Genomic DNA, 227,815 nt, shown 5'->3' with positions numbered 1-227,815 from the left:
TTGGTCTTGCGCCCGGCATCGTGCCACTTCGGCCCGAACTCGCCGCCGCCGCGGATGTTGGCGAGGACGTAGGAGCCGCCGCGCTCGAGCCACAATTTGCCGGTGATCGCCGAATAGCCGGGCAGCATCGGCAGCTCGAACCCGCCATAAGCGGTCATGATCGTCGGCGTGCTGCCGTCGAGCGCGATGCCCTTCTTGTGGACGATGAAATAGGGCACCTTGGTACCGTCGGTCGAGGTCGCTTCATGCTGTTCGACGACGAGGTTGCTCGCGTCGAACTTGGCGGGCAGCGTCTTGACCGGTGCGGCGACGCGGCCGCTCGCGGCGTCGATCGGCAGCAGGGTCGTCGGCGTCAGGAAGCCGGTGACGGTGAGATAGCCGTGATCGCTCTTGTCGTCAGCGCTGGCGACACCGAGCGAGACGTTGTCGGGCAGCGCGATCGGCCGCGCCGTCCACCCGCCCGTGCCCGGCGTATAGACAGCCGCACGCCCGCGGACATTATCGTTATAGATCAGGACGACATGGTCCTTGGTCGTCACCACCTCGTCGACCGACTGACGCGGGTTGGGCGCGAACACCACGGTCGGGCGGATCGCATTCGCCTGCACCTCGGCGAGCGGCGCCGAGGCAACCGAGCCGGCGTTGATCGCGCCCCACGGATCGCTGGTCTGGAACAGCACCTGGCCGGCGACCATGCCGACCGGGCTGGTCCGCGCCGGAATGTCGAGCTTCTTCGTTCCCGCCGGCGTCCAGACGTGGGTCTCGCCGCCGAAGAAGGTCACCCGCCGCTCGATCGTCACCAGCCGATTGCCCTGGCCGTCGGTGATTACGCCGGCATAGGTGCCGAGCTGGTCGGTCGGCTGACCGCGGAAGATCTCCTGCGCGCCGGCCAGCGGCTGGCCCCGCTTCACCGTCTTGACGACGAAGGGATAGCTCGACGCGGTCATCGTGCCCTCGCCCCAGTCGCGGCTGACCAGCAGCGTATCCTTGTCGAGCCAGCTCGCGCCCTGTTTCGACTTGGGCAGCGCGAAGCCGCCGGCGACGAACTGGCCGCTGGCGAGATCGAACTCCCGATAGCTGATCGCGTCCTCGCCGCCTTCGGACAGCGCGACGAGGCACAGCCGCTCTTCGGGCTGGAGGCAGGTCGCGCCCTTCCACACCCACTTCTTGCCTTCCGCCTTCGACAGCGCATCGAGATCGAGCACCGTCGTCCACTTCGGCTGCGGCCGGGCATAGTCCGCCTCGCTGGTCCAGCGCCAGATGCCCTGCGGATGATCGGCGTCGCGCCAGAAATTGTAGATCCGGCCGAACAGCTGGCTCGGCATCGGAATACGGTCCTTTGCCGAGGCGATCGCCAGCGCTTCGGCATAGAAGGTCCCGTAGCGCGGATCGTTCTGCAACCGCGGCAGCGTGCGCGCATTCTCCGCCTCGACCCAGGCGAGCGGCTTGGCGCCGTCCTTGTCCTCGAGCCAGAGATAGGGATCGGTCTGGGTGCTGGTCGTCATGGCGGTGCTTTGCGCGAGCGCGGGCGCGGCGGCAAGGATCGTCGAGGCGATCAGCAGGCTTCGGAGGATCATCGGCGCTAGTCTCCCTGTCGTTGGACCGGTCTTGCCGGGCAAAGCGTTGCCGCGCAATCCGCCGCGACGATCAGGAGACACGCGATGACCGATGGCCTGCCCCTGCCCCGCCGCTATGTCGCGATCGGCGCCATTTCCGCGGGGACGGCGCTGGTCATCATCGACGGCGGCATCGCCACGGTGGCGCTGCCGACGATCGCGCGCGACCTGCACGTCGGCAACAGCGCGGTGGTGGCGGTGGTCACCGTCTACCAGCTGATCCTGGCGATGATGATCCTGCCCTTCGCCGGGCTGGGCGACAAATTCGGGTTGAAGCGCACCTATCAGTTCGGCCAGCTCGTCTTCACCGTGGCGACGATGCTGTGCTTCTTCGCCAAGAGCCTGCCCTTCCTGCTCGTCGTGCGGGCCGCGCAGGCGCTGGGCGCGGCGGCGGCGCTCAGCGTCTCGTCGGCGCTGATCCGCTCGATCTACCCGGCGAAGCAGCTGGGGCGCGGGCTCGGCATCAACTCCGTCGTGGTGTCGAGTTCGGCGGCGCTGGCACCGACGCTCGGCGGCCTGGTGCTCGGCATCGCGCCCTGGCCCTGGGTCTTTGCGAGCGCCGTGCCGTTCGCCTTGCTCAGCCTCGTCCTAGGTCGGGCCCTGCCGGCGCCGCAGCCGCGCGACGAGCCGTTCGACGTGCTCGGCGCGGTCATGTGCGCGAGCATGATCGGCCTCGTCATCTCGGGGGCGGAGAGCGCCGTCCACGGCGACAGTCCCGTGGTGTCGGCGGCGATCGTCGCGGTCGGCGCCGCGATCGGCTGGATCTTCGTGCGGCGCGAGCGTGGCGAGGCGAAGCCGATCCTGCCGATCGACCTGCTCGCGCGGCCGGTGATCGCGCTGTCGGCGATCGGCGCCTATACCGCCTTCACCGCGTCGATGACCCTGCTGCTGTCGACGCCGTTCCGCTTGCAGCATGGCTTCGGCTTCTCCGCCGCCGAGGTTGGCGCGGCGATCGCGCCATGGCCGCTCACCAACATGATCGTCGCACCGCTCGCCGGCTGGCTGTCCGACCGGGTGCCCGCGGGCGTGCTCGGCGGGATCGGCATGGCGGTGTCGATCGTCGCGCTGCTGCTGATCGCCACGCTGCCCGCGGACGCGGCCTATGTCGACATCGCCTGGCGGATGGCCTTGTGCGGCTCCGGTTTCGGTCTCTTCCTGCCGCCCAACGCCCGCCTCATCATCGGCTCGGCCCCGCGGGAGCGGGCCGCCGCCGCCGGTGGACTGGTCGGCACGGTCCGGCTCGTCGGGCAGACGACCGGCGCGACTTTGGTCGCGGCGCTGCTCGCGATCAACGTCGGCGCCGGCATGGCGCCGCCGCTGGTCGCCGCCGGCCTTGCGGCGGTGGCGGGGATATGCAGCCTCGCCCGCCTGCGCCCGTCGATCCGCAACCCGCGCAGCGACGAGGCGGAAGACCAACAGCCGGGAACGCAGGTCTCGCGCTGACCCGCACCCGGCCGGTCTCAGCGCACCGTCAGAACACCGCCCGCGCGGTCGGCTCGCCCATCATGCGCTGACGGACGAGCGGGATCGCCGGGCCGCCGTAGCTCAGGAACTGGTCGTGGAAGGCCTTCCACGCCGTGCGGCCGCCCCGCGTCGCGGTCCAGTCGTCGCGGAGCTTGCGGATCATCAGCTTGCCGAGCGTGTAGTTGAGATAGGCGGGATCGTAGGTGCCGCGCGCCGCCTGCTGGCGCGAATTGCCTTCGTCCTGATAGCATTGCTCGCGGAACATCTGCAGGCTCTGCGCCTGCGTCATGCCGCGGGCGTGCAGGCCGATCGCCGACAGGAAGCGGCAGTCGCGCAGCAGCGCGTTGCTGATCTGGCCGACATGCGTCTCGGCATCGCCATTGCCGAGGCCGGCGTCCCACATCATCTCCTCGGCATAATGCGCCCAGCCCTCGGCAAAGGCATAGCCGACGAAGACCCGGCCGAACATCGACGGCGAGCGGTTGGCGTGGAGGAATTGCAGGAAATGCCCCGGCATCACCTCGTGGACCGAGGTGAACAGCAGATCCTTCTTGCCCGGCACGAAGGCATCCTGCGTCTTCTTGTCCCAGGCGGGATCGGGCGGCGAGATATAATAGACCGAGGGGACGTTCTTCTCATACGGCCCGGCGGGATCGATATAGGCGGAGTTCTGCCGGTTGTAGGGCGGACTTTCCTCGACCTTCGCTTCCTCGGTGCCGGGGATGGTGACGAGATCCTTGGCGATGACGAACGCCCGCAGCTCTGGGATCTGACGGCGCGCCTCGGCGACCGGGCCGTCGGGCGACTTGTTGGCGTTCATCTTGTCGATGCAGGCGGGGATCGTCTGGCCGGGCGCGAATTGCCGGCAGGCGGCGGCGAGCGCATCCTGGTTGCGCTTGAGGTCGGCGCGTCCCGCCGCTTCGAGCGTCGCGAGCGGGGTATCGACGCCTTCCGTCGCGCCGACCATCCGCTGGAATCGATCGGCGCCGAGCGCGAAATCGCCGGTGGCAGTGGCGCGCTGCCCTTCGAGCCACGTGCCGAGCGCCCGCACGGCCGCGCTGGCCGCCGCGGCGGACGTGGCGAGCTGTTTCTGCAAGGCCGGGTCGCGCACCTCGGCGAAGGCGGCCTTGGCATCGCCGGTGTAGTAATCGGCGAAGCCGTTGAAGCCGGCGACGCCATAATCGATGAACGATCGCGGCATCGGCGTCTTCAGATTGGCGCGGATCGCCTGCGCCGCCGCCGGCACCCGGCCGAAGAAGGCGACCAGCGCCTTCATCCGCGTCGGTGCGTCGGCATAGGGCCGCGCGATATAGACGTTGGGATCGAGCCCGCCCCCGACATAATAGGCCGGGTTGGTGTGCGGCTGATCGGCATCGTCGAGCCAGAACAATTTCCCTTCGGCGACGCGGATCAGATAGTCGCGCTCGAACCGCTCGTCGGGAGTGAGGTCGGCATCCTTGAAGCCGCGCGCGCGGTCGATCGCCTGGCGGAGGAAGGCCGACTGGCGTTTCAGCCCGGCCGCGCTCCAGTCCGGCAGTTGGCCGTCGAAATCGTGACGGCCCTGATAGACCGCAGTGGCCGGATCGAGCTTGAACCAGCCTTCGATGAACCCGTCGCGAAAGGCGGCGAAGCCCTGCGTCGCAGCGGTCCGCGCCTGGCTCTCCGCCGGCGCCGGCGTTCCGCCGAATCCTGCTGCCGTGGCGATGGCGAGCAGCGCTGCCGCCGCGATGATCCGCATGACTATGTCCCCTGATTCGTTTGGTATACGTCATGCTGGCACTGCCACGCGGCGAACGCCAGCGAGGAACAGCGCGCCGGAAGCCACGTTGTCGCCAACGGATTACGAGAGGATCGGCCATGCCTTATGTGAAGACGCGCGACGGTACCGACATCTATGTCAAGGATTGGGGATCCGGCCGGCCGGTGATCCTGCTGCACGGCTGGCCGTTGTCGGCGGACAGCTGGGATCCGCAGATGATGGCGCTGGCCGATGCCGGCTTCCGCGCGATCGCTTATGACCGGCGCGGCTTCGGCCGGTCGGGCCAGCCCTGGAGCGGCTATGAGTATGACACGCTCGCCGATGATCTCGCCGACGTGATGGCGGCGACCGGTGCCGACAGCGACGCGACGCTGGTCGGTTTCTCGATGGGCGGCGGCGAGGTCGCCCGCTACATGAGCCGGCACGGCGGCAAGGGCGTGATCGCCGCGGCGCTGGTCTCGTCGGTCGTACCCTATATGCTGAAGACCGACGACAATCCCTATGGCACGCCCGAGGACAAGCTCGCCGAGATCGGGGAGAATATCCAGAAGGACCGCGCCCATTTCTTCCGCGACACCTTCTTCAAGCAGTTCTTCGGCGTCGGCGTGATCAGTCATCCGGTCAGCGACGACGTGCTCGACGCAGCGACGGCGACGGCCTTGCAGGCGGGGCTCAAGCCGACGCTCGCCTGCGCCGAGGCGTTCGGCCATACCGACTTCCGCCCGGACCTGGCCGCCTTCCGCGTCCCGACGCTGATCATTCACGGCACCAGCGACCAGACGGTGCCGATCGACGCCGCCGGTCGCGCCGCCGCGGAGGGCATCGCAAACAGCCAGCTCGTCGAATATGACGGTGCCCCGCATGGCCTGTTCGCGACGCATGGCGATCGCCTGACCAACGATCTGCTCACCTTCCTCGGCCGCTGAGGCCTGATAACCGGACCGTATCGCCCGCGCGTCAGACGACTGGCGCCGGGCGATCGGCTCCCCTATCCCACCGGCGGGCGCCGGCCGGCGTCCGCGGCCTGCACAGCGGGGATGCCTTGAGTGACCGACCCTGAAATCTACCCGATCACCGGCGATTGGACCAACGCCAGCCTCAACCCGAAACGCTACGAAGACCTGTACGAAGCCGCCGCGAGCAGCCCGGGCAGCTTCTGGCTGGATCAGGCGACCAAACGCCTCGACTGGATCGAGCCACCGACGATCGCCGGCGACTGGTCGTTCGCCAAGGCCGACTTCCATATCCGCTGGTTCGCCGATGGTCAGCTCAATGTCGCCGCCAATTGCCTCGACCGTCATCTCGCCAAGAACGGCGATACCGTTGCGATCATCTGGGAGCCGGACGAGCCCGGTGAGGCGGCGCGCCACATCACCTATCGCCAATTGCATGCCGAGGTCTGCCGCTTCGCCAACGTGCTGAAGGCGCAAGGCGTCGCCAAGGGCGACCGCGTCACGCTCTACATGCCGATGATCCCGGAAGCGGCCTATGCCGCCCTCGCCTGCGCCCGGATCGGCGCGATCCATTCGGTGGTGTTCGGCGGCTTCTCCGCCGATGCGCTCGCCGGCCGGATCGAGGATTGCGGATCGAAGATCGTCATCACCGCCGACGAGGGCCGCCGCGGCGGCAAGCGCATCACGCTCAAGGCCTGTGTCGACGAAGCGGCGAGCCGTGCCCCGTCGCTGGAGCGGGTCATCGTCGTGCGCGCGACCGGTGCCGACGTGCCGATGGGGGAGCGCGATATCTGGTATCACGACGCGCTGGCCACGGTGAGTGACATCTGCCCGCCCGAGCCGATGGCGGCGGAGGATCCGCTGTTCATCCTCTACACCAGCGGGTCGACCGGCAAGCCGAAGGGCGTGCTGCACAGCTCCGCAGGCTATCTGCTGTGGGCCGATTTCACTTTCAAGATCGCCTTCGACTATAAGCCCGGCCAGGTCTTCTGGTGCGCCGCCGACATCGGCTGGGTCACCGGGCACAGCTACATCCTCTATGGGCCGCTCTCGAACGGCGCGACGACGCTGATGTTCGAAGGCCTGCCGACCTGGCCCGATGCGAGCCGCATCTGGCAGGTGGTCGATCGCCACAAGGTGCACACGCTGTTCACCGCTCCCACGGCGCTGCGTGCACTGATGAAGGAAGGCGACGACTTCGTCCGTCGGACCGATCGGTCATCGCTCAAGCTGCTCGGTTCGGTCGGCGAGCCGATCAATCCGGAGGCCTGGCGCTGGTATCACGACGTCGTCGGCGAGGGCCGCGCGCCGATCGTCGACGCCTGGTGGCAGACCGAAACGGGCGGCATCATGATCGCCCCCCTGCCCGGTGCCGTGCCGATGAAGCCGGGCTCGGCCGCCAAGCCGTTGCCGGGCGTGATGCCGCAGCTCGTCGACGACCAGGGCACGCCGCTGACCGGGCCGGCCTCGGGCAATCTCTGCATCACGCAGAGCTGGCCGGGGCAGATGCGCGGCGTGTGGGGTGACGACGAGCGGTTCTTCCAGACCTATTTCACCACCTATGAAGGCAAATATTTCACCGGCGACGGCTGCCGCCGCGATGCCGACGGTTATTACTGGATCACCGGACGCGTCGACGACGTGATCAACGTCTCCGGTCATCGGATGGGGACCGCCGAAGTCGAGAGCGCGCTCGTGCTGCACGAAGCGGTGGCAGAGGCCGCGGTGGTCGGCATGCCGCACGACGTGAAGGGACAGGGCATCTACGCCTATGTCACGCTCAACGCCGGCGTGACGGGCGATGACGAACTGCGGCGGGCGTTGATCGCCTGGGTGCGGCACGAGATCGGCCCGATCGCCACGCCCGACAAATTGCAGTTCGCGCCGGCCTTGCCGAAGACCCGATCCGGCAAGATCATGCGCCGCATCCTGCGCAAGATCGCCGAGGGGGATACGTCGAGCCTCGGCGATACGTCGACGCTCGCCGATCCGGCGGTGGTCGACGATCTGGTCGCCAACCGCGTCGTCTGACCCCGTGAGCGGCGGGAGGCTGGTCTTGCCCTCCCGCCACCGCCCGGAGTAAGCGGCGCGCGAGGGAGACGAGAGCGATGCGCAGCGCGAACAGGATCGGCTGGGGCGTCGTCGCGCTGATCGGCGCCGGGTCGCTCTTCGTCATCGCCAATGCGCGCGGCGAAGCGATCAACGCCGTCTGGGTGGTGGTCGCGGCCTTGTGCGTCTACCTGATCGCCTATCGCTTCTACGCGCGCTATCTCGCCCGGATCGTCGGGATCGATCCGGCGCGGCCCACGCCTGCGATGCGCCATCCCGACGGCCTCGATTTCGTTGCCACCGACCGGCGTGTGCTATTCGGCCACCATTTCGCCGCAATCGCCGGCGCCGGACCGTTGGTCGGGCCGGTGCTCGCCGCGCAAATGGGGTATCTGCCGGGTATGTTGTGGATCCTCGCCGGGGTCGTGCTCGCCGGCGCGGTGCAGGACTTCATGGTGCTGTTCCTGTCGATGCGCCGCGACGGTCGCTCGCTCGGCGAGATGATCCGGCTCGAGATGGGCGCGGTGCCGGGGACGATCGCGTTGTTCGGCGCTTTCATGATCATGATCATCATCCTCGCGGTGCTCGCGCTGATCGTCGTGCGGGCGCTGGCGGGCAGTCCCTGGGGCCTGTTCACCGTCGCCGCGACCATCCCGCTCGCGGTGCTGATGGGCGTCTATACCCGCTGGATCCGGCCGGGGCGGGTCGGAGAGGTGTCGTTGCTCGGCCTCGTCGGGCTGATCCTGGCCATCGTCTACGGGCGCGACGTCGCCGCCTCCGCGACGCTCGCGCCGTGGTTCACCTATTCGCCGGTCGCCCTGTGCTGGATCCTGATCGGCTATGGCGCAGTCGCGTCGTTGCTGCCGGTCTGGCTGCTGCTCGCACCGCGCGACTATCTGTCGACCTTCCTCAAGATCGGCGCGATCGCCGCGCTGGCGATCGGCATCGTCGTCGTCGCGCCGCCGTTGCGGATGCCGGCGCTGACCGCCTTCGTCGACGGCAGCGGACCGGTCTGGTCGGGCTCGCTCTTCCCCTTCCTGTTCATCACCATCGCCTGCGGCGCGGTTTCGGGCTTCCACGCGCTGATCGCAAGCGGCACCACGCCCAAGCTGATCGCGAGCGAGGGCGATGCGCGCTTCATCGGCTATGGTGCGATGCTGATGGAGAGCTTCGTCGCGATCATGGCGCTGGTCGGTGCGTCGATCATTGATCCCGGCGTCTATTTCGCGATGAACAGCCCCGCCGCGGTCGTCGGCACCGACGCGGCCAGCGCCGCGGTCGCCGTTACCGCGATGGGCTTTCCGATCACGCCCGAGACGATCGCCACCACCGCCCGCGATGTCGGCGAAACGACGATCATCAGCCGCGCCGGCGGCGCGCCGACGCTGGCGGTCGGCATGGCGCATATCTTCAGCGCGGTGGTCGGCGGCCGGGCGATGATGGCCTTCTGGTATCATTTCGCGATCCTGTTCGAGGCCTTGTTCATCCTCACCGCGGTCGACGCCGGCACGCGGGCCGGGCGGTTCATGCTGCAGGATCTGATCGGGCTGGCGGTGCCGTCATTCCGCAACGCGACGAGCTTCCTGCCCGGCCTGATCGGCACCGGGCTGTGCGTCGCGGCCTGGGGCTTCTTTCTGTACCAAGGCGTCACCGACCCGCTCGGCGGCGTCAACACGCTCTGGCCGCTGTTCGGCATCTCCAACCAGATGCTCGCGGCGGTCGCGCTCGTGCTCGCGACGGTGGTGCTGTTCCGGATGAAACGGCAGCGCTACGCCTGGGTGACGATCCTGCCGGCGATCTGGCTGGTGCTGTGCACCGTCACCGCCAGCCTGCTCAAGCTGTTCGCCAGCGATCCCCGCGTCGGCTTCCTCGCCCATGCCAACCGCTTCGCGGATGCCGCCGCGCGGGGGCAGATGCTCGCCCCGGCGAAGACGCTCGCCGAGATGCGGCGGATCGTGCTCAACGACCGGATCGACGCGATACTCTGCGCGCTGTTCCTCGCCGTGGTGGCATCGATCATCGGCTATGGCATCCGCACCTGTCTGATCGCGCGCAGAAGCGACGCGCCTAGCGTCAGTGAAATCCCGGCATGGCCGGCGCCGGCAGAATGAGCCTCAAGGCCCTCTGGCGCGGCCTCGCCGATACCGGCAGGCTGATGGTCGGCGTACCCTCCTACCAGGCCTATTGCGCCCATATGGCGGAGGCGCACCCCGATCGGCCGGTGCTGAGCGCGACCGCCTTCTTCCGCGATCGGCAGCAGGCGCGGTACGGCGGTCGCGGCGGCGGGCGGTGCTGCTGAGCGCGGCTCAGCCGAGCAGCAGCAAGGTCACCGCGCAGATCGACAGCGCCGCGCCGCTCGCGCAGCACAACAGGCCGAAGCCGCATTGGCACAAGGTCGGTTCGTACCGGTCCATGGCATCCTCCATGCCGCTCTTCCGGCGGCGGCAGAGAGCTTAACAAAGCCCGGATCGGAAGCAATAGGCTGAAGCAATAGGCTAGCGCGTGCGGGTATCGCCGCCGTCGAGCCCATCGAGCGCGGTGAGCAGCTTGGCCAAGGTCGACGAGAGTTGCGCGCGCTCGTCTGCGTCGAGCGCACCGAAGACCGCGTCGATCAAGTCCTGCCGCAACGGCTCGGTCTCGCCGAGCACCCGTCGTCCCTCGTCGGTGATCGAAACCTGTTTGACGCGTCGGTCATGGGCGTCGGGGGTCCGCGCGACGAAGCCGTCGCGCTCCAGTCCATCGATCGCCTCGGTCACCGTGCGCGGCGCATTGTCGAAGAAGTCGGCGATGTCGGCCGCGCGCGCCGGGCCGCGCTTGTGCAGGAACAGCAGCAGCTTGGTGCGGGCCAGTGACGCGCCTTGTTCTGCCATCCGGCGGTTCATCAGACGCTGCATGCGCAGGAAGAGGCGGAACAGGTCCGACGCGAGGGGTTCGTTGCAAGCCATATGTGAGGACCCTCATTAAATGGTCTTGCACTATGCTGCAAGTGCGAGCATCTAGACGGCAACGACGAACCAAGAAGATGAATGTGATGGCCCAGAACGAGCATCCTGTTGCGGACACTGCCGAATCGCACGACGAATCGGAAGCGTCCGCCGCCGCGGCGTCACCCGAGAAGAAGCGTCGCATCCGGCTGATCCTGCTGATCGTCGCGCTGGTCGTGGTGATCGGCGGCGTGCTGTGGTTCGTCCGCTACCAAAGCGTCGGCAAGTTCATGCAGAATACCGACGATGCCTATGTGCAGGCCGATGCGGTGACCGTCTCGCCCAAGGTGTCGGGCTATGTCGACCAGGTCTTCGTCGCGGACAATCAGCAGGTCAAGGCGGGCACCCCCCTCGTCCGCATCGATTCGCGTGACTATCGCGCGCAGGCGGCGCAGGTCACCGCACAGATCGACGTGGCCCGCGCCAATGCCGAAGGCGTGCGCGCGCAGATCCGCGAGCAGCAGGCGGCGATCGACAAGGCCCGGTCCGACCTTGCCGCCGCGCGCAGCGATGCCGCCTACGCACATAGCGAGGTGCGCCGCTACCAGCCGCTCGCCGCGTCGGGAGCGGAAACGCGCGAGAAGCTGTCGACCTTGCAGAACCAGGCGCGGCAGGCGGATGCGCAGGTCGCCGCCGCCAATGCCGCGCTGGTCAGCGCGACGCGTCGGGTCGGCACGCTCCAGGCGCAGGTCCAGCAGGCGCAGGCACAGGGTGAGGCCAGCCGCGCCCAGCTTGCCGCGGCGCAGGTCAATCTCGGCGCCACCATCCTGCGCGCCAGCATCGACGGCCGGGTCGGCGACAAGACGGTGCGCGTCGGCCAGTATACGCAGGCGGGCACGCGGCTGATGTCGATCGTCCCCGTCCAGCAATTGTATGTCGAGGCCAATTTCAAGGAAACGCAGCTCGGCCTGATGCGCGTCGGCCAGCCGGTGACACTGGAGGTCGATGCCCTGCCCGGTGTCGAGATCCACGGCCGCGTCGAAAGCGTCTCGCCCGGCACCGGCGCGCAATTCTCGTTGCTGCCGCCGCAGAATGCGACCGGCAATTTCACCAAGATCGTTCAGCGCGTGCCGGTGCGCATCGCGCTCGACGCGGGGCCGGAGACGCGCAAGCTGCTGGTGCCCGGCATGTCGGTCGACGTCACGGTCGACACCCGCTCGGCGAAGGGCAGCGTCCAGCGCATCCGCGACGAGCAGGACCAGCATAACGAGCGGCGCGGAAAATGAGCGCCGCCGTCCCGGCTGAAACGGCGGCGGCATCGCCGCCCGAGCGCGCCGATCTCGCCGCGTGGCTGGCCGTCGCGGCGGGCAGTCTCGGCGCGCTGATGGCGACGCTCGATATCTCGATCGTCAACTCGGCGCTGCCGGTCATCCAGGGCGAAATCGGCGCGAGCGGCACCGAGGGAACGTGGATCGCCACCTCCTATCTGGTCGCCGAGATCATCATCATTCCGCTCTCCGCATGGCTGGAGCGCGTGCTCGGCCTGCGCACCTTCCTGCTGATCGCCTCGGTGCTGTTCACCGCCTTCTCGGTGGTCTGCGGCCTGTCGACGACGCTGACGATGATGATCATCGGCCGCGCCGGGCAAGGCATCACCGGCGGCGCGCTGATCCCAACGGCGATGACGATCATCGCGACGCGGCTGCCGCGCAGCCAGCAACCCATCGGCACCGCGCTGTTTGGTGTCACCGCGATCCTCGGCCCGGTGCTGGGGCCGCTGATCGGCGGCTATCTGACCGAGAACGTCAGCTGGCATTACGCCTTCTTTCTCAACATCCCGGTCGGTGCGGTGCTGCTCGTGCTGCTGCTCGTCGGCCTGCCCTATCAGAAGCCGCACCTCACCGAATTGCTCAAGGCGGACTGGCTCGGCATCGCCGGCCTCGCTCTGGGACTCGGCGGACTGACCGTCGTGCTCGAAGAGGGGCAGCGCGAGCAATGGTTCCAGTCCGCCCTGATCCTCAAGCTCACCGCGCTCACCATCGTCGGGCTCGTCATGCTGATCGCCGGTCAGTTCATCGCGAAGAAGCCGGTGGTCAAGCTCCGGCTGCTGCTCGACCGCCAGTTCGGCAGCGTGGCGACGATGGGCCTCGTGCTCGGCATGGTGCTGTACGGCAGCAGCTACGTCATCCCGCAGTTCCTCGCCGCCATCTCCGATTACAATGCGTTGCAATCGGGCAAGGTCGTGCTGCTCAGCGGCATTCCCAGTCTGTTGATGATGCCGCTGGTGCCGCTGCTGATCCGCCATCTCGACATTCGCGTCGCGGTCGCGTCGGGGCTGCTGCTGATGGCGTTGAGCTGCCATCTCGATACCACGCTGACCGCGGCATCGGTCGGCAGCGCCTTCACCGACTCGCAATTGCTGCGTGGCGTCGGCACGATCCTCGGCTTCGTCTTCCTCAACCAGGCGGCGATCGCCTCGGTCAAGCCGGAGGAAGCGGGCGATGCCGCCGGATTGTTCAGCGCCGCGCGCAACATCGGCGGGTCCTTCGCGCTCGCCGGGATCGCGACCCTGCAGGATCAGCGCAGCTATCTGCACAGCCGTCGCATCGACGAGGTGCTCAACGCCAATTCGGTGGCGTTGCAGGATTATCTCGCCGCGACGGCGCGTTCGCTCGGCAGCACGGCGACCGCGATCCGCTCACTCGGCGGCACGATCCAGCGTGAGGCGCTGGTGATGACCTATAACGATCTGTTCTGGCTCTTGTCGGTCGGCATCTGCTGCGTGGTGCCGCTCGTCCTGTTCCTCCGCCCGCTGCCGCAAGGCAAAGCCGTGGCGATGCATTGAGGCGATGATGCAATTCTCCCGCACCCCCATCCTGCTGCTGCCCGCGCTGGCGCTCGCCGCCTGCACGGTCGGGCCGAACTACGCCGGCCCGCCCAAGACCTTGTCCGACGCCAATGGCGCTCCCCGCTTCGTGCGTGGTGGCGCGCAAGTCAGCCCTGCCGCACCGACGGTCGCGGCCTGGTGGACCCAGCTCCACGACCCGTTGCTCGACACGCTCGAGGCGCAGGCGCTCGCCACCAATCCCAATATCGCGGTCGCCACCGCGCGGCTGCGGCAGGCGCGGGCGTCGCTGCGGCTCGAGCGTGCCAATCAGGCGCCGAGCGCCAACGCCTCCGCCACCTATCTCCATGCCCGCATTCCGGGCTTCGACTTCGGCGGCGGCAGCAGCGACGGCAGCGCGAGCGCGGTCGACGTCTATAACCTCGGCTTCGACGCGAGCTGGGAGGTCGACCTGTTCGGCGGTCGCCGCCGGTCGGTGGAAGCCGCGCGCGCGCAGTCCGAGGCGGCCGAGGCGAATGTCGCCGACGCGCAGGTCAGCCTGACCGCCGACGTCGCGCAGGCCTATGTCAGCTTGCGCGACGTGCAACGCCGGATCACCCTGTCGCGCGACAATGCGCGCATGCAGCAGCAGATGCTCACGCTGACCGAGCAGCGCTTCGCCCAGGGTGCGGCGTCGGACCTCGACGTCGAGCGGCTGCGGGGGCAGGTCGAGACGACCAATGGCCAGATCGTCCCGTTGCAGGCGGAGGCGGAGCGCTACCTCAACGCCATTGCGGTGCTCACCGGCCGCGAGCCGGGTGTGCTCGATGCAACGCTCACGCCGGGAGGCGCGGTGCCGCTGCCGCCCGCGGCGGTGGCGATCGGCGATCCCGCCGCGCTGTTGCAGCGTCGCCCCGACATTCGCGCCGCCGAGCGCCAGCTGGCGCAGCGTACCGCGCAGGTCGGCGTTGCCGATGCCGCGCGCTTCCCGCGTCTGACGCTGCTCGGCCTGATCGGGCTGGGTGGCACGCGGCTGTCCGATATCAGTCCCGACAAGCTCGTCGGCATCGGTGCGCCGATGCTGCAATGGAATTTCCTCGACTTCGGTCGCAACCGCGCGCGGATCCATCAGGCGGAAGGACAACGCGACGAGGCGGAGGCGCAATATCGCGGGGCGGTGCTGGTCGCGCTGCGTGATGCCGAGGATGCCTTGTCCCGCTTCGGCCATCGCCGCGACACCGTCGCCAGCCTGATGCGCAGCAAGGCGAGCGCCGACCGCGCCGCCGACCTGATGCAGCAGCGCTTCCGTGCCGGCACTGCGACGCTGATCGACACGCTCGACGCCGAACGTCAGCGCGTTGCCGCCGAGCAGAACCTGTCCGCGGGAGTCACCAGTTTGACCGGCGACTATATCGCGTTGCAGAAAGCATTGGGGCTAGGCTGGGGAGAGCCGCCGCCCGCCGCCTGATCCGATATACAAAATATTGATTTTACGGCTTCATTCTGGAATGAACAGACTATGCGCCGCGTCCGCTGCGCCGGGAATTCATCGATGAGCATCGTCGTCCGGACATTGTCCGACCAGGTATTTGAAATCGTGCGCGAGCGGATCGTCGACGGATCGATTCGCGCCGAAGCGCCGATCCGGCAGGACGCTCTTGCCGCCGAACTCGGGGTCAGCAAGATTCCGCTGCGCGAGGCATTGGTCCGCCTCGAACATGAGGGGCTGATCCACAGTCAGGCGAACCGCGGCTATGCCGTGCGGGCCTTGTCGGCCGAACAGGCGGATGAGATCTACGCGCTGCGCCTCGCGATCGAACCGCGCGCCGCTGCGATCGGTGCGGCGGAAGCCAGCGAGGCGGATCGGCGCCACGCCCGCGAGGCGCTCGACGCACTCGAAGAGGCGCGCGGCGCGGCGGCGACCGAGATAGCGGTCCGCCACCGTCGCTTCCACGTCGCTCTGGTCCGGCCGGGCGACCGGATGCTGACGACGCAGCTGATCGAGCGGCTGGCGATGCTCGCCGAGCGTTATGTCATCGCACATCTTGCCCCGGAGGGCCGGTTCGCCCGCGCCGATCGCGAGCATCGTGAGTTGCTCAACGCCTGGCTGGATGGTGACGGCGATGCGGTCGAACAGGGAATGATCCGCCATCTCGACCTGACCCGCGCCGATCTGGACGCCGAGCTCCAGCATCTGCGCATTCGCTGAGCGCGTTCCGCTTGCTGTAAGAAAGGGATCGCTGCGGCGATCCCGGCGGATCGATCCGCCCTGCCCGCTCTTGGCGGGAAATTGGTCGGGGCGACAGGATTCGAACCTGCGACCCCCACACCCCCAGTGTGATGCGCTACCAGGCTGCGCTACGCCCCGACCGAGGGACCGTTGCCATGCGGCGACCGATCCCGGAGCGGGGCCTGTAGGCGGGTCCGGCGGGGGATGCAAGCGGCCTTTGTCAAAGCCGCGCCGTGGCGTGCCGTTGCAGCGGCGCAACATTGCGCCACGGGGGAACCGATGCTAGCGCGCAGATCATCTTGCGCGGGGAATGTCTTCCGCCGATCAGCCATGCACGGATACGATGTTTATCTCTCCAGCTTACGCCCAGACCGCCGGCAGCGCCGCTGAGCCCGGCGGCCTCGCCTCGCTCATCAGCTTCGCGCCGTTGCTGCTCATCTTCATCGTCTTCTATTTCCTGATGATCCGGCCGCAGCAGACGCGGATGAAGGCGCTGCAACAGGCGGTCGCCGCGGTGAAGAAGGGTGACAGCGTCGTCACCGCGGGCGGCATCGTCGGCCGCGTCACCAAGGTCGAGGACAATTTCGTCGAAGTCGAGATCGCGCCGAACACCCGCATCCGCGTCGTCAAGTCGACGCTCGCCGAGGTGACCGGGCTCAACACCAAGCCGGCGAACGACTGATGCTCGACTTTCCGCGCTGGAAGGTGGCGACGATCTGGGCGGTGCTGGCGCTGCTCTGCGCGCTGTCGATCCCGACGTTCCTGCCCGAATCCGTCACCAGCAACTGGCCGATCCACCCGCGCGTCAACAAGGGGCTCGATCTCGCCGGCGGCAGCTATCTGATGCTCGAGGCGGATACGCAGGATCTCGCCAATACGCGGATCGAGGCGCTGCGCGAGCAGATCCAGGGCACGATGCGCAACGGTACGCCGCGGATCGAGATCGGTGACATTTCGACGCGCAACAACCAGATCAGCTTCCTGCTCCGCGACCCCAGTCAGGTCGATGCGGCGCGCGAGCGGCTGCTCGGCATCACCGGCGGTGGCGCCGGCATGACCGGGCAGCGCGAATGGGACATCCAGGTCGTCGATTCGAGCCGCTTCGTGCTCTCGCCGACGCAGGCCGGCCTGCAACAGGCGATCAAGGTCGCGATGGAGGATGCCACCGACGTCGTGCGGCGTCGTATCGACGAACTCGGCACGCGCGAGCCGACCATCGTCCGCCAGGGCGACAATCGCATCCTCGTGCAGGTGCCCGGCCTGCAAAACCCGCAGGCGCTCAAGGACCTGCTCGGCAAGACCGCCAAGCTCGAATTCAAGCTGGTCGACACCAACGCCAATCCCGCCGACACTGCGCGCGGCGTCGCCCCGATCGGCAGTCAGATCCTGCCCTCGGTGACTCCCGGCCTGCCGCCGACGGTGGTCAAGCGTTCGGTGATCATCTCCGGCGATCAGCTCGCCGACGCCCGCCAGGCGTTCGATCAGCAGACTAACGCACCAAACATCCAGATCACGTTCAACGCCACCGGCGGCAACCGCTTCGCGCGGGTGACGCAGGCGAACGTCGGCAAGCCCTTCGCAATCATCATCGACAACAAGGTGGTCTCGGCGCCTCGTATCGAAACTGCGATTCTCGGCGGTTCGGCGGTGATCAGTGGAAGCTTTACCACCGACAGCGCCAATCAGCTGGCGATCGCGCTGCGGTCGGGCAAGCTGGCGATCAACCTCAAGGTGATCGAGGAATCGACCGTCGGTCCCGACCTCGGTGCCGATTCGATCCGCTCGGGCATCATGGCCTGCGCCGTCGCCGTCGCGCTGGTCGTCGCCTTCATGTTCGTGACCTACGGCCGCTTCGGCCTCTATGCGAACATCGCCGTGATCATCAACGTCTTCGTCATCCTCGGCGTGCTGGCGATGCTCAAGGGCACGCTGACGCTGCCGGGAATCGCGGGCTTCGTGCTGACGATCGGCACCGCGGTCGACGCCAACGTGCTGATCAACGAGCGAATCCGCGAGGAACGCCGACGCGGGCGCTCCGTCGTCCAGGCGGTCGAACTCGGCTATAAGGAAGCGAGCCGGACGATCTTCGAAGCGAACATGACGCACGCCATTTCCGGCTTCATCATGTTCGCGCTCGGCTCCGGCCCGGTCAAGGGTTTCGCGGTCGTGCTGCTGATCGGCATCGCCACCTCGGTCTTCACCGCCGTCACCTTCACGCGCATGCTCGTCGCGCAGTGGATCCGGCGCGAGAAGCCCAAGACGATCAACATCTGAGGCGAAAGGCCAAGACATGCGCCTCCTGAAAATCGTTCCCGACAACACCAACATCGACTTCGTCCGGCTGCGCGGCTGGGCGTTCGGACTGACGCTGCTGCTCAGCGTTTTGGCGATCGGCCTCACGGTCTACAAAGGCCTCAATCTGGGCGTCGATTTTGTGGGCGGCCTCATGATCGAAGAAAAATTTGCAACCGCGCCTGATCAGAACAAGGTCCGGACTGTGATTGACGGTCTCGGGGTCGGCGAAGCATCGTTGCAGCAAGTTGGCGGACCGACGACGTTCAATATCCGTCTGCCAGTTCAGGGCGGCGCCGATGAAGGCGCAACCAACGCCGCGGTAAAAAAGGTAGAAGTAGCGCTGGCCAAGGCATTTCCCGGTGCCACTTTCAGCCGCTATTCGACCGTGTCGAGCAAAGTCTCGGGCGAGCTGATCCAGCATGGCATCCTCGCCGTCGTGCTGGCGGTGCTCGGCATCGGCCTGTTCGCGATCGTACGGTTCGAATGGCAGTTCGGCGTTTCGACGATCGTCGCGATCGTCCACGATCTGCTGATGACGGTCGGCTTCTTCGCGCTGTCGCGGTTCGAATTCGATCTCAACATCATCGCCGCGGTGCTGACGATCATCGGCTATTCGATCAACGACAAGATCGTGATCGACGATCGCATCCGCGAGAACATGCGCCGCTATCGCAAGATGGACATGCGCGAGATCATCAACCTGTCGGTCAACGAGACGCTGCCGCGGACGGTGATGACCTCGGTGACGATCCTGCTCGCGCTGGTCGCCATGCTGCTGCTCGGCGGCCATGTGCTGCGCGGCTTCACCGCCGCGATGATCCTCGGCATCATCGTCGGCACCTATTCGTCGATCTACGTGTCGTCGTCGCTGCTCATCACGCTCGGCCTGCGCGCCGACCCCAATGCCGGGGGCAAGCCGCAGCGTGGCGCGATCGATCAGGCGGAGCGCGTCGCCCCGCGCGAGCGCTAGGCGATGCGGATGCAAGCCGATCCCCAGTCCGGCGGGCCGATCGTTCGCGGCTTCGTCGGCAGCGGCTTCCGTCTCGACGAGGAGCGGGTCGTCGCTGCGGTGTTGATGACGCACGAGGCGGCGACGGAATGGTCACCGCCGCCGATCGCCTCGCTCGACATGGCGTCGCTCGCGATATTGGTCGACGCGCAGCCGGAGTTCGTCTTGATCGGCACCGGCGCGACGTTGGTGCGGCCGCCGGTGACCTTGGTCAATGCGCTGGAGGCGCAGGGGATCGGTGTCGAGGCGATGGATAGCCGCGCCGCGGCGCGTGCCTGGGGTGTGCTGCGCGGCGAAGGTCGGGTAATCGGCGCGGCGCTCTACCCGCTCGACGCCTGACGTGCGCGGATCGCTCGACGCGGGCCTTGATCAACGAGCGCGCGGAGATGGGCGACAAGCGCGGCACTATTCGCCTCCCAGGTGAACCCGGCCGCGGCTGCCCGTACCGCTTCGGGCGCAGGCGGGTCGGCGAGCAAGGCTTTGATCGCCGTCGCAAAGGCGGCAGGGCTGCGCGCGACGATCCGACCGGCACTCCGGGTGGTGACGACCTCGCGTGCGCCGCCAGCATCGCTGATCACGATCGGCGTGCCGCAGGCGAGCGCCTCAAGCCAGGCATTCGCCAGTCCCTCGGACGCCGAGGCGAGCGCCATTACATCCGCCGCCGCGCAGATTGCCGGCAGATCGGCATGCGGCACGCTGCCGAGCAGATGCAGCCGCTCGCGCATCCCCAATTCGCTCGCGAGCGCCAGCAGTCCGGCCCGCTCGCTCCCCTCGCCGGCAATCGCCAGCGCGACGCCGGGTAGCGCCGCCACGGCACGCAGCACGATGTCATGTCCCTTGCGTGGGATCAGGGCGCCGAGCGACAGCACCAGCGGTCCATCCACGCCCAGAGTCGCCTTGGCGCTGCGGCGATCCGCCACCGGCACGAAGCGGTCGAGGTCGACGCCCGTGTGATGGACGCGGATATGATCCTCCGGCATGCCGAGCGCCACCATATCGGCGCGCATTGCCGCGCTTACCGCGAGCAGACCGTCTGCCGCCTGCGCCGCGGCGAGAACCTGCCCCCCGGTCGCCCCCGCCGTCCCCCAATGATGGATATCCGCGCCGCGCGCCTTGATCGACACCGGGATGCCGTAGCGCGCGCCGAGCGCCACAGCTGCCGGTCCATCCGGGAAGAAGAAAGAAGCATCGATGACGTCGAAGGGAAAGTCGGCACGAATCGCATCGAGCAGCGGGATCAACGCGCCGGTGAGATGCCGCGCATGCCACCGTCCACGGGCTCCGGGCACCGACAGGAAGCGCGGCCGGTAGACATCGAGCCCGCGCCACAATTCGCGGCGTGGCAGCGTGAGCTTGTCGCGGTGGTGGATCAGCGCGAGCGGCCCCGGCGGCAGCCCGATCGGCCCGACCACGCGGACCGACAGATCCGCCGTCGCCGCCAGACCGGCGGTCTGCCGCTCCACGAACACGCCGAAATTGGGTCGCGTCGCGTCCGGGAACAGGGTCGAGAGCGTCAGCACGCGGAGCATCGTCCGCGTGCTACGCCTTACGCGTTAAGACTTTACGCCTGAGACGCATTCAGATCCGCTGCGTGCCCGGATAGGCGAACAGCAGGTCGGCGTCGGCGCTCGTCGTTACCGTCTCGCGGCCGGTGACGGTCAGGCATTCGCCCGCCTTGAACGCGACACCGCCGACCTCGCCGGTTCCGGTGATCGGCACCAGCCAGGCCGTCCGCCCTTCCGGCAGAACAACCGCATGCTCCCCCGCCGACCAGCGTTCGAGCACGAACTTCGGCCCCTCGACCAGGATCGTCCGCCCCTCGCCCGCCGCGCCCGGCGAGGTGATCGGCTGATAGGGCGTCAGGTGCGACACCGCGACGCCGTCCTCGAGGTGGAGTTCACGGTCGCTGCCGTAATCATAGAGGCGGTAGGTCGTCTCGCTGTTCTGCTGCACCTCGATCAGCGTCAGTCCGCCGCCGATCGCATGGATCGTGCCGGAGGGGGCATAATAGAAGTCGCCCGCCTTGACCGGCACCCAGTCGAGATCGTCCTCGATGCTGCCGTCCTGCGCGTCGGCGCGCAACGTCTCCGGCGTGATCGGCTGTTTGGGGCCGAGCGCGATCGTCGAATCGGGCCGCGCGGCGAGGATCGTCCAGCATTCGTCCTTGCCGCGCGGCAGGCCGCGGGCATGCGCCTGCTCGTCGTCCGGATGGACCTGCACCGACAATTTCTGGCGGGTGAACAGATATTTGATCAGCAGGTCGGGCGAGGTGTCGCCAGGCTCCTGAAACCAGATTTCGCCGATCGGTTCGCCGTCCGCCGGCGCATCTTCGAACCCGAAGCCCAGATCATGCCGACCCCACGGCTTTTCGACGCGATGGGTGTGGAGCAGGGTAGCAGGCATGCGGGTCCTTTCGTGATCGTATCAATGTGCCGCCAACGTGCGACGCGGGGGATTGTTCGCAACCGCGAGCTTGAGCTAAGAGCCTTAGCCGATGCGTATCCCCCAGTCCAAGGCGCTTGCCGCAGCGCTGATCGCCGTCGTCGCGCTTCCCGTTGCAGGCTGTGCCCGCAACCGTGCGAAGTCCGACCTGCCCTATGTCGCGCGCGACGTCGGCACGCTTTATTCGACCGCCAAGAAGCGGCTCGATCAAGGGCGTTACAAGGAGGCGGCGGTGCTGTTCGACGAGGTCGAGCGGCAGCATCCCTATTCGATCTGGGCCCGCCGCGCGCAGCTGATGAGCGCGTTCAGTTACTATCTCAACCGCGACTATACGCAGAGCATCCAGTCGGCGCAGCGCTTCCTGTCGGTCCATCCCGGCAACCGCGACGCGCCTTATGCCTATTATCTCGTCGCGCTGAGCTATTACGAACAGATCCGCGACGTCACCCGGGACCAGAAGATCACGCGACAGGCGCTCGACGCGCTCGGTGAGCTCGTCCGCCGCTATCCGAACACTCGCTACGCCTCCGATGCGCGGTTGAAGATCGACCTCGTCAACGATCACCTCGCCGGCAAGGAGATGGAGATCGGTCGCTTCTACGAGACGCGCGGCCAGTGGCTCGCGGCGACGCTGCGCTTCCGGACCGTCATCGACAAATACCAGACGACGACGCACACACCCGAGGCGCTGATGCGACTGACCGAAAGCTATCTCGCGGACGGCCTCCCCGAAGAGGCGCGCAAGGCGACCGCGGTGCTCGGCGCCAATTATCCGGGCAGCGACTGGTACGACCATGCCTATAAGCTGATGCAGAAGCATCCGGTCCAGGCAGTCGCGCCGATCCCGCCGGGTCAGCCGATCATCCCGGCAGGCACGCCGGGCGCCGCGCCGACGATGCCCGGACAGTCCACCAAGGGTGGCGCTGCGCCGAGCGCGGCGGCGACCGGGCCGAGCCCCGTCGGCCCCGCAGGAAGCACCAGCGCGGGTCGTCCGACGAACTGAGCGGCTGGCCCCTTCCCCCTTCTGCTTGCGCGGGGACGGATCGGCACGCGATGCACATCCTGTCTGCGCACGCTGACTGGGTCACCGCCGCTGCGAAAATAGAGAACATTTAAGGATCAACATTGCCGCCGACGCGCGCTATATCGCCGTCACAATGTTGACCGCGCTGTCCATTCGCGATGTGGTGCTGATCGAGGCGCTCGACCTGGAATTCGGGGCGGGGCTCGACGTGCTGACCGGGGAAACCGGTGCCGGCAAGTCGATCCTGCTCGACGCACTCGGCCTTGCACTCGGCGGTCGGGGCGAGACCGGCCTGGTGCGTCACGGCGCGACTCAGGCGGTGGTGACCGCCACGTTCGATCCTCCGACCGGCGCGCTCGCGGCGGTGCTGGAGAACAACGGCGTCGATATCGAACCGGGCGAGCCCCTGCTCGTCCGCCGCATCGTCAAGGCGGACGGCGGCAGCCGCGGCTTCGTGAACAACCAGCCGGCCGCCGCGGCGCTGCTGCGCGAGATGGCGCCAATGCTGGTCGAGATCCACGGCCAGCATGACGATCGCGGCCTGCTCAATCCGCGCGGCCATCGTGCGTTGCTCGATGCCTTCGGCCGCGTCGATCCCGGCGACACCGCACGCGCCTGGGCGACATTGCGAGCCGCCGAGACCGAGCTCGCCGCCGCGCGTGCCGAGATCGAGACCGCCGCGCGTGATCGCGAATGGCTCGAACATGCGGTCGGCGAGCTTGCCGCGCTGGCCGCCGAGCCGGGGGAAGAGGAAGCGCTCGCCGACAAGCGTCGCGGCATGCAGCGTGCCGAGAAGATCGCCGACGATCTCGCCGCGATCGAAGACTATCTCGAAGGATCGAACGGCGGCCTCGCGCAATTGCGGCAGGCGGCGCGCGTGCTCGAACGGATCGCCGGCGATCATGACGCGCTCGGCGAAGCCCTTGCGGCGATCGATCGTGCGGTGATCGAAGCGGGGGTCGCGGAGGAGCAGCTCGCCGAGGCGCGCCGCGATCTCGCGTTCGATCCGCGGGCGCTCGAAGAAGATGAGGCGAGATTGTTCGAGCTGCGCGGCATGGCGCGCAAGCATCGCGTCCAGCCCGACGATCTTGCCGCGCTGACGGACGAGTTGCGGAGCAAGCTCGAACGGCTCGAGGCCGGCGAAGGCGGGATCGCGCGGCTGGAAGCGAACGTCGCCGCGGCGCAGGTGAAATATGACGCCGCGGCCGATCTGCTGTCGGAACGCCGCCGTGCGGCCGCCGAACGGCTCGACGTGGCGGTGGCGGGCGAGCTTGCGCCTCTCAAGCTTGATGCGGCCCGCTTCCGGACCGTCGTCATACCCTACGCCAAGGACGGCTGGTCGTCGCACGGCAAGGATCGCGTCGAGTTCGAAATCTCGACCAATCCCGGAGCGCCCTTCGCCCCACTCGCCAAGATAGCCTCGGGCGGCGAGCTGTCGCGCTTCATCCTCGCGCTCAAGGTCGCGCTCGCCGAAGAGGGTGGCGCGGCGACGATGATCTTCGACGAGATCGATCGCGGCGTCGGCGGCGCGGTGGCGAGCGCGATCGGCGAGCGGCTCGCACGGCTTGCCGAACATACCCAGCTGCTGGTCGTGACCCACTCGCCGCAGGTGGCGGCGCGTGGTGCCGAGCATCTGCTGATCGCCAAGAGCCATGACGGGACCGTCACCCGAACCGGCGTCCGCGTCCTCAGCGAGGCGGAGCGGCGCGAGGAGATCGCCCGCATGCTGTCCGGCGCCACCGTCACCGACGAGGCGCGGGCTCAGGCGGAGCGGCTGCTCGAAACCGCCTGAGCCGAGCCTGATCAGATCGCGCCCGTCCCGCCATTGGCGCCGAAGGCGCTGCCGGTGGTGAAGCTGTTGCCGCCGTCGGCGAGTGCAACGTAGAGGCCGGCGAGTTCTGCGGGTTGTCCGGCACGGCCGAGCGGCGTGTCCTGCCCGAATTCATGCATCTTGCCGGGCAATTGCCCGCCGGCCACCTGCAACGGCGTCCAGATCGGTCCCGGCGCGACCATGTTGACGCGGATACCCTGTTTGCCGAGCTGCTTGGCGAGCGCTTTGGTGAAGATCAGGATCGCCCCCTTGGTCGAGGCATAGTCGAGCAATTCCACTTCCGGCGCGACCGAATTGACCGAGCCGGTGTTGATGATCGCTGCGCCGGGCTTCATCAATGGGATCGCCGCCTTGCACAGGTGGAACATCGCATAGACGTTGGTCTTCATCGTCCGGTCGAATTGTTCGGTGGTGATCTCGAATATCGACTCCTTCGACTGCTGATACGCGGCATTGTTGACCAGGATGTCGAGCCCGCCGAGTTCGCGATTGGCACGGGCGACGAGGTTCCGGCAGAAGGCCTCGTCGGTCAGGTCCCCGGGGATCAGCACCACCTTGCGCCCCTCGGCGCGCAGCAGCCGGGCGACGTCCTGCGCGTCGGGCTCCTCGGTCGGGAAATAGTTGATTGCGACATCCGCGCCTTCCCGCGCGAAGGCGATCACCGCGGCGCGGCCGATCCCCGAATCGCCGCCGGTGACCAGCGCCTTGCGCCCGGCCAGCCGGCCGGAGCCGCGATAGCTCGCCTCACCGCAATCGGGCACCGGTTTCATGTCGCGCTGCAACGCCGGCCATTTCTGCTTCTGCTCGGGAAAGGGCTGCGCAGGATATTTGGTGCGCGGATCGCCGGCCGGCGCGGCGCCGGCTTGCGCGAATGCCGGTGCGGCAACGGCCGCGGCGCCGGCGACGGCAGCGCCTTTGAAGAGGTCGCGGCGACTGGTTTGATCGGTCATGGCACAACTCCCGAAAGGGTGAAGGCCAATCGCCCGCCACGCCGATTGGTTCACCGAGGCCGATCCGAAATGCGAGGTTTATCCGCGTCCGTCCGCCACTTGATCCAAGGACGCCGAAGTGCGCTTGCCGGATCGGGGGCGCTTCCCCTACCCATCCGCGATGACCGACCTGCCCCAGACCGCGCCCGAGGCCGCAGCCGAGCTCGCCACGCTCGCCGCCGAGATCGCCTATCACAACCAGCGCTATCACACCGACGATGCGCCCGAGATCAGCGACGCCGCTTATGATGCGCTGGTCCGTCGCAACGCCGCGATCGAAGCCGCCTTCCCCGATCTCGTCCGCGCCGATTCGCCCAATCGCCAGATCGGCGCCGCCCCCGCCGCGCATCTCGCCAAGGCGCCGCACGCCCGGCCGATGACCAGCCTCGACAATGCCTTCGCGCCCGCCGACGTCGAGGAGTTCATCGCCCGCATCCGTCGCTTCCTGCGGCTCGGCGACGATGAGCCGGTGCTGCTCACCGCCGAACCCAAGATCGATGGCCTGTCCTGCTCGCTCCGCTATGTCGATCGGATGCTCGTCCAGGCGCTGACCCGGGGCGACGGCCGGATCGGCGAGGACGTCACCGCCAACGTGCGCCATATCGCGGACATCCCGCAACGGCTGCCCGACGATGCGCCGGCTGGCTTCGAGGTGCGGGGCGAGGTCTATATGGCCAAGAACGATTTCACCGCGCTCAACCGCCGTCTGCTCGACGAGGCGGAGGATCCGGCAAAGGCTCGCCAGTTCGCCAATCCCCGCAATGCCGCTGCCGGTTCGCTGCGCCAGAAGGATGCCGAGGTGACCGCGACACGACCGCTGCGCTTCTTCGCCTGGGGCTGGGGGGAGGCGGCGGAGCTGCCGGAGACGACGCAATCGGCGATGATGCAGCATATCCGGCGCTGGGGGTTCCGCGTCGCCGACGACGACCTCATGGTCCCGCTTTCCCCCAATATCGCAGAGGCTGGCGATGGCGAGGCGGTGCTCCGCACCTATGCCGGTATCGAGGCCCAGCGCGCGGATCTGCCGTTCGATATCGACGGCGTCGTCTACAAGCTCGACAGGCTCGACTGGCAGGAGCGGCTCGGCGTCGTCGGCCGCGTACCGCGCTGGGCGATCGCGCACAAATTCCCCGCCGAACAGGCGCAGACGACGCTGGAGCGGATCGATATCCAGGTCGGCCGCACCGGTGCGCTCACCCCGGTGGCGAGGCTCGCGCCGGTGACCGTCGGGGGCGTCGTCGTCACCAACGCGACCCTGCACAATGCCGACGAGATCGAACGGCTCGGCGTGCGCGAAGGCGACCGCGTCGTCCTGCAGCGCGCCGGCGACGTCATCCCGCAGATCGTCCGCAACCTCACCCCCGATGTCGAGCGGCCCGCTTGGCCCTTCCCGCGCTGCTGCCCCGAATGCGGCTCGGCGGTCGAGCGCGAGGAAGGCGAGGTCGTCTATCGATGCACCGGCGGCCTGATCTGCCCGGCGCAGCGGGTCGAGCGACTGATCCACTTCGTCTCACGCCATGCGTTCGACATAACCGGCCTCGGCGCGACGTTGATCGAGGCGTTCTTTACCGACGGGCTGATCCAATCACCTGCCGACATCTTCCGTTTGACCGAGGAACAGCTCGCCGCGCGCAAGAAGGACGGCAAGGTGTGGGCCGCGAACCTCGTCGCGGCGATCGCGGCACGGCGCGAGATCCCGCTCGACCGATTCCTGTTCGCGCTCGGCATCCGTCATGTCGGCGAAATCACCGCGCGCGACCTCGCGCGCCGCTACCGTTCGATCCGTGCCCTGGGCGCGATGCTGCGCCACGCGGTCTTCCTCCATCATCGGCTCGAGCCGGTGGTCGGCGAAACCGAACGCAAGTTCGTGCTGCGCCGCGACCGCCTTCTGGTCGCGGCGATCGAGACGCCCGGCATCGGCCCGGAAGTCGCCGGCGCCCTGATCGGCTTCTGCGCGGAAAAGCACAATCGCGACGTCGTCTTCGATTTGTTGCGCGAGGTCCGCCCCACCGACATCATCTGGGAGACGCGCGCGTCCGAAGTCAGCGGCAAGACCGTGGTGTTCACCGGCAAACTCGAAACATTGTCGCGTGACGAGGCCAAGGCACAGGCGGAAGCGCTTGGTGCGCGCGTCTCCGGATCAGTGTCGGCGAAGACCGATCTCGTCGTCGCCGGCGCCGATGCCGGATCGAAGCTCAAGAAGGCGGCCGACCTTGGCGTGACGGTGATCAGCGAGGCGCAGTGGGTTGAGATTGTGCAGGCCTCAGGCTGACATAAAGCAGTCCCCGCGTGTCTTTTTTGCAACGCGCGATCAATCACTTCACCGCGATGTGTCTGGTGACTCGCATATGTCACGTAACAGAAATATTGCGCGTGCAGGGGCGCGGCAACGGCGAACGATAGAGCCGCGATTCGAGCAGGGCTCCAAGGGGACATTGATATGCGAAACAACCTTTTCCTGGGTGTGGCTGCGGTTGCGCTGATCGCACCCGCCGCCGCGTCGGCGCAGGAGACGACCTCGGTCATTCGTGGCACCGTTACGAACGCTGGCACTCCGGTTGCCGGGGCGACCGTGACGGCGACCGATGTAAACTCGGGCACCAAGTCGCAGACGAGCACCGACGCGACCGGTTCGTTCTCGCTCCCTGGTCTGCGGGTCGGTGGCCCCTACACAGTCGAGGTCGCAAGCGACGCCGGCAGCAAGACCGTCACCGACATTTACACCGTTCTCCAGCAGGATTTCACCCTGCCCGTCGAACTCGGCGCGACCGCTGACGCCCCTGCGGACGCAGGTGGCGAGATCGTCGTGACGGCACGTTCGATCCGCGGCGCTGGTGTCGCATCGAACGGTCCGGCGACGGTGCTGACGCAGGCGGACGTTCGTAAGGTCGCGTCGGTCAATCGCGATATCCGTGACATCCAGCGGCGCGACCCCTTCGCGACGCTCGATCTGTCGAATGGTTCGCGCACCGGCGGCGCGGTTTCCTTTGCCGGCGTCAATCCCCGCTTCAATCGCTTTACGATCAACGGTGTCCAAGTCGGCGATCAGTTCGGTCTCAACCAAGACGCTTCGCCGACCGGCCGCGGTCCGATTCCATATGATGCAATCGGTCAGGTTTCGGTTTCGATCGCGCCCTATGATTTTCGACAGGGTAACTTCCAGGGCGGCGTGATCGACGCCGTGCTGCTGTCGGGTACCAACGATTTCCACGGCACCGGCTTCTATTCGCAGAACACGGATGGCCTGTCGGGTAGCCGGCTGGGATCGAACACGTACGTCATCCCGAAGTTTAAGTCCGAGACCTATGGCGCGACGCTGCGCGGTCCACTGATCAAGGACAAGCTGTTCTTCATGGTGTCGGCCGAGCGCAACACCGATCCGCGTCCGTTCGATACGCTGCTATCGCAAATCCCGAACCTGACGCAGTCGCAGATCGACAATGTCTCCACGATCTCTAACCAGACGTATAACTATAATCCAGGCGGTGTGCTTGGCATCAATGCGCGTAAGGACGAGAAGATCGTCGGCCGCATTGACGCCAATATTACGACCGGCCAGCGGCTGAGCCTTTCGTATATCAATGCCTACGATTCGCAGGGCAGCCAGAATAACACCAGCGTCAGCACGACCTCGCCGAGCTACGGCCTGTCGTCCAATGCCTATACGCTGACCGAGCTGCTCCGCGCCGGCATCGTCCAGTTGAATTCGGACTGGACCGACAAGCTGTCGACGGAAATTCGCGGTCTGTATCGTTACTATACGCGTGGTCAGAACCCGCTGCTCGGCAATAACTTTGCCCAGTTCCGCGTGTGTAACGATCCGACCAGCCTCGCCAGCCTGACGCAATGCTCGCAAGGCGCGACCGGCACGCTTGGCACGCCGACGCTCGCCTTCGGACCGGATAATTCGCGTCAGACCAACGAACTGTTCACCGACACCTGGGGTGGTTCGTTCTTGCTGCGCTACCGCAATGCCGGCCACGACCTTAAGTTCCTCGCGGAAATGAACGAGAACCGGACGTTCAACAACTTCCTTCAGAACAGTGCCGGCAACTATTATTTCGACTCGCTCGCTAATTTCCAAAATCGGCAGGCTGATCAGCTCGTCTACGCCGTACCGCTCAACGGTGCCGCCAACGGCGCGTCGGCAAACTTCCACTACGATCAGTGGAACTTCGGTATCCAGGACGACTGGCGTATCACCGACAAGCTGCGCGTCAGCTACGGATTCCGCTGGGACGTGTTCGGAGAAGCGGACGCCCCGACCTACAATCAGTTCTTCCAGGCGCGTTACGGCTACCCCAATACCAAGACCTACAAGGGCCTGGCGCTGTTCCAGCCGCGCATCAGCTTCAACTATGACGTGACCGACAAGCTCCGCATCCGCGGCGGTGGCGGCATCTTCGGTGGCGGATCGCCGGACATCTATCTGTCCAACAGCTTCTCGAACACGATCCTTGCCAACACGCTGACGATCAACCGCACCGCCGCCGCCGTGGCGGGTGGAACGGCGACCTGCTCGGGCTTCACTGGCGCGACGGGCGCCCAGCTGACCGCCTTGTGCAATGCCGCGCTCAACAACGTCACCGGGCAGATCCCGTCGGCAGTGCGCGACTTTGCGCTCGGCGCCAACGGCAGCGCACAGCTGACGACCACCGCTGCCCTCGCGCCCAACTTCCGCCTGCCGTCGTCGTGGAAGGCGACGCTGTCGGCAGACTATAAGCTGTTCGGCTTCAACGTCGGTGCGGACTATTATTTCTCGAAGGTTCGTGACGGCGTCGTCTTCACCGACATCCGATCGGCAGTGATCGGCGTGCTGCCGGACGGACGTCCGCGCTACAACGCCCGGACGATCGGCACCGTGATCAACGGCACGCGCGTGTCGAGCGACAATAACTACGACATCCTGCTGACCAACACCGATCGCGGTCACAGCCATGTCGGCGTCATCCGCTTCGACAAGCAGTTCGACTGGGGCCTGTCGCTCGGCGGCAGCTATACCCGGCAGATCGTCAAGGACGTGGCAGCGGCCACTTCGTCGACGATCCTGTCGAATTATGGCAACCAGCCGGTCAACGATCCCAACTATCCGGCTTACGGTACCTCGAACGATCAGATCAAATTCTCGTTCAAGTACAACGTCGGCTACGATCATGCGTTCTTCGGCGACTATCGTACGATCGTGCAGTTGTTTGGCGAAACCCGAGCTGGACGTGCGTTCAGCTACACGATGCAGAACGCCGGCAGCACCCGCTCGCCTGTGTTCGGCACGCTGTCGAACACCGATCGCTACCTGCTGTACGTGCCGACGAGCACGTCCGACCCGATCGTCAGCTATGACTCGACGGCGACGCAAAACGCGCTTGACAGCTTGATCAACAACTCTGCGCTGAAGGACTATCGCGGCAAGATCGCGGGCAAGAACATCGGCCGCAGCCGCGTCAACACGCGGATCGATCTCCATCTTGAGCAGGAGATTCCGACCTTCCTCGGCGAATCGCGTTTCTCGATCTTCGCGGACATCAGCAACCTGCCGAACTTGATCAATCATAACTGGGCGGGCCTGCGTCAGCTCGGCTTCCCTCAGACTGCGGCAACTGTTCAGGTGCAATGCCTGACGGTCGCTACGCCGACGGGGACGACGCCGGGCGCCGGGGTTGTGAACACCGCCCCGACGCAAACGTGTGCGCAGTATCGCTACTCGACGTACGCGCCGCCTCAGACTGCGACGGTGGTCAACAACTCGCTCTATGCGATCCGTCTCGGCGCGCGCTTCACCTTCTGATCGCGCCAAGACCTTAGAGCTACCTCAAGGCCGCCGCTCCCCACCGGGAGCGGCGGCCTTCTGTTTTGCACCGGCCGCATCAGCCGTGTAGAGACGCGGCAACATGGCGACCCTTCCCGCCCCATCCCGCCCGGCGCTCAACGTGCGTCCGTTCTTCGAGAACAAAAGCCGCGCCTTCTGGACGTTGCAGGCGGTCGGCTGGACCGGCTATCTGCTGCTGCGCGGCGCGTCGACGCTGACCAACGTCTCGTTGGAGGCGATCATCCCGGTGATCGTCGAGGCGATCGTCGGCTATTGCATCACCCTGCTGCTCTCGACCTTCTACGGCTATTTCCGTGGTCTGCCGCGCGCGCCGGGACTGGCGCTGACCGTCGTCGCCTTCGTCGCCGCAACGCTGGTCTTCGCCTTCCTCGATACCTTCACCTGGTCGTTGATCCAGAACGGACAGCCCGGCGTCACGCTGCCACGGCTGCTCGTCTCCTTCTACGTCGCCTTCACGGTGATGGCCGGCTGGTCGGCGTTATACTTCGGGATCAACTTCTACCTGATCGTCGAGCAGCAGATCGACGAGATGCAGCATCTCGAAAATCAGGCGTCCTCCGCGCAGCTGGCGATGCTGCGCTACCAGCTCAACCCGCATTTCCTCTTCAACACGCTCAATTCGATCTCGACCTTGGTGCTGCTCAAGCAGACCGAGCGCGCCAATGCGATGCTCAGCCGGCTGTCGTCCTTCCTGCGCTACACGCTCGCCAACGAGCCGACCGCGCACGTCACGGTCGCGCAGGAGGTCGAGACGCTCAAACTCTATCTCGAGATCGAGAAGATGCGGTTCGAGGAGCGGTTGCGGCCGGTGTTCGAGATCGATCAGGCCGCCGAACGCGCGCGGCTGCCGTCGCTGCTGCTCCAGCCGCTGGTCGAGAATGCGATCAAATATGCGGTCAGCACGCAGGAGGAAGGCGCCGAAATCTGCGTCCGCGTGCGGCTCGCCGGGGATCGCGTGCAGATCGGCGTATCCGACACCGGGCCGGGTTTGCTCGACGGTCGGACAATGCCAAGCCTTTCAACCGGCGTAGGTCTCCCCAATATTAGGGAACGGCTGATCCAGGCCTATGGCCCGGACCACCGTTTCGAGACGCGTACCGCGCCGGCTGGCGGGTTTTCGGTGGAGATCGAAATCCCCTTCCAGCTCGACGATCTGAGTAGAGAGGCCGCATGACGATCAGAACCATCCTGGTGGACGACGAACCGCTCGCGATCCAGGGATTGGAGCTTCGGCTCCAGGCGCATGATGATATCGAAATCATCGAGAAATGCTCCAACGGCCGCGAGGCGATCCGCGCGATCAAGACGCACAAGCCCGACCTCGTCTTCCTCGATATCCAGATGCCCGGCTTCGACGGCTTTTCCGTGGTGCAGGGGCTGATGGAGGTCGAGCCGCCTTTGTTCGTCTTTGTCACCGCTTATTCGGACCATGCGCTGCGCGCGTTCGAGGCGCAGGCGGTCGATTATCTGATGAAGCCGGTCGAGGAGGCGCGACTCGCCGATACGATCGAACGTGTCCGTCAGCGACTGAGCGAGAAGCGCGGCGTCGAGGAGGTCGAGAAGCTCAAGGAGGTGCTCGCCGAACATGCGCCGGAGGCTGCCGCCGATATGGTCGAGGGTGACGCGGTCAGCGCCAATCGCTTCGAGAAGCTGATCAACATCAAGGATCGCGGCCAGATCTTCCGCGTCGATGTCGACACGATCGAGCGGATCGATGCGGCGGGCGATTACATGTGCATCTATACCGCCGACAATACGCTGATCCTGCGCGAGACGATGAAGGACCTGGAGAAGCGGCTCGATCCGCGCCGGTTCCAGCGCGTGCACCGTTCGACGATCGTCAACCTCGATCTGGTCAAGCAGGTGAAGCCGCACACCAACGGCGAATGTTTTCTCGTGCTCAACTCCGGCGCGAACGTGAAGGTCAGCCGGAGCTACCGCGACGTCGTTGCGCGCTTCGTGCACTGATCGTGACGACGACGGCCCCCGTCCGGGGGCCGTCGCAAGGGGTCACAAGGCGCGGCGACCGGTGAACAGCTGGATCAGGCCGACGATGATCGCGATGACCAGCAGGATGTGGATCAGACCACCGGCGATATGGAGCGAGAAGCCCAGCAGCCAGAGGATGAGCAGGATGACGGCGATCGTCCACAACATTGGTTTGTCCCTTCGCGGCTGACGGCCGGATGGCCGCCTTGCGGGACACAAAATGTTACGGACGCGGTTCGAGTTCCAGAAGAACCGAAACGGTATCAGATGGATAGCGGATAGACGCGGTCGCTCACAGCATCCGGCGGCCGGTGAACAGCTGGATCAGCCCGAGGATCAGCGCGATCACCAGCACCGCATGGATCAGACCGCCGGCGATATGGAAGGAAAAGCCGAGCAGCCAGAGGATCAACAGAATGGCGGCGATCGTCCCCAACATGGCCGTGTCCTCCTATGCCTCGGTCTCTCTCTTATAGACGCAAAGCCGAGGGGACGGGGCGATCCCGCACGGCTTTAGCCGAGCAGCGCCGCCCGCGCCCGGTCCTCGATCCAGGCGATCGCTTCGGCGTGGATGCCGGGAGCGGTGACCATCACGCCGAACGCCTTGGGATCGGGCTTGTTGTAGCGCAGCCGTGCGCCGAGCGCGTCGCTCACCCCTGCCCCCGCCTCCGCCGCGATCAGCGTCGCGGCGGCGATGTCCCATTCATTGCCCCAGCGCAGTGTCGCGAGCAGATCGGCCTCATCGGCGGCGACCATCGCCATGCGCAACGCGATCGAATTGGGCTTGGCGACCGCGACAAGGTGGCGATCGACCTTGGGCAGAGCATCGGTCGGCACGCGCGCACCGGCCAGCACCTGGCGATCGCCCGCGTGGAGCGCCACCCCGTTGCGCGTCGCCCCCGCGCCGAGTGCCGCCTGCCAGCGTTCGCCCCGCGCCGGCGCGTCGAGCACGCCGATGACGACACGGCCGTCCTCGACCAAGGCGACCGACACCGCCCAGCCCTCGCGCCCGCGGATATAGTCGCGGGTGCCGTCGATCGGATCGACCACCCAGACGCGTGCGTGGCGCAGCCGGTCGGGATTGTCGACCGTCTCCTCCGACAGCCAGCCGGCATCCGGGAGCAAGGACGACAGCCGCGCGCGCAGCATCCGGTCGACGTCGAGATCGACCTCGCACACCGGGCTGCCCGGCGTCTTTTCCCACCGGTCGAAGTCGGTACGCCAGCGCGCGAAGGCGAGCGCCCCCGCCTCCTGCGCGACCGCGGCGACCGCAGCGGCGAGCTCGCCGCGCGGATCAGCCACTCGCGACCGTCATGCCGTCGATCCGCACCGTCGGCACATTATAGCCGTGGCGGAAGACGAGATCGTTGGCCGGGGTCAGCGCGCGGAACATGTCCTTGAGATTGCCAGCGACAGTAAACTCCGCCACCGGTCCGGCGATCTGGCCGCCGACGATGCGGAAGCCCGCCGCGCCGCGGCTATAGTCGCCGGTGACGCCATTGACCCCCTGCCCGATCAGCTCGGTGACATAGACGCCGTCCGCGATGTCGACGATCAGCGTCTCGACCGGCACGTGCCCCGCCGCCATATAGAGGTTGCTCGGCGAAACGCCCGGACCGCCACCGACGCCGCGTGCGGCATGGCCGGTCGGTTCGAGTCCGAGCTGCCGCGCCGAACCGCTGTCGAGCAGCCAGGTTTCGAGCATCCCCTCGGCGATCAGCGCGACCGGAGAGACCGGCAGCCCCTCGCCGTCGAACGGGCGCGAGCGCAACCCGTGCGGGCGATGCGGATCGTCGTGGATCGACACGCCGCTGTCGAACACCTGCGTGCCGAGCGCGTCGAGCAGAAAGCTGGTCTTGCGCGCGATCGACTGGCCCGAGATTGCCGCGGTGAGATGGCCGAGCAGCGACGAGCCGACGCGCGGGTCGAACACCACCGTCATCGCGCCGCTCGCGACACGGCCGGGATTGCGGCGCGCGACCGCTCGCTCACCGGCGCGGCGGCCGATCTCCTCGGGCGAATCGAGGTGGGCGTGGCGGCGGGCGCTGTGATGCGCATAGTCGCGCTCCATCCCGCTCGCCGCATCGCCGGCGAGGACGCTGGCCGACAGGCTGTAGCCGGTCGCGGCATAGGCGCCGGCGAAGCCGTGGCTGGTGGCGAGCGCCCAGACCGATCGCGAGCTGCTCGCGCCGCCGCCTTCGCTGTTGGTGACGCCGGGCACCGCGCGCGCCGCGTCTTCCGCGGCGAGCGCCGCCTCGCGCAGGTCGGCCGGACTGAGCGTGCCGCCGTCGTCGAGGTCGAGCAGCGGCGGCGCGCCGTGCATCAGCCGCTCCTGCGGCGCGAGCCCCGCCCAGCGATCCTCGGGCGCCTCGCGCGCCATCGCCACCGCGCGCTCGACCAGCGCGGCGACCGCATCGGCGGACAGATCGGAGGTCGACACGCTCGCCGAACGCTGGCCGACGAACACCCGCAGACCCAGCTCCTCGCTCTCCGAGCGGCCAACATCCTCAAGCGTGCCCAGTCGGACGGACAGTTCGAGCGCGGCATCGGCGGCGAAGACGGCGTCGGCGGCATCGGCCCCGGCGGTGACGGCACGGGCGACGATATCGGCGGCGCGGTCCCGCGCCTGATCAGGGGTCAGCATCGCCACGACTTAGGGGCGGCGGCGGCGCGATGCTAGGCCCCGCGATTGTGGCGAATTGTGGCAACATGGACAAGATGGACACCTTGATCGAAACGATCCGCTGCCATCGTTTCGATTCTGGCGATGATCGTGGCGGAGGACAGGTGTCATGCGCGCGGACATAGCGCGTCGGCGGCGTGTAGGACATAGGGGGAACGTCGGGGCGATGTCTGGTGGTTCAGGCGGGATGGTCGGGCGCTGCGCCCGTCAACCGATCGACCAGAGCGTCGATCGCGCGCTCGGCCGAGTCGATTGACGCGGCAAGGCGCTCGTCGCCAAATTCGTCATATTCGACAGCGATCGTATGACTGTGCGACAACCCGATATAATTGAGGGGTATCGTCACGCCAGCTTCGACGACGTTGCGATGCGCCAGACGGCCGCCCGGATCGTACCCATAATCGCCGCGTGCGGTCAAAATCACAACACTCCTGCCGGCGGGAAGCATCGGCCAATAGGGTTCGGGCCGGCGGCGGCGATCGAAACCGAACGTCAGCCCCACCCGTACCACGTTGTCGATCCACGCTTTCAACTGCGACGGGATGCCGAAATTGTACATCGGCACACCGATCACAAGCAGATCGGCAGCGAGCAGCTCGGCTGTCAGCGCGTCACTTTCGACGAGGCGGGCCGACTGGATAGAGGTACGTCGGTCCGGCGGCGTGAAGCTGGCATCGATCCAGGCCTGATCGATCATCGCCGGCGGGCATGCCGAAACGTCGCGCCGGATCACGCCGTCGTCCGGTCGCAGGGTCTGCCAGCGTGTCACGAACCGGTGCGAGAGGCGTCGGCTGTGCGACCCGTGCGCCACCTCGTCGGAACGGCCGAGACGGGCACTTGCGTCGATGTGCAGCAGGCGGCGAACGGCGGTGCGATCGGTCAGCATGACAATGGATCCCTCATCTGTCTCCCGACCGTTTTGGCGTGATGCTATGGCTCTGACGAACGCGAATTGCTCAGGAGATAGCTGACGTGAGTTCATCCGTGACGGCACGACGCCAGCTGCCGCCCCTGGCGACTCTACGCGCGTTCGAGGCAGCGGCACGGCACCTCAGCTTTCGTCAGGCCGCGAGCGAGCTTGGCGTGACGCCGACGGCGATCAGTCACCAGATACGCTTGCTGGAAGCCATGCTCGGCCAACCGATGTTCGTCCGTCACGTCCGGCGCGTGTCACTGACTCCGGCGGCGGCGACGCTCTACCCCGTGTTGCGGACGGGCTTCGACGCTTTCGCCGATACGTTGGCGCAATTGCGCAAGCCCGCCGCGCGGGCGACCGTCGTGCTGACGGCGACGCGGCTGTTCACCGCCCGCCTGCTGGTGCCGGCGCTCGGCGGCTTTACCCGGGCCCATCCCGACATCGACCTTCATCTCCACGCGAGCGACACCCCGGTCGATCTTGCCGCCGGAGCAGCGGATATCGCCGTCCGTTACGGCACGGGGCCGTTCGACCCGCTCATCGCCACCCCGCTGGCGGCGGAGCGGGTCGGCGTCCTGTGCAGCCCGAGCCTCATGATCGCGACCCCGGCGGACCTGCGTCGCACGTCGTTGCTCCACTCCGAATGGATCCACCCGGTGGCCGGACCGGACTGGGCGACCTGGGCACGCCTCGCCGGGATGGACGACCTTGCGGTGGAGAGCGGACCACGATTCACCGACGACGGCCATGCGTTGCAGGCCGCGATCGCCGGCCACGGAGCGGTCCTCAGCAGTCTGATCCTCGCAGCACCGGACATCGAGACCGGTCTGCTGGTCCATCCGTTCGGGCCGGTCATCACGAAAGGCGGCTATGTCATCGTCACGACGGCGACCGCGGCAGACCGGCCCGACGTCGCGGCCGTGCGCGACTGGCTCGTATCCCTGGTCGACGCACCGTCAGGACCGTAGTCGAGGCGCCGACCTTCGGTTCGCCGATCGCGGGCGAGGCCCGCCCCTACCCCGCGGACGACCCCACAACCGCGCAGGCGAGGAACATCAGCAGGCCGGCGAAGCGGTTGCTGCGGAAGCGGGCGAGCGCGTTGGTGCCGTCGTCGGGGCGGAGCGTCGCGATCTGCCAGCAGAAATGCAGCGCCACCGGCAGCAGCGACAGCAGCGCGAGCGGATCGGGACGGACGCACCAGATCGCCGCGCCCCATCCGGCCAGCGCCGCGACATAGAAGAGCGCGGTGCCGCTGCGCACCCGCCTGCCCATCCGCAGCGCCGACGAGCGCACACCGATCAGCGCGTCATCCTCACGGTCCTGCAAGGCGTAGATCGTGTCGTAGCCGATCGTCCAGGCGATGCAGCCGGCGTAGAGCAGCACCATCGGCAGCGACAGCGCGCCCGCCACCTCGGCCCAGCCGACCAGCGCCGCCCAGGAGAAGACGAGGCCGAGCCACGCCTGCGGCCACCAGGTGATCCGCTTCATGAAGGGATAGGCGGCGACCGGCGCGAGGCTGGCGAGCGCGACGCCGGCGGCGAGCGGGCGCAGTTGCAGCAGCACGATGAGGCCGACGAGGCAGAGCGCGAGCAGCCACAGCCAGGCGAGCTTGAGCGACACCAGTCCGCTCGGGATCGGCCGCGCGCGGGTGCGCGCGACCTGCGCGTCGAGATCGCGGTCGACGATGTCGTTATAGACGCAGCCGGCGCCGCGCATCGCGATACTGCCGGCGAGGATCCACAGGATCAGCGGCCAGCGAGTCGCCGCGCCGCCGGCGAGCGCGACCGCCCAGGCCCCCGGCCAGAACAGCAGCCACCAGCCGATCGGCCGGTCGAGCCGGGCGAGCAGGGCAAGGCCGCGCAGCGTCGGCGGCAGCCGCCCGACGAGGCCGCGGTGTTCGCTGTCGGGGACGATCTCGGCTGACATGGCGCCGCTCTTGCCGTGCAATCGCCGCCGGCGGCAAGGCCCAGCGCCGCTTTTGCCTCGCTCCGGCCACGAAAGTGCGGCAGGCGCGTCAGGATGATCGGTTTGTCGGTAGCGGTGGGACGGTTCGTCGAGGCGCTGTTCTGGGCGATCCTCCGCGTCGCGGGCGTCGTCGCCTTCGCGGTGGCCGGGCTCGCGGTGGCGCTGCTGCTCGGCTGGATCGTCGCGCGCAAATTATGGGCGCGGCAGCGCCGCAAGGGACAATCATGACCGCCACCCCCGCCTGGCCGCCGCAATCGACGCCGCGGCTGTTCGTCGACAGCGAGCTGGTGCCGGGGCCGCGCCGGATCGACGGCCCGGCCGCGCATTATCTGATCGCGGTGATGCGCATCGCCCCCGGCGATCCGGTGAAGCTGTGCGACGACGTCACCGGCGAATGGCTCGCCACCGCGACGCAGGTCGGCAAGCGCGACCTCACTGTCGACGTGTCGACACGGCTGCGACCGCGCGAGCCGGTGCCCGACCTGTGGCTGTGCGCCGCGCCGCTCAAGAAGGGGCGGATCGACTGGCTGGTGGAGAAAGCCTGCGAGCTCGGCGTCGACCGGCTGGTGCCGGTGGTGACGCAGCGGACGATCGTCGACCGCCCCAAGCTCGACCGGCTGCGCAGCCATATCGTCGAGGCGGCGGAGCAATGCGCGCGCACCGCGCTGCCGGTGCTCGCCGAGTCGACCAAATTGACGGCGCTGCTGCGCGACTGGCCGGCGGAGCGCGCCCTGTTCTTCGCCGACGAATCGGGTGGTGCGCCGGCCTTGGCGGCGATGCGCGAACGGCCCGGGCCGGCGGCGATCCTGATCGGCCCGGAAGGCGGCTTCACCGACGAGGAACGCAGCGCGATCCGCGCCGTGCCGCAGGCGGTGGCGGTCAGCCTCGGCCCCCGCATCCTGCGCGCCGATACCGCCGCGACGGCGGCGGTTTCGCTCTGGATGGCGGCATGCGGAGACTGGCAGGAAAGCTGACTGGCGCGTACGTTCATCCCCGCGTAAGGCCGCGGCATGACGACCAAGACCGAGAGCGCCGCGGGCGCACCGATCATCGAATCGCGCGACCAGCTGATCGCCCATTTCGCGCGTGGCGAGAAGCCGCGCGACCGGTGGCGGATCGGCACCGAGCATGAGAAATTCGTCTATCGGCTGGACGATCACCGCGCCCCCGCCTGGGACGAGCCGGGCGGCATCCGCGACCTGCTCCACGCGCTGCAACCGCACGGCTGGCAGCCGGTCGAGGAGGGCGGCAAGATTATTGCGCTGACCGGCGCCGACGGCAGCGTCAGCCTCGAACCCGCCGGGCAGTTCGAGCTGTCCGGCGCGCCGCTCGAATCGCTGCACCAGACCTGCGCGGAGACAGGCCGGCACCTCGAACAGGTCAAGGCGGCGGGCGATGCGCTGGGGATCGGTTTCCTCGGGCTCGGCATGTGGCCCGACAAACGGCGCGACGAGCTGCCGATCATGCCCAAGGGCCGCTATGCTATCATGCTGCGCCATATGCCGCGCGTCGGCAGCATGGGGCTCGACATGATGCTGCGGACCTGCACGATCCAGGTCAATCTCGATTACGCCAGCGAAGCCGATATGGTGAAGAAGTTCCGCGTCGGGCTGGCGTTGCAGCCGCTCGCCACCGGCTTGTTCGCCAATTCGCCGTTCACCGAGGGCAAGCCCAACGGCTTCCTCTCCTATCGCAGCCACATCTGGTCGGATACCGATCCGGCGCGCACCGGCATGCTGCCGTTCGTGTTCGAGGACGGTTTCGGCTACGAACGCTATGCCGACTATATGCTCGATGTGCCGATGTACTTCGTCTATCGCGACGGCCGCTACATCGATGCCGCGGGCCTGTCGTTCCGCGACTTCCTGCGCGGCGAGCTGAGCGTGCTGCCCGGCGAGAAGCCGACGATCGACGACTGGAACGACCATCTCTCCACCGCCTTCCCCGAGGTGCGGCTCAAGACCTTCCTCGAGATGCGCGGCGCCGACGGCGGGCCGTGGAACCGGATCTGCGCGCTGCCCGCCTTCTGGGTCGGGCTGCTCTACGACGATGCGGCGCTCGACGCGGCGTGGGACCTCGTCAAGGACTGGTCGATGGAGGATCGCGAGGCGTTGCGCAGCGCGGTGCCGCGGCTCGCGCTCGACGCGCCGCTGCCCGGCGGCGGGCGGCTGGGGGACATTGCCGGGCCGGTGCTCGACATCGCCCATGCCGGCCTCGCCGCGCGTGCCCGCACCAATGCGATGGGCGACAATGAGACCGGCTTCCTCGATCCGCTGCGCGAGGTGGTGCGATCGGGCAAGGTGCCGGCGCAGGTGCTGCTCGACCGCTATCACGGCGACTGGGCGGGCGACCTGTCGCGCATCTATGCCGAGGCGAGCTTCTAGCCGCGGCTAATCGAGGCCGAGGGCGGCGCGGGCGACGCGCTTCACCTCCGGGTCAAGCGGCGGCGGGGTCATGTCGACGCCCGCCGCGAGCCGGTCGGCGATGAGGCGCAGCGCTGCGATCCGCGCCGCCTTCTTGTCGTCGCCGGCGATCACCGTCCAGGGCGCGCCGCCGGTATCGGTGCGCGCGAACATATCGTGCATCGCCAGCAGATAGTCGCCGCGGCGGCCGCGGTTGCGATAATCGTCGAGGCCGGTCTTCCACCGCTTCCACGGATCGTCGAGCCGTCGTTCGAGCCGATGGTCCTGCTCGGCCTGGCTGATGTGGACGAACAGCTTGATGAGGGTGATGCCGTCCGCCATCATCTCCGCCTCGAAGGCGTTGATCTCCTCATAGCCGCGCTGCCATTCCGCTTCGCTCGCATAGCCTTCGACCCGCTCGACGAGGACGCGCCCGTACCAGCTGCGGTCGAACACCGCGATATCGCCCGGCGCGGGCAAGGCGCGGCGGAAGCGCCAGAGGAAGTCGTGCGCCTTCTCCTCCTCGGTCGGCGCGGCGATCGGGTGGACGTCGAAATGGCGCGGGTCCCAGCTGGTGGTCAGCCGCTGGATGATGCCGCCCTTGCCCGCCGCGTCCCAGCCTTCGAACATGATCACCGCGCGCCCGCCACGGACGATATAGGCGACGAGGATCTGTTCGAGCCGGTCCTGCAAGGCGGCGAGATCGCGCTTGTAATGGCCCTTGTACGGCTTGTCGGTTTCGTAATCGGCGAGAGCGATCATCCGCGGCGTCCTCCTGTGCTGGGGAGGCGAGAACGCATCAGCCGCGTCCGCGTCGCATCAGTCGCTCGGTCCGTGCCATTCGACCCAGGCGCCATAAGCATGGCAGGTGGCGAGATGCTGCGTCGTGCCGTCGGGCCAGAGCGTCAGGCTGAGGTGCACCGCCTCGCGCGCCGCGGTCCATTCGAAGGCGATCCGCGCCAGCGGCCGGTCCGCATCGGCGCGGGCGCCCGCGTCGCGGAACGCCGCCTCGACCGCACGCCGACCCGCCGGATCGAGATATTGCAGCGCCATCGAATGGACGACGACGCGGCAGCATCGCTCCGCCTGCGGCAGGGCGAGGCGCGCGGGCAGCCAGGTCGTGATGTCGCCCTGGTCGACCTGCGGCGGTCGCGCCAGCGCGATGGCGATCGCGGCGGAGAGGCGTTGCAGCCGCTCCTGCTGGTCCGCCCAGATGAACGCCATCAGCCGCGCCCGCGCCGCCGGATCGGCGATGTCGACCGGCCGCAGATCGACGCCCCGCGCCGACCGGATCGCGATCGGCCGCACCGGCGGCGGCGGGCCATGCCAGTCCGGGGCCACCCGCACCGGCGATCCCGAACAGCCGATTTCGCGCCCGCCGAGCGTATAGGCATACCGATCGAGGTTGAGCGCGAGCCCGGCGCTCGCGCCGAGTTCGAGCAGCTCGCACGGCATGTCGAAGCGCCGGCGGGCGACCATCAGCGCCGCGACGATCGAGGCGGTGCGGCCGACTTCGTTGGTCTGCGGCGGATCGCGCAGCCAGTCGACGATCATCGCATCGCCCTGCGCCAGCGCCTCGCCGATCGCCGCGTCGAAATCGCCGCGCTGCGTCCGGTAGAGCGCGGTGAGCGCCGGGATCGCCTCGCTGCGGGCGAGCGCGTGCAGCGCCGCATTGACGCGCATCGCCAGCGCATCGGCGGCGACGTCGCGCGGCCATGCCGCGATCAGCGCGGCGGTGCGCGGCGCATGGTGCAATTGCCGCTCCGTGGCTTCGAGCACCGCCGGGACGAAGCTCGAGCCGAGGGCGCGCACGACCTCGGCATGGGTGGCGAGCGGACCCGGCTGGGGCAACGATCGATCAGCCGTGATCCGCGCCGACGCTGACAGGGTCAAAACGTATCCCAATCCCCATTGGCGACGAGCCGCGGCCGTCCCGGCTCCTTCGGCGTGTCCGCCTCCGTCTTGGTCGGGGTGAGCACGCGCACCGGGCGCGACGGCGGTGCCGGCGGCGGTGGCGGTACCGCGGCCGCGGCATCGATCCTGAACGAATCGACGGATCGATCGAGCGCCTCCGCCTTGTCGGCAAGCTGACGCGCCGCCGCCGAGGTCTGTTCGACCATCGCGGCATTTTCCTGCGTCATCGTATCCATCTCGCCGATCGCGGTGTTGACCTGCGCGAGGCTGCGCGCCTGCTGGTCGGAGGATTGAGCGATCGCCTCGATCGCGACGCTGACCGCGGCGACGCGATCGATGATCCGTGCGAGCGCCTGCCCCGTCTCGTCGACGCGGGTGACCCCGGTGCGGATATGCGCCGCGGCGGAATTGACCATCTGCTTGACCTCGGTGGCGGCATTGGCGGAGCGTTGCGCGAGCGCGCGCACCTCCTGCGCCACGACCGCGAAGCCGCGCCCGGCCTCCCCCGCCCGCGCCGCCTCGACACCGGCGTTGAGCGCGAGCAGGTTGGTCTGGAAGGCGATGCCGTCGATCAGCGCGATGATCTCGGCGATCTCCTTGCTCGCCTTGTCGATCCCCTGCATCGCGGCGATCGCCTCGCGCACCACCGTACCGCCCTGCTCCGCCTCGTCCTTCGCCTCGCTCATCGAGCGGCTCGCGCCGATCGCGGCACCGGCACCGTCATGGATCGAGCGGGTGACCTCGTCGAGCGCTGCGGCGGATTGCTCGATCGCCGCCGCCTGCTGCTCGGTGCGTTGCGAGAGATGCTGGGTGGCGCGGCTGATCTCGTCCGTATTGTGCAGGATCGCGGTGGCGCCGGCGCGCACCTCGGCGACGGTGCGCGACAGGCTTTCGGCGGCGTGGTTGAGATCGTCCGCGAAGCTCAGATAGCTGTCGGGCATGCCCTCGATGCGGACGGTGAGATCCGCCGCGGCGAGCCGCCGCAGACCGTCACCGATCTTCGCCGCCGCCGCGTCGCGCTCGATCGTCGCCGCGACCTTGGCCTTGGCGGTATCGCGGAACACGGTGACCGCCTGCGCCATGGCGCCGAGCTCGTCGTAGCGATCGGTCGCGGGTACATCGACATCGTTGCGGCCGGCGACGAGGTCGGTCATCACGCCGGTCAGCGCGGTGATCGGCCGGGCGATCTGGCGGCCGAGCACGTTGGCGAGGGTGAACGCCAGTCCCATCAGCGCGATCGAACCGATGACGAGCACCACCACGGCATGATGGATCGCGCGGTCCTGCTGCGCGGCATTGGCCTCCATCTCCTTGGTCTCGACGTTGCGCAGGTCGCGCAGCGGCAGCGCGACCTTGCTGACCAGCACCTTCTCGCCCGCGGCGCGCACCGCCGCCTCGGCAGCCTCGCGTCGGCCGTCCCTGACCCATTGGATCAGCCGGTCGCCCCAGTTGCGGCGCCATGCCAGCGCCTCGCGGTTGGCGATATGCAGCCGGTCCAGCTTATCGGCGTCACCGCGCAGCAGGTCCTCGAGCTCGGCCGCGGTATCGTCATAGGCCTTGGCGCCCTCGTTGTAGGATTTGAGATAGGACGGGTCGCCGGTCACAAGAAAGCCGCGGAACTGGCTGTTCTGCCGCAGCATCGAGGTTTCGAGCGTCAGCGCCTTGGCATAGATCGTCTGGCTGATGTTGTTGCGCGCGGTGGACCGCTCGATCGACTGGATGTTCAGGAAGAACACCAGCATGACGATCGCCGCGGTGGCGTTGATGGCGAGGAACGACAAGCCGAGCTTGCGCGGGATCTTCATGGTCGTCGGACCTCCAGAAGCGGTAAACAGGGGTGGCGTCGCGACCGGGCGGTGCTGGAACGCTCCACGCACGGCTCGGCGTACCGATATGCCGGGTGGATCGCCGACCGCTCGGTCGGATCGGCCAGTAATGCGTTCATCTTACCCCCGGCATACGCTGCAGTGACGGCGTCGCCCCACTCGTCGGGGCGCCGGCCGCCCCCGCGAAGGTCGGTGTTCGCATTATAGGTCCGATCCGACGCTCATGCGTCTCACAACCCCATTCTTTCGACGGAGCGGCGGCGCCTGGCCGATCCGGCGCCGCCGCGGACGCGCGCTAGAAGCGCGAGCGGAGCGTCAGGCCGTAGGTGCGGGGTTCGGCCAGCATGGCGATGGTCAGCGCATTGCCGACCGCGTAGCGCGGGTAACCGAACCGCTCGACCTGCGACAGGCTGCCGTTGCCTTGCAGATAGGCGGAGGAGGCGACCTGTTCATAGCGCGCGTTGAGGACATTCTGTCCCCACAGCTCGACCGACCAGCGCTGGTCGCGTCCCCGCACGCCGATCCGGGCATTGACTAGCAGATAGGCCGGCTGCCGCTTCTCGACGAACAGGTTGGAGCCGGCGATATAGTCGCTGCTCAGCCGGCTATCGACGTAGAAGAGCGCCGACAGGCCCGTGTCGCCCAACGCCGGTGTCCAGCTCGCCGATTCGGTGACGACGTGACGCGGCGCATTGGAGAGCTGATTGCCCGGCAGCAGGAACAGGCTGGTGCTAAGCGGGGCGCCCTCGGCGCTGCCGACCAGATTATGCCGGTATTGCGTATAGGCATAGGTGTAGCCGGCGGTGACCGTCACATCGCGGCGGGGATAGAGCCCGGCCTCGATCTCGATACCCCGCGTCACCACGCCGGCGCCGACGGTGCCGGTGCAGCGCCCCGAACCCCTGAGCCGATCGATGTCGGTACCGTGAAGCGATTCGCTGCACGCGCCGATATTCTGCACGACGAATGCCGCGCCGTTGAAGGTGTTAAGCTGGAAGTTGCTGAAATCCGACCGGAAGGCGGCGATGTTCGCGCTGAAGGCGGCGCCGCTGTACTTGGCGCCGACCTCCACCGCGCGCACCGTCTCGGGATCGAAGCGCAGGCTGCTGCCCGCCGCCGCCGGCGTCGTATAGGCGTCGTCGGCCAGCCCTGCGCGGGCAAGATTGTAGCCGCCTGCCTTATAGCTATGCGCATAGGATGCGTAGAACAGTGTGTGCGGCCGCGCCTGCCACGACAGGACCGCCGTGCCGGTCACCTGCCCCTCGCGCTTCGCATCGGCGATCGGCGTGTCGTTGAACGCCGTGGTCGAATTGCCCGCGCAGCTCTGCCGGATGATCGCCGCCGCCGCTCGCCGGACGCGCGGATCGCGGTTCGAGAACAGGCCGGCGAGGCCGGACTGCTGGACCCCGCAGGTGACGTTGTCGCTGTTGAGCGCCGCATGCAGCGTCTTGCGCTCATGGGTATAGCGCAAACCGCCCGTCACGCTCAGCCTATCGGTGATGCGATAGATGTTATGGGTGAAGACAGCGAAATTGTCGCTCGTCTGCTGGAAGATATCGTGCGCGTTGGTGACGTCGTGCAACGCGGTCAGCCGGTCGATCCCGGCGATCAGCGGCCTGCCGATATTGGCGATCGCGGTGGAGCGGATCGCCGGCTTGATGCAGCCGGGCGCGCGGACATCGCGCACCGCCCCGGCCGGATCGAAGGCGGCGAGCATGCTGCACGCGGCGAAGACGCCATATTGCGATCCGAAATGCAGCGATTCGACCGAACGCAGCGTCTCATGCGCGAAATAGCCGCCGACCAGCCAGTCGAGGCGATTGCCGAAGGCCGTGCCGCTCAGCCGCGTTTCCTGCGTGAAGGTGTGGAATTGCCGGTACGCATCCTTGCCGCGATAGGCGATGTCGAGATTGGTGCCGTCGAAGTCTCCCGCCGTCCCCGCCTTATATTCGCGATAGGCGCTGATCGAGATGAGCTGGACGTCGCCCGACGTCCAGCCGATGCGTGACGACAGGCCATAGTCCTTGACGATATTGCCATAGGCGCGGCCGGGGGTGATCGCGATCTGTCGATTGTAGGGATCGCCGTCGCTCGGCAGCACGCCGCCCATGTCCTTCATCAGCGTGACGATCCGGTTGCGGGGCGCGAAGGCGACATCGCCCGGGCGACCGGGGGTGGGATCATATTTCTCGCGCGTGTCGACATAGACCGCGCCGCAGCATTTCTCGTTGCGGTAGGTATAGTCGCCGATCAGGCGCAGCGACAGCCCGTCCTGCGGTTTGAAGAACAGCTGGCCGCGGACGAAGGCGCGGCGGCGATCGTTATAGTCGGTGTCGTTGACGACGTCGTGATAGAAGCCGTCGCGCCTGGCGGTGACGCCGTCGATGCGGAAGGCGAGCACGTCCTTGACCAACGGGCCGGTGATCGCGCCGGCGAGCCTTATCGCCTGATAATTGCCGTAGCTCGCCTCGCCATAGCCGCCGTAGGTGAATTCGGGATATTTGGTGTAGATGCTGATCGCGCCCGCCGACGAATTGCGTCCCGACAGCGTCCCTTGCGGGCCGCGCAGCACCTCGATCCGCTCGATCTCGCCGATGTCGTTGAGGCCGTTGCCGGTGCGGTTGCGATAGACGCCGTCGATGAACATCGCGACCGAGCTTTCCAGCCCGGGATTGTCGCCGACGGTGCCGATGCCGCGCAGCCGGGCGGTCGCATTCGCCTCCGACCCCGACGACGCGACCATCAGCGACGGTGCGAGCTGCGCGGTCTGGCGGATATCGGTCGCGCCGGAATTCTGCAGGGCGGTGGTGCCATAAGCGCTCACCGCGATCGGCACGTCGGACAGGCGCTGCGACCGGCGGGTCGCGGTGACGATGATGTCCGACGTATTCTCGGCGACGGGCGCCTTGTCCGCATCACTCCTGGCGGTGGGCGGCAGCCCGCGCAGCCCCTGCGCCGCGACCGGCGCGGTCACGCCGACACAGCCGACCGCCGCCAATAGATATCCCAATGTCCGCATATTCGCCCCCTGACTTTTTGCCGGGAGCGATTGGCCGCGACATCGCTAATGAAAGGTTAATCCTGGAACGGGATATTGGCCGAACGATACCATATCCCGGAAATAAGACGGTTTAAAGTTTCGCGGCCTCGACCGCGTGATGCCGCGGCCGTCGAACGGGGGCGAAGAGGTGGCGCCGGGCCTCCGGCGCCACCCCGTCGCCGGGGTCAGAACCGGGAGCGCACGGTCAGCCCATAGGTGCGCGGTTCGCCGGGCACGCCGACGGTCAGCGCGTTGCCGACGGCGTAGCGTGGGTATCCGAACCGCTGGACCTGCGACAGGCTGCCATTCCCCTGCAGATAGGCGGCCACCGCGATCTGCGCATAATGGCTGTCGAGCAGGTTCTGGCTCCAGAATTCGACCGCCCAGCGCTCGTCGCGGCCGCGCAGGCCGATGCGCGCATTGACCAGGACATAGGCCGGCTGCTGCTTCTCCGCCATCAGATCGGAGCCGGTGGAATAGTCGCTCGACAGGCGGCTATCGACGTAGAACAGCCCCGACAGGCCGCTGCGGCCGAGGGCCGGCGTCCAGGCCAGGGACTCGGTGACGACATGGGTCGGCGCGTTGGACATCTGATTGCCCGGCAGCAGGAACAGGCTGGTGCTCAGCGGCGCGCCCTGCGCATTGCCGACCAGATTGTGGCCATAGCGCGCCCGCGCATAGCTATAGCCGACGCGGAAGGTGACATCCCTGACGGGATAGACACCGGCCTCGACCTCGAACCCGCGGGTCACGACGCCGGCGCCGACGTCTCCGGTGCACCGCCCGCCGCTGTCGGCACCGTGCAGCGAATCGCGACAGGCGCCGATATTCTGCACGACCAGCGCCGCCCCGTTAAAGGTGTTGAGCTGGAAGCTGCTGAAATCCGACCGGAAAGCCGCGATGCTCGCATTGAAGGCCGGCGCATTGTACTTGGCGCCGACCTCGATCGCCCGCACCGTCTCCGGATCGAAGCGCAGGCTGCTGGCCACCGCCGGCGCCGTGACGAACGCATTGTCGGCGAAGCCGGCGCGGGTCAGATTATATCCGCCCGCCTTATAGCCATGCGCGTAGGAGGCATAGAAGAGCGTGCTCGGCCGGGCCTGCCAGGACAGTACCGCGGTGCCGCTCAACCGGCCCTCCCGCATCGAATCGCTGATCCGGGTCCCATTGTAGGCGGAGGTCGAATTGCCCGGGCAGCTTTGCCGGATGATGATCATCGCCGCCTGACGCATCTGCGGATTGGGGTCGGTCAAAAGGCCGGCCAGAGCGGTCTGCTGCGCGCCGCAGATCGTATTGCCGCTGTCGAAGGCGGCGCGCATCGTCTTGCGTTCGTTGGTATAGCGCAGGCCGCCGGTGACGCTCAGCGTATCGGTGAGGCGATAGATATCGTGCGTGAAGACGGCGAAGTTGTCGCTCGTCTGCCGGTAGACGTCATGGACGTTGGACGTATCGTGCAGCAGCGTCAGCCGGTCGAGCCCGCCCATCAGCGTCGGCCCGACCGCGGCCACGGCGAGGTCGTGGACCATCGGCTTGAGGCAGGCGGGCGCGGCAGGATCGCGGAACGCGCCGCTGGGATCGAAGGCGGCGAGCATGCTGCACGCGGCGAAGGCACCATAGTCGGACCCGTAGCGCAGCGAGTCGGACAGGTTCAGCCGCTCGTGCGCGTAATAGCCGCCGAGCAGCCAGTCGAGCCGGTTGCCCAATGCCGCGCCGCTCACCCGCGTCTCGTGCGAGAAGGTGTGGAACTGGCGCGTCGCCTCCTTGTCGTAATTGACGAGATTGAGGCTGCCGAAGTCGAAATCCCCGGCAGTGCCGGCCTTATATTCGCGATAGGCGTCGATCGATACGAGCTGCACCGCCCCCATCGTCCAGCCGATCCGCGACGAGACGCCGTAATCCTTGACGATGTTGGTATAGGCCTGACCACGCGAGATGGCGGAGAGGCGGTTATAGGGATCGCCGTTGCTCGGCAGCACCGCGCCCATGTCTCCCATCAGCTTGACGATGCGGTTCTCCGGAGCGAAGGCGACGTCACCCGGCCGACCCGGCGTCGGGTCGTATTTCTCGCGCGTATCGAGATAGACGGTGCTGCAGCACCGCTCCCGGCGCAGCGTATAGTCGCCGATCACGCGCAGCGAGAGATCGTCCTGCGGTTTGTAGAACAGCTGGCCGCGGACGAAGGCGCGGCGGCGATTGTTGAAGTCGATATCGTTGACCACGTCATGGTTGAAGCCGTCGCGCCGGGTGGTCGCACCGTCGATGCGGAAGGCGAGCGTGTCCTTGATCAGCGGACCGGTGACCGAGCCGGCGAGGCGCAGCGCATTGTAATTGCCGTAGCTCGCCTCGCCATAGCCGCCGAAGGTGAATTCGGGATATTTGGTGTAGATGCTGATCGAGCCCGCCGACGAATTGCGCCCCGACAGGGTGCCCTGCGGCCCGCGCAGGATCTCGATCCGGTCGATTTCGCCGATGTCATTGAGGCCGATGCCGGCGCGGTTGCGGTAGACGCCGTCGATGAACACCGCGACCGAGCTTTCGATACCGGCATTCTGACCGACGGTGCCGATCCCGCGCAGCCGCGCGGTGGCGCTCACCTCGGAATCGGTCGACGAGACGATCAGCGACGGCGCGAGCTGCGTGACCTGACGGATGTCGGTCGCGCCGGTGCGGCTCAGCGTCACCGTGTCATAGGCGCTGACCGCGATCGGCACGGTCGACTGGCGTTGCGATCGCCGCGTCGCCGTGACGATCAGGTCGGTGCTGTTTTCCGCGATCGGCTGTTTGTCCGCGTCGGCCTTGTCGTTCTTGGTCGCCGGCGCGATCGCGCGCAGGCCCTGCGCCTGCGCCTGGCCGATCGTTCCGACGCAGCCGACTGCCGCCAGCAGATATCCTAATTTGCGCAATTCTGGTCCCCCTCAGCAATGTTCGGGGTCCGAAGAAGCGAATTACATTAATAAATGGTAAATCCAATTATAGTATCGGTCTGCAGGAACGAGCCTGCAATGTCCGCCAGCATCGATCAGCCTGGTCTATCGATTTGAGATTACGCATCATCCGCCGGCAGGGCGGGACGGATCCGCGCCAGTATCGCCCTCATCTTTAAAAGCGCGAGCGCAACGTGGCGCCGTAGGTGCGCGCTTCGCCGAGGAAAGCGACGCTCAGCGCATCGGCGGTGGCGTCGCTCGGCGCGCCCATCGGATCGGGGGATGGCGACATCCCGAAAATCCGGAAAAGGTTCAGTCACGCCGCCGGGCCGTCGCGACGGCCCGGCGACGGCGGATCAGCCCGCCTTCGGGGCGACCGACTTGTCGACGTCGGTCGCGGCGACTCCTGCCTGCGGCGCGATGCGCAGGTTGAGTTCCTTGAGCTGCTTGGGCGTCGCGAAATTGGGCGCGCCCATCATCAGGTCCTCGGCCTTCTGCGTCATCGGGAAGACGATCACCTCGCGGATATTGGGTTCGTCGGCGAGCAGCATGACGATGCGGTCGATACCCGGCGCCGAGCCGCCGTGCGGCGGCGCACCGAACTTGAAGGCGTTGATCATGCCGGCGAAGTTGGTGTCGACCTCGGCCTGCGAATAGCCGGCGATCTCGAACGCCTTGTACATGATCTCCGGACGATGGTTGCGGATCGCCCCGCTCGACAGTTCGACGCCGTTGCAGACGATGTCATATTGATAGGCGAGGATGTCGAGCGGGTCCTTGGTTTCCAGCGCGTCCATCTCGCCCTGCGGCATCGAGAAGGGATTGTGGCTGAAGTCGATCTTCTTGTTGTCCTCGTCATATTCGAACATCGGGAAATCGACGATCCAGCAGAATTCGAAGCGGTTCTGATCGATCAGGCCAAGGCTCTCGCCGACGCGGGTGCGCGCGAGGCCGGCGAGCTTGGCGGCCTGCGCCTCCTTGCCGGCGGCGAAGAACAGGCCGTCGTCGGGGCCGAGGCCGAGCGCATCGGCCATCGCGCTCATCTTGTCCTCGCCGTGGTTCTTGGCGATCGGGCCGCCCCATTCGCCGCCCTTGCGCGTCGCATAGCCGAGGCCGGCGAAGCCTTCGGACTGCGCCCAGGCGTTCATGTCATCGAAGAACTTGCGGCTCTTGTCGGCGGTGCCCGGCGCGGGGATGGCGCGGACGACGTCGCCGCCCTCGACGATCGAGGCGAAGCGGCCGAAGCCCGAGCCGACGAACTGATCGGACACGTCGCTGATCAGGATCGGGTTGCGCAGGTCGGGCTTGTCGTTGCCGTATTTCAGCATCGATTCCCGATAGGGAATGCGGCGGAACGGCAGCGCCGAGACGCTGCGCCCCTTGCCCTGCCAGTCGGCGAACTCCTCGAAGACGCCGTGCAGCACCGGCTCGATCGCGGCGAACACGTCCTCCTGCGTGACGTAGCTCATCTCGAAGTCGAGCTGGTAGAATTCGCCGGGGCTGCGGTCGGCGCGGGCATCCTCGTCGCGGAAACAGGGCGCGATCTGGAAATAGCGATCGAAGCCGGCGACCATCAGCAGCTGCTTGAACATCTGCGGCGCCTGCGGCAGCGCGTAGAATTTGCCGGGATGGACGCGGCTGGGGACGAGATAGTCGCGCGCCCCCTCCGGCGACGAAGCCGTGAGGATCGGCGTCTGGAATTCGGTGAACCCCTGCCCGATCATCCGCTGGCGGATCGAGGAGATCACCTTCGAGCGCAGCATGATATTCTGGTGCAGCCGCTCCCGGCGCAGGTCGAGGAAGCGATAGCGCAGGCGGATGTCCTCGGGATATTCGGCATCGCCCGCGACCGGCATCGGCAGCTCCTGCGCATGGCTCTGCACCGTCGCGGCGCGCGCGAACACCTCGATCGCGCCGGTGGCGAGATTGGGGTTCTGCGTCGCCTCGGACCGCGCCTTGACCAGGCCGTCGATCGTCACCACCGATTCGACGCGCAGCGATTCCAGCGTCGGCAGCGCCGGTGAATCGCTGTCGGCGACGATCTGGGTGATGCCGTAATGGTCGCGCAGATCGACGAAGAGCACGCCGCCATGATCGCGCTTGCGATGGACCCAGCCCGACAGGCGGACGGTCTCGCCGACGTTGCTCGCGGACAGCGCGGCGCAGGTGTGGGAGCGATAGGCGTGCATGATCGTTTCTTCCGGCCGGCAAGGGCATGTGGGTGAAGCGTGGCGCTTCCCCGTCTCACTTGGCTTTGTCAACCCGGCCGCGTGTGGCTATGGCAAGGCCATGCATATCCACCCGTTGATTACAGACAGCGCGACCCTCGCCAATCTGTGTGCCCGCCTCGCCAATGCCGACTTCGTCACCGTCGACACCGAATTCATGCGCGAGAGCACCTATTACCCCGAATTGTGCCTGATCCAGATCGCCGACGTGAACGAGGCGGCGGCGATCGATCCGATGGCGCCGGGGCTCGACATGACGCCGCTGCTCGACCTGCTCACCGAGAATCAGGACGTGCTCAAGGTCGTCCACGCCGGCGGGCAGGATATCGAGATCATCTACAATCTCACCGGCAAGACGCCGCAGCCGCTGTTCGACACGCAAGTCGCGGCGATGGCGCTGGGGCAAGGCGAGCAGATCGGCTATTCCAACCTCGTCGACAGCTGGCTCGGCATCCAGGTCGACAAGGGCGCGCGCTTCACCGACTGGGCGCGGCGGCCGCTCGACGCGCGGCAGATCGAATATGCGATCGGCGACGTGACCCACCTCGCCGATATCTTCCCCAGGATGCTCGAACGGCTGCGCAAGACCGGGCGCGGCGTGTGGCTCGACCAGGAGATGGAGCGGCTCGCCGATCCCGCCAATTATGCCAACGACCCCGATCAGGCGTGGAAGCGCGTCCGCATCTCCGGCCGCAAGCCCGACGTGCTGGGGCGGCTCAAGGCGCTGGCGCGCTGGCGCGAACTGGAGGCGCAGTCGAAGGACCTGCCGCGCGGACGCATCGTCAAGGACGAGACGTTGGGCGACCTCGCCGGCCATCCGCCGCGCAAACAGGCCGATCTCGCCAAGGTGCGCGGCCTGTCGGCGACCTGGGCGTCGAACGACATCGGCGGCCGGCTGATGGCGGCGATCGATTCGGCGCAGCCGCTGTCGGGCGACGAGCTGCCGCCGCGCGACGACCGCAAGCCGGGGCTGGGCAAGGAGGGCGCGCTGGTCGCCGACCTGCTCAAGCTGCTGCTCAAGATCCGCTCGCGCGACATCGACGTCGCCTCGCGGCTGCTGGCGCGGTCGGACGAGCTGGAGGCCTTGGCGGCGGGGGTGCGCACCGGCCTGCCGATGCTGGAGGGCTGGCGGTTCGATCAGTTCGGCCGCGACGCGCTCGATCTGGTCGAGGGGCGGCTCGGCTTCGCGGTGCGCGGCGGCAAGCTCAAGATGACGCGAACGGAGGAGACGGCATGAAGCGGATGATCCTGATGGCGCCGGTGCTGGCGCCGATGCTGACGGCGGCCTGCGCGACGATGGCGCCGCCCCCGCCCGAGCGCGGGCCGTGCGTGGTCGACGAGGCGGCGAAGATGCACTTCGCCGCGGTGAAATACCGCGAGCGGATGCGCGGCGAGATCGAACATGCGACGCATTCGGCGGTGTCGCGGATCGTCCGGCCGGGCGACATGGTGACGCAGGATCTCCGGCCGGACCGGCTGACGATCCTGCTCGACGACGGCGGGCTGATCAGCGGGTTGCGCTGCGGGTGATCCGCGGGGGCGGGGCTGGCCGGCGATGGCGCTGAGCCGAGGTCTCGCTCATCCCGCATAGAGTCATCCGTTAGCCCTGAGCCTGTCGAAGGGCGGGCTTCCAGAGTGCGGTCGATCGATGTGTCGCGATGCGGTCGCCTCGGGGCGGGACGGACCGACTAGCGCTCCGCTCGGGGGATGGCAGCGCTTCGACAGGCTCAGCGCGAACGGTGACGGGTGGCCGAAACGCACCTCAGCGGTCGCGCAGACATTTCCCTCATGTGCGCAGAGTTGGCCCCACCAGCGCTTGGCCGAACACCACGCGCGGCTTGCGCTTCAGCCCGGTCGCCAGCGCGGCATGGCGGCGCTCGACCGTCTCCGAATAGAGCGGCCGGTCCGCCTCGCCGAGCGACAGCAGCACGTGCCCCGGTTCGAGCCCCAAAGTCGCGCGTTGCAGCGGGCCGGCGAGCCCGGCGCTGAACCGCTGCCCGAGCCGGATCGCCAGCCCCCAGTCGATCGCCAGCGCAATCTGTCCGACATTGGCGAGGCCGGCGAGCAGCGGATGCGGCGTGGTGCTGCCGCCAAGGCTGGTGTGCAGCGCCTGCGCGAGCATGGCGCGCTCGGGCGCGTCGATCGCCACCCAATTGCCGTGCAGCGCGACCTCGAAGCCGCGTTCGTCGCGGAATTCGGGATTGGCGCGCCAGCCGGTGTCGGCGAGCAGGCAGGCGGCGTGGCGGATGCGGGCGAGCTCCGGCCCTTCGCCGGGAAAGAGCGGCGCGATCCAGCCGGCGAGCAGATCGCCATGTTCGGCGAAGCGGCCGAGCAGCCGCCCTTCCTCGCGCGCGCCGACGATCAGCGGATCGAGCGCGCGCGTCTGCGGATCGAGCGCGGCATAGAGCAGCCCCTCGCGCAGCCCGAAGGTCGAGGCGACGGCGCTCGCCGAACCGAGTTCGCGCATCACCACCGCGAGCAGCGCGGTCGCATCGCCGAGCTGGCCGGCCCGCACCGCCGACATGCCCGGCACGCTGCGCAGCCGCGTCCGCGACAGATGCGCGATGCTGCGGCCGAGCCGGCCGACCGTCTCGGGCGCGAGCGTATAGCCGTGGATGATCGGCAGCGGATAATGCGTCAGGCTCATGTCGAGCCGCGCCAGCGCGCGCCACGATCCGCCGACCATATAGAGCGGCAGGCCCCTGCCCCGCCCGGTCCAGCCGGCCTCGCGGATCAGCCTCGTGACGTGGCGGTCGAACGCCGGGCCGCGCCCTTCGCGCAGCGCGGCGATGCGCAGCACGCCGAGCGGGAAGGAGATGCGGTCGGTGACCGTGCCGGCGACGACGCGGACGAGTTCGAGGCTGCCCCCGCCAAGATCGCCGACGACGCCGTCCGCCTCGGGAATCGCCGACAGCACGCCCATTCCCGCGGCGGTCGCCTCCTGTTCGCCCGTCAGCACGTCGACGGTGAGGCCGAGCGCACCCGCCGCGGCGATGAAGGCGGGGCCGTTGCTAGCGTCGCGCACCGCGGCGGTGGCGACGGTGCGCAGCGGCGCGTCCATCTCGCGCGCGACCATCGCGAACCGGCCGAGCGCGCCCATCGCCAGCGCCATGCTGTCGGCGTCGATCGTGCCGGTCGCGGCGAGGCTGCGGCCGAGGCCGGCCATCACCTTTTCGTTGAACAGCGTCGCCGGGATGCGCGGATGACCCTGGTAGACGACGAGGCGCACCGAATTGGAGCCGATGTCGATGATGCCGGTGCGGGGGAACGTCTCTGCCATGACCGGCTCAACGAGCGGCACGGCCGGCTGTTCAGACACGCCCCGCTCGCGCAGGGTGGTGAGGAAGGGGATGCGGGCCATCAGGCGGCGGGACGTCGCCGCCCCGGCTCACCGCCGCTCCGCACCCCGGCCACGCCGCCGCGGATCATCGCCGCCGCCGCAGCGCCAGCGTCGGCACCGCATTGCTTTCGGCGAGCGCCGCGCCGCGACCGGACAGCGACGGATTGGTCATGAAGTAGCGATGGAGGTTGAACGGCTTCTCCCCCGGCGTCTCGCGCACGTAGCGACCGTCGGGGCCGAGCTCCCAGCTCTGCTCGGTGTCGATCAGATTGGCGACCATCACCTGGTCGAGCACCTGATCGTGCACCGTCGGGTTCTCGATCGGCAGCATATATTCGACGCGGCGATCGAAGTTGCGCGGCATCCAGTCCGCCGAGGAGATGAACACCTTGGCACCGTCATTGGGCAGTGCCGCGCCGTTGCCGAAGCAGAAGATGCGGCTGTGTTCGAGGAAGCGGCCGATGATCGACTTGACGCGGATATGCTCCGACATGCCCGGCACGCCGGGGCGCAGGCAGCAGATGCCGCGGATGATGAGGTCGATCTCGACCCCGGCGCCGCTCGCCTCGTACAATTTGTCGATGATCACCGGATCGACCAGGCTGTTCATCTTCGCCCAGACCGCGCCGACCTTGCCGGCGCGCGCATTGGCGATCTCGACGTCGATCAGCTGCAGCAGCTTCTGGCGCAGATCGCGCGGCGACAGGCTGAGTTTGACGATGTCGGTCGGCTCGACATAGCCGGTGACGTAATTGAACATCTGCGCGGCATCGCGCCCCATCCGCGGGTCGGCGGTGAAGAAGCTGAGGTCGGTGTAGATGCGCGCGGTCACCGGGTGGTAATTGCCGGTGCCGAAGTGGCAATAGGTGCGGAACTGGCCGTTCTCGCGCCGTACCACCATCGAGACCTTGGCATGCGTCTTCCATTCGAGGAAGCCGTAGACGACCTGCACGCCGGCGCGTTCGAGCGCGCTTGCCCAGAGGATATTCTGTTCCTCGTCGAAGCGCGCGCGCAGCTCGACCACCGCGGTCACCGACTTGCCCGATTCGGCGGCGGCGATCAGCGCATTGATCACCGCGGGCTGTTTGCCGGCGCGATACAGCGTCTGCTTGATCGCGATCACGTCCGGGTCCTGCGCCGCCTGTTTGAGGAAGGCGAGGACGACGTCGAACGTCTCATAGGGATGATGGACGATGATGTCCTTGGCGCGGATCGCCGCGAAGCAGTCGCCGCCGAATTCGCGGATCCGCTCGGGGAAGCGCGGCACGAAGGGCAGGAACTTGAGGTCGGGCCGATCCTCGTCGATCACCGCGTCGAGATCGCCGATGCTGAGCAGATTGCCGCTCTCGGTGATCGTCGCGTCGGCGCCGCCCAGTTCGTGGCGCAGCACCTTGGCGAGCGCGTCGGGCATGCCCGTCTCCAGCTCGAGCCGGATGACGCGGCCGCGGCGGCGGCGCTTGATCGCATTGGCGAAATAGCGGACGAGATCCTCCGCCTCCTCGTCGATCTCGATATCGCTGTCGCGCAGCACGCGGAAGGCGGCGGCGCCGACCAGCGTATAGCCCGGGAAGATCACCGGCGCGAACCGCTTGAGCAACGCCTCGATCGAGACGTAGCGCGCCGGCTCGCCCGGCAGGCGGACGAAGCGCGGCGCGCTCGCCGGGATCATCACCAGTTCGCGCACCGGCTCGCCGTCCGAATCGCGGACGACGTCGAACATCACCGACAGCCCCTTGTTGGGGATGAAGGGAAAGGGGTGGGCGGGATCGAGCGCCTGCGGCGTCAGGATCGGGAAGATCTGCTCGCGGAAATGCGCCTCGAGCCATTCGGCATCCTCGGCGTCGACCTCGTCGCGGCGCAGCACGTGCAGCCCAGCCTCGTCGAGCAGGGTGCGCAGGTCGCCCCACACCGCCTGCTGGCTCGCCATCAGCGCATCCGCCTCGCGCGTGATCGCGGCGAGCTGCTGCCCCGGCGTCAGGCCGTCGGACGAGCGGCGGTCGACATCCTTGAGCTGCTGCCCCTTGAGGCCGGCGACGCGGACCATGAAGAATTCGTCGAGATTGTTGCCCGAGATCGACAGGAAGCGCAGCCGTTCGAGCAGCGGATGCGCCGGATTGCACGCCTCCTCCAGCACGCGCCGGTTGAACGCCAGCCACGACAGCTCGCGGTTGAAATAGCGGTCGTTGACCTCCGGGACGAAGGGATCGTCGTCGGGGGCGGCGAGATGCGAGAGGTGGATCGGGCGTGTCATGGTTCGGTCATAGGCAGCAACGGTTGCGGTTGCGTGACGATCCCTGCCGCGGTGAGAACGGTGCGTGCCAGCGGGATCGACAGGCGGCGGTGGCTACCGAGCACCTCCTGATCGAGCGCATCGACGACGCGCTGGACGACGATATGGCTGCGCTCGATCCGCGTACTCAGCCATTGCACCAGATCCGGACGCGCATCGAGCCCGCGCCGGTGGAAGAGATGGGCGAGCAGCACCGCGATCAGCTCGTCGTCGGGCGCGCCGATCGCGGCATGCGGGCTGGCGGCCAGGCGCGAGCGCAGGTCGGGCAGCCGCACCGACCAGCTCGGCGGCAGCGCGTCGGCCACGATGACGAGCGGGCGGTTCTCCGCCTGCGCCTGGTTCCAGGCGTGGAAGATCTGCGCCTCGGGCATCGTTTCGGCATCGTCGATGATCCGGCCCTGGCTCTTCGCGGCGAAGATGCGCGCGAGCAGGCTGCGCCCCGATTTGCGCGGGCCGGTCAGCACCGCCGCCCTGACCGGCCAGCTCGCCCAATCCTCCAGCGTCCGCGCCGCGCGCACGTTGCTCGGCGTGACGAGGAAGGCATCGTCGTTCGGATCCGCGGGCCAGCCCAGCGGCAACGCCAGTTGCTGCGTCATCGGGTCAGCCGGCCGGGTTGGGATCGGCGGGCAGGTTCGACGGCAGCAGCTGCGGCGCGCGGCGGATGCGCAGCGTCTGCCCCGATCCGGTCACCTGGAAGCCGCGGACCTCGAGCGCGCGGCGCAGCGCCTCGGGATCGCCGTCATAGACGACGCGCATCAGCGACAGGCCGCCGAGCGCGAGGCTGGTGGTACTCGCCGAGCGCACCCCGGCGATGCCGCGCACCAGCCCTTCGGTATTGGCGACCGCACTCGCGCCCGGCGTGTCGAACTGGATGGTGAGCGGAATGCCCGCATCCGCGGCGCCGGTGTCGCCGACGATCTCGGCAAGCGTCTCGCCGCCCGCCGCGTCGTCGCTGTCGTTCGGATCGACCACCGGCTCGGGCGCGGGCGGCGGCGACAGCGTCGGGTCGAGCCCGAGCGCACCGCCGCGCAACGCCTGCTGGAACAGGCCGTCCATCCGTGTCACCCCGGCGTCGAGCAGCCGCGGCAGGCCCGCCGCGCTGCCGACGCGCAGCGTGAAGCTGCCGATCAACTGATTGTCGGGACCGTGGCGTGCCTGGAACACGCCGATGATCGGCCCGCCCGGATAGCTGCGATAGAGGCGGACGACCGGGATGAGGATGTCGCTCGCGCCATATTGGTCGATCACCTGCCGCCACCAGCCGCGTCCCGGCCGCGCGATCTGGCCGGCGTTGAGCAGCAGCGAATCGGCGCCGGTCCCCGAGGGGCGGACATAATCGATTGCGCTGTTGCCGGTGCGGAAACGCGCCCAGGCCTCCTGCCAGTCGTTGCGCTGCTCGAACACCGTCTCGACCCCGCCCGACACCTGCAGCGGCACGAGCAGCATCGGCCGCGAGCGGTCGGCATAGGCGCTGATGCCGAGCAGCCCCGCCGCACGGCCGCGGTTGAACAGCACGCCGAGCCGCGCGACGTAACGCGTCGGGCCGATCTGCTCATTCTCGACGACGATGCCCGAGACGAGCTGGTCGAGCGTGGCGTCGGAGACCAAAGCGCCGTCGCCGCCGAGCCGCTTCGACAGCTGCACCCACGCCTTGCGCTGGGCGAGCCGCCAGCCGCCGAGCCGTGCGCCCTCCGCGGTCTTGGCGGCGACGTCGACGCTGACGCCGCCGACCTCGAAATCGCCCGAACTGTCGACCGGGGTGACGCCGCGGCCGCCTTCGATCTGCGCATAGGCGCCCGCGGCGAGCAGCAGCGTCGCCCCGGCGAGCGAGGGAAACAGGGATGGCATGCGCATGGTGCAGGCCTTTTGGCGAAGCGGGCGGGCGATGCCAAGCGCGATATGCGCCCTGCCCCCGCCGCCCGCGCCCGGCGCACCGGTCGCCGCTACCGATCCTTGTTGCCAGCGCGGGGCGAAAATCTTAGCAGGCTGGCCGGATGAGCCAGCCGCCCTCCCCGTCCGACCAGTCCTACACCTATGCCGATGCCGGCGTATCGATCGCCGCGGGCAACGCGCTGGTCCGCGCGATCGGGCCGCTCGCCAAGGCGACGCGGCGGCCGGGTGCGGATGCCGAGCTCGGCGGCTTCGGCGGCTTGTTCGACCTCAAGGCGGCGGGCTTCTCCGATCCGCTGCTCGTCGCCGCCAATGACGGCGTCGGCACCAAGCTCAAGCTCGCGATCGAATGGGACCGGCATGAGGGCGTCGGCGTCGACCTCGTCGCGATGTGCGCCAACGACCTGATCGTCCAGGGCGCCGAGCCGCTGTTCTTCCTCGACTATTACGCCACCGCCAAGCTCGACACCGGCATCGCCGAACGCGTCGTCGCGTCGATCGCGGAGGGCTGCCGGCGGGCAGGCTGCGCGCTGATCGGCGGCGAGACGGCGGAGATGCCGGGCATGTACGCGCCGGGCGACTATGACCTCGCCGGCTTCTGCGTCGGCGCGGTCGAGCGCGACCGCGTGCTCACCGGCCAGACGATCGCGGCGGGCGACGTCATCCTCGGCCTCGCCTCGTCGGGCGTCCATTCCAACGGTTTCTCGCTGGTCCGCCGGCTCGCCGCGGATCGCGGCTGGAAGCTCGACCGGCCGGCGCTGTTCGACGCCGACCGGCTGCTGATCGACCTGCTGATGGCGCCGACACGCATCTATGTCGCGAGCCTGCTGCCGCTGCTGCGCGAGGGGGCGATCAAGGGCCTCGCCCATATCACCGGCGGCGGGCTGCTCGAGAATATCCCGCGCGTCCTGCCCGAGGGCACACATGCAGTGGTAGACGCCGACGCCTGGGAGCAGTCGCGGCTGATGGCTTTCCTCCAGGCGCAGGGCGCGATCGAGCCCGAGGAGATGGCGCGCACCTTCAACTGCGGCATCGGCATGGCGGTGGTCGTCGCCGCCGACGACGCCGACCGGGTCGCCGCGGCGCTCGGCGCGGCGGGCGAGACGGTCCACCGGATCGGCCAAGTCGAGGCGGGTAAGCGCGGCTGCACGGTGCGCGGCTCGACCGAGACGTGGAGCGCGCGCCACGACTGGACCGCGACGCACGATCATGGCTGACCGTCGATGAAGGCGGTCGGCATCCTGATCTCGGGCCGGGGCTCGAACATGATGGCGCTGGTCGAGGCGGGGATCCCCGTCGCGCTGGTCGCCTCCGACAAGCCCGATGCGCCGGGGCTGGACTGGGCGCGGGCGCGCGGCATCGCCACCTTCGCGCTGTCACCCAAGGGGATCGGCAAGGCCGCCTATGAGGCGGAGCTCGACGCCGCGTTGCGCGCGGCGGGGTGCGAGGTGATCGCGCTCGCCGGCTATATGCGGCTGGTCTCCGCCGATTTCGTCGCGCGCTGGCGCGACCGGATCGTCAACGTCCATCCGTCGCTGCTGCCCCTGTACAGGGGGCTCGACACGCATGCGCGCGCGATCGCCCATGGCGACGCGGTCGCCGGCTGTTCGGTCCACCTCGTCACCGAGGAGCTCGACGCTGGCCCGCTGCTCGGCCAGGCCGAGGTGCCGATCCTCCCCGGCGACACGCCCGACACGCTCGCCGCGCGGGTGCTGGTCGCCGAACACCGCCTGTATCCGCAAGTCCTCAAGGAGTTCGTCAGCCGATGACGTCAGCCCTCACCCGCGTCCGCGACCTCGCCATGCTGTTGCCCGAGGCGGCGGAGCGCGACGAGGACGGTGCGCCGACCTTCACCGTCGCCGACACGCCCTTCGCGCGGCTGCGCGGCGACGGCGTCGAGGTGCGCGGCGACGACGGCGGCTGGGCGACGATGTCGCTCGCCGACGATGCCGACTGGGCGCTGATCGAGGACCGGATCGCGCACAGCTGGGAGCTCGCCGCACCGCGCGGGCTGCTGGAGGCGGGCGGACGATGAGCGAATCGCGCGATCAGGCGCAGACCCGTCGCCGCTGGATCACGCTCGCCGAGCTGGTGGCGGTGGCGGGCGTGGTGATCGCCGCGTTGACGCTCTACACCAACTGGCAGGAACGGCGCGAGGCCGCCGCCGACAAGGCGATCGAACAGGCGAGCGCGACGCGCGACAAGACCCGCTTCCTGCTGCGCGGCACGGTCGACGCCAAGAAGCGCACGATCCTGCTGACCCGCGAGGAAGCGCATCCGCTAGGCGACATCCGCGTCACCTTCCCGACCGCGCTCGGCGTCGCACCGCAGGATTCGGTGACGCAGACGATCGACGCCGACTGGTTCGACTCCGCGCTGCGCAAGGCGACGGACGGCGGCGCCGACAATGAAACCGGGCGGCTGCCGGTGCTGATCCGCTACACCTATTTCACCGACGACCGGCCGACGACGCGGCAGGCGATCTACGACATCGTCTGGCAGACGCACGGCCGCGGCATCCGGGGCCGGGAAGTGACGCTGCTCGACCTGCGGCTGCGCGAAACCGGCGGCAATCAGAAGCGCGTCGATGCGCTGTGGGCGAAGGAGCGGCCGGCAGGCTGAGCCGAGGCTCAGTGCGCGACCAGCCAGCGCAGGAAGCGCGGCACCGCGCCGTGCCGCGTCATCCACCGGCTGTAGGCGCGGTAGACGGGGTCGCGGCCGAGATGCCGCTCCTCGGTCCGCGCGCGCCAGTAATAGATGCCGCTGACGATGCCCATCAGCGCGGTCGCGCGCACCGCGTCGATCAGGCTGCCGGTGGTCAGCAGCGGCAGCGTCGACAGCCACCAGAACAGGTTCTTGGCGAGATAGGCGGGGTGGCGCGACCAGGCATAGGGGCCGTGCGTCAGGATGCCGCGATGCGTCAGGTTGGAGAAGCGCAGTCCGAAGGCCACCGTCGCCCAGGCATAGAGCGCGGTCAGCGCGACGAGGATCGCGCCCCAGGCGGCGAGCAGCAGCGGATGGCCGGCGAACCACGCCGACCAGTCCTGCGTGCCGGGATGATAATCGAGCGGTCCGCCCTCCTCCATCAGCTGGAACGGCGGATAGCAGATCAGCGCCGCCGTCCACGCCGCGGCATAGGGATTGGCGCTGCGGATATGCGCGTCGAGCGGGCGCAGCGTCAGCACATAGCCGACGGTGGCGAAGGCGACGTCGACGACGAACATCAGCGCGATCAGCCATTGCGTCAGCGCCACCGGATCGCCGAGGCGCCGCCAGTCGGTATGAACGAAGCCCGCCCAATTGCCGGGGATCACCGCGAGCATGAAGGCGAGGAAGAAGGCCTTGACCGCCCAGCTGCGCATATGGCCGTAGATCGCCTGCCGCTCGACCCCGGGCTGGCCGGTCAGCCAGGCGCCGACGTGCCAGGCGCCATCGCGCGGATCGACCAGATAGCGGTCGAGCCACAGCAGATAGGGGACGGCGAGAAGCGCGACGACCGGCATCGCATGGCCGAAGCACCACATCGCGAAACCGTAATTGCGGTCCCAGTAGAAGCGGCCGATGCCGTAGAGCAGCGCGATTGCCCCCCAGGTGACGTAGAGCCCGGCGAGCTTGGTGAGGCTGACGTCGCGCGTCTCGGCGGCGGGACGCGGGTGATGCCAGTCGATCCCGGTACTGTGACGCCGGTGGACCTTGTCAATCGCGAGCGACCAGCCGACCATCGGCAGCGCGCAGGCGATGAGCGCGACCAGCGCGGCATAGGGACCGTCCATGCCGGTCGCGAGCGCGATCGTCAGCCACAGGGCGAGGCCGACCAGCCCGGCGATGCCGACGCCATGGCCGACCGCGGAGGCTGGGCGCGAGGCATCGGTCGGTGGGGCGGCTTGCATCGCCTTCCCCTAGCCGAGCAAGGGTAAGCAAGCCATGAACCACACCGAGCCGCGCCTATCGGGATGCTTGCGCGATCATCTGCGGTTCGGTAGATGCGCGGCACCCCCTGTCGGAACGCCAGCATCCGCGATGTTGGAACGGCCGGACCGGGGGGTCGGAAAACCGCGGTTCAGCGCGGGTTTGCGGGTATAGCACAATGGTAGTGCAGCAGCCTTCCAAGCTGAATACACGGGTTCGATTCCCGTTACCCGCTCCATTCCCCCTTTGGTCGTGCGTTGTGCCCTGTCGGTGGGGCATGCGGCGATTCCCGTGAGCCGACTTCGTCCGGCATCCACTGCTCCCGCAATAGCGTAAGGCGGTGGTTTCGCGGCACGGTGGACCCCGGAACACGTCCGGGGTGATGGCGCATCCTGGGCGACGCCAGGACTTTCGCAGACATCTGGCGGAGGCGGCAATATGCCGACCAAGCAGAACGCCGACTGGCAGCTTCGAAGAGACACTTGGCTCCCACTGTCGCGCGAGTACGGGTGAGGTGAGCGGAAGTATTCTCCAACTGGCCCCAAAAGGGTGCCACGCCCATCGCGCGGCACCCCGGTGCCTCAATCGTCCGCGGTACCCGGTTCCGCCATCTTGCGATGCTGTTCCGCGAGCACGGCATTGGGCGTGACGTTCGCCACCGCCGATTGCAGCTTGTTCTTCCAGCCTGACACCACCGCCGCCTTGCCGTCCATCAGTGCGTCCCAGCCGTCGGCGGCGACCTTGGCGGGATCGTCCTTGTGGGGATCGGTGCCGACGTCGGTGTCGAGCATGTCGCCGCGCGCGAAGAATTCAGTGTCGGTCGGTCCCGGCATCAAGTTGGTAATGGTGACGCCGTCGGCATCCTTGATCTCATTCTGCAAGGCCGCGACGAAACTGTCGATGAACGCCTTGGTGCCGTTGTACACCGCCTGGAACGCGCCCGGAATATAGCCCGCGATCGACCCGGTGACGAGCACCTTGCCGTCGTTGCGCGCGACCATGTCCTTGAGCACCTTCTGGAGCAGATAGGCGGTGCCGGTGATGTTGGTCTCCACCACGGCGCGCCAGTCGTCGACCGCCTGGTCGAGAAAGGCGTGGCCGAGGCCGCGGCCGGCATTGGCGCACAGCAGGTCGATCGTCCGCCCGTTGGTCGCGGCGAGCAACTTGTCGACCCCCTCCGGCGACGACAGATCGGCCTCCAGCGCGTCGACGCCATGGCCATATTGGCGGAAGTCGGCCGCCGCCGCCTCGATCAGCGGCTCGTCGGCGACGACGAGGATGTCATAACCGTTGCGCGCCGCGAGCGACGCCAGTTCGAAGCCGATGCCGGTCGAGGCGCCGGTGATGATCGCGAAACGTTCAGCCATCTGCGTGTCCTTCGCTATTGGGGTGACGCTCAACCCGCCATGCCGGGCTTGAGCACGATCTTGGTCGTCTCGTTCTGGTGGTTCTTGAACAGGTCATAGCCCTTGGGCGCATCGGTCAGCGGCATGCGATGCGAGATGAGGAACTCGGTATCGATCTTGTCCTCCATGATCGCATTGAGCAGCGCCGGCATGTAATGCTGGACGTGTGTCTGCCCGGTCTTGAGCGTCAGCCCCTTTTCCATGAACGCGCCGAGCGGGAATTTGTCGACGAAGCCGCCATAGACCGCCGGCATCGAGACCCGGCCGCCCTTGCGGCAGGCGATGATCGCCTGACGGATCGAATGCGGGCGATCGGTGCCGAGGAAGGTCGACGCCTTGATCTGATCGATGATGTTGTCGACGAACATGCCGTGCGCCTCGAGCCCGACCGCGTCGATCACCGCATCGGGACCGATGCCGCCGGTCATCTCCATCAGCGCCTCATAGGTGGCGCTTTCCTCGAAGTTGATCGTCTCGGCACCGAATTTCTTGGCGAGTTCGAGCCGGTGCGGGAAATGGTCTATCGCGATGACGCGTTCGGCGCCCATCAGGAACGCCGACTGGACGGCGAACAGCCCGACCGGGCCGCAACCCCAGACCGCGACGGTATCGCCCGGCTCGATCTGCGCATATTCCGCCGCCTGCCAGCCGGTCGGCAGGATGTCGGAGAGGAACAGCACCTTGTCGTCGTCGACGCCGTCGGGGATGACGATCGGGCCGACGTCGCTGAACGGCACGCGGACATATTCCGCCTGGCCGCCGGCATAGCCGCCGGTCATATGACTATAACCGAACAGGCCCGACATTTCGTGCCCGTACAGCTCCTGCGCGATATCCTGATTGTCCGCCGGCAGGCCGTTGGGGCAGGCGGAATATTGATGCTTGTTGCAATGGTAGCAACTGCCGCAGGCAATGGTGAAGGGCACGACGACGCGCTGGCCCTTCTTGAGCGTCGACTTCGGCCCGACCTCGACCACTTCGCCCATGAATTCGTGGCCGAGGATGTCTCCGGCCTGCATCGTCGGTATATAGCCGTCGTAGAGATGAAGGTCGGAGCCGCAGATCGCGGTCGACGTCACCTTGATGATGCAATCGCGCGGGTTGACGATCTCGGGATCGTCGACGGTGTCGATGCGGACGTCGTGCTTACCGTGCCAGGCGAGTGCTTTCACAGCCCCATCTCCTCATATTGCTTGGGGTTCATCGCCGGGGTGGCGACCTCTCCGGTCTCCATCAGCTGCTTGAAGCGGCGCAGGTCGCGGCGCGCCTGGATGGCCGGCTCGCGCTGGAACATCTTGGCGATCAGCTTGCCGATCGTGCCGCCGGGCGGGTCGTAGGCGATCGTCGCGGTCACCACGGTGCCGCGCGCACCGGCATCCCGGAACTCGATGCGGCCCGAATTGGCGATGTCGGCGCCGGGCTGCGAGGTCCAGGCGATCAGCCGGTCGGGCTCTTCCTGGGTGATGCGCGCATCCCATTCCATCGTCGCGCCGGCCGGCGCCTTGACCACCCAATGCGACACCTTGGGATCGGTGACGGTGATCGAGACGATATTTTCCATGAAGTGCGGTAGATTGGTGAAATCACGGAAATAGGCGAACAGCTCGCTCGCCGGGCGGTTGATCGTCACCGATCGGCCAACGACGGAACTGCCCTTGCCGTCGATCAGCGAGGCGGTGGCGTCGGCGGCATTGCCGTGCTTCTTAGTGGTGGGCGGCGCATCATCGCGTCGGTCGGTCATGCTGGTCTCCCTTCGCAAGACCGCCCCAACCGCTCGGAATCCGTCTACGTTCCTGTCGTTACGCGTCCAGATTCAATTAGATAAAGACGATTGCCGCCCATGGGGGGGCGCCAGCGCCGCCAGCGACGGGCGTCGATGACGTATCTCGACGGGATCGGCGGGGACCGTCAGCGCGGCAGGAGCGGCTGGTGCGGGACCTCCCCGCCGGAGCGGGGAGGTGGTGGACAGGGCTGGATTCGAACCAGCGTACGCTTGCACGGGCAGATTTACAGTCTGCTGCCTTTAACCACTCGGCCACCTGTCCAGATGGGCCGCTTCGCTGAAGCGAGGCGGCCTATTGGCGAAGCGCAGCGCGGCTGTCAACGCGGTTGCGGCGGTTTTTCACCGAACCGTCACGCGCTTGCGCGAACCGCCCGGCCCGCCTAGCAGCAGCGGCATCATGTTCATGCCGACCGCCCCTGCCCTTCTCCGCCCCACCGGAGCGCTGCGCTGATGGCGCGGCGTGGCCATCGCCCGTCGACGGGCACCGCCAACCGCCCCAAATTCTGGGGCCGGCATCCGGTCACCGCGGCACTCGCCAATCCCAACCGGGTGGTACGCAAATTGTGGGGGACGCGCGAGGCGCTCGGCTCGCTCGACATTCCGGCGTCGCTGCCGGTGGTCTATGCCGATGTCGCCGATCTCGGCCGGCTGGTGCCGTCCGACGCGCCGCATCAGGGCCTCGTCGCCGAGGTCGAGCCGCTCGACGACATCTGGCTGCAGGACCTGCTGATCGACGGCAAGGACGACCAGCGTCCGCTGGTGGTGCTCGACCAGGTCACCGATCCGCACAATGTCGGCGCGATCCTGCGCTCGGCCGCGGCGTTCGATGCGCTCGGCATCGTCACGCAGGACCGCCACGCCCCGCCCGAGAGCGGTACGGTCGCCCGCTCGGCGTCGGGCGCGCTCGAAACGGTGCCGTGGGTGCGCGTCGTCAACCTCGCCCGCGCGCTCGAGGAGATCGCCGAGGCGGGCTTCTGGCGGATCGGGCTCACCGGCCATGCCGACCAGACTTTGGGGCAGGCGATGGGGTCGCAGCGGATCTGCATCGTGCTCGGCGCCGAGGGCGAAGGCATGCGCCAGAATACCGAGGCGCATTGCGACGAGCTCGCCAAGCTGCCGATCAGCGGCAAGGTGGAGAGCCTCAACGTGTCGAACGCGGCGGCGATTGCGCTTTATGCGGTGGCGGCGCGCTAAGAGCTGATCGCCGTTGTATTGACGGTGGACGGTCGCGAGCATGGTCCAAGCTGCTCGTCTTCCAGTATTCCCGCGCGGGCGGGAATCCGGTGGCCAAGCAGAGCAACTATCGGCGGCGCAGAGAAACACTGGGCTTCCGCCGGCGCGGGGGCACTGTTGAAACTGGATGCTGCCTCAGCAAAGCAGACGCTGATTGGCGAATGGCCATTCGCCTCTCCGCAATTCCATCCAGCAAGCCAAACCACCCCGGCGCAGGCCGGGGTCCAGTCGTGTAACACTAGCGATCATTTACGATGCGCTCCCACCTGAACCCCGGCCTGCGCCGGCGTGGTCGATCTACGGGGCGAACTTTTCCCCCGCTGAGCGACGCCGGGAAGCGCCGTCCGCTCAATCCTCTGCGGCGATGGTGACCTTGAGGCCGTCGAGCGCGGGCGTCATCTGGATTTGGCACGACAGGCGCGAGGTGGCGTCGCGCTCGTCGCTCGAATCGAGCAGATCGTCCTCGTCGGGGCCCATCGCGGGCAGCTTGTCGGTGAAGGCGGGGTCGACGTGGACGTGGCAGGTGGCGCAGCTGCAGCAGCCGCCGCATAGCGCGAGCAGCTCGTCGATGCCGGCGTCGCGGATCACCTCCATCACCGACAGGCCGGTTTCGCCCATGATCTCACGTTCTTCCCCCTCGCGCGTAACGACGATAAGCTTGGGCATGACAGTCTCCGATGATGGCAGTCGCGGCCATGCCGTGCCGGTGCGCCGGGATCAAGCCGCGTGGGTATCCGCATGGGCCTGACCGCCGAACAGATTCGCACGGCGATGGATGCACTTGCCGCGGTCGAGCCGGCCTTCGCCAGCGGCCTTGCCCGGGTCGGTTACCCGCCGCCGCGGGTACGCGAGCGCGGCTATGCGACGCTGTTGCGGACGATCCTGGGGCAACAGGTCAGCGTCGCCTCCGCCGCTGCAGTCTATCGCAAGCTCGAATCTCTGGTCGGTGATCCGGGCGATCCGCACACCATTCTCGCCGCGAGCGACGAGACGCTGCGCGCCGCCGGCCTGTCGCGGCAGAAGGCGAGCTATGTCCGCAGCCTCGCCGAGGAGGTGACGAGCGGCCGGCTCGACCTCGCCCATTTGCCCGAGGATGATGAGGCGGCGATCGCGCAGCTCGTCCGCGTCAAGGGTATCGGGCGCTGGTCGGCGGAGATCTACCTGCTGTTCGCCGAGGGGCGGCCGGATATCTGGCCGGCGGGCGACCTGGCGGTGCAGATCGAGGTCGGCCGGCTGCTCGGCCACGAAGCGCGCCCGTCGGAGAAACTGACGCGCGACCTCGCCGAGGCGTGGCGGCCGCATCGCGGCGCGCTCGCCATCTTCACCTGGCATCATTACGGCGCTGGACCGGATGTCGACGCGTCGCCGGTCTGATCGGGCAGGTGTTTGATAAGATGGATTGAACCGGGAGCGCGACAGGCCGCTTGCCGCCGCCCGCGGCTTCCGCCACACACCGGCGCCATGACGCCACCCGCCTCTGCCCCCGCCGTGTCGCTGTCCGGCAGCCATCGCAGCGTCGCGGTGCCGAGCGGTGGTGCGGGCTGGCGGCGGCTCGGGGCGTTCATGGGGCCGGGCTTCCTCGTCGCGGTCGGCTATATGGACCCGGGCAATTGGGCGACCGACATCGCCGGCGGCTCGGCGTTCGGTTATACGCTGCTGTCGGTTATCCTGCTCTCCAATCTGATGGCGATCGTCTTGCAGGCGCTGTCGGCGCGGCTCGGCATCGCCGCGGGGCTCGATCTCGCGCAGGCGTGCCGGGCCTATTACAGCAAGCCGGTGGCGCTGCTGCTCTGGCTGCTCGCCGAGATCGCGATCATCGCCTGCGACCTGGCCGAGGTGCTCGGCACCGCGATCGCGCTGCAACTGCTGTTCGGCATTCCCTTGGTGTGGGGCGTGATTGTCACCGCCGCCGACGTCTTCCTGATCCTCGCGCTGCAACGCTTCGGCTTCCGCAAGCTGGAAGCGTTCATCGTCGCCTTGCTGCTGATCATCGCCGGCTGCTTCGCCTTCGAGCTGTTCCACGCCAGACCCGACGTCGGCGGCATGCTCGCCGGGCTGGTGCCGTCACCCGGGATCATCACCGATCCGGCGAAACTGTACCTCGCGATCGGCATCCTCGGCGCGACGGTGATGCCGCACAACCTCTACCTCCATTCCTCGCTCGTGCAGACGCGTGCATTCGAGCGCAGCGACGCGGGCAAGGCGGATGCGGCGAAGATGGCGACGATCGACAGCACGATCGCGCTCGGCCTCGCCTTCTTCATCAACGCCGCGATCCTGATCGTCGCCGCCGCGGTCTTCCATACCGCCGGCCGCACCGAGATCGCCGAGATCGACGAAGCCTATCGCCTGCTCGCGCCGATGATGGGCGTCGGCGCGGCGAGCATCGTCTTCGGCGTCGCGCTGCTCGCCTCGGGACAGAATTCGACGATCACCGGCACGCTCGCCGGGCAGATCGTGATGGAGGGGTTCCTCCATCTCCGGCTGCCGAGCTGGCTGCGCCGACTGGTGACGCGGTTGCTGGCGATCATCCCGGCGGTGATCGTCGTCGGCGCGAGCGGCGAAGGCGGCGCGACGCGGCTGCTGGTGCTGAGCCAGGTGGTGCTCAGCCTCCAGCTGCCCTTTGCCGTCGTGCCGCTGGTGCTGTTCACCGGCCAAACGCGGGTGATGGGCCGTTTCGTCAGCCCGCTGTGGCTGCGCGGACTCGCCTGGCTGATCGCGGCGATCATCGTCGTGCTCAACCTGACCTTATTGATCAGCATGCTATAAGCTTCGAAAATGGCCGTTTTCGCGCTCGACAGGCGCGACGCGGCAGCCTTTCTTCGTCTCCTCTTGCTTCGGACATGCCGTGACAGACAGCCAAGCCGCCGCCCCGATCGCGTCTGCCCCCCGCCCCGCGCCGCCCGCGCTCGCCTCGGCGATCGTCGACACGCTGGTGCATCGCATCGGCAAGGACGCGCAGGCGGCACGGCCGCACGACTGGCTCGCCGCGACGATCTTCACGCTGCGCAACGAGATCATCGAACGCTGGATGGAATCGACCAAGGCGGCGCATGCCGCGGGAGCCAAGCGGGTCTATTATCTCAGCCTGGAATTCCTGATCGGGCGGCTGCTGCGCGACGCGCTCTCCAACCTGCGCCATAATGACGAGGTCGGCGAGGCACTCGCCAGCCTCGGCGTCGATCTCGCCGCGATCGAGGAGATCGAGCCCGATGCCGCGCTCGGCAACGGCGGCCTCGGCCGGCTCGCCGCCTGTTTCATGGAGAGCCTCGCCAGCCTCGACCTGCCCGCCTACGGCTATGGCATCCGCTATGTGAACGGCATGTTCCGCCAGCGGCTCGACGACGGCTGGCAGGTCGAGCTCCCCGAGAACTGGCTCGCGCATGGCAATCCGTGGGAGTTCGAGCGGCGCGAGAGCGCCTATTTCGTCGGCTTCGGCGGCGAGGTGACGCAGACCGCGGCGGGTCAGGTGCATTGGTCGCCGGCCGAGGCGGTCGAGGCGGTGGCGGTCGATACGCCGATGGTCGGCTGGCGCGGCAAGCGCGTCAACACGCTGCGGCTGTGGAATGCGCGCGCCTTCGATCCGATCAAGCTCGACCGGTTCAACGCCGGCGATTTCGAAGGCGCGCTCGCCGGCCAGTTGCGCGCCGAGACGCTGACCCGCGTCCTCTACCCCAATGACAGCACGCCGGCCGGGCAGGAGCTGCGGCTGCGCCAGGAATATTTCTTCTCCTCGGCGTCGATCCAGGACATCGTCCGCCGTCACCTGCAATATTTCGGCGATATCCGCACCCTGCCCGACAAGGCGGCGATCCAGCTCAACGACACGCATCCGGCGGTGTCGGTCGCCGAACTGATGCGGCTGCTGGTCGATTTCCACGAACTCACCTTCGATGAGGCGTGGGACATCACCCGTGCGACCTTTGGCTATACCAACCATACCCTGCTGCCCGAGGCGCTGGAAAGCTGGCCGCTGCCGCTGTTCGAGCGGCTGCTGCCGCGGCACATGCAGATCGTCTATGCGATCAACGCCAAGTTGCTCCGCGAGGCGTCGGCGGTGGAGGGCATCGACGGCAATGCGATCGCCGCGATCAGCCTGATCGACGAGGGCGGCGAACGGCGCGTCCGCATGGCCAATCTCGCCTTTGCCGGCAGCCACAGCGTCAACGGCGTCGCCGCGCTGCATACCGAACTGATGAAGCAGACGGTGTTCGCCGATCTGCACCGCCTCTATCCGACGCGGATCAACAACAAGACCAACGGCATCACCCCGCGCCGCTGGCTGCAACAGTGCAATCCGGCCCTGACGACGCTGCTGACCGAGGCGATCGGCGACGGATTCCAGGATGATGCCGCGCGGCTCAGCGCGCTGGCGCCGTTCGCGGACGATGCGGGTTTCCGGGAGCGTTTCGCTGCCGTTAAGCGTTCCAACAAGGTGACGCTGGCGACCTATATCAAAGAAAGCATGGGATTGTCGCTCGACCCCGATGCGATCTTCGACGTGCAGATCAAACGCATCCACGAATATAAGCGCCAGCTGCTCAACATCGTCGAGGCGGTCGCGCTCTACGACCAGATCCGCAGCCATCCCGAACGCCGCTGGACGCCGCGCGTCAAGCTGTTCGCCGGCAAGGCGGCGTCGAGCTATTACAACGCCAAGCTGATCATCAAGCTCGCCAACGACGTCGCCAAGCGGATCAATGCCGACCCCATGGTCGGCGATCTGCTCAAGGTGGCGTTCGTCCCCAATTACAACGTCAGCCTCGCCGAGAAGATCATCCCCGCCGCCGACCTGTCCGAGCAGATCTCGACCGCCGGGATGGAGGCCTCGGGCACCGGCAACATGAAGTTCGCGCTCAACGGCGCGCTGACGATCGGCACGCTCGACGGCGCCAATATCGAGATCAAGGATCACGTCGGCGACGATCATATCTTCATCTTCGGCCTGACCGCCGACGAGGTCGCCGACAAGCGCGCGCACGGCTATCGCGGGCGCGAGGTGATCGAGGGGTCGCGCGAGCTGGCGCAGGCGGTCAACGCCATCGCCTCCGGCGTCTTCTCGCCCGACGATCCCAACCGCTACAAGGGATTGATGGACGGCCTCTACGAGCATGACTGGTTCATGCTCGCCGCCGATTTCGACGCTTATGCCGCCGCGCAGCGCAACGTCGACGCCCGCTTCGGCGACCGGCCGGCGTGGGACCGGTCGGCGGTGCTCAACGTCGCCAATATGGGGTGGTTCTCGTCGGACCGGACGATCGGCGAATATGCCAGGCAGATCTGGGGTGTGATGTGACGCCGCCGCGTGGCGCCATCGCTGCACTGCTGGAAGGGCGTCACGACGATCCGTTCTCGCTGCTCGGCAGTTTCACCGGACCGGCGGGCACCTTCGCGCGCACGCTGATCCCCGGCGCCGAGACGGCCGAGGCGCACGATCTGTCCGGCGTGTCGCTCGGCCAACTGACCCGGATCGACGATCGTGGGCTGTTCGAAGGGACGATCGCCGGCGATCCGCAGCCGATCGCCTATCGTGCGCAGGGCTATGGCGCCGAATGGTGGGTGACCGATCCGTACAGCTTCGGCCCGGTGCTCGGCCCGACCGACGATTATCTGATCGCGGAAGGATCGCATTTCCGCCTCTACGACAAGATGGGCGCGCACCTCATCACCCATCAGGGCGCGGCGGGGATGCATTTCGCGGTCTGGGCGCCCAACGCGCGACGCGTCTCGGTGGTCGGCGACTTCAACGACTGGAACGATACGCGCCATGTGATGCGCCGCCGCGGTGACATCGGCGTGTGGGAGATCTTCCTGCCCGACATCGGCGCCGGCCGCAGCTACAAATTCGCCATCCTCGGCCCCGACGGCACGCTCCAGCCGCTCAAAGCCGATCCCTTCGCCTTCGCCGCCGAGCTGCGCCCCAAGACCGCGTCGCTGACCACCGCGCCGCCAAGCCACGTCTGGGGCGATGCCGCGCATCGGCAGACCTGGTCGACGGTCGATCCGCGCCGCGTGCCGGTGAGCATCTACGAAGTGCATGCCGGCAGCTGGGATCGCGACGCCAATGGTTGGTATCTGTCGTGGGATGCGCTCGCCGACCGGCTGATCCCCTATGTCGTCGACATGGGGTTCACCCATATCGAGTTCATGCCGATCAGCGAACATCCCTATGATCCGTCATGGGGATATCAGACCACCGGGCTCTACGCTCCGTCGGCGCGGTTCGGCGATCCCGACGGCTTCGCGCGCTTCGTCGACGGCGCGCATCGCGCCGGCATCGGCGTGCTGCTCGACTGGGTGCCGGCGCATTTTCCGGTCGATCCGCACGGCCTCACCCGCTTCGACGGCACCGCGCTCTACGAGCATGAGGACCCGCGGCTCGGCTTCCACCCCGACTGGCAGACCGCGATCTACAATTTCGGGCGGCGCGAGGTGCGCTCGTTCCTGATCAACAACGCGCTGTTCTGGGCGGAGCGCTACCATGTCGACGGGCTGCGCGTCGATGCGGTCGCCTCGATGCTCTACCGCGACTACAGCCGCGAGGCGGGCGAGTGGATCCCCAATGCCGAGGGCGGGCGCGAGAATTGGGAGGCGGTCGGCTTCCTGCGCGACATGAATCGCGCGCTTTACGGCAAGGAAGACGGCGTCTTCACCGTCGCCGAGGAATCGACGAGCTGGCCCGGCGTCTCGGCCCCGGCCTTCGACGACGGGCCGCGCACCAATCTCGGCTTCGGGTTCAAATGGAACATGGGCTGGATGCACGACACGCTCCAGTATTTCGCGCGCGAACCCGTCCATCGCCGCCATCACCACGGCGAGATCACCTTCGGATTCGTCTATGCCTTCGACGAGAATTTCGTGCTGCCGCTCAGCCACGACGAGGTGGTGCACGGCAAGGGATCACTCCTCACCAAGATGGCGGGCGACGACTGGCAGCAATTCGCCAATCTGCGCGCCTATTACGCCTTCATGTGGGGCTATCCCGGCAAGAAGCTGCTGTTCATGGGTCAGGAATTCGCGCAGCGGCAGGAATGGAGCGAGGATCGCGCGCTCGACTGGCATCTCGACCGGTCGGCGGCGCATGGCGGCGTGCGCAAGCTCGTCCGCGACCTCAACCGCCTGTATCGCGACACGCCGGCGCTGCATGCGCGCGACTGCGAGCCCGACGGGTTCGAATGGCTGATCGGCGACGATGCCGCCAATTCGGTCTTCGCCTGGCTGCGCAAGGCGCCCGGCGAGCGACCAGTCGCGGTGATCGCCAATCTGACGCCGGTAGCGCGGGCGCCCTATCGCATCCCGCTGCCGCACGACGGGCGCTGGCGCGAGATCATCAATTCCGACGCGCATGACTATTGGGGCTCGGGCCTCGGCAATCTCGGCGGGGTCGAGGCGCAGGGCGGCGCGGCCTGGGTGACGCTGCCGCCGCTCGCCACGGTGATGCTGCAATTCGACGGCTGACCGGCATCCGACGCGATGCCGACAAGGATGAAACAGGAGGGTGCCATGGTAGACAGACGAGGACAGCCGCTTTCGCGCGACGCGATGGCTTATGTGCTGGCAGGGGGCCGCGGCAGCCGGTTGATGGAACTGACCGACACGCGCGCCAAGCCGGCGGTGTACTTCGGCGGCAAGAGCCGGATCATCGACTTCGCGCTGTCGAACGCGATCAATTCGGGCATCCGGCGGATCGGCGTCGCGACGCAATACAAGGCGCATTCGCTGATCCGCCATCTCCAGCGCGGCTGGAACTTCCTGCGGCCGGAGCGCAACGAAAGCTTCGACATCCTGCCCGCCTCGCAGCGCGTGTCGGAGTTCCAATGGTATGAGGGCACCGCCGACGCGGTGTTCCAGAACATCGACATCATCGAGACGTATAACGTCGAATATATGGTGATCCTCGCCGGTGATCATATCTACAAGATGGATTACGAGATCATGCTCCAGCAGCATTGCGACAGTGGCGCCGACGTCACCGTCGCCTGCATGGAGGTGCCGCGGATGGAGGCGGTCGCCTTCGGCGTGATGCATGTCGACGAGACCGACCGGATCATCGACTTCGTCGAAAAGCCCGCCGATCCGCCGGCGATCCCCGGCCAGCCCGATATCGCGCTCGCCAGCCTCGGCATCTATGTCTTCCGCACCAAATTCCTGATCGAGCAGCTGAAGCGCGATGCCGCGACCGAAGGATCGGCGCGCGACTTCGGCAAGGACATCATCCCCTATCTGGTCGAACACGGCACCGCGCAGGCGCATCGCTTCTCGCAGAGCTGCGTGCGCACCAGCGAGGAGCCTGCCGCCTATTGGCGCGACGTCGGCACGGTCGATGCCTATTGGGAGGCGAACATCGACCTCACCGATATCATCCCGCAGCTCGACGTCTACGATCACGAATGGCCCCTGTGGACCTATTCGGAGATCACCCCGCCCGCCAAGTTCGTCCATGACGTCGACGGACGTCGCGGCTCGGCGGTGTCGAGCCTCGTTTCGGGCAACTGCATCGTCTCGGGTTCGTCGATCCACCGCAGCCTGCTGTCGACCGGTGTACGCGCGCACAGCTTCTCGTCGCTCGATGAAGCGGTGGTGCTGCCCTATTGCGAGATCGGCCGGAACGCGCGGCTCAAGCGGGTGGTGATCGATCGCGGCGTGGTGATCCCGGACGGGCTCGTCGTCGGCGAGGACCCGGCGCTCGACACGCAGCGCTTCCGGCGCACCGACAAGGGCATCTGCCTCATCACCCAGCCGATGATCGACCGCCTCGCGCTGTGACGCTGTCGGTCCTCTCGGTCGCCTCCGAGGCGTTTCCGCTGGTCAAGACCGGCGGGCTCGCCGACGTGGTCGGCGCGCTGCCCGATGCGCTCGCGCCGCATGGCGTCGCCACGACGACGATGATCCCGGGCTATCCGGCGATCGGCAAGGCGATCAAGGGCGCCAAGGTGGTGCGGCGCTGGCCGCGGCTGCTCGGTGCGGAGGCGCGGCTGCTGCGCGCGCGGATCGGCGACCATCCGCTGCTCGTGCTCGACGCGCCGGCGCTGTTCGCGCGGCCCGGCGGGCTGTACGGCGCCGAGGACGACTGGCGCCGCTTCGCTGCCCTGTCGCGTGCGGCGGCGGATATCGCCGGCGATTACGACGTGCTCCACGCGCATGACTGGCAGGCGGCGATGGCCCCCGCCTATCTGCGCTACGGCAGCGGCGCGGCGCGGCGCCCGGCGAGCGTGATGACGGTGCACAATATCGCCTTCCAGGGCCATTTCGACGCGGCGGTATTCGCCGAGCTCGACCTGCCCGCCGCGGCCTATGCGATCGACGGCGTCGAATATTATGGCGGCGTCGGCTTCCTCAAGGCGGGGCTCGAAGCGGCGGATGCGATCACCACGGTCAGCCCGACCTATGCCGCCGAGATCCGCGAGGGGCGTTTCGGCATGGGGCTGGAGGGACTCATCGAAAGCCGGCGCGGCAGCGTCCACGGCATCGTCAACGGCATCGACCCGGCAATCTGGAACCCGGATCGCGATGCCGCCCTCCCCAGCCGCTATTCCGCCCGCGCGCTCGGCCGGCGCAAGACGAACAAGCGCGCGATCGAGAAGACCTTCGGGCTGGAGGCGGGCGGCGGGCCGCTGTTCACCGTGATCAGCCGGCTGACCTGGCAGAAGGGCATGGACGTGCTCGTCACCTGCCTCGACGAACTGGTCGCGGGCGGCGGCCGGCTGGCGCTGCTCGGCTCGGGCGACGCGCATCTCGAAGCCGCCTTCCTCGCCGCGGCGGCGCGGCACCCGGGGCGGATCGCGGTGCGGATCGGCTATGACGAGCCGCTGTCGCACCTGTTGCAGGGCGGCGCCGACGCGATCCTGATCCCGTCGCGCTTCGAGCCGTGCGGCCTCACCCAGCTCTACGGCCTCGCCTACGGCTGCGTGCCGATCGTCGCGCGCACCGGCGGGCTCGCCGATACGGTGATCGACGCCAATCAGGCCGCGCTCGCCGCGGGGGTCGCGACCGGCTTCCAGCATGGCGAGACCAATTACCACACGCTGGCGCATGCGATCGCGCGCGCCATTGCGGCCTATGCGCGCCCCGACCTATGGTGCACCTTGCAGCGCAATGGGATGCGCGCCGATTTCTCCTGGTCGGAAAGCGGGCGACGCTATGCCGATCTCTACCACAGCCTGACAGGAACCGCATGATCCGCACCGTCGCGAGCCAAGCCTATTCGGACCAGAAGCCCGGTACGTCGGGACTGCGCAAGAAGGTCACCGTCTTCCAGCAGCCCAATTATGCCGAGAATTTCGTCCAGTCGGTGTTCGACGTGATCGACGGCAAGGACGGCGCGACGCTGGTGATCGGCGGCGACGGGCGCTTCCTCAACCGTGAGGTGATCCAGAAGGCGATCCGCATCGCCGCCGCGAACGGCTTCGGCCGCGTCGTCGTCGGCCGCGGCGGGCTGCTCTCCACCCCCGCGGCGAGCAACATGATCCGCATCCGCGGCGCGCTCGGCGGGCTGGTGCTCTCGGCGAGCCACAATCCGGGCGGCCCGACCGAGGATTTCGGCATCAAATACAATATCGCCAACGGCGGACCGGCGCCCGAGCCGGTCACCGAGGCCCTGTACCAGCGCACCAGGACGATCGACCGCTGGCTGACCGTCGACGCCGACGACGTCGATCTCGATACGCTGGGCGAGGTGACGGTCGGCGAGATGACGGTCGAAGTGGTCGATCCGGTCGCCGATTATGCCGCGCTGATGGAGCGGCTGTTCGACTTCGACGCGATCCGCGCCGCCGGGCTGACGATGGCGTTCGACGCGATGAGCGCCGTCACCGGCCCCTATGCGACCGAGATCCTCGAACGCCGGCTCGGCTTTGCGCCCGGCACGGTGCGCAACGGCGAGCCGCTCGAGGATTTCGGCGGCCACCATCCGGACCCCAACCTCGTCCATGCGCGCGCGCTGTACGAGACGATGATGGCGGCGGACGCCCCTGATTTCGGCGCGGCGTCGGACGGCGACGGCGACCGCAATCTCATCATCGGCCGCGCCCGCTTCGTCACGCCCTCGGACAGCCTCGCGATGCTCGCGGCGAACGCGCACCTCGCCCCCGGCTATAAGGCCGGCCTCAAGGGCATCGCCCGCTCGATGCCGACCAGCGCCGCGGCGGATCGCGTCGCCGAAACGCTCGGCGTGCCGATCTTCGAAACGCCGACGGGGTGGAAGTTCTTCGGCAATCTGCTCGACGCGGGCATGGCGACGATCTGCGGCGAGGAGAGCGCGGGCACTGGATCGGATCACGTCCGCGAGAAGGACGGGCTGTGGGCGGTGCTGCTCTGGCTCAACATCCTCGCGGTGCGCGGCGAATCGGTCGATGCGATCGCGCGCGACCATTGGGCGACCTATGGCCGCAACTATTACGCCCGCCACGATTACGAGGGCGTCGACAGCGCCCGCGCCGATGCGCTGATGACGGAGCTGCGCGGCTCGCTCGCGGGGCTGCCGGGCCGCACGGTCGCCGGGCTGCGCATCGCGACCGCGGACGACTTCGCCTATAACGATCCGACCGACGGCTCGGTCAGCCGCAACCAGGGCGTGCGCATCCTGTTCGACGGCGGCAGCCGCGTCGTTTTCCGCCTGTCGGGCACGGGCACCAGCGGCGCGACGTTGCGCGTCTATCTGGAACGCTACGAACCCGCCGGCGGTGACCTCGACCGGGAGACCGGCGCGATGCTCGCCGATATCGTCGCGGCGGCGGACGAGATCGCCGGCATCACCCGCCACACCGGGCGTAGCGAGCCGGACGTCATCACGTGATCGCCGCGCCCGTGCTGGGCGCGACGCCAAGCGACTCGGGCGTCAGCTTCGCGGTACGCGCGGCGACGCCGGTCTGGCTGTGCCTCTGGGACGGTGCCAGCGAGCGGCGTGTCGCGATGCGCGACGCGGGCGAGGGCGTCTGGACCGCTACGGTCGCCGGCATCGGGCTCGGTCAGCCTTATGGCTATCGGGCCGAGGCGGACATGGCGAAGCTGCTGGTCGATCCCTATGCGACCGCGCTCGACCGCCCCTTCGCCTATGATCCCCGGCTCGGCGCGCCGGGGGTGGAGACGGGCTCGCTCGTGCCGTGGAGCATCGTCGCCGAGGCGCCCGACATCCTGCCGCCGCCGCCGATCTTCGCGCCCGGCGGACTGATCTACGAGGTCAACGTGCGCGGCTTCACCATGTTGCACCCGGAGGTGCCCGCAGCGCAGCGCGGCACGATCGCCGCGCTCGCGCATCCGGCGGTGATCGCGCATCTCCAGCGGCTGCGCGTCGCGGCGATCGAACTGATGCCGATCGTCGCGTGGATCGACGAACGCCACCTGCCGCCGCTCGGATTGCGCAATGTCTGGGGCTATAATCCGGTCGTGCCGATGGCGATCGACCCGCGGCTCGCCCCCGGCGGCATCGCCGAGCTGACCGCCACCGTCGCGACGTTGCGCGCCGCGGGGATCGGCGTGATCCTCGACCTCGTGTTCAACCACAATGGCGAGAGCGACCGCGACGGCCCCACCCTGTCGCTGCGCGGCCTCGACGAGGCGCTGTACTTCGCCCATGGCGAAGACGGCACGCTGATCAACGACAGCGGTACCGGCAACACGCTCGACTGCGCGCAGCCGGCGGTGCGCGCGCTGATCCTCGCCAGCCTGCGTCATTTCGCGCGCGCCGGGGTCGACGGCTTCCGCTTCGATCTCGCGCCGGTGCTGGCGCGCGGCCCCGGTTTCGATCCGCAGGCGCCGATCTTCGCCGAGATCGCCGCCGACCCGCTGCTCGCGACGCGGGTGATGATCGCCGAGCCATGGGATATCGGGCCGGGCGGCTATCAGCTCGGACGCTTTCCGCAGAACTGGCTCGAATGGAACGACCGCTATCGTGACGACCTGCGCCGCTTCTGGCGCGGTGACGGTGCGGCGGGGGCGCTCGCGACGCGGATCGCGGGATCGGCGGACGTGTTCGGCGCGGGCGCGACCCGCAGCGTCAATTTCGTCGCCGCGCATGATGGCTTCACGCTCGCCGACACCGTCGCTTATGCCGAGCGGCACAATCACGCCAATGGCGAGGACAATCGCGACGGCCATGGCGACAATCACAGCTGGAACAACGGCGTCGAGGGCGAGACCGACGATGCCGCCGTCCTCGCCCGGCGCGACGCCGATCGCCGGGCGCTGCTCACCCTGCTGTTCGCGTCGCGCGGCACGATCCTGCTGACCGCGGGCGACGCGTTCGCGCGCACGCAACGCGGCAACAACAATGCCTATGCGCAGGACAATGCGATCGGCTGGGTCGACTGGACGACGCGCGACACCGCGCTGGAGGCCTTCGTCGCCGCGCTCGCCGCCTTCCGCGCCGCGCATGGACTCGACCGGGTGGCGCCCTATCCCGCCGCCGACTGGCGCCGGCTCGACGGCGAGCCGATGCGCGACGGCGACTGGGACGGGGCGGACGGCTTCGTGCTGCGCTTGCCCGACGGGGACGCCGCCGTCACACTGCGGGTCGATCGGCGGACGCGGCGCGTTGCGCTGTGCCACGGCCAGTCGCTGGAGAATCGCTCATGATCCGCCCCCTGCTGCTCGCGCTGTCCGGTCTGCTCGTCGCGGCGACGCCCCTGTCGCCGGCGCAGCGGTTCGGCGCGCTGTTCCGCGACGTGCAGATGCGGCAGATCTTTCCCGACTCGAAGACCTTCGCCGATGCCGAGCCGCGTGCACCGGATGCCGCGATCCTTGCCGACTATAGTCGTTGCGCCTGTGGCGACGATGCCGAGCTCAAGGCGTTCGTGCTCGCGCATTTCACCTTGCCGGTGACGCCCGTGGCACCACCGCCGGCGAAGACGCTCGGCCTCGCCGCGCATATCGACGCGCTGTGGCCGCAGCTGACCCGGACTCTGCCGAACGTGCCGGCGGGATCATCGGCACTGTCGCTACCGCGCCGCTTCGTCGTGCCGGGCGGGCGGTTCCGCGAGATGTATTATTGGGATTCCTACTTCACGATGCTCGGCCTGCAGGCATCGGGGCGGCAGGATCTGGTCGAGGACATGATCGCCGATTTCGGCAGCCTGATCGATCGCTACGGCCGCATCCCCAATGGCACGCGCACCTATTATCTCAGCCGCTCGCAGCCGCCCTTCTTCTACCTGATCGCCGGCCTGTCGCGCGATGCCGGGACGCTGGCGCAGCGGACGCGGTGGATGCGCGCGGAACATGATTTCTGGATGGCGGGCGCGGACGGGCTCAAGCCCGGCGGCGAACATGCCCGCGTCGTCCGCCTCGCCGATGGCGCGTTGCTCAACCGCTATTGGGACGATCGCGACGATCCGCGCGACGAAAGCTATCGCGAGGATGCCGCGCTCGTCGCGGCGACGCCGGGGCGCGACGCCAGGACGCTGTACCGTGACCTGCGCGCCGGGGCGGAAAGCGGCTGGGACTTCAGCTCACGCTGGCTCGGCGACGGGCGGACGCTGGCGACGATCCGGACGACGCGGATCGTGCCGGTCGATCTCAACAGCCTGCTCTACGGCATGGAGCGGAGCATCGCCGCCAATTGCCGCCAGCTCGGTGATACCGCCTGCGCGGCGGGCTATGATGCCGCCGCGCGCGATCGTGGCGTGGCGATCGAGCGGCATCTGTGGAACCCTGCCGGCTTCTATGCCGACCATGATCTCGACGCGCGGCGGCCGACCGCGGCGCGTACTGCGGCGATGGCCTATCCGCTGTTCGTCGGCCTCGCCCCCGCTCCGCGGGCGCAGGCGACCGCACGGGCGCTCGCGCCATTGGTCGGCGAAGGCGGGCTCGGCACCACGGCGGTGCGCACCGGTCAGCAGTGGGACGAGCCCAACGGCTGGGCGCCGCTGCAATATGTCGCGATCGCCGGACTGCGCCGCTATCGCGAGGAGGCGCTCGCCACCCGTATCGCGGACGGTTGGCTGGCGACCGTCGCCCGCGAATATGCCGCCAGCGGCAAGCTGCTCGAGAAATACAATGTCGTCGAGCGGCTGCCCGGCGGCGGCGGGGAATATCCGTTGCAGGACGGGTTCGGCTGGACCAACGGCGTGACGCGGACGCTGCTGTCCGCGCCACCGACGCGCTGATCTACATCGCCGGCATGCTCGCCGGCATCAGATTGTGGTCGAGATGGCCCATGATCCAGATCGAACCGATCAGCACGAGCCCGACGATCAGCACGCCGAACGCCAAGGCGAGGACGTTGTTGGTATTGTCCGGCCCGCTGGTGACATGCAGGAAGAAGACGAGGTGGACGCCCATCTGCGCGATCGCCAGCGCGATCAGTGCGACCGGGATACCCGGGCCATAGATCGAGCCGCTATGCACCACCGCGAAGGACGCGATGCTGAGCACCGCCGCCAGCAGGAAGCCGACGATATAGGTCACCATCTTGCCGCGGATGTCGACGCCGCCCGAGTCTTCGCCGGGCGCGCGATCGTCGTCGAGGTCGGACTGATCGCTCATCCGGCGACTCCCAGCAGATAGACGGTGGTGAACAGCGCCACCCAGATGATGTCGAGCGCGTGCCAGAACAGGCTGAAGCAGGCGATGCGACGCAGGATCTCGTCTCGGAAACCCTTGGCCTGGACCTGCGCCATCATCGTCGTCAGCCAAACGAGGCCGAGCGTGACGTGGAGGCCATGACAGCCGACCAGCGCGAAGAAGGCCGACAGGAAGGCGCTGCGCTGCGGGCCATGGCCTTCGCCGATGAGGTGGAGGAACTCATAGGCTTCGAGCGCGAGAAAGCCGGCGCCGAGCAAGGCGGTCGCCGCCATCGCGATCTGGAACCAGAAACGGTTCTTCGCCGCGGTCGCGATCCCCGCCATGCCGCAGGCGAAGCTGGAGGCGAGCAGCAGCGCCGTCTCGCCACCGACCAGCGGCAGCTCGACGATGTCGCGCGCCGCCGGACCGCCCGCGGTCGCCTTGGCGAGCACCGCATAAGCGGCGAAGAAGCCGGCGAACATGATGAAGTCGGTGAGCAGGAAGATCCAGAAGCCATAAGCGACGACGACGCGCTTGGGCGCGGGCCCCCGTTCGCTGGGCGCAATCTCACCGCGACCGAGCTTGTGCGGATCGCCGCTCATGCCGGTTGGTCCGCGGGGATGTCGAGCAACCGCGCCTTGGCGTTGCGCCGCTCGGCGTCGAGCCGTTCCGCCTCGGCGGCACTGATCTCGATCTCATTCTCGTCACGCCACGCGAAGATCACGAAGGTCGCCCAGGCCCCGAGAAAGCCGAGCGCGAACAGCCACCAGATATGCCAGACCGCGGCAAAGCCGAGCGCGGTGGTGAAGAAGGCGGTGACGACACCGGTCGGCGAGTTGCGCGGCATGTGGAACGCCTCATATTTGGGGCGCTCGGAGAGTTCGCCATTATCGCGTGCGGTCGACTTGATCCCCCAATAGGCCTCCTCGCCCGTGACGTTCGGCAGCACCGCGAAGTTGAACGGCGGCGGCGGCGAGGTGGTGATCCATTCGAGGCTGCGCCCGTCCCATGGATCGCCGCTGACATCGACGAGGTCCTTGCGGTTGCGGATCGAGACGTAGAGTTGGATCACCTGGCAGGCGATGCCGCCGGCGATCATCAGCGCGCCGAACGCCGCCGCGATCAGCCACGGCTGCCAGCCCGGCACGTCGTAATGCGCCATCCGCCGCGTCATCCCCATCAGCCCCAGCACGTAGAGCGGCATGAAGGCGAGATAGAAGCCGCCGACCCACAGCCAGAAGGCGCGCCGCCCCCAACGCTCGTCGAGCCGGAAGCCGAACGCCTTGGGGAACCAGTAATTGTATCCGGCAAAGGCGCCGAACAGCACCCCGCCGATGATGACGTTGTGGAAATGCGCGACGAGGAACAGCGAATTGTGCAGCACGAAATCGGCGGGCGGCACCGCGAGCAGCACCCCGGTCATCCCGCCGATCACGAAGGTGACCATGAACGCCACCGCCCACAGCATCGGCACGTGGAAGCGAATCTTGCCGCCGTACATGGTGAACAGCCAGTTGAAGACCTTCACGCCGGTCGGCACCGCGATGATCATCGTCGTCACGCCGAAGAAGCCATTGACGTCGGCCCCCGCCCCCATCGTGAAGAAATGGTGCAGCCAAACCATGAACGACAGGATGCAGATCACCATCGTCGCCACCACCATCGAGCGGTAGCCGAACAGCGGCTTGCTCGAGAAGGTCGAGACGATCTCGCTGAACACGCCGAACGCCGGCAGGATCAGGATATAGACTTCTGGGTGGCCCCAGGCCCAGATGAGATTGACGAACATCATCTGATTGCCGCCAAGCTCGTTGGTGAAGAAGTGGAAGCCGAGGTAGCGGTCGAGCAGCAGCATCGCCAGCGTCGCGGTCAGGATCGGGAAGGCCGCGACGATCAGCAGGTTGGAGGCAAGGCTCGTCCAGCAGAACATCGGCATGCGGGTATAGCCCATGCCCGGCGCGCGCATCTTCAAGATGGTGGTGACGAGGTTGACCCCGGACAGCAACGTCCCGACGCCCGAGATCTGCAACGCCCATAGATAATAATCGACGCCGACGCCGGGCGAGAAGCGCAGCTCCGACAGCGGCGGATAGGCGAGCCAGCCGGTCTTGGCGAATTCGCCGATGACGAGGCTGAGGTTGATGAGCAACGCGCCGCTCGCGGTCAGCCAGAAGCTGACGTTGTTGAGCGTCGGAAAGGCGACGTCGCGGACGCCGAGTTGCAGCGGCACGACGAAGTTCATCAGCCCGATGACGAACGGCATCGCCACGAAGAAGATCATGATCGTGCCGTGCGCCGTGAAGATCTGGTCGTAATGTTCGGGCGGCAGATAGCCGGGATTGCCATAAGCGATCGCCTGCTGGCTGCGCATCATCGCCGCGTCGACGAAGCCTCGCATCAGCATCAGCAAGGCGAAACCGCAATACATGATGCCGATGCGCTTGTGATCGACCGAGGTGATCCATTCGCGCCACAGATAGGGAACGTGCCCGGCGCGCCACGTCCAGACCAGCACCGCCAGGATGCCGCTGCCGACGATCGCCGCGGCGATCAGCGGGATCGGCTGATCCCACGGAATCGAATGCCAGTTGAGCTTGCCGAACATGCTCAACTCTCCCGCCCGCCATTGTCGGTTTCATGCACCGGCGCACCGGCCTCCTTGACCGCCGCGGCGAAGAAGCCGCGCGGCACGCTGCCATAAGCGAATGGCGCCACATTGCCCTTCTGGCGGGCGAGCGCGTGATAGCTGGCGGCGGTGAGCGCCGGCCCCTGCCCGCGCATCTTCGCCGCCCAGCCGGCAAATTGCTGCGCCGGCACCGCGTCGACGGTGAAGTCCATATCCGAAAAGCCTTCGCCGCTGTAATGCGCCGACAGGCCGTGGAAGCGGCCGGGCCGGTCGGCCATCAGGTTGAGCTTCGCCTCCATCCCCGCCATCGCATAGATCTGACTGCCGAGCCGCGGCACGAAAAAGCTGTTCATCACCGTCGCCGAGGTGATGCGGAAATCGACCGGCGTGCCGGCAGGCACGACGACGCGGTTGACGGTGGCGATGCCCTGCTCCGGGTAGATGAACAGCCATTTCCAGTCGAGCGCGACGACCTGGATGGTGATCGGCTTGCGCGTCGCGGCGAGCGGTCGGCGCGGATCGAGCTCGTGGCTGGCGATCCAGCCCATGCCGCCGAGAAAGATGATGACGAGCAGCGGCACCGACCAGACGAGCAGTTCGAGCTTGCCGGAATAAGAGAAATTCGGCCGGTGCTTGGCACGGCCATTGCTCGAGCGGAACCAGAAGGCGAAGGCGAGAGTCAGGACGATCACCGGTATGACGATGCCGAGCATCACCGCCAGTGAGTTGATCAGCAACGTCTTCTCACCCGCGGCGACGGGTCCTGCGGGGTCGAGCAGCGCGGGCGCACAGCCGCCGAGGGCCGCGGCCAGCACGAACGGCAGACGTCTCAACATACGAGCGGCGGCAGACAGATCATCATTCCCCTTCGCGGAAGCCCGCCGGAACGGTTCTCCGATAATTGCAACGAGTGGCAATGCGGAGGGTTTCGCCCGCTTACGAACTATTCCGGGGATGATTTGCGGGGATGCGCGAGGAGTGGATCGGCGACTGGCATCGTCGACGCATCGTGCCGGCGCGCCGCCCTAACGCTGGCGCGCCCGCCGCCACGCGAGCGACTGCCGGTTGAGCGTCGCCAGATCGACCGTTCCCGCCGCCGCGCCCTCGCCAAGCCTGAGCGCCTCGGCCAGTCGATCGACCGCTATATGCCGATAGGCCGGCCGCGCCGCGACCGCATCGTACCAGACGCCGCCCACTGCCGCATCGAGCAGGATGCGCTGGAAACAATGATCCGCACGGACCGGCCACATACGACACCCCGCGAGACCGGGCAGGGTCTCGCGGGTCAGCGTCAGCCAGGCGGCTTCGAGGGAGGCGCGGTCGGGATCGGCCGCGGTCATCGCTCAGATATGGATCGGCTTGCCGGTCACCGCCATCGCCGCTTCCTTGAGCGCTTCCGAATGCGTCGGATGCGCATGGCAGGTATAGGCGATGTCCTCGCTGGTCGCGCCAAACTCCATCGCCTGCGCCGCCTGCGCGATCATCGTACCGGCAACACTGGCGATCGCCCAGACGCCGACGACACGGTCGGTCTTGGCATCGGCGATGATCTTGACGAAGCCGTCGGGCTCATGGTTCGTCTTGGCGCGGCTGTTCGCCATCATCGGGAACTTGCCGACCTTGACCTCACCTTTCGCCTTGGCCGCTTCCTCGGTGAGGCCGACGCCGGCGAATTCGGGCATCGTGTAGACGACGCTCGGGATGACGTCGTGGTTCACGATGCCGGTCAGTCCGGCGATATTCTCGGCGACCGCAATCCCCTCGTCCTCCGCCTTGTGCGCGAGCATCAGGCCGGGGGCGACGTCGCCGATCGCCCAGATGCCCGGCACGCTGGTCGCGAAATCGTGATCGATGTCGACCTGGCCACGCGCATTGACCGACAGGCCGGCGGCTTCGAGGTTGAGACCGTCGGTATTGGGCTTGCGGCCGATCGCGAGCAGCACCGCGTCCGCCTCGATCGTCTCGCCCGCACCGCCCGCCGCCGGCTCGAGCGTGAGCGTCGCGCTGTCGCCGGCGACGGTGACGCCGGTCACCTTGGTCGACAGCTTGAACTCCATGCCCTGCTTCTTGAAGATCTTCTGCGCTTCCTTGCGCACGTCGCCATCGAAGCCCGGCAGGATCTGGTCGAGATATTCGACGACGGTCACCTTGGCCCCCAGCCGGCGCCAGACGCTGCCGAGCTCGAGACCGATCACCCCGCCGCCGATGACGACGAGATGCTGCGGCACCTTCGCGAGTTCGAGCGCGCCGGTGCTGTCGACGACGACCTTCTGATCGACGGTGACGCCGGGCAGCGGCGTCACGCTCGACCCGGTGGCGATGACGATGTTCTTGGCGCGCACAGTCTTGCCGGCGACCTCGACGCTATCCTTACCGGTGAAGCTGGCGCGGCCCTTGAGCCATTCGACCTTGTTCTTCTTGAACAGATATTCAATGCCGCCGGTGAGCTGCTTGACCGCGTCGCGTCGCTGGCCGTGCATCGTGTCGAGATCGAGTTCGGCGGTGACCTTGATGCCCATCTTGGCCATCGTGCCGTTGGCGGCGGCATCGAAGAATTCGGATGCATGCAGCATCGCCTTCGACGGAATGCAGCCGACGTTGAGGCAGGTGCCGCCGAGCGTCTCGCGGCTCTCGACGCAGGCGGTCTTCAGCCCGAGCTGCGCCGCGCGGATCGCAGCGACATAGCCGCCGGGGCCGGCGCCGATCACGAGGACGTCATAGTCATACTCAGCCATGATAGGCTCCGTTCATATTATGTGATGAGAGCGAAGGCGTGGTTGCCAGCCTCGACGGCTTTGCGCACGAATGATCGAAGCCCAGCGATATCGGATTGCAGAAACGTCAACGCTTCCTCTCCCTCATCCGCCAGCGTCTCGGCCAAATATACCTGCTCGGCTACGGCAGTCGAGGCATCATAACGCCTCGCCCACTCTTCATCAGAGTGTTTTGCCAAAGCCGAGTGGAACGCCCGTATCGCCTCAGACGGGATAAACCATGCCGGCCCATAACCGTGGTCGGGACCGACTTCTTCGTAGGTACCGAGGATGAAACTCAGCGGACTATCAACGGGACCAGCTGATCCCGTCAGCAGGAAATGGACAGCATGCCACTGCTTGTCCAAGTCCAGGATCTGATAGTCTGGAGAGAGGTCCTCCGGATTGACGAAGTCGTAGATGGACTCGGGATCGGCACGCAAGGAGACGACATCGTCGTCACTGGCGGCTCTTACAACCCAAACCATTCCCATTGTTCGGCTCCTTACAGGTCGATCAGGATCCGCGTCGGGTCTTCGATCGCATTCTTGAGCGCGACGAGGAAGGTCACCGCCTCGCGGCCGTCGATCAGGCGATGGTCGTAGCTCAACGCGAGATACATCATCGGGCGGACGACGACCTGGCCGCCGACGACGACCGGGCGTTCCTCGATCCGGTGAAGGCCGAGCACCGCGGCCTGCGGCGGGTTGATGATCGGGGTCGACATCAGCGAGCCGAAGACACCGCCGTTCGAGATGGTGAAGGTGCCGCCCTTCATCTCGTCCATCTTGAGCGTGCCGTCCTTGGCGCGGCGGCCGAAGTCGCCGATCGTCTTCTCGATGCCGGCGACGGTCAAGTCCTGCGCATCGCGGATCACCGGCACGACGAGGCCGTTGGGCGCGCTGACCGCGACCGAGATGTCGGCATAATCGTGATAGACGATCTCGTCGCCCTCGATGCTGGCGTTGACCGACGGAATGTCCTTCAGCGCCATCGTCGCGGCCTTCACGAAGAAGCCCATGAAGCCCAGCCGGACGCCGTGCTTCTTCTCGAACAGGTCCTTGTACTTGGCGCGCGCCTCGATCACCGCGGTCATGTCGACGTCGTTGAACGTCGTCAGCATGGCGGCGGTGTTCTGCGCTTCCTTGAGGCGCTTGGCGATCGTCTGGCGGAGGCGCGTCATCTTGACGCGCTCTTCCTTGCGGCCGCCCGCGGGCGCAGCGGCCGGCGCCGGTGCGGCGGCGGGCGCGGCGTTCGCCGGCTTGGAGGCGGCAGCGGCGGCGACGTCTTCCTTGGTGATGCGGCCGTCCTTGCCGGTGCCGGTGATCGATGACGGGTCGAGCCCATATTCGAGCACCGCGCGGCGCACCGACGGCGACAGCGCCGCGGGCGAATCGCCGGCCGGCTCGGCCTGTGCCGGAGCGGGCGTGGCGGCAGGCGCGGCTGCGGGTGCAGGCGCTGACGCCGGCGCGGCGGCCGGAGCCGGGGCCGCGGCGGCGCCGTCACCCGCCTCGATCGTCGCGAGCATCGCGCCGACCTCGACCGTGTCGCCGACCTTGACCGCATGGCTGCCCATCACGCCGGCGACCGGCGAGGGCACCTCGACCGACACCTTGTCGGTTTCGAGGCTGGCGATCGGCTCGTCGACCTTGACCGGGTCGCCCGGCTGCTTGAGCCATTCGCCGACGGTGGCTTCGGTGATCGATTCACCCAGAACGGGTACGGTGACTTCGGTTGCCATCTCTTGCATCCTTCTCCCCGGGGAGGCGGGGTCTCAATCGGGGAATTTGGGTTAGCTGCCGGGGGCCTGCGTCGGCCGGGCGGTGGTGGTCGATCCCTCGCCGCGGGTGCGGCGGATTTCCTCGCGGACGTTGTGACCGAGCGCGTCGGCGACCAGCGCGCCCTGTTCGGCGGTATGACGCTTCATCAGCCCGGTCGCCGGCGATGCCGCCGCCTGCCGGCCGGCGTACCGCGCCCGCTTGATCGGGCAATTGGCGGCCTTGAGCGATTCCTCGATCAGCGGCTCGACGAAGAACCAATAGCCGTTGTTCTTCGGCTCTTCCTGCGCCCAGACCACGTCCTGCAGATTGGGCATCCGCGCGATCCGGCGGGCGAGCGCATCTCCCGGGAAAGGATAGAGCTGCTCGACGCGGACGATCTGCGTCGTCGTATCGCCGGCGGCGTTGCGCGCCTCGATCAAATCATAGGCGACCTTGCCGGTGCACAGCACCAGCCGCGTCGTCTCGGCATCCGCCGCGCCGTTGGTGTCCGACAGCAGCCGCTTGAAGTGGCTGTCGCCCTGGAAGTCCGCCGCCGCCGACACCGCCAGCTTGTGGCGGAGCAGCGACTTGGGCGTCATCACGATCAGCGGCTTGCGGAAGTTGCGGTGCATCTGCCGGCGCAGCAGGTGGAAGTAATTGGCCGGCGTGGTGCAGTTCGCGACCTGGATATTGTCCTGCGCGCACGACTGGAGGAAGCGTTCGGGACGCGCCGAGCTATGCTCCGGCCCCTGCCCTTCGTAGCCGTGCGGCAGCAGCATGACGAGGCCGTTGGCCCGCAGCCACTTGGATTCGCCGCTGGTGATGAACTGGTCGATCATGATCTGCGCGCCGTTGACGAAGTCGCCGAACTGCGCCTCCCACATCACCAGCGTCTTGGGGTCGGCGAGCGCATAGCCATATTCGAAGCCGAGCACGCCATATTCGGACAGCGGGCTGTCGAGCACCTCGAACCGGCCATGCTCGACCGTGGTCAGCGGCACATATTTGTGCTCGTCGGTCTGGTCGACCCAGACGGCATGACGCTGCGAGAAGGTGCCGCGGCCCGAATCCTGACCCGACAGGCGCACGCCATAGCCTTCCGACAGCAGCGAGCCGAAGGCCAGTGCCTCGCCGGTCGCCCAGTCGAAATTCTCGCCGGTCTTGAACATCTGCCGCTTGGCGTCGATCACGCGCGCCAGCGTCTTGTGGATCTGGATGCCCTCGGGCACCGTGGTCAGCGTGCGGCCGAGCGCGTCGAACAGCTTGAGCTCGATCCCCGTCTCGACGTTGCGCCGCTCGCTGCCGCCGTCGGTCGGTGCCGACAGGCCCGACCAGCGGCCGGCGAACCAGTCCGCCTTGTTCGGCTTGTAGCTCGCGCCCGCCTCGAACTCGCCTTCGAGCAGGGTGGTGTACTGGTTGACCTTGTCGTCGAGCCACGCCTGGTCGATCACGCCCTCGGCGATCAGCCGCTTGGCGTAGATCTCGCTGACGCCGGGATGCTGACGGATGACGTTGTACATCAGCGGCTGGGTGAAGCCCGGCTCGTCGCCCTCGTTATGGCCGAAGCGGCGATAGCACCACATGTCGATGACGATGTCGCGGTGGAACTTCTGGCGGAATTCGATCGCCATCTTGGTGGCGAAGGTCACCGCCTCGGGATCGTCGCCGTTGACGTGGAACACCGGCGCCTGGACGCCCTTCGCCACATCCGACGGATAGGGCGAGGAGCGCGCGAATTGCGGGCTGGTGGTGAAGCCGACCTGGTTGTTGATGATGAAATGGACGCAGCCGCCGGTATTGTAGCCGCGGATGCCCGAGAAGCCGAGGCATTCCCAGACGATCCCCTGCCCCGCGAAGGCCGCGTCGCCGTGGATCAGCACCGGCAGCGAGGCGACGTGATCGCTGAGGTCATTGGCCAGCGTCTGGATCGCGCGCGTCTTGCCGAGCACGACCGGGTCCGCCGCCTCGAGGTGAGACGGATTGGCGACGAGCGACATATGCACCTTGTGCCCGTCGAACTCGCGGTCGGTCGACGTGCCGAGGTGATATTTGACGTCGCCCGAGCCGCCGATCTCATCGGGATTGGCCGAGCCGCCGGCGAATTCGTGGAAGATGACGCGCAGCGGCTTCGCCATGACGTTGGCGAGCACGTTGAGCCGGCCGCGATGCGCCATGCCGAACACCATCTCGCGCACGCCGGCCTGGCCGCCGTATTTGATGACGCTTTCGAGCGCCGGGATCATGCTCTCGCCGCCGTCGAGGCCGAAGCGCTTGGTCCCGACGTATTTCTTGCCGAGGAACTTCTCCCACTGCTCCGCCTCGATCACCTTGCTGAGGATCGCGCGCTTGCCGTCGGTGCTGAACTCGATCGCCTTGTCCTTGCCCTCCATGCGGTCCTGCAGGAAGCGGCGCTCCTCGACGTCGACGATATGCATATATTCGAGGCCGACGTTGCCGCAGTAATTGCGGCGCAGCGTGTCGACCAGTTCGCGCACCGTCGCCCATTCGAAGCCGAGCGTGCCGCCGAGATAGATCGGCCGATCGAGGTCGGCGTCGGTGAAGCCGTGATATTCGGTGCGCAGATCCTCGGGCATTTCGCGACGCGACAGGCCGAGCGGATCGAGATTGGCGGCGAGATGACCGCGGACGCGATAGGTGCGGACCAGCATCTGCGCGCGGATCGCATCGCCCGCCGCCTTGATGATGTCCTCCCTGGACGGCGCCGCCGTCGGTGCCGCGGCGGGCTTGCCGCCCTTGGCGGGCTTGGGGGCGGGCTCCATCTGCGTCGGGTCGAGCCCGGCGGTCAGATCGTCGGTGGTCGACAAGGGCCAGCGCTTGTTGGCCCAGCTCGGACCGCCGCTGCCTGCCTCCAGGCCTTCGAAGAAGCCGCGCCAGCCGAGATCGACCGACGACTGGTCGGCCTGATATTTGGCGTAGAGCGCCTCGATGAACTGGGGAGACACGCCTGCGGCGATGTCGCTGAAATCCTGACCTTCGTAGCCCATGGTCTTCTTCCTGTTCCCTTCTCCCAGCGGGAGAAGGAGGGGCCCGCCCGCGACAGCGGGTGGGAGGATGAGGGCGAGCGTGGCGCGATGCCCTCACCCTTGTGCCGCCCCGGGGCGGCTCCCTCCCTCTCCCGGTGGGAGAGGGAGGGTTGCATTAGCCGTTCAGCACCTCAAGCAGCGTCGAACCCAGCTCCGAGGGGCTCGCCGCGACCTTGATCCCGGCGGCTTCCATCGCCGCGATCTTGCTCTCGGCATCGCCCTTGCCGCCCGAGACGATCGCACCGGCGTGGCCCATGCGGCGGCCCGGAGGCGCGGTGCGACCGGCGATGAAGCCCGCCATCGGCTTCTTGCGACCGCGCTTCGCCTCGTCGATCAGGAACTGCGCCGCCTGCTCCTCGGCATCGCCGCCGATCTCGCCGATCATGATGATCGACTGGGTCGCCTCGTCGGCGAGGAAGAGCTCGAGCACGTCGATGAAGTTGGTGCCGTTGACCGGATCGCCGCCGATGCCGACCGCGGTGGTCTGGCCGAGCCCGGCGTTCGAGGTCTGGAACACCGCCTCATAGGTCAGCGTGCCCGAGCGCGAGACGACGCCGACCGAACCCTGTTTGAAGATGCTGCCCGGCATGATGCCGATCTTGCACTCGCCCGGCGTCAGCACGCCGGGGCAGTTGGGGCCGATCAGCCGCGACTTGCTGCCCGACAGCGCGCGCTTGACGCGGACCATGTCGAGCACCGGAATGCCTTCCGTGATCGCGACGATCAGCGGGATCTCGGCATCGATCGCCTCGAGGATCGAATCCGCGGCGAAGGGCGGCGGCACGTAGATGACCGACGCATCGGCACCGGTCTTCGACTTGGCTTCGGCGACGGTGTTGAACACCGGCAGGCCGAGATGCTCGGTCCCGCCCTTGCCCGGCGTCACGCCGCCGACCATCTGCGTGCCGTAATCCAGCGCCGCCTTGGTGTGGAAGCTGCCGGTTTCGCCGGTCATCCCTTGCGTGATGACCTTGGTGTTCTTGTTGACGAGGATGCTCATCTCGGTTCTCTTCCTCACTGTGCTAGCGCAGATACGGCAGCGCCAATTGTGTCATCCGAACAAGGACTCGAACAGGTCGAGCCAGTCGGGGTTTTTCTCTTCGATCAGCCGCAGCTTCCAGTCGCGGTTCCACTTCTTGAGCTGGCGCTCGCGGTATCGCGCGGCCTCCAGATCGTCATGAACTTCGTACCAGACGAGTAACGTACAGCCGTATGTCTTGGTGAAGCCGTCGATCAGGCCATTCCGGTGCTGGTAGACACGGGCAGCGAGATCGCTCGTTACACCTGTATAGATCGTTCCGTTGAGCCGGCTCGCCATCATGTAGACGTAGCCGGCCTTGTTCACCGTTCGCCCCGATGTGCTCCCGCGAAGGCGGGAGCCCAGTCCTGGTTCCCCGCCTTCGCGGGGACACATGGGTCCGTCGGGCGCACCTTACTTCAGCGTTTCGTCGATCCCCTTGCACGCTTCGAGCAGTTCCTTGACAGCATCGACCGAGACGGTGAGGTTCGCCTTCGCCTCGTCGTCGAGCGCGATCTCGACGATCTGCTCGACGCCGCCGGCCCCGATCACCACCGGCACGCCGACATAGAGGTCGTTGACGCCATACTGACCGTCGACATAGGCCGCCGCCGGCAGCACGCGCTTCTGATCGTAGAGATAGGCCTCGGCCATCGCGATGCCGCTGGTCGCTGGGGCATAATAAGCCGAGCCGGTCTTGAGCAGGCCGACGATCTCGCCGCCGCCGCCGCGCGTGCGCTTGACGATCGCGTCGATCTTCTCCTGGCTCGACCGGCCCATCGTGATGAGGTCGGGAACCGGGATGCCGGAGACGGTGGAATAGGAGATGACCGGCACCATCGTGTCGCCATGGCCGCCGAGCACGAAGCTGGTGACATCCTTGACCGAGACCTGGAACTCCTCGGCGAGGAAGTGGCTGAAGCGCGCCGAGTCGAGCACGCCGGCCATGCCGACGACCTTGTTGTGCGGCAGGCCGGAGAATTCGCGCAGCGCCCAGACCATCGCGTCGAGCGGGTTGGTGATGCAGATCACGAAGGCGTCGGGCGCATTCGCCTTGATGCCCTCGCCGACCGCCTTCATCACCTTGAGGTTGATGCCGAGCAGGTCGTCGCGGCTCATGCCGGGCTTGCGCGCGACGCCGGCGGTGACGATGATCACGTCGGCGCCGGCGATGTCGGCATAATCGTTCGAACCGATGATCTTGGCGTCGAAGCCCTCGACCGGGCCGCACTGCGACAGATCAAGCGCCTTGCCCTGCGGCACGCCTTCGACGACGTCGAACAGCACGATGTCGCCGAGGTTCTTCAATGCCGCGAGGTGCGCGAGCGTGCCGCCGATGTTACCGGCGCCGATCAGCGCGATCTTCTTGCGAGCCATCCAATCCATCTCCGTTACAGGCAGGGCGTGATTGGTCACGCCGGTTACGCCCGTTTTGCGCGTCCGGCAACCGCTAAACGGTATCGGTTAAAAGTTTAACTGATAATGGTTCGCAGGTGCATTAGGTGCTGCCATGGCCCTGCGCGAGATAGTCTTCGGAGCGCATTTCCTCCAGCCGGCTGACCGTCCGCTGGAATTCGAACCGCCCGTCGCCGGTCGGGTAGAGCGCCTCGGGATTGGCATCGGCGGCGGCGAGCAGCTTGACCTTATGCTCGTAGAGCGCGTCGATCAGCGTGACGAAGCGCGCCGCCTCGTCGCGGTTCTCCGGGCCGAGCCGGGGGATGCCGACGAGGATCACCGTGTGATAGCGCCGCGCCACCGCGAGATAGTCGGCCGCACCGCGCGCCGCGCCGCACAGCTTCTTGAACGAGAAGACCGCGACGCCTTTCAGCGTCTTGGGGACATGGAGCGTGCGGCCCTGGACGACGAGATCCTCGGACGGGATCGGCTCGGTCACCTCGTGATCGGTGAGGCGGAAGAAGGCCGCGGACAGATCCGCCGTCGCCGCCGGGCCGTTCGGCACGAGCCAGATGTTCTGCTGGCCGAGCCGGTCGCGGCGATAGTCGATCGGGCCGTTGAGCGTGACGACGTCGAGCTTCGCCTCGATCAGCGCGATGAACGGCAGGAAATGTTCGCGGTTGAGGCCATTCTTGTAGAGATCGGCGGGCGCGCGGTTCGACGTGGTGACCATCGTCACGCCGGCGGCGAGCAGAGCGGTGAACAGCCGGCTGAGGATCATCGCATCGGGCGAATTGGTCACCATCATCTCGTCAAAGGCCAGCAGCCGCGTCTCCTCGGCCAGCGCGGCGGCGACCGGGGCGATCGGATCGCCGGCTTCCTTGCGCCGTTCGATCGCGATGCGTCCGTGCACCTCGATCATGAATTCGGCGAAATGGACGCGGCGCTTCTTCTCGATCGCGACATTGGCGAAGAACAGGTCCATCAGCATCGACTTGCCGCGGCCGACGTCGCCGAACATGTAGACGCCGCGCGCCGCGTCGCCGCCGCGCCCGGTCAGCCGCCCGAGCCAGCCGCGCTTCGGCGGCATTTCCAGCGCGCTGGCAAGCGTGTCGAGGCGGAGCGCGGCGGTGCGCTGCTCGGCGTCGGGCCGCAACTCGCCGGCGGCGACCAGCGCATCATAGGCGGCGAGGACCTTCATGCTGGCTCCTGCGATCGGATAGAGAGGTTATAGACGCGGCGGCGAGGCTGGTGGTGCGGCGGCATCGGCTTGCCCACCCCAGCCGCAGCTGGCCTTGGCAATCACGCCCGATCAGCGCGAAGCGGGGCCCCACTCCTTTCACCGCGCCACCCCGGCAAAGGCCGGGGTCCAGTTGGGAGAGCGTGCGAGGGGTGCCCTACGTCCCCCGACTGGACCCCGGCCCTCGCCGGGGTGGGCAATAGCGTGGTGTGGAGGACAAGCCAGCTTCGCACCGACGGGCTCAGCCAGTTTACCGGCGCGTTCAACATCACGGCCGGACGGGCGTTAAACGCTCCCTTACAGAATCCGCTCGGCTTCCATCTTCTTGATCTCGGCGATCGCCTTGGCCGGGTTGAGCCCCTTGGGGCAGGTGTTGGCGCAGTTCATGATCGTGTGGCAGCGATAGAGGCGGAACGGATCCTCGAGCTGGTCGAGCCGTTCGCCGGTCATCTCGTCGCGGCTGTCGGCGAGCCAGCGATAGGCCTGGAGCAGGATCGCCGGGCCGAGGAACTTGTCGGCATTCCACCAATAGCTCGGGCAGGAGGTCGAGCAGCAGGCGCACAGGATGCACTCGTAGAGGCCGTCGAGCTTGGCGCGGTCGTCCGGCGACTGGAGCCGCTCCTTGCCCGAGGGCGGCGGGCTGACCGTCTGCATCCACGGCTTGATCGAGCTATATTGCGCGTAGAAGTGCGTGAAGTCGGGGACGAGGTCCTTGATCACGTCCATCGCCGGCAGCGGGGTGATCTTCACCTCGCCCTTCACGTCCTCGATCGCGGTGGTGCAGGCGAGGCCGTTGCGCCCGTCGATGTTCATCGAGCAGGAGCCGCAGATGCCCTCGCGGCACGAGCGGCGGAAGGTCAGCGAACTGTCCTGCTCCGCCTTCATCTTGATCAGCGCGTCGAGCACCATCGGCCCGCATTCGTCGAGGTTGATCTCGAACGTGTCGTAGCGCGGGTTCTCGCCGGTGTCGGGATCGTAGCGATAGACCTTGAAGGTCTTGATGCGCTTTGCGTCGCCGGTCGCCTTATGGACCTTGCCCTTCGCCTTGACCTTGCTGTTCTTGGGCAGGGTGAACTCGGCCATGGCCGCAACGCTCCTCTAAATGCTGCGTTGCGGCTATGCCTTTCGTCGGGCTTTCGCAACCCCTGAGAGATAGGTCGCGGTCAGATCACATCAAGAACGAGGCCGCGGTCGCGCGCCTCCTCGGCCTCGATATACCAGTTGGACGGCGCCTTGCGCTGCAGCTCCTCGAACGGCACCGCCGAACCGCGGACGATCTCGCGGAAGCCTTCCTCCTGGATCTTGATCGATTCCTCGATCTCGTGGAGCTTCGCCTTGAGCACCGCGGGCAAGGTGGTGAGCGGGCCGGACAATTGGATGCTGCTGCTCATCAGCCGCTCGTGCAGCATCAGCCGCGTGCCGCGGGTGAGGAAGCGCGTCTCGACCGGGAAGGCCGCCATGAAGGTGGCGCCGGCGGAATAGACCGCGACCTTGCCGAGGAACAGCGTCTCGCGCCCGGTATAGTCGCGCAAAAGCCGGATATCGTCGCCCATCGCCCGCCCCATCTCCGGATCGCCGCCGAGCGTGGTCAGCGACACGACGATCGGCCCCTCCGTCGGCGCGGCGGCGAGCTGCGTCTTGAAGCGGGCGTACATCATCTCGTCGACGGTGCCGTGCAGCTGGATGTGCGGGACCGCGAGCAGGGGATATTTGCTGGCGACGTTGGCGCGGGGATCTTCGGTCATGCCGCGGCGAACCGTCGCACCCGCGCAAGGTTCCGGCGGCGGCGGACAACATAAGCGGAACCCCTCCCCGCCGGGGCGGTTGAGGGACGACCCAACAGCAGGATATCGCGTGACCCCAGCTCCCCAGCCCGATCGAACCCCGGCGCTCAAGCCGCTCGCCGAGCAGGTGATGGTCATCACCGGCGCGAGCTCCGGCATCGGCCTTGCCACCGCCAAGCGCGCTGCGAAACAGGGTGCGCGCGTGCTGCTCGTCGCGCGCGACGAATCGGCGTTGCGCACGGCGGTGCACGAGATCGTCGCCGACGGCGGGATCGCCGACGCCTATGCCGCCGACGTCGGCGACGCCGCCGCGGTCCGCGCCGCCGCGGCGCATGCCCGCCAGCGATTCGGGCGGATCGACACCTGGGTCAACGATGCCGGCACCGCAATCTACGGCAAGCTCGTCGACATCCCCGACGACGAGCATCAGCAGCTGTTCCGCACCAATTATTTCGGTGCGGTGCACGGCTGCCTCGCCGCCATCCCGCACCTGACCGAAACGCGCGGCGCGCTGATCACCGTCGCGTCGATCGCCGCGGACATGCCGAGCCCGATCATGGGCGCCTATGCCGCGAGCAAACATGCGGTGAAGGCCTATGTCGACGCGCTGCGCATCGAGCTCGCCTCCGACGGCGTCCCGGTGCAGGTGACGCTGATCAAGCCGTCCGGCATCGATACGCCGATCGCGCAACATGCCGCCAACCACGAGCCGGGCGAGGCACAGATCCCGCCGCCGGTCTATGCGCCCGAGCTCGTTGCCGACGCGATCCTGTTCTGTGCGACCCATGCCAAGCGCGACCTCACCGTCGGCGGCGCGGGGCGTGCGCAGGCATTGTTCGCCGCACATTTCCCGTCGCTGTTCGACCGATTGGCGCCGATCGCCGCAACGATGTTCGTCGATCCCAAGAAGCGCCAGCCGGCGCCGAGCAATCTGTTCGAGAGCAACGACACCGGCCGCGTCCATTCGGGCGAGCATCCCGCCGCGCGCCAGACCAGCCTCTATACCGCCGCGGCGAAACATTCCGGCCTCACCACCGCGCTGAGTGCCATCGCCGTGGCGGGGATCGGCGCGTTCGTCTATGGCCGGAAGGATCGGTGATGAGCGCTATCGACTGGCAGATGAGCGCGATCCTCGCCAACGTCGATCGCGGCGGCAACGAAGTGCCGGAGGTGACCAACCTCGCCGATGCGGTGCGCGCCTGGCTCGCGCTCGACCATGGCATGCAGAACGACGCGGTGCTCCGGCCGGAACATCCGATCGTGCTCGACGGCGAGCGGACGGTCGCGCTGACCGGGCAGGCGATCCGGGTGCTTGCCGACCGGCTCGAAGGATAGCGTCTCGGGTTTCTGAGGGGTCGTGCAGAAGCGCAGCGGGATGCGCCTGCCGCGGCAGCGGCTTTCAGTCGACCCGGTGAGGTTCGGCACCGCGTTTCCCCACCCACTGGATTTCCGCGCCTCCGCGCCTCCGCGCCTCCGCGTGAAATCTCCTCTTTCGGCTGGATAGTCGGCGTGCGCGACCGCCGCGTCGATCAGTCTGATCAGATCAGCAAAATGGGTTCACGCGGAGGCGCGGAGATATCGTTCGTGCCGGGCGTAGCGCCCCGGCACCGACGATTGCCGATATCGGGCCGCGATCGCCGCGACCGCCCCTGCTGCGCCCTCTGTGCCTCTGCGCGCGCTCCGATCACCCCGTGCCGATCAGCGGCAGCATCGCCGGCGCGAGGCCCTCGCCGCGCGCGGTCAGCCGGATCGCACCGCCGCGCGCGCCGGCCTGCACCAGCGCCATCGCCAGCCCGTTGAACGCCGAGCGCGTCGTCGCATGATCGGGTTCGAGGCTGCGCGGATCGCCGTTGCCGACGCCGAGCAACGTCGCATCGCCGCTAATCGCGAAGTGCAGCCGGTCGTGCGCGGTCGGCACCTCGTGCCCCGCGGCATCGAGGATCGCCGCGCGTACCACCGCGACCGCGCCGGGCGCGAGCCGGCGGCGGTCGCTCGACAGACCGATCCGCGCCGGCGCGCCGCTGGTGACGCGCTCGGCGGTGAGCAGCCGCCGACCGTCGCGATAGCCATGCGCCGTGATCCGTCCGGGCGCATAGGGCACCTGCCAGACGAGATGGCGATTGCGCGTCACCGTCTGCCGCCCGAGGCTGCGGCCGTTGACGAGCAGTTCCACCGCCTCGCAATTGCTGTGCACCCACACCGCGACCGTCTGCCCCTCGCGGCCCGGCCAGTTCCAGTGCGGGAAGAGGTGGAGCACCGGTTCGCTGCCCCACCACGCCTTGTAATAATAGAAATTGTCCTTCGGAAAGCCGCACAGGTCCATCTGCCCGAAATGCGAGACATTCTCCGGCCAGCGTTCGAACGGCGTCGGCTCGCCGCGATAGTCGAAGCCGGTCCAGACGAAGCCGCCGGCGAGGAAGTCGCGCGCATCGTAGAAGGACCACCAGTCCTGCGCGGTCGTCGCCCAGCGCGGGAACTCCTGGTCGTAGGCGGGCACCAGCCCCTCGGCATCGTTGCGCGCATATTCGCCGCGCGTCATCACCGTGCTGCCCGTCTCGGTGCCGATCATCGGCACGTCGGGATGGGCGGCGTGGAAGCCGTCGATCTCGTTGAGATAATAATTGCAGCCCATCACGTCGAGCACGCGCGAGGCGCCCTGCCCGAGCTTGCCGTTGAACGCCTCGGTCACCGGGCGCGTACCGTCGAGCGCGGTGATGCGGCGCTTCATCGTCGCGGCGATCCGCGCGCCGGTCTCGGTGCCGCGGTGGATCTCCTCGTTGCCGATGCTCCACAGGATGACGCTCGGATGGCTGCGCCCCTGCCGGACGACCCGGTCGAGCTGCGACAGGCCCTCGGCATTGCTCGACATCTGCCGCGTCTCGTCCATCACCAGCAGCCCGAGCCGGTCGCAGGCATCGAGCACCGCCGGCGCGGGCGCATGATGCGTCGAGCGATAGGCGTTGGCGCCCATCGCCTTCAGCTGTTCGAGCCGCCAGACGTGCAGGCTGTCCGGCACCGCGAAGCCGACGCCGGCATGATCCTGATGGTTGCACGTCCCCTTGATCTTGACCGGCTGGCCGTTGAGGAAGAAACCGCGCGTCGCATCGAACCGGATCGTGCGGATGCCGAAGGCACTGTCGTCGCGATCGATCACGACGTCGTCGCGGACGATCTCGCTGGTCAGCCGGTAGAGCTGCGGCGTCTCGATCGACCAGAGCGCCGGGTCGCGCACCTGCCCGACCTGCGTCGCGGTCCCCTGCCCCCACGCCGGCAGCGCCAGCGGATCGGAGGTCAGCCACGCCACCACCCGTCCGTCGGGCGCGGTCACCGTCGAGCGGACGCGCACCGTCGCCGCCGGACCGTCATTGGCGATCTCGGTGGCGATATCGAGCCGCGCCCCGGCGGCGGCCACGGCGGTGCGGACATAGGCGCCCCATTGGCGGACGTGGACCGGCGCGGTCTTGACCAGCCGGGCGTGGCGGTACAGCCCTGCCCCCTCGTACGACCATGCCTCCCCCAGGCTGACGTCGCAGCGCACGAGCAGGACGTTGTCGACGCCCGGTCGGGCGAAATCGGTGACGTCGATCTCGAACGGCGTATAGGCGCTTTCGTTGCTGCCGACGATGAAGCCGTTGAGGATGACGAGGCAGTCGCGCGACACCCCGTCGAACTGGAGCAGCAGCCGGCGGCCGTCATCGTCCTTCGCGAGGCGGAGGATGCGGCGATACCAGCCGACGCTGGTCGCCGGCCAGGCGCGGCCGAGCGGCTTGAACCCCTGGAACGATCCGGTCTTGTCCGCCTCGCTCCCCGGCGGGCCGAACCGCTCGAACGGCAGGTCGACCGCCCAGTCGTGCGGCAGCGTCACCGCCTGCCAGGCGGAATCGTCGAACGTGCCCTCGGCGGCCGGCGTGCCGGCATCGCCCGATTTGGCATAAGTGTCGTGGCTGCGGCCGAAGCCGAAGTCCTTCGCCGGATCGGCGGCATGGCCGAGGTGGAAGCGCCAGTCGTCAAGCAGTTCGACGATCCGCGGGCCGGCGGGCGACGGCACAGGCGCGGCGGCAGGAAGCAAGGTCGCGGCGGCGACGGCGGCGCCGGAGGTGAGGATGGCGCGGCGATGCGGGTGGTTCAATGCACGGGTCCTTGCGCGGGGAGATCGCCAATCCCATCACGCACCGCGCCACCCGTCAAATATAATATACGATTCCGGCCGCGTCACGCTTTTCAGCGTGGTGCGTTCGGCGTCAGGCAGGCGCAAGTTCGCGGCAGGCGAACATTGCAAATGCAGGCGTATTAACCCAATGGTAGCCTCCTCGTGCCAAGTATGGCCGAGGGGTGACCCCACAATAGGAGATTAGCGTGATTCGTAAGTACCTCACCGCCGTTGCCGCTACGGCTCTCGTCGCTGCGCCGGTCGCTGCGGCACCGGCCAACCCCGCTGCGAGCCTGTCGGTTGCCAAGTCGGTCCGCACCGGTTCGACCTCGGCCAAGAAGAACGAGCTCGCCGGTGGCGGCGTGATCATCGCCGTGCTGGCGGTGGCTGCGGTTGCCGCGGGCATCGTGGCGGTCGCTTCGGACGACGGCCAGGCCGACAGCAACTAAAATCCGTTTTTCCGGGCCATCGCCGCGCGATGGCCATGGGAAACGGCAGCGCCACGGGCGTTCGCAAAGGGGGCTGCGGCCCCCTTTGTTGTGTCCGCCGCGGCCGCAGCCGCGTCACCGCTCGCCGCGCTGATCGGTCAGCCGCGCCGGGCCACGGTTCCAGCGGCGCATCAGCGCGCGTACCAGTCCGCCGCGATGATAATAAGAGTCATGCCATTCGGCGGCCCGGCGGCGCTGCGCGCGGCGATCGAAGCGGATGGCGAGGAGCAGCAGCACGACGACGCACAGGATGCTGCCGAGGATCAGCATGTCGCTTGCGGAAAGATGTTGCCAATACATGCGTCACGGCCCCTTCCGGGCGCCCTGCCGGCCCGGGCGTTGACGAGCCTGCCGGCAGGGCGTGTCCTAACATGGCGTCGGCCCCGCCCCGCGGCAACCGGTAAGGCGCCGGTGAATCCCGTTACGATACAGACACCGGTCAGCCGCGCACCAGCGCGACCGGGCGGGCGCCGCGGCGCACCGGCAGTTCCTTGATGCGCCGCGCGCGCACCGTGCCGCTCGCCCCGACCATATTGACGTAGAGGCCGTTGGGCGCGGTATCCTCGGTCACCACCGCCTGCGCGCCGATTTCGCAGCCCTCGCCGATCGTCACGCCGGGGTTGATCGTCACGTCGGTCATCACCCAGCAGCCGGCCTTGATCGTGATCGGCGCGTTGATCGTCTCGGGCGACGAACGGCGGGTCGGATCGCCGGTATGATGATGCGTGCTGGTGGTGAAGGTCACGCCCGAGGAGACGCGCGCGCCATCCTCGAAGGTCAGCCGCGCCGCGCCGTCGTACCGCGCGAAGCAGTTGAGCATCGCGTCGCGCCCCATGACGATATCGGCGCTGTCGAGCCAGCACGAATGACGCACCGTCGCGGTCGGATGGATGCGCGCACCGGCGAAATTGAGCAGCCGCCGTCGCCACCGATCCGAGATGAACACCGATCCCTGGATGCGCAGGATCAGCGCGCGCAGCTTGGTCCGCTGCCAGTGTTCGGTAGCCATATGGCGTCTCCCGGCACGACCTGTCGCGCCCCTGTCGCCACGGTAGGGCAACGCCCTTGGCCTAGCGCATTATGACGTGTTTGTCATGTCGGCCGCGTGCCCGACCGTTACGCGGCCTTAACTTTCTGATTGTAGGGCGGTTCTCGGTCCGAGAGGCCATGGAGGGGATGCCCGGCTGACCCGCCCGCCCAGTATTTGGCGGGCGGGTCAGTCTAGCCGGGCGCTCTCCGCCACCTGCCGCGCCGCGGCGGCGCTCCGTTCGAAATAATAGAGGGCCGGCGCCTCGTAGGTGATCAGATAGAGTTTGCCGTCGCGCAGCGTGCCGAATCCTTCGCCCCGGACATGGATGGCTTCCTCCGGACGGACGAAAGCGTAGCTAAAATGCACGCCGCCGGCGCCGGCGAACGGCGTCGGCTCGACGTGATCGATCGTCATCGTCGCGACGCCGAGCGCGCTGCGATAGCTGTTCTCCAGAAGCGTCGGAATGTCGGTGAGCAGCATCGTCCGGTTGACCGGCGGCAACGGATGCTCCCTGCGATCGGCCTGGCGGAACAGCGTCTTCCCCTCGCCGATCGCGGCATAGAAGGTCAGCGCGTTGAGCGTGTCGCCGTCGAGCGTCCACACCTCGGCATTGCGGCCGGGTCGCGCGCCCAGCCGGTTCCACTCGCTCGCGGGCGTCACCGTCAGGGGCGTCCTGGCGATGCTCACCCGTGCGCCGGCGGCGATGAGCCGGTTGCTCGCGTCCGCCGGCACCGCCGCCGCCAGCGCGACGACCAGCAACAACTGGCGGGGCAAGCGGTTCGGCAAGCGCGTCGTCATCATCGATCTCATCCCGCAATCAGGGTGGCGATCATCGCCGCGTCGCCGGCATCGGCCCTGCGCGCGAGATAGTCGCGCAGCGCCGCCTTGCCGGCCTCGACCTGCCCACTGCGCAGCAACGCCAGCCCCAGCCCGCGATAGGCCTCCGCCGGCGCATCGCCGTGCGTGATCGCCTCCCGGTAGAAACCGGCGGCGGCGGACAGATCGCGGGGGTTGCCGCGCTCGCGGTACAATTCGCCGCGCGCGAACAAGAGCGGCGTCGTCCAGCCGTCCACGGCCAATTGGTTGAGCAGATATTCACTGCCGCCGAAATCGTTGCGCTTAATCTGGTCGCCGAGCAGGCGCGGCAGCCACGGCGCGATCGCGGCGCGGAAGCGTGCCGCCTCATCGACGCCGCCGCCGCCGATCTGCGCCGCCGCCGCGCGCAGATAGGTGGCGCGGGTCAGCTCGGTCGGATGCGTATCAAAGAAGCCGGCGACATAGCGCTGGTTGGGCTTGCGATAGCGGCCGATCTCGGTGGCGTCCTGCTCCGCCATCACCCGCGTCCACAGATCCGCCGGCGCGGTCACGACATAGCCCGCCGCGGTGAGATAGCGGAAACCGAGCATGTCCGCCGCCGCTTCCTGCGCGCGACTGAAGCGATAGAAGCCGCCGACCACCATCGTCGGCAAGGCGATCCCGCCCGCGCCGAGCAACCCGGCCCAGGCGAGCAGATCGCTGCCGCTGCGCCGGCGCTGGAAGCCGGTAAGCGTATGGCGCAATTCGAAGTGGCTGAATTCATGCCCGAACATCGCGGCGAGTTCGGCCTCGCTATGCAGCCGCAGCAGCGCCCCCGACCATAAGGTCATCATTCCGTTCGCATAGGTGGTCGCGTTGAACATCGGGATGCGGACGATATAAAGCCGGATCGCCGCGCATCGCGCCGGCCCGACGGTGCGGCACAGCACCTCGCGCGCATAGGCGTTCAGCGCCGGATCGCGGATCACCTCGGGCGCGTCGCGCATCCGCCGCTCGTCCTCGTCGGCCTCCATCCACAGGCCGCGCTCGTCGACCGTCGTCGGCTGATAGGCGGTGGTGAACGGGGGCAGCGGCAACGTCTCGCGCGCCGCCTGCACCGGCGCCGCGCATAGCGCCGCGGCGAGCAGCGGAACGATCAGCCGGCGCATGTCAGCGCGCCCGGTTCGCATCCGCCGCAGCGACCGGCGTGTCGGCGGGTTTGCCGGGGAAGCCGGCGAGCAGCTCGCGCACCCGTTTGCGGGCGCCCTCCGGCGTGCGGACGTCGCCGCCCATCTGCAGATCGGCGTTGAGCCAGACGAGCTCGCCGCTGTGCAGATCGACCAGCCCGGCGAACCCCTTGTGCACGCCGGAGACGACCGACACACGGGCGAGTGCGGCGAACAGTTGCAACACCTTGCGCCCGGTCGATCCGAACGCGTCCTCGGTCGTCACGAACAGGGCGTAATCGGCGCCACCGAGCCCCGGCAGTGTGCCGACCTCCGGCCCCAGCCCCCAGTCGAACTGATCCTTGCGCTTCTTGGTCGGCAGCCGGTTGCCGGGGAAGAACTGAAATTCGATCACCGCCGCGGCGACGGTATCGAACAGCGCCTGATATTCGGCGAGCGCCGCGGCGTCCGCCCCGTCCGGCGCGGCATAATCGACCACCGCATGGCCGAGATGCGCCTCCGCCTCGCGCAGCGACGCGCCGAGCGCCTCGCGCGCCTGCGCGGTCCAGTCGGCATTGGGCTCGAACAGGCCCGCGGTGGATTGCGCACCGACCTTGATCGATGGACGGAACAGCAGGATGCGGGCAGTGTCCGGCGGCAGCACGAAACCCGGCTTGATCGCCGATCTCTCCTGCGCCGACGCCGGCACGGCGGCTGCGGCGACCAGACCGGCCAAGATCATATCCCGCGCAATCCGCAACATACCGCCCCCGGCCGCTCCGTTTACTTCGAGTCGCACCGACGTTTATCATGTCGTGCTTGACGATGCAGCGGATTTCCCGTTTTGCCTTGACTCTTTATTCACTATGGGTAGGCAGACACTTGACTTTATTGCCCTTCTCTTGTCGCTTGGTGCTGTGACCGCAAACGGCACCATTCCGCGATCCGGGCGTTACGTCCCCGCAATGGTTTCTCGCCACCTGAAAGTCGCCAGCTACAATATCCACAAGGGCGTCGGGCTCGACCGGCGGCGCAATCCCGAGCGGGTGCTGGAGGTGCTGCGCGAGATCGATGCCGATGTGATCGCGCTCCAGGAGGCGGACCGCCGTTTCGGCCCGCGCGAATCGGTGCTGCCCGCGCATCTGCTCGACGAGCATAGCGACTGGAAGCCGGTCGCCTTCGGCATGCGGGCGCTGTCGATGGGCTGGCACGGCAATGTCATCCTCGTCCGCAAGGCGGCGCGGGTGATCCATTGCGCGCCGATCCACCTCCCCTCGCTCGAACCGCGCGGGGCGGTCACCGCCGATGTCGAGCTGGACGGCGTGACCCTGCGCGTCGTCGGCATGCATCTCGACCTGTCCGGCCTGTGGCGACGGCGGCAGGCGGCGGCGATCCTCGCGCATGTCGAGGGCTGCGCCGACCGTCATCCGACCGTGATGATGGGCGATCTCAATGAATGGACCGCGGCGGCGGGATGTTTGCGCGACTTCGGCCGCGACTATCGCATGGCGGCGACCGGGCCGAGCTTCCACGCGCGCCGGCCGGTCGGGCGGCTCGACCGGATCATGGTGTCCGCCGACCTCCATGTGGCGGAATGCGGCGTCCACGCCAGCGCCGCGGCGCGCAAGACCTCGGACCATCTGCCGATCTGGGCGATGCTGGCCCCTGCGTGATGCGCGAGAAGGAGCTGCGCCTCGCGCTGGTCTGTTATGGCGGGATCAGCCTTGCCGTCTACATGCACGGCATCACCAAGGAGGTCTGGCACCTCGTCCGCGCCAGCCGCGCGATCCACGCCGGTGAGACCGCGCACGGCGCCAGCGAGCGCGTCTATGCGGAGCTGATCGCGGAGATCGAGGCGCTCGCCGGGCTGCGGCTGCGCGTCCTCGCCGATATCGTCGCGGGCGCGTCGGCGGGCGGGATCAACGGCATCTTCCTCGCCCAGGCGATCACCAGCGGCCAGAGCCTCGAACCGCTCACCGACCTGTGGCTGACCTCTGCCGATGTCGAGGCGCTGATCGATGCCGAGGCGGCGCCGGCGAGCCGCTTCTCCAAATTATGGGCGTTGCCGCTCGCCTGGGTCGCGGCGGGGCGCAGCAAGGACAAGGTCGAGGCGCTCGACGCGGCGACGCAGGACGAGGTGCGCACCAAGCTGTCGCATTTCGTCCGCTCGCGCTGGTTCGAGCCGCCGTTCGGCGGCGAGACCTTCACCGGGCTGTTGCTCGATGCCTTCGCCGCGATGGCCGCCGCGCCGCCGGGGCCGCGGCTGCTGCCGGCCGGGCAGCCGCTCGACCTGTTCGTCACCTGTACCGATTTCACCGGCCATCCCGAGCGGCTGCGGCTCAATTCGCCGCCGGAGGTGCTCGAGACCGAGCATCGCATCGTCATCGGCTTTTCCGACCATGCCGGCGGCGCGATCGGCGCGGTGCCCGAACTCGCCTTCGCGGCGCGGGCGACGTCGAGCTTCCCCGGCGCCTTCCCGCCGTTCACCGTCGCCGAACTCGACCGGGTCCTCGCCGCGCGCGGGCTCGCCTGGCCGGAGCGCGACGCCTTCCTCAAGCGGGTCCTGCCGCGCCACGTCGCCGCCAATCAGGTCGACAAGGCGGTGCTGATCGACGGGTCGGTGCTCGCCAATGCGCCGTTCCGCCCGGCGATCGATGCGCTCAGGGAACGGCCGGCGCGGCGCGAGGTCGACCGCCGCTTCGTCTACATTGACCCGTCGCCGGGCATCAAGATCCGCCTCGGCGCAGGGGGCGAGACGCCGGGCTTCTTCCAGACCATCCTCGGCGCGCTCAGCGACCTGCCGCGGCAGCAGCCGATCCGCGACAATCTCGATGCGCTCGCCGAACGCTCCGAACGGATCGACCGGCTGCGCGGCATCGTCACCGCGCTGCGCCCGGCGGTCGAGGAGGAGATCGAGCAATCCTTCGGCCACACGCTGTTCCTCGACCGGCCGACGCCGGCGCGGCTGGTCGCGTGGCGGCGGCATGCGCAGACGGCGGCGGCGAGCCGCGCCGGCTACAGCTATGTCGCCTACGGTCATCTCAAGCTGAGCGGTGTCGTCGCGATGATCAGCGGGCTGCTCTACCAGATCGGCGGCGAGCCGGGGCAGCAGCGCTGGCGGCGGATCCGCGCGGGAATCGAGGCGGCGATCGCGTCGCGCGGCTTCGGCGGCGTCGCGCCGAGCTTCTCGGGCAAGGAAGGCGCGGCGACGGTCGACTTCCTGCGCACCTTCGATCTCGGCTTCCGCATCCGCCGGCTGCGGCTGATGGCGCGCCGACTCGAGGAGATCGAGGCCGGGCAGCCCGACGACCAATCGGCCGGCGCCGCCGTGATGCGCGACGCCATCTATGCCTCGCTCGCCGCCTATCTCGACCGCCAGCGTGCCGATCATTATCCGCAGCTCCACCAGATGGTGCGGACGTCCCGCAGCCAGGACGCGGCGCCGTTGCTCGACGCGCTCGGAGACGCGCTCGATCTCGCCACGCTCGATGCCGACACCGACCGCCGGCTCGCCGACGCCTTCGTCAGCCTCGACCGGCCGATGCGGCGGGCGCTGCTGCTCACCTATTTGGGCTTCCCCTATTTCGACACCGCGACGCTGCCGCTGCTGCAGGGCGAGGGACTCGACGAGTTCGACCCGATCAAGGTCGATCGCATCGCCCCCGACGATGCCGGCTCGATCCGCGCCGGCGGCGCGGAGGCGACGCTCAAGGGCATCCAGTTCAACAGCTTCGGCGCCTTCTTCAGCCGCGCCTATCGCGAAAACGATTATCTGTGGGGCCGGCTGCACGGCGCCGAGCGGATGATCGACATCTGCGTCTCGACGCTGCCGCCGACGGTGCGGATGAAGCCGGGCCGCGTCGCCGCGATCAAACGCAGCGCCTTCCGCGCGATCCTCGACGAGGAAGAGCCGCGGCTGACGGCGATCCCCGGGCTGATCGCGACGCTGCGCGGCGAGGTGGGGTAAGGCCGCCTCACGCCGGCACGCCGGGCCGCCCCGATCGTACCCGTCCGGCCCCTCTGGCCATCCGCCTCCGCCGCCGCTACCCTCGCCCGCGTCCCCGGGAGTGATGCATGCAGTTCCTCAAGATCCTGTTCTGGTTCCTGCTCGCGTTCGTCGCGGCGCTGTTCACCTACGGCAATTGGACCAGCATCCAGATCAACCTGTGGAGCGGGCTGATCGCCGACGTCAATCTGCCGCTGCTGCTGCTCGTCACCTTCCTGCTCGGACTGCTGCCGACCTATCTCTATCTCGGCACGGTGCGCTGGCGGCTGCGCCAGCGGCTGAGCGCCTGCGAGCGGCTGCTCGCCGAGCAGCGCGCGCAGGTCGCGCCGCCGGCCCTCGTCGTCGCGCCGGCGAACGCCGATCCGCTGACGCCGAGCGAACCCGCCGCGATGGGCCGCCCGGCATGAGCCCGATCTTCGTCGCGATCGACACGCCCGATCTTGCCCGTGCCAAGGCGCTCGCCAACCGCACGCGCGCGCATGTCGGCGGGCTCAAGCTCGGGCTCGAGTTCTTCTGTGCGCACGGACAGGCCGGGGTGCGCGAGCTTGCCGAGATCGGTCTGCCGATCTTCCTCGACCTCAAGCTGCACGACATTCCCAATACCGTCGCCAAGGCGGTACAGGCGCTCAGCGGGCTCGCGCCGGCGATCCTCACCGTCCATGCCAGCGGCGGCCGCGCGATGCTGGAGGATGCCAAGGCCGCGGCGTCGCCGCATACCAAGGTGGTCGCGGTGACGATGCTGACCAGCCTCGATGCGAGCGACCTCGCCGCGACCGGCGTCACCGGCAGTGCCGAGGCGCAGGTGCTGCGCCTCACCGATCTGGCGCATGAGGCGGGGATCGACGGCATCGTCTGCTCGGGGGCCGAGGTCGCCGCGGCGCGCAAGGCGTGGCCCAAGGGCTTCTTCGTCGTACCCGGCGTCCGCCCTGCCGACGGCGTGATCGGCGATCAGAAACGGGTCGTCACACCGCGCGCCGCGCTCGATGCGGGTGCGTCGATCCTCGTCATTGGCCGTCCGATCACCCAGGCGGAGGACCCCGACGCCGCCGCCCGCGCGATCGGCGCGACGTTGTAAATGACACCTCCCTCTCCCTACTGGAGAGGGATGCGGCGAGAGGGTGAGGGCAGGCGCGAAACGCTTGGCCCTGGCCCCGCCAGTGGGGTGCCGGTCGCGATGACGGTCCGGGACCGGCTTACTCTTCGCCCGCGCCTCCACCACGCCACCGTCCGTGCGACGCTCTTAAAAACACGCCGCCCGCCCTGCCCTCACCCAGCGCCGCCTTCGGCGTCTTCTCCCTCTCCCATCGGGAGAGGGAGGCGGGCGGGCTTGCAACTTGCGTCGGAAATCCCGACACGCGCTGGATGCCCACCGCCACCAAGATCTGCGGCCTGACCACGCCCGAGACGCTCGCCGCCGCGCTGCGCGGCGGGGCCAGTCACGTCGGATTCGTCTTCTTCCCGCCCTCCCCCCGGCACCTCGGCCTCGATGCCGCCGCCGGCCTCGCCGGGCAGGTGCCGGGCGAGGCGACGCGGGTCGGGGTGTTCGTCGATCCCGACGATGCGACGCTCGACGCGGCGATCGCCGCGGCGCGGCTCGACGCGATCCAGCTCCACCAGACCGCGCCCGAGCGCGTCGCCGCGATCCGCGCGCGCGTCCGCCGGGAGACCTGGGCGGCGGTGGCGATCAAGACGCGCGCCGACCTCGATGACGCGCGCCGCTACGCCGGTGCCGCCGACCGGCTGCTCTACGACGCCAAGACGCCGCCCGGCGGCCTGCCCGGCGGCATGGGGCTGCGCTTCGACTGGGCGATGCTCGACGGCCTCCGCCACCCGCTGCCCTGGGCGCTGTCCGGCGGGCTCGATCCCGCCAACGTGCGCGAGGCGATCGCGCGCACCGGCGCGCCCTTGGTCGACGTCTCGTCGGGCGTCGAATCCGCGCCGGGGGTCAAGGATATGGACAAGATCGGCGCCTTCCTTAAAGCGGCGCAGTCATGAACGCCCCCAACACCTATCGCGCCCAGCCCGACGAGCGCGGGCATTTCGGCCAGTTCGGCGGACGCTATGTCGCCGAGACGCTGATGCCGCTGATCCTCGAGCTCGAGCGCGAATATCGCGCCGCCAAGGCCGACCCCGCCTTCGCCGCGCAATTCGACGATCTGATGAACCATTATGTCGGCCGCCCCAGCCCGCTCTACCACGCCGAACGGCTGAGCGAGGCGGTACGCGAAGGCGCGGGAACCGGCCCGAACGGCGAGAGGCTCGGCGCGCAGATCTGGTTCAAGCGCGACGAGCTCAACCATACCGGCGCGCACAAGATCAACAATTGCATCGGCCAGATCCTGCTCGCCATCCGCATGGGCAAGACGCGGATCATCGCCGAGACGGGCGCCGGCCAGCACGGCGTCGCCACCGCCGCGGTCTGCGCGCGCTTCGGCCTGCCCTGCGTCATCTACATGGGTGCGAAGGACGTCGAGCGGCAGCAGCCCAACGTCTTCCGCATGAAGCTGCTCGGCGCCGAGGTCCGCCCGGTGACGAGCGGCGCGGCGACCCTGTCCGACGCGATGAACGAGGGGCTGCGCGACTGGGTCGCCAACGTCCACGACACCTTCTACATCATCGGCACCGCCGCCGGCCCGCATCCCTATCCCGAGCTGGTCCGCGACTTCCAGAGCATCATCGGCCGCGAGGCGCGCGCGCAGATGCTCGAGCGGACCGGCCGCCTGCCCGATCTGCTGTGCGCGGCGATCGGCGGCGGATCGAACGCGATCGGCCTGTTCCACCCCTTCCTCGACGATGAGTCGGTCGGCATGCTCGGCGTCGAGGCGGCGGGTCACGGCCTCGAAGGCAGCGAACATGCCGCCAGCCTCGCCGGCGGTTTCCCCGGCGTGCTCCACGGTAACAAGACCTATCTGTTGCAGGACGAGGACGGCCAGATCGCGGAAGGGCATTCGATCTCGGCGGGGCTCGACTATCCCGGCATCGGCCCCGAGCATGCCTGGCTGCGCGACATCGGCCGCGTCGAATATACCAGCGCGACCGATCAGGACGCGCTCGATGCCTTCCAATTGCTCTGCCGCACCGAGGGCATCATTCCCGCGCTCGAGCCCGCGCATGCGATCGCCGCGGTGACCAAGCGCGCGCGGACGATGCGCGACGACCAGATCATCCTCGCCAATCTGTGCGGTCGCGGCGACAAGGACATCTTCACCGTCGCCAACGCGCTGGGGGTGGCGATATGAGTGCACGCCTGTCGGCCGCCTTCGGAAAGGGCCGGCCCGCGCTCGTCACCTTCGTCACCGCCGGCGACGGGCCGACCGGCGCGATCCTCGACGCGCTGGTCGAGGGCGGCGCCGACGTGATCGAGCTCGGCATGCCGTTCACCGATCCGATGGCGGACGGTCCGGCGATCCAGGCGGCGAATCTGCGCAGCCTTGCCGCCGGCACGCGCACCGCCGACATCCTCGCCATCGCCACCGCCTTTCGCGCGCGCCATCCTGAGGTGCCGCTGGTGCTGATGGGCTATGCCAATCCGATGCTGCGCCGCGGTCCCGACTGGTTCGCCGCGGCCGCCGCGGCCGCGGGCGTCGACGGCGTGATCTGCGTCGACATCCCGCCGGAGGAAGACGAGGCGCTCGGCCCGATGCTGCGCGCGCAGGGCATCGATCCGATCCGCCTCGCCACGCCGACCACCGATGCGGCGCGGCTGCCGCGCGTGCTGGAGGGGGCGAGCGGCTTCCTCTATTACGTCTCGGTCGCGGGGATCACCGGGCTGCAACAGGCGGCGCAGGGCTCGATCGACGCCGCGGTGGCGCGTCTCAAGGCGCAGACCAGGCTGCCGGTCGCGGTCGGCTTCGGCGTCCGCACGCCCGAACAGGCGGCGGCGATCGGCGCCTGTGCCGATGGCGTCGTCGTCGGCTCGGCGATCGTCGAGCTGGTCGCGGCGCATGGCGCGGATGCCCCAGCGGCGGTGCGCGCCTATGTCCACTCCCTCAGCGAGGCGGTCGCCTCGTCGCGAAAGGTCAGCCGATGAGCTGGATCACCAACGTCCGCAACGCCCTGCCCTTCGTCGCCAAGCGCGAATCGTCGGACGAGAATCTGTGGCACAAGTGCAAGGGCTGCGGCCAGATGATCTTCACCAAGGAATTGGAGGAGAATCTCTACGTCTGCCCGAAGTGCGATCATCACGAGCGGATCGGGCCCAAGTTGCGCTTCGCGCAGATCCTCGACAGCGGCAGCTGCAGCGAATTGCCCGCGCCCAAGGTGGTCGAGGACCCGCTCAAGTTCCGTGATTCGAAACGCTATACCGATCGGCTCAAGGCGGCGCGGACCTCGGCGCAGGAACAGGATGCGCTGATCAACGCGCGCGGCACGATCCTCGGCCATCGCGTCGTGATGGGCGTGCAGGACTTCGCCTTCATGGGCGGATCGATGGGGCTTGCGGTCGGCGAGGCCTTCGTCCGCGGCATCGAGGCGGCGATCCACGACAAGGCGCCGTATGTCGTCTTCACCGCCGCGGGCGGCGCGCGCATGCAGGAGGGCATCCTCAGCCTGATGCAGATGCCGCGCAGCACCGTCGCGATCCAGATGCTCCACGATGCCGGCCTGCCCTATATCGTCGTGCTCACCGATCCGACCACCGGCGGCGTCACTGCCAGCTATGCGATGCTCGGCGACGTGCAGATCAGCGAGCCCAATGCGCTGATCGGATTCGCCGGCCAGCGGGTGATCGAGAGCACGATCCGCGAGAAACTGCCCGAAGGCTTCCAGCGCGCCGAATATCTGCTGGATCATGGCATGCTCGACATGGTCGTCCACCGCAAGGAGCTGCGCGATCGGCTGGCAACGGTAATCGGCTATCTGGCGACGGCGCAGGCGGCGTAGGCGAGGGCGGACCGGCCGCTGCCATACGGCAGCAGCCCGGCCGCTGCGAGGGCTGCGACCCCGCGTCCCCATCGACCACCCCGGCGAAGGCCGGGGTCGAGTTCCGCGACGCTTTTGGGACCTCACGGCAGTCTCCCAACTGGACCCCGGCCTTCGCCGGGGTGGTGCGGAGGATGGGGCGTGGGCCTGCTGAGCCAGATAGCGTCGATCCGTTAGCGGCAGATCCTCGTCGCGACCGGTCCGTGCCCTGGCGACAGCACCGGTTTGGCCATGCCGCCGGATCGACTTTCCCCACCCGTTCGCCTAAGGCGGGCGCGACGAGACCCCATGGCGCGCGGCGACCCGAGACCGACCCACACGATGCCAGACCACGCCACCTCCACCGATACCGCCGTCCAGCAGCAACTCGACCGACTGTGGTCGCTGTCCCCCGGCGCCGACGTGCTCGGGCTGGAGCGGATCACCCGGCTGCTCGCCCGGCTCGGCGATCCGCATCGGGCGATGCCGCCGGTGTTCCACGTCGCCGGCACCAACGGCAAGGGATCGACCTGCGCCTTCCTCCGCGCGGCGATCGAGGCGGCGGGGCATGACGTTCATGTCTTCTCGAGCCCGCACCTCGTCCGCTTCAACGAGCGTATCCGCATCGCCGGCAGGCTGATCGACGATGCGACGCTCGCCGCATTGCTCGCCGAGGTGCTCGACGCCGCCGGGGACGGAGCGGATGCGATCGGCGCGAGCTTCTTCGAAGTCACCACCGCCGCCGCCTTCCTCGCCTTTTCGCGCACGCCGGCCGCGGCGGCGATCGTCGAGGTCGGGCTCGGCGGCCGGCTCGATGCGACCAACGTCATCGCCGCGCCGGCGGTGACCGGCATCGCCGCGCTCGGCATGGATCATGAGGCGTTTCTCGGCGATCGGCTGATCGACATCGCCGGCGAGAAAGCGGGGATCGCCAAGGCGGGCGTGCCGCTGGTGACGATGCGCTACGCCACCGCCTGCCGCGCCCGGATCGCCGCGGTCGCCGCGGCGGCCGGCGCCCCGGTCGTCGCCCGCACCGTCGACTGGTGGAGCGACACGACGCGGACCTCGCTGCGCTATCGCGACGCCGCCGGCACGATCGCCACCGCACGGCCGAGACTGGTCGGCGCACACCAGTCGCGCAACCTCGCGCTCGCGCTGGCGATGCTGCGCCATCAGCAGGCGGTGGCCGTGCCACTCGCGGCGATGCGCGCCGCCGCCGACGGCGCGCACTGGCCGGCGCGGATGCAGCGGCTCGCCCCCGGTCCGCTCCACGCGCATCTGCCGGCCGGAAGCGAATTATGGCTCGACGGCGCACACAATCCCTCGGCCGCGATGCCGGTGACGCAGGCGCTGCCTGGCATCGCGCGCGGGCGGCGGGTCGGGCTGGTACTCGGCATGCTCGCCAACAAGGATGCGGCGGGTGTGCTGCGGCTGCTCGCGCCGTCGGTGTCGGAGGTGATCGCGGTGCCGGTGCCGGGACATGCGCATCACGCGCCCGCGACGCTCGCCGCGCTCGCCGCCGGCCAGGGAGTCGGCGCCGGAGTCGCTGCCGACCTGCCCGACGCGCTCGGCCAGCTCGCGCGACGCGACACGCCAGTGGTGCTGATCGCCGGCTCGCTCTACCTTGCCGGTGAAGCGCTCCGCGCCAACGACGAGTATCCTGCCTGACGCCATGATTGCGATTGACTTGCAATAGCGGACAGAGAAGACTGCGCGCGACCTCAGGAGTTGCCCCGCATGTCCGATCTCACCACCACCGTCGCGGCCCTGCCCTATGCGCTGCCGGCCTGCCCCAATGCACGTGTCGCGCTGTTCGCGCTGCGGCGGATGGGGGCGCAGGGGCTGCACGATGCGCGGGCGAGCCATGCGCTGTTCACCGCCTTCGGCCAGGAGTTCCGCCGCCCGCTGGTGCTGATGCGCGCGCTGATGGCGGATCTCGCCGGCACCGCGGCAGGGACGATCGCGATCGCGCCCTGCTGCTGCGCGCGGATGACCGCCGCCGAGCGCGCGTTGCTCACCATCCTCGCGCGGGTCGAGACGGCGCCGGACAGCGCACGGCTGCTGCTCGGCGACCTGCTCGGCGTGCGGCGTGTCGATTCGGTGCTGGCGAGCGTCGCCGCCGTGGCGACCGCCTTCGCCGATGATGGCCGGCCGATCTGCGTCTAGACGGTCGCGGCGTTTACGGCTGCCGTTGAAGGGGTTGGCGCAGAGGCGCAGAGGACGCGGCGGGGCGGCGTTCCGGGAGGCCGTGGTCCGTCCCACCGCACGAGGCGCGGCCACAATTGCGGCGACGCCTTCCTCCGTGCCGCTGGACGCAAACCGATTCGAGCGGGACGAACAGGAGCGCGCCTATCGGGGCGCTAGTCCCGCACGTCCCCCTCGCCGACGACGCCCGCGCTGCCGATCGACCGGTCGATCAAGCCGGACCGGCACATCCACCAGAACAGCAGCACCCCCGGCAAGGCCGCGACCGTCGTTCCCCAGTAGAAAGCGACATAGCCGAAGCTGTCGACCAGCCGCCCGGTCGTCGTCGCGGTGAGCACGCGGCCGACGATGCTCGCCGCCGCCGAGATCATCGCATATTGCGCCGCGGTGAAGCGCAGGTCGCACAACGCCGAGAAATAGGCGACGACGGTGACGCCGCCGATCCCGCTCGACATATTCTCGAACGCCATCGCGCCGGCGAGCCCGATATTGCTGTGCCCCGCCCCGGCGAGCAGCGCGAAGGCGGCGTTGGAGACCATCATCAGGATCAGGCTCAGCATCACCGATCGCTTGAGCCCCATGCGCGCATAGAGCACGCCACCGATCGCGATGCCGACCCAGAAGGCCCAGAAGCCGATGACGACGTCGTAGAGCGCGATCTCGTCGTTGCTGAAATGGAGATCGTCGAGCAGCAGCCGCAGCGCCTGCTGCCCCAGCGTATCGCCGATCTTGTGGAGCAGGATGAAGGCGAGGATGATGATCGCGCCGTGGCGGCGGAAGAATTCCGCGAACGGGCTGACGATCGACGCGCCAAGCTCGGCGAGCCCGCGGCGCCGCACCGGCTCGCGCCGCCGCGTCGGCTCGCCGCGCGTCACCGCCACCACCATCGCCGGCAGCGCGAAGACGATGCAGGCAAGATAGGCGACGTGCCAGTCCGCTCGTGCCGCGATCACCAGCGCGAGCGAGCCGGCGAGCACCGAGCCGATCTTCCAGCCATATTGCGTCATCCCCGATCCGACGCCCATCTGCTCGGGTTCGAGCGTCTCGATGCGATAGGCGTCGATGACGATGTCATAGGTCGCGCCGGCGAAGCCGACGAGGATCGTCGCGACGATCGTCGCCTGCAGGCTCGCCGCCGGATCGACCAGCGCGAGATTGACGATCGCGGCGATCACCAGCACGCCGCTGAGCAGCACCCACGACACCCGCTGCCCCAGCCGGCCGATCACCGGCAGCCGCACGCCATCGACCATCCACGCCCATAGCGGCTTGAGATTGTAGACCAGGAAGCCGAGCGTGAAGGCGGTGATCATGCTCTTGTCGAGCCCGTCCTGCTTGAGCCGCGTGGTCAGCGTCGCGCCGATCATCGTGAAGGCGAGCCCGGACGATATGCCCATGAAGAATACCGCGACCGGGCCGCGCTCGGCATAAGGCGCGAGCGGGGCGAGCCGCGCGCGCATCGCCGCCGAGCGACGCATCAGCACGACGAGCAGCACCGTGACGGCCGCGACGATAACGAAATAGAAATTGGTGCCGGTCAACATCGCCGCGACACTAGCGCCAATTTTGCCCGCGCCTAGCGGGTTTGGCGGTAACGCCGGTCCGGCTGTGCAGGTCTCGGTTCGCGCAGAAGCGCGGAGGGCGCAGAACCCTTGTGGGCAGCCCATGCCGCCCGCGGGCCACCAGCCCGGCGTGCGTCATCGTGTGGCTATGCAAGCTTCCCTGCGCCCACCGCGCCTCGGCGCGAACCGGTCTTCGCCCGGCGGTCAGCGCGCGTCGACCTCCGGCCCGGGCGCGACGGGCGCAGCATCGGGGATCGCGAACAGCCGGAAGCCGGTCGGCAGCCGCCGCGTCTTGCGGCCGGCGATATTCGCTTCGATCGCCTCGATCGCGCCGATCAGGTCGCGCTGCTGATAGGGTTTGGCGAGGCAGCCCGCGGCGAGCGCCATCGCCTCGGCGGGGAAATTGCCGGTGACGAACAGTACCGCGACGCCGCGCTCTCCCGCGGCCCGCGCGACATCCAGCCCCGATCCGTCGGCGAGATTGACGTCGAGCAGCACCAGGTCGACGTCCGAATCCGATCGCAGCACCGCAATCGCCTCGGCGACGCGGTCGACGGTGGCGACGATCTGATAGCTCGCGTCGCTCAGCAGATGTTCGGTGTCGAAGGCGATCAGCGGCTCGTCCTCGACGACGAGCACCCGGACGATCGAACGTTTCTTCCTTCCGAACAACATCGCCACGCTCCGCCTGGCGCCGCACAAGTGATTACGCCTCCGCAGGATAACGCGCCGTACTCGGATCGGACGCAAATAATTTCGCTGCCATGACAAATGCGCGTTATGGCCGCGCCATGGCCCAATCCTCCGAACCCCGCAGCGGCGATCGCATCGCGAAACTGCTCGCCCGCGCCGGCATCGCCAGCCGCCGCGAGATCGAGCGCATGATCGCCGACGGCCGCGTCGCGCTCGACGGCACGGTGCTCGACACCCCCGCCACCGTGCTGCGCTCGCTCAACGGCGTCACCGTCGACGGCGAGCCGGTCGCGCAAGCCGAACCGACCCGCCTGTTCCTCTACCACAAGCCGACCGGCCTGCTGGTCACCGAACGCGATCCCAAGGGACGGCCGACGATCTACGACCGGCTGCCCGACGATCTGCCGCGGCTGGTGCCGGTCGGCCGGCTCGACCTCAATACCGAAGGGCTGCTGCTGCTCACCACCGACGGCGGGTTCAAGCGCCAGCTCGAACTGCCCGCGACCGGCGTCGAGCGCAGCTATCGCGCGCGCGCCTACGGCAATGTCACGCAGCAGCAGCTGGAGGATCTTGCCGACGGGATCGAGATCGACGGCATCCGCTACGGTCCGATCGACGCCAATATCGAGCGGCGCACCGGCGCCAACGTCTGGATCGAGATCACGATCACCGAAGGCAAGAACCGCGAGGTGCGGCGGGTGCTCGAACATCTCGACCTGCAGGTCAGCCGGCTGATCCGCACCAGATACGGCCCCTTCCTGCTCGGCGACCTGCCGGTCGGCGGCATCGGCGAGGTCAAGCAGCATGAGATTGTCGCCTTCCGCCGCACGCTCAAGGGCGGCGTTCCCGAGGCGGACCTGATCGAGCCGCCGCGCGACGGCTTCCGCGCGGCGCCGAGCGCGGCCCGCCCGGCCCGCGCCCGCCCGCGCCCGATCGACGCACCCGCCCCGCGCGAGGCACAGGCCGCCGGACGCGGCGCCGCCCGCGCGCCGCGCCGCAGCGATGCGACCGCGAACGGCATCGCGCCGCGTCCGGCGCGTCCCGGCGCGACCGGTGAGCGCGCCCGTCCCGTCCTGCGCGAGGGGCGCGAGATGCGCACGACAGCGGACGGCGAAGGCCAGCGCGGCCGGCCGCGCCGCGACGAGCGCGAGGCGCGGCCGGCTCGGTCATCGACGGGCGGGGCGTTGCGCGACGGGCAGCCGGCACGTGGTCGGCGCGGGGAGACCGAGGCACGATCGGCGCGGCCGACCACAGGTGCGGCGCGCGACGGGCAGCCGGCACGCTTCCGGCGTGCGGATACGGAGCGCGTGCCCGCCGGCGACGGCGCGCGCGAGGGTCAGCGCGGTCGCTTCCGCCGCGACGATCGCGAGGCGCGGCCGGTGCCGACCGGCGGCTCGGCGCGCAAGCCGTGGGAGCAGGAGACGCCCCGCCGCGATGAGCCGCAGCGCAGCGGCGGCCGGCCGGCGCGAACCGGCGGCGGGTCGGCCGGTGGACGCTCCGGTGGCGGTGGCGGTGCCGACGGTCGCCCGGCGCGGCCGTCGCGCCCCGACACGCCGCGTGGGCCGGCGGGGGGGCGCGGCGCGCCACGCGGCGGGCCGAAGGGAGGCAAACGATGAGGGTGATCGCCGGCCAATGGCGGGGCCGCCCGCTCGTCGCGCCCAAGGGCGATGCGACGCGCCCGACCGCCGACCGGACGCGCGAGGCGCTGTTCTCGATGCTGACCAGCCGGCTCGGCAGCTTCGACGGGCTCGCCGTCGCCGATCTGTTCGCCGGATCGGGCGCGCTCGGCATCGAGGCGCTGTCCCGCGGCGCCGGCTCCTGCCTGTTCGTCGAGCAGGACGGCGCGGCGCTCGACGCGCTCAAGGCCAATCTCGCGCGACTCGGCACGCGCGGCGACGTGCGCGCCGGCTCGGTGCTCGGCCTCGGCCCGGCGCCGGCGCCGCTCGATCTCGTCATGATGGATCCGCCCTATGGCACCGGCGCGGGCCTGGTCGCGCTCGACAAGCTCACCCGGCTCGGCTGGATCGCGCCCGCCACCTGGGTCAGTATCGAGACCGCCAAGGCGGAGGAGATCGCGCCGCCCGGCTATGCGATCGACGCCAGCCGCGTGCACGGCAAGGCGAGGCTCACCCTGCTGCGGCAGGGCTGACGAACCGCGACGGCGGCTCAGGCCCCGACCGGTTTGCGCAACAGCATCAGCCCGGCGAGGCTGAGCAGCCCCGCCGCGACCAGATACAGGCCGATCCACCCGAGGCCGCGCTGCGCCAGCGCCTCCGCGGCGATCGGCGCCAGCGCGCCGCCGAGGATGCCGCCGAGATTGAAGGTCATCGACACGCCGGTGTAGCGCACCCCGGCGGGGAACAGGCTCGGCAGCCAGCCGCCGAGCGGGCCATAGGCGAAGCCCATCACGAACAGCGCGAAGGCGAGCCACAGGAAGACGACGAACAGCGATCCCGCGCCGAGCATCGGCCCCATCGCCAGTCCGGCGACCATGCAGCCGCAAAAGCCGATCACCAGCATTCCGCGCGCGCCGCGCCGGTCGGCGAGCAGGCTGGCGACGATCACCCCCGCGGCGAGGAACAGGATCGCGACCAGCTCGACGCCCAGCATCGCCTCCCGCCCGTAGCCCAGCGTCTTGGTGCCGTAGCCGAGCGCGAAGGCAGTCGCGAGATAGAAGAGCGCGAAACAGGCGATCACCCCGCCGGTGCCGGCGAGCACCGCGCGGCTGTGCGACGCGAACAACGTCGCGATCGGCACCTTGGGCAGGGCCTCGGCGCGCTCGGCGGCGACGAACGCCGGCGTCTCGGTCAGCTTGAGCCGTACCCACAGGCCGAGCACGACCAGCACCGCGCTGATCAGGAACGGCAGCCGCCAGCCCCAGGCGCGGAACTGCGCCTCGTCGAGCCACAGGCCGAGGATCAGGAACAAGCCATTGGCCATCAGGAAGCCGACCGGCGCGCCGAGCGGCGGGAACATCCCCCAGGTGTTGCGGCGGTGCGGCGGGGCATTCTCCACCGCGAGCAATGCCGCGCCACCCCATTCGCCGCCGAGTCCGAAACCCTGACCAAGCCGCATCAGGCACAGCAGCAACGGCGCGAGCCAGCCCATCTGCGGCGCGACCTGTTCGACCTGGGCATAGGTGGGCAGGAAGGCGATCGCCACCGTCGACCCGCCCATCAGCATCAGACTGGCGACCAGCGTCGACTTGCGGCCGATCCGATCGCCGAAATGACCGAAGACGATCGCGCCGACCGGCCGCGCGATGAAGGCGATGCCGAAGCTCGCGAAGCTCAGCATCTGCCGCGCGGTGCCGCTCGTCGCCGGGAAGAACAGGTCGCCGAACACCAGCGCCGCCGCGGTCGCGTAGATGTAGAAGTCGTAAAACTCCACCGCGGTGCCGACGAGGCTGGCGGTGAGGATACGGCGCGGCGAGGCAGGCGGCGGCGGGGTTGCGGGAATCGACGTCATCCCCCCACTCTAGTCGGGAAAAAAGGCCGATGCGCAACATGAGTGAAATCCATCCGCAACAAAGCGCGTCTAGACAGAGAGGGTCGCTGCTCCTCTCCCCCTGTGGGTAGCGACTGTCGACCGCCTCCCCTGTCGGTCGACCTCCCTGAACTACGGGGCGGTCGCCAGGCGACTGCCCCGATTTTTCTATCGGTCCGTCCCGCCCACCGTCTGACCGGTCGCCTTCGCCAGTTGCTGCGCTCCGTCGCGACGGACTTCACCGATACAGCGCATCACGTCCATCGCGACGGTGATATCCTTGGGTATCGTGCCACAGAGGTTCTGCGCCGCCCACCGGACCCGCGCGCGGAAGCGCCGTTGCCCTTCCGGCGTTCGCAGATCAAGATCCTGCGTGATGATCCTGGTTTGCACGATCCGGCGGTCGGGCGACGGGTTGGTCGCCGCAGTGGACGATGGCGTCGCAGTGAGCGCCGCAACACATAAGGGAAAGACGATCATCGGGGACCTCCTGCCGGCCCATCCGAAGGTCTCTCGGCCGGCTTGTGCTTTATAGAGACACTCGGTCGCCGACATCGCCGCGCCGGGCGGGATGATCGCCGCCGCCCACCTTCACTCTTGCCCGTGCGAACGCCGTTCCCTACCTGTTCACCGGTGACCGATCTCCGTGCCCCCAACGCCTTGCAGGACCCGCCCTATCTCGCCGGGCTCAACGCGCCGCAGCGCGACGCCGTGCTGACCACCGAAGGGCCGGTGCTGATGCTCGCCGGCGCCGGGACGGGCAAGACCGCGGCGCTCACCGCGCGGCTCGCGCATCTGCTGTGGACGCGCAAGGCGTGGCCGTCGGAGATCCTCAGCGTCACCTTCACCAACAAGGCGGCCCGCGAGATGCGCGAGCGCGTCGGCCGGCTGGTCGGCGACGCGGTCGAGGGCATGCCGTGGCTCGGCACCTTCCATGCGATCGGCGCCAAGATGTTGCGCCGCCATGCCGAACTGGTCGGCTTGCAGAGCAATTTCAGCATCCTCGACACCGACGACCAGCTTCGCCTGCTCAAGCAGCTGATCGTCGCCGCCGACCTCGACGAGAAACGCTTCCCCGCGCGCAGCCTCGCCGGGCTGATCGACGATTGGAAGAACAAGGGGCTGGTCCCCGCCGATATCGACGCCGGCGAAAGCGAGCGTTTCGCCAACGGGCGCGGCGGCGAGCTCTATGCGCAATATCAGGAGCGGCTGCGCAGCCTCAACGCCTGCGACTTCGGCGACCTGCTGCTGCACATGCTGACCGTGCTCAAATCGCATCCCGACGTGCTCCGCACCTATCAGGAGCGGTTCAAATATATCATGGTCGACGAATATCAGGACACCAATGTCGTCCAGTATCTGTGGCTGCGGCTGCTCGCCCAGGCGCGCAAGAACATCGCCTGCGTCGGCGACGACGATCAGTCGATCTATTCGTGGCGCGGCGCGCAGGTCGAGAACATCCTGAAGTTCGAAAAGGACTTTCCCGGCGCGAAGGTGATCCGGCTCGAACAGAATTACCGCTCGACGCCGCACATCCTCGGCGCGGCATCGGGGATGATCGCCAATAACGGCGGCCGGCTCGGCAAGACGCTGTGGACCGAGCTCGACGCGGGCGAGAAGGTCCGCGTCGTCGGCGTATGGGACGGCCCCGAGGAGGCGCGGCGCGTCGGCGAGGAGATCGAGGCGGCGCAGCGCGGCGGCAAGAGCCTCGACGACATCGCCATCCTAGTCCGCGCCCAGCATCAGACCCGCGAGTTCGAGGATCGCTTCATCGCGATCGGCATGCCCTATCGCATCGTCGGCGGCTTCCGCTTCTACGAGCGCGCCGAGATCCGCGACGCGCTCGCCTATCTGCGCGTCGTCAACCAGCCCGCCGACGATCTCGCCTTCGAACGCATCGTCAACGTGCCCAAGCGCGGGCTCGGCGACAAGGCGCTCGCCAAGATCCACCAGCTTGCCCGCGCCGAGCGGCTGCCGCTGACCCATGCCGCGGCGCGCATCCTCGACACCGACGAACTGACGCCGCAGGCGCGCCGCGCGCTCGGCAATCTGGTCGGCGACATCGCCCGCTGGCGCGACATGGCGCGCGACCTGCCGCACGCCGAGCTCGCCCGCCAATTGCTCGACGAGAGCGGTTATACGGCGATGTGGCAGGCGGAGAAATCGGTCGAGGCGGCGGGGCGGCTCGAGAACCTGTCCGAACTCGTGCGCGCGATGGAGGAATATGAGTCGCTCGGCGCCTTCCTCGAACATGTCAGCCTCGTCATGGACAAGGAGGGCGGCGTCCAGGACCCGCAGGTGACGATCATGACGATCCACGCCGCCAAGGGGCTGGAATATGACACCGTCTTCCTCGTCGGCTGGGAAGAGGGGCTGTTCCCCTCGCAGCGATCGCTCGACGAGGGCGGGACCAAGAGCCTCGAGGAGGAACGTCGCCTCGCCTATGTCGCGATCACCCGCGCGCGGCGCCGCGCGACGATCCTCCACGCCGCCAACCGCCGCATCTACGGCCAGTGGACGTCGAGCATCCCGAGCCGGTTCGTCGGCGAGCTGCCCGGCGACCATATCGACGCCGAGACGACGATGTCGGGCGGCGAGAGCCTGTGGCGCGCCAATTGGAGCGAGCGCGCCGATCCCTTCGCCGATGTCGGCCGCGGCACCGGTCGTGGTCCCGGCTGGCAGCGCGCGGCGGGCGCCGCCTCGGGCTTCTCGACCGCACCGACGCGGGTGGTCGAGAGCCGCGCGAGCGCGGTGAGCATCGGCAACAAGGGACGCAGCGACCTGTCGGTCGGGCTACGCGTCTTCCACCAGAAGTTCGGCTATGGCGCGATCGCCGAGATCGAGGGCAACAAGCTGGAGATCGATTTCGAGGCGGCGGGCCGCAAGCGCGTGATGGATACGTTCGTCACGATCGGCTGATCCGGCCGCCGTCCTCGTTCAGGAACCGCCAAGGGCGGATCGGCGTATGACCGGGGCGGACCCGACTCAGCGGGTCCGGAAAAGGATCATGACGATGTTTAGGTCGCTTTTGCTGTCCGCCGCGCTGGTGACGACGCTCGCCGCGCCGGTCGCCGCCCAGTCCGCCGCGGACGATGCGCGCTTCGCCGCCGCGCAGCAGCGCTTCGACGCCGAGCTTGCGCGCTACCGTTCCGAATTCGATCGCTATCGCGCGCTGCGCGGCATTCCCGGTCCGGGCGGCTATCGCCAGGCGCCGGTGCCGGACGGCTATGACGACCAGCGCTATGACCCGCGCGACGGCGACCGCTACGAAAACGGCTATGACCCGTCGCGCTATTACCGGCCGAGCTCGCAGGAGCGCGTGCTCAGCGCCAACGATCGCGTCTATGCGGGCACCGACGGCCGCTATTATTGCAAGCGCAGCGACGGCACCACCGGGCTGATCGCCGGCGGCGCGGCGGGCGGCATCCTCGGCAACGTCATCGACGGCGGCCACAGCCGCATTGTGGGCACCCTGCTCGGCGGCGCGGTCGGCGCGCTCGCCGGCAAGGCGATCGATCAGAACCAGGCGGAGATCCGCTGCCGCTGAGCCGAACGGCGGTCGGGCGTCAGCTGCGCTCGACCGCCATCAGCGTCACGCCCTCATATTTTTCGGCCGCGGGCTCGAACAGGCTGCTCGGGGTGAAGCGCGTGTCGGTGAGCGTCGGCGCGCCGAGCCCGTCCATCTTAAAGGTGCCGACCTTTTCCTCGCGTGGCGGCTTGCCGTCGCGCTCCATCGTCACGGCATCGACGTAGATCTCGCCGTGACGGGTGTAGAGGATATGGGGCGCGATCGTCACCGTCCCCTTGTTATAGGTGGCGGTCACGGCAAGCTGGCGCACGATCGCTTCGAACATCGTCGGCACCGGGCCGGTCGGTCCGTTGGCTGGAGTAGTCATCGGCGGCACCATAAACGTTCGTGTTGCATCGCAGCAAGAACGCTTTCGCGCCGCCGGTGTTTCCGGTGGACGACGTCAGACGCGGAAGCAGCGACGCTGCGGGCCATAATAGCCCCGCTCGATCCGGCATACCACCCGCCCGCGACCATAGCCGCGGCCGCCCCAGCGCGGTCCTCGATCATAGCGATAGCCGCGATAGCCCGGACCGCCATGCCAACGACGCCCGTCATGCCGACCATAACCATGGCCGCGATAGCCGCCATGATCGTAGCCGCGATCATAGCCACGGTCGTAGCCATAACGCTGGGCCTCGGCCGGCGCGGCGCCGGCCAGCATCCCGATCCCGAGGGCAGCGGCCCCTAGACATGCAATGAACTTCATGGGTTACTCCTGACACGCCCGTTTATGGGCATGGCGCGACCCTGCACCGCCGGCACTGCATGCGGCCTGAACCCGCGGTTGTACGAATGTCAGCTTTGCTGCCCGGTCACGCCGGCACGCGCACGGTCAGCCCATCCAGCGCCGCGGTGAGCCGGATCTGGCAGGCGAGCCGGCTGGTCCGTGTCGCGCTGGGGACGAGATCGAGCAGATCCTCCTCCTCGTCGCGGGCCGGCGGCAGCCGTGCGAAATCCGCCGCCGCGACGACGACGTGACAGGTCGCGCAGGCCATGTCGCCGTTGCACGTCCCCTCGAGCGGTTCGCCCGCCGCCCGTGCGACGTCGAGCAGCCGCGTGTCCGATTCGGCCGCCGCGGATCGCGCCGTTCCGTCCGGCCCGACGAAGACGACGCGGATCATAGCCCCTGCCGTGCCGCCGCCGCGACGATCAGCGCCAGCCCCGCGCGCAATTCGGCTTCGTCGGTATAGCGCCCGAAGCCGAGTCGCAGGCTCGACCGCGCCTCCCCCTCCGACAGGCCGATCGCGCGCAGCACGTGGCTCGACCGGCCCGATCCGCTCGCGCAGGCCGATCCGGCGGAACAGGCGAGATCGCGACACTCGCTCATCAGCCGCGCGACATCGAGGCCGTCGCGCCCGACGTTGAGGTTGCCGCGATAGCGCGGTGCGGCCGTGCCGTTGATCCGCCAGCCGGGCAAGGCGTCGACTGCCAGTTGCCACAGACGCTCGACATGCGCCGCGTCCCGCTCGCCTTCCGCGCCGAGCAAGGCCGCCGCCGCGCCGAAGCCGGCGCACAGCGCGGGCGACAGCGTGCCCGAACGGCCCCGCTCCTGCCCGCCGCCGTGGAGCAGCGGTTCCGGCTCCACGCCGTCGCGCACCCACAAGGCGCCGATCCCCTTGGGACCGTGCACCTTGTGCGCCGACAGCGCGATCAAGTCGCAGCCCGGCGGCATCGTGACCCGGCCGAAGCCCTGCACCGCGTCGCACAGCATCAGCGCACCCGCCGCATGCGCCAGTTCGGCCAAAGCGGCGATCGGCTGGATCACGCCGATCTCGTTATTGACCAGCATCGCCGCGACCAGCCCGACGCCGGGCCGGATCGCCGCCGCCGCCACGGCGAGATCGACCAGTCCGTCGCGTCCGACCGGCAGCACCGTCACGGCCCGCCCCCGCGCCGCCTCGGCCGCGACGGTGTCGAGCACCGCGGCATGTTCGCTCGCCAGCGTGACGATGCCGCCGCGCGTGCCCTTGATCGCCCAGTTGAGCGCCTCGGTCGCGCCGCTGGTGAAGCGCAGCGAACCGCCAGGCGGCAGTTGCGCGGCGATCGCATCGCGCGCGACCTCCACCGCCGCCTTGGCGGCGCGGCCGGCGCGGTGGGGGGCATGCGGATTGGCGTGCTGCGTCTCGAGCCACGGCAGCATCGCGGCGAGCGCTCCGGGCGCGAGCGGCGTCGTCGCCTGATAATCGAGGTAGATCATGCCGCGCGCCGGGTCGTCCGCGCCATCTGCCGCCAGGCGGCGACGAAGCCGTCGACCGCCGCGGCATCGGTGTCGCGCCCGAAGCTCACCCGGATCACCTCGCGCCCGTCGGTCTCGCTCCAGCCCATCGCGGCGAGGACGTGGCTCGGCTTCATGCTGCCGCTCGAACAGGCGCTGCCCGCCGATATCGCGAAGCCGGCGCCGTCGAGCAGGATCAATTGCGCCGCCGCCTTGACCCCGCGCAGCCGGTAGGAGCCGATCGCCGGGTGGCGCACCGCCGCCGCGGCGACAATCTCGCCGCCCGAGCGCAGGATCGCATCGTCGAGCCGGTCGCGCAGCGGCTGATGATCGGGCTCCGCGACATCGAGCGCCGCGGCATAGCCGAGCGCGCCGGGCAGATTCTCGGTACCCGGCCGATAGCCGCGCTCCTGCCCGCCGCTCGGGCTGAGCAGCGCGAGATCGCGGACCAGCAGCGCGCCGACGCCCGGCGGGCCGCCGCGCTTGTGCGCCGACAGCGCGACCATATCGGCGAACGCCGCCACCTCGCCGGAGGCCGGCATCTGCGCGGCATCGACGAGCAGCCGCCCGCCCGCCGCATGGACCAGCGCGGCGATCTCGCCAAGCGGCTGGCGCACCCCCGTCTCGCTGTTCGCCCATTGCACGCAGACCAGCGCCGGGGGTCCGTCGAGCATCGTCGCGAGCCGCGCGCGATCGACCACGCCCGCGGCGTCGACCGGCGCGACCGCGGCATCGCCCGCGGCGCGGATCACCGCATCATGTTCGACCGCGGTGATGATTCGCCGCGGCAGAACCGACCGGCCGAGCGCGATGTGCAGCGATTCGCTCGCGCCGCTGGTCAGCAGCGTCTCGCCGGTCCAGCCATAGGCCGCGGCGATTCGCCGCCGCGCGCCCTCGAGCGCCGCGCGCGCCGCGCGTCCCTCGGCATGCGGCGACGACGGATTCGCCCAGAGCGCGACACCCTGCGCCATCGCCTCGCGCGCGGCGGCGATCACCGGGGTGGTGGCGGCGTGATCCAGATAGATACGATGCGACAGGGTTCGTTCCAATTGCGTGACGGAGCCTGACGCTTATATAGCGCGCAACGATCCGCGCTCCCAGCGCGCCCCTTAGCAGCGGCGAGACCCATGCCCGAAGTGATTTTCCCCGGCCCCGAAGGCCGTCTCGAAGGGCGTTTCGCCCCCGCTCCGCGGCCGCGCGCGCCGGTGGCGATGATTCTCCATTCGCACCCGGCGGCGGGCGGCACGATGAACAGCCGCATCGTCCAGGAGCTGTACAAGACCTTCCAGCGCCGCGGTTTCGCGACGCTGCGCTTCAACTTCCGCGGCGTCGGCAAGAGCCAGGGCACGTTCGACAACGGCATCGGCGAATTGTCCGACGCGGCGAGCGCGCTCGACTGGGTGCAGAGCTTCCACCCGGAGGCGTCGACCACCTGGATCGCCGGGGTCAGCTTCGGCGCCTGGATCGGCATGCAATTGCTGATGCGCCGGCCGGAGATCCGCGGCTTCATCTCGATCGCGCCGCCCGCCAACATGTTCGACTTTTCGTTCCTCGCCCCCTGCCCGTCGTCGGGGATCATCATCCAGGGCGAGGCCGACGAGGTCGCCACCCCCGGCGCGACGCAGAAGCTGGTCGACAAGCTGCGCACGCAGAAGCACATCACCATCCATCACGACACGATCCCGAAGGCCAATCACTTCTTCGAGAACGAGACGCCGGAGCTGATGCGCTCGGTCGACAAGTATCTCGACATGCGGCTGGATCCGAATTCGCCGATACGGTGATTTGTGGGCGGGCTCGCCGGTTGACGGCGAGCCCGCATCGTCGCCGTTTCCGTTGGTCAATGCGTCAGTCTTCGGTGACCTGCCCCTCGTCGTTTGACGGGCGCGCGGAAGGTTGGTCTTTGTATGACTCCTCAATAATATCGTCGATATCCCATAGCAGATGGCAGCCAATCACTGTCTTGCCATTATCGTCACCGGGATCATCGACAAACAGCGCCTTCGCCCGCGCTGCAAGGTCGACCGCCTTGGCGTACCGCGCCTCTCCTAGCTCTTCCCTGACATTTTGCAGCGCTTCACCGAGCACAGCGAATTCGCTATCGATTGTACGATCCGTTGCCCACCAATCCTTGAAAACAAAAGATGGCGCGGCGGTAACCAGCGTTGAAAGATAATCTTGAATTTCATCAAGCGATGATGGCTGGTACCTTGAGTTTACTTTTCGACTAAAATTCATCGGGGATCATCATCCAGGGCGAGGCCGACGAGGTCGTCACCCCCGGCGCGACGCAGAAGCTGGTCGACAAATTGCGCACGTAGAAGCACATCACCTCCATCACGACACGATCCCGAAGGCCAACCACTTCTTCCAGAACGAGACGCCGGAGCTGATGCGCTCGGTCGACAAATATCTCGACATGCGGCTTGATCCGAATTCGCCGATTGGATGAGGCAGACGCCGGGACCACGATTACGCGGTCCCGGCGGCTTGCCCGAAAACGACGCTCAGTCGCCGCTCAAAATACCTTCGAAATCGAGAATGCCGGCATGATATCGCTCTCCCCTCACTTCTTCGAGGATATCGTATACCTCCATCAGCGCCGTGACGCCTTTACAAGCGTCCCCCGTCGCCGATTGCGGGTCCGCCAGGAACAAGGCTTTTGCTCTATCGGTCAGACCTGCTGCTTTAGCATACCTCGCCGCGCCTAATTTGTTCTCGACTGCTTGCAATCCTTCCCGAAGACGAAAGAATTCATTATCGATTGTTTTAGGATAGCCGTAAAAGGTAACTACCTTAAAGAAAGGCGCTTCGTTAGCCATCACAATAATAAGGTCTTGAATTTCGCTTAAATTTTCAGGGATATATAACCTATCGCCGTACGTCTCTCTCGGGTTCATGAGTACCTCCTCAAGGTATTTTGTAGACATAGGTATGGGCGGAGCCAGCTTCGGACGGCGTCATTACCGCGATATGGCGTGGCTTCGGCAAACCCTTAGCAAATCGGCGAAGCTGAGCAGCGCTCATCGTTTTTCTTTGAAGACTGCCCTCAATAATTAGATCGTCTACCATAACGTCGGGAATACCATACGATCGGCCTTGCCCGTCGATGTAAAGTCTTCGATTTATCCTGACACGCCCTCGCGCGGCAGCCTTGATGCCATACCAGTTCAAAGCGCCTCTGATGTTACCCCGAACCCTCCGGTCGACGTAATTCCCGAGCCTCATCTGATCATTTACACCGTGCGACTTCAGTTCGCCGGCTTTTTGCAGCTTGTCACCTTCTCTTTTTGCTTGATCGATCTCTCTTTGCATTCGAACCATCATCGCTGTCTTTAGCGGCTCTATGTTGCCTGTCTTTCGAAGATAAGTCGCTGCCCGCCACATCATAAGGTCATCCAACCTGGCCGCACTCGCCTCCACGCTGGGTTGCGGAGAATAAATTTGTTGATAAACAAAATTAGGATCTAATTTCTTTATTTCTTTTAAGACCTCTTTCGAGCGGTTATCCAGAATATTGATTTGGGCCTCTGCCGCCGGTCCAAATATATCTAGCGTCGATTGCGCCAAGGCTTGGATACCATTCCACAGTGGACCATGCAGTTCCGGAAACGCCTGCTCGACCGTCATCGGGTCTTCAAAAGCTCGGCTATTGCCGCCCCGGCCAAGCCGCGGTCCCTGCCCGCCGTAATGCTCTTCGATCCCCGCTCCGATACCGGTCGCGAACGTGAACCGCCCGTTACGTGGATCGTGATAGGGATTGAACTTGAGCTCGAGTCCGCCCGCCAATCTCGCAACGGGCAAAAACCCCGTCCGTAACCATCTCGAAATCGCTCGTCTTCGTTCCTCAACCGATAAGTGCATGCCGTCACCTCGCTGGGTTACGGCGGGAACATATCAGCAACATTTTCCAACAAGGCAAAGCCTATCAGCGTCCATTTTGGTGGCGTCGGCCGAAAGCATTGTTCAGATGGACGATATTCTTCCGGAGGCGGCATCAGCAACCCGCTGACATCGACCCGACTCGCGGCTTACATCTGCCAGATTACCACATTGCCGAGCAGCACCCCTGCCATTACCAGCAGCAGCACGGCCTTCTTGCGATCGCCACCGCGGGCGAGCAGCGCGCCGCCGCCGATCAGGCAGGCGAAGCAGCCGAGCATCGCAATCGCCGGGGCGGCCTTGGCGATCGAGAGAAGAAGACCTTGCATCGCGGGATGGTGCCGCGGCTCGGCTGCCGTGTCGAGCCTCGCTGGGCGCCGCTGCGCCCCCTCGCCCGTTCGACGCTTCGGCCCTGTGACCGGTCAGCCGATCGCCCGCGCATAGGCCGCCATATCGACGTTGCCGCCCGACAGGATCACCAGCAGCGATGTACCCGTCACCCTGCCCGCGAGCACCGCCGCCAGTCCGACCGCGCCGCCCGGCTCGATCACCAGCCGCAGCTGTTCCGCCGCCCAGCGCTGCGCCGCCGCGATCTCCGCCTCGCTGACCGCGACGCCGGTCGCGCCGCGTCGCGCCAGCACGTCGAAGGTCAGCGGCGACACGCGCTGCGTCTGCAAGGCATCGCAGGCGGTCGGCGGCGGATTGGTGCCGACGGGCTCGATCCATCCCGCCTCCAGGCTGCGGCGCATGTCGTCCCACCCCTCCGGCTCGACCACCGTAACCGCGGCGTCACGCAGCGCCAGCGTGACGCCGGCAGCGAGGCCGCCGCCACCGCAGGGGATCACCAGCTGAGTCGGCGCGGGCAGCCCGAGCGCCGCCATCTGCGCCGCCGCTTCGATGCCGGCGCTGCCCTGCCCCTCGATCACCCAGGGATCGTCGAAACTCGGCACCAGGGTCGCGCCGCGGGCCTCGGCGAGTCGCGCGGCGATCGCCTCGCGGCTTTCGCTGGCACGATCGTAGCGCACCACCTCGGCGCCAAGCGCGAGCGTCGCCTCCAGCTTGGCGCGGGGCGCGTCGGCGGGCATCACGATCGTCGCCGCGATCCCCAGCCGCCGGGCCGCCCAGGCGATCCCCTGCGCATGATTGCCCGACGAGAAAGCGACGACGCCGCGGCGCCGCGAGTCCTCGTCCAGCGCGGTCAGTCGATGCCAGGCGCCGCGGATTTTGAACGCGCCGATCGGCTGCACCGATTCGGCCTTGAACGTCACATTCAAGCCGTTGATTTCGCGCCGAAAAATGGGGGTCGGCGGGAGGATGCGGGCGACCTTGTCCGCGGCGTCCCGGACCCCCGCCGCCGTCGGCTGTCGCAAAAACGTCACTTTTCGTCCTTTCATGCGCCAACCCACTTTACATGGGGGGCCGACGACCATAAATCGCGCTTCCGCTGCCCCATGGGACTTCCAACCGCAAGGCAGCTTTTGTCACCGTATGCCGAAAGGCAATTGGAGGTCCCTTGAATTGGCCAAGCACCATAGCGCGCTGGGGTTAGCGCCCCTCTCGACCGCCCGTCCCCTCACCGGCACCACGGGCATCGACATCGCCAAGAGCCGTCCGGTCGATCCGGTCACGCTCGTTCGCCCGCACGCCGCTGCGCGCGCCGCCCGCTTCTTCGTCGAGAAGTTTCCGGGCCGCTCGATGTATGCGGTCAAGGCGAACCCCAGCCCGGATCTGCTGCAGGTTCTCTGGGACAATGGCATCACGCATTACGATACGGCTTCGATCGCGGAAGTGCGCCTGGTCAAGGCGACGCTGCCGGCGGCGACCTGCTGCTTCATGCATCCAGTCAAGTCGGAAGAGGCGATTGCCGAGGCCTATTTCGTCCACGATGTGAAGACGTTCTCGCTCGACAGCATGGAAGAGCTGGCGAAGATCGTCCGGGCGACCAAGGGCGCGACCGATCTCACGCTCTGCGTGCGGCTGCGCGTCTCGTCGGAATATGCCAAGCTCAGCCTTGGCTCGAAGTTCGGCGTCGGCCCCGGTGAGAGCAAGGACCTGCTGATCGCCACCCGCCAGGTGGCGGACGCGCTCGGCATCTGCTTCCACGTCGGCAGCCAGACGATGTCGCCCGACGCTTATGCCAATGCGATGGAGCGCGCCCGCGCCGCCATCGTCGAGGCGGCGGTGACGGTGGACGTGATCGACGTCGGCGGCGGCTTCCCCTCGGCCTATCCGGGCATGACCCCGCCGCCGCTGGAGCGCTTCTTCGAGACGATCCATCGTGCGTTCGAGAGCCTGCCGATCAGCTATTCGGCCGAACTCTGGGCGGAGCCGGGCCGGTCGCTGTGCGCCGAATATGCCTCGGTCGTCGTCCGCGTCGAGCGGCGGCGCGGCAACGAGCTGTACATCACCGACGGCGCCTACGGCAGCCTGTTCGATGCGGCGCATATCGGCTGGAAATATCCGGTCCAGCTGCTGCGCGAGCCGGAATCGGACGCGCGCGACATGGACTTCGCCTTCTGGGGTCCGACCTGCGACGATCTCGATTATATGGCCGGCCCGTTTCCGCTGCCCGCGGACACCAATGCCGGCGACTATTTCGAGATCGGCATGCTCGGCGCCTATGGCCAGGCGATGCGCACCGCGTTCAACGGCTTCGGCACCGGTGACACGCTGCTGGCCGGCGACGAGCCGATGCTCTCGGTCTATCGCGACGACGAAACCGCGGACGTCCGCACGAACAACGTCGTAAAGCTGTAACCTCAACGCTATAACCGATTGTCTTCCCTCCCCTCGCCTCGGCGGGGGGAGCGGCCCTGGGTTTCCGCGTCCCCAATGTTGAACGACGACGGCTGGATAGCCAAAGGCGAACCATGACCGACACCCTGACCAAGACCGCCGGCGCCAACGCGCCGATCAACGACACCCGCAAGGCGGAGCTGCTGTCCAAGCAGGTCAAGCACATCGACATCAAGAGCTTCGACGCGCGCCCGATCGTCGATGCGATGGCCGACATGAGCTTCACCAGCCGCGACCTCGGCCGCGCGACCAACATCTACAACCAGATGCTGGCCGACAAGGATTGCTCGATCTTCCTGGTCATCGCCGGTTCGACCTCGGCGGGCGGCTGCATGGACCTCTATGCCGAGCTGGTCCGCAACAACATGGTCGACGGCATCGTCGCGACCGGCGCGACCATCGTCGACATGGATTTCTTCGAAGGCCTCGGCCACAAACATTATCAGGCGCTGGAAATCCCCGACGACGACACGCTGCGCTCGCTCTACATCGACCGCATCTACGACACCTATATCGACGAGGAAGCGCTCCAGAACGTCGACCACACGATCTTCGAGATCGCCGAGTCGCTCGAGCCCAAGGCCTATTCGAGCCGCGCCTTCATCCGCGAGATGGGCAAATATCTCGTCGAGCACGGCAAGAAGGACAACAGCCTCGTCAAGCTCGCCTATGAGCATGACGTGCCGATCTTCTGCCCGGCATTCGTCGATTCGTCGGCGGGCTTCGGCCTCGTCAAGCATCAGGTCGACGCCGCCAAGGCGGGGCGTCCCTATCTGATGATCGACGCGGTCGCCGACTTCCGCGAGCTGACCGAGATCAAGATCCAGGCGGGCACCACCGGCCTGCTGATGATCGGCGGCGGCGTGCCGAAGAACTTCATCCAGGATACCGTCGTCTGCGCCGAGATCCTCGGCCACGACGACGTCCAGGTGCACAAGTATGCGGTGCAGATCACCGTCGCCGACGTGCGTGACGGTGCGTGCTCCTCCTCGACGCTGCAGGAAGCGGCGAGCTGGGGCAAGGTCAACACCGGCATCGAACAGATGGTCTTCGCCGAGGCGGGTTCGGTGATGCCGCTGCTCGCGTCGGACGCCTATCACCGCGGTCTGTGGAAGGACCGTCCGGTCCACCGCTGGGGCGCGATCTTCGACAAGTAAGCCGGGAGGGCGGGGGAAACCCCGCCCTTTTGCTATCGGGCGATGAGCACGTCGCGCGCGGCCTCGGCGAGCTGCTGCACGCTGAACGGTTTGGGCAGGAAGGCGACGTTGTCTAGGTCGATCGAGCGGCGCAGCTGCTCCTCGGCATAGCCCGACATGAAGATGATCGGCAGGTCGGGATAGCGATCGCGCGCCTGACGGACCATCGTCGGCCCGTCCATCGTCGGCATGACGACGTCGCTGATCAGCAGATCGGGCCGGCCGTTGCGGTCGAGCAGCTCGAGCGCCGCCTCGCCATTCTCCGCGGTCATCACCGTATAGCCCTGGCGGGTCAGCGCGCGTTCGGCGACGGCGCGCACCATATCCTCGTCCTCGACGAGCAGGATCGTGCCGGTGCCCCACATCTCGACCGGCTTGGCGTTCGGCCGCGTCGCGGCGACGCGGGTGACGGTGCCGGCGGCGTGGACGGGCAGATACATGGTGAAGGTCGCCCCCTGCCCCGGCTTCGAGTCGGCGAAGATCCAGCCACCCGACTGTTTGACGATGCCATAGACGGTCGACAGGCCGAGCCCTGTCCCCTTGCCGACCTCCTTGGTGGTGAAGAAGGGTTCGAAGATCTTGGGTAGTACCTCGGGCGGGATGCCGCCGCCCTCGTCGCTCACCACCAATGCGGTATAATCGGCGACGGGCAGGATGTCGGACGCCATCGCGCGCACCTCCGCGGCGGTGACCGACTTGGTCTGGATGGTCAGCGTACCGCCGCCGCCGGGATTGTGCGCCAGCATCGCGTCGCGCGCATTGACCGCGAGATTGACCACCACCTGTTCGAGCTGCCCCGGATCGGCGCGCACCGCACCGAGATTGCGGCCGTGCGTGACGTCGAGTCGGATCTGCTCGCCCATCAGCCGCTTGAGCAGATTGGAGACCTCGGCGACGACGTCGGGCAGTTGCAGCGTCTGCGGACGCAGCGTCTGCTGGCGGCTGAAGGCGAGCAGCTGCCGCGTCAGGCTGGCGGCGCGGTTCGAATTGGTGCGGATCTGCTGGATATCGTCGTAATCGCTGTCGCCGGGCGAATGGCGCATCATCATCAGGTCGCAATGGCCGATGATCGCGGTGAGGATATTGTTGAAATCATGCGCGACGCCGCCTGCGAGCTGGCCGACCGCCTGCATCTTGGTCGCCTGCGCCACCTCGCGCTTGAGCCGGCTCTCCTCGCTATTGTCCTTGAGGCTGAGCAGCACCGCGGCATCGCCGAGCCCGCGCGCGCCGGCGATGGTCAGCGCGACCGGCTCCTCGGGATGGCTCTTGAGCCGCACCGCCATGTCGGAGGAATGCGTCGCACCGCCGGCGAAGCGACGGATCGCATCGGCGACCGCGGCCTTGTCCTCGCGCACCACCAGATCGCCGGGATAGAGCGGCGGCGTGCGCGCCTCGACTCCCGCGGCGCGGATGAAGGCGTCGTTCATCTGGAGGAACTTGCCCTCACGATCGACCAGAGCCATGCCGAACGGCATCAGGCTGACGAGGCTGCGCACATGCGCCGAGGCGGAGGCGCCGATCGCCGGTGCGCTATCCTCGTCGTCGAGCAGGGCGACGAGCACCGGCGCATCCTCGGCATCGAGGAAGGGGATCTGGACGACGCGCAGCGGCGTGCCGTCGAGCCCCTCGCGCTCGAAGCGGACGAGGCCGCGGCTGTCGGTGATCAGCAGCCGGGCGAAATCGCGCCCCTCGACCTGCCCGCCGCTGCCGAGCGCGCGTTGCGCCAGCACGCGATTGGCGGCGCGCACCCGGCCGTCGGGGCTGATCAGCGCCGCCATCACGCCGGCCCCGCCGAGCCTGTCGCCGGTGGCCCCGGCGATCAGCGCCTCGGTCGAGGCGGCGACGTCCTGCTCCTCGATCACCGAAAAGCGCCAGACGAGCATGTCGCCCTCGTCCCCGGCGCGGGTGATCCGCGCGCAGACGCGCTGCAGGCCGACCTGCAGGTTGCGGACGACGCCATTGCCCTCGCGCCATGCGATCCGCCCGGCATTCCCGAGCAGCGCGACGCCCTCCTGATCGAGCGGCAGGCCGGGCGGGGTCGGGAAGCCGGCGAACAAGGCCTCATAGGCATCATTGGCGCAGACCAGCCGCCCGGCCCGATCGGTGATCGCCACCGCGTCGCTGCTCGCCTGCGCCACCGCGCGGGTGAACTCCCAGTCGATCGCGCGCGACTCGCCGGCATGGCGCGGGCCGAGCAGCCGCCAGGCGAAGACGACGCCGACCGCGATGATCCCGACCGCGAAAAATCCCGCCGCGGCAACGAGGCTGCCGACGACGCTGAGGATCAGCGCGGCGGCGGCGATGGTGATGACGCCGGCGATCAGCGCGGCGGTGCGGGCGGGATTCTCGGGGATCGGGGACGATGCCATCGTCCCGCCGTCATCGCGGGATCGGATGGCTTAGGTCAAGCACTTGGTGTTGATCGCTTCCTTCCCCGCGACGGGCGGGGAAGGAGGCGATGCGGTCACCAGATGCGGACGCGCTGCTGCGGCGTCAGCACGAGTTTTCCACCCGGCGCCGGCTGATAGGCCGCATACCAGGGATCGAGGTTGCGGACGACCCAGGTGCGCTGCTGCGACGGGCTGTGCGGATCGGTCATCAGCCGTTGCTTGAGATTGGCCTCGCGATAGTTGCGCCGCCACACCTGCGCCCAGCCGAGGTAGAAACGCTGGTCGCCGGTCATCCCGTCGATCACCGGCGCCTCGCGACCGCCCAGCGACTTCTTATAGGCGTCATAGGCCACCGACAGGCCGGCGAGATCGGCGGTATTCTCGCCCAGCGTCAGCGCGCCCTTGACGTGCATGCCGGGCAGCGGCTCATAGGCGTCATATTGCGCGACGAGCTGCGCGGTGAGCGCCTTGAACCGCTCGACGTCCTGCGGCGTCCACCAATCGGTGAGCTGGCCGTGCGCGTCATATTTCGAGCCCTGATCGTCGAAATGATGGCTGAGTTCGTGGCCGATCACCGCGCCGATGCCGCCGTAGTTGATCGCCGGGTCGGCGGCGGGATCGAAGAACGGCGGTTGCAGGATCGCCGCCGGGAAGACGATCTCGACCATGCCGAAATTGGCGTAGGCGTTGACCGTCATCGGCGTCATGCCCCATTCCCAGCGCTGCAGCGGCTTGCCGAGATGGCCGATGTTGTAATTGTAACGCCATTCCGCGGCGCGCCGTTCGTTGCCGAAGGCGTCGCCGGCGACGATGCGCAGCGCACCGTAATCGCGCCAGCGGTCGGGATAGCCGATCTTGGGCGTGAAGGCGGCGAGCTTGGCATGCGCCTTGACCTTGGTTTCCGGCGCCATCCAGTCGAGCTTGTCGATGCGCGTGCCCATCGCCGACAGCACGTTCTTGACGAGCTGGTCGGCCGCGGCCTTGGTCGCGGGCGGGAAATATTGCGCGACATAGACCTTGCTGACCTCGTCGGACAGCGCGCTGCTGGTGAAGCCGACCGCACGCTTCCAGCGATCCTCCTGCTGCGGCGTGCCCGACAGGACGGTGCCGTAGAAGGCGAATTGCTCGGCATCGAAGGCGGCGGGGAGCACGTCGGCATAATCGTCGAGGCTGCGGATCAGCATCTGGTCCTGCAACACCGCGATCGGCGCCGCGGCGATCAGCCGGGCGATACCGGTGACGGCGGACGGCTGGCTGACATTGAGGCTGTCGACCGGCGTCCCGAGCGCCTTGAGATAGGTGACGAAGTCGAAACCTGGGGCGCTGCGGGTCAGGTCGGCGAGGCTGGTCTTGTTATACGTCTTGTTGGCGTCGCGGCTGTCGATCCGCGTCCAGCTGACCTGCGCGATCTGCGTCTCGAAATCGACGATCGCCCTGGCGCGCGCCGCGGCATCGGGTTCGCCGGCGAGCGTGAACATCTTGGCGATATGCGCCTCGTAGGCCGCCTTCTCCTTGGCGTTCTTGGCATCGAGATAGTAATCGCGGTCGGGCAGGCCGAGCCCGGCCTGACGCACGCCGACGATATAGACTTCCGGGTTCTTCGCATCCTGGCCGACGCCGGTGCCGAACGGCGTGCCGACCCCCTGCCGCGCCGCCTTGGCGACCAGCGTCGGGTAACTGGCCTTGGTCGTCGCCTTGATCTCGGCCAGCCACGGCTTGATCGGGGCGAGCCCCTTCTTCTCGATCGTCGCGGTGTCGAGATAGGTGGCATAGGCGGTGCCGATCTTCGAGCCGCGCGTCTTGGCCGCCGTCTCGAGGATTCCGCGGGTGCGGTCGCGTGAGCGATCGGCGAGGACGTCGAACGCGCCGAAGCTCGATTTGTCGGCGGGGATGGCGGTGGTCTTCGCCCAATTGCCGTTGGCATAGCCGTAGAAATCGTCACCCGGCGCGACGCTGCGGTCCATGCCGGCGGTGTCGAAGCCGAAGCTGCCGAGTTCGGGCTTGCCGGCGGCGGGCGTCGCGGCCGGCGGCGTCGACTGGGCGTGGACGATGCCGGCGATCGCGGTGGCGCCGAGCAGACCGGCGAGGAGGAAGGACTTCATGCAAGCTCCCGAAAGAAAACGCCGCCCGCTCGGGCAATCGAGCGGGCGGCGGAAGGCGGCGTGATTACCAGATCTTGATACGGTCGGCGGGGGCGAGATAATATTTCTGCCCCGGCTTGACCGCGAAGGCGGGATACCAGGCGTCGAGATTGCGGACGACATAGGCGCGCCACTGGCCCGGCGTATGCGGATCGGTGGTCAGCTGGTTCTTGATCGACGCCTCGCGCGCCTTGGTCTGCCAGACCTGACCGAAGCCCATGAAGAAGCGCTGGTCGCCGGTGAAGCCGTCGATCACCGGCGCCTTCTTCCCCTTGAGCGACAGCTTGTAGGCGTCATAGGCGACGTTGATGCCGGCGAGGTCGGCCATATTCTCGCCGAGCGTCAGCTTGCCGTTGACGTGGCTGCCGGGGATCGGCTCGTAGGCGCCATATTGCGCGACGACCTTGTCGGTCAGCGCGGTGAAGCGCTGGACGTCGGCGGGCGTCCACCAATCGGCGAAATTGCCCTTGGGGTCGAACTTGCGGCCCTGATCGTCGAAATGGTGGCTGAGCTCATGCCCGATCACCGCGCCGATCGCGCCATAGTTCACCGCCGGATCGGCGTTGGGATCGAAAAACGGCGGCTGGAGGATCGCGGCCGGGAAGACCACCTCGTTCATCAGCGGATTGGCATAGGCATTGACCGTCTGCGGCGTCATGAACCATTCGCTGCGGTCGACCGGCTTGCCGATCTTGTTGAGCTGGCGGTTATATTCGAATTCGGCGACGCGATCGGCATTGCCCAGCACGTCCCCCTTGACGACGCGCAGCGCGGTATAGTCGCGGAATTTGTCCGGATAGCCGATCTTCGGCGTGAAGGCGGCGAGCTTGGCGCGCGCCTTGACCTTGGTCTCCGGCGCCATCCATTCGAGCTTGGCGAGCCGCGCGTCCATCGCGACGATCAGATTGTGGACGAGCGCGTCGGCCTTGGCCTTGGCGTCGGGCGGGAAATATTTCTGGACGTAGATCTGGCCGACCGCCTCGCCGAGGCTGCCGTTGACGAGATCGACGCCGCGCTTCCACCGCTCCTTGAGCTGCGGCGTGCCGTTGAGCGTCGTGCCGTAGAAGGCGAATTGCGTGTTGACGAAGTTCGACGACAGCAACGGCGCGGCGTTCGAAATGGTGTGGAACGCCATATATTCGCGCCACACCGGGATCGGCGTCGCCGCGACGATCTTGGCGATGCCGGTCAGCGCCGACGGCTGGCCGACGATGACGCGGGTCTGCGCGCCGAGTCCCTGCGCGGCGAGCATCGCCTGCCAGTCGAAGCCGGGCATGGTCTGCGCCAGCGTCGCGACCTGTGCGGGGTTATAGCCCTTCTCGACCTGGCGCAGCTCGGCGCGATCCCAGTGGACGGTCGCGATCTGCTTTTCGAGATCGTAGATGCGCTGCGCCGACCCTTGCGGATCGGGCTGGCCGGCCATGCGCAGCATATCGGCGATATAGGTGACGTATTTGGTGCGCGCCTCGGCGAATTTGGCGTCGTCCTTGAGGTAATAGTCCTTGTCCGGCAGGCCGAGACCGCCCTGGCCGAGATAGACCGCATAGACGGTATTATCCTTGAGGTCCTGCTGCACGCCCGCGCCGATCGGCACGTCGATGCCGTGCATCGTCGCCTCGCCGAACGCCTTGGCGAGGTCGCTCTGGCTCTGGATCGCCGCGATCTTGGCGAGATAGGGCTTGAGCGGCGCGGCGCCGGCCGATTCGATCGCCGCGGCGTCCATGAAGGTCGCATAGGTGTCGCCGATCTTGGTCGACACCGGATCGCTGCCCGGCGAGGCCGCCGCGCCCTCGATCACCGCGCGGGTGCGCTGGTCCGACAGGTCGCGCAGGATCGCGAAGCCGCCCCAGCTCGAACGGTCGGCCGGGATCTCGGTCCGGGCCATCCACGCGCCGTTGACATAATTGTAGAAATCGTCGCCCGGCGCGACCGCGCGATCCATCGCGGTAAGGTCGACGCCGAAGTCGCCGAGCTTCGGCTTGCCCGTCGCCGGCGCCACGGCGGTGCCGGCGCCCGTCTGCGCATAGACCGCGCCGGTCGTTGCCGACGCCAGCAGCAGCGCCGCAAGTAGCTGTTTACGCATCGATAATCCCCCAACCTTGCTGTGTTATGCGGCGATCTTGTAAAGGCTTGATCGGTCTCGTCAAATGCGGTTCGCCGCAGGACGGTGCCGCCATTTGCGGGCGATCCACAGCCGCCAGCCGAGCGCCGACAGCGCATAGCCGAGCAGCGCGCACGCCGTGGTCAGCACGACCAGGCCGAGCGCGAACGCCGGCCCCTTGTCCCACAGCCAGCCGAGCGCGCCGGTCAGGCGATGCAGCCAGTCGGTCGCCTCCGCCACCGGCTGGGCGATCACCGGCGCATCGCTGTGCAGCAGCCACGCGCCGATCCGATAGGCGAGGAACCAGAGGAACGGCGTGGTCAGCGGATTGGTGATGAAGGTGGTCAGCGCGGCGACCGGCACATTGGCGCGGAACGGCAGCGCGAACAGCGCGGCGATGGCGATCTGGGCGACCGGAAAAAGGAACCCCGCGACCATGCCGAGCGCGACGCCGCGCGGCACCGAGCGCCGGTTGAACCGCCATAGGCCGGGCTCCATCACGCGATGCGCGACCGGGCGGAGCATACGGTTGGATTCCATCGATTCGCGCGTCGGCATGTTGCGACGACACCAGGCGACGCTCTTGTGCAGCATGGACCGCGCGTCTGCCCCTAGCCGCGGTCGCGCATGATGCGCCCGGCTTCGCGCTTCCATTCGCGCTCCTTGATCGCGGCGCGCTTGTCGTGATCCTTGCGCCCCTTGGCGAGCGCGAGTTCGACCTTGGCGCGCCCGCGGCCGTTGAAATAGACGCTCAGCGGCACGAGCGTCATCCCCTCGCGCGCGACCGCGCCGTGCAGCTTGTTGATCTCGCGTTCGTGGAGCAGCAATTTGCGCGGCCGTTTCGCTTCATGGTTGAAACGGTTGCCGTGGCTGAACTCGGGCACGTTGGCGTTGACCAGCCAGACCGATCCGTCGCGCACCTCGGCATAGCTTTCGGCGATGCTGCCCTCGCCGAAGCGCAGGCTCTTCACCTCGGTTCCGGTGAGCGCGATCCCCGCCTCGTAGACGGTGTCGATACTATATTCGAACCGCGCCTTGCGGTTCTCGGCGACGATCTTCTTCTTGTCGAAGGTGGCGGGTTTGGGACGCGACATTATCGCGCGATGTAGGAGCAGTTAGCGGCAAGGGGAAGCGGGCGCGCGACGATTGCGCGCGCCCCTGCCCTCAGCCGACCAGCCCGGCATGCGCCAGCGCCGCATCGACCGCGGCGCGCGACGCCTCCGACGGCCAGGTCATCGGCAGGCGCAGGCCATCGGGGAAGCCCGGCCGCACCCGCGTCATCGCATATTTGACCGGGCCCGGCGACGCGTCCATGAACAGCGCGTCGTGCAGTGGATAGAGCCGATCCTGCAAGGCGAGGGCCGCGGCATAATCACCCCGCTGGCACGCCGCCTGGAAGTCGGCGCACAGCCGCGGCGCGACATTGGCGGTGACGGAGATGCAGCCTGTGCCCCCCATCGCGTTGAACGCCAGCGCCATATCGTCGTTGCCGGAGAGCTGGACGAAATCGGGGCCGCAACCGGCGCGGTGCGCGGAGACGCGGGCGATCGCGCCACTCGCATCCTTGACCGCGACGAACACCTCCGGAAAGCGGGTAACCAGCCGGATCAGCGTCGCCGGCTGGATATCGGTGACGGTGCGGCCGGGGACGTTGTAGAGCACGATCGGCAGCGTCGCCTGTTCGGCGAGCCGCGCGAAATGCTGGAAGATCCCCTCCTGACTCGGCCGGTTGTAATAGGGCGGCACCATCAGCGCCGCATCGGCACCCGCTTCACGTGCGCGCACGACATTGGCGGCGGCGACCTGCGTGTCGTTCGATCCGGCACCGGCGATCACCGGCACCCGGCCGGCCGCCTGATCGACGCAGATCGCGACGATGGCGAAATGCTCGTCGGCGGTCAGCGTCGCGGCCTCGCCGGTGGTGCCGCACGGCACCAGCGCCGCCGACCCGTCGCCGATCTGCCACTCTATAAGACTACGGTAAGCTGCTTCGTCGAACGTGCCGTCGGCGGCGAAGGGCGTCACCAGCGCAGGGATGGAACCAGAGAACATGGGACTTTTCGGGCTCCTGATGCGGCGGACCGGGGTTTTCGTTCAGGACAGATACGGGTCCGCGCCCTATGATGTCCACATGCACCCAGCCAATCTGCCGCTTACGATCCTTCTTGCCGCTTTCGCCGGGGTGACCGGCGCGCCCGTACAACAGCAGCCGGCGACCGGCAATCCGACCACCGGCAGCCCGACCAGCGACGCGCTCGAACGCTATCGCACGCAGATGGCGAACATGTCGCCGCAGGCGCCGCGTACCCCCGCCGACGGCGCGATCGCCGCAGCCATCGCGCAGTGGAAGACGATCCAGCAGACCGACGCGCTGCCGTTCGACAGCTATGCCGGCTTCCTGATGGCGCATCCCGGCTGGCCGAGCCAGACCGCCAACCGCCGCGCCGCCGAGCGCCAGGCGGTCAACGCCTCGCCGACCAGCGTCATCGCTTTCTTCACCCGCTTCCCGCCGCAGTCGGCGACCGGCCTCGTCGCGCAGGCGCGCGCCTTGCAGGCGGTCGGCCGCGGCAGCGAGGCGCAGATTGCGGCGCGCGCAGCGTGGCGCAAGGGCAGCCTGTCCGCCACCGACGAGGCGACGATCCTGTCGAGCTTCGCCGGCGCGCTGACCCCGGACGATCACGACGCGCGGATGGACGCGCTGCTGTGGCAGAATGCGACCGGCGTCGCCGCCCGGCAGATCGCCTATACCAGCGCCGCGCGCCGCCCGGTGTTCGAGGCGCGGCTCGCCTTCCGCTCCAATGCCGCCAACGCCGCCGATCTGGCGATGCGGACGCAGGATCAGTTCGCCAGCGATCCCGGCTATATCGCCGATCGTGCGGTGTGGCTGCGCAACTCGGGCGCCTCGCCGACCGCGCGCGCCTGGCTGGCCCGGACGCGCGCGCTCACGTCCCAGCCGGGGGCGGTCGAACCCTGGTATGAGGTGCTGCTGACCAACGCCCGCGCCGCGGCGGCGGATGGCCAGTACCAGCTCGCCTATGACATCGCGCGGCAGGTCGACGATGCCTATCCCGCCGGCACCGACGTCTCGGCCAAGCCCTATGGCGAGCGCGACGATTATACGAGCCTCGTCTGGCTCGCCGGGCAGACCGCGATGAAGCAGCTGCGCCGCCCGGCGGATGCGATGGTGATGTTCGAACGCTATGGCCGCGGCAGCCAGGCGCCGCAGACGCGCGCCAAGGGCTTCTACTGGGCCGGCCGCGCCGCCGAGGCTGCCGGCAAGAGCGCGGAGGCGACCGCCTATTTTGCCGAGGCCGGCGCCTATCGCGACCAATTCTACGGGCAGCTCGCGCTCGAGCGCACCGGCAAGCCGCTGGTTGCGCCGCCCGCGATCGGCACGCCGGCGATCGCGCCCGAGGTCCGGCAGGCCTTCGCCAATCGTGAGACGGTGCGCGCCGCGCGGTTCCTCGGCCAGATCGGCCAGTGGCAGGACCAGACCGCCTTCATCCGTCAGATCGCCGCCGACGCGACCAGTGCCAGTGACCACCTGCTCGCCGCCGAGCTCGCCACCCAGATCGGTCGCCCCGATCTTGGCGTGCTGGTCGGGCGCAGTGCGATGCAGAACGGCCTCACCGATTATTCGGCGACCGGCTTCCCGACCGTCGCGGTGCCGGCGGGCTACGAGGACAATTGGACGCTGATCCACGCCATCGCGCGGCAGGAGAGTCAGTTCGACAAGACCGCGGTCAGCCATGCCGGCGCGCGCGGACTGATGCAGCTGATGCCCGCCACCGCGCGCGAACAATCGGGCAAGATCGGCATCGCCTACGACCCCGCCGCGCTGACCACCGACCCCAATCTGTCGATCATGCTGGGGTCGAGCTATTTCCAGCGGATCTTCAATATCTATGGCAGCTATCCGCTGGCCATTGCCGCCTATAACGCGGGCGGCGGCAACGTGAACAAATGGCTGCGCGCCAATGGCGACCCGCGCACCGGCGCGGTCGACATGGTCGATTGGATCGAAGCGATCCCCTATCAGGAGACGCGCAATTACGTGCAGCGCGTCATCGAGAATGCGGTGGTCTACGATCTCATCAACCCGGCGCGCGCGAAGAGCCGCGGGCCGGCCAATGCCAGCTGGTATCTCGGCAAGGGCCGTCCGGGCTGAGCGGGATGGAGCAACGGCCGAATTACATCACCCCGGCGGGCTATGCGGTGCTGCGCGCCGAATATGACCGATTGTTCGGCAGCGAACGGCCGGCGCTGGTCGAGACGATCGCCTGGGCGGCGGGCAATGGCGACCGGTCGGAGAATGGCGACTATATCTACGGCCGCAAGCGGTTGCGCGAGATCGACCGCCGGCTCGGCTGGCTGGCGAAGCGGATGAAGGCGGCGAAGGTCGTCGATCCGGCCCGCGCCGAGGATCGCAGCCGCGTCTGGTTCGGCGCGACGGTGACGATCGCCGATGAGGAGGACAAGGAACGCGTCCTCACCCTGGTCGGTGACGACGAGGCGGAGGCCGGTGCCGGCCGCGTCGGCTGGAACGCGCCGATCGCACGCGCCCTGCGCGGCGCAACGGTCGGCGACCTGCGCCGCGTGCTGCTGCCGGCGGGCGAGAAGGAATATGAGGTCGTCGCCATCGCCTATCCGTGACGGAGCAACGCCACGCACCGGACGGCGGCCGCTGCGCGCGCGACTGGCGAGGGCGCCAAGCCTCTGTTAGGCCGGGCGGATGGCTGACGACAACACCCGCAACATCGCCCTGCTGATCGATGCCGACAATGCCTCCTGGCATGCGATCGACCCGGTGCTGACCGTCCTCGCCGAGCTCGGCACGGTCAACATCCGCCGCGTCTACGGCAATTGGTCCAAGCCCGCGCTGAAGGGCTGGCGCGACATGACGGTCAAGCACGGCATCGAGCCGCAGCAGCAGTTCGACCTGACCAAGGGCAAGAACGCCACCGACATGAAGATGACGATCGACGCGATGGACCTGCTGTTCCGCGGTCGCATCGGCGGCTTCGGCATCATGTCGTCGGACAGCGACTTCATGCCGCTGGCGATGCGCATCCGCCAGGACGGCATCCCCGTCTACGGCTTCGGCAACGCCAAGACGCCCGAGGCGTTCAAACAGGCGTGCACCCGCTTCATCGACGTCAACGCACTGGTCAGCGACGCCAAGGCCGAGGCGACCGCCACCCCCGCCAAGCCGGCGAGCGTCGACGTGCCGATCGGCGAATCGCTGCCGCCGTCGATCGCCGCGCCCAAGGCGAAGAAGCCGATCGACCCCGAGCTGATCGCCCTGCTGATCGACGCCTATCAGTCCGTGAAGCGCGACGAGAAGGGCTATGTCAGCCTGTCGGCGATGGGCCAGCTCGCCGGCAACCGGTCGAGCTTCGATGCGCGCAATTACGGCTACCAGCGCCTGTCCGACCTGATCCAGGCGGTGCCCAATTTCCAGACCGAACGCCGCGAGGACGGGCGGATCTTCGTCAAGCGGGTGCGGTAGCGGCCGCGCTTAGGATGCTCTATATTCGGGGTCGATGGGACAGCTCGCGGCGCCTCCTCCGGTACGTAAGCGCGTGCCGCTTCGTATAGCCGACGTCGATCTCTTATATCGGCGCGGGGCCTTCGATGATTATGGCCGGGTCGAGCTCATCGGGGGGGAGCTGATCTACGTGAACGCGGAATATCGTCCGCACATGATGGCCAAGAGCGAGTGCGCCTATCGCCTCCGCCGGGCCCTCGAAGCGATAGGGTCGACGCTGTTCGTCGGCATCGAAGGGTCGGTTGCCGTATCGGATCACGACCTCCCCCGCCCGGACATCATCTTGACGTCGGATGCCTACGGGGATGGCCCGGTTCCCGGAGCGAGTGTGACACTCGTCGTCGAGATCGCCGATACGACCGTGCAGCTCGATCTCGGTCGCAAACAGCGGCTTTACGCCAAGGGTGGTATTCCCGAAGATTGGGTATTCGACGTCACCGGAAAGACTGTCCATCAGATGGCAAAGCCTGCCGGCGCCAGTTACCGGACCAAAGCGCAATCAAACTTTGGCGACTCGCTGACCGCATTGACCATCCCTCGCCTGACGATCGATACCACCGGCCTATAAAAGATTGGGGCGGCCCGCCGAGCCGCCCCCTCCCGGATCAGCGCGTCAGCTTCTTGTAGGCGAGGCGGGTCGGCCGGTCGGCGGCGTCGCCCAGGCGGCGGCGCTTGTCTTCCTCGTAGCTCTCGTAATTGCCCTCGAACCATTCGACGTGGCTGTCGCCTTCGAAGGCGAGGATGTGCGTGCAGAGACGATCGAGGAAGAAGCGATCGTGGCTGATCACCACCGCACAGCCCGCGAAGGTCTCCAGCGCCTCCTCGAGCGCGCGCAGCGTCTCGACGTCGAGGTCGTTGGTCGGCTCGTCGAGCAGCAGGACGTTGCCGCCCTCCTTGAGCATCTTGGCCATATGGACGCGGTTGCGCTCACCGCCCGACAGCTGCCCGACCTTCTTCTGCTGGTCCGGCCCGCGGAAGTTGAACGCGCCGACATAGGCGCGCGTGCCCAGTTCCTGCTTGCCGAAGCGGAAGACCTCCAGCTCGTCGGAGATTTCCTGCCAGACGTTCTTATTCGGATCGAGATCGTCACGGCTCTGGTCGACATAGCCGAGCTTGACCGTCGAACCGACCTCGATCGATCCGGAGTCAGGCGTTTCCTGCCCGGTGATCAGCTTGAACAGGGTCGACTTGCCGGCGCCGTTGGGGCCGATCACCCCGACGATGCCGCCCGGCGGCAGCGTGAAGTCGAGATTGTCGAACAGCAGTTTGTCGCCATAGGCCTTGGTCAGTCCCTTGGCCTCGATCACCTTGCCGCCGAGCCGCTCGGGGATCTGGATGAGGATCTGCGCCTTGCCGGCGACGCGATTCTCCTGCTTCTCCATGAGCTCCTCGAACGCACGGATACGCGCCTTCGACTTGGTCTGGCGCGCCTTGGGAGTCTGGCGCATCCAGGCGAGCTCGTCGGCGATCGCCTTCTGCTTGCCGGCTTCCTCGCGCTCCTCCTGCTCGAGCCGCTTCGCCTTCTTTTCGAGATAGCCCGAATAGTTGCTCTCATAGGTGTAATAGCGGCCGCGATCGAGCTCGAGCACCCAGTTGACGACATTGTCGAGGAAGTAGCGATCGTGCGTCACCAGGATGACGTTGCCGGTATATTCCTTTAGGTAATTTTCCAGCCACGACACGCTTTCGGCGTCGAGGTGGTTGGTGGGCTCGTCGAGCAGCAAAATGTCGGGCTTCTCGAGCAGCAGCTTGCACAGGGCGACGCGGCGCTTCTCACCGCCCGACAGGCGGCTGACGTCGGCGTCGCCGGGCGGGCAGCGCAACGCCTCCATCGCCTGTTCGAGCTGGCTGTCGAGCGACCAGCCGTCGACCGCGTCGATCTTGGCCTGGAGATCGCCCATCTCCTCCATCAGCGCGTCGAAATCGGTATCGTCCTTGGGATCGCCCATCTCCGCCGAAATGGCGTTGAAGCGATCGACCAGGTCGGCGACCGGCCGCACGCCGTCCTTGACGTTGCCCATCACGTCCTTGCTCGGATCGAGCTGCGGCTCCTGCGCCAGATAGCCGACGCGCACGCCCTCCGCCGCCCAGGCCTCGCCGGTGAAATCGGGGTCCATCCCCGCCATGATCTTCATCAGCGTCGATTTGCCCGCGCCGTTGGGGCCGATGATCGCGATCTTCGCCGACGGGATGAACTGCAGGTGGATGTTGTTGAGGACGGGCTTGTTCGCGCCGGGGAAGGTCTTGGTCAGACCCTTCATGACGTAGGTATACTGGACGGCCATGTGCCGACGGCTCCTGATCGAAGGTACGGGAAATTCGTAGGTGGCATGTAGCGATCCGGCGACGCGCGTGCAAATGCCGCCGCGGTCCGCCGCTTGTGCTTGCCCGCGGCTTCGCCCACACCCGGGGCGCATTGATTGGACAGGGGATATTCCACGAATGACGCGCATCGCATTGGCCTTGCTGGCCCTCGCCTCCTCCACCGCGCTGTCGGCGCAGCGCCAGGCGCCGCCGACCCCCGCCCCGGTCGACGCCAAGGTCGCGGCGCTGCGCGATGCGGCGCTCAAGGACGACCTCGCCTATGACATCGTCGAGGGCCTGACCACCGAGGTCGGCCAGCGGCTCGCGGCGACCGAGGCGGAGGCGCGGGCGCGCAGCTGGGGCGTCGCGCGGCTCAAGGCGTTGGGCTTCAAGAACGTGCACGTCGAAACCTATCAGATGCCGGTGTGGCTGCGCGGCGAGGAGCGCGCCGAGGTGATCGCCCCCTTCCCGCAGCAGCTCAAGCTGGTCGCGCTCGGCAATTCGGGCGCCACCCCCGCCGCCGGCCTCACCGCGCCGGTGGTGGTGTTCCGCAGCTATGGCGAGTTCGCCAATGCCCCCGCCGAGGCGGTGCGCGGCCGCATCGTCTATGTCGGCAATGCGATGCAGCCGACGCAGGACGGGTCGAGCTACGGCGCCTATGGCCCCGCGCGGTTCGTCGGCCCGGCCCTCGCCGCGAGCAAGGGCGCCGCGGCGATCGTCATCAAGTCGATCGGCACCGATCACCACCGCAATCCGCACACCGGCGTCACCGATTTCCCCGCCGGCGTCGCGCCGATCCCGGCGGCGGCGCTGTCGGTCAGCGATGCCGAACTGCTCGAACGGATCGCCGACCGCGGCAAGCCGATCTCGCTGAAGCTCGTGCTGACGCCGCGCTTCGCCGGCACCGGCACCTCGGGCAACGTCATCGCCGAAGTCCCCGGCAGCGATCCCAAGGCCGGCGTCGTGCTGGTCGGCGGGCATCTCGACAGCTGGGATCTCGGCACCGGCGCGATCGACGATGCCAGCGGCGTCGCGATCACAACCGCCGCCGCCAAGCGGCTGCTCGACGGACCGCGGCCGCGCCGCACGATCCGCGTCGTCTGGTTCGGCGCGGAGGAGCCGGGCGGCTATGGCGGCAAGGACTATGCCCGCGTCCATGGCGGCGAACGCCACGCCACCGCCGGTGAAAGCGATTTCGGCGCCGATCGCATCTGGCGGTTCGAGGTCAATCTGCCCGACAGCGCCAAGCCGGTCGCCGATCGCCTGCAGACCGCGCTCGCGCCGCTCGGCATCGGCCGGGGGTCCGGCCTCGGCGGCGACGGCACCGACGTCGGTCCGACGCTCGCGCTCGGGGTCGCGGCGATCGACCTCAACCAGGACGGAAGCCGCTATTTCGACACGCATCATACGCCCGACGACACGCTCGACCGGATCGATCCGGAGCAGCTCCGCCAGAACGTCGCCGCCTGGACGACGATGCTCGCGGTGGTCGCCAACGCCCCCGAGGAAATCGGTCCGGTGACGCCGCGACGCTGAGTTGCTGATGCGGCGGAACCTTTCGGCCGGATGAATTTCCCGATTGACCGGGGGGAGTCGTGCGGTATTTGGGCTGTCTCGCGACGGCGATCGGGCCGGCCGCGATTTTTGCTTTGCTTTGCTTGGGAGCAACCGAATGAAGAAGATCGCTTTCGTTCTCGCTGCCGCCGGCCTGATGTCCGTCGCAGCCTGCCACAAGTCGCCTGAAGCGGCCGCCGTTGAGAACAACGGGGACATGCTCGCCGACAACATGGAAGCGCAGGCCGACAACATCGACGCGCTTGCCGACAACACCTCGAACGCCGCCGCTGCCGCCGCGCTCGAGAACGTTGCCGACAACACCAACGCCGCCGCGGACAACGTCCGTGACGCAGCCGAGGCCAAGGCCGACAACATGTAATCGGCCGGCGTCGGCGATCTGCCGACGCCCCGATCATGCTGTCGCACGATCTCGAAGGGCGCTCCCGCAACGGGGCGCCCTTTTTGCTGCGCGCAGGCCCGCGGCACTTTTGCTTTGCCGGCGGTTGCGCTAGCGCTGCGCAGCGGTGGGGCCTGTAGCTCAATGGTTAGAGCTGGCCGCTCATAACGGCTAGGTTGCGGGTTCGAGTCCTGCCGGGCCCACCAACGCATTCGCTCCTGCCGCCGCAGCGCCCCTCGCCGTCACGATGACCGCGGCGCGAACCATTCGCCGAGCAGGGGGCGGAGCGCCTCGGCAAGCGACGCCAGCGCGCGATCCCCGGCCCCCGCGGCCTCCGCGTCATCATTGGCTGCGGCGGCGGGCGGGCGCATCGTGACATAGCGCACCGCCAGCTCGGTGCGGGTCTCGATCGGCGCCGTACCCCGCTCCATCGCGCCGACCGCCTCGCGCGCCATGCCGATCGCTTCGCCCAGTGCGGCCTGGGATAACCCGGCCGCCTTGCGTATCGCCTTCAGTTCGTCAGCATGCATCACCAACCACTTCTCCCTATGAGACCTTCAGCATCCCCGCCCCAGCGATCGCGTCACAAACGGGATGGATCAGAGTCAGCTTGGCTTACCCATCGATCCGATCTAGCCTCTCATCAGCAGGGAGGACATCATGATCGCTCAAGCGCTGACGGCTGCCATCGCCATGGTCTTTGCCGCCCAAACCACACCCGCCGCCGACCACGAGAACAACCGGAACAGGAAAGTCTGTCGGCAGGATCAAAGCACGGGCAGCATATTGCCCCAGCGCATATGCCATAGCCGATCCGAATGGGCGGCCATTATTGAAAGCAAGGCGACGACACCAACAATGCTCTGGTGCGGCGTGGCAACAACAAAATCCAGCCCTTCCAGAATTAGGCGGGAAGGACGCATGACCGATCTCAGATCGCGCGGCTCGTCCCGCGCGCGGTCATCTCGCCGGCCGGCTGACGTGCGACGAGACTGCCTGTCAGAAAAGGGGACGGGTGGCTCCTCCCTCATCCGATAATTTCCGGGACCGTCTCCGGCGCGTCGAGGCTCGTAGGCGCGATGACGGCGCCGAACGCGGCGGTCGCTGCGTCACGGGTCGGGCGTCTGATCGATACAGGGCGTTCGGGAGGCGATGGCCTGGCCTTGGACTTGGCGTGATGCTGACCGGGTGCTCGAGCCCGGCGACGCAAGCGGAAGACATATGACCTCGCCTTCGCCAAGGGCAGCGCGACCGATCGCTGCACGGCGACGCGCGCGGTGACGGAAGGCGATCAGAAGCAGGGCGACGAGGACCGGGACATGGCGCAGCAAGGCCGAGGAGGAATGCCGTACCGCCCGTCTCGTCAACGGCAGCGCGACATAGGTCCGTCCGATCCGGGACGCGTTACCCGGCTTTATCTGCCGCCGGCGTGAACCGCAGCACGCCGTCGTCGATCCGCCCGGTGCGGAACGACCACAGGTCGCTCAGATAGTTCTGATGGACGCGCCACGGGGCGCGCCTGCCCTGCCGCGGCAGCAGATGCGCGGACCGCTGGATATAGCCCGAGCTGAGATCGAGAATCGGCGTGTCCGGTGCCTCGGTGTCGGCGGGCACGGGCACGGCACTGGCCAGCCCGCGCGCCGTCATATGGTCGAGCAGCCGGCGGACGAAGCGCGCGGTGAGGTCGCTGCGCAGCGTCCACGAGGCGTTGGTATATCCGACCGCAAAGGCGAGATTGGGCACGCCGGCGAGCATCGCGCCGCGGTACATCAGTCGCTCGCCCGGCTCGACCGCGACGCCGTCGACGCTGAGCCGGGCGCCGCCCATCACCTGGAGGTTGAGCCCGGTCGCGGTGACCAGGATATCGGCGGCAAGCGTCCTGCCGGAGGTAAAGGCAAGGCCGTCCGGCCGCAGCGACTCGATCGTATCGGTGACGATCGCCGCGCGCCCGTCGCGCAAAACCGCGAACAGATCACCGTCCGGCGCCAGACAGAGCCGCTGGTCCCAGGGATCGTAGCGCGGCGTCAGGTGCGTCGCGATATCGAATGCGTCACCGAGCAGCCGGCGCTGCCTCACCGCGATCTGGCGCTTGAGCAGGCCCGGCCAGCGCCGCGACAGGCCGTAGGTCGCGACCGCGTAACCGATCGACTTCCACCGCACCGCCGCCGCCGCCACCCGCCGCGGCAGCCAGCGATGCAGGCGGGCGGCGAGCGCATCGGTCGCCGGCTGCGCGACGATATAGGTCGGCGAGCGCTGCACCATCGTCACCTGCGCGGCGCCGCGCGCGACCAGCGCGGGCAGCAGCGTCACCGCGGTGGCGCCGGAGCCGATCACCGCGATGCGCCTGCCCGCGACATCGAGATCCTCCGGCCAGAATTGCGGGTGGATGACGGGGCCGGCGAACGCCTCCCGCCCCGGCCAGTCCGGCGCATGCGCGCTGGCATAATCGTAATAGCCCGCGCACAGGAACAGGAAGCGGCAATGAAGCTGCTGCTCGACACCGCCCACCGTATAGCGCACCGTCCAGCGCGCCTGCGCCGACGACCAGTCCGCCGCGATCACCCGATGCCGCAGCCGCACCTTGGCGTCGATGCCGAAGGCCGCGGCCGTCTCGCGGATATAGTCGCGGATCGCTTCGCCCCCGGCGATCGCGTCGCCGCCGCGCCACGGATGAAAGGGGAAGCCGAGCGTCGCCATGTCCGAGTCGGAGCGGATGCCGGGATAGCGGAACAGGTCCCAGGTGCCGCCGATCGCGTCACGCGCCTCGAAGACCGCATAGCGGTACGGCGCAGCGCGCTCCTGCAACCGGAAGGCGGCCCCGATCCCCGACAGGCCGGCGCCGACGATCAGGACATCCAGCTCCATCGCCGCGCCGATCAGAACAGGTCGATCTTGACGCCCAAAGCGTAGATCATCCCGGCAAAGCCGGCGAGGAACAGCGCGGTGGCGATCATCGCCCCGATATCGCTGGTCGTCTCGCGCTTCACGATGCCGGCTGCGCCTTGACGATGCCATGCACGCGTTCGAGCGTGTCGAGCACCAGCCGCAGATCGTCGGCGGTCAGCGCGCTCGCCTCGTCGACATAGTCGCCGCTGGCGAAGGTCGCCGCGAAGGCGTGCAGGTGGTTGAGCGCTTCGCCGAGCCGGTGGGTCGCTGCATTTTCCGTCATATCAGCAGCCTAGTCATGGTTGCCGGCGCAGCGCAAGCGGCGTCACGGCGCACCGGGCAAGGCGTGGAAGACGGGCGGCGGCGCCTCGACCGCGGTGTCGGCGGGAACGTCCCGGCGCAGCCACACGCCGCCGCCGATCCGCGCACGCGCCCCGATCGTGACGCGGCCGACGATCGTCGCATTGGCGTGGATGACGACATCGTCGGCGACCACCGGATGCCGCGGCGTGCCCGCCTTGTCGCCGAACAGATCGGGATCGCCGCCCAGCGTGACGCCCTGGTACAGCCGGACGCGATCGCCGATCACACTGGTTTCGCCGATCACCACGCCGGTGCCGTGATCGATGAAGAAGCGCCGGCCGATCGTCGCGGCGGGATGGATGTCGATGCCGGTGCCGGCATGCGCGATCTCGGCGATCAAGCGCGCGACGAGCGGCGCGCCGAGCCGGTAAAGCAGATGCGCGATGCGATGATGGATGATCGCGGTGAACGAGGGATAGGCGAGCAGCACCTCGTCGACGCTTCGCGCCGCCGGGTCGGCGTCATAGGCGGCCTCGACATCGCTATCGAGCAACCGGCGCAGCGCCGGCAGGCCCGCGGCGAATGCGCCGGTCAGCCGCTCGCTCGTCGCGGCGGTGGCGGTCGAGTCGCCGTCGCTCCGATAGCGCAGCTCGAGATCGATCTGCGCGGCGAGCTGCGACAGGGTCGATTCGAGCGAGGCGGCAATGAAGGCATTCTCGTTGGCGGCGGTCAGTTCCGACGGGCCGAGGCGCAGCGGGAACAGCGCGGTGCCGAGTTCGCCGGCGATCCGCTTCAGCGCCTGCCGCGACGGAAAGCGGCTGCCCTGCTCGGCCTTGTTGGGATGCGCGGCGCGCCAGGCGACCCGCGCCTCGCGCAGGCCGTCGAGGACGCGGTCGAGCTGCTGCGGGAATGCGATCGGCATTACGTCGGAAAGCGGGTCAGCCACAGCCTTGTCCTCACTGGGGAAAGGCATTTCGGCGAGGCGGCGCCGGCTTGGCAAAGCAGCTTGCCTTGTCGCGCGGCAAGTCCGGGTTGCAGCAACGCGGTCGGGTCGCTGCGGGCGACCCGACCGGTCGGACGATCAGGCCGCGCGGAACATCTCGGGCGGCAGCGCCATCAGGCTGTCGGCCCCGCCCTCGATCTTGCGGCGCAGCGCGCCGGCATCGGGGGCGATCCGCTCGGCGAAGAAGCGCGCGGTGACGAGCTTGGCGTCGAGGAAGGCGGCATCGCCCTCGCCCGCCGCCTTGAGCCCGGCCGCCGCCTTGGCCATGCGCAGCCACATCAGCCCGGTCGCGACGATCCCCATCAGATGCATGTACGGCACCGCGCCGGCACCGACATGTTCGGGGTTCTTCATGCCATTGGCCATGAACCACATCGTTGCCGCCTGCAGCTCGCCGAGCGCCTTCTTGAGCGCAACCGCGATCGCCGCGGTCGCCTCGTCGCCTTCCGCCGCGCCGGCTTCCTCGGCGACGATGCGGAACAACGCCTGCACCGCCCGACCGCCGTTGAGCGCCAGCTTGCGACCGACGAGATCCATCGCCTGCACGCCGTTGGTGCCTTCGTAGATCATCGCGATCCGGGCATCGCGGACATATTGCTCCATGCCCCATTCGGCGATGTAGCCGTGACCGCCATAGACCTGCTGTGCGTTGGTCGCGATCTCATAGCCCTTGTCGGTGCCGACGCCCTTGATCACCGGTGTGAGCAGGCCGATCAGATCGCCCGCCAGCTGCCGCTCCCCATCGTCCGCGCCGTTATGCTCCAGGTCTACCTGCAACGCGCCCCACAGGCACAATGCGCGCAGCCCTTCGGTCCACGCCTTGGCCTCCATCAGCATGCGGCGGATGTCGGGATGGACGAACAGCGTGTCCGCCTTCTCCTCCGGCTGCTTGGGGCCGGTCAGCGCGCGGCCCTGGCGGCGGTCGCCGGCATATTGCACCGCATTCTGATAGGCGACCTCGGCGATGCCGAGCCCCTGCAGGCCGACGCCGAGCCGCGCCGCGTTCATCATGATGAACATCGCGGCGAGGCCCTTCATCTCCTCGCCGACCAGCCAGCCGGTCGCGCCGTCATAGTTCATCACGCAGGTCGAATTGGCGTGGATACCCATCTTGTGCTCGATCGAGCCGCAGGTCACCGCGTTGCGTTCGCCGAGGCTGCCGTCGTCGTTGACCATCACCTTGGGCACGACGAACAGGCTGATCCCCTTCGAACTGTCCGGCGCGCCGGGGGTCTTGGCCAGCACGAGGTGGATGATATTGTCGGTGAGGTCGTGCTCGCCGGCCGAGATGAAGATCTTGGTGCCGGTGATCTTGTATGAGCCGTCCGCCTGCGGCTCCGCCTTGGTGCGGATCAGGCCGAGGTCGGTGCCGCATTGCGGCTCGGTCAGGTTCATCGTCCCGCCCCATTCGCCCGACACCATCTTGGGCACGTACATCGCCTGCTGCTCGGGGCTGCCCTTGGCGATCAGCGCGGCGATCGCGCCATGGGTCAGGCCGGGATACATGGCGAAGGCCATGTTCGAGGAAATCATATATTCCTGGAAGGCGATCGAGACGACGTGCGGCATGCCCTGCCCGCCATATTCGGGCGCATTGCCCAGCGTCGCCCAGCCGCTCTCGACATAGCGGGCATAGGCGTCCTTGAAGCCCTTGGGCGTGGTGACGCTGCCGTCCTCGTGCCGGGTGCAGCCTTCCTGATCGCCCGACTGGTTGAGCGGGAACAGCACCTCGGCGACGAAGCGGCCGCCCTCCTCCAGCACCGCCTCGACCACGTCGGGGGTCGCGGCGTCGAAGCCGGGCAGGTTGGCATAGTTCTGCAAGCCGACGACGTGATCGAGGATGAAGCGCGTGTCGCGGACGGGGGGCGTATATTGGGGCATCCGATTATCCTTGTGTGTCGGCGATATGGACGGCCTCGACGACCGCCACGAATTCGGTGAGCTCGGCGATGGCGGCGTCGATATCCTGCTTCTGCCGTTCGAGCAGATCGATGCGCGCGCGGCAGCGGTCGATCGAGACCTGCCGCTGGAGACGGCGACCGTCACCCAGATCGTAGAGGTCGATCATTTCGCGGATCTCGCCCAGGCTGAAGCCGACGCGCTTGCCGCGCAGGATCCAGGCGAGCCGGGCCCGGTCGCGATGCGAATAGATACGCTGCGTGCCGCGGCGTTCGGGGCCGATCAGCCCCTCGTCCTCATAGAAGCGCAACGCGCGCGCGGTGACGCCGAATTCCTCGCAGAGATCGGAAATGGTGAAATGATCGCGATCGTGGCGATGTTCGATCACGGCATAAGCAGGTGACGAGGCCATGGCCGGACGTTACGTCACGTTTACGTCAACGTCAACCTACTCTCCCATGGTGCACAGCCGCTTTCCGGACGGCGTGCGCAGCGTCGCCGCCTCGGCACGCGACGCGCTGAGCCGCTCGACCGTCAGCGCGTCGAGCGTCGCGCGGCCGGTGCAATATCGGTCGCAGCCGGCGGGCAGAGCGGCGGGGAAGACGATGCGGTCGCCCTCGAACCGCGCGTCGAAGCGGCACGGCCCGAAGGCGATCGCCAGATCGCTGCCGCGGCGGCGTGCCACGCCGGCGGCGGCGCAGCCCTGCCCCTCGCCATAGTCGATCACCGCGCCGATGCGCAGCGCGCCGCCGTCCTGCGGGACGATGCACAGGCGATCGGTCTCCGCCGCCCAGGACCCGACCGGATCGCCGCTCGCCGGATCGGCGACGAGCCCGGCGCGCAGCGCGGCGCGTTCGAGCCGGCTGCCCGGCGTATCCGTCACCGTCGGCGTGGGCGATCCGCAGCCGGCGAGCAGCGCGGCGAGCGCCAGCGCCGCGACCGCCCGCGTCATGCGACCGGCTGCAAGCCGTCGCCGACGATGCGGCGATAGAAACAGCTCGTCGCCCCGGTGTGGCAGGCGGGGCCGGCCGGATCGGCGATGATCCACAGCGCATCCTGATCGCAGTCGATCCGCATCTCGACGACGCGCAGCACGTTGCCGGACGTCTCGCCCTTCTTCCACAGCCGCGCGCGGCTGCGCGACCAGAAGGTCGCCTCGCCGCTCGCCTGGGTCGCGGCGAGCGCCTCCGCATTCATATGCGCGACCATCAGCAGCGCGCCGCCCCGGTCGGTGACCACGGCGGTGACGAGGCCGGCGGCATCATATTTGGGATCGAGGACGAGATCGGTTTCGCGCGGGTCGGACATGCTCCGCCTATAGCGAGCCGCCCGCAGCCGTGCCAAGCGGACGCATCGGGGCGCGTCCGCGACTTAGCCGCCGGCACGCGCATCTGTGTTGCCCTCGGCGGCGGCACGCGGCAAAGCTGCGCGCCACATGGCCACCCACCCCTTCCGCATCGCCAACTTCCGCGCCTATTGGCTGTCCCGCCTGTCGGGCACCGTCGCGCAGACCGCGCTGGCGATCGTCATCGGCTGGCAGGTCTATGGCCTCGCCCGCGAGACGATGGACGTGCGCCAGGCGGCGTTCCTGCTCGGGATGATCGGCGCGGCGCAGTTCGTGCCGCTGTTCCTGCTCACCCCGATCACCGGGCTCGTCGCCGATGCGGTCGACCGGCGCTGGATCGTCCGGACGACCACCGCGCTGCTGGCGCTGGTCGCGGCGATGATCGGCGTGTTGACCTATCTCGGCACGCTGACGCTGCCGGCGCTGTTCGTCGCGGCGGTGCTGGTCGGCGTCGCCCGCGCCTTCTCCGGCCCGGCCTATTCGGCGCTCGCCCCCAATCTGGTGCCGCGCGAGAGCCTGCCGACCGCGATCGCCATCTCGTCGACCGCGTGGCAATTGGGCGCGATCGTCGGGCCGAGCGTCGGCGGCATCCTCTACGCCATCCACCCGCATGTCGCCTATGCGACCATCACCGCTTTGTTCACGCTCGCGGTGGCGACGATGATGACGATCCGGCCGGTGCCGCAACCTGCCGCGCAGAAGGACCGCCGGCCGCTCGCCCGCATCCTCGACGGGTTCAGCTACGTCCGCCAGAACCGGCTGGTGCTCGCCGCGATCACGCTCGACCTGTTCGTCGTGCTGCTCGCCGGCGCCACCGCGCTGCTGCCGATCTACGCGCGCGACATCCTCCACGTCGGCGCGCACGGCCTCGGCATTCTCGCCGCGGGGATGGGAATCGGCGCGGTGACCACCTCGATCTGGTTCTCGTTCCGGCCGATGAACAGCAACGTCGGCGTCAAGATGCTGATCGCCAGCCTCGTCTTCGCGGTCGCGGTGCTGACTTTCGGCCTGTCGCGCTATTTCCCGCTGAGCCTCGCCGCGCTGATCGTCGCGGGCGGCGCCGACATGGTGTCGGTCTACGTCCGCCAGTCGCTGATCCAGCTCCACACGCCCGATGCGATGCGCGGCCGGGTGAGCGCGGTGTCGCAGCTCACCATCTCGGCGAGCAACGAACTCGGCGAGGCGGAGAGCGGGCTGATGGCGTCGCTGCTCGGTCCGGTCGGCGCGGTCGCCTTCGGCGGCGTCGCCGCGATCATCGTCACCCTGCTGTGGGCGCGCCTGTTTCCCGAGTTGCGCCGCGCGCGGACCTTCGACCCGCCCGACATGTTACAGACCGAACCTAGCCACGGAGAAGCCAAGCCATGAAGGCCAACACCATCCTGGACACGATCGGCAACACGCCGCACATCCGCGTCGCCAAGCTGTTCCCCGATTCCGAAGTCTGGATCAAATCCGAACGCTCCAACCCCGGCGGGTCGATCAAGGACCGTATCGCGCTGGCGATGGTCGAGGCGGCGGAGGCCAATGGCGACCTCAAGCCCGGCGGCACGATCATCGAGCCGACCAGCGGCAACACCGGTGTCGGCCTCGCCATGGTCGCCGCGGTCAAGGGCTACAAGCTGATCCTGGTGATGCCTGAGTCGATGTCGCTCGAACGCCGCCGCCTCATGCTCGCCTATGGCGCGACCTTCGACCTGACGCCGCGCGAAAAGGGCATGAAGGGCGCGATCGAGCGGGCGCTCGAACTCGTCCACCAGACGCCCGGCGCCTGGATGCCGCAGCAGTTCGAGAATGGCGCCAACATCGACGTCCATGTCCGCACCACCGCGCAGGAGATCCTCAACGACTTCCGTGATTCGCCGATCGACGTCATCATCACCGGCGTCGGCACCGGCGGCCATATCACCGGCGTCGCCGAGACGCTGAAGAAGGAATGGCCCGATCTCAAGGTGTTCGCAGTCGAGCCCGCCGCCTCGCCGGTGATCGCCGGCGGCCAGCCGGGACCGCACCCGATCCAGGGGATCGGCGCCGGCTTCATCCCGCGCAATCTCCACACCCAGGCGCTCGACGGGGTGATCGAGGTCGACGCCGCGGTCGCCAAGGACATGGCGCGCCGCTCGGCGACCGAGGAGGGCATCCTCGTCGGCATCTCGTCGGGCGCGACGCTGGCCGCGATCCTGCAGAAACTGCCCGACCTGCCCGACGGCGTCCGCGTCCTCGGCTTCAACTATGATACCGGCGAGCGGTATCTGTCGGTGCCGGACTTCCTGCCCGAACAGTGAGCCAGCCCATAACGTCGCGCAGCCCGCTGTGGCTGCGCGCGGTGCTGACGACGACCGCGCTGCTCGCGGTCGCCGTGCCCGCGCTCGTCGTCACCCACCCGCCTGCGATCCCCAAGCCGCGCCTTCCGGTCGTGCCGCAGCGTCGCGTCGTGCCGCCCGCCGAGCTGCCGCCGGTCGAGCCGGTGCGCTTCATCGACCTGTCGCCCGACGACGCCAAGGCGTATAACGCGAGCATCCCCTTCTCCGACCTGCCCAATCCGGCGGCGCGGCCGTTCCGCTTCGCCGGCGGCGGCGAGGATCGCGCCCGCGCCACCGACTGCCTCGCCGCCGGCGTGCTCTACGAGGCGGGCGATGACGCCGAGGGCGAGCGCGCAGTCGCGCAGGTCGTGCTCAACCGCCTGCGCCATCCCGCTTTCCCCAAGACGGTGTGCGGCGTGATCTTCGAGGGGCAGGAACGCACCACCGGCTGCCAGTTCAGCTTCGCCTGCGACGGCGCGCTGACCCGCTGGAGCCCGAGCGCCGACGCCTGGCGGCGCGCGCGCGACGTAGCGACGCTGGCGCTGAACGGCGCGGTCTATCGCCCGGTCGGCTATGCGACGCATTACCATACCGATTGGGTGGTGCCCTATTGGCAGGCGAGCCTCGACAAGGTCGCGGCGGTGCACAGCCACCTCTTCTTCCGCTGGACCGGGTGGTGGGGCACGCCCGCCGCCTTCACCCGCCGGGTCACCGCCGGCGAGCCGGTGATCGCGCAGCTCGCCCCGCTGTCCGATGCGCACAAGACCGGCGCGGCGCTCGCCGATGCCGATGCGGCGCTGCTCGAGGCGTCGGCGGCGCTCGGCCTGATCGCGGCGGAGGGGACGCCCGGCGAATCGGTGTCGTTCGCACCGTCCGCGGGGGATGCCGACAGCTTCTTCGTTACCCTGCCCTGGGGCCTGCAGCCCGAACTCTATCCGACGATCGCCGCCAAGGCGTGCGGCGAGCGCAAGCTGTGCAAATTCTCCGCCTGGAGCGACGCGGCGCTGACGCCGGCCGCCGCGCCGCTCACCCCCGATCAGGTCGCGGCGATGACGTTCAGCTATCTGCGCGATCGCGAGGCCGGGGTGGAGCGGACGCTGTGGAACTGCGCGCGCACCCCGCGCCCCGACAAGCGCCAGTGCATGAAGCAGCAGGTGCTGCTCACCGCCACGCCGGTCGCCGCCGCGACGCCGGTCGCGGCACCGACACCGGCCGGGCCGGCAGACCTGACCGGCGTTCGCCGCAAGGACATGCCCGCCGCGCAGCCTACCGCAACCCCGCGTCCGTCCGCCTTCCCTCGACCGGCCTCGAATAGCCGCCGCCTGGCGATCGGCAGCGATCGATAAGCCGCCGCGACGCGCGACCGCTGCCGATGCCGCGCCGATGCCCCTGCGCAAGCAGGCGCCCGGGCTTGCGACAGCGAAGGGCGGTGATTGCACATAACCCTCGGCCCCCGCTCCCGCAGGAACATGTGACACCGGCTGATGACGCGGACGTTCGCGAAGGAGCCCGCAAGCGGGATTTGCGGTGGCTTCCCGGCTATTTGTGGTTGCGGATCGCCTTGACGAGGTCCGCCTTGTTCATCGTCGAGCGGCCGCTGATGCCGATCTCGCGCGCTTCCGCGAGCAGGTCGGCCTTGCTGCGCTGCTCGAGCGTGCCGCCCGGATGGTCGAGCGTCCCCGCCGCCTTTGCGTTGGCGATCCGCGCCGCCTTCTCCTTCGACGCGCCCTGTTCGCGCAGATCTTCGTAGAGCGTGTCGTCCTTGATCTGCGCGCCGTGATCCTTCGCCATGTCGGCCTCCTTCGGCGCCCAGAACGTGCCGCCTGGCAATCGGTTCGATTTTAGACATTACAAATACGCGACAAACGCGGAATGCGCTCCTATATGGCCACCCGCACGATGTGAGCCCCCGCCACCATGCTGACGACCCATCCGTTTGAAGACGACAAGCTGCGCGAAGAGTGCGGCGTATTCGGTGTATCCGGCAGCGACAGCGCCGCGGCGCTCGTCGCGCTCGGCCTGCACGCGCTCCAGCACCGTGGCCAGGAGGCGGCTGGCATCAGCAGCTTCGACGGTCACCACTTCCACACGCATCGCGCGATGGGCCATGTCGCCGGCAATTTCGACCGCGACGACGTGATCCGGGCGCTGCCCGGCGACTGTGCGGTCGGTCACGTCCGCTATTCGACCACCGGCGAGACCGCTCTGCGCAACGTCCAGCCGCTCTATGCCGAGCTGGCGAGCGGCGGCTTCGCGGTCGCGCATAACGGCAACATTTCCAATGCGATGAAGCTGCGCCGCGAATTGATCCGGCGCGGCTCGATCTTCCAGTCGACCAGCGACACCGAGACGATCATCCATCTTGTCGCCACCTCCAACTACCGCACCCTGCTCGATCGCTTCATCGATGCGCTCAAGCAGATCGAGGGCGCCTACAGCCTCGTCGTGATGACGCCCGAGGGGATGATCGCCTGCCGCGACCCGCTCGGCATCCGGCCCTTGGTGATGGGCAAGCTCGACGGTGCGGTGATCTTCGCCTCGGAGACGGTGGCGCTCGACGTGTGCGGCGCGACCTTCGAACGGCAGGTCGAGCCGGGCGAACTGGTCATCGTCCAGAATGGCGAGATCCGCTCGGTCCGTCCGTTCGCGCCGATGGCGCCGCGGCCGTGCATCTTCGAATGGGTCTATTTCAGCCGTCCCGATTCGATCGCCGGCGACCAGTCGGTCTACACCGTCCGCAAGGAGATCGGCGCGCAGCTCGCGATCGAGACGCCGGTCGAGGCGGATCTCGTCATCCCGGTCCCCGATTCGGGCGTGCCGGCGGCGATCGGCTATGCGCAGCAATCGGGGATTCCGTTCGAACTCGGCATCATCCGCTCGCATTATGTCGGGCGCACGTTCATCCAGCCGGGCGACAAGGTCCGCCACCTCGGCGTCAAGCTCAAGCACAACGCCAATCGCGCGCTGATCAAGGGCAAGCGCATCATCCTCGTCGACGATTCGATCGTGCGCGGCACCACCAGCCTCAAGATCGTGCAGATGATGCGCGATGCCGGCGCGGCGGAGGTCCATATGCGCATCGCCAGCCCGCCGACGCGGCACAGCTGCTTCTACGGCGTCGACACGCCCGAGCGCGCCAAGCTGCTCGCCGCCAAGCTCGACCTCGGCGGGATGACCGACTTCATCCATGCCGACAGCCTGTCGTTCGTTTCGATCGACGGCCTCTACAAGGCGCTCGGCGAAGCGAAGCGGGCGGACATCCGGCCGAAATATTGCGATGCCTGCTTCACCGGCGATTATCCGACGACGCTGACCGATCAGGACGACAGCGTCGCGGTCGATCAATTCGCGATGCTCGCGGAGCGGGTCAATTAAGCCATGACCAAGCCGCTTGCGAACAGCCTTGCGCTGATCACCGGCGCGAGCCGCGGCATCGGCGCGGCCACCGCGATCGCGCTTGGTGCGGCCGGCGCGCATGTCGTGCTGACCGCGCGCACCGCCAAAGACCTTGAGGCGGTCGAGGAAACGATCTTCGACGCCGGCGGCTCGGCGACGATCGCACCGCTCGACCTGACGCAGACCGACAGCGTCGCGCGGCTCGCCACCGCGATCGGCGAGCGCTGGCAGGCGCTCGACCTGCTCGTGCTCAACGCGGCGATGCTCGGCAGCCTCGCCGCGGTGCCGGCGATCGACGCCAAGGAACTGGCGCAGGTGCTGACGCTCAACGTCAGCGCGCAGGTGGCGCTGATCCAGGCGTTCGACCCGATGCTGCGCAGGGCGCGCGCGGGCAAGGTGATCGGCCTCACCTCCAGCGTCGGCCGCGATCCGCGCGCCTATTGGGGCGCTTATGGTGCGTCCAAGGCGGCGTTCGAGACGATGCTCGGCGCCTATGGCGACGAGACCGCCGAGATCAGCGCGATCCGTACCGCGATCCTCGATCCCGGCGCGACCCGCACCAAGATGCGCGCGCGCGCCTATCCCGGCGAGGCGCCCGAGTCGGTCAAGCCCCCCGAGGTGGTGGCCGAGCGCATCGTCGCGCTGGCGATCGCCGGCTTCCCCGCGGGGCATCGCGAGCGCGTCGGCTAGCACGACCGCCGACATTCGCGCACGGGGCTTATGGTTACGCGGAGGCGCGGAGGGCACGGAGACTGTGGCGCCGCCGGCTCAGCCTCGGCCTCAGCTTTCATCACGTTCGGGCAAGGCCCGTAACGCTACTTCAACCGGAACCCCTCCGCGCCTCCGCGCGAACCATCCTCAACCCGGCACCAAACCGCGCCCGTCGGTCACGGACAGGGAACCGCGCCCTACCCCGCCTTGACCAAGGTGACCTGCGCGACGTCGATGCCACCGCCGCGGAAGCCGCCTTCGCAATACATCAGATAATAGCGCCACAGGTCGCGGAAGCGGGCGTCGAGCCGCTCGGGCAGCAGCCCGGCCCGATCGGCATTGTCGAAACGCTCGCGCCAATGGCGCAGCGTCACCGCATAATCGAGGCCGAAGGCATGGTGATCGGTCCATGCCAGCCCGCGCGCCTCGCAGAGCGCGCGGAAGCGGCTCTCCGACAGCAGCATGCCGCCGGGAAAGATATAGCGCTGAATGAAGTCGACGCTGCCGGCGTAGCGGTCGAACACATCGTCGGCGATGCTGATATATTGCAGCGCCGCCCGGCCGCCGGGCTTGAGGACGCGCGCCAGCGTGTCGCAATAGGCGGGCCAATAGCGCTGGCCGACCGCCTCGACCATCTCGATGCTCGCCACCGCATCGAACCGGCCGGTGACGTCGCGATAGTCGGTGAGCGCGACGGCGACGCCGGGCTGATTGAGGCTATCGACCGCCGCTTTCTGTTCGGTCGACAGCGTCAGCGCCGCGACGCGCCGCCCCGCCGCCGCGGCGGTCGCGGCGAACGAGCCCCAGCCGCAGCCGATCTCCAGGATCGTCTCGCCCGGTGCCGTCCCGGTCCGCGCGAGGATCGCGTCGAGCTTGCGCTGCTGCGCCTGCTCCAGCGTATCGCCGGGCGCAAACAGGCCGCTCGAATAGGTCAGGCTTGGGTCGAGCCAGGCGCGGTAGAAATCGTTGCCGAGGTCGTAATGGTCGGCGATGTTGCGCCGCGCGCCCGCCTTGTGGTTGCGGCGCAAGCGGTGCCAGGCGCGCAGCAGCAGCTTCGATGCGCCATTGGCCCGCGCCGCGTCGGCGAGCGGCACGCGGTTGCGCATGAACAGGTCGAACAACGGCACCGGATCGGGGCTCGACCAGTCGCCGTCGCGCCACGCGCGATACCAGCCGACCGAACCGCTGGTGGCGAGCCGGACGAGCGCGCGCCAGCGGTGCAGCGTGACGATCGGCACCGGCCCCGGCTTGCGCCCGCCGAGCAGGCGGTGGGTGCCGTCCGGCAGCCGCGATTCGATCGCGCCCCACTCGAGCCCGGCGTCGATCCGGTCGAGCATCGGGTGGAAAACCGCGGCGAGGGCGCGTTGCTGTACTGTGTCCGCAGGCATGTCGCGCGCGCTCATGCCGCAGCTTGTGCGATTGGGGAAGGGTCAGCGCAGCGCGATCGCCGCACCGAGCGTCAGGATCGCGGTGACGTGGCGGCGCGCGATCTCCAGCGCATCGTCGCCATAGCCGCCGCCGACCGTGCTGGCGAGCGGCACCCCCTGGGTCAGCCGCGCCACCAGCCGCTCGCGCGCGACCAGCCCGTCGAGACTGAGCGACAGCCGGCCGAGCCGGTCGCCGGCGAAGGGATCGACGCCCGCCTGGTAGAGGACGAGCTGCGGGCGATGCTCGGCGAGGAACGGCGTCAGCGTCTGCGCGAGCGTGGCGAGATAGGCCTCGTCATCGACTCCGTCGGGCAAGGCGACGTCGCAGGTCGAGCGGGCTTTGCGCGCGGGGAAGTTCTTCTCGGCGTGGATCGAATAGGTCGCGATCCCCGGCCGTCCGGCAAGCAGCGCGGCGGTGCCGTCGCCCTGATGGACGTCGCAATCGACGACGACGAGCCGCTCTACCGTCCCTTCCTCGATCAGCCGCACCGCGGCGAGCGCGAGGTCGTTGAACACGCAATAGCCCGCCCCCGTCGCGGCGAGGGCATGATGGCTGCCGCCCGCGGTATTGGCGGCGAAGCCGTGGCGCAGCGCGAGCTGCGCGGCGAGCCACGTGCCGCCGGGCACGACGCGCGCGCGCGCGGCGACTTCGGGCGTGACGGGAAAGCCGATCCGTCGCGTCTTCATCGCCGGCACCGCGGCGGTGAGCACCTCGTCGACATAATCGGGATCGTGCACCGCCTCCAGCCACGCGCGCGGCATCGGCTCGGGCTCGTGCCAGGCAAGCCGGTCGCCCTCGGCGCGCAACAGGTCGCGGATCAGGCCGTTCTTGTTCCAGCGATAGGTGGAGCGCGCCGGCGCCGGCGCGACATAGGCGGGATGATGGACGATGGGGATCACCGGCTATAATTGGGGATGCGACCGCCGCTTCCCAAGCGGTCGCGCGGAGCGCCGCATGACCGATCCCGCCGCCGCTTATGTCCGCCCAGACGTGAGGCGATTCCTCGATTATCTCAACGCGATGCCCGGCCCGGCGAGCCATGAGCTGCCGCCTGCGCAGGCGCGCCAGCTGCTGCGGTCGTCGCGCGATCTCACCGATCTGCCGATCGGTGTGATCGCGGTGGTTCGCGACCTCGCCATTCCCGGCCCGGCGGGGACGATCGCGGCGCGGCTGTTCGATGCGCGCGCCAGCCGCGATGCCGGGCCGGCGCTGGTCTTCTTCCACGGCGGCGGCTTCGTCATCGGCGATCTCGATACCCATGCCGGCATCTGCGCCGAGATCGCGCGCACGCTCGACGTGCCGGTGATCGCGGTCGACTATCGGCTTGCCCCCGAACACCCCTGGCCCGCCGCGCCCGACGATTGCACCGCCGCGGCGCGCTGGGTGGCGAAGAGCCCCGCGGCGCTCGATCGCAGCGTCACCAGCCTGATCCTGTGCGGCGACAGTGCCGGCGGCACGCTCGCGATCGTCACCGCGCTCGATCTGCGCGACGCGCCGGCGGCAGTACCGGTGATCGTGCAGGCGCCGATCTATCCGGCGGCGGACAGCGGGCGGCATTATCCATCGTTCGATACGTTCGCGGACGGCTATCTGCTCACCCGCGACGCGATGCTGTTCTACGACCGGGCGTATCGCGCCGATCCCGCCAGCCCGCGCGGCGCGCCGCTGCGCGGCCGGCTCGACGGGCTGCCGCCCGCGGTGATCGTCACCGCCGGGCTCGACCCGATCCGCGATCAGGGGCGCGCCTATGCCGCCGCGCTGGCGGGTGCGGGCGTGCCGGTGGTGTTCCGTGAGGCGAAAGGGCTGATCCACGCCTTCGTGCTGCTGCGCAAGGCGATCCCGTCGGCGCAGGCGGAGGTCGCGGGCTATCTTGCGGCGCTCGCCGCGGTGATCCACGAGGCGGAGGCGGCACGCCTCGCCGCACGGGACCCGATATGACCGATACGCCGACCGACCGCCCCTACCGCCCCTGCGCCGGGGTGATGCTGATCAACCGCGACAACCGGGTGTTCGTCGGCGAACGGATCGATACCGTGCTCGAAGCCTGGCAGATGCCGCAGGGCGGGATCGATCCCGGCGAGGACGCCTATGCCGCCGCCCTGCGCGAGCTGGGCGAGGAGACCGGCGTCACCCCCGACAAGGTCGAGCTGATCGCCGAGGCACCCGACGAATTCTACTACGACCTGCCCGACGATCTCGCCGGCAAGGTGTGGAAGGGCAAATGGCGCGGCCAGCGCCAGCGCTGGTTCCTGTTCCGCTTCCTCGGCGAGGACAGCGACGTGCAGATCGCCACCGCCCATCCCGAATTCCGCGCCTGGCGGTGGAGCGATCCCGACGATCTGCCGCGGATGATCGTGCCGTTCAAGCGCCCGCTGTACGAGGCCGTGCTGGCCGCGTTCCGGCCTCATCTCGGCGCAGCCGCGAGCGGATAAGGTGCTTTTGGGGTTTCATCAGCAAAAGCAGCGGCTAAGGCCTGCGGCGTGCGCGCTCTGACGACCTCGATCCTCGCGGCGATCCTCGCCCCCCTGCTGCTCGCCAACGCGCCCGAGGACGGCCCCCCTGCCGAGGACAAGGTGCCGATCCCCGCGGCAATCCGCTCGATGCTCGACGCGGCGCTGGAGAGCGGCAACGACGGCGACGTGTCGGTGGTGGTCAAATACGCCCGGCTCGCCGATCCGGCGAGCGCCGATGCGGTGCTGGCGATCGCGCAGAAATGGCGCAACGACCGGGCGCAGGCGCGGCAGACGACGATCCGCGAGGCGAGCATGTTCGACCTGTGGAGCGGCCGCGCCGAGCTGGGTGGCTATATCACCACCGGCAACACCGACAGCAAGGGCGGCTCGGCGGTGCTCGACCTGACCCGCGAAGGCCTGCAATGGCGGCATAAATTCCATGCTCAGGCGGATTATCAGGAGAACGCCGGGGTCACGACGCGCGAACATTATCTCGCCAGCTACGAACCCAATTACAAGATCAAGGACCGCGTCTACCTCTATGGCGCGGCGCAATATGAGGAAGACCGGTTCCTCGGCTTCTACCACCGCTATTCGGCATCGACCGGCGTCGGCTATAGCGCGATCAAGACCGCGGCGATCCGCCTCGACGTCGAACTCGGCCCCGCCTTCCGCCAGACCGCCTTCACCGACCAGACTGACCAGAGCAATATCGCCGGCCGCGGCACGCTCGCCTTCAACTGGAAGCTGCTGCCCGGCCTGTCGCTGACCCAGAATGCCTCGGCCTATGTGCAGAGCGCCAATTCGACCTTGAGCGGCACCACCTCGGTCAATGCCAAGCTGATCGGGCCGCTGTCGGCGGCACTGTCGTACAACGTCCAATATGAGAGCATGCCGCCGGTCGGCTCGCTGTCGACCGACACCACCAGCCGCGCCTCGCTCGTCTACAGCTTCTAAACCGGCCATTCCCCCCGGGCGGCGCATCGGCTAACAGGCGGCGATGAGAGGATTGCCGGACGACGAAGCCGCGCTGATCGCCACCATCGATGCCGCCGCGATGCTGCATCAGGTCGAGGATTGGGCGGCGATCAACAGCGGGACACGCCATCTGGCCGGGGTGGCGCGGATGGCGGAGCGGCTCGCCGATGCCTTTGCCGCGCTGCCCGGCGAGCTTGCGCTGGTCGCGCCCGACCCGGTCGAGGCGGTCGGTGCGGACGGCACCGTCGCGCGGCTCGATCACGGCGCGCACCTTCACCTGCGGGTCCGGCCGGAGGCGCCGGTGCAGATGCTGTTCACCGGCCATATGGACACGGTCTATCCGGCCGATCATCCCTTCCAGACGCTGACCCATCGCGCCGACGGCACGATCAACGGCCCCGGCACCGCCGATATGAAGGGCGGGCTCGCCGTCATGCTCGCCGCCTTGCGGGCGGTCGAGGCGGCGGGGGTCGGGCGGCTCGGCTATGAGGTGGTGATCAACAGCGACGAGGAGACCGGATCCCTGTCCTCCGCGACGCTGCTCGCCCGCGCGGCGCGCGGCAAGGTCGCGGCGCTGACCTACGAGCCCGCACTGCCCGACGGCACCCTGGCCGGCGCGCGCGGCGGGACGGGCAATTTCTCGATCGTCGTGCGTGGGCGCAGCGCGCACGCCGGGCGCAATCCGGAGGACGGCCGCAATGCGATCGTCGCCGCCGCCGCACTGGCGGTGCGGCTCAGCGAGGCGCGGGCGCCGGGGCTTGCGGTCAATCCGGCGCGGATCGACGGCGGCGGGCCGAACAATGTCGTCCCCGATCTTGCGGTGCTGCGCGTCAATTTCCGCCCCGCCGCCGCCGCCGAGATCGCGCGCGCCCGCGCCGCGATCGACGCCGCCGTCGCCGAGATCGCGGCCGGACACGAGGTCGCGATCACGGTGCACGGCGGCTTCAACCGCCCGCCCAAGCCGCTCGACGCCGGCGCGGAGGCCCTGTTCGGGCTGGTCGCCGCGGTCGGTGCCGACCTCGACATCCCGATCGGCTGGCGGGCGACCGGCGGCGTCTGCGACGGCAACAATATCGCCGCCGCGGGTGTGCCGGTGATCGACACCATGGGGGTGCGCGGCGGCGCGATCCATTCGGCGGACGAGTTCATGATCGTCGACAGCCTCGCCGAACGCGCCGCGCTGTCGGCGCTCACCATCCACCGCATCATGCGAAAGGGGCAGGCATGACCTTCCGGATCAGGGCGGCGCGCGCCGACGATCTGCAACATCTGTACGAGATGGCCAAGCTGACCGGCGGCGGCTTCACCAATCTGCCGCCCGATCGCAAGGCGCTGCGCGGCAAGCTCGAACGGGCCGGCGCCGCCTTCGCGCGCGCCGACGGGCCGGTGACCGACGAATTGTTCGTGCTGATGCTCGAGAATGTCGCGACCGGCGAGGTGCGCGGCACCTGCCAATTGTTCACCCAGGTCGGCCAGCAGCACCCGTTCTACAGCTATCGGCTCGGCACGCTGACCCAGCATAGCAAGGAGCTGGCACGCACCTTCCGGGCCGAAATGCTCGCGCTGACCACCGATCTCGAAGGCTCGTGCGAGGTCGGCGGCCTGTTCCTCCATCCCGGCGAGCGCGCCGGCGGGCTCGGCCTGCTGCTCGCACGCAGCCGGTACCTGTTCATCCGCGCGCACCGCGCCCGCTTCGCCGACCGCATCCTCGCCGAGCTGCGCGGGGTGATCGACGAGACCGGCGGCTCGCCCTTCTGGGACGGGCTCGCCGGGCGGTTCTTCGGGATGAGCTTCCAGGATGCCGACCAGTTCAACGCGATCAACGGCCATCAGATGATCGCCGACCTGATGCCCAAACACCCCATCTATACCGCGATGCTGTCCGAGCCGGCGCGCGCCGCGATCGGCCTGCCCCACCCGAGCGGCAGAGCCGCGATGCGGATGCTGGAGAATGAGGGCTTCAGCTTCGAACAATATGTCGACATCTTCGACGGCGGCCCGACCATGACCGCGCGCACCGACCGGGTCCGCACGATCGAACAGGCGCAGGAGTCGCGGATCACCGCGGTCCACAATGACGGGGGCGAAGGCGAGGAGGCGCTGGTCGCGACCGGGCGGCTCGCCGACTTCCGCTGCGCCTTCGGGCTGGTCCGCCCCGCCGCCGACGGCATCGCCGTATCGCGCGCCTGCGTCGAGGCGCTGGGCGTCGGTGTCGGCGACACGGTGTTGCAGGTGCCGCGGTGGTGATCGAGATCAATTTCGACGGCATCGTCGGCCCGAGCCACAATTACGCCGGCCTGTCGTTCGGCAATCTTGCCGCGACGGCGCATGCCGGGCAGGTCTCGCATCCGCGCGCTGCGGCGGTACAGGGGCTCGCCAAGATGCGCGCCAATCTTGCGCTCGGGCTGACGCAGGGCGTGCTGCTGCCGCATCGTCGTCCCGACCACGACTGGCTCGCCGCATTGTCCGTCCGTTACGAGGAGGCGTCGCCGCTGCTCCAGGCGCAGGCGATGTCCGCCTCGCCGATGTGGGCGGCGAATGCCGCGACCGTCTCGCCGGCACCGGACACGGCCGACGGACGCTGCCACCTCAGCGTCGCCAACCTGATGACGATGGCGCATCGCAGCCACGAATGGCCCGAGACGCTCGCGCAGCTCCGCCTCGCCTTCGCCGACCCCGGCTTCGCCGTGCACGATCCCGTCCCCGCCCCGTTCGGCGACGAGGGCGCGGCCAATCACATGCGCCTCGCCGCCGCGCACGACGCGCCGGGCGTCGAGATCTTCGTCTACGCGCTGGGCGGCGGCCGCTTCCCGGCCCGCCAGCATCGCGAGGCGAGCGCGGCGATCGCGCGCGCGCACCGGCTCGATCCGGCCCGCGTGCTGTTCGTCGAACAATCCGAGAACGCGGTCGCCGCCGGTGCCTTCCACAATGATGTCGTCGCCGTCGCCAATGCCAATGTGCTGTTCGCGCACGAACGCGCCTTTGCGGATCGCGAGCGCGTCCATGCCGATCTCCGCCGCCTGCTCCCCGAGGTCGAGATCGTCGAGGTCGCCGAGCGGGACGTCAGCCTCGCCGATGCGATCGCCTCCTATCTGTTCAATGCGCAGCTCGTCACCACCAATGACGGGCCAACCCTGATCGTGCCGAGCGAATGTCGCCGCAACGCCGCGGTGTCGCGCTGGCTCGACGGGCATCTGGCCGGCAATGGCCCGATCCGCCGGGTCGAGACGGTCGACGTCACCCAGTCGATGGCGAACGGCGGCGGCCCCGCCTGCCTGCGCCTCCGCGTCGTTGCCGATCCCGCGACGATCGATCCGCGCTTCCTGGTCGATGCGGCGCGGCTCGACGCGATCGAGTCGGTGGTGCGCGCCGAATGGCCCGAGGCGATCGATCCCGCGATGCTCGGCGACGCGGCGCTGCTGCGGACGATCGCCTCGGCGCGGCGGCGGTTGCTTGAGGTGATGGGGTTGGCGGAGCTGATCTGACCGATGTCGACAGTCAAGTTTTCGTTCGTCTTGTCGCTACTCGACTATTGATCGAGGCGAAGCCACGCAAAGTCTTCTTTTAACGAGTTGATGCAATAGCCTTTTTCCAGCCGGCATACTCAGGGGAGTATCGTACTGCCGGCCTGGGAGGATAATACATGAGTGTGACGTTAACCTTGGCGGCGCTTGCCGCCATTGTCTCGCCTGCGCCAGTGCAAGCCACGGCGGCGACTGCGATCGGCACGCCGGCTATTGCCGCCGGCACGATGATACACTTGCGCACGCTCGAGCCGCTGACCACCAAGGGCAAGAAGCTGCGCGTCGGTGACCGCGTCCGCCTCGAAACCACCGAGGCAACCGAACTCAACGGCGTGACGGTGATTCCGCAGGGCACGCCTGCCATCGGTGAGGTGACCGAGGTGCGCAACAAGGGCATGTGGGGCAAATCGGGCAAGATCAACGCCCGCGTGCTATCGATGAAGGTCAACGGCCGGCAGGTGCGGATGACGGGCGCCTTCGACGACAAGGGCACCACCGGGACCGCCGGCGTCGTCGGGTCCGTCGTCCTGCTGCCGGTCGCCGGCTTCTTCATGACCGGCACCAGCGCCAATATCCCCGCCGGGGCGCCGGTCGCCGGCTTCCTCGACGAAGACGTCATCGCCACCGCAGCGCGGTGAGAGGCGACGCGGGCGGCGCATGCTGCCGTCCGCGTCCCTTCGCCTGCCGGGCAATGTCGGGTTACTTAACAATTAACCACACTCTGCACCCGCCGATCGACGCATTTCCGCACTTGGCGCGCGCCATGCATGGCGCCCGCCATGCTGTACCGGATCAAACGCCTGTTCACGGTCAAGACCAAGTTCGAGGCCTTTCTCGTCATCTACGGGCTGGGCGTCGGCGCGGTCGAACGTGGCATCCATTATCTTCAGCAATATCCTGGCTATGGCGGCTGGCTGCTGTTCGCCTGCTGCCCGATCGCGGTGTTCATGGTCGGCGACGTGCTGCTCGACTCGGTCGAGCGGCGGCAGCAGGACTAAGGGGCGGCGATAGGATAAGTTCGTCGCTTCCGCGCGCAGGACGCTTATCTGCACAGGGATGAGCCCGCCGACCCATTTACAACGGCTTGAAGCCGAAAGCATTCACATCCTCCGCGAAGTCGTCGCCGAGGCGGAGCGACCGGTGATGCTCTATTCGGTCGGCAAGGATTCGGCGGTGATGCTGCATCTCGCCCGCAAGGCCTTCTTTCCGGCGAAACCGCCCTTCCCGCTGCTCCATGTCGACACGACGTGGAAGTTCCGCGCGATGTACGACCTGCGCGACAAGGCCGCCGCCGCGGCGGGGATGGAGCTCATCGTCCACACCAATCCCGATGCGCTCGCCGCCGGGATCAACCCGTTCGATCATGGCAGCCGCCACACCGATCTGTGGAAGACGGAGGGGCTCAAACAGGCGCTGAAGGCCGGCGGTTATGACGCCGCCTTCGGCGGGGCGCGGCGCGACGAGGAGAAGAGCCGCGCCAAGGAACGCATCTTCTCGTTCCGCTCGGCGAGCCAGGGCTGGGACCCCAAGGCGCAGCGCCCCGAATTGTGGAACCTCTACAATGCCCGCATCCACCGCGGCGAAAGCATCCGTGTCTTCCCCCTGTCCAACTGGACCGAGCTCGATATCTGGCAATATATCCTCGACCAGGGGATCGAGATCGTCCCGCTCTATTTCGCCGCACCGCGCCCGACGGTGGAGCGCGACGGCATGCTGCTGATGGTCGATGACGATCGCTTCCGGCTGCATCCGGGCGAGGTGCCGGTCGAACGGTCGATCCGCTTCCGCACGCTCGGCTGCTACCCGCTGACCGGCGCGGTGGAGAGCGAGGCGGCGACGCTGCCCGCGGTGATCCAGGAGATGCTGCTCACCACCACCTCGGAACGGCAGGGCCGCGCGATCGATCACGATCAGGCGGCGAGCATGGAGAAGAAGAAGCGCGAGGGCTATTTCTGATGACCGCTTATACCCCCGATGCGCTGATCTCCGCCGACATCCACGCCTATCTCGACGGCCATGCGCGCAAGTCGATGCTGCGCTTCATCACCTGCGGCTCGGTCGACGACGGCAAGTCGACGCTGATCGGCCGGCTGCTCTACGATTCGAAGACGATCTTCGAAGATCAGCTGAGCCAGCTCGAGGCGGACAGCAAGCGGCTCGGCACGCAGGGCGAGAATATCGACTTCGCTTTGCTCGTCGACGGCCTCGCCGCCGAGCGCGAACAGGGCATCACCATCGATGTCGCCTATCGATTCTTCGCCACCGAGACGCGCAAGTTCATCGTCGCCGACACCCCCGGCCACGAACAATATACCCGCAACATGGTGACCGGCGCGTCGACCGCCGATCTCGCGGTGATCCTGATCGATGCGCGCAAGGGCGTGCTGACGCAGACGCGGCGGCATTCGTTCCTCGCCCACCTGATCGGCATCCGCCATATCGTGCTGGCGGTGAACAAGATGGATCTGGTCGATCACGACCAGGCGCGGTTCGATGCGATCGTCGCCGAATATGCCGACTTTGCGCGCGGCATCGGCATCGAGGCCTTCACCGCCATCCCGCTGTCCGGCCTGACCGGCGCCAACGTCACCAGCGCCTCGCCGGCGATGCCCTGGTATGGCGGGCCGGCCTTGCTCCCGCATCTGGAGAGCGTGCCGGTCGCCGCCGATCGGGCCGCCGCCGCGCCCTTCCGGCTGCCGGTGCAATGGGTCAACCGACCCGATCTCGACTTCCGCGGCTTCGCCGGCACGATCGCCGCGGGCCGCATCGCACCTGGCGACAGCGTACGGATCGTCCCCTCCGGCAAGACGACGCGCGTCGCGCGCATCGTCAGCTTCGACGGCGACCGCGAGCTGGCGGAGGCGGGCGATGCGGTGACGCTGGTGCTCGCCGACGAGGTCGATTGCTCGCGCGGCGACGTCATCGCCGCCGCCGATTCGCCGCCCGAGGCCGCCAACCAGTTCGAGGCGACGATCGTCTGGCTCGCCGATACCGATCTGGTGCCGGGTCGCGGCTATTGGCTCAAGCTCGGCACGCATACCGTCGGCGCGACGGTGCAGCCGCCCGCCCATGTCGTCGACGTCAACACGCAGGCGCATTTGTCGGCCAAGACGCTGTCGCTCAACGATATCGGCGTCGCGGAGGTCTATACCGACGCGCCCCTGGTATTCGCGCCTTATGCCGACAGCCGCGAACTCGGCGGCTTCATCCTGATCGATCGCGAGACCAACGCCACCGTCGCCGCGGGGATGATCCACCATGCGCTGCGGCGCGCGCAGAACGTCCACTGGCAGTCGATCGACATCACCCGCGAGGCGCATGCCCGACAGAAGGGGCAGCAGCCGCGGCTGTTGTGGTTCACCGGCCTGTCGGGATCGGGCAAGTCGACGATCGCCAATCTCGTCGAGCGCAAGCTGCACGCGCTCGGCCGGCACAGCTTCCTGCTCGACGGCGACAATATCCGGCACGGTCTCAACCGCGATCTCGGCTTCAGCGACGCCGACCGGATCGAGAATATCCGCCGCGTCGGCGAGGTCGCCAAATTGATGACCGACGCTGGGCTGATCGTGCTCACCGCCTTCATCTCGCCGTTCCGCGCCGAGCGCGAGCTGGTGCGCGGGCTGTTGCCGGCGGGCGAGTTCGTCGAGATCTTCGTCGACACGCCGCTCGCCGATGCCGAGGCGCGCGACGTCAAGGGCCTCTACGCCAAGGCGCGCGCCGGCGAGATCGCGCATTTCACCGGCATCTCGAGCCCGTATGAAGCGCCGGTCAGCCCGGAGATCCATATCGACACGCGCCGCGAAAGCGCCGAAGCTGCCGCCGAACGCATCGTCGAACATGTCCTCGGCATCTGGAGCTTCGAATTGTGAGCGGTCTCTCCGACGTCGAACTCGCGCGGAGCGTCGCGGCCGAGGCGGGCGATCTGCTGCTGGCGATCCGCGATCGCGATGACCTGTCGGGCAAGGCGCTCGGCGATGTCGGCGATGCGGAGGCGAACCGGCTGATCCTCGACCGGCTGCGCGCCGCCCGCCCCGACGACTTCATCCTGTCCGAGGAATCGATCGACGATCGCGCCCGCTGCGCGGCGGAGCGGGTATGGATCGTCGACCCGCTCGACGGCACGCGTGACTATGCCGAGGGACTGGACGATTGGGCGGTGCATATCGGCCTGGCGATCGGCGGGCGTCCGGCGATCGGCGCGGTCGCGGTGCCGACCACGGGCCGCGTCTACACGACGGCAGAGGCGCGCTGTACGCGTCTGCGCAGCGTTGCCGCGCCGCGCATGGTGGTCAGCCGCACCCGCGCCACCGAAATGGTCGATCGCGTCGGGCTGGCGCTGGCGACGACGCGGGTCGGCATGGGATCAGCGGGGGTGAAGGCGATGGCGGTGGTCGACGGCCGCGCCGACATCTATCTGCATGACGGCGGTCAATATGAGTGGGACAATTGCGCTCCCGCCGCGGTCGCACTGGCGGCGGGGCTGCATGCCTCGCGGATCGACGGCAGTCCGCTCGTCTACAATTGCGAGAATCCGCTGCTGCCCGACCTGCTGATCTGCCGCCCCGAGCTGGCCGAGCAGGTGCTCGCCGCGGTCGCCGTGGCTAGAGGCTGACCGCTTCCGCCTCGGCGAGGCTCGCCGCATCGGCGTAACGGCGCGCGATCACCGCACAGGCGATCAGCTGGAGCTGGTGGAACAGCATCACCGGCAGCAGCACCGCGCCCACCGTCGCGGCCGGGAACAGCACGCCCGCCATCGGCACGCCCGAGGCGAGGCTCTTCTTCGATCCGCAGAACAGCAGCACGATCGCATCCTCGCGGCTGAAGCCGAGTGCGCGCCCGGCGAACCAGGTGACGGTCAGCACGACCGCGAGCAGCACCGCGCACAGCACGCCGATCAGCAGCAGGTCGGCCGGCGAGACGCGGTGCCACAGCCCCTCGACCACCGCCGCGCCGAAGGCGGTATAGACGACGAGCAGAATCGAGCCGCGATCGACGATCGTCAGCAGCCGCTTGCGCCGTGCGATCCAGCCGCCGATCCACGGCCGCAGCAGATGCCCGGCGACGAACGGCACGAGCAGTTGCGCGACGATCGATTCGACCGCGGCGAGCGAGATGCCACCGCCGCCCTCGCCGCTGCCGATCAGCAGCGCGACCAGCGCCGGGGTGGCGACGATGCCGATCAGGTTGGAGAAGGACGCGCTGCACACCGCCGCCGCGACGTTGCCGCGCGCGATCGCGGTGAAGGCGATCGACGATTGCACCGTCGAGGGCAGCAGGGTGAGGAACAGCATGCCGGTCGCGACCGGCCCGGCCAGCCCCGGCGTCCGCCCGGCGAGCAGCCCGAGCAGCGGGAAGACGACGAAGGTGGTGGCGAGCACCGCGACGTGCAGCCGCCAGTTGCGCGCGCCCTCCCAGATCGCCTCGCGCGACAATTTGGCGCCGTGCAGGAAGAAGAGGAGGACGATGCCGACATCCGCGGCGTCGCCGGCGATCCCCGCCCATATCCCGCGCGCGGGGATCAGGCTGGCGAGCAGCACCGTGCCGAGCAGCATCAGGATGAAGGGTTCGAAGAAGGAGAGGATCGATCGGAACATCGCGCACGTCCGGCTGATGACCGACGTACTGCCACTCCCCAGAACGCCGACGGTGGAAAGGGCCCCGCCGGGCCGTTGTCGACGGGAGGAAAGTGGCGCGCCCGGAACGATTCGAACGTCCGACCCTCAGATTCGTAGTCTGATGCTCTATCCAGCTGAGCTACGGGCGCGCATTGGAGGCGCGCTGATAGCAGGTGTTTCGCCCCGCGCAAGTGCGTTGCGCGATTTTCTGCCTGCGCATAGAGGCTGGCTATGAAAATGCTTTGGCTGTCCGCGCTTGTCCTCCCGCTTGCGGCCTGCGCCCATGATGCGACGCCCTATCCGTCGCTGGCGCCGCGCGCGGTGGAGAAGCTCGGCTTCGCCGAGCCGGTGGTGACCGTCGCCGAGGCCAAGCCCGATCCCGCGCTGGATGCCCGGATCGACGCGTGGCAGCGCCAGCTCGATACGATCGCCAAGGGATTCGCCGCCGATGCCGCGCGGACCGAGACCGCCGCCGCGCGCGCGCGCGGACAGGCGGTCGGCAGCGATGCGTGGCTCGACGCGCAATCGGCGCTCGCCGGGCTCGATGACTGGCGCTCGCAAGCGTCGGCATTGCTCACCGACATCGATCTCGCCGCGAGCGACCGGGCGGCGGCGCTGCTCCCCGTCTATCCGGCGCTCGCCCCCCTGCGCGAGCGCGCCGCGGCCGAAGGCGAACGGCAGGCGCAGACGATCGACCGGCTCCAGGCGGCGCTGCCGGCTGCCTGAGCCGTGTTCACGCAGAGGCGCGGAGAACGCAGAGCGCCCGCAGCAAGCACGGCCCGATAACCGAATGGCTGGAGGTGCGTACCATCGAGGCAGCGAACGCAACTCCTCCGCGCCTCAGCGCCTCCGCGTGAATCCCATCCTGCGCGATCGCTATCGCCTAACGCGGGGCCCGATCACACATGTGAGAAGGTAATTCACGCGGAGGCGCGGAGGCGCGGAGGTGTATCGCCTGCGATAAGCGAGGCCCTCTCATCACCGTTGGTGTGAAAAAGCCGCTGACGCGGCGGCACGCTTGTCTCTGCGCCTCTGCGCGGACTCACCGACCTATCCGTGCCATTTGAGCAGCGGCAGGATCGTCGAATAATCGTCCGTCCACGCGACGAACCCCGGCCGCCCGACCAGGGGCGCCCAGCGTCGGTCCGCCGCCTTGAGCGCGCGCAGCGTCGCGGCGTCGCGCGACAGAGCGATCCACTGGCTCGGCGAGGCGACGGGGGTCTGCCGCGGCGGCTGGTAATAGAGTTTCGTCGCCTGCCAGCCCCCCGCCCGCGCCGCTGCCGCGACCACGGGTTCGAGATCGAGGAAGCGGTTGGAGATATGGACGAGCAGCAGCCCGCGCGGTTGCAGCACGCGCGCATAATCGGCGAAAGCCTCCTGCGTCATCAGATGCATCGGGATCGCATCCGAGGAGAAGGCATCGAGCGCGAGCAGGTCGAGGCTCGCCGGCCGGTCCGCCTCCAGGCTGATCCGCGCGTCGCCGACGCGGATGTCGGGATGCGGCAGGCAATCGCGCAGATAGGTGAACTGACCGGTATCCCGGGCGATCCGCACCACCACCGGGTCGATCTCGTAGAAGCGCCAGCGTTGCGCCGGCTGCGCATAGCAGGCGAGCGTCCCCGTGCCGAGGCCGACGACGCCGACCCGCGCGGTCGGACCGAAGAGGCCGTCGAGCGCCTCCATCGCCCGGCCGATGCCCGACGGCGGTGCATAATAGGTCGTCGGCAGGCGTTCGAGCACCGGGCTGCCGGTGAACTGGATGCCGTGGACGGTGGTGCCGTGATCGAGCTCGCGCACGCCGCGCCCGTCGCGCACCGTATAGACGCCGAAATAGCTCCGCGTCCGCGCGCCATGCGCCAGCGACAGCTCGACCGCGCGCCAGCCGCCGAAGATCACCAGCGCCACCGCCAGGATCAACGCGTAGGACAGTCGCGCGCCGACCGAGATCACGCCGATCAGCGCGATGCCGATGAAGGTCAGTCCCTGATGCCCTTCGCCGAACAGATCGGCCGGGCCGCGGAAGGTCAGCGTGGTGAGCAGCACCAGCAATGCGATCACCCCGGCATAGGCGAAGCGGCGCTTGGCCGGCGTCCGCCACAGGCCGCGGATGCGGTGGGTGAGGAACACCTGCGGGACGAGCAGCCCGGCGGCGAAGATCAGGATGGGATATTCATAGGTCCAGTCAAACACCACCGGCGCGACCAGCCCGGCGAAGACGCCGCCCAAGGCGCCACCGACCGCCATGGCGAGGTAGAAGCCGGTCAGCCGGTCGGGCTCGGGCCGCAGCCGGTACAGCTGTGTATGCAGCGCCACCGACACCATGAACAACAGGGTCAGCGCGATCGCGAGATTGATCAGCGGCGATTCGTTGAAGCCGCCGATCATCACCCCGCCGAACATCAGGATGGTGATCGGCGCGATCCGCGTCAGCAGATCGGCGATCTCGCGATTGGCCGCGAAGGCGATGGTGAAGCTGAGCAGATAGAGGCCGAGCGGCAGCACCCAGAGCAACGGCATCGCAACGATATCGGTGGTGATATAGGTCGAGGTGGCGAGCATCAGCCCCGACGGCACCAGCGACAGCACGATCCAGTGCAGCACGCGGCGACGCGTCGCGGGCGCGCTGCTCGGCCGCGCGACATCGGCGCTCGCCCCGCGCGGCAGGCGGATCGCGCAGGCGATCACCAGCAGGATCAGCACCGCATAGCCGGCACTCCACAGCCAGCTCTGCTGGCGCAGCGCGAGCAACGGCTCGACCACCAGCGGATAGGCGATCAGCCCGCCGAAGCTGCCGAGATTGGAGGCGGCGTAGAGTGCATAGGGATCGCCGTCGCGGCTGGCGATGCTGAACCAGCGTTGCACCAGCGGCGCCTGCGCCGAGACGGCGAAGAACAACGGCCCGATCGACGCGCCGAGCAGCCACGGCACCCACAAAGCAGGCGTCAACCCGGCCGGGCCGCCGCCCAGGGTCAGCCCGATCGGCAGCCATGCCGCGCCGATCAGCAGGACGCCGACATGCACCGCCGCCTGCACCCACGGCCGCAGCCGCGCCAGCGCATGGGCATAAGCGTAACCGGCGAGCAGCAGCGTCTGGTAGACGAGCATCGCCGAATTCCACACCGCCGGCGCGCCGCCGAGGCGCGGCAGCGCCATCCGCGCCACCATCGGCTGGACGAGGAACAGCAGGAACGATCCGGTCAGGATGGTCGCGACGAAGGTGATGCGGCAGGCGCGGCCGGTATCGCCGGCGCGCTCAGCCATGCAGCAGCCGCGCCGCATGCGCCGCATGATAGGTCAGCACGCCCGCGCAGCCGGCGCGCTTGAACGCCATCAGCGTCTCGATCACCAGAGCGTCGCGCTCGCCCGCGCCGGCGGCGACCGACGCCTCCAGCATCGCATATTCTCCCGACACCTGATAGGCGAACACCGGCACCTCGAACCGCGTCTTCACCCGCACGATGATGTCGAGATAGGGCAGGCCCGGCTTGACCATCACCGTGTCGGCGCCCTCGGCGAGATCGAGCGCGACCTCGCGCAGCGCCTCGTCGGCGTTGGCGGCATCCATCTGATAGGTCTTCTTGTCGCCCTTGAGCAGCCCGCGCGACCCGACCGCGTCGCGGAACGGACCGTAGAAGCCGCTGGCATATTTGGCAGCATAGCTCATGATCTGGACGTTATGCGCGCCCTCGCCTTCCAGCGCGGTGCGGATCATGCCGATCCGGCCGTCCATCATGTCCGATGGCGCGATGATGTCGGCGCCGGCGCGCGCCTGGTTGAGCGCCTGGCCGATCAGCAGGTCGGCGGTGGCGTCGTTGACAACATAGCCCGCCGCATCGACCAGCCCGTCGTGACCGTGGGTGGTATAGGGATCGAGCGCGACGTCGGTCAGCACGCCGACCTCGGGCACCGCATCCTTGATCGCGCGGATCGCCCGGCACATCAGATTGTCGGGATTGAGCGCCTCGCGCCCGTCGTCGGTCTTCAAACCCGCAGGAGTGAAGGGAAACAACGCGACACAGGGGATGCCGAGGTCGCGTGCCTCGCGGGCGCGCGCGACGATGCCGTCGACCGACCAGCGCGATACGCCGGGCAGGCTGGCGATCGGCTGCTCCACCCCCTCCCCCTCGACGATGAACATCGGCCAGATCAGGTCGGCGGGGGTCAGCACCGTCTCGGCATGCAGCCGGCGGCTCCAGTCGCTGGAGCGGGTGCGGCGGAGGCGAAGCGCAGGATAGGCAGCAGTCATGACGCATCCTTGACGAGGGTGTTGCGGCTTTGAGGGATCGCGGCGCGCTTGCCAAGCGTTGCGCACCCGTAATCGATGGGACATCCATGACGCAGTTCACGTCCGCCGCCCTGATCGTCAACGCCAAGTCGCGCCGCGGCCAGGCATTGTTCGAGCGGGCATGCAAAGCGTTGAGCGGCCTGCCCTACCCGGTCGATGCCCATGCCGTCGAAAACCCCGACGATCTGGTCGAGACGGTGCGCAACGCGCTGGTCAAGAAACCGGAGCTCGTCATCCTGGGGGGCGGCGACGGGACGATCAGCGGCCTCGTCGACCTGCTCGTCGGCCATGACGTGGTGCTCGGCGTGCTGCCGCTCGGCACCGCCAACAGCTTCGCGCGCACGCTCGGCCTGCCGATGGACGTCGAGGGTGCGATCGACGTCATCCGCACCGGCAAGCGCGCGCGGATCGATCTCGGCCGGATCGACGGCGACTATTTCGCCAATTGCGCGGCGATGGGGATCAGCCCGCAGATCGCCGAGACGGTGCCGCACGGCCTCAAGAAGGTGCTCGGCCGGGTCGGCTATCTCGGCTGGGCGAGTTGGCAGTTCCTGCGCTTCAAGCCGTTCATCCTCACCGTCGACGACGGCGTCGAGGCGAAGACGATGCGCGTCGTCGAAGTGCGCATCTCGAACGGCCCCTATCACGGCGGCACCTGGCTGGTCGACGAAGCCTCGGTCCAGTCGGGCGAGATCGTCGTCCAGGCGGTTCGCGCCCGCTACAAGCGCACGCTCGTCAAGAATTGGGCGGCGAGCTTCTTCAAGCTCGACGCGCGCCACCAGGATACGGTGAGCTTCTCCGGCAAGTCGCTGCGCATCGACACCAAGCCGTCGCTGCCGATCTCGATCGACGGCGAGGTGCTCGCGCACACCCCGGTCACCGCCGCGGTCGCGCCGGGGATCATCGAGGTGATGGTGCCCGCCGACTGAGGCGGACGGTCAGCCGACCGGCATCTGCTTGGCGGTGGGCTCGGTCGCGGCCTTGGCCTGTTCCTCGCCCTGCCGCGCCGGGATCAGCCGGCCGGAACGCCAGTCGCCGTAACGATAATAGAGGATCGTCATCACCATCGACGCCGCCGATCCGGCGGGGAAGCTCCACCAGATCGCATCCGCCGCCCAATCGCCCTGCAACGCATAGGCCATGCCGAGCCGGATCGGGAACAGCGCCACCGCGAGGATCAGCAACGGCGCCACCACCGCGCCATTCGCCCGCACCGTCGCCGACAGCACCATCGACACGCCGAACAGCAGGAAGCTCGCCGAACCGATGATGTTGATATGCGCGGCGAGATCGATCGACGCCGCGTCGCTGCCGAGGAACAGCCCGAGCACCGCGCGGTCGAGCAGCGCGACGACGCCGATCAGCGCCGCGGTCATGACGAGATTGAGCAGCAGCCCCGATCGGGTGATCAGCGCGACCCGCTCCCATCGCCCCGCGCCGATATTCTGCGCGACCATCGCACTGACCGCGGCGCCGACCGACATCGCCGGCATCTGGATATAGGTCCAGAGCTGGCTCGCCGCGCCATAGGCCGCGGTCGTCGTCGTGCCATAGCCGTTGACGAGGCCGACCATCGCCAGCGCCGATCCGGTCGCGACGAGCATCTGCAACCCCATCGGCACGCCCTTGCTGACGATCGGGCGGAGTAATGTCGGATCGGGGATCAGATAGCGCCACTCGGCCCCGCGCAGCCGCACGACGAGGTCGCGGCGATAGACATAGCCGAGCAGCGCGGCGAACGAGACGGTATTGGCGATGAAGGTCGCGGTCGCCGATCCGGCAATGCCGAGTTCGGGCAGCGGCCCCCAGCCGCGGATCAGCAGCGGATTGAGCGCGACGTCGATCACCGATCCCAGCGCCATGAACTTGAGCGGCGTCACCGAATCGCCCGCCCCGCGCAGCACCATGCTGAGCAGCACCGCGAGGAAGCTGGTCGGCATCGCGATGAAGATGACGCGCAGATAGGCGAGCGCCAGCGGATAGGCGTCGGCCGGCGTGTGCAGCGCGGTGAGGATCGCCGGCGCGCTCCACCAGCCGAGCGCGACGACGCCGATCGACAGGATCGCGAACAGCCCGTGCGCGGTGCCGACGACGCGGCGGACCGCATCGATATCGCGCCGCCCCATCGCCTGCCCGATCAGGATCGTCGATGCCATGCCGAAGCCGAACACCGCCGAGACGAGCAGGAACATCACCAGCCCGGCATTGGTCGTCGCCGCCAGCGCGCGTTCGCCGAGCAGCTGCCCGATCCAGATCGCGTTGATCGAGCCGTTGATCGACTGGAGCACGCTCGACCCCAAGGTCGGCAGCGCGAACAGCAGCAGCGTCTTGCCGATCGGGCCGGTGGTCAGGTCGCGTTGCGGCTTCGCCATGGACATCCCTCTGTCGCGTGGCCGCTGTGGCCTGATCGCGGCGTTTCCCTACGGCATATCGCTGCCGTCGCGAAACAGCCTTGGCGGTGGGATCGCGCGCGGAGGGGCGGCGGGCGCGAAGATTTGCGGGATAGTCGCTGCCGAGTCGCCCGAGCGTGCTGCTCTCTGCCTGTAGAGAAGAGGAAGCGGCGCAGAGCGGCGGGTGAGGATAGCGGAAGGCAGCTCCGCCACCCCTGCCCCAACACCTAACAGCCTTCGCGGGCGGGGGGCCTCTCCTCCGTTCGTGCTGAGCCTGTCGACGTACAGCCTTCCACACACGGACCGCCTGCGGAGCCCCGCCCTTCGACAAGCTCAAAGCTAACGGGATGGATTCGATCGCTTGCCTACCTCACCGGCCATGAAGGCGCAGCACGCGCCACGCCCCCTCTGCGTCCTCCGCGCCTCTGCGCAAATCCTCTCATCCCACCACGGCGACGGGCCCATCACCCCAATCGCGCCAGCGCCGCCGACAGCCGCTCCGCTTCGGCGCTCTTCTCGGCGTGATCGGCGCGCGCCTTTTCTACGGCCTCGGGCTTGGCGCGCTCGACGAAGCTGGCGTTGCCGAGCCGGCCGGCGAGCGCGTCGCGCTCCTTCGCCGCGGCGGCGATCGCCTTGGTCAGGCGGGCGCGTTCGGCGTCGAGATCGATGACACCGTCGAGCGGGATGACATAGGTCGCCTCGTCGACGACGAGTTGGATCGCCGCGCCGGCCGGAGCCGGATCGAACGACACGCCCTGCAGCCGCGCGAGCTTGCGCAGCGCCGCCTCGGCGCCCGCGACGCGCCGCTGCGTCGTCGCATCGGCGTCGCGGACATAAGCGGTGAGCTGCGTGCCCGGCGCGATGCCGAGTTCGTTCTTGGCGGTGCGCACCTCGCCGATCAGCCGGATGCGCCAGGCGATGTCGGCCATCGCCGCCGCGTCGATATGCTCGCCGTCGACCATCGGCCATTGCGCGACGATCAGATCATGGTCGCGCGGCGCCATCGCATGCCACAATTCCTCGGTGATGAAGGGCATGAACGGATGGAGCAGGACGAGGATCTGGTCGATCACCCAGCCCGCCACGGCGCGCGTCTCGGCGGCAGCCGCCGCGTCCTGCGCGCCCTCGTCGCCGAGCACCGGCTTGATCAGTTCGAGATACCAGTCGCAGAAGCGGTTCCAGACGAACTGGTAGATCGCTTCCGCCGCCGCATCGAAGCGCAGGTCGGCAAGCGCAAGATCGATCGCCTGCACCGTCGCGATCGTCTCGCCGATGATCCACTGATTGACCGCGAGCGACGCCGCCGGCGCCTTGCCCGGCGTCGATCCGCCGATGCCGTTCGCCTGCGCGAAGCGCGCCGCATTCCACAGCTTGGTCGCGAAGTTGCGATAGCCCTCGACGCGCTTCTCATCCATCTTGATGTCGCGGCCCTGGCTTTCCATCGCCGCCATGAAGAAGCGCAGCGCGTCCGCGCCGTAGCGATCGATCAGCCCGAGCGGATCGACGGTATTGCCCTTCGACTTGGACATCTTGGCGCCGTCGGCGGCGCGGACGAGGCCGTGCAGGTAGAGCGTCCTGAACGGCACGGCGTCGAGGAAGTGCAGCCCCTGCATCATCATCCGCGCGTCCCAGAAGAACAGGATGTCAAAGCCGGAGATCAGCACGTCGTTGGGATAGCGCCCGCCGAGCGTCGGGTCGGCATTGTCGGGCCAGCCGAGCGTCGCGAACGGCCACAGCGCCGAGGAGAACCAGGTATCGAGCACGTCGGGATCGCGGGTCAGCGCGACGCCCTCCCCCGCCTGCGCCTGCGCCTGTTCTTCGGTTTCGGCGACATAGGCATTGCCCGCGGCGTCGAACCACGCTGGCACCTGATGCCCCCACCACAATTGCCGGCTGACACACCACGGCTGGATATTGTCCATCCAGTTGAAGAAGGTCTTTTCCCAGCTCTTCGGCACCATCGCGATCGCGCCGGAGCGCACCGCCTCGATCGGCCGCTGCGCCAGCGTCTTGGCGTCGACATACCATTGATCGGTCAGCCACGGCTCGATCACCACGCCGGAGCGGTCGCCATAGGGCGTCTGGATCGTCCGCGGCTCGGCGTCATGCTCGACGCCCTCCTTGTCGACGTGGGGGATCAGCACGCCCTCGTCCTTGAGCCGTGCGACGATGCGCGCGCGTGCCTCGAACCGGTCGAGCCCGATCAGGTCGGCCGGGATCAGCCCGTCGCGGGTCTGGCAGACCCGCGCCTTGGCATCGAGCATGTTGAGCATGTCGCGCGCCTCGATCCCGGCGCGGCGGCCGACCTCGAAATCGTTGAAGTCATGCCCCGGCGTGATCTTGACCGCGCCCGAGCCGAGCGCCGGATCGGCATGGTCGTCGGCGACGATCGGGATCAGCCGGCCGGTGATCGGCAGCCGCACCTGCTTGCCGACGAGATCGGCATAGCGCGCATCCTCCGGGTTCACCGCCACTGCCATATCGGCGAGCATCGTCTCGGGCCGCGTCGTCGCGACGGTGATCGATCCGCTGCCGTCGGCGAGCGGATAACGCAACTGCCAGAAGCTGCCGCGCACTTCCCGCGTCTCGACCTCGAGGTCGCTGATCGCGGTGCCGAGGCCCGGGTCCCAATTGACCAGCCGCTTGTCGCGATAGAGCAGGCCCTGCCGATGCAGCTCGACGAACACCTTGACGACGGCCTTCGAAAAGCCCTCGTCCATCGTGAACCGCTCATTCGCCCAGTCCATCGAACAGCCGAGCCGGCGCAGCTGGCGGGTGATCTCACCGCCGCTCTCCGCCTTCCATTCCCAGACCTTGGCGATGAACGCCTCGCGGCCGAGGTCGCTGCGCTGCTCACCGCGTGCCGCCATCTGCCGCTCGACCACCATCTGCGTGGCGATGCCGGCGTGATCGGTGCCGACCACCCACAGGGCATCCTTGCCCTTGAGCCGCGCATGCCGCGTCAGGATGTCCTGCAACGTATTGTCGAGCGCATGGCCGATATGGAGCGAGCCGGTGACGTTCGGCGGCGGGTTGACGATCGTCCACGGCTCGGCGTTCGGGCGATCGGGGCGGAACAGGCCGTTCGTCTCCCAATGCTGGTACCAGCGGGTCTCGATCGCGGCGGGGTCGAAGGTCTTGGCAAGCTCGGTCATGGCCGGGCTGTAGCGACTCGCTTGCGCTAGTCCAAGTCAGTCAAATCCGTGACCAACCGTAGTCCGCCCTCGACGAGCGCCGCGGTCATGTCCGCAGGCAGCCTTTCCCAACAGATCAGCGCGCCGCCCTCTTTTTGGGCGATCAACTCCGGCTCCCCGGTCGAGTTGTTGAAGACCAGACATTCGTCCACCTGCTGCGCGAACCACGCCAGCTCGCTGAAAGAGCGCTGCCGGCGCGCAACCACCTTGTCGGCGGGCACATCATGGCCGCCCTCGGCGACCCGGCCACGGATACGCGCGAGTTGCAGATCCGCATTGTCGAGGACGACATAGATCATCCTGATCTCGAAGCCGTGCGACCGGGCGCGCTGCACCAGGCGCCGGTATTTGGGCGAGGACAGGACGGTTTCGACGCCGATCGTCTGGTACGCGTCGATCGAAGCTTCGAGCCAATGCTCGACCCGCTGCACCGCCACCAGATTGGCCGCGGCGCCCGTCAGTGCTTCGACCTCGGCGATCTTGGCGGTCAGCAGGTCGGGATTGATGATCCAGACCGAACCGCCCCAGCCTTCGATATCAGTGCGATTGTAGAGCGAACTCTTGCCGCTGCCGTTCGGCCCGGCGACAATCCAGAGGATCGGCCGTTCAGGCTTGCGCGGCGTCTTGCTCGGCACGCGCGAGTTTCCGCTGCTCGGACTTGATCCGCCGGACGTTGGAGCGGAAGGCCGCAAGCATGTCCTGCGCGAAAGTCGCGCTGTCGGCCTGGACGACCTTCATGTGAATCACCGTGCCGTCCGGCGCGCGGACGCGCTTGGTCGGCAGGTCACTGGCGCGGACGGGCTTCGGCTTGGTCATCATGGCCTCCATCTCCGATATAGATCGTCGCGACCGCAGCGCCAACCTACTTCGCCGTCCAGCGGTCCATCCAGCTGAGCACCTCGCGATACCATTGCCGCGAATTGGCGGGCTTGAGCACCCAATGGTTTTCATTGGGATTGACCAGCAGGCGCGACGGGATGCCGCGCCGTTGCAGCGCGGTGAAGGCGGCGAGGCCCTGCGTATAGGGGATGCGGAAATCGCGTTCGCCGGTGATCACCAGCTGGGGCGTCTTCCAATTCTGCACGTAACTGACCGGGTTCCATTTCTCGAACGCTTGCGGGTCCTCGAAATAGGCCTTGCCGCCATGTTCCCATTCGTCGAACCACAGTTCGTCGGTCTCATAGGCCATGGCGCGCGCGTCGAAGACGCCGTCGTGCTGGACGATGCAGCGGAAGCGATCGGGCCACTGCCCCTCGATCCAGTTCATCATATAGCCGCCGTAGGAGGCGCCGAGCGCGCAGGCGCGGCTGCCGTCGAGCCAGGAGAAGCGATCGGTCGCCGCCTTGAGCCCGGCCTTGAGATCGTCGAGCGGCCAGCCGCCCCAATTGCCGCTGATCGCATCGGTGAAGGCCTGACCGTAACCGGTCGAGCCATGGAAATCGACCGCAACCAGACCATAGCCGGCGCCGGCGAACACCGCCGGGTTCCAGCGGTACGACCAGCTGTTGTCGCTCGATCCCTGCGGGCCGCCATGGACCATGAAGGCGACCGGCACCGGGCCCGTGCTCCCCGCCGGGCGCACCGCATAGCCCCAGACGGTATCGCTGTTGGCGCCGGTGAAGCTGAACCGCGTCACGCTCGGCATGTCGATGCCGGCGAGCTTGGCGGCGTTGACCTGCGTCAGCCGCACCGGCTTGCCCTTGCCCGTCAGGCTGTAGAAATCGTCGGGCGCGGTCAGGCTGTTGATCGCCACCACCGCGCCGCGCGGCGTCGCCGCGACCGCCGAGACATGCCCCTGCTGCGTCAGCCGGGTCACCTTGCCCGAGGCGGGATCGACCGCGAACAGCGGGTTTTCCTGCGTGTCCTGCGCGGTGACGTAGAGCCGCTTCGAATCAGGTGACCAGCTGATCGAGCCGACCGACCGGTCCCACCCTTGCGTCAGCGCGCGCACCTGGCCGCTCGCCAGATCGCGCAGCATCAGCACCTGCCGGTCGGCTTCGAACCCGGGTCGCTTCATCGCCACCCAGGCGAGGCTGCGCCCGTCGGGCGAGACGGTCGGCAGCGTATCCGTCGCCGGATTGTCGGGGGTGAGGTTGACCGGCGCAGCCGCGCCGTCGGCAGGAACCGACCAGATATCGAGATTGGTCGAGCGCGGTTCGGTGGTGCCGGCGACGCGGAGGGCGAAATAGACGGTCCTGCCGTCGGCGCTCCATGCGACTTCCTCGCCGCCGCCGAACGGCCGCGACGGCGTGTCACCGTCGAGCCCGTGTTCGAGCGCGACCCCGTCGCCGGGCGCGCCCGCCGCGCTCAGCGGCAGCACGAACAGTTGCGAATGCGTTCCGTCGACCCAGCTATCCCAATGGCGGACGAACAATTTGTCATAGACGCGACCCTCGCCGGCAGCGGGATCCTTCTTTTCCATCGCTGGCGCGAGGCTCGGCGCATTGGGCTTGCGATCGGCCCAGACGAGGATGCGGTCACCGCTCGGCGCGACCTTGAAGCCGCCGAAGCCGCCCTTGAAGTCGCTCAGCTTGCGCGGCGTGCCGCCGGTGACCGGTACCGACCAGATCGCGTCCTCGCCGCCGACGTCGGCGCGGAAATAGACGCTGTCGCCGACGATCTGCGGATCGTTTTCGTTGACCGCGGCCTGATTGGCGAGCGGTTCGGGCGTGGCGCCCTTGTGCGACAGGTCGAGCCGCCAGAGATCGTAGCGGCCGCGATTGGCGGCGATATCGGTCTCGCGTTGCGCCCAGACCAGCCAGCGTCCATCCGCAGAGACGGTCGGCGCGCCGATCCGGCTGAGCGTGGTGACATCGTCGATGGTGAGCTGGCGGGCGGCGGCGGGCGCGGCGACCGCGGCGGTGGCGAGCAGGCTCGCGGCGAACAGACGTCTCATGCCGGCGAGCTTAGGAGCAGCGGACCGGCAGAGCAACGTTCGTCACGGGGCTCCCGATCGACGGGAGCCCCTTGGATGATTAGCGGACCTGCGAGGTGATCTTTGCGATTTCGCGCGCGACCATCGTCTCGACCAGTCCGGGCAAATTGGTGTCGAGCCACTCGCGCAGCATCGGCCGCAGCATCTCGCGGACGAGCCCTTCGAGCGTGCCGTCACTCTCGGCCTCGGGCTTGACGAGCAGCTTGCTCAGCGTTTCCAGCGAACCCAGGCTGGCGGCGGCGGCATGGTGGGACAGGATCGGTTCCTCGGACATCGGCGACTGAACGGCTGGGCCGCGCGTCGGTTGCGGCGCGGGCTGCGGCTGGGCCTGCGCGTGCGGGGCGGGCGGCTGCATCATCTGGGGCTGCGGCTGCGGCTTGGGCTGCGGCGCGGGCGGTGCGACCTCGGCGACCGGCTCGGGCGCGGCGGGCGACGGCATCGGATCGCTCAGCTCGAGCACCTCGGCGTCCGATTCGATCGGCTGCGGCTGCATGCGGGTCCGCCGCGTGCGCGCCTGCGTGCCCTCGCCTTCCTCGGCGATGATACGTTTGATCGACGAGAGGATCTCTTCCATCGACGGCTCCGCGCTCATATCCCCCATGGTCCTGACGTCCCTACCCTTTTCGACGCCGTTATTGGCGACTTGGCGATGCAGCACCTGTCGTCAACGCGGGGGTCCTGTCAACCGGCGTATCGAGCATCGGGTCGGTTGTCTTCGCAACCGCGGCATTTTGTGGCGGCGTCTGTGCGGTCGACGGGGCGACCGGCACGGGCTCGCCATCGCCGCCGAAGTCGCTGATCCGGTTGCGGACGCGCCGGTAGTTGACGGTGGGATCGTAGAGCGAGCCGCCGTCGAGGCCAAGGTCGCGCGCCTCCGCCTGGCCCATCGCCGCGAGCAGGGCGAAGCCCGCGACATAGGCGTCGCGGCGTGCGCTCACCAAGGTCACCTGGCTGTTGAGCAATTCCTGCTCGGCATTGAGGATGTCGAGGATGGTACGGGTGCCGACGCTATTCTCGGCGCGCACGCCTTCGAGACTGAGCTTGTTGGCGTTGACCGCGGTCTCCGAGCTGGCGATCACCTGCTGCGACGATTGCCATACCGCATAGGCGCCGCGGGTCTGCGCCACCACCGCCCGTTCGGCGGCGGTCACTGCCTCGAGCGACTGGCCGCGCAGCGCCTCCGCCTGGCGGACCTGCGCCGCCGGGCGGCCGCCCTGGAAGATCGGCAGCGTCACCTGCAAGCCCGCCGACGCCGCCGTCCCCGAATTGGGCAGCGACGAGCCCGCGGGCAACGTCTGCAGATAGTTGAAGTAATTCGGCCCGGCGACGACCGACAGCTTCGGCAGCCGGTTCGAGCGCGCCACCGCGACATCGTAGCGGGTCGCATCCGCCTGCCGCCGCGCAGCGATCAGGTTCGGATTGTTGTTGAGCGCGGCGCTGACCGCCGTGTTCGGCGAATCGGGCAGGTTGGGCAGGGCCGGCGGCTGTTCGAGCGCGACCGGCGGCGAACCGACCACCTGGATATAGACCTCGCGGCTCGAGATCAGCTGCGCCTCGGCCTGCTGCAACTGCGCCCGCGCCAGCGCGAGCCGCGCCTCCGACTGGGCGACGTCGGTCCGCGTCAGATCGCCGACCTGGAACCGGTCGCGGCTGGCGCGCAGATTGACCTCGAGCACGCGGACGTTCTGCTGGTTGAGCGAGGTGATCGCCTCGTCGCGGATCACGTTCATATAGGCCGCGACGACATTGGTGAAGGTATTCGCCTCGGCGCCGCGCAGCGTCGCGCGGCCGGCATCGACCCGCGTCTCGGCGGCGCGGACCGAATTCTTGACCGCGCCGCCCTGAAAGATCGGCACCGAGAAGTTGAGCGACGTCGCCGCGACCCGCTCGGGATTGGCGAAATTGTTGTTCGCCTGGAGGAAATTGTCGGTGACCGAGCCGCTGACGTTGACGCCGGGGATGCCGCTGGCGCGGGCGATCGGCACATTTTCGTCGGTGGCGCGCTGCGCGGCGCGCTGGCCGGTCAGCGTCGGGTTCGAAGCATAGGCCTTGGCGAGCGCCTCGCGCAGCGTCTCCGCCCCCGCCGGCGCGGCGAGCCCGATCAACGCCGCGCCCCCCAACAACAATCCCCGCATCATCCCCCCGTTTATCATTGCCTAGAACCGGAAACCCTGTGGCCTGGCGAAGCCCGGCAGCGTCACGCAATCGCAGTCGAGGAACGGCGCCAGACCGAAGCCGCCTTCGGTCTTGCGGCCGCTGGCGAGGCGCACGACGCCATTTTCGATCAGCCCGGTTACCACACGCCCACCGACCTTGACTTGATCGATCAAAGTCTCGGGCAGGTGCTCGACCGCGCCGTCGACGATCAGCACGTCATAGGGCGCCGCAGCGGCATGGCCCTCGCGCAGCGGCGCTTCGACCAGCGTGACGTTGGGCGTCGCGGCAAGCGCCTGCCGTGCCAGCCCGAGCAGCGTCGCATCCTCCTCGACCGCGACGACCTCGGCGACGATCTGCGCGAGCAGCGCTGCGGTATAGCCGCCCGCGGCGGCGATCAGCAGCACGCGATCGTTCTTTTCGAGATAGGCTTCGGTGAGCAGCCGGCCGATCACCATCGGCAGGTTGATCGCGCGTCCGCCGGCGACCGGCAGCGCGGTGTCGCGATAGGCGAGCGCGCGCGATTCGGCGGGCACGAACTCCTCGCGCGGCACGGTGTTCATCGCGACCAGCACCCGCTGATCGTTGACCGCGTTGGTGCGCAGCTGGCTGGCGACCATCGCCTGCCGCATCACCGACAATTCGGCGGCATCGGGCTGGTGGGTGTCGGCGGTGATGTTCATGCTGGATCCCTCTCGCACAACCGTATTAGCTGCGCAATACACTTCGTGACCTAGCGCTTGTATCGCGCAGTGCGCGTCGCGCCAAGCGGAGGCAGCGCAAATGCACCGCGCCGGCAAATCGATGGCGTACGGCGCGGCGCTTGCCTATGGCGCGCGCCATGCTTCCTGCGACCTATCACAAGTTCATCGACTGGATCGGCGACGGCACCGGCCTGCCCGATACCATCCTGCATATCCACGCCGGCCTGGCGGTGCTGATGGTGGCGCGGCTGCTCACCCGGCGCTCGCTCGGCAGTTTCGTGCCCTGGTCGTTCGTCGTCGCGGCGGAGCTGTTCAACGAGGTGATGGATCGGCTCAACTTCGGCTCGTGGCGCTGGGAGGACACCACGTCCGACGTGCTCAACACGCTGTTCTGGCCGACAGTGATCTGCCTCGGGCTGCGGATGCGGCCGATGCTGCTGCCGCGCGACGCGGCGCGGGTGAAGATGTCCGACTGACCGCCCGCGAGGGATTGGAGGCCCGACCGGGAATCGAACCCGGGTGCAAGGATTTGCAGTCCTCTGCGTCACCACTCCGCCATCGGGCCTCGACGCGGGAGGGCGGCTGATGGTCGGTTTTGCGCGGACCGTCAACCTTGGATTGCGAGGAAATGCGCAAGCGCCGCCACCAGCGGCACGTCGGCGGGCGGCATCGCCAGCTCGGCCATCGCCGCGGGCGCCACCCAGGCGAGCGCGCTCGCCTCGAGCGGCTGCGGCGTGCCCGTCCAGTCGCGGATGACGTAAAGCAGCAGCAGCAGGTGCTTCGCGCCCAGCGCGGCGCTGGCGAAGGCCAGCGGCGTCATCGCCGCCGGAACGACGCGGATCGCCAGTTCCTCTCCCAACTCGCGCACCAGCGCCGCCTCGGGCGTTTCGCCCGCCTCGACCTTGCCGCCGGGGAATTCCCACAGATCGGCCATCTGCTTGCCCGACGGGCGGCGTTGCAGCAGCACCCGCCCCCGCGCATCGAGCAAAGCCGCCGCCACCACCGGCATCAGCGCGATGCCGCCGGCCGTGTTTTCGCTCCGGTCGTCAGCCATTCCTTAAATCTCTCCAATTACTTGCCGATCAAATGACGATCCGCCTGCCCCGTCGCCCCCGCCGGCGCCCGACGTCGTCCGTGTGGCGCGATTCGCGCGGCGCGACCGCGGTCGAATATGGCCTGATCGTCGCGCTGATCGTCATCGTCATGGTTGTCGCGCTCAAGCAGGTCGCCAATGCCAACACCAACGTCTGGCAGACGGTGAGCACCAAGGTGGTCAACGCCGGCTGATCGATCGCCACCGTTTCGGCGGAAAATGTCCAGTTCGTTTAAAAGTTTAGCAACCTTGGTCAGGCTATCCCACCACCGCTGCTCCGGTTCACCGGTTCAGCCGGGTGACTGAAGTAATCGTATATTGGAGACCGGAATGCAGACGATCCGCAAGTTCATCAAGAACAGCAAGGGCGCGACCGCCATCGAATACGGCCTGATCGCCGCTCTGATCGCGGTCGCCGCGATCGCCGCGATGCAGGGCCTCGGCAACAAGCTGAAGACCACCTTCTCGAACGTGTCGTCGAACATGTCGGCCACCTGAGCCACAGTTTACGACCGAATCACGGGGGCGGCGGGACGATGGTTCCGCCGCCCTCTTCGTTTGCCGCCTCGCGTCAGAGCCGGCCCATCGCCAGGAACTTCTCGCGCCGCTCCTGCCGCAACGTCGCCGCGTCGCGATGGTCGAGCGAGGCGAGCGCCGCGTCGAGCGCATCGCCGAGCAGGCGGATTGCCTCGGCGGGGTCGCGATGCGCACCGCCCAGCGGCTCGGGCACGATCGTGTCGATCACGCCGAAAGTCTTGAGATCCTGCGCGGTGACGCGCATCGCCTCGGCCGCATCCGCCGCCTTGTCGGCGGTCCGCCACAGGATCGAGGCGCAGCCTTCGGGGCTGATCACCGAATAAATGGCGTGTTCGAACATCAGCACGCGATTGCCCGCCGCGAGCGCCACCGCGCCGCCCGACCCGCCCTCGCCGACGATCGCCGCGACCACCGGCACGCCGGCGGCAAGGCAGGCCTCGGTCGAGCGGGCGATCGCCTCGGCCTGACCGCGTTCCTCCGCCTCGATGCCGGGGAAGGCGCCCATCGTGTCGACCAGGGTCACCACCGGCAGGCCGAATCGGCTCGCCATGTCGACCAGCCGGATCGCCTTGCGATAGCCCTCGGGCTTGCCCATGCCGAAATTGTGGCGCAGCCGGCTGGCGGTATCGGCACCCTTCTCGTGGCCGAGCACCATCACCTTGCGGCCGCGGAAGCTCGCGAAGCCACCCATGATCGCCTGATCGTCGGCAAAGGCGCGATCGCCGGCGAGCGGCACGAACTCGTCGAACAGGCCGGCGACATAGTCCTTGAAATGCGGCCGTTCGGGATGACGCGCGACCTGCGTCTTCTGCCACGGGGTCAGCTTGGCGAAGGTATCGCGCAGCAATTTGTCGGATTTCGCCTGCAACCGTGCCAGATCGGCGGCAATGTCGATCGTACCGTCGGCCGCGGTCGCCCGCAGCTCGTCGATCCGGCCCTGCAATTCGGCAATCGGTTTTTCAAATTCGAGGAAGCTCGCCATGCTGCGCGGGTTACGGGCGACGCGCGCGTCCGTCAACGCGCCCCGGATCGCCGAGCGGATGGCGCGCGTTGACCAGCTCGACCAGCCGGCTCGCATCGACGTGCGTGTAGATCTCGGTGGTGGCGATATCCGCGTGGCCGAGCATCGCCTGCAAGGCGCGCAGATCGGCGCCGCCGGCAAGCAGGTGCGTCGCAAAGGCATGGCGTAGCACGTGCGGGCTGACCCGGTCGGGCGGGATGCCCGCCTCGGCGGCGAGCGCCTTGACCAACTGGTAGAGGCGGATGCGGGTGAGATGGCCGCGGCCCGAGGGGAACAGCCAGGGCGCGTCGGCCGGCACCTGCGTCCGCCACCGCGCCACCGCCGCGCGGGCGCGATCCGACAGGGGCACCAGCCGCTCGCGCCCGCCCTTGCCCTTGAGGATCAGGAACGGACGGTCGGGGTGGATCGCGTTGCGCGGCAGGCTGACCAATTCGGTGGCGCGCAGCCCCGATCCGTAAAGCAGCTCGACCAGAGCGGCGAGCCGCAGGTCGCCCGGCAGCGGCCGCTCGCCCTCGACCCGCGCCGCGATCACCGCGAACAGGCGCTCGACATCGCCGTGATCGAGCACCTTGGGCAGCCGCCGCGCCGGCCCCGGCCGCGGCAGCGCGCTGCCCGGATCGTCGGCGCGGTGGCCCTCTTCGGTGAGGAAGCTGTAGAACCGCCGCAGCGCGGCGGCCTTGCGCGCCACGGTGCTGCGCGCCAGCGCGCGCCATTGCTCGGCGAGCGCCTGCACCTGATTCGGAGTCGCGGCGACGAGCCCGTCGGGCAAAGCCGCCGCGGCGAGCGTCAGGTCGCTGCGATAGGCGGCGATCGTATTCGTCGCGGCACCGGCCTCCGCCGCCAGCATTTCGAGGAACCGCTCGATCAGCGCGCGGTCGCCGCTCACACGCGCGCGAGCGCCTCCGCCGCGATCATCCGCGCCTCGCCCTCCAGTCCGACCGCGCGCAGCGCCGAGACGATGCGGTAGAGCATCGCCGGCGGCACCCCGCGCCAGTGCGGCGTCTGCATGCCGATCGCGGCAAGCAGCGCCACCGTCCCCGGCTGATTGTCCGCCGCGGCGCGATCGATCGCGCGCGTCCAGCTGGTCTCCGCGCCGATCCGCACGTCGAGCGCCGCTGCCGCCCGCTCGATATCGTCGGGGCTGAGCCGGCCGAGACCGGCAAGCCCTGCGAAGAACAGCCGCTGCTTGAGCGCGGCATCGCCGCTGCCCGCATAGGCGGACAATTGCCGGTAGCTGAGCCGGCCGCCGCTGTCGGGATCGGCGAGCGCGATCATCGCCCAGGCATCGCTACCCTCGTCCACCGCCGCCCGCCAGCGCGCCGCGCTGCGATCGAGCCCAGCGGTCAGCATCGACGCGACGAGCTGCGGCGCCTCGGCGATGCCGGTCCGCGCCGGCAGCCGCGCCGCGGCGCGGGCGGTGAGCACCAGCCGCGGATAGGCCGGCTGTCCGGCGGTGCCACCCCAGAGGTTGCGCAGCGCGGTGAGGCGCGTCGGCATGTCGGCGCCGATATAGGCGGTGCGCAGATCGTTGATCGACGCGGCGATCGGCGCGGGCGTCTCATTGGCGGCGTCGAGCGCGCCGTACAGATCGACCAGCGCCGCCGACGACAGCACGCCCTGCCCGGCGGCCGCCTCCGCCGCCGGCAGGCGGTCCGCCATCGGGATCGACGGCGACAGCGCATACCAATAGCGCGCCTGCGCCCCGGCGGTCGCGAACAGGCTATCGGGGATCGTCACCCCGGTCGCCGCGGCGAGCCCGAAGCGCCAGGCGGTGAGCGTATCCACCCCCGCCCATTCGATCGTCACCGCCTGCCCGCCATTGGGGCCGGCGCCGACCACCTTCTGCGCGAGTTGCAGATCGATACCGGTCGCGACGTTGCGCCGCCGCGCGGCGGTGACCAGCGCCTTGGCGCGGGCGGGCTCGCCGGCGAGCCCCGCGCACATCGCCTGCGCGAGCGACCAGCCCCGCTCATGCGTCGCCGCCAGCGCGGCATCGGCGATCGGGCACATTTCCGACGGATCGCCGGTCGCGAGCGCGGTGTTGAGCGCGACCTGATAGAGTTTGGGGGTGTAATTGTCGTTGTCGACGCTCTGCACCACCGCGCGGGCGCCGACTGCCTCACCCATGCGCAGCAGCAGCCAGGCGCGCTCGGCGGCGAAGTCGGCGCCGTCGACCGCCGCGGGCGTATCGACCTGTGCCACCAGCGTGCGTCGCAACAGAATCGACAGCCAACGCGACGGCAAGGGCGCGGCGACGCTGCGCATCAACCGTTCGAGATAGCGGCCGTCCGCCTCACCGAAGGCGTCGGGCGCGAGCGCGCCCTCGTGCGGCCCCGCCGGCCCGACCCGGTCGAGCGAACGGCGCGCGGACAGTGGCATCTCATATTGCGCGAGTACCGCGGGGTCGACCGTCGGCGTCGGCGACGGCGTCGCGCTGGCGAGCGGGATCGGCGTCTCGCCGGGCAGCGGCTGGACCAGACCGGTTGGGGCCGGCACGGGCAGCGGTGCGGGCACGCTCGCCGCGCCGCCGCTCGCGGCGGGCGCCGGGCGCGGCGTCGCCGCCGGGCGGGCGGACGGTGCCGGCGCGGGCTCGCCGAAGCCCGGCGGCAGGATCGATTCGGGCTTCTCCTGCGCGTAAGCGGCGACGGCCGCCGCGACGATCGCCACGCCGGCGACGCCGCGCGTCACCTGTCGCAGCCGCCGCGCCCGATGCGTGCGAGCCTTCATCCTGTCCCCCGACCCCAGATTACGCCGGCGTCAGCTGAGGTTGGCAAGCGTCACGGCCTTTTCGACATGCGTCTGCGGCCGCTCCGACGCCCGGCCGGCGAGCAGGAACAGACCGCCGACCACCACGACGAGGATGACGACGACGGAGAGAACCAAGCGAGACATACCGTACCTTAAGACGCGTAAAAGGCGGATGCGGAGCTTTTGCCCCGTCCGGACCCGCTGTATAGCGCTCCGTTCCATGTTGCAAAGCGCTCATCCCCCGCCGACCGGCCCCAAGCGACGCGATCCGGCTCGGCCGATCGTGCTGGTCGGGCTGATGGGCGTCGGCAAGTCGACGGTCGGGCGGCGGCTGGCGAGCCGGATGCGACTGCCCTTCGTGGATGCCGACACCGCGATCGAACAGGCCGCCGGCATGACGATCGCCGAAATCTTCGAACGCTTCGGCGAGGCTTATTTCCGCGACGGCGAACGCCGCGTCATCCAGCGATTGATGGACGGCACGCCCAAGGTGATCGCCACCGGCGGCGGCGCCTTCATCAACGACGAGACGCGGGCGCTGATCCTCGCCGACGCGACCGCCATCTGGCTGCGCGCGCATCCCGACGTGCTCGCCGAGCGCGTCGGCCGGCGCGATACGCGCCCGCTGCTGCGCGGCAAGGACCCGCGGCAGGTGCTCGCCGAACTCGCCACCATCCGCAACCCGATCTACGCCGAGGCGCATATCCATATCACCAGCAACACCGCTCCGCACGAGGCCACGGTCAACGCGATCCTGAAGGCGATCGGCCACGGGCGGCACGCGGCATGACCGTGATCACCGTCGCGCTCGGCGACCGCAGCTATCCCATCGTCATCGAAGCCGGCGTCCTCGACCGCGCCGCCGACCACCTCGCCCCGCTCGCGCGCGGGCGGACGCTGGCGATCGTCACCGACGAGAACGTCCGCGGCCATGCCGAACGCCTGCAGGCGGTGCTCGCCGCCGCGGACGTGCGCAGCGAGACGATCGTACTGCCGCCGGGCGAGCAGACCAAGAGCTGGACGCAGCTTGCCGCGCTCTGCGACCGGCTGCTCGATCTCGGCATCGAGCGCGGCGATCATGTCATCGCGCTCGGCGGCGGGGTGATCGGCGATCTCGTCGGCTTCGCCTGCGCGATCCTCAAGCGCGGCTGCCGCTTCGTCCAGATCCCGACCTCGCTGCTCGCGCAGGTCGACAGTTCGGTCGGCGGCAAGACCGCGATCAACACCCGCGCCGGCAAGAATCTGATCGGCGCCTTCCACCAGCCGTCGCTGGTGCTGATCGACCCGGCGCTGCTCGATACGCTCCCGGCGCGCGAGGTACGCGCCGGCTATGCCGAGGTGGTCAAATACGGATTGATCGACGATCCCGCCTTCTTCGACTGGTGCGAGGCGCATGGCGCGGCGCTGATCGCCGGCGATCCCGCCGCGCGCGATCAGGCGATCGCCCATGCCGTCGCCGCCAAGGCGCGGATCGTCGCCGCCGACGAGCACGAGACCAACGGCACGCGCGCGCTGCTCAACCTCGGCCATACCTTCGGCCATGCGCTCGAGGCGGAAGCGGGCTTCTCGCAGGCGCTGCTGCATGGCGAGGCGGTCGCCGCCGGCTGCGCGCTCGCCTTCGCCTTCTCCGCCGAACAGGGCATCGCCCCGGCCGCCGATGCGGCGCGGGTCGCCGCCCACCTGCGCGCGATCGGCCTGCCGGACGGGCTCGCCGCCGCGGGGATCGGCGCGAGCGGTGCGACGCTGGTCGACCATATGCGTCACGACAAGAAGATGGCGGCGGGCACCCTGCCCTTCCTGCTCGCCCGCGGCATCGGCCGGACCTATCTCGACCGCACGGTCGATCTCGATACCGTCGCGGCCTTTCTCGACCGGCAGGCGCGCTGATGCCCAACGGCGTCGCCAAGCGCGATCTGCCGAGCAAGATCTGCCCGGCCTGCGAACGCCCGTTCACCTGGCGCAAGAAATGGGCGCGCGACTGGGATGCCGTCGTCTATTGCTCGGACGCCTGCCGCAAGAAGCGTTAGCGCCCCGCCAGCCGCTCGTAGAAGCCGCCGAACCGCCCGTCCGGGTCGATCAGATGCACTTCGATGATCCAGTGCCGGGTGCGGCCGTGCGCGTCGGGATCGCTCAGCGGCAGCGGGTTGGCCGGGCTGATATGATGCGCCTGCCGCGCACCCGGCAGCCGGGCGTGCGGGAATTCGGCGACGATATGCCCCGCGATCTGCCCGCCGAAGCGATAGCCGGCCGCCGCCGCGCTGAGGCAGGCATAATCGTAGAGGTCGGCGCCGGTGATGTCCGGCTGCGCCGACAGCCGCGCGTCGATCAGCGCGAACTGGCGCGGCAGTTCGGCGACGAGCGCCTGCCGCGCCGGGTCGCTGCCGATCGCGAAACTCTGCCCGACATCCGCCTCCCAGGTGCCGAACACCGGGCCGAGATCGACGAAGACGATGTCCTCCTCGGCCACCGTCACCACCGGCGGGTTGTCGGCGAAGATCGCCAGCGTGTTGGGCCCGGCGCGGACGATGCGCTTGTGCCAGTCCTGCGCGACGCCGAATGCGTCCTGCGCGACATGCTTGATCGCCTGTTCGATGTCGCGCTCGCTGCGTCCCGGCCGGATCAGCCCGTCGGCGACGATCCGCTCGATCAGTTCGAGCGCGCGATCTTCCGCCGCGATCAGCGCGGCACGGCGATCCTGTTCGGCGATATCCGGCGTCATGCCGCCACCTTCTGCTTGCTGTCCGGGGTCGTAACGATCACCCCGATCGATGCGGCGACGACCATCGCGATCGCGCCCCATTGCGTCAGGCTCAGCGTCTCGCCGAGCAGCGCTACGCCGGCGAGCGCGCCGACCACCGGTTCGAGGCTGAGCAGCACGCCGAGGCTATGCGGCGGGATGCGCTGCAACGCGATCATCTCGAGCGAATAGGGGATGGCGCTCGACAGCAGCGCCGCGATCACCCCCATGCCGAGCCACAACGGCGTGAGCAGCGCCGCGCCGGCATGCGCGATACCGATCGGCACGACGAGCAGCGCGGCGGCGACCATGCCGAGCGCTACCGCCTGCCCCGCCGGCAGATGCCCGGTGCGTCGCCCGGCGAGGATATAGCAGGCCCAGCCCGTCGCCGCGCCGAACGCGAAGCCGATGCCGACCGGATCGAGCGACTGCGCGCCACCATGGACCGGGAGCAGCAGCCACAGACCCGCCACGGCCAGTCCCGCCAGCGCGACGTGCACCGCGCGCCGCGCATGGGCGAGCGCCACCGCCAGCGGCCCGAGAAACTCGATCGCGATCGCCGGCCCGAGCGGCAGCGTGCGCAGCGCCATGTAGAAACTGAGGTTCATCGCCCCGAGCGCCAGACCGTAGCAGAGCAGCCGCCCGGCATCGTGCCGGGTCAGCGCGAATCGCCACGGCCGCATCGCGACGAGCAGCAGCAACGCCGAGAAACCGACGCGATAGGCGGTGGTCCCCTCCGCCCCGACCAGCGGGAACAAGCGTTTGGCGAACGAGGTGCCGCCGCAGAAGGCGACGATCGCGGCGACCAGCGCGGCATAGGGAAGCAGGTTGGACGCAGGGCGGGACATAGGATCACTGTAGCGGATCGGCGGCGCCCCGCGGAACCGTTACGCCGGAACGGAGCGAATTTGGTTGAGGCCGCGGACGTGCGGGAGACCGGCGCGGCTGCTCAAGGGTGAGGACAACCGCCGCGATGACGGATGCAGCTGCGCCGCCAGCCTGCCATCCCTCATCCGCGTATCACCCGCGCAGCGACCACCCCAGCCACAGCCAGCCGCCGATCAGCAGCGCGCCGCCGATCGGCGTCACCGCACCGAGCCAGTGCGGCGCGCCCTTCGCCATCAGATAGAGCGTGCCGGCGAAGATCGCCGCGCCGACGACGAACAGCCACGCCGCCCCGCGCGCCTCGAAGCGGAGCGCGACCAGCGCCGCGACCGCATGGATCATCTGATATTGCGCCCCGGTCTTGAGCCATTCGGCCGCGACGCCGGTCGCGCCATGCGCGCCCATCGCCCCCGCCGCCACCGCGATCGCGCCCGACAGCGCCGCCAGTATCGCCACGATCATCGCGGATCATCCCCCCAGGGCTGCTGCTCGGCGACGAGCGAGCGCGCCGCGCGAATGTCGTTCGCCGCGATCTGGATGCGCAGCCGCTCCTTGTCGCGGGCGCGATAGCTCTCTTCGGCGCGATCGATCTCGGCACCGGCGATGCCGAGATCGCGCATCGCCACCCGCGCCATCTTCACCGCCGATTCGAGCACCTCGCGCACCACAAAGACCCCCGAGGCGCGCTTGAGCTTGACCAGCGCCCGCCGGTCGAAGACGCGGACGTAGATCGCGGCATCGGGGAAGGCTTCGTGGATGCCTTCCAGCGTCTCGGGGTCGATCTGGTCGCCGTCGACGCAGAACAGGATCAGCTCCGCCTCCGCCGCCCCCGCCTGACGCAGCAAGTCGAGCCGGGTGCCGTCGCCGTAATAGACCTTCGCGCCGAACTCACCGGCGATGTCGATCATCTCGATATCGCGGTCGATCAGCGTCACCGGGATCTTCTGCGCGAGCAGCATCTGGCCGACCGTCTGGCCGAAGCGACCGTAACCGACGATGATCGCATTGGCGCCCTCCGCCTTCGGCCCGTCGCGCGCCTGGTCCTTGACCACCGGCTCCTCGCGGAAGCGCCGGGTCGCGCCCATCAGGAACGGCGTCGTCGCCATCGACACGGTGATGATCGCGCCGAACAGGCTCGCCGCTTCCGGCGCGACGAGCAGGCCGTTCTGCGCCTGCGCGAACAGCACGAAACCGAATTCGCCACCTTGGCTGAGCAGCACGCCGAGCGCGAGCGCGCTGCGCCACGTCATGCGGAAGGCCAGGCCAATGCCGGTGATCACCAAAGTCTTGGTGGCGATCAGCGCCAGCGCCATCCCCGCGACGAACAGCGGCCGCTCGGCGATCGCGTGCAGATCGAGCATCATGCCGACGACGAGGAAGAACAGCCCGAGCAGAATCGAACGGAACGGCTCGACATCCGCCTCCAGCTCGTGGCGATACGGACTGTCGGCGAGCATCACCCCGGCGATGAACGCGCCGAGCGCGGTCGACAGGCCGAGCGCCTCCATCACCGCCGCGCTCGCGATCACCGTGAACAGCGCGGCGAAGACGAACATCTCGCGCTCGTTGAGATTGCCGATCAGCCGGAACAGCGGCCGCAGCACGAACCGCCCGGCGAGCACCAGCCCGGCCACCGCCACCACCGTGTAGAGCGCGAGCAGCCAGCCCGGCGGTCCGTTGGCGTCGGCGGGGTTGCGGCTCATCGCCGCGACGATCGTGATCAGCGGGACGATCGACAGATCCTGGAACAGCAGGATCGAAAAGGCGCGCTCGCCGAACGGGGTGCGCAGCCGACCCGAGGATTGCAGCAGCGGCAGCACCTGCGCGGTCGACGACAGCGCCAGCGGCAGGCCGAGCGCCAGCGCCGCGGTCGGCGAGAAATGCGCAAAGGCATAGACGATGCCGGAGATCGCCAGCCCGCACACCACCACCTGGATCAGCCCGAGCCCGAAAATCTCCTGCTTCATCCGCCACAGCCGCGTCGGGTTGAGCTCCAGCCCGACGATGAACAGCAGCAGCGTGATGCCGAGTTCGGCGATCCCCAGTTTCGATTCGGCATCGCCGACCAGACCGAGAATGTGCGGCCCGACCACCGCGCCGGCGACGAGGAAGCCGAGCGTCGCGCCGAGCCCGAGCTTGCGGAACAGCAGGACGAAGGCGAGTCCGAACCCGAGCAGGATGACGCCGTCGCGCAGCAGCGACGCGCCTTGCGCCGCCTCATGCATCGGCATGCGCCTCGCGTGCGGCGAAGGCGGCCTCCGCCGCCGCCTCGAACGCCAGCCGGATCGAGGCGTGGCGTGCGGTGAAGGACAGGGCCGGGGTGAACACCGCCAGCCCCGGCCAATCGGGCATCGCGCCCTCGCCGGCGAGCCAGCCGGTCAGCCCGTCGCGGGCGGCGGCCAGCTCCTCGGGTGTCTTGCCGAGGATCGCCTGCGCGAGCAGCGACGACGACGCCTGGCCGAGCGCGCAGGCGCGCACCAGCAGCCCCACCTCGCCCACCCGCCCCGCCGCGTCGAGGCCGATGTCGACCGTCACCCGGCTGCCGCAGATCGGCGATCGTTTCTCCGCGGTCGCCTGCGCATGGTCGAGCCGCGCATGATGCGGGATCGACGCGGCGAGCCGCAGGATGTCGGCATTGTACAGGCTGGCGGTCATGGCTGGCTCGATGGTTCGGCGGCGGGGCGCGCGCCAAAGACGGGAAGGCCGCGCCGGCGCCGATCGACGAAATCGGCGATCCCCGCGCTGGTCGCGTTGAGCAGATTATAGCAGCGCGAATGGGTCATCCACTCAGGCCGGCGCGCCGGGCCGCCGTTGGCGGTATCGACCAGCAGCGCCGCGACGAGAAAGCCGAGGCTGGCGATGATCAGCCCCTTGAGCGCGCCGAAGCCGAAGCCGAGCGCGCGATCGACCGGGCCGAGGATCGACTGCCGCGTCCGCTTGCCGATCGCATTGGCGACGAGCTTGCCGCCGAGATAGGTGCCGCCCGCGATGATGACGAACGCCGCCACCGCCGCCCCCGACGGGGTCCCGATCGTGCCGCTAAGCTTGGCGGCGAGCGTGACGTGGAACAGCTTGAGCATCGCGACGATCGCCACCCAGGCGAACAGCGACAGCACCTCGGTGACGAACCCGCGCTTGAGCCCGAGCAGCGCCGCCCCGAGCACGGCGACGAGAACGATGATGTCGAGAGCGGTCAGCGCCATGGCTTGGGAATAGGGATGCCGGGGCGGAGGCGCTAGTCCCCGTCGCGGCATCGGCGGTGATGGACCACCTGGCCCCACCCTCGTCATCCCGGCGAAAGCCGGGATCCATGGATACGGGCGGTCAGGGTTGCGCGTGACTACCGACAGCGCCGTGTCTATGGATCCCGGCTTTCGCCGGGATGACGAATGGGGGGCTGTGGACCCGCCTATGTCCTCGGGAAAATGGCACGTGTGCCCCTCACAGGCTGCCAGCGACTCGCCACCTTCAGGCCGCTTTGTCGGACCGGCCTCCCGGACATCGGACGGACGCCGCCTGACCGAACGCCCAACCCACGCTCACCGTCCGAGCATATGATCCACGAACGCCCCCAGAGTCCGGAAGCCCGTCATCCGCAGCGCGCTGTCCTCCTTCGCCACCGCCGCCGGCACCAGCGCGCGTTCGAAGCCGAGCTTGCCCGCCTCCTTGAGCCGCAGCGCGCCATGCGCGACCGGGCGGATCTCGCCCGACAATGCGACCTCGCCGAAGGCGACCGCGTCGATCGGCACCGGCCGTTCGGACAGCGCCGAGATCAGCGCCGCCGCCACCGCCATGTCCGCCGCCGGGTCCTGCACGCGATAGCCGCCGGCGATGTTGAGATAGACTTCGGCGTTGGAGAAACTGAGCCCGCAGCGCGCCTCCAGCACCGCGAGGATCATCGCCAGCCGGCCGCTGTCCCAGCCGACCACCGCGCGCCGCGGCGTCGCGCCGCTCGCCAGCCGCACCACCAGCGCCTGGATCTCGACCAGCACCGGCCGCGTCCCTTCCAGCGCCGGGAACACCGTCGTGCCGGTCACCCCCTCGTCGCGCTGCGTCAGGAACAATGCCGAGGGATTGGAGACCTCGGCCAGTCCCTCGCTCTGCATCGCGAAGACGCCGATCTCGTCGGTGCCGCCGAAGCGGTTCTTGATCGCGCGGAGGATGCGATATTGATGGCTGCGCTCGCCTTCGAAGGCGAGCACGGTGTCGACCATATGTTCGAGCACGCGCGGCCCGGCGATCGCGCCGTCCTTGGTGACGTGGCCGACCAGCACCAGCGCGGTGCCGCGCTCCTTGGCAAAGCGGATCAGCTCCTGGCTCGACGCACGCACCTGGCTGACCGTGCCCGGCGCGCCCTCGATCAGGTCGGAGTGCATGGTCTGGATCGAATCGATCACCAGCAGGTCCGGCGCCTGGCCGATCGACAGCGTCGTCAGGATGTCGCGCGTCGAGGTCGCCGCGGCGAGCTGCACCGGCGCCTGGCCGATGCCGAGCCGCCGTGCGCGCAGCCGCACCTGATCGGTCGCCTCCTCGCCCGAGACATAGGCGACGCTGCGTCCGGCGAGCGCGAGCTTGGCCGCCGCCTGCAACAGCAGGGTCGACTTGCCGATGCCGGGATCACCGCCGATCAGCGTCGCCGAGCCTTCGACGAAGCCGCCGCCGAGCGCGCGGTCGAGCTCGGCGATGCCGGTCGCCATCCGCTCGGGCAGGACGATATCGGCGTCGAGCCCGACGAGCTGGAACGAGCGGCCGCCGGTGCGCAGGTCGTGCTTGGCCTGGAACGGCGTGACGACCGCCGCCGCCTCCTCGACCAAAGTATTCCATTCGGCACAATCGGCGCACTGCCCCGCCCAGCGGTGCGACACCGATCCGCACGCCTGGCACACATATCGTTTCTGCGGTTTCGCCATGCGCGCGGATATAGTGCGACGAGAACGGGAAGGGAACAAATATCCGCGCCGGCGCGCGGAGACGGCACGGCATACACTGCCACGAGGCGGCACTTCGACCGGCGGTGCCGAGGCGGCGCACCGGGGCGCGGTCGCTTGCGGCTGGCACCGATCATCGCGGTGCCGCCAGTCTCCCGCCGCTACCGGCCATGCCGCCGATCCGCTGCCGGTGCCGAAGATCATTGCGGCCGCCGACATAGTCACGCCGCAATCGGGCCGCTATGGCCGGTGTCGGTATGCAACCCTCTGATCTTCGTATCGCGCTGTTCAGCGGCAATTATAACTACACCCGCGATGGCGCGAACCAGGCGCTCAACCTGCTCGTCGGCCATCTGCTCGATCGCGGCGCGGCGGTGCGCATCTATTCCCCGACGATCGATCCGCCCGCCTTTCCGCCGGTCGGCGATCTCGTCTCGGTGCCGGCGATCCCGATGCCGGGCGGCCGCGCCGAATATCTGCTCGGCCGCTATCTGCCGAAGACGACGCGCGAGGATGTCGAGGCCTTCGCCCCCAACATCGTCCACGTCTCGGCGCCCGATCTGCTCAACCATGGCGCGGTAAGCTGGGCGCGGCGCAACGGCGTGCCCGCGGTCGCCTCGTTCCACACGCGGTTCGAGACCTATTTTCGCTATTACCGGATCGGCTTCGTCGAGCCATGGATCAAGGCGCTGATGACGCGCTTCTACAATCGCGTCGACGTGGTGATGCCGCCGAGCCCGAGCATGGGGACGCTGCTGCGCGAATGGGGCGTGACGACGCCGATCACCATCTGGTCGCGCGGCATCGATCACGACACCTTCGTGCCCGAGCGGCGCAGCCTCGCCTGGCGGCGCGAGCGCGGCATCGGCGACGACGAGATGGCGGTCGGCTTCCTCGGCCGGCTGGTCAAGGAAAAGGGCCTCGACGTCTTCGCCGAGGTGGTGAAGGCGCTCACCCGCCGCGGCGTGCCGCACAAGGTGCTGGTGATCGGCAAGGGACCGGCGCAGGACTGGTTCGCCGAACAGGCGCCGGGCGCGATCTTCGCCGGCTTCCAGTCGGGCGACGACCTCGGCCGTGCGGTCGCGTCGATGGACGTGTTCTTCAACCCGTCGATCACCGAGACGTTCGGCAACGTCACCACCGAGGCGATGGCGGCGGGCGTCCCCGTCGTCGCGGCGCGCGCAACCGGCGCGGTCGATCTGGTCGAGGACGGCGTCACCGGCTTCCTCGTCGATCCGACCGACATCGCCGGCTATGCCGATGCGATCGCGCGCATCGTCGGCGATCCCGCCCTGAAGGCGAGCATGAGCGCGGCCGGCATCGCCCGCGCCGCGCATTATCGCTGGGACAGCGCCAACCAGACCGTGCTCGACACCTATCTGGCGCTCGCCCGCCGCTGACCGGCGCGCGCCCTACCCCTCGCGCCAGTCGAAGGTCAGCGGCGCCTCGCGGAACGCGAAGCGGTCGAGATGGCTGGCGACGACGCCGCGCATCCGCTCGACATCCTCGCCCGCCGGCACGGTGAGCAGCAGGTCGAGCGTCTCGCTGTCGGCGCGCATCGCCAGAACCGATCCGTTGGGGAAGGTGATCGTCCCCTCCTCGGCAGTGAAGCTTACCGTCATCTTGTGGCTCCAATGCTTGGCGAGCTGCTGGAGATAGCGGCTGGCCGATGCCGTCGGCACGCGGGCGACCGAGGCGCTCACTTGATGCGCTCGATCTTGCGGACGACCTCGTCGATCAGCGCGGCGACCTCATGCGCGGCCTCCTCCGACAGATCGTCGGCCTCCAGCCGGTTGCGCAGGACGTTGCGCAGATTGTGCAGCGCGCGGCGGACGGGCGCACGATCGCTGCGCGCGCGATGCGCGCCGACCTCGGTGAGGCGGGCGATCAGCATCGCCACCTGCTCGGCATGTTCGGCGAGATGCGCCTCACCCGCCGCGGTGACGACGAACCGCTTGCGCGAATTGTCGGACGGCTGTTCGGCGATCAGCTCCATCTCGGCGAGCATCGTCAGCGCCGGATAGACCATCCCGGGCGATGGCGCATAGACGCCGCCGGTCAGTTCCTCGATCGCCTTGATCAGCTCATAGCCGTGGCGCGGTTCGTCGGCGATCAGCCGCAGCAGCACCAGCCGCAGCTCGCCGCCATCGAACATCCGCCGCCGGCCGCCGCCGCGCTGCACCTCGTCCCACCGTTCGGCGAAGTCCGCAGCGAAACGGTCCCAGCGGTGATGCCCACCGCGGGGGCCGCAGCCGCGCTGACGGCCGCCATGGCCGTGGCCAAATCCAAATCCAAATCCGTGCATGATCGATTCCCTGTCTGTCATGATGCAGCGAAGATATATCTTACTGGTCATACCGCAAGACCCCTCAAGATATATTTTGAAAGCGGCTGACTCGTGTCGGGGGGGTGACGCCGGCCCCCTGCCCGCCTATCTCGGGCCGATGGCAGATCTGCTCACCGGCCTCGATCCGGAGCCTCCCGTCGCGCCCACCCCCACCGGCGACGCCCCGCTCGCCGACCGGCTGCGTCCCCGCGCGCTCGGTGAGGTGGTCGGCCAGGAGCATCTCACCGGACCCGACGGCGCGATCGGGCGGATGGTCGCCGCCGGCCGGCTGTCGTCGATGATCCTGTGGGGGCCGCCGGGCACCGGCAAGACGACGATCGCGCGGCTGCTCGCCGCCGCGGTCGATCTGCGCTTCGTCGCCATCTCGGCGGTGTTCTCGGGCGTCGCCGAGCTCAAGAAGGCCTTCGCCGAGGCGCGCGACCACGCCCGCATCGGCAAGCGCACCCTGTTGTTCGTCGACGAGATCCACCGTTTCAACCGCGCGCAGCAGGACGGCTTCCTCCCCTTCGTCGAGGACGGCACCGTCATCCTCGTCGGCGCGACCACCGAGAATCCGTCGTTCGAACTCAACGCCGCGGTGCTGAGCCGTGCGCAGGTGCTGATCCTCCACCGGCTCGGCGCGGAGGCGCTCGGCCAGTTGCTCGACCGGGCCGAGGCGGCGGAGGGGCGCGCGCTGCCGCTGACCCCCGCGGCGCGCGCGGCGATGATCGCGCAGGCGGACGGCGACGGCCGCTTTCTGCTCAACCAGGCCGAGACGCTGTTCGCGGTGCAGATCGACGCGCCGCTCGACCCCGCCGGCCTGTCCGCCTTCCTCCAGCGCCGCGTCGCGGTCTACGACAAGGATCGCGAGGGGCATTATAACCTCATCAGCGCGCTGCATAAGAGCATCCGCGGATCGGACCCGCAGGCGGCGCTCTATTACCTCGCGCGGATGCTGACCGCGGGCGAGGAGCCGCTCTACCTGCTGCGCCGCCTCACCCGCGCGGCGGTCGAGGATATCGGCCTCGCCGACCCGCAGGCGCTGGTCCAGTGTATCGCCGCCAAGGACACCTACGACTTCCTCGGTTCGCCCGAGGGCGAACTGGCGATCGCGCAGGCGTGCCTCTATCTCGCCACCGCGCCCAAATCGAACGCCGCCTATATGGCGCAGAAGAAGGCGTGGCGCAGCGCGCACGAGACGGGCTCGCTGATGCCGCCCGCCAATATCCTCAACGCCCCGACCAAGTTGATGAAGCAGATCGGCTATGGCGCGGACTACGCCTATGATCACGACACCGCCGACGCCTTTTCCGGCGCCAATTACTGGCCCGACGAGCTGCCGCCGCAGACCTTCTACGAACCGAGCGGCCGCGGCTTCGAGGCGCGCTTGCAGGAGCGGCTGGCGCATTGGGACAGACTGCGCAGCGAACGCAGCGGCGGGGTGGACTAGCGCCGGCGCTTCGGCCATGAGGGCGCCCGCGCCGGTTTAGCTCAGCTGGTAGAGCAGCGGTTTTGTAAACCGAAGGTCGCGGGTTCGATTCCTGCAACCGGCACCACCTTCCTGCTTTGGTCGGCGTGGGATCGCCTCTCCCGCGCGACAAAGCCGCATTGCCGCTTGCCATTCCGGTCCCCGCCCGCCTAAGGGCTGACCCGCGTCGGGGAGTGGCGCAGTCCGGTAGCGCGCCTGCTTTGGGAGCAGGATGTCGCAGGTTCGAATCCTGTCTCCCCGACCATCGCCCCCGGATCACTAAGGACCGTCGCGCAGCGCTTTACAAATCCGTCCCCGGCACCGCCGCTACGCCGCAGACGCCGGCCGCCCGCCGCTACGGCCCTAGAAGAACATCTTCCACCCGACCAGCGCGAGCGTCACCGCGAGGATCGGACGCAGCACGTCGTCCGAGATGCGGGTCGAGATCAGGCTGCCGAAGATGATCCCGGGCACCGATCCGATCAGCAGCGACGCGAGCAGCCCGACGTCGACCGATCCCATGAGCCAATGTCCGGAACCGGCGATCAGCGTCAACGGCACCGCATGCGCGATGTCCGACCCGACCAGCCGGTTGGTCGGCAGCTGCGGATAGAGGACCAGCAACACGGTCATGCCGAGCGCCCCCGCCCCGACCGAGGTGAGCGAGACCATCACGCCGAGCAGGACGCCGAGCAGGATCGTCGAGCGCGCGACGCTGCGCCCGGACATCGTGCCGAGCCGCGCGTGACAATAAGCGACGATCTGTCGCCGGAAGAGAATGGCGATCGCGGTGGCGAGCAAGGCGGCGCCGAGCGTCGCGGTGATGATATGCGCGGCGCCGCCCAGTTGCGCGCCGGACCATGACATCACGCCCAGCGTCGCCAGCGTCGCCGGGATACTGCCCGTGGCCAGCCGCCCGACCACCCGCCAGTCGACCGTGCCGCCGACGCCGTGGACGACGGTCCCCACCGACTTGGTGGCAGACGCATACAGCAGATCGGTGCCCACGGCGGTCGCCGGGTGGAAACCGAAGGCGAGCACGAGCAACGGCGTCATCAGCGATCCGCCGCCGACCCCGGTCAATCCGACGAGTGTCCCGACGCCGACGCCCGCGAGCGTATAGAGCGGGTTTATGTCAGCCAGCACTATCGAGCCTCGCACATGCTTCGTTGACGCCTAGCCTGCCCCCCGCCCCCGATCAAATCGAGGTAGAAATTCTGCGTCGGGCCAAATCTGCGGCGAGCGGGCGCAAGCCGATGGCCGGGCATTGCGGCGTCGGCGCCCGCGGAATGGGCATCAGAACGCCTTGCCGGATTGTCGTTCGACCGGGCCTTGAGGATCGCTGCGCTATCGCGATCGGCGGATCGCCGGAAAATCCCGCCTTGTCGGGCATGATGCCTCGCCGCCAAAGAGGGGACCGCACGCGACCCGCGCCGGAATCACACCGGCGCTGTGCGTCGCGACGAATGACGAAGAGGATGCCCGCCGATGAACGTTCTGACCGAACATGCCGGACACGACGGCCACGACCAACTGGCAGCGCTGATGGCGGCCAATCGTCAGCCGCCGATCGGCGAGACGCTGGATTTCACCATGGTCGAACTGGAGCGCGGCCGCGTCGTGTTCGCCGGCTCGCCTTCGCGCAAGGTCTATAATCCGATCGGATCGGTCCATGGCGGCTATGCCGCCACGCTGCTCGACAGCGCCTGCGGATGCGCGGTGCATTCGGCTCTGGCGGCGGGCCTGGGATATACGACGCTGGAGCTGAAGATCGCCTACCACCGGCCGCTGAGCGAGGCGAGCGGACCGGTCCGCGCCGAGGGCAAGATCATGTCGATCGGCCGCCGCGTCGGCTTTTCGGAAGCGACATTGGTCGACGCGCAGGGGCGCCTCTGCGCCTCGGCGACATCGACGCTGCTGATCTTCCCCCTCGACCCGCTGGCAGGCTGACGCGGCCACAGGCGCCCCCAGCTTGGCGAGCCGAGAGCGGGAGCCGCAGTACCCCGCCTTCGCACCACGGCCCCGGCAATACATATTTCAATTTGGCTTTTCTGCCGGACTGTGCTTCCTCTCGATGCGGACGGCAGACGATAACGTCGCCGCAAGGGGAGAGGTCAGGATGGCGAAGCGTTCGGCGGCAGCTGGATCGATAGGACTATTGGCAGCGACGATGCTGGCGAGCGCCGCGACGGCGCAGACCTACGGCCCGTTCAACGCTGATTTGCCCTCGGGTGGGGAAGCGATCCGCCAGACGATCGGCGACGCCTCGACGCCGATCGAGGCTGGCCGCTGGACGCTGTCGGCATGGATCGAGCCACAGGCGCTGCCCTCGACCCTGGTGCCGGTCGCCGGCTTCGGCGATGCGGCGCAGGGACCGCGCCGATTCCTTGCCCTGAATGCCGATCACCCTGCCTTGATCACCGAGGGCGGGACGATCACCGCCACGACGAGGCTGTCGCCCGGGCGCTGGTATCACCTCGCCGCAATTGCCGAAGCGGGCCGCGTCCGCCTCTTCGTCGACGGCAGGATGATCGCCAGCGGACGGATCGCCGTGGCACCGGTGCCGCCGGTCGCCACCCTCGCGCCGCGCGGCAGTGGAGCGCTGTTCGCCGGTCGTATCGCCGGCTTCCAGCTTGAGGCCGACGCCCTGTCTCCGGCGCTGCTCCGCAGCCGCGCCGCGACGCGCCCCGATCCTGCGCTGATCGCCTTCACCCAGGGCAGCCCGCACTGGCCCGTCCAGGTGCGCCAGATGGCGGGCCAGCTTGCCCCGCAGGATGCCTGGACCCGCCCCCGCTCGAACGCGCCGATCCCCGCCGCCGTCGCCAAGCCGCTGCCGGTGGTGCGCGGTCCCGTCCGTCGCGCCGACGGCAGCTGGGCGATCGACGGCTGGCGCCTTGCCGCCGCGCCGACCGTTACCGGCGACGCCGCCGCGATCAGCCGCACCGGGTTCGACGCCAGCCGCTGGTATGCCGCGACTGTGCCGGGCACGGTGCTGACCACGCTGGTCGATCGCGGCGTCTATCCCGACCCCGCCTACGGCCTCAACAACACGGTCATTCCGGAAACGCTCGCCCGGCAGGACTATTGGTACCGCACCGAATTCGACGCGCCGGCCGACGTCGCCGGCAAGCGCCAGATCCTCACCTTCGACGGCGTCAATTATGCCGCCGACATATGGGTCAACGGCCGCCGCGTCGGCACGATGAAGGGCGCCTTCATCCGCGGCCGGTTCGCGGTGACCCTGGCGCCGGGCCGCAACGCGATCGCCGTCCGCGTCTCGCCGCCGCCCCATCCCGGCATCGCGCACGAGGAGTCGATAACCGCCGGCGTGGGGGAGAATGGCGGCATGCAGATGCTCGACGGCCCGACCTTCGTCGCCACCGAAGGCTGGGACTGGATCCCGTCGATCCGCGACCGCAATACCGGCCTGTGGCAGGGTGTCTCGCTCGCCGCGACCGGGGCGGCGGCGATCGGCGATCCCCACGTCGTCACCAGCCTGCCGCGCGCCGACAATTCGGTCGCCGCGGTCGAGATCACGACGCCGATCACCAACACCGGCGGCCGGCGGGTGACCGCGACGGTCCGCGCCGCCTTCGATGACGTGGCCGTCGAAAAGCAGGTGTCGCTGATGCCGGGGGAGCACGCCGACGTGGTGATGACGCCGGCCGACTTCCCGGCGCTCGCGGTGCATCATCCACGGCTGTGGTGGCCGAACGGCTATGGCGATCCCGCGCTCCACGACCTGACCGTCACGGCCAGCGTCGATGGCGCGCCGAGCGACGTCAAACGCCTGCGGTTCGGCATGCGGCAGGTCACCTACGATCTGTCGCTGATGGATCAGGCAGGCCGTCTGGAGCGCGTCGGCGTCGATCTGACCAAGGCCCGCAGCCTCCACCAGCGCATCGTCGACGGCAGCCACGAGGGTATCCGGAAGGTACGCGACGGCTGGGCGGCGAGCCTCGTCGCCGGTGCCGAGCGAAGCCCGGCGGTGACGCCGGTCACCGATGCGCCGGGCCTGTCGCCCTATCTCGTCATCCGCGTCAACGGCGTGAAGATCGCCGCGCGCGGTGGCAATATCGGCATGGACGACTTTATGAAGCGGAGCGATCGCGCCCGCCTCGAGCCGATGTTCCGTCTTCACCAGGATGCGCATCTCAACATCATCCGCAACTGGGTCGGCCAGGACACCAGCGAGACCTTCTTCGATCTCGCCGACGAATATGGCCTGATGGTGCTGAGCGACTTCTGGGAGTCGACGCAGGACTACAATATCGAGGCACAGGACGTCGGATTGTTCATGGCCAATGCGACCGACGTGGTGAAACGCTATCGCAACCACCCGTCGATCGTCGTCTGGTTCGGGCGCAACGAAGGCGTGCCGCAGCCGGCGCTCAACACCGCGCTCGAGGATCTGATCGCCAAGGAAGACGGAACGCGGCTCTACATGGGCTCGTCGAACCGGGTGAATCTGCAGAATTCCGGGCCGTATAACTGGCGCCCGCCGGTGGAATATTTCACCGAGCACGCCCGCGGCTTTTCGGTCGAGAGCGGCACGCCGTCGCTGCCGACGCTGGAGGCGTGGCAGCGCGCGATTCCGAAGGCGGATCAATGGCCGATCGGCGACACCTGGGCCTATCACGACTGGCACCAGACCGGGAACGGCGGGGTCAAGACCTATATGGATGCACTCGCCGCCCGCTTCGGCGCCGGCACCAGCCTGCCCGACTTCGAGCGCAAGGCGCAGATGATGCAGTACGAATCCTATCGTGCCATCTTCGAGGGGATGAACGCCGGGCTGTGGACGGTGAATTCGGGGCGGATGCTGTGGATGACGCAGCCGGCCTGGCCATCGTCGGCGTGGCAGATCTTCTCGTCCGACTATGACACCCATGCCAGCTTCTACGGCGTCAAGAAGGCGGCGGAGCCGGTGCATGTCCAGATGAACCTGCCCGACGGCAAGGTCGTCCTCGTCAACAACCGCCTGACCGACATCGCCGGCGCGACCGTTACCGCCAAGGTCGTCGACCTCGCCGGCCGGACGCTGCTCGACCGCAGCACGACGATCACCGCCGCGCACGAGGCGGCCAGCGATGCCCTGGCGCTCGATCTGCCCGCGCTCACCGCGAACGGGCTCGTCCTCGTCGCGCTGTCGGCGCGCGATGCGGGGGGCAAGGACCTCTCCCGCAACCTCTACTGGCAGGGTGCCGACGATGCCGCCTATCGCGGCCTGACCAAACTGGCGCCGGTCACGCTGACGACGACGCTCGCCAGCGCCGCCGTCGGCGACGAAACCGAAGTCCGCGTCACCCTCGCCAACCCGGCGCGCACCCCGGCGATCGAAACCAAGCTGACGATGATGAACGGCGACGGCAGCCAGATCCTGCCCGCCTATTTCAGCGACAATTACGTGTCGCTGCTGCCGGGCGAGACGCGCACGGTGACGGTCCGCTATCCGACCGCGAAGGCGCGCGCCGCCCGCGTCGCATTGCGCGGCTGGAACGTCGCCGCGGCGGCGGAGCCGGTCCGTTGAGGGCGCTGTGGCTCGCCGCCACGCTGATCGCCGCGCCGGCGGCCGCGCAGACCGTCGCCTCGCCCGACGGGCGGCTGGTCGTCACGCTCGGCACCAACGCGGACGATCAGCCGACCTATGCGCTGGCGGTCGCCGGCCGCCCGGTCATCACCCCGTCGCCGCTCGGCCTCGAATTCGAGCAATATGCCAAGCTCGCCAACGGCCTGCGCACGACCGGCGTCGCCGCGTCGCAAGGCGAGGACCGCTATACGCTCCGCGCCGGCAAGGTCGCCGCGGTGGCGGAGCGCTACAACCAGATCATCGTCCATCTCGCGGAGCCGGGCGGCACGCACCGCCGGCTCGACCTGATCCTGCGTGCCTATGACGGCGGCATCGCGCTGCGTTACGGCGTGCCGCAACAGCCCGGTCTGACGACGCTGCGCATCGCCAACGAGCTGACGCAATTCGCCTTCGCCGGCGACTATGCATGCACCGGGCTCAACCTCGGCAGCTTCGGAACGAGCCACGAGGGGGAATATGATCCGGTTCGCGCCGCGGCGATTCGCCCCCATAATCTGTATGAGCTGCCGCTCGTCTGCGACACCGGCAACGCCGGCCCGTCGATCGCCATCGCCGAAGCGGCGGTGGAGCATTGGCCGGTGATGTACCTCACCGGCACCGAGACCGGCGCGCTCGGAGTGGCGGCGAAGCTCACCCGCCGGCCCGACGATCCGGCGATCGCGGTCAGGCTGGACGTCGGCGCCGGGATCGTTTCGCCATGGCGCGTCGTGATGGTCGCCGACACCGCCGGCAAGCTGATCGAACATACGCTGCTCACCAGCCTCAATCCGCCGCCACAGGGCGATTTCGCCTGGGTCAGGCCGGGCAAGACCGCCTGGGACTGGTGGTCGGGGCCGCTGCTCGCCGGCGTCACGCCGGCCGGGTCCAACGCCGCGACCGAGCGCGCGTTCATCGATTTCGCCGCGTCGCTCAAGCTGCCCTATATGATGATCGACGATGGCTGGTACGCCAACAGCGGCACCGGGCCGCTCGTCCTGCCCGGTGCCGATCCGACCAGGCCGATCCCGGCGATCGATCTGCCGGGGCTGGTCCGCTATGCGCGAGCGCGCGACGTCGGCCTGATCCTCTGGATCAACTGGCAGCTGCTCGATCGGGACATGGAGGGGGTGCTCGCCGCGGTCGAGAAGTTCGGCGCGAAGGGCATCAAGGTCGATTTCATGAACCGCGACGATCAGGCGATGGTCGACTTCTACCACCGCCTCGCCGCGGCGACCGCACGGCACCATCTGCTGCTCGACCTGCACGGCGCGACGCATCCCTGGGGGATGACGCGGACGTGGCCGAACTTCATCACGCAGGAAGGGGTGCTCGGCGCGGAATATAACAAATGGACCAAGCGGATCACCGCGCGCCACAATATCACGCTCGCCTATACGCGGATGCTCGCCGGGCCGCTCGACTATACGCCCGGCGGCTATCGCAACGCCACGCCGGCAAGCTTCCGCATCGCCGTCAACGGCCCGCAGACCCAGACGACGCGCGCGGCGGAGCTGGCGAAATATGTCGTGTTCGAAAGCCCGCTCCAGTCGGTCGCCGACACGCCCGATGCCTATCGCGGCCAGCCCGGCCTCGACTTCCTGGCCGAGGTGCCGGCGAGCTGGGACGAGACGCGCTTCGTCCAGGGCACGCTGGGCGAATTGATCGTGCTCGCGCGGCGCAAGGGGGACCGTTGGTATCTCGGCGCGATGACCGACGCCGGGCAGACGATCGCCGTGCCGCTGACGTTCCTCGGCAAGGGGCGGTACCGCGTCCGCACCTGGCAGGACGGCGCGACGGCGGCCGATCTCGCCACGGGCGGCGGGACCGTCGACGCCACGAGCACCCTTCCCCTCGCCCTCCATGCCTCGGGCGGCGGCGTCGCCATCCTCACCCCGGTCCGCTGACCTTTCGGGAGATTGAACCATGCCCCCCGTGTTCGCCGCCCTGCTGCTCTCCGCCGCCGCCGTGCCGCAGGCGACGCCGTCCGCGCCACCGAAGCCGCAGGCGGAGCGGGAGGCCGAGGACCGGTTGCACACCGACTTCGCCTGGCTCGGCCGCTATCGGGCGGCGAATGCGCAGGTGACCGGCCCGGTCCGCGTCGTCTTCCTCGGCGATTCGATCACCCAGGGCTGGTTCGACAAGGTGCCCGCCTTCTTCGCCAACGGGCGACAGGGCCGCGGCATCGGTGGGCAGACCACACCGCAGATGCTGCTCCGCTTCCGCCAGGACGTCATCGACCTCCATCCGCAGGTCGTGCAGATCATGGCCGGCACGAACGACATCGCCGGCAACACCGGCCCGATGACCGCCGAGCAGACCGAGGCGAATCTGATGTCGATGACCGAACTCGCCCAGGCGCACGGCATCCGCGTCATCCTCGCCTCGATCCCGCCGGCGGATCATTTCCCGTGGCGTCCCGGTCTCGACACCGCCAGCCGGATCGCCGCGCTCAATCGCTGGATGCAGGCCTATGCCGCGAGGACCGGCGCGACCTATGCCGATTACTGGACCGCGTTGCACGACGGCCAGGCGCTCAAGGCGGCGTGGACCTATGACGGGGTCCATCCCAATGCGGCGGGCTATGCCGTCATGGCACCGGTCGCCGAGGCGGCGATCCGCACCGCGATGGCGAAACCCGCGCCGCGCGCGACGGCGCGCTGATGATCGCGCTGCTGCTCGCGCTGGCGGCAGGTCCGGTGGTGCGGACCGACGACGGGCCGGTCCGCGGCGAGGCTGCGGGGCGCGGGGCGGTGTTTCGCGGCATTCCCTATGCCGCACCGCCCGTCGCGGGCCTGCGCTGGCGCGCCCCGCAGCGGCCGCGCCGCTGGACGCAGGTCCGTGCGGCGGTGGCGACGCATGCCGCCTGTCCGCAGATCGTCTACGGCGACTGGAACCGCGCCGCCGCCGCGGCGAGCGACGAGGATTGCCTGTTCGTCGACGTCCGCACACCGGCGCTCGCCGGCAAGCGGCCGGTGCTGGTCTGGATCCATGGCGGCAGCAATCGCGCCGGCGCGGGCGGCGGTACGGTCGAATCACGCATCACCGACCGGGGGATCGTGCTGGTCAGCGTGCAGTACAGGCTCGGCGCGCTCGGCTTCCTCTCGCATCCCGCGCTCAGCCGCGAACAGGGCGGCCACAGCGGCAATTACGGGCTGATGGACCAGCAGGCGGCGCTGCGCTGGGTGGCGCGCAATATCGCGCGCTTCGGCGGCGACCCTGCGCGCGTGACGATCGCCGGCGAATCCGCCGGGGCGATGGACGTCGGGCTGCACCTGCTCAGCCCGGGTTCGCGCGGCCTGTTCCGGCAGGCCATCGAAGAGAGCGGCACCGCGGGCTTCGGCACCGCGCCGCGCAGCCTTGCCGGCAACGAGGCGCTCGGCGTCCGCATCGCGCGCCGCGCCGGCCTGCCCGCGACGGCCAGCGCCGCGCAGTTGCGCGCCCTGCCGGTGGCGGCGGTGCTGTCGGCGGATGCCGGCGTCGATGTGCCCGAGCTCGACGACGACAGTTTCGTCTGGTTGCAGGCGATCGTCGATGGCCGCGTGCTGCGCGACACGCCGGCACGGCTGCTGGCGCAAGGCCGGGTCAACCCCGCACCGCTGCTGATCGGCACGAACGCCAAGGAGTTGACGCTGCACGGCGGCCTGCCCGCCGCCGCGGCGACGGTGCGCCGTGAATACGGCGGCAATGCCGAGCGCGCCTTGCGCCGCTACGGCCTGCAACCCGGCGGCACGCCGCTGCGCGATCCCCGGCTGGGCGACATCACCGACCAGCTGGCGACCGACGTCACCTTCCGCTGCCCCGCGCTCGTGGTGGCCGATGCGCTCGCCGGCCGGGGCGGCGCGGTGTGGCATTATCAGTTCGACTATGCCCCGCCGGGCGGCGCCGTCGCCCATGCGAGCGAGTTGCGCTACGTCTTCGACCCGCCGCAACCGGGAGAGCCGCCGCTCCAGGCCTATTGGGCGCAGTTCGTCAAGACGGGGCAGCCGAACGGCGCCGGGCTTCCCGTCTGGCCTGCCTATGTGCCGGCGACGCGCGTCTCGATGGCCTTCCATCAGGACGGGCCGGTCGTCGAAACCGACGTGCGCAAGGACCTGTGTGCGCTGCGCGACATGCCATGACCGTGCGCAACCGCCATCGCGACCGTCGACGTCGCGACGAATTTGGCTTATATTGGTATGATACCTTGCCATTGCTGGAGGTGAAGCGCGATAGTTGGTGCGGGAAGAGGCCAAGCTGATTCGCCGATCGCGTGACCGACGCGGCGACGTCTCTACGAAACGGCACAGACCAGAAGAGGATGGGGATGGCGATCAGCTTCGGCAGCAAATCGAACGGGCGCACCGATGCCATGCTCGCCGACGGGCGCGACGCCCGGCTGTCGCGCAGCCTGTCCGGCACCAACCTCGAACGCGCCGGCGACTATAACCTGCGCGCCGTGTTGCAGGCGGTGCGGCTGAACGGCGACACCACCCGCGCCGCGATCGCGCAGCAGACCGGGCTCACCGCGCCGACCATCGCCAATATCACCACCCGGCTGGTCGACATGGGCCTCGTCCGTCATGCCGGGCGCATGCAGGGCGGGCGCGGCCAGCCGGCGCTGCGCCTGCAAATCGATCCCGATGGCGCCTTCGCGATCGGCCTCAACATCGACCGCGATCATCTGACGCTGGTGACGCTCGATCTCGCCGGACAGGTCCGCAGCCGGACGACGCGCGAGATCGCCTTCGCCATGCCCGAGGATGTCGTCGCCTTCGTCGGCGCGGAGATCGACCGCGCGATCGCGGAAGGCGGGGTCGACCGCGATCGCCTGCTCGGCGTCGGCGTCGCCATTCCCGACGATCTCGGCCGCATCGCCCTGCCCCATCGCCCCGCCGGCTATGACCGGTGGAGCGACGTGGACCTGGCGGAGCTGCTGTCGATCCTGCCGTGGCCGATCCATTGCGACAATGATGCCGCAGCCGCCGCGCTGGGGGAGGCCGAATATGGCACCGCCTTCGACAATCCGAGCTTCTTCTACCTGCTGATCAGCGCCGGTCTCGGCGGCGGGCCGGTGATCGATCGCACCTATCATCGCGGCGCCAACGCCCGCAGCGGCGAGATCGGCCTGATGCCCGATACGACGGGCCGCCCCGGCGCGACGGTGCAGGATACGGTATCGCTATCGGCCCTGTTCGCCCGGCTCGAAGAAGCGGGGCTCGGGCGGCCGAGCGTCGAAGACCTCGGCGGGGACGATCCGCGAATGGCGCCGGTGATCGACGGCTGGCTGGCCGATGCCACCCGGGCTCTCACCGCGCCGCTCGTCGCGATCAATTGCCTGCTCGATCCCGATGCGATCCTGATCGGCGGGCGGCTGCCGATGCCGCTGATCGAGCGGCTCGCGACGGGCCTGACCGCGGCGCTCGACGCGGTGCCGCAGCCGTCGCGCGCCAAGGTCATGCCCGCGGTTATGGCCCGCGACGCGCCGGCGATCGGCGCGGCGATTTTGCCGTTCCTCGACCATATCCTGCCGTCCGACGCGATCCTGATCCAGAGCGGCCGCTGATCGCGTCGGCCGGATATCGGGCAAAAAGGGTGGAGGGCCGGACGACCCTCCACCCAGCTCGGGGAGGAACCGATCAGAAGGTCAGACGCGTCGTGATCGAGAATTGCCGATCGCTTTTGAAATAGGATCGCGGCGCGGTCAGCCCCTGCGGATTGAGCAGGAACACCGTCTTCGTGGTCGTATCCAACAGGTTCTGCGCCTCGATCCCGATCTTGAAGTTCTTGTTGACCGTCAGGAACACCGACCCGTCGAGCTGCCCGGTCGACAACGAATAGACCGGCAGGAACGGGAAGCAGCAATCCCGGTTGGTCAGCAGGAATTTCGAGCGCCAGCTATAGGCGAAACGGGCATAGATGCCGCCGCGATCGTAGAAGCCGGCGACGTTGAAATTATATTTGGACAGGCCGGCAAGCGGCAGGTTGCTGTAGATCCCCGTCACGTCGAGCGGCGGCCGCGAGCCATCGGCGGATCCGTTGGTCGGCACGCCGTTGGGGATGTTGCTCGGATCGACGAAGGTGAAGGTCGCCTGCGTTCCCAGTCCCGACAGGACGCCGGGCAGGAAGTCGTAGGTCTGCTGGTAGCTCAGCTCGAAGCCCTTGACCTTGCCATGCCCCGGCGCATTGGCCGGGCCATTGACGGTGACGTCGAACGTCTGGCCGTTGTTGGTGAACGAGCGCTGATAGCCGTAATTGTCGAGGATGATGTTGGTCAGATCCTTGTAGAAGACCGCCCCGGTCAGCGACCCCACCTTGGCGAAATACCATTCGGCGGTGAGGTCGAATTGCGTC

Annotated in this window: 205 protein-coding genes, 8 tRNA genes and 1 pseudogene (2 of these 214 only partly in view); 102 read left to right on the top strand and 112 right to left on the bottom strand. The window is 68.3% G+C overall.

Going from position 1 to position 227,815, the window contains the following annotated elements; genetic code table 11:
* Positions 1-1,577 carry the 5' portion of a prolyl oligopeptidase family serine peptidase gene (locus V8201_RS09090; RefSeq protein ID WP_336545083.1) on the bottom strand. Its footprint begins 532 nt before the window's first position, so only the first 1,577 of its 2,109 coding nucleotides appear in the window; the start codon lies at positions 1,575-1,577; its stop codon lies off the left edge, out of view.
* Positions 1,578-1,661: 84 nt separating this feature from the next.
* On the opposite strand from V8201_RS09090, the gene V8201_RS09085 reads away from it, so the two are divergent.
* Entirely contained in the window at positions 1,662-3,059 is a 1,398-nt protein-coding gene (locus V8201_RS09085; RefSeq protein ID WP_336545082.1) for an MFS transporter, read from the top strand.
* Between the two features lie 28 nt (positions 3,060-3,087).
* On the opposite strand, the gene V8201_RS09080 is transcribed toward V8201_RS09085, so the two are convergent.
* Positions 3,088-4,818, bottom strand: coding sequence for a DUF885 domain-containing protein (locus V8201_RS09080; protein WP_336545081.1), 1,731 nt, complete (start codon positions 4,816-4,818; stop codon positions 3,088-3,090).
* A 119-nt stretch (positions 4,819-4,937) separates the two neighbouring features.
* Between V8201_RS09080 and V8201_RS09075 the strand changes: the two genes are divergently transcribed.
* The 4 genes from V8201_RS09075 (at position 4,938) to V8201_RS09060 (ending at position 10,140) form a co-directional block, all read left to right on the top strand.
* Positions 4,938-5,765, top strand: coding sequence for an alpha/beta fold hydrolase (locus V8201_RS09075; RefSeq protein ID WP_037536524.1), 828 nt, complete (start codon positions 4,938-4,940; stop codon positions 5,763-5,765).
* 120 nt (positions 5,766-5,885) lie between these two features.
* Positions 5,886-7,823, top strand: a complete 1,938-nt coding sequence (acs, locus tag V8201_RS09070; RefSeq protein ID WP_336545080.1) for an acetate--CoA ligase — start codon at positions 5,886-5,888, stop codon at positions 7,821-7,823.
* Between the two features lie 77 nt (positions 7,824-7,900).
* A complete protein-coding gene (locus V8201_RS09065; RefSeq protein WP_336545079.1) occupies positions 7,901-9,952 on the top strand; it encodes a carbon starvation CstA family protein in 2,052 nt (683 codons plus the stop codon).
* Positions 9,949-10,140: a YbdD/YjiX family protein gene (locus V8201_RS09060; RefSeq protein WP_037536738.1), complete on the top strand. Its 192-nt coding sequence runs from the start codon at positions 9,949-9,951 to the stop codon at positions 10,138-10,140. Before V8201_RS09065 ends, V8201_RS09060 begins: the two co-directional genes overlap by 4 nt.
* Positions 10,141-10,336: 196 nt before the next feature.
* On the opposite strand, the gene V8201_RS09055 is transcribed toward V8201_RS09060, so the two are convergent.
* Positions 10,337-10,711, bottom strand: coding sequence for a MarR family winged helix-turn-helix transcriptional regulator (locus V8201_RS09055; protein WP_336545078.1), 375 nt, complete (start codon positions 10,709-10,711; stop codon positions 10,337-10,339).
* Positions 10,712-10,872: 161 nt separating this feature from the next.
* On the opposite strand from V8201_RS09055, the gene V8201_RS09050 reads away from it, so the two are divergent.
* The 4 genes from V8201_RS09050 to V8201_RS09035 all read left to right on the top strand — a co-directional run bounded on the left by V8201_RS09050 (position 10,873) and on the right by V8201_RS09035 (position 15,798).
* Complete coding sequence (locus tag V8201_RS09050) at positions 10,873-12,051, top strand: HlyD family secretion protein (RefSeq protein ID WP_336545077.1); 1,179 nt, start codon at positions 10,873-10,875, stop codon at positions 12,049-12,051.
* Positions 12,048-13,610, top strand: a complete 1,563-nt coding sequence (locus tag V8201_RS09045) for an MDR family MFS transporter (protein ID WP_037536532.1) — start codon at positions 12,048-12,050, stop codon at positions 13,608-13,610. Before V8201_RS09050 ends, V8201_RS09045 begins: the two co-directional genes overlap by 4 nt.
* A 7-nt stretch (positions 13,611-13,617) precedes the next feature.
* Positions 13,618-15,057 (top strand): efflux transporter outer membrane subunit, encoded by a 1,440-nt coding sequence (locus tag V8201_RS09040; RefSeq protein ID WP_336545076.1) that lies wholly within the window; start codon positions 13,618-13,620, stop codon positions 15,055-15,057.
* A gap of 84 nt (positions 15,058-15,141) precedes the next feature.
* Complete coding sequence (locus V8201_RS09035) at positions 15,142-15,798, top strand: GntR family transcriptional regulator (RefSeq protein ID WP_336545075.1); 657 nt, start codon at positions 15,142-15,144, stop codon at positions 15,796-15,798.
* A gap of 82 nt (positions 15,799-15,880) precedes the next feature.
* Here V8201_RS09035 and V8201_RS09030 read toward each other — a convergent pair.
* A tRNA-Pro gene (locus V8201_RS09030) sits at positions 15,881-15,957 on the bottom strand.
* A 205-nt stretch (positions 15,958-16,162) separates the two neighbouring features.
* Here V8201_RS09030 and yajC point away from each other — a divergent pair.
* The 4 genes from yajC to V8201_RS09010 are packed head-to-tail and all read left to right on the top strand — an operon-like array spanning position 16,163 to position 19,462.
* Positions 16,163-16,501: a preprotein translocase subunit YajC gene (gene yajC / locus V8201_RS09025; RefSeq protein ID WP_037536538.1), complete on the top strand. Its 339-nt coding sequence runs from the start codon at positions 16,163-16,165 to the stop codon at positions 16,499-16,501.
* Complete coding sequence (secD, locus tag V8201_RS09020; protein WP_271298770.1) at positions 16,501-18,093, top strand: protein translocase subunit SecD; 1,593 nt, start codon at positions 16,501-16,503, stop codon at positions 18,091-18,093. Before yajC ends, secD begins: the two co-directional genes overlap by 1 nt.
* A 16-nt stretch (positions 18,094-18,109) precedes the next feature.
* A complete protein-coding gene (secF, locus tag V8201_RS09015) occupies positions 18,110-19,084 on the top strand; it encodes a protein translocase subunit SecF (RefSeq protein ID WP_336545074.1) in 975 nt (324 codons plus the stop codon).
* A 9-nt stretch (positions 19,085-19,093) separates the two neighbouring features.
* On the top strand, positions 19,094-19,462 hold the full coding sequence (locus tag V8201_RS09010) for an MTH938/NDUFAF3 family protein (protein ID WP_336545073.1): 369 nt from the start codon (positions 19,094-19,096) through the stop codon (positions 19,460-19,462).
* Here the strand turns inward: V8201_RS09010 and V8201_RS09005 are convergent.
* Together V8201_RS09005 and V8201_RS09000 are read right to left on the bottom strand one after the other, a co-directional pair.
* A complete protein-coding gene (locus V8201_RS09005; RefSeq protein WP_336545072.1) occupies positions 19,444-20,652 on the bottom strand; it encodes a glycosyltransferase in 1,209 nt (402 codons plus the stop codon). The two genes, V8201_RS09010 and V8201_RS09005, sit on opposite strands and share 19 nt — an antisense overlap.
* Before the next feature lie 49 nt (positions 20,653-20,701).
* The gene (locus V8201_RS09000; protein ID WP_336545071.1) at positions 20,702-21,526 is read right to left on the bottom strand and encodes a class I mannose-6-phosphate isomerase; all 825 of its coding nucleotides are present in this window, start codon (positions 21,524-21,526) and stop codon (positions 20,702-20,704) included.
* A gap of 91 nt (positions 21,527-21,617) precedes the next feature.
* On the opposite strand from V8201_RS09000, the gene V8201_RS08995 reads away from it, so the two are divergent.
* Together V8201_RS08995 and recN are read left to right on the top strand one after the other, a co-directional pair.
* Positions 21,618-22,568 (top strand): outer membrane protein assembly factor BamD, encoded by a 951-nt coding sequence (locus tag V8201_RS08995; RefSeq protein ID WP_037536547.1) that lies wholly within the window; start codon positions 21,618-21,620, stop codon positions 22,566-22,568.
* Positions 22,569-22,722: 154 nt separating this feature from the next.
* On the top strand, positions 22,723-24,381 hold the full coding sequence (gene recN, locus V8201_RS08990; RefSeq protein WP_336545070.1) for a DNA repair protein RecN: 1,659 nt from the start codon (positions 22,723-22,725) through the stop codon (positions 24,379-24,381).
* 11 nt (positions 24,382-24,392) lie between these two features.
* On the opposite strand, the gene V8201_RS08985 is transcribed toward recN, so the two are convergent.
* Positions 24,393-25,370 carry an SDR family oxidoreductase gene (locus V8201_RS08985; RefSeq protein WP_037536551.1) on the bottom strand — a complete coding sequence of 326 codons (978 nt, stop codon included), beginning with the start codon at positions 25,368-25,370 and terminating at the stop codon, positions 24,393-24,395.
* Positions 25,371-25,530: 160 nt separating this feature from the next.
* Here V8201_RS08985 and ligA point away from each other — a divergent pair, with 160 nt between their 5' ends.
* The 4 genes from ligA to V8201_RS08965 all read left to right on the top strand — a co-directional run bounded on the left by ligA (position 25,531) and on the right by V8201_RS08965 (position 33,204).
* Positions 25,531-27,681 carry an NAD-dependent DNA ligase LigA gene (gene ligA, locus V8201_RS08980; RefSeq protein ID WP_336545069.1) on the top strand — a complete coding sequence of 717 codons (2,151 nt, stop codon included), beginning with the start codon at positions 25,531-25,533 and terminating at the stop codon, positions 27,679-27,681.
* Between the two features lie 168 nt (positions 27,682-27,849).
* On the top strand, positions 27,850-31,194 hold the full coding sequence (locus V8201_RS08975; RefSeq protein WP_271298763.1) for a TonB-dependent receptor: 3,345 nt from the start codon (positions 27,850-27,852) through the stop codon (positions 31,192-31,194).
* A gap of 103 nt (positions 31,195-31,297) precedes the next feature.
* Entirely contained in the window at positions 31,298-32,410 is a 1,113-nt protein-coding gene (locus tag V8201_RS08970) for a sensor histidine kinase (RefSeq protein ID WP_037536556.1), read from the top strand.
* The gene (locus V8201_RS08965) at positions 32,407-33,204 is read left to right on the top strand and encodes a LytR/AlgR family response regulator transcription factor (protein ID WP_037536559.1); all 798 of its coding nucleotides are present in this window, start codon (positions 32,407-32,409) and stop codon (positions 33,202-33,204) included. The genes V8201_RS08970 and V8201_RS08965 overlap by 4 nt, the downstream gene beginning before the upstream one ends.
* Positions 33,205-33,246: 42 nt before the next feature.
* Here V8201_RS08965 and V8201_RS08960 read toward each other — a convergent pair whose 3' ends face one another.
* The 5 genes from V8201_RS08960 to V8201_RS08940 form a co-directional block, all read right to left on the bottom strand.
* On the bottom strand, positions 33,247-33,393 hold the full coding sequence (locus tag V8201_RS08960) for a lmo0937 family membrane protein (protein WP_017978775.1): 147 nt from the start codon (positions 33,391-33,393) through the stop codon (positions 33,247-33,249).
* A gap of 124 nt (positions 33,394-33,517) precedes the next feature.
* Positions 33,518-33,664 (bottom strand): lmo0937 family membrane protein, encoded by a 147-nt coding sequence (locus tag V8201_RS08955; protein WP_152542416.1) that lies wholly within the window; start codon positions 33,662-33,664, stop codon positions 33,518-33,520.
* 74 nt (positions 33,665-33,738) lie between these two features.
* Positions 33,739-34,527 (bottom strand): 3'(2'),5'-bisphosphate nucleotidase CysQ, encoded by a 789-nt coding sequence (locus V8201_RS08950; RefSeq protein WP_336545068.1) that lies wholly within the window; start codon positions 34,525-34,527, stop codon positions 33,739-33,741.
* On the bottom strand, positions 34,520-35,869 hold the full coding sequence (locus V8201_RS08945; protein ID WP_336545067.1) for a TldD/PmbA family protein: 1,350 nt from the start codon (positions 35,867-35,869) through the stop codon (positions 34,520-34,522). Before V8201_RS08945 ends, V8201_RS08950 begins: the two co-directional genes overlap by 8 nt.
* Before the next feature lie 217 nt (positions 35,870-36,086).
* Positions 36,087-36,794 carry an FMN-dependent NADH-azoreductase gene (locus V8201_RS08940; RefSeq protein WP_271298760.1) on the bottom strand — a complete coding sequence of 236 codons (708 nt, stop codon included), beginning with the start codon at positions 36,792-36,794 and terminating at the stop codon, positions 36,087-36,089.
* 98 nt (positions 36,795-36,892) lie between these two features.
* On the opposite strand from V8201_RS08940, the gene V8201_RS08935 reads away from it, so the two are divergent.
* A complete protein-coding gene (locus V8201_RS08935) occupies positions 36,893-37,792 on the top strand; it encodes a LysR substrate-binding domain-containing protein (RefSeq protein WP_271298759.1) in 900 nt (299 codons plus the stop codon).
* 46 nt (positions 37,793-37,838) lie between these two features.
* On the opposite strand, the gene ubiA is transcribed toward V8201_RS08935, so the two are convergent.
* Positions 37,839-38,750 (bottom strand): 4-hydroxybenzoate octaprenyltransferase, encoded by a 912-nt coding sequence (gene ubiA / locus V8201_RS08930; RefSeq protein ID WP_336545066.1) that lies wholly within the window; start codon positions 38,748-38,750, stop codon positions 37,839-37,841.
* Positions 38,751-38,843: 93 nt separating this feature from the next.
* Between ubiA and V8201_RS08925 the strand changes: the two genes are divergently transcribed.
* The 3 genes from V8201_RS08925 to V8201_RS08915 are packed head-to-tail and all read left to right on the top strand — an operon-like array spanning position 38,844 to position 41,173.
* Positions 38,844-39,017: a hypothetical protein gene (locus tag V8201_RS08925; protein WP_037536571.1), complete on the top strand. Its 174-nt coding sequence runs from the start codon at positions 38,844-38,846 to the stop codon at positions 39,015-39,017.
* Positions 39,014-39,763 (top strand): 16S rRNA (uracil(1498)-N(3))-methyltransferase, encoded by a 750-nt coding sequence (locus V8201_RS08920; RefSeq protein WP_336545065.1) that lies wholly within the window; start codon positions 39,014-39,016, stop codon positions 39,761-39,763. Before V8201_RS08925 ends, V8201_RS08920 begins: the two co-directional genes overlap by 4 nt.
* Before the next feature lie 36 nt (positions 39,764-39,799).
* A complete protein-coding gene (locus V8201_RS08915; RefSeq protein ID WP_336545064.1) occupies positions 39,800-41,173 on the top strand; it encodes a glutamate--cysteine ligase in 1,374 nt (457 codons plus the stop codon).
* Between the two features lie 6 nt (positions 41,174-41,179).
* Here the strand turns inward: V8201_RS08915 and V8201_RS08910 are convergent, their stop codons facing one another.
* The 6 genes from V8201_RS08910 to aspS all read right to left on the bottom strand — a co-directional run bounded on the left by V8201_RS08910 (position 41,180) and on the right by aspS (position 53,084).
* Positions 41,180-41,953 (bottom strand): polyphosphate kinase 2 family protein, encoded by a 774-nt coding sequence (locus V8201_RS08910; protein ID WP_336545063.1) that lies wholly within the window; start codon positions 41,951-41,953, stop codon positions 41,180-41,182.
* Between the two features lie 57 nt (positions 41,954-42,010).
* Positions 42,011-43,042: a DUF2332 domain-containing protein gene (locus tag V8201_RS08905; RefSeq protein WP_336545062.1), complete on the bottom strand. Its 1,032-nt coding sequence runs from the start codon at positions 43,040-43,042 to the stop codon at positions 42,011-42,013.
* A 38-nt stretch (positions 43,043-43,080) separates the two neighbouring features.
* On the bottom strand, positions 43,081-44,910 hold the full coding sequence (locus V8201_RS08900) for a methyl-accepting chemotaxis protein (protein WP_336545061.1): 1,830 nt from the start codon (positions 44,908-44,910) through the stop codon (positions 43,081-43,083).
* A gap of 316 nt (positions 44,911-45,226) precedes the next feature.
* Positions 45,227-47,950, bottom strand: coding sequence for a TonB-dependent receptor (locus V8201_RS08895; RefSeq protein WP_336545060.1), 2,724 nt, complete (start codon positions 47,948-47,950; stop codon positions 45,227-45,229).
* Positions 47,951-48,156: 206 nt separating this feature from the next.
* Positions 48,157-50,874, bottom strand: a complete 2,718-nt coding sequence (locus tag V8201_RS08890; protein ID WP_336545059.1) for a TonB-dependent receptor — start codon at positions 50,872-50,874, stop codon at positions 48,157-48,159.
* Between the two features lie 377 nt (positions 50,875-51,251).
* Positions 51,252-53,084: an aspartate--tRNA ligase gene (gene aspS, locus V8201_RS08885; protein WP_336545058.1), complete on the bottom strand. Its 1,833-nt coding sequence runs from the start codon at positions 53,082-53,084 to the stop codon at positions 51,252-51,254.
* Positions 53,085-53,184: 100 nt separating this feature from the next.
* Between aspS and rnd the strand changes: the two genes are divergently transcribed.
* Both rnd and V8201_RS08875 read left to right on the top strand, forming a co-directional pair.
* A complete protein-coding gene (gene rnd, locus V8201_RS08880; RefSeq protein ID WP_037536590.1) occupies positions 53,185-54,360 on the top strand; it encodes a ribonuclease D in 1,176 nt (391 codons plus the stop codon).
* The gene (locus V8201_RS08875; protein WP_336545057.1) at positions 54,357-54,653 is read left to right on the top strand and encodes an I78 family peptidase inhibitor; all 297 of its coding nucleotides are present in this window, start codon (positions 54,357-54,359) and stop codon (positions 54,651-54,653) included. The genes rnd and V8201_RS08875 overlap by 4 nt, the downstream gene beginning before the upstream one ends.
* 256 nt (positions 54,654-54,909) lie before the next feature.
* Here the strand turns inward: V8201_RS08875 and V8201_RS08870 are convergent, their stop codons facing one another.
* The 4 genes from V8201_RS08870 to V8201_RS08855 form a co-directional block, all read right to left on the bottom strand.
* On the bottom strand, positions 54,910-56,403 hold the full coding sequence (locus tag V8201_RS08870; RefSeq protein WP_037536748.1) for a Ppx/GppA phosphatase family protein: 1,494 nt from the start codon (positions 56,401-56,403) through the stop codon (positions 54,910-54,912).
* A 145-nt stretch (positions 56,404-56,548) separates the two neighbouring features.
* A complete protein-coding gene (locus V8201_RS08865) occupies positions 56,549-58,714 on the bottom strand; it encodes an RNA degradosome polyphosphate kinase (protein WP_037536593.1) in 2,166 nt (721 codons plus the stop codon).
* Positions 58,711-59,349, bottom strand: a complete 639-nt coding sequence (locus V8201_RS08860) for an HdaA/DnaA family protein (RefSeq protein ID WP_037536594.1) — start codon at positions 59,347-59,349, stop codon at positions 58,711-58,713. Before V8201_RS08860 ends, V8201_RS08865 begins: the two co-directional genes overlap by 4 nt.
* Before the next feature lie 4 nt (positions 59,350-59,353).
* Positions 59,354-60,607: a heavy-metal-associated domain-containing protein gene (locus V8201_RS08855; RefSeq protein ID WP_336545056.1), complete on the bottom strand. Its 1,254-nt coding sequence runs from the start codon at positions 60,605-60,607 to the stop codon at positions 59,354-59,356.
* A gap of 140 nt (positions 60,608-60,747) precedes the next feature.
* Here V8201_RS08855 and purM point away from each other — a divergent pair, with 140 nt between their 5' ends.
* Genes purM through V8201_RS08835 form a run of 4 tightly spaced genes read left to right on the top strand, consistent with a single transcriptional unit; the run spans position 60,748 to position 63,265 of the window.
* Positions 60,748-61,860, top strand: coding sequence for a phosphoribosylformylglycinamidine cyclo-ligase (gene purM, locus V8201_RS08850; RefSeq protein ID WP_336545055.1), 1,113 nt, complete (start codon positions 60,748-60,750; stop codon positions 61,858-61,860).
* 6 nt (positions 61,861-61,866) lie between these two features.
* Positions 61,867-62,412 carry a phosphoribosylglycinamide formyltransferase gene (gene purN / locus V8201_RS08845; RefSeq protein ID WP_271298746.1) on the top strand — a complete coding sequence of 182 codons (546 nt, stop codon included), beginning with the start codon at positions 61,867-61,869 and terminating at the stop codon, positions 62,410-62,412.
* Positions 62,409-62,678, top strand: a complete 270-nt coding sequence (locus V8201_RS08840; protein ID WP_336545054.1) for an MmcQ/YjbR family DNA-binding protein — start codon at positions 62,409-62,411, stop codon at positions 62,676-62,678. The genes purN and V8201_RS08840 overlap by 4 nt, the downstream gene beginning before the upstream one ends.
* On the top strand, positions 62,675-63,265 hold the full coding sequence (locus tag V8201_RS08835; RefSeq protein ID WP_336545053.1) for a hypothetical protein: 591 nt from the start codon (positions 62,675-62,677) through the stop codon (positions 63,263-63,265). The genes V8201_RS08840 and V8201_RS08835 overlap by 4 nt, the downstream gene beginning before the upstream one ends.
* Positions 63,266-63,273: 8 nt before the next feature.
* On the opposite strand, the gene V8201_RS08830 is transcribed toward V8201_RS08835, so the two are convergent.
* Complete coding sequence (locus V8201_RS08830; protein WP_336545052.1) at positions 63,274-64,533, bottom strand: methyltransferase family protein; 1,260 nt, start codon at positions 64,531-64,533, stop codon at positions 63,274-63,276.
* Between the two features lie 183 nt (positions 64,534-64,716).
* Here V8201_RS08830 and V8201_RS08825 point away from each other — a divergent pair.
* Positions 64,717-64,790, top strand: a tRNA-Gly gene (locus tag V8201_RS08825).
* A gap of 343 nt (positions 64,791-65,133) precedes the next feature.
* Here the strand turns inward: V8201_RS08825 and V8201_RS08820 are convergent.
* The 4 genes from V8201_RS08820 to V8201_RS08805 form a co-directional block, all read right to left on the bottom strand.
* On the bottom strand, positions 65,134-65,919 hold the full coding sequence (locus V8201_RS08820; RefSeq protein WP_336545051.1) for an SDR family NAD(P)-dependent oxidoreductase: 786 nt from the start codon (positions 65,917-65,919) through the stop codon (positions 65,134-65,136).
* Between the two features lie 29 nt (positions 65,920-65,948).
* Positions 65,949-67,130: a zinc-dependent alcohol dehydrogenase gene (locus V8201_RS08815; RefSeq protein ID WP_336545050.1), complete on the bottom strand. Its 1,182-nt coding sequence runs from the start codon at positions 67,128-67,130 to the stop codon at positions 65,949-65,951.
* A complete protein-coding gene (locus tag V8201_RS08810; protein ID WP_336545049.1) occupies positions 67,127-67,699 on the bottom strand; it encodes an SRPBCC family protein in 573 nt (190 codons plus the stop codon). Before V8201_RS08810 ends, V8201_RS08815 begins: the two co-directional genes overlap by 4 nt.
* Positions 67,700-67,917: 218 nt before the next feature.
* Positions 67,918-68,003, bottom strand: a tRNA-Tyr gene (locus V8201_RS08805).
* 188 nt (positions 68,004-68,191) lie between these two features.
* On the opposite strand from V8201_RS08805, the gene rlmB reads away from it, so the two are divergent.
* Entirely contained in the window at positions 68,192-68,935 is a 744-nt protein-coding gene (gene rlmB / locus V8201_RS08800) for a 23S rRNA (guanosine(2251)-2'-O)-methyltransferase RlmB (protein WP_037536613.1), read from the top strand.
* 387 nt (positions 68,936-69,322) lie between these two features.
* On the opposite strand, the gene V8201_RS08795 is transcribed toward rlmB, so the two are convergent.
* Positions 69,323-69,640 carry a 2Fe-2S iron-sulfur cluster-binding protein gene (locus tag V8201_RS08795; protein WP_037536615.1) on the bottom strand — a complete coding sequence of 106 codons (318 nt, stop codon included), beginning with the start codon at positions 69,638-69,640 and terminating at the stop codon, positions 69,323-69,325.
* Between the two features lie 72 nt (positions 69,641-69,712).
* On the opposite strand from V8201_RS08795, the gene V8201_RS08790 reads away from it, so the two are divergent.
* The 9 genes from V8201_RS08790 to treA all read left to right on the top strand — a co-directional run bounded on the left by V8201_RS08790 (position 69,713) and on the right by treA (position 84,075).
* On the top strand, positions 69,713-70,348 hold the full coding sequence (locus V8201_RS08790; protein WP_037536617.1) for a DNA-3-methyladenine glycosylase family protein: 636 nt from the start codon (positions 69,713-69,715) through the stop codon (positions 70,346-70,348).
* An 87-nt stretch (positions 70,349-70,435) separates the two neighbouring features.
* A complete protein-coding gene (locus tag V8201_RS08785; protein WP_037536619.1) occupies positions 70,436-71,743 on the top strand; it encodes an Nramp family divalent metal transporter in 1,308 nt (435 codons plus the stop codon).
* A 79-nt stretch (positions 71,744-71,822) separates the two neighbouring features.
* Positions 71,823-74,270, top strand: a complete 2,448-nt coding sequence (locus V8201_RS08780) for a glycogen/starch/alpha-glucan phosphorylase (protein ID WP_037536621.1) — start codon at positions 71,823-71,825, stop codon at positions 74,268-74,270.
* Complete coding sequence (gene glgB, locus V8201_RS08775) at positions 74,267-76,432, top strand: 1,4-alpha-glucan branching protein GlgB (RefSeq protein WP_336545048.1); 2,166 nt, start codon at positions 74,267-74,269, stop codon at positions 76,430-76,432. The genes V8201_RS08780 and glgB overlap by 4 nt, the downstream gene beginning before the upstream one ends.
* Before the next feature lie 45 nt (positions 76,433-76,477).
* Complete coding sequence (glgC, locus tag V8201_RS08770; RefSeq protein WP_336545047.1) at positions 76,478-77,740, top strand: glucose-1-phosphate adenylyltransferase; 1,263 nt, start codon at positions 76,478-76,480, stop codon at positions 77,738-77,740.
* Positions 77,737-79,152, top strand: coding sequence for a glycogen synthase GlgA (gene glgA / locus V8201_RS08765; protein WP_336545046.1), 1,416 nt, complete (start codon positions 77,737-77,739; stop codon positions 79,150-79,152). The genes glgC and glgA overlap by 4 nt, the downstream gene beginning before the upstream one ends.
* Positions 79,149-80,768 carry an alpha-D-glucose phosphate-specific phosphoglucomutase gene (locus tag V8201_RS08760; protein ID WP_336545045.1) on the top strand — a complete coding sequence of 540 codons (1,620 nt, stop codon included), beginning with the start codon at positions 79,149-79,151 and terminating at the stop codon, positions 80,766-80,768. The genes glgA and V8201_RS08760 overlap by 4 nt, the downstream gene beginning before the upstream one ends.
* Positions 80,765-82,546, top strand: a complete 1,782-nt coding sequence (locus V8201_RS08755; protein ID WP_336545044.1) for a glycogen debranching protein — start codon at positions 80,765-80,767, stop codon at positions 82,544-82,546. The genes V8201_RS08760 and V8201_RS08755 overlap by 4 nt, the downstream gene beginning before the upstream one ends.
* A complete protein-coding gene (treA, locus tag V8201_RS08750) occupies positions 82,543-84,075 on the top strand; it encodes an alpha,alpha-trehalase TreA (RefSeq protein WP_336545043.1) in 1,533 nt (510 codons plus the stop codon). Before V8201_RS08755 ends, treA begins: the two co-directional genes overlap by 4 nt.
* Before the next feature lies 1 nt (position 84,076).
* On the opposite strand, the gene cyoD is transcribed toward treA, so the two are convergent.
* The 15 genes from cyoD to V8201_RS08675 form a co-directional block, all read right to left on the bottom strand.
* A complete protein-coding gene (gene cyoD / locus V8201_RS08745; protein WP_336545042.1) occupies positions 84,077-84,454 on the bottom strand; it encodes a cytochrome o ubiquinol oxidase subunit IV in 378 nt (125 codons plus the stop codon).
* The gene (cyoC, locus tag V8201_RS08740) at positions 84,451-85,074 is read right to left on the bottom strand and encodes a cytochrome o ubiquinol oxidase subunit III (protein ID WP_037536632.1); all 624 of its coding nucleotides are present in this window, start codon (positions 85,072-85,074) and stop codon (positions 84,451-84,453) included. The genes cyoD and cyoC overlap by 4 nt, the downstream gene beginning before the upstream one ends.
* Positions 85,071-87,077, bottom strand: a complete 2,007-nt coding sequence (gene cyoB, locus V8201_RS08735; RefSeq protein WP_336545041.1) for a cytochrome o ubiquinol oxidase subunit I — start codon at positions 87,075-87,077, stop codon at positions 85,071-85,073. Before cyoB ends, cyoC begins: the two co-directional genes overlap by 4 nt.
* A gap of 2 nt (positions 87,078-87,079) precedes the next feature.
* Positions 87,080-87,934 carry a ubiquinol oxidase subunit II gene (gene cyoA / locus V8201_RS08730; protein WP_336545040.1) on the bottom strand — a complete coding sequence of 285 codons (855 nt, stop codon included), beginning with the start codon at positions 87,932-87,934 and terminating at the stop codon, positions 87,080-87,082.
* 189 nt (positions 87,935-88,123) lie between these two features.
* Positions 88,124-88,438: a GCN5-related N-acetyltransferase gene (locus tag V8201_RS08725; protein WP_336545039.1), complete on the bottom strand. Its 315-nt coding sequence runs from the start codon at positions 88,436-88,438 to the stop codon at positions 88,124-88,126.
* Between the two features lie 3 nt (positions 88,439-88,441).
* A complete protein-coding gene (gene lpdA, locus V8201_RS08720; protein WP_037536638.1) occupies positions 88,442-89,833 on the bottom strand; it encodes a dihydrolipoyl dehydrogenase in 1,392 nt (463 codons plus the stop codon).
* Positions 89,834-89,850: 17 nt separating this feature from the next.
* The gene (locus V8201_RS08715; RefSeq protein WP_271298730.1) at positions 89,851-90,345 is read right to left on the bottom strand and encodes a YfbM family protein; all 495 of its coding nucleotides are present in this window, start codon (positions 90,343-90,345) and stop codon (positions 89,851-89,853) included.
* A gap of 11 nt (positions 90,346-90,356) precedes the next feature.
* Entirely contained in the window at positions 90,357-91,592 is a 1,236-nt protein-coding gene (odhB, locus tag V8201_RS08710) for a 2-oxoglutarate dehydrogenase complex dihydrolipoyllysine-residue succinyltransferase (RefSeq protein ID WP_336545038.1), read from the bottom strand.
* A 51-nt stretch (positions 91,593-91,643) separates the two neighbouring features.
* Positions 91,644-94,616, bottom strand: coding sequence for a 2-oxoglutarate dehydrogenase E1 component (locus tag V8201_RS08705; RefSeq protein WP_336545037.1), 2,973 nt, complete (start codon positions 94,614-94,616; stop codon positions 91,644-91,646).
* Between the two features lie 154 nt (positions 94,617-94,770).
* A complete protein-coding gene (gene sucD, locus V8201_RS08700; protein ID WP_037536645.1) occupies positions 94,771-95,655 on the bottom strand; it encodes a succinate--CoA ligase subunit alpha in 885 nt (294 codons plus the stop codon).
* A gap of 51 nt (positions 95,656-95,706) precedes the next feature.
* Positions 95,707-96,000 carry a GIY-YIG nuclease family protein gene (locus V8201_RS08695; RefSeq protein WP_336545036.1) on the bottom strand — a complete coding sequence of 98 codons (294 nt, stop codon included), beginning with the start codon at positions 95,998-96,000 and terminating at the stop codon, positions 95,707-95,709.
* A gap of 87 nt (positions 96,001-96,087) precedes the next feature.
* Positions 96,088-97,050 (bottom strand): malate dehydrogenase, encoded by a 963-nt coding sequence (mdh, locus tag V8201_RS08690; RefSeq protein ID WP_271298725.1) that lies wholly within the window; start codon positions 97,048-97,050, stop codon positions 96,088-96,090.
* A gap of 121 nt (positions 97,051-97,171) precedes the next feature.
* Positions 97,172-98,269, bottom strand: coding sequence for a cell division protein ZapE (zapE, locus tag V8201_RS08685; protein WP_336545035.1), 1,098 nt, complete (start codon positions 98,267-98,269; stop codon positions 97,172-97,174).
* Between the two features lie 336 nt (positions 98,270-98,605).
* Positions 98,606-99,391, bottom strand: a complete 786-nt coding sequence (locus V8201_RS08680) for a succinate dehydrogenase iron-sulfur subunit (protein ID WP_037536650.1) — start codon at positions 99,389-99,391, stop codon at positions 98,606-98,608.
* Positions 99,392-99,471: 80 nt separating this feature from the next.
* Positions 99,472-100,053 (bottom strand): ClpP family protease, encoded by a 582-nt coding sequence (locus tag V8201_RS08675; protein WP_037536652.1) that lies wholly within the window; start codon positions 100,051-100,053, stop codon positions 99,472-99,474.
* A 109-nt stretch (positions 100,054-100,162) separates the two neighbouring features.
* On the opposite strand from V8201_RS08675, the gene V8201_RS08670 reads away from it, so the two are divergent.
* Positions 100,163-101,191, top strand: coding sequence for an SDR family oxidoreductase (locus V8201_RS08670; RefSeq protein WP_271298723.1), 1,029 nt, complete (start codon positions 100,163-100,165; stop codon positions 101,189-101,191).
* Positions 101,191-101,427 (top strand): hypothetical protein, encoded by a 237-nt coding sequence (locus V8201_RS08665; protein ID WP_037536654.1) that lies wholly within the window; start codon positions 101,191-101,193, stop codon positions 101,425-101,427. The genes V8201_RS08670 and V8201_RS08665 overlap by 1 nt, the downstream gene beginning before the upstream one ends.
* A gap of 349 nt (positions 101,428-101,776) precedes the next feature.
* Here the strand turns inward: V8201_RS08665 and galA are convergent, their stop codons facing one another.
* The gene (gene galA / locus V8201_RS08660; protein ID WP_336545032.1) at positions 101,777-104,221 is read right to left on the bottom strand and encodes a beta-galactosidase GalA; all 2,445 of its coding nucleotides are present in this window, start codon (positions 104,219-104,221) and stop codon (positions 101,777-101,779) included.
* Between the two features lie 227 nt (positions 104,222-104,448).
* Here galA and V8201_RS08655 point away from each other — a divergent pair, with 227 nt between their 5' ends.
* A complete protein-coding gene (locus V8201_RS08655) occupies positions 104,449-104,691 on the top strand; it encodes a hypothetical protein (RefSeq protein ID WP_152542418.1) in 243 nt (80 codons plus the stop codon).
* 114 nt (positions 104,692-104,805) lie between these two features.
* Here the strand turns inward: V8201_RS08655 and V8201_RS08650 are convergent, their stop codons facing one another.
* The 5 genes from V8201_RS08650 to V8201_RS08630 form a co-directional block, all read right to left on the bottom strand.
* The gene (locus V8201_RS08650; protein WP_271298720.1) at positions 104,806-105,030 is read right to left on the bottom strand and encodes a hypothetical protein; all 225 of its coding nucleotides are present in this window, start codon (positions 105,028-105,030) and stop codon (positions 104,806-104,808) included.
* A gap of 139 nt (positions 105,031-105,169) precedes the next feature.
* Entirely contained in the window at positions 105,170-105,739 is a 570-nt protein-coding gene (locus V8201_RS08645) for an acyltransferase (protein WP_271298719.1), read from the bottom strand.
* Between the two features lie 207 nt (positions 105,740-105,946).
* Positions 105,947-106,558, bottom strand: coding sequence for a hypothetical protein (locus V8201_RS08640; RefSeq protein ID WP_336545027.1), 612 nt, complete (start codon positions 106,556-106,558; stop codon positions 105,947-105,949).
* Between the two features lie 8 nt (positions 106,559-106,566).
* Positions 106,567-107,724 carry a M48 family metallopeptidase gene (locus tag V8201_RS08635; protein WP_336545025.1) on the bottom strand — a complete coding sequence of 386 codons (1,158 nt, stop codon included), beginning with the start codon at positions 107,722-107,724 and terminating at the stop codon, positions 106,567-106,569.
* A 1-nt stretch (position 107,725) separates the two neighbouring features.
* On the bottom strand, positions 107,726-108,463 hold the full coding sequence (locus V8201_RS08630; protein ID WP_336545024.1) for a hypothetical protein: 738 nt from the start codon (positions 108,461-108,463) through the stop codon (positions 107,726-107,728).
* Positions 108,464-108,686: 223 nt separating this feature from the next.
* Between V8201_RS08630 and V8201_RS08625 the strand changes: the two genes are divergently transcribed.
* From V8201_RS08625 to V8201_RS08580, 10 genes are all read left to right on the top strand, one after another.
* Positions 108,687-109,394, top strand: a complete 708-nt coding sequence (locus V8201_RS08625) for an endonuclease/exonuclease/phosphatase family protein (RefSeq protein WP_271300801.1) — start codon at positions 108,687-108,689, stop codon at positions 109,392-109,394.
* On the top strand, positions 109,394-111,688 hold the full coding sequence (locus tag V8201_RS08620; protein WP_336545022.1) for a patatin-like protein: 2,295 nt from the start codon (positions 109,394-109,396) through the stop codon (positions 111,686-111,688). The genes V8201_RS08625 and V8201_RS08620 overlap by 1 nt, the downstream gene beginning before the upstream one ends.
* Before the next feature lie 107 nt (positions 111,689-111,795).
* Positions 111,796-112,134, top strand: coding sequence for a lipopolysaccharide assembly protein LapA domain-containing protein (locus V8201_RS08615; RefSeq protein ID WP_037536668.1), 339 nt, complete (start codon positions 111,796-111,798; stop codon positions 112,132-112,134).
* Positions 112,131-112,802, top strand: a complete 672-nt coding sequence (gene pyrF / locus V8201_RS08610; RefSeq protein WP_336545020.1) for an orotidine-5'-phosphate decarboxylase — start codon at positions 112,131-112,133, stop codon at positions 112,800-112,802. The genes V8201_RS08615 and pyrF overlap by 4 nt, the downstream gene beginning before the upstream one ends.
* A gap of 287 nt (positions 112,803-113,089) precedes the next feature.
* Positions 113,090-113,722, top strand: coding sequence for a phosphoribosylanthranilate isomerase (locus V8201_RS08605; protein ID WP_336545018.1), 633 nt, complete (start codon positions 113,090-113,092; stop codon positions 113,720-113,722).
* A complete protein-coding gene (trpB, locus tag V8201_RS08600; protein ID WP_037536674.1) occupies positions 113,719-114,966 on the top strand; it encodes a tryptophan synthase subunit beta in 1,248 nt (415 codons plus the stop codon). The genes V8201_RS08605 and trpB overlap by 4 nt, the downstream gene beginning before the upstream one ends.
* Positions 114,963-115,757 (top strand): tryptophan synthase subunit alpha, encoded by a 795-nt coding sequence (gene trpA, locus V8201_RS08595; RefSeq protein ID WP_037536676.1) that lies wholly within the window; start codon positions 114,963-114,965, stop codon positions 115,755-115,757. The genes trpB and trpA overlap by 4 nt, the downstream gene beginning before the upstream one ends.
* Complete coding sequence (gene accD, locus V8201_RS08590; protein ID WP_037536678.1) at positions 115,754-116,608, top strand: acetyl-CoA carboxylase, carboxyltransferase subunit beta; 855 nt, start codon at positions 115,754-115,756, stop codon at positions 116,606-116,608. Before trpA ends, accD begins: the two co-directional genes overlap by 4 nt.
* 360 nt (positions 116,609-116,968) lie before the next feature.
* The gene (locus tag V8201_RS08585; RefSeq protein WP_336545017.1) at positions 116,969-118,294 is read left to right on the top strand and encodes a bifunctional folylpolyglutamate synthase/dihydrofolate synthase; all 1,326 of its coding nucleotides are present in this window, start codon (positions 116,969-116,971) and stop codon (positions 118,292-118,294) included.
* A 69-nt stretch (positions 118,295-118,363) separates the two neighbouring features.
* Positions 118,364-118,792, top strand: a complete 429-nt coding sequence (locus tag V8201_RS08580; RefSeq protein ID WP_037536680.1) for a DUF6628 family protein — start codon at positions 118,364-118,366, stop codon at positions 118,790-118,792.
* Between the two features lie 194 nt (positions 118,793-118,986).
* Here the strand turns inward: V8201_RS08580 and V8201_RS08575 are convergent, their stop codons facing one another.
* Together V8201_RS08575 and V8201_RS08570 are read right to left on the bottom strand one after the other, a co-directional pair.
* Positions 118,987-120,309, bottom strand: coding sequence for an MFS transporter (locus tag V8201_RS08575; protein WP_336545298.1), 1,323 nt, complete (start codon positions 120,307-120,309; stop codon positions 118,987-118,989).
* A 288-nt stretch (positions 120,310-120,597) separates the two neighbouring features.
* Positions 120,598-121,068 (bottom strand): response regulator, encoded by a 471-nt coding sequence (locus V8201_RS08570; protein ID WP_336545015.1) that lies wholly within the window; start codon positions 121,066-121,068, stop codon positions 120,598-120,600.
* 116 nt (positions 121,069-121,184) lie between these two features.
* Here V8201_RS08570 and V8201_RS08565 point away from each other — a divergent pair, with 116 nt between their 5' ends.
* Both V8201_RS08565 and rsmD read left to right on the top strand, forming a co-directional pair.
* A complete protein-coding gene (locus tag V8201_RS08565) occupies positions 121,185-122,702 on the top strand; it encodes a pseudouridine synthase (protein ID WP_336545014.1) in 1,518 nt (505 codons plus the stop codon).
* On the top strand, positions 122,699-123,235 hold the full coding sequence (gene rsmD / locus V8201_RS08560; protein ID WP_037536684.1) for a 16S rRNA (guanine(966)-N(2))-methyltransferase RsmD: 537 nt from the start codon (positions 122,699-122,701) through the stop codon (positions 123,233-123,235). The genes V8201_RS08565 and rsmD overlap by 4 nt, the downstream gene beginning before the upstream one ends.
* A 17-nt stretch (positions 123,236-123,252) precedes the next feature.
* Here the strand turns inward: rsmD and V8201_RS08555 are convergent, their stop codons facing one another.
* Both V8201_RS08555 and V8201_RS08550 read right to left on the bottom strand, forming a co-directional pair.
* The gene (locus V8201_RS08555) at positions 123,253-124,554 is read right to left on the bottom strand and encodes an MFS transporter (RefSeq protein WP_336545013.1); all 1,302 of its coding nucleotides are present in this window, start codon (positions 124,552-124,554) and stop codon (positions 123,253-123,255) included.
* Positions 124,555-124,740: 186 nt separating this feature from the next.
* Complete coding sequence (locus V8201_RS08550; protein ID WP_336545011.1) at positions 124,741-125,052, bottom strand: UrcA family protein; 312 nt, start codon at positions 125,050-125,052, stop codon at positions 124,741-124,743.
* 153 nt (positions 125,053-125,205) lie between these two features.
* On the opposite strand from V8201_RS08550, the gene V8201_RS08545 reads away from it, so the two are divergent.
* Both V8201_RS08545 and V8201_RS08540 read left to right on the top strand, forming a co-directional pair.
* Positions 125,206-127,491 carry an ATP-dependent helicase gene (locus V8201_RS08545; RefSeq protein WP_037536690.1) on the top strand — a complete coding sequence of 762 codons (2,286 nt, stop codon included), beginning with the start codon at positions 125,206-125,208 and terminating at the stop codon, positions 127,489-127,491.
* An 88-nt stretch (positions 127,492-127,579) separates the two neighbouring features.
* Positions 127,580-128,119 carry a glycine zipper 2TM domain-containing protein gene (locus V8201_RS08540; protein ID WP_373276469.1) on the top strand — a complete coding sequence of 180 codons (540 nt, stop codon included), beginning with the start codon at positions 127,580-127,582 and terminating at the stop codon, positions 128,117-128,119.
* 19 nt (positions 128,120-128,138) lie between these two features.
* Here the strand turns inward: V8201_RS08540 and V8201_RS08535 are convergent, their stop codons facing one another.
* The 5 genes from V8201_RS08535 to V8201_RS08515 form a co-directional block, all read right to left on the bottom strand.
* Positions 128,139-128,468: a hypothetical protein gene (locus V8201_RS08535; RefSeq protein WP_336545010.1), complete on the bottom strand. Its 330-nt coding sequence runs from the start codon at positions 128,466-128,468 to the stop codon at positions 128,139-128,141.
* 75 nt (positions 128,469-128,543) lie between these two features.
* Entirely contained in the window at positions 128,544-128,804 is a 261-nt protein-coding gene (locus V8201_RS08530; protein ID WP_336545009.1) for a hypothetical protein, read from the bottom strand.
* A 151-nt stretch (positions 128,805-128,955) separates the two neighbouring features.
* Entirely contained in the window at positions 128,956-129,264 is a 309-nt protein-coding gene (locus tag V8201_RS08525) for a 2Fe-2S iron-sulfur cluster-binding protein (RefSeq protein WP_336545008.1), read from the bottom strand.
* A complete protein-coding gene (locus tag V8201_RS08520) occupies positions 129,261-130,340 on the bottom strand; it encodes a cysteine desulfurase family protein (protein WP_336545007.1) in 1,080 nt (359 codons plus the stop codon). The genes V8201_RS08525 and V8201_RS08520 overlap by 4 nt, the downstream gene beginning before the upstream one ends.
* A complete protein-coding gene (locus tag V8201_RS08515; protein ID WP_373276474.1) occupies positions 130,337-131,395 on the bottom strand; it encodes a cysteine desulfurase family protein in 1,059 nt (352 codons plus the stop codon). The genes V8201_RS08520 and V8201_RS08515 overlap by 4 nt, the downstream gene beginning before the upstream one ends.
* A gap of 90 nt (positions 131,396-131,485) precedes the next feature.
* Here V8201_RS08515 and V8201_RS08510 point away from each other — a divergent pair, with 90 nt between their 5' ends.
* Positions 131,486-132,142 (top strand): alpha/beta hydrolase, encoded by a 657-nt coding sequence (locus V8201_RS08510; protein ID WP_037536697.1) that lies wholly within the window; start codon positions 131,486-131,488, stop codon positions 132,140-132,142.
* A gap of 64 nt (positions 132,143-132,206) precedes the next feature.
* On the opposite strand, the gene V8201_RS08505 is transcribed toward V8201_RS08510, so the two are convergent.
* Positions 132,207-132,596: a hypothetical protein gene (locus V8201_RS08505; protein ID WP_336545006.1), complete on the bottom strand. Its 390-nt coding sequence runs from the start codon at positions 132,594-132,596 to the stop codon at positions 132,207-132,209.
* On the opposite strand from V8201_RS08505, the pseudogene V8201_RS08500 reads away from it, so the two are divergent.
* A pseudogene (locus V8201_RS08500) lies at positions 132,593-132,810 on the top strand (alpha/beta hydrolase); the annotation flags it as partial. The gene V8201_RS08505 and the pseudogene V8201_RS08500 sit on opposite strands and share 4 nt — an antisense overlap.
* Before the next feature lie 55 nt (positions 132,811-132,865).
* Here V8201_RS08500 and V8201_RS08495 read toward each other — a convergent pair.
* The 4 genes from V8201_RS08495 to V8201_RS08480 all read right to left on the bottom strand — a co-directional run bounded on the left by V8201_RS08495 (position 132,866) and on the right by V8201_RS08480 (position 135,619).
* Positions 132,866-133,258 carry a hypothetical protein gene (locus V8201_RS08495; protein WP_336545005.1) on the bottom strand — a complete coding sequence of 131 codons (393 nt, stop codon included), beginning with the start codon at positions 133,256-133,258 and terminating at the stop codon, positions 132,866-132,868.
* 10 nt (positions 133,259-133,268) lie between these two features.
* A complete protein-coding gene (locus V8201_RS08490) occupies positions 133,269-134,222 on the bottom strand; it encodes a hypothetical protein (protein ID WP_152542423.1) in 954 nt (317 codons plus the stop codon).
* A gap of 167 nt (positions 134,223-134,389) precedes the next feature.
* The gene (locus tag V8201_RS08485) at positions 134,390-134,569 is read right to left on the bottom strand and encodes a hypothetical protein (protein WP_037536701.1); all 180 of its coding nucleotides are present in this window, start codon (positions 134,567-134,569) and stop codon (positions 134,390-134,392) included.
* A gap of 93 nt (positions 134,570-134,662) precedes the next feature.
* Positions 134,663-135,619, bottom strand: coding sequence for a threonine ammonia-lyase (locus V8201_RS08480; RefSeq protein WP_336545004.1), 957 nt, complete (start codon positions 135,617-135,619; stop codon positions 134,663-134,665).
* Positions 135,620-135,758: 139 nt separating this feature from the next.
* On the opposite strand from V8201_RS08480, the gene V8201_RS08475 reads away from it, so the two are divergent.
* Together V8201_RS08475 and V8201_RS08470 are read left to right on the top strand one after the other, a co-directional pair.
* A complete protein-coding gene (locus tag V8201_RS08475; RefSeq protein WP_271300784.1) occupies positions 135,759-136,997 on the top strand; it encodes a type III PLP-dependent enzyme domain-containing protein in 1,239 nt (412 codons plus the stop codon).
* A 113-nt stretch (positions 136,998-137,110) separates the two neighbouring features.
* Complete coding sequence (locus V8201_RS08470; RefSeq protein WP_037536704.1) at positions 137,111-138,193, top strand: 1,9-bis(guanidino)-5-aza-nonane synthase; 1,083 nt, start codon at positions 137,111-137,113, stop codon at positions 138,191-138,193.
* A 32-nt stretch (positions 138,194-138,225) separates the two neighbouring features.
* On the opposite strand, the gene V8201_RS08465 is transcribed toward V8201_RS08470, so the two are convergent.
* From V8201_RS08465 to dapA, 6 genes are all read right to left on the bottom strand, one after another.
* Positions 138,226-140,601 carry a hybrid sensor histidine kinase/response regulator gene (locus tag V8201_RS08465; RefSeq protein ID WP_336545003.1) on the bottom strand — a complete coding sequence of 792 codons (2,376 nt, stop codon included), beginning with the start codon at positions 140,599-140,601 and terminating at the stop codon, positions 138,226-138,228.
* Positions 140,602-140,696: 95 nt separating this feature from the next.
* The gene (locus V8201_RS08460) at positions 140,697-142,724 is read right to left on the bottom strand and encodes a M13 family metallopeptidase (protein WP_336545002.1); all 2,028 of its coding nucleotides are present in this window, start codon (positions 142,722-142,724) and stop codon (positions 140,697-140,699) included.
* 64 nt (positions 142,725-142,788) lie between these two features.
* Positions 142,789-144,846: a M13 family metallopeptidase gene (locus V8201_RS08455; protein WP_336545001.1), complete on the bottom strand. Its 2,058-nt coding sequence runs from the start codon at positions 144,844-144,846 to the stop codon at positions 142,789-142,791.
* Positions 144,847-144,906: 60 nt separating this feature from the next.
* Positions 144,907-145,458, bottom strand: a complete 552-nt coding sequence (locus V8201_RS08450; protein ID WP_271300781.1) for a DUF2062 domain-containing protein — start codon at positions 145,456-145,458, stop codon at positions 144,907-144,909.
* Between the two features lie 17 nt (positions 145,459-145,475).
* Positions 145,476-145,958, bottom strand: coding sequence for an SsrA-binding protein SmpB (gene smpB, locus V8201_RS08445; RefSeq protein WP_037536714.1), 483 nt, complete (start codon positions 145,956-145,958; stop codon positions 145,476-145,478).
* 70 nt (positions 145,959-146,028) lie between these two features.
* Positions 146,029-146,916 carry a 4-hydroxy-tetrahydrodipicolinate synthase gene (dapA, locus tag V8201_RS08440; protein WP_336545000.1) on the bottom strand — a complete coding sequence of 296 codons (888 nt, stop codon included), beginning with the start codon at positions 146,914-146,916 and terminating at the stop codon, positions 146,029-146,031.
* 79 nt (positions 146,917-146,995) lie between these two features.
* On the opposite strand from dapA, the gene V8201_RS08435 reads away from it, so the two are divergent.
* The 4 genes from V8201_RS08435 to V8201_RS08420 all read left to right on the top strand — a co-directional run bounded on the left by V8201_RS08435 (position 146,996) and on the right by V8201_RS08420 (position 150,980).
* Positions 146,996-149,032, top strand: coding sequence for a lytic transglycosylase domain-containing protein (locus tag V8201_RS08435; RefSeq protein ID WP_336544999.1), 2,037 nt, complete (start codon positions 146,996-146,998; stop codon positions 149,030-149,032).
* A gap of 5 nt (positions 149,033-149,037) precedes the next feature.
* Positions 149,038-149,517: a GreA/GreB family elongation factor gene (locus tag V8201_RS08430; protein WP_037536720.1), complete on the top strand. Its 480-nt coding sequence runs from the start codon at positions 149,038-149,040 to the stop codon at positions 149,515-149,517.
* Between the two features lie 79 nt (positions 149,518-149,596).
* Positions 149,597-150,373 carry an NYN domain-containing protein gene (locus tag V8201_RS08425; RefSeq protein ID WP_037536727.1) on the top strand — a complete coding sequence of 259 codons (777 nt, stop codon included), beginning with the start codon at positions 149,597-149,599 and terminating at the stop codon, positions 150,371-150,373.
* 34 nt (positions 150,374-150,407) lie between these two features.
* Positions 150,408-150,980 carry a Uma2 family endonuclease gene (locus V8201_RS08420; protein ID WP_336544998.1) on the top strand — a complete coding sequence of 191 codons (573 nt, stop codon included), beginning with the start codon at positions 150,408-150,410 and terminating at the stop codon, positions 150,978-150,980.
* A 37-nt stretch (positions 150,981-151,017) separates the two neighbouring features.
* On the opposite strand, the gene ettA is transcribed toward V8201_RS08420, so the two are convergent.
* Positions 151,018-152,697: an energy-dependent translational throttle protein EttA gene (ettA, locus tag V8201_RS08415; RefSeq protein ID WP_037536730.1), complete on the bottom strand. Its 1,680-nt coding sequence runs from the start codon at positions 152,695-152,697 to the stop codon at positions 151,018-151,020.
* A 157-nt stretch (positions 152,698-152,854) separates the two neighbouring features.
* On the opposite strand from ettA, the gene V8201_RS08410 reads away from it, so the two are divergent.
* The 3 genes from V8201_RS08410 to V8201_RS08400 all read left to right on the top strand — a co-directional run bounded on the left by V8201_RS08410 (position 152,855) and on the right by V8201_RS08400 (position 154,876).
* Positions 152,855-154,252: a M28 family peptidase gene (locus V8201_RS08410; RefSeq protein WP_336544996.1), complete on the top strand. Its 1,398-nt coding sequence runs from the start codon at positions 152,855-152,857 to the stop codon at positions 154,250-154,252.
* Between the two features lie 136 nt (positions 154,253-154,388).
* Positions 154,389-154,652 carry a hypothetical protein gene (locus V8201_RS08405; RefSeq protein ID WP_037536734.1) on the top strand — a complete coding sequence of 88 codons (264 nt, stop codon included), beginning with the start codon at positions 154,389-154,391 and terminating at the stop codon, positions 154,650-154,652.
* Positions 154,653-154,800: 148 nt separating this feature from the next.
* Positions 154,801-154,876, top strand: a tRNA-Ile gene (locus tag V8201_RS08400).
* Between the two features lie 36 nt (positions 154,877-154,912).
* Here V8201_RS08400 and V8201_RS08395 read toward each other — a convergent pair.
* The 9 genes from V8201_RS08395 to hisI all read right to left on the bottom strand — a co-directional run bounded on the left by V8201_RS08395 (position 154,913) and on the right by hisI (position 162,069).
* Entirely contained in the window at positions 154,913-155,200 is a 288-nt protein-coding gene (locus V8201_RS08395; RefSeq protein WP_336544995.1) for a helix-turn-helix transcriptional regulator, read from the bottom strand.
* A gap of 237 nt (positions 155,201-155,437) precedes the next feature.
* On the bottom strand, positions 155,438-155,593 hold the full coding sequence (locus V8201_RS08390) for a hypothetical protein (protein ID WP_336544994.1): 156 nt from the start codon (positions 155,591-155,593) through the stop codon (positions 155,438-155,440).
* A 481-nt stretch (positions 155,594-156,074) separates the two neighbouring features.
* Positions 156,075-157,535: a flavin-containing monooxygenase gene (locus V8201_RS08385; protein ID WP_336544993.1), complete on the bottom strand. Its 1,461-nt coding sequence runs from the start codon at positions 157,533-157,535 to the stop codon at positions 156,075-156,077.
* A 118-nt stretch (positions 157,536-157,653) separates the two neighbouring features.
* A complete protein-coding gene (locus tag V8201_RS08380) occupies positions 157,654-157,839 on the bottom strand; it encodes a hypothetical protein (protein WP_037531194.1) in 186 nt (61 codons plus the stop codon).
* A 42-nt stretch (positions 157,840-157,881) separates the two neighbouring features.
* Positions 157,882-158,805, bottom strand: a complete 924-nt coding sequence (epsC, locus tag V8201_RS08375; protein WP_336544992.1) for a serine O-acetyltransferase EpsC — start codon at positions 158,803-158,805, stop codon at positions 157,882-157,884.
* A 135-nt stretch (positions 158,806-158,940) separates the two neighbouring features.
* On the bottom strand, positions 158,941-160,743 hold the full coding sequence (locus tag V8201_RS08370) for an acyl-CoA dehydrogenase C-terminal domain-containing protein (protein ID WP_336544991.1): 1,803 nt from the start codon (positions 160,741-160,743) through the stop codon (positions 158,941-158,943).
* 4 nt (positions 160,744-160,747) lie between these two features.
* Positions 160,748-161,173 (bottom strand): MerR family transcriptional regulator, encoded by a 426-nt coding sequence (locus V8201_RS08365; protein ID WP_037531199.1) that lies wholly within the window; start codon positions 161,171-161,173, stop codon positions 160,748-160,750.
* Positions 161,174-161,209: 36 nt separating this feature from the next.
* On the bottom strand, positions 161,210-161,713 hold the full coding sequence (locus V8201_RS08360) for a hypothetical protein (RefSeq protein ID WP_037531200.1): 504 nt from the start codon (positions 161,711-161,713) through the stop codon (positions 161,210-161,212).
* A complete protein-coding gene (gene hisI, locus V8201_RS08355) occupies positions 161,710-162,069 on the bottom strand; it encodes a phosphoribosyl-AMP cyclohydrolase (RefSeq protein WP_037531202.1) in 360 nt (119 codons plus the stop codon). Before hisI ends, V8201_RS08360 begins: the two co-directional genes overlap by 4 nt.
* A gap of 127 nt (positions 162,070-162,196) precedes the next feature.
* Between hisI and V8201_RS08350 the strand changes: the two genes are divergently transcribed.
* Genes V8201_RS08350 through V8201_RS08340 form a run of 3 tightly spaced genes read left to right on the top strand, consistent with a single transcriptional unit; the run spans position 162,197 to position 165,752 of the window.
* Positions 162,197-163,471 carry an MFS transporter gene (locus V8201_RS08350; RefSeq protein ID WP_336544990.1) on the top strand — a complete coding sequence of 425 codons (1,275 nt, stop codon included), beginning with the start codon at positions 162,197-162,199 and terminating at the stop codon, positions 163,469-163,471.
* Positions 163,468-164,388 (top strand): cysteine synthase A, encoded by a 921-nt coding sequence (cysK, locus tag V8201_RS08345; protein WP_037531206.1) that lies wholly within the window; start codon positions 163,468-163,470, stop codon positions 164,386-164,388. Before V8201_RS08350 ends, cysK begins: the two co-directional genes overlap by 4 nt.
* On the top strand, positions 164,385-165,752 hold the full coding sequence (locus tag V8201_RS08340) for a cell wall hydrolase (RefSeq protein ID WP_336544989.1): 1,368 nt from the start codon (positions 164,385-164,387) through the stop codon (positions 165,750-165,752). Before cysK ends, V8201_RS08340 begins: the two co-directional genes overlap by 4 nt.
* Positions 165,753-165,945: 193 nt before the next feature.
* Here V8201_RS08340 and V8201_RS08335 read toward each other — a convergent pair whose 3' ends face one another.
* Positions 165,946-166,197, bottom strand: coding sequence for a DUF7218 family protein (locus V8201_RS08335; RefSeq protein ID WP_037531208.1), 252 nt, complete (start codon positions 166,195-166,197; stop codon positions 165,946-165,948).
* Between the two features lie 126 nt (positions 166,198-166,323).
* Here V8201_RS08335 and purF point away from each other — a divergent pair, with 126 nt between their 5' ends.
* Positions 166,324-167,781, top strand: coding sequence for an amidophosphoribosyltransferase (gene purF / locus V8201_RS08330; protein WP_037531209.1), 1,458 nt, complete (start codon positions 166,324-166,326; stop codon positions 167,779-167,781).
* A gap of 3 nt (positions 167,782-167,784) precedes the next feature.
* Positions 167,785-168,492 carry an SDR family NAD(P)-dependent oxidoreductase gene (locus tag V8201_RS08325; RefSeq protein ID WP_336544988.1) on the top strand — a complete coding sequence of 236 codons (708 nt, stop codon included), beginning with the start codon at positions 167,785-167,787 and terminating at the stop codon, positions 168,490-168,492.
* A gap of 218 nt (positions 168,493-168,710) precedes the next feature.
* On the opposite strand, the gene V8201_RS08320 is transcribed toward V8201_RS08325, so the two are convergent.
* On the bottom strand, positions 168,711-169,901 hold the full coding sequence (locus V8201_RS08320; protein WP_336544987.1) for a class I SAM-dependent methyltransferase: 1,191 nt from the start codon (positions 169,899-169,901) through the stop codon (positions 168,711-168,713).
* A gap of 42 nt (positions 169,902-169,943) precedes the next feature.
* Positions 169,944-170,840, bottom strand: coding sequence for a histone deacetylase family protein (locus V8201_RS08315; RefSeq protein WP_336544986.1), 897 nt, complete (start codon positions 170,838-170,840; stop codon positions 169,944-169,946).
* 55 nt (positions 170,841-170,895) lie between these two features.
* Here V8201_RS08315 and V8201_RS08310 point away from each other — a divergent pair, with 55 nt between their 5' ends.
* The 11 genes from V8201_RS08310 (at position 170,896) to V8201_RS08260 (ending at position 181,508) form a co-directional block, all read left to right on the top strand.
* A complete protein-coding gene (locus V8201_RS08310; protein WP_336544985.1) occupies positions 170,896-171,879 on the top strand; it encodes an alpha/beta hydrolase in 984 nt (327 codons plus the stop codon).
* The gene (locus tag V8201_RS08305; protein WP_336544983.1) at positions 171,876-172,373 is read left to right on the top strand and encodes an RNA pyrophosphohydrolase; all 498 of its coding nucleotides are present in this window, start codon (positions 171,876-171,878) and stop codon (positions 172,371-172,373) included. Before V8201_RS08310 ends, V8201_RS08305 begins: the two co-directional genes overlap by 4 nt.
* A gap of 48 nt (positions 172,374-172,421) precedes the next feature.
* On the top strand, positions 172,422-173,351 hold the full coding sequence (locus tag V8201_RS08300; RefSeq protein ID WP_336544982.1) for a DUF481 domain-containing protein: 930 nt from the start codon (positions 172,422-172,424) through the stop codon (positions 173,349-173,351).
* A 43-nt stretch (positions 173,352-173,394) separates the two neighbouring features.
* The gene (locus V8201_RS08295; protein ID WP_336544981.1) at positions 173,395-174,600 is read left to right on the top strand and encodes a hydrolase; all 1,206 of its coding nucleotides are present in this window, start codon (positions 173,395-173,397) and stop codon (positions 174,598-174,600) included.
* The gene (gene astA, locus V8201_RS08290; RefSeq protein ID WP_037531222.1) at positions 174,597-175,619 is read left to right on the top strand and encodes an arginine N-succinyltransferase; all 1,023 of its coding nucleotides are present in this window, start codon (positions 174,597-174,599) and stop codon (positions 175,617-175,619) included. The genes V8201_RS08295 and astA overlap by 4 nt, the downstream gene beginning before the upstream one ends.
* Complete coding sequence (locus tag V8201_RS08285; RefSeq protein WP_336544980.1) at positions 175,613-176,857, top strand: N-succinylarginine dihydrolase; 1,245 nt, start codon at positions 175,613-175,615, stop codon at positions 176,855-176,857. Before astA ends, V8201_RS08285 begins: the two co-directional genes overlap by 7 nt.
* A 158-nt stretch (positions 176,858-177,015) precedes the next feature.
* The gene (locus V8201_RS08280; RefSeq protein ID WP_051583203.1) at positions 177,016-177,534 is read left to right on the top strand and encodes a hypothetical protein; all 519 of its coding nucleotides are present in this window, start codon (positions 177,016-177,018) and stop codon (positions 177,532-177,534) included.
* A gap of 141 nt (positions 177,535-177,675) precedes the next feature.
* On the top strand, positions 177,676-177,894 hold the full coding sequence (locus V8201_RS08275; protein ID WP_037531335.1) for a hypothetical protein: 219 nt from the start codon (positions 177,676-177,678) through the stop codon (positions 177,892-177,894).
* A gap of 58 nt (positions 177,895-177,952) precedes the next feature.
* On the top strand, positions 177,953-178,852 hold the full coding sequence (gene cysD, locus V8201_RS08270; protein ID WP_037531228.1) for a sulfate adenylyltransferase subunit CysD: 900 nt from the start codon (positions 177,953-177,955) through the stop codon (positions 178,850-178,852).
* Positions 178,852-180,765, top strand: coding sequence for a sulfate adenylyltransferase subunit CysN (gene cysN, locus V8201_RS08265; protein WP_336544979.1), 1,914 nt, complete (start codon positions 178,852-178,854; stop codon positions 180,763-180,765). Before cysD ends, cysN begins: the two co-directional genes overlap by 1 nt.
* The gene (locus V8201_RS08260) at positions 180,762-181,508 is read left to right on the top strand and encodes a 3'(2'),5'-bisphosphate nucleotidase CysQ (protein ID WP_037531233.1); all 747 of its coding nucleotides are present in this window, start codon (positions 180,762-180,764) and stop codon (positions 181,506-181,508) included. The genes cysN and V8201_RS08260 overlap by 4 nt, the downstream gene beginning before the upstream one ends.
* On the opposite strand, the gene V8201_RS08255 is transcribed toward V8201_RS08260, so the two are convergent.
* Both V8201_RS08255 and V8201_RS08250 read right to left on the bottom strand, forming a co-directional pair.
* Positions 181,498-182,490: a bile acid:sodium symporter family protein gene (locus tag V8201_RS08255; RefSeq protein WP_336544978.1), complete on the bottom strand. Its 993-nt coding sequence runs from the start codon at positions 182,488-182,490 to the stop codon at positions 181,498-181,500. The two genes, V8201_RS08260 and V8201_RS08255, sit on opposite strands and share 11 nt — an antisense overlap.
* Positions 182,491-182,583: 93 nt before the next feature.
* A tRNA-Arg gene (locus V8201_RS08250) sits at positions 182,584-182,660 on the bottom strand.
* An 82-nt stretch (positions 182,661-182,742) separates the two neighbouring features.
* On the opposite strand from V8201_RS08250, the gene V8201_RS08245 reads away from it, so the two are divergent.
* Positions 182,743-183,237 (top strand): hypothetical protein, encoded by a 495-nt coding sequence (locus tag V8201_RS08245; protein ID WP_336544977.1) that lies wholly within the window; start codon positions 182,743-182,745, stop codon positions 183,235-183,237.
* Positions 183,238-183,561: 324 nt separating this feature from the next.
* Here V8201_RS08245 and V8201_RS08240 read toward each other — a convergent pair whose 3' ends face one another.
* Together V8201_RS08240 and hemB are read right to left on the bottom strand one after the other, a co-directional pair.
* A complete protein-coding gene (locus V8201_RS08240) occupies positions 183,562-185,772 on the bottom strand; it encodes a spermidine synthase (protein ID WP_336544976.1) in 2,211 nt (736 codons plus the stop codon).
* On the bottom strand, positions 185,765-186,757 hold the full coding sequence (gene hemB, locus V8201_RS08235) for a porphobilinogen synthase (protein ID WP_336544975.1): 993 nt from the start codon (positions 186,755-186,757) through the stop codon (positions 185,765-185,767). The genes V8201_RS08240 and hemB overlap by 8 nt, the downstream gene beginning before the upstream one ends.
* Positions 186,758-186,843: 86 nt before the next feature.
* Between hemB and V8201_RS08230 the strand changes: the two genes are divergently transcribed.
* Positions 186,844-187,725, top strand: coding sequence for a diacylglycerol/lipid kinase family protein (locus V8201_RS08230; RefSeq protein ID WP_037531243.1), 882 nt, complete (start codon positions 186,844-186,846; stop codon positions 187,723-187,725).
* Between the two features lie 9 nt (positions 187,726-187,734).
* On the opposite strand, the gene V8201_RS08225 is transcribed toward V8201_RS08230, so the two are convergent.
* The 8 genes from V8201_RS08225 to V8201_RS08190 all read right to left on the bottom strand — a co-directional run bounded on the left by V8201_RS08225 (position 187,735) and on the right by V8201_RS08190 (position 198,152).
* Complete coding sequence (locus tag V8201_RS08225) at positions 187,735-189,168, bottom strand: MATE family efflux transporter (RefSeq protein WP_037531245.1); 1,434 nt, start codon at positions 189,166-189,168, stop codon at positions 187,735-187,737.
* A gap of 482 nt (positions 189,169-189,650) precedes the next feature.
* Positions 189,651-192,341, bottom strand: a complete 2,691-nt coding sequence (locus V8201_RS08220; protein WP_037531247.1) for a valine--tRNA ligase — start codon at positions 192,339-192,341, stop codon at positions 189,651-189,653.
* Between the two features lie 26 nt (positions 192,342-192,367).
* A complete protein-coding gene (locus tag V8201_RS08215) occupies positions 192,368-193,015 on the bottom strand; it encodes an ATPase (RefSeq protein ID WP_336544974.1) in 648 nt (215 codons plus the stop codon).
* Positions 192,987-193,196, bottom strand: a complete 210-nt coding sequence (locus tag V8201_RS08210; protein WP_336544973.1) for a hypothetical protein — start codon at positions 193,194-193,196, stop codon at positions 192,987-192,989. The genes V8201_RS08215 and V8201_RS08210 overlap by 29 nt, the downstream gene beginning before the upstream one ends.
* Before the next feature lie 46 nt (positions 193,197-193,242).
* Positions 193,243-195,276, bottom strand: a complete 2,034-nt coding sequence (locus V8201_RS08205) for a S9 family peptidase (RefSeq protein ID WP_336544972.1) — start codon at positions 195,274-195,276, stop codon at positions 193,243-193,245.
* A gap of 79 nt (positions 195,277-195,355) precedes the next feature.
* The gene (locus tag V8201_RS08200) at positions 195,356-195,889 is read right to left on the bottom strand and encodes a DUF2497 domain-containing protein (RefSeq protein WP_336544971.1); all 534 of its coding nucleotides are present in this window, start codon (positions 195,887-195,889) and stop codon (positions 195,356-195,358) included.
* 58 nt (positions 195,890-195,947) lie between these two features.
* Positions 195,948-197,453 carry a TolC family outer membrane protein gene (locus V8201_RS08195; protein ID WP_336544970.1) on the bottom strand — a complete coding sequence of 502 codons (1,506 nt, stop codon included), beginning with the start codon at positions 197,451-197,453 and terminating at the stop codon, positions 195,948-195,950.
* 18 nt (positions 197,454-197,471) lie between these two features.
* The gene (locus tag V8201_RS08190; RefSeq protein ID WP_336544969.1) at positions 197,472-198,152 is read right to left on the bottom strand and encodes a protein-L-isoaspartate O-methyltransferase family protein; all 681 of its coding nucleotides are present in this window, start codon (positions 198,150-198,152) and stop codon (positions 197,472-197,474) included.
* A 158-nt stretch (positions 198,153-198,310) separates the two neighbouring features.
* Between V8201_RS08190 and V8201_RS08185 the strand changes: the two genes are divergently transcribed.
* Complete coding sequence (locus V8201_RS08185; RefSeq protein WP_037531339.1) at positions 198,311-198,649, top strand: hypothetical protein; 339 nt, start codon at positions 198,311-198,313, stop codon at positions 198,647-198,649.
* 15 nt (positions 198,650-198,664) lie between these two features.
* On the opposite strand, the gene V8201_RS08180 is transcribed toward V8201_RS08185, so the two are convergent.
* Positions 198,665-198,738 (bottom strand) — tRNA-Cys (locus tag V8201_RS08180).
* 42 nt (positions 198,739-198,780) lie between these two features.
* Positions 198,781-199,227, bottom strand: coding sequence for a (deoxy)nucleoside triphosphate pyrophosphohydrolase (locus V8201_RS08175; protein WP_336544968.1), 447 nt, complete (start codon positions 199,225-199,227; stop codon positions 198,781-198,783).
* An 80-nt stretch (positions 199,228-199,307) separates the two neighbouring features.
* Here V8201_RS08175 and V8201_RS08170 point away from each other — a divergent pair, with 80 nt between their 5' ends.
* Positions 199,308-199,460 carry a Flp family type IVb pilin gene (locus tag V8201_RS08170; RefSeq protein ID WP_333781841.1) on the top strand — a complete coding sequence of 51 codons (153 nt, stop codon included), beginning with the start codon at positions 199,308-199,310 and terminating at the stop codon, positions 199,458-199,460.
* 136 nt (positions 199,461-199,596) lie between these two features.
* Positions 199,597-199,764, top strand: a complete 168-nt coding sequence (locus V8201_RS08165; protein WP_037531265.1) for a Flp family type IVb pilin — start codon at positions 199,597-199,599, stop codon at positions 199,762-199,764.
* Positions 199,765-199,837: 73 nt separating this feature from the next.
* Here the strand turns inward: V8201_RS08165 and V8201_RS08160 are convergent, their stop codons facing one another.
* Genes V8201_RS08160 through V8201_RS08145 form a run of 4 tightly spaced genes read right to left on the bottom strand, consistent with a single transcriptional unit; the run spans position 199,838 to position 203,716 of the window.
* Positions 199,838-200,785 (bottom strand): acetyl-CoA carboxylase carboxyltransferase subunit alpha, encoded by a 948-nt coding sequence (locus V8201_RS08160; protein ID WP_336545297.1) that lies wholly within the window; start codon positions 200,783-200,785, stop codon positions 199,838-199,840.
* 10 nt (positions 200,786-200,795) lie between these two features.
* Positions 200,796-201,710 (bottom strand): tyrosine recombinase, encoded by a 915-nt coding sequence (locus V8201_RS08155; protein WP_336544967.1) that lies wholly within the window; start codon positions 201,708-201,710, stop codon positions 200,796-200,798.
* Positions 201,707-203,551, bottom strand: coding sequence for a hypothetical protein (locus V8201_RS08150; protein ID WP_336544966.1), 1,845 nt, complete (start codon positions 203,549-203,551; stop codon positions 201,707-201,709). The genes V8201_RS08155 and V8201_RS08150 overlap by 4 nt, the downstream gene beginning before the upstream one ends.
* Positions 203,552-203,581: 30 nt before the next feature.
* Positions 203,582-203,716 carry a hypothetical protein gene (locus tag V8201_RS08145; protein ID WP_268747100.1) on the bottom strand — a complete coding sequence of 45 codons (135 nt, stop codon included), beginning with the start codon at positions 203,714-203,716 and terminating at the stop codon, positions 203,582-203,584.
* 76 nt (positions 203,717-203,792) lie between these two features.
* Here V8201_RS08145 and V8201_RS08140 point away from each other — a divergent pair, with 76 nt between their 5' ends.
* The 3 genes from V8201_RS08140 to V8201_RS08130 are packed head-to-tail and all read left to right on the top strand — an operon-like array spanning position 203,793 to position 205,599.
* Positions 203,793-204,362 (top strand): shikimate kinase, encoded by a 570-nt coding sequence (locus V8201_RS08140; protein ID WP_037531275.1) that lies wholly within the window; start codon positions 203,793-203,795, stop codon positions 204,360-204,362.
* Positions 204,359-205,459, top strand: a complete 1,101-nt coding sequence (aroB, locus tag V8201_RS08135) for a 3-dehydroquinate synthase (RefSeq protein WP_336544965.1) — start codon at positions 204,359-204,361, stop codon at positions 205,457-205,459. The genes V8201_RS08140 and aroB overlap by 4 nt, the downstream gene beginning before the upstream one ends.
* A complete protein-coding gene (locus V8201_RS08130) occupies positions 205,459-205,599 on the top strand; it encodes a DUF2256 domain-containing protein (RefSeq protein ID WP_081792855.1) in 141 nt (46 codons plus the stop codon). The genes aroB and V8201_RS08130 overlap by 1 nt, the downstream gene beginning before the upstream one ends.
* Here V8201_RS08130 and V8201_RS08125 read toward each other — a convergent pair.
* From V8201_RS08125 to radA, 7 genes are all read right to left on the bottom strand, one after another.
* Positions 205,596-206,291: a M24 family metallopeptidase gene (locus V8201_RS08125; protein ID WP_336544964.1), complete on the bottom strand. Its 696-nt coding sequence runs from the start codon at positions 206,289-206,291 to the stop codon at positions 205,596-205,598. The two genes, V8201_RS08130 and V8201_RS08125, sit on opposite strands and share 4 nt — an antisense overlap.
* Positions 206,288-207,157: an EamA family transporter gene (locus V8201_RS08120; protein ID WP_336544963.1), complete on the bottom strand. Its 870-nt coding sequence runs from the start codon at positions 207,155-207,157 to the stop codon at positions 206,288-206,290. Before V8201_RS08120 ends, V8201_RS08125 begins: the two co-directional genes overlap by 4 nt.
* Positions 207,158-207,329: 172 nt before the next feature.
* Positions 207,330-207,656, bottom strand: a complete 327-nt coding sequence (locus tag V8201_RS08115; RefSeq protein WP_336544962.1) for a DUF423 domain-containing protein — start codon at positions 207,654-207,656, stop codon at positions 207,330-207,332.
* A complete protein-coding gene (locus tag V8201_RS08110) occupies positions 207,653-209,419 on the bottom strand; it encodes a cation:proton antiporter domain-containing protein (protein WP_336545296.1) in 1,767 nt (588 codons plus the stop codon). The genes V8201_RS08115 and V8201_RS08110 overlap by 4 nt, the downstream gene beginning before the upstream one ends.
* On the bottom strand, positions 209,412-209,849 hold the full coding sequence (locus tag V8201_RS08105; RefSeq protein WP_271300747.1) for an iron-sulfur cluster assembly scaffold protein: 438 nt from the start codon (positions 209,847-209,849) through the stop codon (positions 209,412-209,414). Before V8201_RS08105 ends, V8201_RS08110 begins: the two co-directional genes overlap by 8 nt.
* On the bottom strand, positions 209,846-210,397 hold the full coding sequence (locus tag V8201_RS08100; protein ID WP_037531285.1) for a CvpA family protein: 552 nt from the start codon (positions 210,395-210,397) through the stop codon (positions 209,846-209,848). Before V8201_RS08100 ends, V8201_RS08105 begins: the two co-directional genes overlap by 4 nt.
* Before the next feature lie 336 nt (positions 210,398-210,733).
* Complete coding sequence (radA, locus tag V8201_RS08095) at positions 210,734-212,104, bottom strand: DNA repair protein RadA (RefSeq protein WP_271300745.1); 1,371 nt, start codon at positions 212,102-212,104, stop codon at positions 210,734-210,736.
* 275 nt (positions 212,105-212,379) lie between these two features.
* Between radA and V8201_RS08090 the strand changes: the two genes are divergently transcribed.
* On the top strand, positions 212,380-213,522 hold the full coding sequence (locus tag V8201_RS08090) for a glycosyltransferase family 4 protein (RefSeq protein WP_037531290.1): 1,143 nt from the start codon (positions 212,380-212,382) through the stop codon (positions 213,520-213,522).
* A gap of 12 nt (positions 213,523-213,534) precedes the next feature.
* Here V8201_RS08090 and V8201_RS08085 read toward each other — a convergent pair whose 3' ends face one another.
* Positions 213,535-213,825, bottom strand: coding sequence for a DUF2218 domain-containing protein (locus V8201_RS08085; RefSeq protein ID WP_037531293.1), 291 nt, complete (start codon positions 213,823-213,825; stop codon positions 213,535-213,537).
* The gene (locus tag V8201_RS08080) at positions 213,822-214,427 is read right to left on the bottom strand and encodes a PadR family transcriptional regulator (RefSeq protein ID WP_336544961.1); all 606 of its coding nucleotides are present in this window, start codon (positions 214,425-214,427) and stop codon (positions 213,822-213,824) included. Before V8201_RS08080 ends, V8201_RS08085 begins: the two co-directional genes overlap by 4 nt.
* Positions 214,428-214,566: 139 nt before the next feature.
* Here V8201_RS08080 and V8201_RS08075 point away from each other — a divergent pair, with 139 nt between their 5' ends.
* From V8201_RS08075 to V8201_RS08065, 3 genes are all read left to right on the top strand, one after another.
* The gene (locus V8201_RS08075; RefSeq protein ID WP_336544960.1) at positions 214,567-215,898 is read left to right on the top strand and encodes a replication-associated recombination protein A; all 1,332 of its coding nucleotides are present in this window, start codon (positions 214,567-214,569) and stop codon (positions 215,896-215,898) included.
* A gap of 30 nt (positions 215,899-215,928) precedes the next feature.
* Positions 215,929-216,004 (top strand) — tRNA-Thr (locus V8201_RS08070).
* Between the two features lie 100 nt (positions 216,005-216,104).
* Positions 216,105-216,181: transfer RNA gene (locus V8201_RS08065), tRNA-Pro, on the top strand.
* A gap of 98 nt (positions 216,182-216,279) precedes the next feature.
* Here the strand turns inward: V8201_RS08065 and V8201_RS08060 are convergent.
* Positions 216,280-217,059, bottom strand: coding sequence for a sulfite exporter TauE/SafE family protein (locus tag V8201_RS08060; protein WP_200870331.1), 780 nt, complete (start codon positions 217,057-217,059; stop codon positions 216,280-216,282).
* A gap of 345 nt (positions 217,060-217,404) precedes the next feature.
* Here V8201_RS08060 and V8201_RS08055 point away from each other — a divergent pair, with 345 nt between their 5' ends.
* From V8201_RS08055 to V8201_RS08030, 6 genes are all read left to right on the top strand, one after another.
* Positions 217,405-217,866: a PaaI family thioesterase gene (locus tag V8201_RS08055; protein WP_336544959.1), complete on the top strand. Its 462-nt coding sequence runs from the start codon at positions 217,405-217,407 to the stop codon at positions 217,864-217,866.
* A 169-nt stretch (positions 217,867-218,035) separates the two neighbouring features.
* Positions 218,036-221,446 (top strand): glycosyl hydrolase 2 galactose-binding domain-containing protein, encoded by a 3,411-nt coding sequence (locus V8201_RS08050; RefSeq protein ID WP_336544958.1) that lies wholly within the window; start codon positions 218,036-218,038, stop codon positions 221,444-221,446.
* Entirely contained in the window at positions 221,443-223,389 is a 1,947-nt protein-coding gene (locus V8201_RS08045; protein ID WP_037531301.1) for a glycoside hydrolase family 97 protein, read from the top strand. Before V8201_RS08050 ends, V8201_RS08045 begins: the two co-directional genes overlap by 4 nt.
* 19 nt (positions 223,390-223,408) lie before the next feature.
* Complete coding sequence (locus V8201_RS08040) at positions 223,409-224,146, top strand: GDSL-type esterase/lipase family protein (protein ID WP_037531303.1); 738 nt, start codon at positions 223,409-223,411, stop codon at positions 224,144-224,146.
* Positions 224,146-225,603 (top strand): carboxylesterase/lipase family protein, encoded by a 1,458-nt coding sequence (locus tag V8201_RS08035; RefSeq protein ID WP_336544957.1) that lies wholly within the window; start codon positions 224,146-224,148, stop codon positions 225,601-225,603. Before V8201_RS08040 ends, V8201_RS08035 begins: the two co-directional genes overlap by 1 nt.
* Positions 225,604-225,788: 185 nt before the next feature.
* Positions 225,789-227,027 carry an ROK family transcriptional regulator gene (locus V8201_RS08030; RefSeq protein WP_336544956.1) on the top strand — a complete coding sequence of 413 codons (1,239 nt, stop codon included), beginning with the start codon at positions 225,789-225,791 and terminating at the stop codon, positions 227,025-227,027.
* Positions 227,028-227,100: 73 nt separating this feature from the next.
* Here V8201_RS08030 and V8201_RS08025 read toward each other — a convergent pair whose 3' ends face one another.
* On the bottom strand, positions 227,101-227,815 hold the 3' end of the coding sequence (locus V8201_RS08025) for a TonB-dependent receptor (RefSeq protein WP_336544955.1). 2,564 nt of this gene lie beyond the right edge of the window; 715 of the gene's 3,279 nt are visible here — the last part of the coding sequence; the start codon falls outside the window, past its right edge; its stop codon occupies positions 227,101-227,103.

This window comes from Sphingomonas kyungheensis, assembly GCF_037120395.1.
Taxonomy (GTDB): domain Bacteria; phylum Pseudomonadota; class Alphaproteobacteria; order Sphingomonadales; family Sphingomonadaceae; genus Sphingomonas; species Sphingomonas kyungheensis.
Note: the sequence above shows the minus strand (reverse complement) of the source record. Positions and strands in the feature narration are given on the sequence as shown.

What these genes read in the sequence shown, in the direction of transcription:
- ettA (WP_037536730.1), bottom strand. Translation starts at nt 152,697, where the DNA reads ATGGCCGTCCAGTATACCTACGTCATGAAGGGTCTGACCAAGACCTTC.
- cysK (WP_037531206.1), top strand. Translation starts at nt 163,468, where the DNA reads ATGAAGGCCAACACCATCCTGGACACGATCGGCAACACGCCGCACATC.
- V8201_RS08185 (WP_037531339.1), top strand. Translation starts at nt 198,311, where the DNA reads ATGCTTCCTGCGACCTATCACAAGTTCATCGACTGGATCGGCGACGGC.
- V8201_RS09060 (WP_037536738.1), top strand. Translation starts at nt 9,949, where the DNA reads ATGAGCCTCAAGGCCCTCTGGCGCGGCCTCGCCGATACCGGCAGGCTG.
- V8201_RS08305 (WP_336544983.1), top strand. Translation starts at nt 171,876, where the DNA reads ATGACCGATACGCCGACCGACCGCCCCTACCGCCCCTGCGCCGGGGTG.
- V8201_RS08460 (WP_336545002.1), bottom strand. Translation starts at nt 142,724, where the DNA reads ATGAAGTCCTTCCTCCTCGCCGGTCTGCTCGGCGCCACCGCGATCGCC.
- accD (WP_037536678.1), top strand. Translation starts at nt 115,754, where the DNA reads ATGAGCTGGATCACCAACGTCCGCAACGCCCTGCCCTTCGTCGCCAAG.
- lpdA (WP_037536638.1), bottom strand. Translation starts at nt 89,833, where the DNA reads ATGGCTGAGTATGACTATGACGTCCTCGTGATCGGCGCCGGCCCCGGC.
- V8201_RS08385 (WP_336544993.1), bottom strand. Translation starts at nt 157,535, where the DNA reads ATGGAGCTGGATGTCCTGATCGTCGGCGCCGGCCTGTCGGGGATCGGG.
- V8201_RS08540 (WP_373276469.1), top strand. Translation starts at nt 127,580, where the DNA reads ATGACGATGTTTAGGTCGCTTTTGCTGTCCGCCGCGCTGGTGACGACG.
- V8201_RS08485 (WP_037536701.1), bottom strand. Translation starts at nt 134,569, where the DNA reads ATGCAAGGTCTTCTTCTCTCGATCGCCAAGGCCGCCCCGGCGATTGCG.
- V8201_RS08615 (WP_037536668.1), top strand. Translation starts at nt 111,796, where the DNA reads ATGCAGTTCCTCAAGATCCTGTTCTGGTTCCTGCTCGCGTTCGTCGCG.
- V8201_RS08665 (WP_037536654.1), top strand. Translation starts at nt 101,191, where the DNA reads ATGAGCGCTATCGACTGGCAGATGAGCGCGATCCTCGCCAACGTCGAT.
- V8201_RS08555 (WP_336545013.1), bottom strand. Translation starts at nt 124,554, where the DNA reads ATGACGTCGATTCCCGCAACCCCGCCGCCGCCTGCCTCGCCGCGCCGT.
- secF (WP_336545074.1), top strand. Translation starts at nt 18,110, where the DNA reads ATGCGCCTCCTGAAAATCGTTCCCGACAACACCAACATCGACTTCGTC.
- V8201_RS08105 (WP_271300747.1), bottom strand. Translation starts at nt 209,849, where the DNA reads ATGACCGCCAGCCTGTACAATGCCGACATCCTGCGGCTCGCCGCGTCG.
- cysD (WP_037531228.1), top strand. Translation starts at nt 177,953, where the DNA reads ATGAGCCCGCCGACCCATTTACAACGGCTTGAAGCCGAAAGCATTCAC.
- V8201_RS09065 (WP_336545079.1), top strand. Translation starts at nt 7,901, where the DNA reads ATGCGCAGCGCGAACAGGATCGGCTGGGGCGTCGTCGCGCTGATCGGC.
- V8201_RS08365 (WP_037531199.1), bottom strand. Translation starts at nt 161,173, where the DNA reads ATGGCCTCGTCACCTGCTTATGCCGTGATCGAACATCGCCACGATCGC.
- odhB (WP_336545038.1), bottom strand. Translation starts at nt 91,592, where the DNA reads ATGGCAACCGAAGTCACCGTACCCGTTCTGGGTGAATCGATCACCGAA.
- V8201_RS08550 (WP_336545011.1), bottom strand. Translation starts at nt 125,052, where the DNA reads ATGATCGTCTTTCCCTTATGTGTTGCGGCGCTCACTGCGACGCCATCG.
- V8201_RS08920 (WP_336545065.1), top strand. Translation starts at nt 39,014, where the DNA reads ATGACCGCCACCCCCGCCTGGCCGCCGCAATCGACGCCGCGGCTGTTC.
- V8201_RS08575 (WP_336545298.1), bottom strand. Translation starts at nt 120,309, where the DNA reads ATGCGTCGCTCGGCGGCGATGCGCGCGCGGCTCGCCCCGCTCGCGCCT.
- V8201_RS08030 (WP_336544956.1), top strand. Translation starts at nt 225,789, where the DNA reads ATGGCGATCAGCTTCGGCAGCAAATCGAACGGGCGCACCGATGCCATG.
- V8201_RS09010 (WP_336545073.1), top strand. Translation starts at nt 19,094, where the DNA reads ATGCAAGCCGATCCCCAGTCCGGCGGGCCGATCGTTCGCGGCTTCGTC.
- V8201_RS09055 (WP_336545078.1), bottom strand. Translation starts at nt 10,711, where the DNA reads ATGGCAGAACAAGGCGCGTCACTGGCCCGCACCAAGCTGCTGCTGTTC.
- V8201_RS08530 (WP_336545009.1), bottom strand. Translation starts at nt 128,804, where the DNA reads ATGCTGGCCGGCGCCGCGCCGGCCGAGGCCCAGCGTTATGGCTACGAC.
- treA (WP_336545043.1), top strand. Translation starts at nt 82,543, where the DNA reads ATGATCCGCCCCCTGCTGCTCGCGCTGTCCGGTCTGCTCGTCGCGGCG.
- V8201_RS08160 (WP_336545297.1), bottom strand. Translation starts at nt 200,785, where the DNA reads ATGGCGAGCTTCCTCGAATTTGAAAAACCGATTGCCGAATTGCAGGGC.
- V8201_RS08855 (WP_336545056.1), bottom strand. Translation starts at nt 60,607, where the DNA reads ATGCGCATGCCATCCCTGTTTCCCTCGCTCGCCGGGGCGACGCTGCTG.
- V8201_RS08245 (WP_336544977.1), top strand. Translation starts at nt 182,743, where the DNA reads ATGAAAATGCTTTGGCTGTCCGCGCTTGTCCTCCCGCTTGCGGCCTGC.
- trpB (WP_037536674.1), top strand. Translation starts at nt 113,719, where the DNA reads ATGAACGCCCCCAACACCTATCGCGCCCAGCCCGACGAGCGCGGGCAT.
- purM (WP_336545055.1), top strand. Translation starts at nt 60,748, where the DNA reads ATGAGCCAGCCGCCCTCCCCGTCCGACCAGTCCTACACCTATGCCGAT.
- V8201_RS08145 (WP_268747100.1), bottom strand. Translation starts at nt 203,716, where the DNA reads ATGTCTCGCTTGGTTCTCTCCGTCGTCGTCATCCTCGTCGTGGTGGTC.
- V8201_RS09085 (WP_336545082.1), top strand. Translation starts at nt 1,662, where the DNA reads ATGACCGATGGCCTGCCCCTGCCCCGCCGCTATGTCGCGATCGGCGCC.
- V8201_RS08230 (WP_037531243.1), top strand. Translation starts at nt 186,844, where the DNA reads ATGACGCAGTTCACGTCCGCCGCCCTGATCGTCAACGCCAAGTCGCGC.
- V8201_RS08165 (WP_037531265.1), top strand. Translation starts at nt 199,597, where the DNA reads ATGCAGACGATCCGCAAGTTCATCAAGAACAGCAAGGGCGCGACCGCC.
- sucD (WP_037536645.1), bottom strand. Translation starts at nt 95,655, where the DNA reads ATGAGCATCCTCGTCAACAAGAACACCAAGGTCATCACGCAAGGGATG.
- hemB (WP_336544975.1), bottom strand. Translation starts at nt 186,757, where the DNA reads ATGACTGCTGCCTATCCTGCGCTTCGCCTCCGCCGCACCCGCTCCAGC.
- V8201_RS08520 (WP_336545007.1), bottom strand. Translation starts at nt 130,340, where the DNA reads ATGATCTACCTCGATTATCAGGCGACGACGCCGCTCGCGCCCGGAGCG.
- V8201_RS08335 (WP_037531208.1), bottom strand. Translation starts at nt 166,197, where the DNA reads ATGGCGAAGGATCACGGCGCGCAGATCAAGGACGACACGCTCTACGAA.
- V8201_RS09075 (WP_037536524.1), top strand. Translation starts at nt 4,938, where the DNA reads ATGCCTTATGTGAAGACGCGCGACGGTACCGACATCTATGTCAAGGAT.
- V8201_RS08310 (WP_336544985.1), top strand. Translation starts at nt 170,896, where the DNA reads ATGACCGATCCCGCCGCCGCTTATGTCCGCCCAGACGTGAGGCGATTC.
- V8201_RS08465 (WP_336545003.1), bottom strand. Translation starts at nt 140,601, where the DNA reads ATGGCATCGTCCCCGATCCCCGAGAATCCCGCCCGCACCGCCGCGCTG.
- V8201_RS08830 (WP_336545052.1), bottom strand. Translation starts at nt 64,533, where the DNA reads ATGCAAGCCGCCCCACCGACCGATGCCTCGCGCCCAGCCTCCGCGGTC.
- rsmD (WP_037536684.1), top strand. Translation starts at nt 122,699, where the DNA reads ATGAGGGTGATCGCCGGCCAATGGCGGGGCCGCCCGCTCGTCGCGCCC.
- V8201_RS08525 (WP_336545008.1), bottom strand. Translation starts at nt 129,264, where the DNA reads ATGATCCGCGTCGTCTTCGTCGGGCCGGACGGAACGGCGCGATCCGCG.
- V8201_RS08175 (WP_336544968.1), bottom strand. Translation starts at nt 199,227, where the DNA reads ATGGCTGACGACCGGAGCGAAAACACGGCCGGCGGCATCGCGCTGATG.
- ligA (WP_336545069.1), top strand. Translation starts at nt 25,531, where the DNA reads ATGACCGACCTGCCCCAGACCGCGCCCGAGGCCGCAGCCGAGCTCGCC.
- V8201_RS08960 (WP_017978775.1), bottom strand. Translation starts at nt 33,393, where the DNA reads ATGTTGTGGACGATCGCCGTCATCCTGCTCATCCTCTGGCTGCTGGGC.
- V8201_RS08605 (WP_336545018.1), top strand. Translation starts at nt 113,090, where the DNA reads ATGCCCACCGCCACCAAGATCTGCGGCCTGACCACGCCCGAGACGCTC.
- ubiA (WP_336545066.1), bottom strand. Translation starts at nt 38,750, where the DNA reads ATGTCAGCCGAGATCGTCCCCGACAGCGAACACCGCGGCCTCGTCGGG.
- V8201_RS08835 (WP_336545053.1), top strand. Translation starts at nt 62,675, where the DNA reads ATGAGCGAATCGCGCGATCAGGCGCAGACCCGTCGCCGCTGGATCACG.
- V8201_RS08120 (WP_336544963.1), bottom strand. Translation starts at nt 207,157, where the DNA reads ATGTCCCGCCCTGCGTCCAACCTGCTTCCCTATGCCGCGCTGGTCGCC.
- V8201_RS08785 (WP_037536619.1), top strand. Translation starts at nt 70,436, where the DNA reads ATGACGCCACCCGCCTCTGCCCCCGCCGTGTCGCTGTCCGGCAGCCAT.
- V8201_RS08240 (WP_336544976.1), bottom strand. Translation starts at nt 185,772, where the DNA reads ATGGCTGAGCGCGCCGGCGATACCGGCCGCGCCTGCCGCATCACCTTC.
- V8201_RS08295 (WP_336544981.1), top strand. Translation starts at nt 173,395, where the DNA reads ATGAGAGGATTGCCGGACGACGAAGCCGCGCTGATCGCCACCATCGAT.
- V8201_RS08840 (WP_336545054.1), top strand. Translation starts at nt 62,409, where the DNA reads ATGACGTCAGCCCTCACCCGCGTCCGCGACCTCGCCATGCTGTTGCCC.
- V8201_RS08680 (WP_037536650.1), bottom strand. Translation starts at nt 99,391, where the DNA reads ATGGCCGAGTTCACCCTGCCCAAGAACAGCAAGGTCAAGGCGAAGGGC.
- glgC (WP_336545047.1), top strand. Translation starts at nt 76,478, where the DNA reads ATGGTAGACAGACGAGGACAGCCGCTTTCGCGCGACGCGATGGCTTAT.
- V8201_RS08075 (WP_336544960.1), top strand. Translation starts at nt 214,567, where the DNA reads ATGGCAGATCTGCTCACCGGCCTCGATCCGGAGCCTCCCGTCGCGCCC.
- smpB (WP_037536714.1), bottom strand. Translation starts at nt 145,958, where the DNA reads ATGTCGCGTCCCAAACCCGCCACCTTCGACAAGAAGAAGATCGTCGCC.
- V8201_RS08040 (WP_037531303.1), top strand. Translation starts at nt 223,409, where the DNA reads ATGCCCCCCGTGTTCGCCGCCCTGCTGCTCTCCGCCGCCGCCGTGCCG.
- V8201_RS08985 (WP_037536551.1), bottom strand. Translation starts at nt 25,370, where the DNA reads ATGACCGATCAAACCAGTCGCCGCGACCTCTTCAAAGGCGCTGCCGTC.
- V8201_RS08810 (WP_336545049.1), bottom strand. Translation starts at nt 67,699, where the DNA reads ATGACCGACCGACGCGATGATGCGCCGCCCACCACTAAGAAGCACGGC.
- V8201_RS08975 (WP_271298763.1), top strand. Translation starts at nt 27,850, where the DNA reads ATGCGAAACAACCTTTTCCTGGGTGTGGCTGCGGTTGCGCTGATCGCA.
- V8201_RS08860 (WP_037536594.1), bottom strand. Translation starts at nt 59,349, where the DNA reads ATGACGCAGCAACTGGCGTTGCCGCTGGGCTGGCCCGCGGATCCGAAC.
- V8201_RS08255 (WP_336544978.1), bottom strand. Translation starts at nt 182,490, where the DNA reads ATGTTCCGATCGATCCTCTCCTTCTTCGAACCCTTCATCCTGATGCTG.
- recN (WP_336545070.1), top strand. Translation starts at nt 22,723, where the DNA reads ATGTTGACCGCGCTGTCCATTCGCGATGTGGTGCTGATCGAGGCGCTC.
- V8201_RS08795 (WP_037536615.1), bottom strand. Translation starts at nt 69,640, where the DNA reads ATGCCCAAGCTTATCGTCGTTACGCGCGAGGGGGAAGAACGTGAGATC.
- V8201_RS08565 (WP_336545014.1), top strand. Translation starts at nt 121,185, where the DNA reads ATGGCCCAATCCTCCGAACCCCGCAGCGGCGATCGCATCGCGAAACTG.
- V8201_RS08370 (WP_336544991.1), bottom strand. Translation starts at nt 160,743, where the DNA reads ATGCCCCAATATACGCCCCCCGTCCGCGACACGCGCTTCATCCTCGAT.
- V8201_RS08705 (WP_336545037.1), bottom strand. Translation starts at nt 94,616, where the DNA reads ATGGGCTACGAAGGTCAGGATTTCAGCGACATCGCCGCAGGCGTGTCT.
- radA (WP_271300745.1), bottom strand. Translation starts at nt 212,104, where the DNA reads ATGGCGAAACCGCAGAAACGATATGTGTGCCAGGCGTGCGGATCGGTG.
- V8201_RS08580 (WP_037536680.1), top strand. Translation starts at nt 118,364, where the DNA reads ATGTCCGATCTCACCACCACCGTCGCGGCCCTGCCCTATGCGCTGCCG.
- V8201_RS08150 (WP_336544966.1), bottom strand. Translation starts at nt 203,551, where the DNA reads ATGAAGGCTCGCACGCATCGGGCGCGGCGGCTGCGACAGGTGACGCGC.
- V8201_RS08110 (WP_336545296.1), bottom strand. Translation starts at nt 209,419, where the DNA reads ATGCATGAGGCGGCGCAAGGCGCGTCGCTGCTGCGCGACGGCGTCATC.
- aroB (WP_336544965.1), top strand. Translation starts at nt 204,359, where the DNA reads ATGACCGTGATCACCGTCGCGCTCGGCGACCGCAGCTATCCCATCGTC.
- V8201_RS08205 (WP_336544972.1), bottom strand. Translation starts at nt 195,276, where the DNA reads ATGAGACGTCTGTTCGCCGCGAGCCTGCTCGCCACCGCCGCGGTCGCC.
- V8201_RS08895 (WP_336545060.1), bottom strand. Translation starts at nt 47,950, where the DNA reads ATGCGGACATTGGGATATCTATTGGCGGCGGTCGGCTGTGTCGGCGTG.
- V8201_RS08900 (WP_336545061.1), bottom strand. Translation starts at nt 44,910, where the DNA reads ATGAAGATCCCGCGCAAGCTCGGCTTGTCGTTCCTCGCCATCAACGCC.
- rnd (WP_037536590.1), top strand. Translation starts at nt 53,185, where the DNA reads ATGCATATCCACCCGTTGATTACAGACAGCGCGACCCTCGCCAATCTG.
- mdh (WP_271298725.1), bottom strand. Translation starts at nt 97,050, where the DNA reads ATGGCTCGCAAGAAGATCGCGCTGATCGGCGCCGGTAACATCGGCGGC.
- V8201_RS08275 (WP_037531335.1), top strand. Translation starts at nt 177,676, where the DNA reads ATGCTGTACCGGATCAAACGCCTGTTCACGGTCAAGACCAAGTTCGAG.
- V8201_RS08675 (WP_037536652.1), bottom strand. Translation starts at nt 100,053, where the DNA reads ATGACCGAAGATCCCCGCGCCAACGTCGCCAGCAAATATCCCCTGCTC.
- V8201_RS08325 (WP_336544988.1), top strand. Translation starts at nt 167,785, where the DNA reads ATGACCAAGCCGCTTGCGAACAGCCTTGCGCTGATCACCGGCGCGAGC.
- V8201_RS08585 (WP_336545017.1), top strand. Translation starts at nt 116,969, where the DNA reads ATGCCAGACCACGCCACCTCCACCGATACCGCCGTCCAGCAGCAACTC.
- V8201_RS08940 (WP_271298760.1), bottom strand. Translation starts at nt 36,794, where the DNA reads ATGCTGACCGATCGCACCGCCGTTCGCCGCCTGCTGCACATCGACGCA.
- V8201_RS08945 (WP_336545067.1), bottom strand. Translation starts at nt 35,869, where the DNA reads ATGCTGACCCCTGATCAGGCGCGGGACCGCGCCGCCGATATCGTCGCC.
- V8201_RS08380 (WP_037531194.1), bottom strand. Translation starts at nt 157,839, where the DNA reads ATGACGGAAAATGCAGCGACCCACCGGCTCGGCGAAGCGCTCAACCAC.
- V8201_RS08055 (WP_336544959.1), top strand. Translation starts at nt 217,405, where the DNA reads ATGAACGTTCTGACCGAACATGCCGGACACGACGGCCACGACCAACTG.
- V8201_RS08760 (WP_336545045.1), top strand. Translation starts at nt 79,149, where the DNA reads ATGATCCGCACCGTCGCGAGCCAAGCCTATTCGGACCAGAAGCCCGGT.
- V8201_RS08225 (WP_037531245.1), bottom strand. Translation starts at nt 189,168, where the DNA reads ATGGCGAAGCCGCAACGCGACCTGACCACCGGCCCGATCGGCAAGACG.
- V8201_RS08395 (WP_336544995.1), bottom strand. Translation starts at nt 155,200, where the DNA reads ATGCATGCTGACGAACTGAAGGCGATACGCAAGGCGGCCGGGTTATCC.
- yajC (WP_037536538.1), top strand. Translation starts at nt 16,163, where the DNA reads ATGTTTATCTCTCCAGCTTACGCCCAGACCGCCGGCAGCGCCGCTGAG.
- V8201_RS08035 (WP_336544957.1), top strand. Translation starts at nt 224,146, where the DNA reads ATGATCGCGCTGCTGCTCGCGCTGGCGGCAGGTCCGGTGGTGCGGACC.
- V8201_RS08195 (WP_336544970.1), bottom strand. Translation starts at nt 197,453, where the DNA reads ATGATGCGGGGATTGTTGTTGGGGGGCGCGGCGTTGATCGGGCTCGCC.
- V8201_RS08280 (WP_051583203.1), top strand. Translation starts at nt 177,016, where the DNA reads ATGAGTGTGACGTTAACCTTGGCGGCGCTTGCCGCCATTGTCTCGCCT.
- V8201_RS09050 (WP_336545077.1), top strand. Translation starts at nt 10,873, where the DNA reads ATGGCCCAGAACGAGCATCCTGTTGCGGACACTGCCGAATCGCACGAC.
- V8201_RS08875 (WP_336545057.1), top strand. Translation starts at nt 54,357, where the DNA reads ATGAAGCGGATGATCCTGATGGCGCCGGTGCTGGCGCCGATGCTGACG.
- rlmB (WP_037536613.1), top strand. Translation starts at nt 68,192, where the DNA reads ATGGCGCGGCGTGGCCATCGCCCGTCGACGGGCACCGCCAACCGCCCC.
- V8201_RS08390 (WP_336544994.1), bottom strand. Translation starts at nt 155,593, where the DNA reads ATGCGTCCTTCCCGCCTAATTCTGGAAGGGCTGGATTTTGTTGTTGCC.
- V8201_RS08210 (WP_336544973.1), bottom strand. Translation starts at nt 193,196, where the DNA reads ATGACCAAGCCGAAGCCCGTCCGCGCCAGTGACCTGCCGACCAAGCGC.
- V8201_RS08140 (WP_037531275.1), top strand. Translation starts at nt 203,793, where the DNA reads ATGTTGCAAAGCGCTCATCCCCCGCCGACCGGCCCCAAGCGACGCGAT.
- purF (WP_037531209.1), top strand. Translation starts at nt 166,324, where the DNA reads ATGCTGACGACCCATCCGTTTGAAGACGACAAGCTGCGCGAAGAGTGC.
- cyoC (WP_037536632.1), bottom strand. Translation starts at nt 85,074, where the DNA reads ATGAGCGGCGATCCGCACAAGCTCGGTCGCGGTGAGATTGCGCCCAGC.
- V8201_RS08570 (WP_336545015.1), bottom strand. Translation starts at nt 121,068, where the DNA reads ATGTTGTTCGGAAGGAAGAAACGTTCGATCGTCCGGGTGCTCGTCGTC.
- V8201_RS08455 (WP_336545001.1), bottom strand. Translation starts at nt 144,846, where the DNA reads ATGCGTAAACAGCTACTTGCGGCGCTGCTGCTGGCGTCGGCAACGACC.
- V8201_RS09045 (WP_037536532.1), top strand. Translation starts at nt 12,048, where the DNA reads ATGAGCGCCGCCGTCCCGGCTGAAACGGCGGCGGCATCGCCGCCCGAG.
- V8201_RS08425 (WP_037536727.1), top strand. Translation starts at nt 149,597, where the DNA reads ATGGCTGACGACAACACCCGCAACATCGCCCTGCTGATCGATGCCGAC.
- V8201_RS08650 (WP_271298720.1), bottom strand. Translation starts at nt 105,030, where the DNA reads ATGTATTGGCAACATCTTTCCGCAAGCGACATGCTGATCCTCGGCAGC.
- cyoB (WP_336545041.1), bottom strand. Translation starts at nt 87,077, where the DNA reads ATGTTCGGCAAGCTCAACTGGCATTCGATTCCGTGGGATCAGCCGATC.
- V8201_RS09005 (WP_336545072.1), bottom strand. Translation starts at nt 20,652, where the DNA reads ATGCTCCGCGTGCTGACGCTCTCGACCCTGTTCCCGGACGCGACGCGA.
- V8201_RS08965 (WP_037536559.1), top strand. Translation starts at nt 32,407, where the DNA reads ATGACGATCAGAACCATCCTGGTGGACGACGAACCGCTCGCGATCCAG.
- dapA (WP_336545000.1), bottom strand. Translation starts at nt 146,916, where the DNA reads ATGTTCTCTGGTTCCATCCCTGCGCTGGTGACGCCCTTCGCCGCCGAC.
- aspS (WP_336545058.1), bottom strand. Translation starts at nt 53,084, where the DNA reads ATGCACGCCTATCGCTCCCACACCTGCGCCGCGCTGTCCGCGAGCAAC.
- secD (WP_271298770.1), top strand. Translation starts at nt 16,501, where the DNA reads ATGCTCGACTTTCCGCGCTGGAAGGTGGCGACGATCTGGGCGGTGCTG.
- V8201_RS09040 (WP_336545076.1), top strand. Translation starts at nt 13,618, where the DNA reads ATGCAATTCTCCCGCACCCCCATCCTGCTGCTGCCCGCGCTGGCGCTC.
- V8201_RS08870 (WP_037536748.1), bottom strand. Translation starts at nt 56,403, where the DNA reads ATGGCAGAGACGTTCCCCCGCACCGGCATCATCGACATCGGCTCCAAT.
- V8201_RS08050 (WP_336544958.1), top strand. Translation starts at nt 218,036, where the DNA reads ATGGCGAAGCGTTCGGCGGCAGCTGGATCGATAGGACTATTGGCAGCG.
- V8201_RS08405 (WP_037536734.1), top strand. Translation starts at nt 154,389, where the DNA reads ATGAAGAAGATCGCTTTCGTTCTCGCTGCCGCCGGCCTGATGTCCGTC.
- V8201_RS08470 (WP_037536704.1), top strand. Translation starts at nt 137,111, where the DNA reads ATGACCGACACCCTGACCAAGACCGCCGGCGCCAACGCGCCGATCAAC.
- V8201_RS08865 (WP_037536593.1), bottom strand. Translation starts at nt 58,714, where the DNA reads ATGACACGCCCGATCCACCTCTCGCATCTCGCCGCCCCCGACGACGAT.
- V8201_RS08130 (WP_081792855.1), top strand. Translation starts at nt 205,459, where the DNA reads ATGCCCAACGGCGTCGCCAAGCGCGATCTGCCGAGCAAGATCTGCCCG.
- V8201_RS08125 (WP_336544964.1), bottom strand. Translation starts at nt 206,291, where the DNA reads ATGACGCCGGATATCGCCGAACAGGATCGCCGTGCCGCGCTGATCGCG.
- V8201_RS08080 (WP_336544961.1), bottom strand. Translation starts at nt 214,427, where the DNA reads ATGCACGGATTTGGATTTGGATTTGGCCACGGCCATGGCGGCCGTCAG.
- purN (WP_271298746.1), top strand. Translation starts at nt 61,867, where the DNA reads ATGAAGGCGGTCGGCATCCTGATCTCGGGCCGGGGCTCGAACATGATG.
- V8201_RS08320 (WP_336544987.1), bottom strand. Translation starts at nt 169,901, where the DNA reads ATGCCTGCGGACACAGTACAGCAACGCGCCCTCGCCGCGGTTTTCCAC.
- V8201_RS08435 (WP_336544999.1), top strand. Translation starts at nt 146,996, where the DNA reads ATGCACCCAGCCAATCTGCCGCTTACGATCCTTCTTGCCGCTTTCGCC.
- cysN (WP_336544979.1), top strand. Translation starts at nt 178,852, where the DNA reads ATGACCGCTTATACCCCCGATGCGCTGATCTCCGCCGACATCCACGCC.
- V8201_RS08535 (WP_336545010.1), bottom strand. Translation starts at nt 128,468, where the DNA reads ATGACTACTCCAGCCAACGGACCGACCGGCCCGGTGCCGACGATGTTC.
- V8201_RS09080 (WP_336545081.1), bottom strand. Translation starts at nt 4,818, where the DNA reads ATGCGGATCATCGCGGCGGCAGCGCTGCTCGCCATCGCCACGGCAGCA.
- V8201_RS08725 (WP_336545039.1), bottom strand. Translation starts at nt 88,438, where the DNA reads ATGACCGCGGCCGATCCCGACCGCGCCTCCCTCGAAGCCGCCTGGCTG.
- V8201_RS08790 (WP_037536617.1), top strand. Translation starts at nt 69,713, where the DNA reads ATGGGCCTGACCGCCGAACAGATTCGCACGGCGATGGATGCACTTGCC.
- V8201_RS08915 (WP_336545064.1), top strand. Translation starts at nt 39,800, where the DNA reads ATGACGACCAAGACCGAGAGCGCCGCGGGCGCACCGATCATCGAATCG.
- pyrF (WP_336545020.1), top strand. Translation starts at nt 112,131, where the DNA reads ATGAGCCCGATCTTCGTCGCGATCGACACGCCCGATCTTGCCCGTGCC.
- cyoA (WP_336545040.1), bottom strand. Translation starts at nt 87,934, where the DNA reads ATGTTGAGACGTCTGCCGTTCGTGCTGGCCGCGGCCCTCGGCGGCTGT.
- V8201_RS08970 (WP_037536556.1), top strand. Translation starts at nt 31,298, where the DNA reads ATGGCGACCCTTCCCGCCCCATCCCGCCCGGCGCTCAACGTGCGTCCG.
- V8201_RS08620 (WP_336545022.1), top strand. Translation starts at nt 109,394, where the DNA reads ATGCGCGAGAAGGAGCTGCGCCTCGCGCTGGTCTGTTATGGCGGGATC.
- V8201_RS08635 (WP_336545025.1), bottom strand. Translation starts at nt 107,724, where the DNA reads ATGCGCCGGCTGATCGTTCCGCTGCTCGCCGCGGCGCTATGCGCGGCG.
- V8201_RS08715 (WP_271298730.1), bottom strand. Translation starts at nt 90,345, where the DNA reads ATGGGAATGGTTTGGGTTGTAAGAGCCGCCAGTGACGACGATGTCGTC.
- V8201_RS08200 (WP_336544971.1), bottom strand. Translation starts at nt 195,889, where the DNA reads ATGGAAGAGATCCTCTCGTCGATCAAACGTATCATCGCCGAGGAAGGC.
- V8201_RS08640 (WP_336545027.1), bottom strand. Translation starts at nt 106,558, where the DNA reads ATGACGACGCGCTTGCCGAACCGCTTGCCCCGCCAGTTGTTGCTGGTC.
- V8201_RS08995 (WP_037536547.1), top strand. Translation starts at nt 21,618, where the DNA reads ATGCGTATCCCCCAGTCCAAGGCGCTTGCCGCAGCGCTGATCGCCGTC.
- V8201_RS08645 (WP_271298719.1), bottom strand. Translation starts at nt 105,739, where the DNA reads ATGGCTACCGAACACTGGCAGCGGACCAAGCTGCGCGCGCTGATCCTG.
- V8201_RS08820 (WP_336545051.1), bottom strand. Translation starts at nt 65,919, where the DNA reads ATGGCTGAACGTTTCGCGATCATCACCGGCGCCTCGACCGGCATCGGC.
- V8201_RS08490 (WP_152542423.1), bottom strand. Translation starts at nt 134,222, where the DNA reads ATGCACTTATCGGTTGAGGAACGAAGACGAGCGATTTCGAGATGGTTA.
- V8201_RS08420 (WP_336544998.1), top strand. Translation starts at nt 150,408, where the DNA reads ATGGGACAGCTCGCGGCGCCTCCTCCGGTACGTAAGCGCGTGCCGCTT.
- V8201_RS08510 (WP_037536697.1), top strand. Translation starts at nt 131,486, where the DNA reads ATGCCCGAAGTGATTTTCCCCGGCCCCGAAGGCCGTCTCGAAGGGCGT.
- V8201_RS08955 (WP_152542416.1), bottom strand. Translation starts at nt 33,664, where the DNA reads ATGTTGGGGACGATCGCCGCCATTCTGTTGATCCTCTGGCTGCTCGGC.
- V8201_RS08925 (WP_037536571.1), top strand. Translation starts at nt 38,844, where the DNA reads ATGATCGGTTTGTCGGTAGCGGTGGGACGGTTCGTCGAGGCGCTGTTC.
- zapE (WP_336545035.1), bottom strand. Translation starts at nt 98,269, where the DNA reads ATGAAGGTCCTCGCCGCCTATGATGCGCTGGTCGCCGCCGGCGAGTTG.
- V8201_RS09000 (WP_336545071.1), bottom strand. Translation starts at nt 21,526, where the DNA reads ATGCCTGCTACCCTGCTCCACACCCATCGCGTCGAAAAGCCGTGGGGT.
- hisI (WP_037531202.1), bottom strand. Translation starts at nt 162,069, where the DNA reads ATGTCCGACCCGCGCGAAACCGATCTCGTCCTCGATCCCAAATATGAT.
- V8201_RS09035 (WP_336545075.1), top strand. Translation starts at nt 15,142, where the DNA reads ATGAGCATCGTCGTCCGGACATTGTCCGACCAGGTATTTGAAATCGTG.
- V8201_RS08630 (WP_336545024.1), bottom strand. Translation starts at nt 108,463, where the DNA reads ATGATCTTGGCCGGTCTGGTCGCCGCAGCCGCCGTGCCGGCGTCGGCG.
- trpA (WP_037536676.1), top strand. Translation starts at nt 114,963, where the DNA reads ATGAGTGCACGCCTGTCGGCCGCCTTCGGAAAGGGCCGGCCCGCGCTC.
- V8201_RS08410 (WP_336544996.1), top strand. Translation starts at nt 152,855, where the DNA reads ATGACGCGCATCGCATTGGCCTTGCTGGCCCTCGCCTCCTCCACCGCG.
- V8201_RS08450 (WP_271300781.1), bottom strand. Translation starts at nt 145,458, where the DNA reads ATGCTGCACAAGAGCGTCGCCTGGTGTCGTCGCAACATGCCGACGCGC.
- V8201_RS08100 (WP_037531285.1), bottom strand. Translation starts at nt 210,397, where the DNA reads ATGGCGCTGACCGCTCTCGACATCATCGTTCTCGTCGCCGTGCTCGGG.
- V8201_RS08505 (WP_336545006.1), bottom strand. Translation starts at nt 132,596, where the DNA reads ATGAATTTTAGTCGAAAAGTAAACTCAAGGTACCAGCCATCATCGCTT.
- V8201_RS08430 (WP_037536720.1), top strand. Translation starts at nt 149,038, where the DNA reads ATGGAGCAACGGCCGAATTACATCACCCCGGCGGGCTATGCGGTGCTG.
- V8201_RS08190 (WP_336544969.1), bottom strand. Translation starts at nt 198,152, where the DNA reads ATGAACATCACCGCCGACACCCACCAGCCCGATGCCGCCGAATTGTCG.
- V8201_RS08625 (WP_271300801.1), top strand. Translation starts at nt 108,687, where the DNA reads ATGGTTTCTCGCCACCTGAAAGTCGCCAGCTACAATATCCACAAGGGC.
- V8201_RS08090 (WP_037531290.1), top strand. Translation starts at nt 212,380, where the DNA reads ATGCAACCCTCTGATCTTCGTATCGCGCTGTTCAGCGGCAATTATAAC.
- V8201_RS08220 (WP_037531247.1), bottom strand. Translation starts at nt 192,341, where the DNA reads ATGACCGAGCTTGCCAAGACCTTCGACCCCGCCGCGATCGAGACCCGC.
- V8201_RS08350 (WP_336544990.1), top strand. Translation starts at nt 162,197, where the DNA reads ATGGCCACCCACCCCTTCCGCATCGCCAACTTCCGCGCCTATTGGCTG.
- V8201_RS08115 (WP_336544962.1), bottom strand. Translation starts at nt 207,656, where the DNA reads ATGATCGTGGCGATACTGGCGGCGCTGTCGGGCGCGATCGCGGTGGCG.
- V8201_RS08360 (WP_037531200.1), bottom strand. Translation starts at nt 161,713, where the DNA reads ATGACGCGGGCGGTCGCGGCGCTGGCGCTCGCCGCGCTGCTCGCCGGC.
- cyoD (WP_336545042.1), bottom strand. Translation starts at nt 84,454, where the DNA reads ATGAGCGATCAGTCCGACCTCGACGACGATCGCGCGCCCGGCGAAGAC.
- astA (WP_037531222.1), top strand. Translation starts at nt 174,597, where the DNA reads ATGACCTTCCGGATCAGGGCGGCGCGCGCCGACGATCTGCAACATCTG.
- V8201_RS08910 (WP_336545063.1), bottom strand. Translation starts at nt 41,953, where the DNA reads ATGATCGCTCTCGCCGATTACGAAACCGACAAGCCGTACAAGGGCCAT.
- V8201_RS08495 (WP_336545005.1), bottom strand. Translation starts at nt 133,258, where the DNA reads ATGAACCCGAGAGAGACGTACGGCGATAGGTTATATATCCCTGAAAAT.